The 230,686-nt window shown below is 44.7% G+C and carries 161 protein-coding genes and 1 pseudogene (2 of these 162 cut by a window edge); 108 read left to right on the forward strand and 54 right to left on the reverse strand.

Annotated elements, in window-relative coordinates; translation table 11 throughout:
- Positions 1 to 310, reverse strand: partial view of a peptidase domain-containing ABC transporter gene (locus KE626_RS12580; RefSeq protein ID WP_211973256.1) — the start only. 1,964 nt of this gene lie to the left of the window's left edge; only the first 310 of its 2,274 coding nucleotides appear in the window; it begins with the start codon at positions 308 to 310; the stop codon falls past the left edge of the window.
- A 1,482-nt stretch (positions 311 to 1,792) separates the two neighbouring features.
- On the opposite strand from KE626_RS12580, the gene KE626_RS12585 reads away from it, so the two are divergent.
- On the forward strand, positions 1,793 to 3,004 hold the full coding sequence (locus KE626_RS12585; RefSeq protein ID WP_211973257.1) for a site-specific integrase: 1,212 nt from the start codon (positions 1,793 to 1,795) through the stop codon (positions 3,002 to 3,004).
- Between the two features lie 205 nt (positions 3,005 to 3,209).
- Here KE626_RS12585 and KE626_RS12590 read toward each other — a convergent pair whose 3' ends face one another.
- Entirely contained in the window at positions 3,210 to 3,437 is a 228-nt protein-coding gene (locus tag KE626_RS12590; protein WP_487249707.1) for a hypothetical protein, read from the reverse strand.
- A 489-nt stretch (positions 3,438 to 3,926) separates the two neighbouring features.
- Between KE626_RS12590 and KE626_RS12595 the strand changes: the two genes are divergently transcribed.
- Positions 3,927 to 4,751, forward strand: a complete 825-nt coding sequence (locus KE626_RS12595; RefSeq protein ID WP_211973259.1) for a helix-turn-helix domain-containing protein — start codon at positions 3,927 to 3,929, stop codon at positions 4,749 to 4,751.
- Positions 4,752 to 4,823: 72 nt separating this feature from the next.
- On the forward strand, positions 4,824 to 5,237 hold the full coding sequence (locus KE626_RS12600; RefSeq protein WP_211973260.1) for a VOC family protein: 414 nt from the start codon (positions 4,824 to 4,826) through the stop codon (positions 5,235 to 5,237).
- A 297-nt stretch (positions 5,238 to 5,534) separates the two neighbouring features.
- Here the strand turns inward: KE626_RS12600 and KE626_RS12605 are convergent, their stop codons facing one another.
- Positions 5,535 to 6,512 carry a helix-turn-helix domain-containing protein gene (locus KE626_RS12605; RefSeq protein WP_211973261.1) on the reverse strand — a complete coding sequence of 326 codons (978 nt, stop codon included), beginning with the start codon at positions 6,510 to 6,512 and terminating at the stop codon, positions 5,535 to 5,537.
- A gap of 161 nt (positions 6,513 to 6,673) precedes the next feature.
- On the opposite strand from KE626_RS12605, the gene KE626_RS12610 reads away from it, so the two are divergent.
- Both KE626_RS12610 and KE626_RS34855 read left to right on the forward strand, forming a co-directional pair.
- The gene (locus KE626_RS12610; RefSeq protein ID WP_346344397.1) at positions 6,674 to 7,381 is read left to right on the forward strand and encodes an alpha/beta hydrolase; all 708 of its coding nucleotides are present in this window, start codon (positions 6,674 to 6,676) and stop codon (positions 7,379 to 7,381) included.
- Between the two features lie 295 nt (positions 7,382 to 7,676).
- Positions 7,677 to 7,889, forward strand: a complete 213-nt coding sequence (locus KE626_RS34855) for a sigma factor-like helix-turn-helix DNA-binding protein (protein ID WP_211973262.1) — start codon at positions 7,677 to 7,679, stop codon at positions 7,887 to 7,889.
- 121 nt (positions 7,890 to 8,010) lie between these two features.
- Here the strand turns inward: KE626_RS34855 and KE626_RS12620 are convergent, their stop codons facing one another.
- The 8 genes from KE626_RS12620 to KE626_RS12655 all read right to left on the reverse strand — a co-directional run bounded on the left by KE626_RS12620 (position 8,011) and on the right by KE626_RS12655 (position 19,851).
- A complete protein-coding gene (locus KE626_RS12620) occupies positions 8,011 to 8,667 on the reverse strand; it encodes an SDR family NAD(P)-dependent oxidoreductase (RefSeq protein WP_211973263.1) in 657 nt (218 codons plus the stop codon).
- A 58-nt stretch (positions 8,668 to 8,725) separates the two neighbouring features.
- A complete protein-coding gene (locus KE626_RS12625; protein WP_211973264.1) occupies positions 8,726 to 8,968 on the reverse strand; it encodes a DNA cytosine methyltransferase in 243 nt (80 codons plus the stop codon).
- Positions 8,969 to 9,667: 699 nt separating this feature from the next.
- The gene (locus KE626_RS12630; RefSeq protein ID WP_211973265.1) at positions 9,668 to 11,359 is read right to left on the reverse strand and encodes a hypothetical protein; all 1,692 of its coding nucleotides are present in this window, start codon (positions 11,357 to 11,359) and stop codon (positions 9,668 to 9,670) included.
- A gap of 20 nt (positions 11,360 to 11,379) precedes the next feature.
- Positions 11,380 to 12,216: a DUF4397 domain-containing protein gene (locus KE626_RS12635; RefSeq protein ID WP_211973266.1), complete on the reverse strand. Its 837-nt coding sequence runs from the start codon at positions 12,214 to 12,216 to the stop codon at positions 11,380 to 11,382.
- 13 nt (positions 12,217 to 12,229) lie between these two features.
- The gene (locus tag KE626_RS12640) at positions 12,230 to 15,610 is read right to left on the reverse strand and encodes a TonB-dependent receptor (protein WP_211973267.1); all 3,381 of its coding nucleotides are present in this window, start codon (positions 15,608 to 15,610) and stop codon (positions 12,230 to 12,232) included.
- 61 nt (positions 15,611 to 15,671) lie between these two features.
- Complete coding sequence (locus KE626_RS12645) at positions 15,672 to 16,607, reverse strand: FecR family protein (RefSeq protein ID WP_211973268.1); 936 nt, start codon at positions 16,605 to 16,607, stop codon at positions 15,672 to 15,674.
- A gap of 108 nt (positions 16,608 to 16,715) precedes the next feature.
- Positions 16,716 to 17,300, reverse strand: a complete 585-nt coding sequence (locus tag KE626_RS12650) for an RNA polymerase sigma factor (RefSeq protein ID WP_211973269.1) — start codon at positions 17,298 to 17,300, stop codon at positions 16,716 to 16,718.
- Positions 17,301 to 17,817: 517 nt separating this feature from the next.
- Positions 17,818 to 19,851 (reverse strand): RICIN domain-containing protein, encoded by a 2,034-nt coding sequence (locus tag KE626_RS12655; protein ID WP_211973270.1) that lies wholly within the window; start codon positions 19,849 to 19,851, stop codon positions 17,818 to 17,820.
- A gap of 389 nt (positions 19,852 to 20,240) precedes the next feature.
- Between KE626_RS12655 and KE626_RS12660 the strand changes: the two genes are divergently transcribed.
- Positions 20,241 to 24,299 carry a hybrid sensor histidine kinase/response regulator transcription factor gene (locus KE626_RS12660; protein ID WP_211973271.1) on the forward strand — a complete coding sequence of 1,353 codons (4,059 nt, stop codon included), beginning with the start codon at positions 20,241 to 20,243 and terminating at the stop codon, positions 24,297 to 24,299.
- A 170-nt stretch (positions 24,300 to 24,469) separates the two neighbouring features.
- Here the strand turns inward: KE626_RS12660 and KE626_RS12665 are convergent, their stop codons facing one another.
- Positions 24,470 to 28,183: a beta-galactosidase gene (locus KE626_RS12665; RefSeq protein WP_211973272.1), complete on the reverse strand. Its 3,714-nt coding sequence runs from the start codon at positions 28,181 to 28,183 to the stop codon at positions 24,470 to 24,472.
- Between the two features lie 840 nt (positions 28,184 to 29,023).
- Between KE626_RS12665 and KE626_RS12670 the strand changes: the two genes are divergently transcribed.
- Positions 29,024 to 31,063 (forward strand): RICIN domain-containing protein, encoded by a 2,040-nt coding sequence (locus tag KE626_RS12670; protein ID WP_211973273.1) that lies wholly within the window; start codon positions 29,024 to 29,026, stop codon positions 31,061 to 31,063.
- Positions 31,064 to 31,207: 144 nt separating this feature from the next.
- On the opposite strand, the gene KE626_RS12675 is transcribed toward KE626_RS12670, so the two are convergent.
- From KE626_RS12675 to KE626_RS12685, 3 genes are all read right to left on the reverse strand, one after another.
- Positions 31,208 to 32,806, reverse strand: coding sequence for a hypothetical protein (locus tag KE626_RS12675; RefSeq protein WP_249207434.1), 1,599 nt, complete (start codon positions 32,804 to 32,806; stop codon positions 31,208 to 31,210).
- 113 nt (positions 32,807 to 32,919) lie between these two features.
- On the reverse strand, positions 32,920 to 33,906 hold the full coding sequence (locus KE626_RS12680) for a hypothetical protein (RefSeq protein ID WP_211973275.1): 987 nt from the start codon (positions 33,904 to 33,906) through the stop codon (positions 32,920 to 32,922).
- A 44-nt stretch (positions 33,907 to 33,950) separates the two neighbouring features.
- On the reverse strand, positions 33,951 to 34,499 hold the full coding sequence (locus KE626_RS12685; RefSeq protein WP_211973276.1) for a hypothetical protein: 549 nt from the start codon (positions 34,497 to 34,499) through the stop codon (positions 33,951 to 33,953).
- Between the two features lie 1,014 nt (positions 34,500 to 35,513).
- Between KE626_RS12685 and KE626_RS12690 the strand changes: the two genes are divergently transcribed.
- From KE626_RS12690 to KE626_RS35195, 34 genes and pseudogenes are all read left to right on the forward strand, one after another.
- Positions 35,514 to 36,911 carry a DNA/RNA non-specific endonuclease gene (locus tag KE626_RS12690; protein WP_211973277.1) on the forward strand — a complete coding sequence of 466 codons (1,398 nt, stop codon included), beginning with the start codon at positions 35,514 to 35,516 and terminating at the stop codon, positions 36,909 to 36,911.
- Positions 36,912 to 37,678: 767 nt separating this feature from the next.
- Complete coding sequence (locus tag KE626_RS12695) at positions 37,679 to 38,956, forward strand: M60 family metallopeptidase (RefSeq protein ID WP_211973278.1); 1,278 nt, start codon at positions 37,679 to 37,681, stop codon at positions 38,954 to 38,956.
- A gap of 821 nt (positions 38,957 to 39,777) precedes the next feature.
- A complete protein-coding gene (locus KE626_RS12700) occupies positions 39,778 to 40,350 on the forward strand; it encodes an RNA polymerase sigma factor (RefSeq protein ID WP_211973279.1) in 573 nt (190 codons plus the stop codon).
- An 80-nt stretch (positions 40,351 to 40,430) separates the two neighbouring features.
- Positions 40,431 to 41,639, forward strand: a complete 1,209-nt coding sequence (locus KE626_RS12705; protein WP_211973280.1) for a FecR family protein — start codon at positions 40,431 to 40,433, stop codon at positions 41,637 to 41,639.
- Positions 41,640 to 42,274: 635 nt separating this feature from the next.
- Positions 42,275 to 45,484, forward strand: coding sequence for a SusC/RagA family TonB-linked outer membrane protein (locus tag KE626_RS12710; RefSeq protein WP_211973281.1), 3,210 nt, complete (start codon positions 42,275 to 42,277; stop codon positions 45,482 to 45,484).
- 10 nt (positions 45,485 to 45,494) lie between these two features.
- Positions 45,495 to 46,886, forward strand: a complete 1,392-nt coding sequence (locus tag KE626_RS12715) for a RagB/SusD family nutrient uptake outer membrane protein (protein WP_211973282.1) — start codon at positions 45,495 to 45,497, stop codon at positions 46,884 to 46,886.
- Positions 46,887 to 46,992: 106 nt separating this feature from the next.
- Positions 46,993 to 48,090, forward strand: a complete 1,098-nt coding sequence (locus tag KE626_RS12720) for a TlpA disulfide reductase family protein (protein ID WP_211973283.1) — start codon at positions 46,993 to 46,995, stop codon at positions 48,088 to 48,090.
- Between the two features lie 11 nt (positions 48,091 to 48,101).
- Positions 48,102 to 49,196, forward strand: a complete 1,095-nt coding sequence (locus KE626_RS12725) for a TlpA disulfide reductase family protein (protein WP_211973284.1) — start codon at positions 48,102 to 48,104, stop codon at positions 49,194 to 49,196.
- Between the two features lie 16 nt (positions 49,197 to 49,212).
- On the forward strand, positions 49,213 to 50,538 hold the full coding sequence (locus KE626_RS12730; protein ID WP_249207436.1) for a M16 family metallopeptidase: 1,326 nt from the start codon (positions 49,213 to 49,215) through the stop codon (positions 50,536 to 50,538).
- A gap of 90 nt (positions 50,539 to 50,628) precedes the next feature.
- On the forward strand, positions 50,629 to 52,056 hold the full coding sequence (locus KE626_RS12735; protein ID WP_211973285.1) for a M16 family metallopeptidase: 1,428 nt from the start codon (positions 50,629 to 50,631) through the stop codon (positions 52,054 to 52,056).
- A gap of 581 nt (positions 52,057 to 52,637) precedes the next feature.
- Entirely contained in the window at positions 52,638 to 52,955 is a 318-nt protein-coding gene (locus KE626_RS12740; RefSeq protein ID WP_211973286.1) for a hypothetical protein, read from the forward strand.
- Between the two features lie 123 nt (positions 52,956 to 53,078).
- The gene (locus tag KE626_RS12745) at positions 53,079 to 54,944 is read left to right on the forward strand and encodes a glycoside hydrolase family protein (protein WP_211973287.1); all 1,866 of its coding nucleotides are present in this window, start codon (positions 53,079 to 53,081) and stop codon (positions 54,942 to 54,944) included.
- Between the two features lie 214 nt (positions 54,945 to 55,158).
- Positions 55,159 to 55,686 carry an RNA polymerase sigma factor gene (locus KE626_RS12750; RefSeq protein WP_211973288.1) on the forward strand — a complete coding sequence of 176 codons (528 nt, stop codon included), beginning with the start codon at positions 55,159 to 55,161 and terminating at the stop codon, positions 55,684 to 55,686.
- A 383-nt stretch (positions 55,687 to 56,069) separates the two neighbouring features.
- Entirely contained in the window at positions 56,070 to 56,669 is a 600-nt protein-coding gene (locus KE626_RS12755) for an RNA polymerase sigma factor (RefSeq protein WP_211973289.1), read from the forward strand.
- 104 nt (positions 56,670 to 56,773) lie between these two features.
- Complete coding sequence (locus KE626_RS12760) at positions 56,774 to 57,979, forward strand: FecR family protein (protein ID WP_211973290.1); 1,206 nt, start codon at positions 56,774 to 56,776, stop codon at positions 57,977 to 57,979.
- Positions 57,980 to 58,114: 135 nt separating this feature from the next.
- Positions 58,115 to 61,471: a TonB-dependent receptor gene (locus KE626_RS12765; protein ID WP_211973291.1), complete on the forward strand. Its 3,357-nt coding sequence runs from the start codon at positions 58,115 to 58,117 to the stop codon at positions 61,469 to 61,471.
- Positions 61,428 to 61,817 carry a T9SS type A sorting domain-containing protein gene (locus tag KE626_RS35245; RefSeq protein ID WP_487249708.1) on the forward strand — a complete coding sequence of 130 codons (390 nt, stop codon included), beginning with the start codon at positions 61,428 to 61,430 and terminating at the stop codon, positions 61,815 to 61,817. Before KE626_RS12765 ends, KE626_RS35245 begins: the two co-directional genes overlap by 44 nt.
- A 564-nt stretch (positions 61,818 to 62,381) precedes the next feature.
- On the forward strand, positions 62,382 to 65,987 hold the full coding sequence (locus KE626_RS12780; protein WP_211973294.1) for a T9SS type B sorting domain-containing protein: 3,606 nt from the start codon (positions 62,382 to 62,384) through the stop codon (positions 65,985 to 65,987).
- A gap of 444 nt (positions 65,988 to 66,431) precedes the next feature.
- The gene (locus tag KE626_RS12785) at positions 66,432 to 67,043 is read left to right on the forward strand and encodes an RNA polymerase sigma factor (protein WP_211973295.1); all 612 of its coding nucleotides are present in this window, start codon (positions 66,432 to 66,434) and stop codon (positions 67,041 to 67,043) included.
- Positions 67,044 to 67,111: 68 nt separating this feature from the next.
- Entirely contained in the window at positions 67,112 to 68,176 is a 1,065-nt protein-coding gene (locus tag KE626_RS12790; protein WP_211973296.1) for a FecR family protein, read from the forward strand.
- Positions 68,177 to 68,283: 107 nt separating this feature from the next.
- The gene (locus KE626_RS12795) at positions 68,284 to 71,739 is read left to right on the forward strand and encodes a TonB-dependent receptor (protein ID WP_211973297.1); all 3,456 of its coding nucleotides are present in this window, start codon (positions 68,284 to 68,286) and stop codon (positions 71,737 to 71,739) included.
- 18 nt (positions 71,740 to 71,757) lie between these two features.
- On the forward strand, positions 71,758 to 73,500 hold the full coding sequence (locus KE626_RS12800) for a RagB/SusD family nutrient uptake outer membrane protein (RefSeq protein ID WP_211973298.1): 1,743 nt from the start codon (positions 71,758 to 71,760) through the stop codon (positions 73,498 to 73,500).
- A 133-nt stretch (positions 73,501 to 73,633) separates the two neighbouring features.
- A complete protein-coding gene (locus KE626_RS12805; RefSeq protein WP_211973299.1) occupies positions 73,634 to 74,818 on the forward strand; it encodes an acyltransferase family protein in 1,185 nt (394 codons plus the stop codon).
- A gap of 85 nt (positions 74,819 to 74,903) precedes the next feature.
- The gene (locus KE626_RS12810) at positions 74,904 to 76,325 is read left to right on the forward strand and encodes an alpha-L-fucosidase (protein ID WP_211973300.1); all 1,422 of its coding nucleotides are present in this window, start codon (positions 74,904 to 74,906) and stop codon (positions 76,323 to 76,325) included.
- Between the two features lie 71 nt (positions 76,326 to 76,396).
- Positions 76,397 to 78,247, forward strand: a complete 1,851-nt coding sequence (locus KE626_RS12815) for an alpha-L-fucosidase (protein ID WP_249207438.1) — start codon at positions 76,397 to 76,399, stop codon at positions 78,245 to 78,247.
- Between the two features lie 175 nt (positions 78,248 to 78,422).
- Positions 78,423 to 80,156 (forward strand): erythromycin esterase family protein, encoded by a 1,734-nt coding sequence (locus KE626_RS12820; protein ID WP_211973301.1) that lies wholly within the window; start codon positions 78,423 to 78,425, stop codon positions 80,154 to 80,156.
- A 170-nt stretch (positions 80,157 to 80,326) separates the two neighbouring features.
- Complete coding sequence (locus tag KE626_RS12825; RefSeq protein WP_211973302.1) at positions 80,327 to 81,664, forward strand: alpha-L-fucosidase; 1,338 nt, start codon at positions 80,327 to 80,329, stop codon at positions 81,662 to 81,664.
- A gap of 153 nt (positions 81,665 to 81,817) precedes the next feature.
- On the forward strand, positions 81,818 to 82,420 hold the full coding sequence (locus KE626_RS12830; protein WP_211973303.1) for an RNA polymerase sigma factor: 603 nt from the start codon (positions 81,818 to 81,820) through the stop codon (positions 82,418 to 82,420).
- Positions 82,421 to 82,560: 140 nt separating this feature from the next.
- Complete coding sequence (locus tag KE626_RS12835; RefSeq protein ID WP_211973304.1) at positions 82,561 to 83,739, forward strand: FecR family protein; 1,179 nt, start codon at positions 82,561 to 82,563, stop codon at positions 83,737 to 83,739.
- 327 nt (positions 83,740 to 84,066) lie between these two features.
- Positions 84,067 to 87,522, forward strand: a complete 3,456-nt coding sequence (locus tag KE626_RS12840) for a TonB-dependent receptor (RefSeq protein ID WP_211973305.1) — start codon at positions 84,067 to 84,069, stop codon at positions 87,520 to 87,522.
- On the forward strand, positions 87,519 to 89,450 hold the full coding sequence (locus KE626_RS12845; protein WP_249207439.1) for a RagB/SusD family nutrient uptake outer membrane protein: 1,932 nt from the start codon (positions 87,519 to 87,521) through the stop codon (positions 89,448 to 89,450). Before KE626_RS12840 ends, KE626_RS12845 begins: the two co-directional genes overlap by 4 nt.
- Before the next feature lie 29 nt (positions 89,451 to 89,479).
- A complete protein-coding gene (locus tag KE626_RS12850; protein WP_211973306.1) occupies positions 89,480 to 90,724 on the forward strand; it encodes a DUF5000 domain-containing lipoprotein in 1,245 nt (414 codons plus the stop codon).
- Positions 90,725 to 90,772: 48 nt separating this feature from the next.
- Positions 90,773 to 91,957 carry a DUF4998 domain-containing protein gene (locus KE626_RS12855; protein WP_211973307.1) on the forward strand — a complete coding sequence of 395 codons (1,185 nt, stop codon included), beginning with the start codon at positions 90,773 to 90,775 and terminating at the stop codon, positions 91,955 to 91,957.
- A gap of 299 nt (positions 91,958 to 92,256) precedes the next feature.
- Positions 92,257 to 92,334: pseudogene (locus KE626_RS35195) on the forward strand (RagB/SusD family nutrient uptake outer membrane protein); the annotation flags it as partial.
- A gap of 176 nt (positions 92,335 to 92,510) precedes the next feature.
- On the opposite strand, the gene KE626_RS12865 reads toward KE626_RS35195, so the two are convergent.
- A complete protein-coding gene (locus KE626_RS12865; RefSeq protein WP_249207440.1) occupies positions 92,511 to 94,538 on the reverse strand; it encodes a kojibiose hydrolase in 2,028 nt (675 codons plus the stop codon).
- A gap of 853 nt (positions 94,539 to 95,391) precedes the next feature.
- On the opposite strand from KE626_RS12865, the gene KE626_RS12870 reads away from it, so the two are divergent.
- The 4 genes from KE626_RS12870 to KE626_RS12885 all read left to right on the forward strand — a co-directional run bounded on the left by KE626_RS12870 (position 95,392) and on the right by KE626_RS12885 (position 100,061).
- A complete protein-coding gene (locus KE626_RS12870) occupies positions 95,392 to 95,604 on the forward strand; it encodes a hypothetical protein (RefSeq protein ID WP_211973308.1) in 213 nt (70 codons plus the stop codon).
- Positions 95,605 to 95,864: 260 nt separating this feature from the next.
- On the forward strand, positions 95,865 to 96,404 hold the full coding sequence (locus KE626_RS12875; protein WP_211973309.1) for an RNA polymerase sigma-70 factor: 540 nt from the start codon (positions 95,865 to 95,867) through the stop codon (positions 96,402 to 96,404).
- Positions 96,405 to 96,462: 58 nt separating this feature from the next.
- Positions 96,463 to 97,464, forward strand: coding sequence for a FecR family protein (locus KE626_RS12880; RefSeq protein ID WP_211973310.1), 1,002 nt, complete (start codon positions 96,463 to 96,465; stop codon positions 97,462 to 97,464).
- A gap of 53 nt (positions 97,465 to 97,517) precedes the next feature.
- On the forward strand, positions 97,518 to 100,061 hold the full coding sequence (locus KE626_RS12885) for a TonB-dependent receptor (RefSeq protein ID WP_211973311.1): 2,544 nt from the start codon (positions 97,518 to 97,520) through the stop codon (positions 100,059 to 100,061).
- Between the two features lie 527 nt (positions 100,062 to 100,588).
- Here KE626_RS12885 and KE626_RS12890 read toward each other — a convergent pair.
- Complete coding sequence (locus KE626_RS12890) at positions 100,589 to 100,807, reverse strand: hypothetical protein (RefSeq protein WP_211973312.1); 219 nt, start codon at positions 100,805 to 100,807, stop codon at positions 100,589 to 100,591.
- Between the two features lie 498 nt (positions 100,808 to 101,305).
- Here KE626_RS12890 and KE626_RS12895 point away from each other — a divergent pair, with 498 nt between their 5' ends.
- From KE626_RS12895 to KE626_RS12965, 14 genes are all read left to right on the forward strand, one after another.
- On the forward strand, positions 101,306 to 101,518 hold the full coding sequence (locus KE626_RS12895; protein ID WP_211973313.1) for a hypothetical protein: 213 nt from the start codon (positions 101,306 to 101,308) through the stop codon (positions 101,516 to 101,518).
- A gap of 369 nt (positions 101,519 to 101,887) precedes the next feature.
- Positions 101,888 to 102,151 carry a sigma factor gene (locus tag KE626_RS35200; protein ID WP_428845025.1) on the forward strand — a complete coding sequence of 88 codons (264 nt, stop codon included), beginning with the start codon at positions 101,888 to 101,890 and terminating at the stop codon, positions 102,149 to 102,151.
- Positions 102,152 to 102,451: 300 nt separating this feature from the next.
- Positions 102,452 to 103,201, forward strand: coding sequence for a DUF4397 domain-containing protein (locus KE626_RS12905; RefSeq protein ID WP_211973315.1), 750 nt, complete (start codon positions 102,452 to 102,454; stop codon positions 103,199 to 103,201).
- Between the two features lie 483 nt (positions 103,202 to 103,684).
- Positions 103,685 to 104,260 carry an RNA polymerase sigma factor gene (locus tag KE626_RS12910; RefSeq protein WP_211973316.1) on the forward strand — a complete coding sequence of 192 codons (576 nt, stop codon included), beginning with the start codon at positions 103,685 to 103,687 and terminating at the stop codon, positions 104,258 to 104,260.
- A gap of 162 nt (positions 104,261 to 104,422) precedes the next feature.
- A complete protein-coding gene (locus KE626_RS12915; RefSeq protein ID WP_211973317.1) occupies positions 104,423 to 105,613 on the forward strand; it encodes a FecR family protein in 1,191 nt (396 codons plus the stop codon).
- Positions 105,614 to 105,847: 234 nt separating this feature from the next.
- Positions 105,848 to 109,186: a TonB-dependent receptor gene (locus tag KE626_RS12920; RefSeq protein ID WP_211973318.1), complete on the forward strand. Its 3,339-nt coding sequence runs from the start codon at positions 105,848 to 105,850 to the stop codon at positions 109,184 to 109,186.
- 34 nt (positions 109,187 to 109,220) lie between these two features.
- Positions 109,221 to 111,020, forward strand: a complete 1,800-nt coding sequence (locus KE626_RS12925; protein ID WP_211973319.1) for a RagB/SusD family nutrient uptake outer membrane protein — start codon at positions 109,221 to 109,223, stop codon at positions 111,018 to 111,020.
- A gap of 20 nt (positions 111,021 to 111,040) precedes the next feature.
- Positions 111,041 to 111,763, forward strand: coding sequence for a DUF3823 domain-containing protein (locus KE626_RS12930; RefSeq protein ID WP_211973320.1), 723 nt, complete (start codon positions 111,041 to 111,043; stop codon positions 111,761 to 111,763).
- Positions 111,764 to 111,821: 58 nt separating this feature from the next.
- Positions 111,822 to 113,402: a beta-N-acetylhexosaminidase gene (locus tag KE626_RS12935; protein ID WP_211973321.1), complete on the forward strand. Its 1,581-nt coding sequence runs from the start codon at positions 111,822 to 111,824 to the stop codon at positions 113,400 to 113,402.
- A 93-nt stretch (positions 113,403 to 113,495) separates the two neighbouring features.
- Entirely contained in the window at positions 113,496 to 114,635 is a 1,140-nt protein-coding gene (locus KE626_RS12940; RefSeq protein WP_211973322.1) for an acyltransferase family protein, read from the forward strand.
- Positions 114,636 to 115,150: 515 nt separating this feature from the next.
- Positions 115,151 to 115,630, forward strand: a complete 480-nt coding sequence (locus tag KE626_RS12950; RefSeq protein ID WP_188104238.1) for a hypothetical protein — start codon at positions 115,151 to 115,153, stop codon at positions 115,628 to 115,630.
- The gene (locus KE626_RS12955; protein ID WP_211973324.1) at positions 115,609 to 117,219 is read left to right on the forward strand and encodes a discoidin domain-containing protein; all 1,611 of its coding nucleotides are present in this window, start codon (positions 115,609 to 115,611) and stop codon (positions 117,217 to 117,219) included. The genes KE626_RS12950 and KE626_RS12955 overlap by 22 nt, the downstream gene beginning before the upstream one ends.
- Positions 117,220 to 117,470: 251 nt before the next feature.
- A complete protein-coding gene (locus KE626_RS12960) occupies positions 117,471 to 119,264 on the forward strand; it encodes a right-handed parallel beta-helix repeat-containing protein (protein WP_211973325.1) in 1,794 nt (597 codons plus the stop codon).
- 150 nt (positions 119,265 to 119,414) lie between these two features.
- Positions 119,415 to 121,244 carry a glycoside hydrolase family protein gene (locus KE626_RS12965; RefSeq protein WP_211973326.1) on the forward strand — a complete coding sequence of 610 codons (1,830 nt, stop codon included), beginning with the start codon at positions 119,415 to 119,417 and terminating at the stop codon, positions 121,242 to 121,244.
- 483 nt (positions 121,245 to 121,727) lie between these two features.
- Here the strand turns inward: KE626_RS12965 and KE626_RS12970 are convergent, their stop codons facing one another.
- Positions 121,728 to 122,231: an IS630 family transposase gene (locus KE626_RS12970; protein ID WP_211973327.1), complete on the reverse strand. Its 504-nt coding sequence runs from the start codon at positions 122,229 to 122,231 to the stop codon at positions 121,728 to 121,730.
- 519 nt (positions 122,232 to 122,750) lie between these two features.
- A complete protein-coding gene (locus KE626_RS12975) occupies positions 122,751 to 123,926 on the reverse strand; it encodes an acyltransferase family protein (RefSeq protein WP_211973328.1) in 1,176 nt (391 codons plus the stop codon).
- A 224-nt stretch (positions 123,927 to 124,150) separates the two neighbouring features.
- On the opposite strand from KE626_RS12975, the gene KE626_RS12980 reads away from it, so the two are divergent.
- From KE626_RS12980 to KE626_RS13005, 6 genes are all read left to right on the forward strand, one after another.
- Positions 124,151 to 124,483, forward strand: coding sequence for a glycoside hydrolase family 20 zincin-like fold domain-containing protein (locus KE626_RS12980; protein ID WP_211973329.1), 333 nt, complete (start codon positions 124,151 to 124,153; stop codon positions 124,481 to 124,483).
- The gene (locus KE626_RS12985; RefSeq protein WP_211973330.1) at positions 124,473 to 124,613 is read left to right on the forward strand and encodes a hypothetical protein; all 141 of its coding nucleotides are present in this window, start codon (positions 124,473 to 124,475) and stop codon (positions 124,611 to 124,613) included. The genes KE626_RS12980 and KE626_RS12985 overlap by 11 nt, the downstream gene beginning before the upstream one ends.
- On the forward strand, positions 124,610 to 124,906 hold the full coding sequence (locus tag KE626_RS12990; RefSeq protein WP_211973331.1) for a family 20 glycosylhydrolase: 297 nt from the start codon (positions 124,610 to 124,612) through the stop codon (positions 124,904 to 124,906). The genes KE626_RS12985 and KE626_RS12990 overlap by 4 nt, the downstream gene beginning before the upstream one ends.
- Positions 124,907 to 125,098: 192 nt before the next feature.
- Positions 125,099 to 128,059: a SusC/RagA family TonB-linked outer membrane protein gene (locus KE626_RS12995; protein ID WP_211973332.1), complete on the forward strand. Its 2,961-nt coding sequence runs from the start codon at positions 125,099 to 125,101 to the stop codon at positions 128,057 to 128,059.
- 22 nt (positions 128,060 to 128,081) lie between these two features.
- Complete coding sequence (locus KE626_RS13000) at positions 128,082 to 129,575, forward strand: RagB/SusD family nutrient uptake outer membrane protein (RefSeq protein WP_211973333.1); 1,494 nt, start codon at positions 128,082 to 128,084, stop codon at positions 129,573 to 129,575.
- A 319-nt stretch (positions 129,576 to 129,894) separates the two neighbouring features.
- The gene (locus KE626_RS13005) at positions 129,895 to 133,917 is read left to right on the forward strand and encodes a hybrid sensor histidine kinase/response regulator transcription factor (RefSeq protein ID WP_211973334.1); all 4,023 of its coding nucleotides are present in this window, start codon (positions 129,895 to 129,897) and stop codon (positions 133,915 to 133,917) included.
- 490 nt (positions 133,918 to 134,407) lie between these two features.
- Here KE626_RS13005 and KE626_RS13010 read toward each other — a convergent pair whose 3' ends face one another.
- Positions 134,408 to 135,286, reverse strand: coding sequence for a family 16 glycosylhydrolase (locus tag KE626_RS13010; RefSeq protein WP_249207442.1), 879 nt, complete (start codon positions 135,284 to 135,286; stop codon positions 134,408 to 134,410).
- Between the two features lie 312 nt (positions 135,287 to 135,598).
- On the opposite strand from KE626_RS13010, the gene KE626_RS13015 reads away from it, so the two are divergent.
- The 11 genes from KE626_RS13015 to KE626_RS13065 all read left to right on the forward strand — a co-directional run bounded on the left by KE626_RS13015 (position 135,599) and on the right by KE626_RS13065 (position 154,674).
- Positions 135,599 to 135,787 (forward strand): hypothetical protein, encoded by a 189-nt coding sequence (locus tag KE626_RS13015; protein WP_211973335.1) that lies wholly within the window; start codon positions 135,599 to 135,601, stop codon positions 135,785 to 135,787.
- 276 nt (positions 135,788 to 136,063) lie between these two features.
- Entirely contained in the window at positions 136,064 to 136,414 is a 351-nt protein-coding gene (locus KE626_RS13020) for a DUF4983 domain-containing protein (protein WP_211973336.1), read from the forward strand.
- Positions 136,415 to 136,932: 518 nt separating this feature from the next.
- Entirely contained in the window at positions 136,933 to 138,270 is a 1,338-nt protein-coding gene (locus KE626_RS13025; RefSeq protein ID WP_211973337.1) for a DUF3472 domain-containing protein, read from the forward strand.
- 1,318 nt (positions 138,271 to 139,588) lie between these two features.
- On the forward strand, positions 139,589 to 140,179 hold the full coding sequence (locus tag KE626_RS13030; protein ID WP_211973338.1) for an RNA polymerase sigma factor: 591 nt from the start codon (positions 139,589 to 139,591) through the stop codon (positions 140,177 to 140,179).
- A gap of 88 nt (positions 140,180 to 140,267) precedes the next feature.
- Positions 140,268 to 141,437 (forward strand): FecR family protein, encoded by a 1,170-nt coding sequence (locus KE626_RS13035; RefSeq protein WP_211973339.1) that lies wholly within the window; start codon positions 140,268 to 140,270, stop codon positions 141,435 to 141,437.
- Positions 141,438 to 141,642: 205 nt separating this feature from the next.
- Positions 141,643 to 145,023, forward strand: a complete 3,381-nt coding sequence (locus tag KE626_RS13040) for a TonB-dependent receptor (protein ID WP_211973340.1) — start codon at positions 141,643 to 141,645, stop codon at positions 145,021 to 145,023.
- A gap of 21 nt (positions 145,024 to 145,044) precedes the next feature.
- The gene (locus tag KE626_RS13045) at positions 145,045 to 146,934 is read left to right on the forward strand and encodes a RagB/SusD family nutrient uptake outer membrane protein (RefSeq protein WP_211973341.1); all 1,890 of its coding nucleotides are present in this window, start codon (positions 145,045 to 145,047) and stop codon (positions 146,932 to 146,934) included.
- A gap of 575 nt (positions 146,935 to 147,509) precedes the next feature.
- A complete protein-coding gene (locus tag KE626_RS13050) occupies positions 147,510 to 148,478 on the forward strand; it encodes a FecR family protein (RefSeq protein WP_211973342.1) in 969 nt (322 codons plus the stop codon).
- A gap of 127 nt (positions 148,479 to 148,605) precedes the next feature.
- Positions 148,606 to 151,953 carry a SusC/RagA family TonB-linked outer membrane protein gene (locus KE626_RS13055; protein WP_211973343.1) on the forward strand — a complete coding sequence of 1,116 codons (3,348 nt, stop codon included), beginning with the start codon at positions 148,606 to 148,608 and terminating at the stop codon, positions 151,951 to 151,953.
- Between the two features lie 22 nt (positions 151,954 to 151,975).
- Complete coding sequence (locus tag KE626_RS13060; protein ID WP_211973344.1) at positions 151,976 to 153,850, forward strand: RagB/SusD family nutrient uptake outer membrane protein; 1,875 nt, start codon at positions 151,976 to 151,978, stop codon at positions 153,848 to 153,850.
- A gap of 227 nt (positions 153,851 to 154,077) precedes the next feature.
- Positions 154,078 to 154,674, forward strand: a complete 597-nt coding sequence (locus KE626_RS13065; protein ID WP_211973345.1) for an RNA polymerase sigma-70 factor — start codon at positions 154,078 to 154,080, stop codon at positions 154,672 to 154,674.
- 37 nt (positions 154,675 to 154,711) lie between these two features.
- Here the strand turns inward: KE626_RS13065 and KE626_RS13070 are convergent, their stop codons facing one another.
- The gene (locus tag KE626_RS13070; RefSeq protein WP_249207443.1) at positions 154,712 to 154,912 is read right to left on the reverse strand and encodes a VOC family protein; all 201 of its coding nucleotides are present in this window, start codon (positions 154,910 to 154,912) and stop codon (positions 154,712 to 154,714) included.
- Positions 154,913 to 155,322: 410 nt separating this feature from the next.
- Between KE626_RS13070 and KE626_RS13075 the strand changes: the two genes are divergently transcribed.
- The 5 genes from KE626_RS13075 (at position 155,323) to KE626_RS13095 (ending at position 161,494) form a co-directional block, all read left to right on the forward strand.
- Positions 155,323 to 156,087 (forward strand): PHP-associated domain-containing protein, encoded by a 765-nt coding sequence (locus tag KE626_RS13075; protein WP_211973346.1) that lies wholly within the window; start codon positions 155,323 to 155,325, stop codon positions 156,085 to 156,087.
- Positions 156,050 to 158,068, forward strand: a complete 2,019-nt coding sequence (locus KE626_RS13080; protein WP_346344405.1) for a TrlF family AAA-like ATPase — start codon at positions 156,050 to 156,052, stop codon at positions 158,066 to 158,068. The genes KE626_RS13075 and KE626_RS13080 overlap by 38 nt, the downstream gene beginning before the upstream one ends.
- Before the next feature lie 366 nt (positions 158,069 to 158,434).
- Positions 158,435 to 158,800, forward strand: a complete 366-nt coding sequence (locus tag KE626_RS13085) for a DUF4238 domain-containing protein (protein WP_211973348.1) — start codon at positions 158,435 to 158,437, stop codon at positions 158,798 to 158,800.
- 169 nt (positions 158,801 to 158,969) lie between these two features.
- Positions 158,970 to 160,820: a right-handed parallel beta-helix repeat-containing protein gene (locus KE626_RS13090; RefSeq protein ID WP_211973349.1), complete on the forward strand. Its 1,851-nt coding sequence runs from the start codon at positions 158,970 to 158,972 to the stop codon at positions 160,818 to 160,820.
- A 377-nt stretch (positions 160,821 to 161,197) separates the two neighbouring features.
- On the forward strand, positions 161,198 to 161,494 hold the full coding sequence (locus KE626_RS13095) for a hypothetical protein (protein ID WP_211973350.1): 297 nt from the start codon (positions 161,198 to 161,200) through the stop codon (positions 161,492 to 161,494).
- A gap of 92 nt (positions 161,495 to 161,586) precedes the next feature.
- On the opposite strand, the gene KE626_RS13100 is transcribed toward KE626_RS13095, so the two are convergent.
- Positions 161,587 to 162,168: a hypothetical protein gene (locus KE626_RS13100; protein ID WP_211973351.1), complete on the reverse strand. Its 582-nt coding sequence runs from the start codon at positions 162,166 to 162,168 to the stop codon at positions 161,587 to 161,589.
- A 642-nt stretch (positions 162,169 to 162,810) separates the two neighbouring features.
- On the opposite strand from KE626_RS13100, the gene KE626_RS13105 reads away from it, so the two are divergent.
- Positions 162,811 to 163,149, forward strand: a complete 339-nt coding sequence (locus KE626_RS13105; RefSeq protein WP_211973352.1) for a helix-turn-helix domain-containing protein — start codon at positions 162,811 to 162,813, stop codon at positions 163,147 to 163,149.
- Between the two features lie 284 nt (positions 163,150 to 163,433).
- Positions 163,434 to 163,667, forward strand: a complete 234-nt coding sequence (locus tag KE626_RS13110; RefSeq protein WP_211973353.1) for a plasmid mobilization protein — start codon at positions 163,434 to 163,436, stop codon at positions 163,665 to 163,667.
- Between the two features lie 89 nt (positions 163,668 to 163,756).
- Here KE626_RS13110 and KE626_RS13115 read toward each other — a convergent pair whose 3' ends face one another.
- The 7 genes from KE626_RS13115 to KE626_RS13145 form a co-directional block, all read right to left on the reverse strand.
- Complete coding sequence (locus tag KE626_RS13115) at positions 163,757 to 164,227, reverse strand: DMP19 family protein (RefSeq protein WP_211973354.1); 471 nt, start codon at positions 164,225 to 164,227, stop codon at positions 163,757 to 163,759.
- Positions 164,228 to 164,250: 23 nt separating this feature from the next.
- Complete coding sequence (locus tag KE626_RS13120; protein WP_211973355.1) at positions 164,251 to 165,576, reverse strand: site-specific integrase; 1,326 nt, start codon at positions 165,574 to 165,576, stop codon at positions 164,251 to 164,253.
- A gap of 375 nt (positions 165,577 to 165,951) precedes the next feature.
- Positions 165,952 to 166,962 (reverse strand): PDDEXK nuclease domain-containing protein, encoded by a 1,011-nt coding sequence (locus KE626_RS13125; protein WP_211973356.1) that lies wholly within the window; start codon positions 166,960 to 166,962, stop codon positions 165,952 to 165,954.
- Between the two features lie 565 nt (positions 166,963 to 167,527).
- Positions 167,528 to 168,115 carry a DUF1963 domain-containing protein gene (locus KE626_RS13130; RefSeq protein WP_211973357.1) on the reverse strand — a complete coding sequence of 196 codons (588 nt, stop codon included), beginning with the start codon at positions 168,113 to 168,115 and terminating at the stop codon, positions 167,528 to 167,530.
- A gap of 414 nt (positions 168,116 to 168,529) precedes the next feature.
- Positions 168,530 to 169,144: a YdeI/OmpD-associated family protein gene (locus KE626_RS13135; RefSeq protein ID WP_211973358.1), complete on the reverse strand. Its 615-nt coding sequence runs from the start codon at positions 169,142 to 169,144 to the stop codon at positions 168,530 to 168,532.
- A 9-nt stretch (positions 169,145 to 169,153) separates the two neighbouring features.
- A complete protein-coding gene (locus KE626_RS13140) occupies positions 169,154 to 169,561 on the reverse strand; it encodes a VOC family protein (protein WP_211973359.1) in 408 nt (135 codons plus the stop codon).
- Positions 169,562 to 169,643: 82 nt separating this feature from the next.
- Entirely contained in the window at positions 169,644 to 170,051 is a 408-nt protein-coding gene (locus KE626_RS13145) for a helix-turn-helix domain-containing protein (RefSeq protein ID WP_211973360.1), read from the reverse strand.
- 75 nt (positions 170,052 to 170,126) lie between these two features.
- Here KE626_RS13145 and KE626_RS13150 point away from each other — a divergent pair, with 75 nt between their 5' ends.
- From KE626_RS13150 to KE626_RS13160, 3 genes are all read left to right on the forward strand, one after another.
- On the forward strand, positions 170,127 to 170,432 hold the full coding sequence (locus KE626_RS13150) for a hypothetical protein (RefSeq protein WP_211973361.1): 306 nt from the start codon (positions 170,127 to 170,129) through the stop codon (positions 170,430 to 170,432).
- Positions 170,433 to 170,900: 468 nt separating this feature from the next.
- A complete protein-coding gene (locus KE626_RS13155; protein WP_211973362.1) occupies positions 170,901 to 171,722 on the forward strand; it encodes a sugar phosphate isomerase/epimerase family protein in 822 nt (273 codons plus the stop codon).
- A 151-nt stretch (positions 171,723 to 171,873) separates the two neighbouring features.
- Positions 171,874 to 172,758 carry an AraC family transcriptional regulator gene (locus KE626_RS13160; protein ID WP_211973363.1) on the forward strand — a complete coding sequence of 295 codons (885 nt, stop codon included), beginning with the start codon at positions 171,874 to 171,876 and terminating at the stop codon, positions 172,756 to 172,758.
- A gap of 32 nt (positions 172,759 to 172,790) precedes the next feature.
- Here the strand turns inward: KE626_RS13160 and KE626_RS13165 are convergent, their stop codons facing one another.
- Positions 172,791 to 173,684 (reverse strand): AraC family transcriptional regulator, encoded by an 894-nt coding sequence (locus tag KE626_RS13165; RefSeq protein WP_211973364.1) that lies wholly within the window; start codon positions 173,682 to 173,684, stop codon positions 172,791 to 172,793.
- Positions 173,685 to 174,064: 380 nt separating this feature from the next.
- Between KE626_RS13165 and KE626_RS13170 the strand changes: the two genes are divergently transcribed.
- The 4 genes from KE626_RS13170 (at position 174,065) to KE626_RS13185 (ending at position 183,047) form a co-directional block, all read left to right on the forward strand.
- Positions 174,065 to 177,202, forward strand: coding sequence for a SusC/RagA family TonB-linked outer membrane protein (locus tag KE626_RS13170; RefSeq protein ID WP_211973365.1), 3,138 nt, complete (start codon positions 174,065 to 174,067; stop codon positions 177,200 to 177,202).
- Between the two features lie 11 nt (positions 177,203 to 177,213).
- Positions 177,214 to 178,992, forward strand: coding sequence for a RagB/SusD family nutrient uptake outer membrane protein (locus tag KE626_RS13175; protein WP_211973366.1), 1,779 nt, complete (start codon positions 177,214 to 177,216; stop codon positions 178,990 to 178,992).
- A 185-nt stretch (positions 178,993 to 179,177) separates the two neighbouring features.
- Positions 179,178 to 182,156, forward strand: coding sequence for a glycosyl hydrolase (locus tag KE626_RS13180; RefSeq protein WP_211973367.1), 2,979 nt, complete (start codon positions 179,178 to 179,180; stop codon positions 182,154 to 182,156).
- A gap of 66 nt (positions 182,157 to 182,222) precedes the next feature.
- On the forward strand, positions 182,223 to 183,047 hold the full coding sequence (locus tag KE626_RS13185; protein ID WP_211973368.1) for a phytanoyl-CoA dioxygenase family protein: 825 nt from the start codon (positions 182,223 to 182,225) through the stop codon (positions 183,045 to 183,047).
- A 115-nt stretch (positions 183,048 to 183,162) separates the two neighbouring features.
- Here KE626_RS13185 and KE626_RS13190 read toward each other — a convergent pair whose 3' ends face one another.
- A complete protein-coding gene (locus KE626_RS13190) occupies positions 183,163 to 185,652 on the reverse strand; it encodes an alpha-L-rhamnosidase-related protein (protein ID WP_211973369.1) in 2,490 nt (829 codons plus the stop codon).
- Positions 185,653 to 186,104: 452 nt separating this feature from the next.
- Here KE626_RS13190 and KE626_RS13195 point away from each other — a divergent pair, with 452 nt between their 5' ends.
- Positions 186,105 to 186,365, forward strand: a complete 261-nt coding sequence (locus KE626_RS13195; RefSeq protein ID WP_211973370.1) for a hypothetical protein — start codon at positions 186,105 to 186,107, stop codon at positions 186,363 to 186,365.
- Between the two features lie 150 nt (positions 186,366 to 186,515).
- Positions 186,516 to 187,049, forward strand: coding sequence for an AAA family ATPase (locus KE626_RS13200; protein WP_211973371.1), 534 nt, complete (start codon positions 186,516 to 186,518; stop codon positions 187,047 to 187,049).
- Positions 187,050 to 187,125: 76 nt separating this feature from the next.
- Here KE626_RS13200 and KE626_RS13205 read toward each other — a convergent pair whose 3' ends face one another.
- The 7 genes from KE626_RS13205 to KE626_RS13235 all read right to left on the reverse strand — a co-directional run bounded on the left by KE626_RS13205 (position 187,126) and on the right by KE626_RS13235 (position 203,731).
- Positions 187,126 to 195,708 (reverse strand): hypothetical protein, encoded by an 8,583-nt coding sequence (locus tag KE626_RS13205; RefSeq protein WP_211973372.1) that lies wholly within the window; start codon positions 195,706 to 195,708, stop codon positions 187,126 to 187,128.
- Positions 195,709 to 195,767: 59 nt separating this feature from the next.
- The gene (locus KE626_RS13210) at positions 195,768 to 197,168 is read right to left on the reverse strand and encodes a ComEC/Rec2 family competence protein (RefSeq protein WP_211973373.1); all 1,401 of its coding nucleotides are present in this window, start codon (positions 197,166 to 197,168) and stop codon (positions 195,768 to 195,770) included.
- 35 nt (positions 197,169 to 197,203) lie between these two features.
- Complete coding sequence (locus tag KE626_RS13215; RefSeq protein ID WP_211973374.1) at positions 197,204 to 198,526, reverse strand: ComEC/Rec2 family competence protein; 1,323 nt, start codon at positions 198,524 to 198,526, stop codon at positions 197,204 to 197,206.
- Positions 198,527 to 198,637: 111 nt separating this feature from the next.
- Positions 198,638 to 202,087, reverse strand: coding sequence for a hypothetical protein (locus tag KE626_RS13220; protein WP_211973375.1), 3,450 nt, complete (start codon positions 202,085 to 202,087; stop codon positions 198,638 to 198,640).
- 13 nt (positions 202,088 to 202,100) lie between these two features.
- On the reverse strand, positions 202,101 to 202,553 hold the full coding sequence (locus KE626_RS13225) for a hypothetical protein (protein WP_211973376.1): 453 nt from the start codon (positions 202,551 to 202,553) through the stop codon (positions 202,101 to 202,103).
- A gap of 13 nt (positions 202,554 to 202,566) precedes the next feature.
- Complete coding sequence (locus tag KE626_RS13230; RefSeq protein ID WP_211973377.1) at positions 202,567 to 202,947, reverse strand: hypothetical protein; 381 nt, start codon at positions 202,945 to 202,947, stop codon at positions 202,567 to 202,569.
- 133 nt (positions 202,948 to 203,080) lie between these two features.
- Positions 203,081 to 203,731 (reverse strand): response regulator transcription factor, encoded by a 651-nt coding sequence (locus tag KE626_RS13235; RefSeq protein ID WP_211973378.1) that lies wholly within the window; start codon positions 203,729 to 203,731, stop codon positions 203,081 to 203,083.
- 434 nt (positions 203,732 to 204,165) lie between these two features.
- Here KE626_RS13235 and KE626_RS13240 point away from each other — a divergent pair, with 434 nt between their 5' ends.
- Positions 204,166 to 204,681: a GNAT family N-acetyltransferase gene (locus tag KE626_RS13240; RefSeq protein WP_211973379.1), complete on the forward strand. Its 516-nt coding sequence runs from the start codon at positions 204,166 to 204,168 to the stop codon at positions 204,679 to 204,681.
- A 114-nt stretch (positions 204,682 to 204,795) separates the two neighbouring features.
- Here the strand turns inward: KE626_RS13240 and KE626_RS13245 are convergent, their stop codons facing one another.
- Positions 204,796 to 205,374, reverse strand: a complete 579-nt coding sequence (locus KE626_RS13245) for a cupin domain-containing protein (RefSeq protein ID WP_211973380.1) — start codon at positions 205,372 to 205,374, stop codon at positions 204,796 to 204,798.
- 69 nt (positions 205,375 to 205,443) lie between these two features.
- Positions 205,444 to 206,442: a hypothetical protein gene (locus KE626_RS13250; protein WP_211973381.1), complete on the reverse strand. Its 999-nt coding sequence runs from the start codon at positions 206,440 to 206,442 to the stop codon at positions 205,444 to 205,446.
- Positions 206,443 to 206,665: 223 nt separating this feature from the next.
- On the opposite strand from KE626_RS13250, the gene KE626_RS13255 reads away from it, so the two are divergent.
- Complete coding sequence (locus tag KE626_RS13255; protein ID WP_211973382.1) at positions 206,666 to 207,238, forward strand: cupin domain-containing protein; 573 nt, start codon at positions 206,666 to 206,668, stop codon at positions 207,236 to 207,238.
- Here the strand turns inward: KE626_RS13255 and KE626_RS13260 are convergent.
- Positions 207,231 to 207,632, reverse strand: a complete 402-nt coding sequence (locus KE626_RS13260) for a winged helix-turn-helix transcriptional regulator (protein ID WP_211973383.1) — start codon at positions 207,630 to 207,632, stop codon at positions 207,231 to 207,233. The genes KE626_RS13255 and KE626_RS13260 overlap by 8 nt on opposite strands.
- Before the next feature lie 195 nt (positions 207,633 to 207,827).
- Between KE626_RS13260 and KE626_RS13265 the strand changes: the two genes are divergently transcribed.
- The 4 genes from KE626_RS13265 (at position 207,828) to sigJ (ending at position 210,847) form a co-directional block, all read left to right on the forward strand.
- Positions 207,828 to 208,415 (forward strand): Crp/Fnr family transcriptional regulator, encoded by a 588-nt coding sequence (locus KE626_RS13265; RefSeq protein ID WP_211973384.1) that lies wholly within the window; start codon positions 207,828 to 207,830, stop codon positions 208,413 to 208,415.
- A 66-nt stretch (positions 208,416 to 208,481) separates the two neighbouring features.
- Complete coding sequence (locus KE626_RS13270) at positions 208,482 to 209,342, forward strand: NAD-dependent epimerase/dehydratase family protein (protein ID WP_211973385.1); 861 nt, start codon at positions 208,482 to 208,484, stop codon at positions 209,340 to 209,342.
- An 84-nt stretch (positions 209,343 to 209,426) separates the two neighbouring features.
- Positions 209,427 to 209,990 carry a carboxymuconolactone decarboxylase family protein gene (locus tag KE626_RS13275; protein ID WP_211973386.1) on the forward strand — a complete coding sequence of 188 codons (564 nt, stop codon included), beginning with the start codon at positions 209,427 to 209,429 and terminating at the stop codon, positions 209,988 to 209,990.
- Entirely contained in the window at positions 209,987 to 210,847 is an 861-nt protein-coding gene (gene sigJ / locus KE626_RS13280) for an RNA polymerase sigma factor SigJ (protein ID WP_211973387.1), read from the forward strand. Before KE626_RS13275 ends, sigJ begins: the two co-directional genes overlap by 4 nt.
- Before the next feature lie 120 nt (positions 210,848 to 210,967).
- Here sigJ and KE626_RS13285 read toward each other — a convergent pair whose 3' ends face one another.
- The 8 genes from KE626_RS13285 to KE626_RS13320 form a co-directional block, all read right to left on the reverse strand.
- A complete protein-coding gene (locus KE626_RS13285) occupies positions 210,968 to 212,674 on the reverse strand; it encodes a GH39 family glycosyl hydrolase (RefSeq protein WP_211973388.1) in 1,707 nt (568 codons plus the stop codon).
- Positions 212,675 to 212,769: 95 nt separating this feature from the next.
- Complete coding sequence (locus KE626_RS13290) at positions 212,770 to 213,612, reverse strand: nuclear transport factor 2 family protein (protein ID WP_211973389.1); 843 nt, start codon at positions 213,610 to 213,612, stop codon at positions 212,770 to 212,772.
- Positions 213,613 to 213,690: 78 nt separating this feature from the next.
- The gene (locus tag KE626_RS13295; RefSeq protein ID WP_211973390.1) at positions 213,691 to 214,587 is read right to left on the reverse strand and encodes an alpha/beta hydrolase; all 897 of its coding nucleotides are present in this window, start codon (positions 214,585 to 214,587) and stop codon (positions 213,691 to 213,693) included.
- Positions 214,588 to 214,745: 158 nt separating this feature from the next.
- Positions 214,746 to 215,414 (reverse strand): hypothetical protein, encoded by a 669-nt coding sequence (locus KE626_RS13300; RefSeq protein ID WP_211973391.1) that lies wholly within the window; start codon positions 215,412 to 215,414, stop codon positions 214,746 to 214,748.
- A 63-nt stretch (positions 215,415 to 215,477) separates the two neighbouring features.
- On the reverse strand, positions 215,478 to 216,050 hold the full coding sequence (locus KE626_RS13305; RefSeq protein WP_211973392.1) for a Crp/Fnr family transcriptional regulator: 573 nt from the start codon (positions 216,048 to 216,050) through the stop codon (positions 215,478 to 215,480).
- A gap of 211 nt (positions 216,051 to 216,261) precedes the next feature.
- A complete protein-coding gene (locus tag KE626_RS13310) occupies positions 216,262 to 217,320 on the reverse strand; it encodes a YncE family protein (RefSeq protein ID WP_211973393.1) in 1,059 nt (352 codons plus the stop codon).
- A gap of 51 nt (positions 217,321 to 217,371) precedes the next feature.
- The gene (locus tag KE626_RS13315) at positions 217,372 to 217,830 is read right to left on the reverse strand and encodes a GreA/GreB family elongation factor (protein WP_211973394.1); all 459 of its coding nucleotides are present in this window, start codon (positions 217,828 to 217,830) and stop codon (positions 217,372 to 217,374) included.
- A gap of 123 nt (positions 217,831 to 217,953) precedes the next feature.
- Positions 217,954 to 218,361, reverse strand: a complete 408-nt coding sequence (locus KE626_RS13320) for an SRPBCC family protein (protein WP_211973395.1) — start codon at positions 218,359 to 218,361, stop codon at positions 217,954 to 217,956.
- Positions 218,362 to 218,441: 80 nt separating this feature from the next.
- On the opposite strand from KE626_RS13320, the gene KE626_RS13325 reads away from it, so the two are divergent.
- On the forward strand, positions 218,442 to 218,600 hold the full coding sequence (locus tag KE626_RS13325; RefSeq protein WP_211973396.1) for a hypothetical protein: 159 nt from the start codon (positions 218,442 to 218,444) through the stop codon (positions 218,598 to 218,600).
- 57 nt (positions 218,601 to 218,657) lie between these two features.
- On the opposite strand, the gene KE626_RS13330 is transcribed toward KE626_RS13325, so the two are convergent.
- Positions 218,658 to 221,306: an ABC transporter permease gene (locus tag KE626_RS13330; protein WP_249207445.1), complete on the reverse strand. Its 2,649-nt coding sequence runs from the start codon at positions 221,304 to 221,306 to the stop codon at positions 218,658 to 218,660.
- Between the two features lies 1 nt (position 221,307).
- Positions 221,308 to 221,640 (reverse strand): PadR family transcriptional regulator, encoded by a 333-nt coding sequence (locus KE626_RS13335; protein WP_211973397.1) that lies wholly within the window; start codon positions 221,638 to 221,640, stop codon positions 221,308 to 221,310.
- Between the two features lie 281 nt (positions 221,641 to 221,921).
- On the opposite strand from KE626_RS13335, the gene KE626_RS13340 reads away from it, so the two are divergent.
- From KE626_RS13340 to KE626_RS13350, 3 genes are all read left to right on the forward strand, one after another.
- On the forward strand, positions 221,922 to 222,506 hold the full coding sequence (locus tag KE626_RS13340) for a DUF6273 domain-containing protein (protein ID WP_211973398.1): 585 nt from the start codon (positions 221,922 to 221,924) through the stop codon (positions 222,504 to 222,506).
- A 101-nt stretch (positions 222,507 to 222,607) separates the two neighbouring features.
- Positions 222,608 to 223,429, forward strand: coding sequence for an AraC family transcriptional regulator (locus KE626_RS13345; protein WP_346344401.1), 822 nt, complete (start codon positions 222,608 to 222,610; stop codon positions 223,427 to 223,429).
- Between the two features lie 193 nt (positions 223,430 to 223,622).
- On the forward strand, positions 223,623 to 223,991 hold the full coding sequence (locus KE626_RS13350; protein ID WP_211973400.1) for a VOC family protein: 369 nt from the start codon (positions 223,623 to 223,625) through the stop codon (positions 223,989 to 223,991).
- A 42-nt stretch (positions 223,992 to 224,033) separates the two neighbouring features.
- Here the strand turns inward: KE626_RS13350 and KE626_RS13355 are convergent, their stop codons facing one another.
- From KE626_RS13355 to KE626_RS13365, 3 genes are all read right to left on the reverse strand, one after another.
- Positions 224,034 to 224,675, reverse strand: a complete 642-nt coding sequence (locus KE626_RS13355; RefSeq protein ID WP_211973401.1) for a DUF2461 domain-containing protein — start codon at positions 224,673 to 224,675, stop codon at positions 224,034 to 224,036.
- Positions 224,676 to 224,680: 5 nt separating this feature from the next.
- Complete coding sequence (locus KE626_RS13360; RefSeq protein WP_211973402.1) at positions 224,681 to 225,049, reverse strand: VOC family protein; 369 nt, start codon at positions 225,047 to 225,049, stop codon at positions 224,681 to 224,683.
- Between the two features lie 73 nt (positions 225,050 to 225,122).
- Positions 225,123 to 225,938: a helix-turn-helix domain-containing protein gene (locus KE626_RS13365; RefSeq protein ID WP_211973403.1), complete on the reverse strand. Its 816-nt coding sequence runs from the start codon at positions 225,936 to 225,938 to the stop codon at positions 225,123 to 225,125.
- A 65-nt stretch (positions 225,939 to 226,003) separates the two neighbouring features.
- Here KE626_RS13365 and KE626_RS13370 point away from each other — a divergent pair, with 65 nt between their 5' ends.
- The 6 genes from KE626_RS13370 to KE626_RS13395 all read left to right on the forward strand — a co-directional run.
- On the forward strand, positions 226,004 to 226,591 hold the full coding sequence (locus KE626_RS13370; RefSeq protein ID WP_211973404.1) for a Crp/Fnr family transcriptional regulator: 588 nt from the start codon (positions 226,004 to 226,006) through the stop codon (positions 226,589 to 226,591).
- Between the two features lie 61 nt (positions 226,592 to 226,652).
- Positions 226,653 to 227,561 carry a haloalkane dehalogenase gene (locus KE626_RS13375; protein WP_211973405.1) on the forward strand — a complete coding sequence of 303 codons (909 nt, stop codon included), beginning with the start codon at positions 226,653 to 226,655 and terminating at the stop codon, positions 227,559 to 227,561.
- 182 nt (positions 227,562 to 227,743) lie between these two features.
- Complete coding sequence (locus KE626_RS13380; RefSeq protein WP_211973406.1) at positions 227,744 to 228,289, forward strand: alpha/beta fold hydrolase; 546 nt, start codon at positions 227,744 to 227,746, stop codon at positions 228,287 to 228,289.
- 16 nt (positions 228,290 to 228,305) lie between these two features.
- Positions 228,306 to 229,313 (forward strand): NAD(P)-dependent alcohol dehydrogenase, encoded by a 1,008-nt coding sequence (locus KE626_RS13385; protein ID WP_211973407.1) that lies wholly within the window; start codon positions 228,306 to 228,308, stop codon positions 229,311 to 229,313.
- 1 nt (position 229,314) lies between these two features.
- Entirely contained in the window at positions 229,315 to 229,953 is a 639-nt protein-coding gene (locus tag KE626_RS13390; protein WP_211973408.1) for a class I SAM-dependent methyltransferase, read from the forward strand.
- 58 nt (positions 229,954 to 230,011) lie between these two features.
- A protein-coding gene (locus tag KE626_RS13395) for a LuxR C-terminal-related transcriptional regulator (RefSeq protein WP_211973409.1) crosses the window boundary here: on the forward strand, positions 230,012 to 230,686 show its 5' portion. It continues 99 nt past the right edge of the window; only the first 675 of its 774 coding nucleotides appear in the window; it begins with the start codon at positions 230,012 to 230,014; its stop codon lies beyond the right edge, outside the window.

Here is a 230,686-nt window from a genome sequence, read left to right on the forward strand (position 1 = left end):
TACCGGCTCCGGGATTTGTTTTGTAGACAACCATGAAGTGGCTGTTATCCCAATGAACAATGACCGGTAAAGGAATGCGTTCCACCAGGTCTTTTACGGTACACTTCAGCGACAGCGTTCTTAATCCAATTTGTTCTCCTGCATAACTGATGTCATGGAAGGAAACGCCTTCTTTGGTAATGCCGCACTTGTCCCGCAAAAACTGTAGTGAATAGTACTTCCCATAATGTTTGGCAATCATTTTCAGACAGGCAGGGCCGCAATCCATTAAGTCCAGTTGTCTGTCGCACGGAAATTTATTTAATGCCATTGGCAGAAGGGTTGAAAGTTGATGCCACGATTCGTATTTTCCTCAATAGGATATTGGTTTTTTATGATCACTAAAAGAATTGCGTGTTTTTATTTCATATACCAATCAGATAAGCGTAAATGAAAATTCAGGTTAACCATTTTGTAGTAAATGTGACTGGATCTACAATATTGTCAGAAAATATTGCAATATAGGTCTTGGTAAAAAATCAAAACAATGAAAGGGTAGTCCTTATTTACTAAAGGGTTTCAGTATTTTCAAAACGGGATTTTAAAGTAAATCAATAATGTTCGTCAGGATGCGCCGCACTTCGGTTGACCAAAGTCTTATTTATCCCCTCTAATATAAGTTTTTTTTAGGATTACAAATAGTCATTTAAATTTTTTTTGAATGAAGCAAGTATATATGCTAAGGTTACCCGGACATTTGTGTTTTAAAGCTATCTAGTTGCTTTTATCACCGGGGCAGCAACTCCTGCTCCCATTTCAGGCAATAAAAAATTTCCGAATGAATACAATGCGTAGTAAGCCCTTTCCCGCGAGCTTGGTGGCCCGCCTTAGACGTATAAAAAGTAATTTTGCCGATGGTCCCTTTCAAAGGGACGATTCCATTTTGTTTTGCCATTTGAAAACAATTTTAAGGAACGATAAGGGCTTTCACATAGCCAAGCCCGTTAGGCTGACATCTGCGCAGGATGCAGTAAATTTGCATTTAACCACACCAAACTAAGCCGGCTTTTAACCCAAAAAAATTTCCATTCCGATTATGCCGAATTCGCACATATTGATACCTAATCGCATAGTGATTTACGCAAAAGACATCCGAAATATTACTGGTAGGAGCGAGCGCATCGCGAGGAAGATGCTGCAGCAGATCCGCGAGACCAATGGCAAAAAGAGGGGTGACCTGGTGACGATAGCAATGTTTTGCCGGTTTACCGGAATAGAGGAGGGGCTAGTTACCCGGTTTCTTATATAGTGATGCTCTGTGTCCCCAACCTGTATTAAACGTATATAGGTTACTGTTATATTATAGGAATATATTTTAGCCTTGTTTATGCTTATTTAGCAGGGGTTTTCGTATCTTTGTGGGGTGTTTAAGTTCTTACAAATCCAATTAAAATAAGCTAATCCATAAGGATACAAAAAAGGATACAGTACCTTTTTAATACCCTGAAAGCGGCCGTTTATAAGACTTTGATATAGTCCCAAGGGGATCACCATCAGGAGTAAAAGTAAGTACTCTGAAGTAATTAAAATCTTGTAGAAGCTGATTCTACAAGGTTTTTTTGTTTTTAGTGGTAAATGTGAGAAAAGATAAGTAAGGATAGAAAAGTGAGCGTTGAGGTTAGCAATAGATTTATTAAATTGTGCTAACCGTCACTGGCCTTAAATGCTATACTGTATTGCGTTTGACCAATGTTAAGTGATGTCAGGATAAGTGAAGTTGAAACAATTTTGGTTAACTAAAAACAAGTGGTGTATGACCAGTTTTTCTGTTCTTTTCTGGCTCAACAAGAGCCGTACTAAAAACAATAAGCCCGCTATTTATCTTCGCGTCAGCGTAGGCGGCAAACGTGCAGAACTTTCCACGTATCAGTATGTAACCCCGGCGTTATGGAACGCCTGCGCCCAATGTGTTAAAGGAAATTCCGAAGAAGCACAAGCGATTAACCGACAGTTACTCACCCTGAAAGCCAAACTACACAAACATTACAGCCTTTTGGTTACATCAGGTGAACCGGTAACCGCTGCTGCTGTTAAAAATTCTTTCGCTGGAATTACAGAACACTCCCGGACTTTATGTGAAGTGATAGACTTTCACAACCGCCGGTTTGCGGAGAAGGTGAAAGCCGGGAAGAAGTCCGGGCGCACGCTGAAACGCTTTGAGATCACAAAAGAGAAGGTGATCGCCTTCCTGAAAGCCCAGTATCATGTTTCAGATAGACCGCTTTCTGATATTCGTTTTTCTTTTGCCCCGGATTTTGAACACTTCCTCACAACCGTGCAGGGGATAGGTGCTAACACTGCTATGAAGTATGTGAAGATTTTAAAGCAGATGCTTAAGTTGGCTGTAGATCAGGGTTGGTTGGTCGTTAGTCCATTGAGCGGGTTTAAGTGCAGCTATGAAGATCCGCAGCGGGAACGGCTTACCATGGATGAAATTATGTTGCTTTATAACAAAGCGCTCATTCCACGCTTGGCAGAGGTGAGGGATATTTATCTATTCTGCTGCTTTACCGGCTATGCCTATACAGATGTACTACATCTTACACCGGATAATCTTGTGATCGGAATTGATGGTGAAAAATGGATAGTGAAGGATAGAGAGAAAACTCAAACGGCGGAACGGGTACCACTGTTACCTATTCCATTGGAGATAGTAGACCGGTATAAAGAATCCCCGTATTGTCTGTTGTATCGTCGTTTATTGCCCGTTAATAGTAACCAGCGGTATAATGCATATCTACAGGAAATAGCGGTTTTATGTGGCATTAATAAGCATTTAACCACGCATACCGCGCGGCATACTTTTGCTACGACGGTCACGCTGGAAAATGATGTGCCGATTGAAACAGTAAGCCAGATGTTAGGGCATAAATGTATCAGAACAACGCAGATTTATGCGAAGATTACACAGCAAAAGGTTTGTAACAACATGGTAAGGCACCCCAAGACAAATAAATCACGATAGGGCAAGAGGGAGGGGAAATCCGATAGGTCAATATTATATATCTGGTTTATCTCCTTCCACGATAGGTATATGGCGTCTGAATCTTCATTGAGTATTTTAAAATCCGATAAATCAATAGGAGGAACGATTTTACGGCGCACTCTATCGCGGACGAATATACGCAACTGTTTGATGGTTTTGCCTACTGTGGCTGTTTTAAGGCCCTTCACAACATTTTTTCGCCTACGTCTGGTTTGAAGGTGCCTTTAACGAAGGTTAGTAGGTCTATTATTTTCTTTTGCACCGCATGGGATATAATGTCCTCAACAATACGCAGCATGGCTTTAAGCCGTTTGTTTAGTGCTTCCGGATCGCCGAATATTTCGGGTAGGTTTGCGGCTATACGGGATCTTTTCCAGTAGGCGGGCGGGATGGCAACTTCCGTGTTTAACAATGTTCTTTTGTCTGATGTGTAACAGTATTGGATAAAAATAAGGCTTGTTCCATCCCTGCGAATTTTACTACATTTGCACACTAATTTTAACTAGTCTATTTTTTAGTCTATTAAAGTGGGGTCAACTCCAATAAAATTAAGAAATAGAAAAGTGAATCGCTGTTGTAGAATACTTAAAATCAACGTGTTACAGTTCTTTTAGGTAAACTTAGATAAGTCTAGGAAATAGATCGGAAATCCCAAGGGGATCACCATAAGGAGAAAAAAGAAATACTCTTACGTAATTAGAACCTTGTAGAAGCTGATTCTACAAGGTTTTTTGTTTTTAGTGATAAAGTTGTGGAAAGATAAATAAGGATAGAAAAGTGAGCGTTGAGGTTAGCAACAGAATTATTAAATTGTGCTAACCGTCACTGTTCTTAAATGCCATAATAGCTACACATCTGAAATGGCTATGCAGGAATATAAACCCGGCTATTTTTGGGCTGAATGACGTATATTTATGGTCCCGGAAAGGTAAATCCTAAGCTTCCTGTGAGGGGAAATCCAATGAAGTTAGATACTTACATACCATGTGATATATTAAAGCCCTACGTAAAATCGTTAGCCATCGCGGAAACAACTGAGGAAAGAACCTACACCGTATTGCCAGATACAGGACTGACTATTTGTTTTCAGTTTAAAATTAAGCGTTCCAATACCGATAATATTACTGAATTACTGCTTCATTCGTCCGGGCTCACAGGGATACTTGATAGATACAGGACTTATACTACTTCTGCAAATATTGGGGCTTTACTGGTTAGCTTTAAAGAAGGAAGATGTAGTGCTTTTTTCCGGCAGCCTATGCACGAACTTTTCGGACGAAGTATTTTACTAGATGATATGATGTCGAAATCTGAGTTGCAACTATTTGAGGAGCGATTGTCGGAAGCCCCGGAAGATATTGATAGGATCAATTTTGTAGAGCAATTCCTAATCTCAAGAATGAAACCAGAGTCGTTGGATAATTTGGTATTATTGGCAATTGAACACATACAAAACAAAAAAGGCAATCTTAGTATCAGGGATTTACTGTCTGAATTATATGTTAGTCAAAGTTTGTTAGAGAAAAGATTTCGTCAGATGGTAGGGGCATCTCCCAAAAAATTCACCTCTATTGTCCGCTTTAGGAATATTATTCAGGATTATCATCCGAAAGCTCCTTTATCAGCATTAGGCTTTGAAGCGGGTTATTATGATCAAGCCCATTTTATCAAAGCATTTAAATGCTTTACCGGTGAAACTCCGGAAATGTTTTTTGGTAAGAAGTAAAAAATACGATTTTTTACAATGGCCAGTCATATAGTTTACCAATCTTGCGGCATTAATCTATAAAAATAGTATATGAATACGCATGAAAAAAAAGTAACTATTGAATTTAATCATCTGATGATTTTTGCAAAGAACAAACAGGAGTCAGCCAGTTTCCTGACCGAAATATTGGGATTACCTGCGCCCAAACCTGCCGCTTTTTTTCTCTCGGTAGACTTTAGTAATAATGTAACTTTTCAATATGCAGAACCTGGGGTGGACTTTATAATGCAGCATTATGCATTTCTGGTTGCTGAATCAGATTTCGATGAAATACTGAACCGAATTACGGAAAAAGGGCTTGAATATTGGGCTGACCCCCAGCAAAAAAGGCCTGGTGAGTATAATCTTAATCATGGTGGGCGGGGACTTTATTTCTATGATCCCTCAGGACATGGTATGGAAGTCATTACGCGGCCTTATGGAAGTGACGAGATAAAAGGTTAACTATCAACGAAAACGAAATACGGGAATCGACTAGGGGCAATTCCCGTATTTTTGCTTTGCAATCTAGTTTGTAATTGGCTCTGTTCTGTTTTCCCATATTGTTTTAATTTTTTTTCCTGCTTCTTCGGGACTTATTTTAATATATTTATAAAAGTCTACAAGACTTTTATGCCCGCTAAGTTTCATAATCAATTCTACTGGTGTTCCTGCAAGAAATTCATTGCCATAAGCAGCAGCCCTTGTTTACTTTTTGCGGTCGGAAGTACCATATTTTACAATGTACGCCGGATCGAAAGCTTATTTTCCTGATCGAGTCGGCGTGAGCCCGAAACGCTTTTTAAAAGCCCGCTGAAAATGCTGGGGGTGTGCATAGCCCAGTTCATAAGCGATCTGGGAGATACTCTTTTGACCCTCTTTGATCAGGTACCGGGCTGCTTTCAATCTTTCCTCCTGCAACATTCCAAAAACGGTAGTACCAAAAACCTGCTTAAAATATTTTTTGAGTTTAAATTCATTAAGCCCACAAAGCTCAGAAAGGGCGGATAGCGGAAGCGGATCGGCAAGCCGCTCCAATACTATGGTACGTGCATGATGCACCTTTTCCAGGTCTGTTTTGGAAATCCGGCAGTCTTTGGGCTGATGCCCGGTCAATAGTTCGCATTGACGACATAACAGGTCAAGGATCTTAGCATCAAAATATAGTTTCCCTAATCCCGAAGCAAAGGGCGCATTCCAGAATGTAGTGAAAAAATATTGAAAATCTCCACTAAGCGCCTTTAAAGGCGATTGCAAAACAAATGGATCTCTATTGACGATCTTTTCTGCAAATGGCATCAGTTCAGGAAGATAACCTGCGAAAAGACTTGCCATATAATCAGGTACCAGGTGAGCTGAAAATAAACGATGGATACCACCATGCATGACCTGGTTCGTTTCCTGCCCTGATGGGTTGAATAGTAATTGATGATCTCCTGTTGTCATCGTGTTTGCAGGTAATTGGCCATCATAAGTTATGCCGACTGTACCCGACAGCATAAAATTAAGCTCAATCATTGGTACCAAGTTTTGATGGAGGACAGGAGCTGTTTCAGTATCGGTAATAATAGTCCTGTCAACGACACCCATGGTATCCGTTACCACAAATTTTAGCTTTTGCTCATTCCCCTGAGAGAAACCGTGGAACTGCTGTGTCGTCCCACGTGGTACGGCCAGAAGGGACTCCATATTAATTGGTGGTATTTCTGCGCAACTTCGGAGTTCTTTCCTGATTTCCATAAATGGTATAAATTGATCCGTCTGATGCCCTGCTATTAAATATTAAATCTGCAAATTTGTTACTGTAAAAGATAAAGGTAAATATTAAGAAGCAGGAAATGCAAACAAAACTTACTAAGCTAACTGCTATCTACTAAATTATCACATTAAAAGCATAACACGTGGAAAAACAAGACCTGGCAATTATCCTGGTTCATGGAGCCTGGGGAGATGGATCTCATTGGCGGCATATTATTCCGATACTGGATAAAGCAGGGTATGCTGTACGGGCCGTACAGAATCCTTTAACATCGCTGGAAGATGATATTAATAAGACCATAGACTTAATTGATGCGCAGGAGGGTAAAGTTTTATTAGTAGGACATTCGTATGGTGGAACTGTTATCACAGGGGCCGGAAACCATGATAAAGTAGTTGGACTGGTTTACATAGCTGCTTTTGCACCGGATGAAGGGGATAGTGTAATCAGCATATTTGATCGCAGAGAAAGGACATCAGGAGCAGCCAGTATTTATCCGGATGCCAAAGCCTTTCTATGGATAAAGTATAGCCAATTCCATGCGGCCTTTTGCCATGATCTTAGCGAGGACGATGGGTTGGTGATGTCTTTAACTCAGAAGCCCAGTCATGCGAAATGTTTCCAGGAGAAAACCCAAACACCTGCCTGGAAAACAAGGCCAAGCTGGTATCAGGTGTCAGACCAGGATCATGTGATTCCACCCGTCACGGAAAAAGAAATGGCAGAAGCGATAAGAGCAAGAAAAATCATTCACCTGGATGCCAGTCATACATCTATGTCATCGCATCCTCAGGAGGTAGCTGCTTTGATCCTGGAGGCGGCAGAAGAATGTGTGACTGCACAGATTTAAAAAAATAAGACGGCAATGGAGAGGGTTGTAAATTTTGATTTACAATTCTCTTTTTATTTTGGCTATGCCAGGCAGTTGTGTCTCCGTGCACCTGCGTTATGTTGGTTTCTAAAGTCATTTTTATAGTGAAAATCGATAATATTTAATCACTCATACATAATTTACTTCATCGGGCCTGAAGGTCTTCGCGGTCTTCGGGCTTCTTTATTCCCGCATTTTTTCGTTTTACACTACTTCACACTTTTTCTGTTCAAATATTTGTTTTTGACTTAGAACACCTTTACAGGTACTGGATGTGACTATCAGCCGGCTGTCGAACAATTGTCGCCGGGTATATGTCATGCACCGTGAAGAAGGACTCTGTTACCCTGAAATATCCGTTCGTATATCAATATCTCTTAGCATGGTAGAAAAACATATGAGTAAGGCTATCCCCCTTATGAAGAAAGACCTCATCACTAACTGCGAAGTATTACTGGTACAGGTGACGATAAACAAGCTGTTATAACTATCGCTTCGCGCTTGTTAATTAGTTTTGTTCAACTATTTTTCTATGTGCTTAGTCAAAGCTTTGCAATTGCCCGAAAAAGAAATTACGCAAATCCGCTTTGATGGTTGCAGATATGGAATTACGCTATGTGTTTATAAATGCTAAACGGAAGCCATCTTATTATTTGTGTTACTAACCACCAACGCCCGGTGATGTAAACAACTCTCTTCTTTTTTTCAACAGCTTTTATAATTTGTCTTGCTGCTTTGTAAACGGGAGCTACCCATATTTTTTTATTGCCCTTTGCCATTTGTGTATCGATAAAGCCCGGCTTTATATCAGTGATGGCAATGTCCTTTTTTAATTTGTATGCCTTTATGGTGAGGCCTTCTGCATAGTTACTCATGTATGCTTTGCTGGCACTGTAAGCCGGTGTCCTACTATTACCTCTTAAAGCATTGAGTGATGAAGTAAGGGTGATGTGACGGTGCCCTTGCCGTACAAAATAGTTAAATGCATATGTTACTATTTGTACAAATCCGTTTACATTGGTTAACGTAGTTTGTTCTTCAGTTTGAGGGATAAGGTTTTCGGAGGGATCGCCGTAGCCAGCATTATAAATTAGAAGGTCTAACCCATTTAATTTTTCGATCAGTGATTGAATCTGTACTTGGTTATTGTCGGTAGTTACATCAAAAGCAGAAACGACAATGTTGTCGGGGTATTGACTTTTTACTTCTTCAAGCAACCCCAGTCTTCTTCCGGTGATGGCCCAGAGATAGAGCAAGGCTATCATATCGCATATATAGTATTCCTCGATATACGGATGTCTGAAATTTCGGGCATAGACATTACTAACTTCTGGCACGGTCATCCGCCGGAAAGACATCAATCTTTCCTTTCCATTTTTCCCAATCATAGCCAACAATGCTTTTAATTGCGGTTGCCTTAGGCCAGTAATAATTCAATATACGGTTGCAGAATTCGTTTATTTCGCAATGAAATACGGTCTGCCAGCCACACCAGTCTGCTGCCAGATCAAAGCCGCCAATCCCACTAAACAGGGAGCCGTGCCTAATAATTTTTCTTTCAGCCATTTAAAACCGCTTTTGTATAAAAAATACAGAATCCTGGTTTGTCCTGGAATAGGTGTTATCATGGGTACAAAAGTCCGCTAAGGGAGATATAGAAAGTATTACTGTCGTATTAGGTAATAAAAATTTATTTCTAAATCATTATTGGCGGGAAGGAATAATAATGTAATTAAAATTTTCTGAAGGGAAAAGGAACTTATTAAGTCGAACTCAGAATTTTTTAGGTTTATTACAATAGCTTGCGATTGTATTTTATTATTAACCCGAAAAATGAATCGCTATGAATACTTACTATTTGGCAGGAGGCGTCGCTCTTATTTTGGGAATCCTATCGGCGTGGACGATAAACCGTAGACGGTTCAATAGGAGAGGACCCGGTGGGTTGCAACATTATAGTTCCTGCAATGCGTCCGTCTTAATACGAACTATTTGAATGGCTTATAAAAATGATAGGTTATATCTTAATAATTGTTGGGTCGGCTTTGTTGGCGCATGGATATAAGCAAACCCATAAGAATTCTTATATTTTCAAAAATGAAAAATAGGATACGGAGCGAGCAAAAGTTGAAATGCCGGAGAAGTTGTTGAACGAGTAGAAAGGTGAAAAGTAGTAACATATAAATATTCGAATGCGGGCAGACTATTCAGCCTGCCCGCATTTATTGAAGTGATCGAATAAGTAGCCGTTTTTTTTCCTGTATTTTATGGCTTACGTAACTTATACACCTGTAAATAGCTCTCCGGAGAATCGGGTGGAGCTGTTTTCCGTCCTTCAGTAAACAGGTAAATCGCATCTTTATTATCTACCCCCAGTACTCCTCTTAATGAGGAGAAATTTACATATTTAGCAAGACCAGTCGTGTTCACCTGCGACTTGCCTGAGAGGGGGGCATTGCTACCAATCAATTCATTTATCTCCTGCCCCGCATAAATGTAGGCCACTTTCTTTTCCATATTGTAGGACATAGGTGAAGCATAGGAAAAGGATACGATTTCTCCGGTACTAAGGAGTGCACTACTGGTGTTTAGTGAACCAATGAAGCTCATAGTTTCCGATACTGTCCTTTGGGTGGGATATTTCCCGGTAAGGCGGCTGGTGTCGGAATAATTGCAGGAAATTGCCATGTGATCGCCTTCGAAAATCAGCAAGGGTTCTTCTGTCCTGAAAGAATACCAGGCAGGTCTTAGCAGGGTGGTATTAGTGGCGTAATCGGCCGGCCCGGCAAATCCCTGTAATGTAGACGGGTGAAATACATATCCGCTTGCTGCCGCCGGATATAAACCGGGATAATTTCTGTTCAGGCTAAACAGCGTTTTTACCTGGCCATCGGGACTGATCTTTGAGACAATAGTTACGGATCGTCGTTCTACCTGGTTGGTTACATATAGATTTCCATAGGCATCCACACGAATTTCCTGCGCTATAATACTGACTGTATCAATGTTTCCTGCAACAGACTTCTGTGGAGGCCAGCCATACATCACCCGGTTCGTGCCACGACCGCCGAAAAGGGACCGATTGAGCGGGGTGATTTTTTTGGTGCCAAGGTTCATTTTCAGCAGACGTAATACGCCAAATGGTTTTGCATTTGGGTCTGTCCCTAGCAGTGGGTTGTTGGGGCCATTATCTGTTACCTCAGCAGAGATGAACAGATCTGCGCCATCCCAGCTGCAGGTTGCCGAAAGTATTCCAATGATCTGAAACTGATCTGTGGACGAGCTGTATTGAAGCCCGGCTTCCAGTACTTTTGCAGGGGCTTTGCCGGTGATAGATGTGAGATAGGCTACTTTCTTGTTGAAGAAAAAGATGTTTCCGGCAGCGGTTACATTTCCTCCCACAAAATCACGATCAGCAGGGCCGAAACCATCCTGTTTGAAACTGAACAGGGATGCTACTACCAGGGTGGTATCCGTTTTGCCTCCTCCCAAATAGGGGGGCGGCGCTGATGGCTCCAGGATATTAATAGGAGGCGCCGTGATGGTTTCACCATTTGCTGTCAGCTCTACAGGAATACTTCTCCCAGTACCCATGGCCTTTGTAATTACCAGCTTCAGGAAATCCGCTTCCACCGCGGGAATCTCCGGTGTCCCAAGAATAGTGATCTTTTGCTGCATGACTACTTTCGCGTTAACACCACCAATTTTAATCTCGAGTTGCTGTGGGAAAAGACGACCTGCCAGTTCCATGGTATCACCTGGTTTGAAACTGGTTTTATATTGATAGCTATATTGATCATCCGGACTAAGATACTGTTTGGTACCTATCAATGTAGCATGACTGGTAATAATGGAAGGCTGACTATTCAGCAATCGTTCGTTTTTATCCACCTTTTTGCATTGTGTTAGCCAAAGCAAGCAGGTAATGGAAATGACTGTTCTGATAGATGTTTTCATCAGGGGAAATATTTTAATCATTAATACATTCTTTCAATAAATAATTCAGCATTGCGTTCAAAATGCTGGGTTACCTGGAACTTGTTTTTGTAAGTAACAGGGTGGGTATATCCCCGGAAAATAATTGTATAGGAACGACCCGGCATGGCATTAATGAAAGTGCGGCTGAGAATCACAGATGAGTCACTTTTTTGATACACCCGGACGGTGAAGGGCTGGTTGCTATCCAAAGGGAACTCCTGGAAAGAGGTGACTTCCTTAAAACGGACGCCCTGTTCAAACGCGAGGACCCTGTCTTTCCCGGCAGAGAGACAAACTGTATCACTGGAAGGGCTCATATGTGCCAGCCGTATCCTGATTTTTCCCTGTACAATCTGGCGGTCGTCTTCTGCTGGCACCATATCAAAAATGCCGGCGCTGTCTGTAACGAAGATGGAGTAATGTTTTTCCGGTTGCAGGTTGATCTTACCATAAGTCAATTGCCTGTTGGCGGTATCTACTACTCCCGTGGTGTGCATGCCCGCAGGGATGCGTATATAGGTCATCCAGGGCTCAGTGGTATTGTAGCGTACATTTGGATAGAAGAATAGATTATAACTGTTCGCGTCTGAATAACCACTATTGAAATAGGGAAGTTGTACTCCTTTATCACGCAGGTTTTCATCCGGCGTATATACGACCGGGGTATCCAGCAGGATGGTGACACGTTGTGAGGCTGGTGCGCCCTGCAGCATACTAATGAGCTCCATGGACGTATTCTGGAAATTGATGCTGACCAGTTGTTCGCCCTGATCCAATTTTTCTTTTTTACATGCTGCAAGTAGTATCAGCAGTAATAGCGTATATGCTGGTTTCATACTGTTTGGTAGTTTAAAAGGCGTAAGTGAAAGAGAGATTATAAAAGCGTCCGGTATTATATTTCAGGAAGATGTTATCTCCCTCTCCATATTTACCATTGGCTGATTTCATATCTTCCCGGTCATATTTGTAATTATCGTTGTTATCTTCTGCCTGCCGGTAGGCCTGGTCTAACAGGTTCTGTATCGTAAATTTCATTTGCAGCGAATGATAAAGGCGCTGTGTGAAGGAAAGATCTACCAGGTGGCGGGGCAGTTCAAGGATACTTGGTCGGGTGGAGTACACACCTGCGGCGGACCCTGCTGAATCTCTCCGCGCACGGTCAATATTGCGTGGACTTACCGCATAGATGCTGGTGCCACTTACGTTATAAATAAGCCCGATCTTTGTGCCCAGCCCTGCATTTTCGTAGTAGAGCCCTGCATTCAGTACATAAGGAGCTTGTCCCTGTAATGGTCTGCCATGGAGATTTCCCGGTTCGAAAAAGGAATTTTCCACTGCTACATGGTTGTAAATTTCACTCTTTATCAGGGCGCCATTGATATTAACAGATAGCCGCCGGAAAATGCGGCCGGGAATAAAAGAAAGGCTCTTTCTGATTTCCGCTTCCAGGCCATATACTTTTGCCTGATCCGGATTATAGAAACTGATGCTGGTATAGTTATACCTATCATAACTATTTACATCATACCGGTACCGTTCGATGGGTTTTTGAATGTGCTTATAAAAGACCCCGATATTAAACATCTCATTATTTTCCCTATTCCGGGGATACCATTCCAGTCGCAGATCATAGTTATCGATGGTGGCCGATACCAGTTGTGCGTTACCTGACACCACTTCCTGGGCAATATAATCCTGTTCAGAAAAGGGGCTTAATTCTTTGAAGTCCGGCCGGTTTACGGTTCGTCCGTATCCACCCCGTATGACTAGCTCTTTCAGGGGGGTATACATGATATTGACAGATGGCAGGATATTAGTTTTTTCCAGGGTGGTGGCCACCGGTAACACAAATCCACCTGTGCTGATAGCCGCAGATACACGCTGACGATTGTATTCGAGACGTACACCCGCATTGACGATCAGTTTTCCATTCAGCGGATGCCAGTCGGTCATCACATAACCACTATTGTTTTGTTCGCTGCCTGCATAGCCATCTACCGGGGTGGTAGCGTCGTAGAGTTCCAGCCCGCTGCCATCGTTGCGGAAATGGTGCAGGCTCCAGAGTTTTGGAAGATCAGATTCCCGCCAGAAAACAAGATCCTGGTTGTTGTCTACAGGATCGGAAGGTTGTTCTTCTGGTTTGTCGGAGGTTGGAATAATGGTTCTGCCGCCTACACCATAGCGGTTCACCTTAAAATAGCGGCGGGCTACTTCGCGGCTGCGAAAGAGATGGTAGGTGCCTAGCTTGAAGGACGTATTCCGTATGGGGGTGAACGTTATATCGGCGGCGGCATTCATAGTTTGTTGCTGGCTTTGCTGAAAGAAGCGGCTCATCATCCCGTCGATAAGGTCTAGTGAACTATTAGCGTTGGAGCCCAGTGCCGTCCAGCGCAGGTCGGCTTGTTCGGCTTCCGTGTTATAAGCGCCGGAGCCGATATACAGGCGGTTGTAGTTCATCCGCCGCTGATCGGGGCGTTTGTCGAGGTAACTGGTATACCCCAAGTTCCAGGAAAACAAGGTGGCGCTGTCTGGTCGCAGGTAATGGGTACCGTTTAGGTTACCGGCATACAATAATCGCTGTTGAAAGCTATACACCACGGTTTTCGTTTGTCCATACAGCCAGGCATACGCATCATTTTTTTCCTTGATATTGCTGCTGGTCAGATTGCGGCCTTCATTCATAAAGAAGTTCTGAAAGGAAACATTATGGTGGTTATTGAAGTGCAGCGTAAAATTCTGTAGCAGGTTAATACGAGCTATCTGGGTAGCCTGTTGCTCTATGCCGGTTTTATCATGTTCAGTGTAAATAGAATGGATAGATCCATTGGTATTACCGGTTTGGCGGTACAAAGTATAACTCCGGTTATCCAGCTGATAGGTAAAAGACGTGAGGTTGTATAGGCGCCATCTTCTCAGCTTGCAGTTGTCGAAATAATTAATATAGAACTGCAGATCGGGCAGGGCTTTTACTTTGTATAGGGAAAAATCAGGATTGAATCCACTGATACGTTCTGCTACTGGTTTGAGATTCACCAGGCCGCTTCCATCTTTCATGCTACCCATATTGGCAGGGAGTTTACGGGTGCCATCGTCAATGCCCAGCCAGTCTAGTTTTCCGCCTTTGTACTGCATCATGTTTTTACCTGTGGTACCTTCCCGGTAAGAGAGTTGCAGGCCCACATCCAGATGACGCACCGGTTTCGCATTTTTGGTGAATACCTTAATAGCGCCACCGGCATAGTCACCGAAGAGATCCGCGGAAGGAGACTTGTAAACGAGTATGCGATCTATGATAGAAGCTGGCAGCAGGTCATAGGCAAATGCGCGGCTGTACAGTTCCGTAGAAGGAGCAATGTTGTTATTGAGATAAGTGGAATTATAGCGTTGTGCCATTCCCCTGATGACGACAAACCGGTCATCTACTACTGATACACCGGCGATACGTTTAACTACTTCAGCAGCGCTGCGGTCCGCCGTTTTAATAATCTGTTCATTTGAAATACCGGATACTACTGCATTTGACTTACGAATTTCGGTAAGCAGCTGGCTTTCTGTGGTATAGGTAACCGCTTTGATACGTTCTTTGCCTGCACTGATCACTACTCCTTCCAATGACTTTCCGGCGAGCATCTTGATATCCAGGTCTACTGTTTTATCTTTTACCTCCAGGCCTGCGGTGGTATGTGGCTGATAGCCTACATAACTAATCAGCAGGGTATATTTTCCTGCTGGCACCTCCTTCCATTCATAAAAACCTTTTTCATCTGCCACAATACCTTTTCCGGATGGTAATAGTTTTAACGTAGCGCCAGGCAATGGCTGCATGGTTTCAAAATCCACGATACGTCCCCTGATGGCTCCTTTGGATACCTTCGCGGGATGCTGTTCTACGGGTGGCGCTGTTTTAAGGATCATCCATCCTGTGCCTTTTTTCTCAAAGGTATAAGGTAATCCTTTCAATAATACCTGTAATATTTGATCTATAGACTGGTGTTCAAGGGCGAGTGTCGGAACTACCGCAGATTGTATGTCGGCTTTATTAAATGCAATACTGACATTGGTGGTAGCACGTAATTGTATAAGCGCTTGCTCCAGGCTTCCTTTTGAAAACCGGATCGTAAATTCCTTCTGTTGCGCATCTGCGAGGGAAGGAAGTAAAATGAGCATTCCTAACAGGCACAAGTGGGCAATAGCCTCCCACCAAGGTTGAAACAACCGTTTGAATAGCATACTTCTTATTTTATTTTTTATGTGATAGGTGAATTAATTCAGCAGTAATTCATTTAAGGGATCAGTATAGTTCAAACAATTTTTCGTCTACCATGCGGTACTGGCAATTAGCCAATACACAGAATATTTCCGCGATTTCGGCGGCTGATTGATGATGGTTGAAATTGATGCCGGTTTTCAATTGAAGCGAACGACCTGTTTTATTGTTCAATGTAATACCGTATTGATTGTATAATAAGCGGGCTAGTTCCGCGGCATCTATATTTTCGTATACCCATGAGCCGTTTGTCCACCCCATGGCGGAAGCAGTATCGGCTATCATTGATCGGGTAAAGGTTTGATCATTTTGCCGGAACACCAATGATTGCCTGGCGGTTAGCGTCCCTAGTTGCGTTCCGGTTTTCTCTATCTTCACTTTACCGCTCAATACACTAATAGTAGTATGATGCTCCGTTGTATAACTACCGATATTAAACCGGGTACCTAAAACAAGGGTGGAAACGCTGTCTGGCGTGGTTACCAGGAATTCATGTTCCTCATCCTGTTTCACAGAAAAGAGCGCCTCACCTATCAGTAATACATCCCGGTGATGGCTGAAATCGGGATGATAACGCAGCGTTGTATTGGCATTGATCCATATTTCCGTACTATCTGGCAACCAGGTATGCCTAACTTCACCGATGCCAGTATGTATAGTGGTATATACATTTGGTGCGGGAGACAGTAAATAGCTGATCCCCCAGCCGCCTAGGAGCAGCCCGGTGAGCAGGGCCGCAGCATACCAAACGAACGGCGCTTTCTTTTGTGTCCGCTCTTCCATTTCAGCATGCATTTTTTTCAACATCCTGCGTTTATCCACCTGGGATAATTCGATGTCAGGTTTGTTAATATTTCCGTTGTGCCGGAACCAATGTTCTATAAACGCACTTTCTTCTGGTGTGCTTACGCCGGTGAGATAACGTGCTATTATTTCATCCAGACGGTTTTCGTCATTCATGTATTCAAATATCCTTTTGCGTGGAGTATCTCCACATATATAGTGTCTGTAATCTGTGAAACGACTATCCGTCAAAATGGAATTAACATAGGGGTAACATTGGTGGGGTTACAATAGGGAGAAAAAGAAAGTAGAAAGACGGGAAATGGTGCTCCTTAGTCGGGTACGTACTTTGGCAAGATGATTTCTGACGGTATTAGGGGAGATATGCAGTTGGGTGGCTATTTCTGAAACGGAGAGTCCTTTGTCCTGGTTTAGTTCATATACTTTCTTCATTTTTTCCGGTAGTGCGGCTACTTCCTGTGCTACCCTGGCGGCCACGTCGTGGAGATGCGGGGTGGTGAGCGCCATTTCCACCGGCTCTTCCGCCGGTAGTAACCCGTCTAGGCCTGCGGGGCGAATGGCCTTTTCCCGCATATAGCGAAGCGTTTTATAACGCGCTACACTAAACAGGTAATTAAACAGGGAAGAGGCAATACTGATCTGTTCTCGCTTTATCCACATATTCATAAATACTTCCTGGGTGAGGTCTTCTGCATCATGACGGTTATCGATATGCCGGTACACAGACGCAAAAATAGGCTGGGCATAGCGTTGATATAGTTCATCAAATGCACGCCTGTTACCTTGCTGTACAGAAAGCCAAAGTTGATGGTCAGGAATAACAGCAGAATCCATGGTGTAAAAATACATGGTTAATATTAAGGGACTGTTAAGTTGTAAAAGCTCCGATTTGATCCGACAGTCGGGTTAATATTTTTAGGCAGCTGGAGGTAAGTGAAGTTATCCAGCTGCTTTTCTTTTGCCCAATGTAACGTTTCTTTGAAAGTCTGTAATGGCGTCCTGACTAAGCAGTATTTGCCACTATGTGTGAGTTTAGTATTCACATGTAATATTTGCGGGATTGTTGTTGGCGACATCATTGTGAATGGACACTACATCATTCTGTATGGTCCCCGCCCGAGTCACACTGGTCATTAATTTTTTCACTACATCGGGATGCATTTCTTCATCCCGCAGGCAGCCTTGTTCAAAATAAATGTCTTTTAGCAGTGGAAGAATATCCATGAGGCGTAGTCAATAAAGACATCTATTTTGAACAAGGAATATTCAGCAACTAAAAATATGGAAAATGTAGCGAATCTGTTGAGACTTCACAACTTATAGCATTGACTTGTTATAGTTGTGTATGAAAACGCCCGTATTTTAGCTATTGCTTTACCAGCCTGAATTGCTGAGTGTGTCCACTGTTATTTCCCCATAACTGTATTTGGGTGCCGTCGGTGGCTGAAGTACTAATCACATCTATGCTCTTGTCGATAAGCGCTGATTTGAATCTAATATAACCGCCTTCGTATATTACCAACCATTTTTGTGCATTGGTGTTGTTGTTGTAATAAAGTTGAAGCGGTGTACCATCTGTAGTTCCGGCTGCACGGACATCCATTACTTTCATAGTGTCCAGCATAGATTTAAAGATATAATATCCATTGCCTGCATATCGCGCAAGCCATTTTTGGTTATTACCATTGTTACCGCCCCATAGTATAAGCGGTGTTCCGTCGGTAGTTGAGGCGCCTGTTACGTCAATAACGCTTATATTATTTACTGCCGAAATGAACGTGTAGATAGCTCCATCGGTTATTTGCATTGTTGATTCTTGTTGGAAGGCGCCTACATCCGGAGTGCCTGCCGGAAGCGGGTTGTTCCAGAAATCTTTACCGCCATTATTGTTAATAAATATACCTGTGCTTCGGCAGGGTGACGTTGCTCCTGTCTTAAATCCATCTGTTGAATCGAAGCTCGTGCCCCATACCGGATTTATGAACTGTGGATCTGCATAAAAGTTATTATTTTGTACGGAGGTGCCCCAGTTTAATGATGAAAATTTAGCGGACGGATAAAAACAGTTATTGAGAAATGTAACATTGGCGTTGGGTGCCACTGGGTTCGACCCGTCGTCGCCTACCAGGGTTTTAACTGTTGCTGTTGGTGCAGCAAGAAAGATATTGTTCGATATGGTAACACCGGAGGGATTATTCAGGAAGATTTTATTTACGGGATTTTTCAGATAGAATACGTTATTGTATATATGATTATTGGTGACACCTCCTCCCATCAGGATCAGTTTTTTATGACCGGTTGTACCCACATCGTTCACGCTTACATTATACCGCACGGTAATGTTCGCTACCCCGGGCATTAACAGCAGGAAGCCGCCGTTATTATCATGCGAGTAATTGTATTCTATAATATCGCCATCAGATCCTGTATCTGCATCCCAGGCCATGCCATCGTTGGGGCCGCCACCTGTCATACCATACACTTCATTGTGAGAGATGACCGTTTGGTAACTGAAATAGGTCCACAGACCAGCGAAGTTTGCATTGGTATTTTTACAGGCATTATTCACCACATTATTGGTGGCCCTGCATCCGCCGCCTACTTCTGCAATTACAATTCCATCCCCTTCTATATTTTCAATCCGGTTGTTGTCAATGATGATATTCTTTGAGCGGAGTGCAAAGTTTTCATCAGACTGTGTATGGATTCCCTCCATGGAACAGTTGGATATAAGACAGTTTTGTATCAGTAAGGTATCAAATCTTCCGTCAGTAATTATACCGCCATGAAATTTCTCATAGTTCGGCTGACCGACAATAGCGGAGTTTACATCATGGATGTAACAGTTTTTAATGGAGATATTGGTATAGGGCTTAGCTGGACTTCTCGGGCATTGCAGCCTGATGCCGGTTAAACGGTATGTCGATCCCTGTGGCGTTCTATTGGTTACTTCCAGGTTGTTGATTTCCCAATACGATACGTCTTTTAGCAGAACGGTTGAGAAATTATTGGCTGGCCCACCGCCGTTTATAACTGGCTTTGCATCTCCACCATATTTATCTATCACAATAGGCGCCCCCGACGTCCCGGAGCCTTTGGGTTGAAGGCTTCCTGTCCATGAGTCTCCACTTTTAAAAAGAATGTGATCACCCGGACTAAAGGTTGCAGCGTTTATTTTTTCGAGTGATTTCCAAGCGGCATCGGGAGATTTACCAGAATTATTGTCGTCACCATTGAGATCTATATAATATGTAGTACCAATGAGCGCCATCAAACTGGCAGCGACTTTTTTCTCCAGGATACGTTCAAGAGCTTGCTCTCTCTTACAGGAAAGGAGCCAGATGCAAAGAACCGCAGTGGTTGTAGCAATGGTAATTTGGGTTGGGAGCGTAATTTTCATTTTTAAAAAGGTTTTTTGTTCGGTTAAGAATTCCTTTGGTTTTCAATTCCTTGGAAGAGGTTTTTGACATTTGTTTAGTGGTTTTCAAGTGCATTTATGCTGCAGTGGGCGTGTTTTCATTCTAATATTGCTTATATTAAAAGATATTTGATTAAACCGTGTGGAAAATTAGATGATAACGCTTGACCCAATTATTGATTTACTGTAGACCCTGTTGACCACATAATAATACTCTTCTGCATGCCCGAAATGTACATTAAGATAGTAATGAAAAGAGAGAAAAAGGGGGGGCGAATTTTTCAAAAAAGGTGGCTGAATGCTATCTTTTGACTGTATAGGTATTAGGTGGTGATTATTTAATTAACTTATTTGTTTGAATAACCAACGTTATGGAAGTACGATCTATGAAATGGCCCTTTTGCATATTGTTATTACTATATGGAACGCTAACCGATGCCACCAGCCTACCACCGGTATTTTATCTCGGAATTGAGCATGGCCTGTCAAACAATGAAGTAAATTGTATTTACCAGGCCCGCGGAGGTTATATATGGGTGGGCACATTTGATGGCTTGAATCGCTACGACGGGTATAGTTTCAAAACCTTCCGGAAGAAGATAGGGGACGCCAATTCTCTGGTCAACAATCACGTCCAGGATATTCAGGAAGATGCATCGGGCCAGTTATGGGTGGCCACCAGGGGAGGTGTGTCTGTTTATAATCCGCTTCTCGAAAAGTTCACAACACTCGCTTATTCACCCTTAAACCAACAAACGGAGCGGGTAGCAAATAATATTACATCACTGAAAAAAGATGTGAATGACGATATGTTGGTGGGCACTGCCAGAGAAGGGTTACTGGTACATGACCATAATAAGCAGCGGACATATCAGGTACCTGTGTTAGAGGTTGGTGTTCCTGTTACAAGATATCATGTCAGTGCCATTGAAACCGATCCGCAAAAGCAGGTGTGGATATTTGTAGAAGGAAAAGGACTATACCGCTATAACCGACACCAACGTACAGCTCGTCTTTTCAGTGACAAGCTGCGGCAAGCTGTGTGTATCAGGGCGGATAAGGCAGGCCACCTCTGGTTGGGATCAGCGACCGGTATTTACCGGTATACCATTGCTACTGACCAATATATGTTCTTTCCATTGCCCAGTGCCGTAACCGGTTTGTATATTGACCGAAAGGAAGACTTGTGGATATCTACAGATGGTGAGGGAATGTATGTTATGAATTGCCTGGCTATGCAAATCAGGCACCTGGCGGGGGAAAAGGGGGAAGAAATCTTTACCAGTAAGGCCATAAAGGGGGTATGGGAAGACCAGGAAGGTCGTTATTGGGTGGCCACATTACGTGGTGGTATTAACATCATGGATAATCACCGGCGACTTTTCAAAATTTTTATTCCTGGCGCCTTCAAAAAAGAGTACTATGATAACTATTTTATTTCTGCTTTCAGCGAAGACGCTTCCGGTAACATATGGATAGGCACCGATGGGAATGGTCTCTGCTATTGGAATCGTTTCCGCGATATTTTTATTCACTTCATGAAAGAAGACCATCTGGGGCTGAGCAGCAACAGTATAACAGGGGTATTGAAAGATCATGCAGGTGATATATGGGTAGGTACCTGGGGAGGGGGGGTATCTCGTTACCAGTCCGCCAGCCGATCTTTCGAACATTTTACGCTAATCGATCCGCTTACCAAAGCTAATTGTTCTCAGGCCTGGAAGCTTTTTGAGGACGCCGGGCATACTTTGTGGGTAAGCACTTATGGTGATGGCGGACTTTTCCGATTCAACAGTGACTCCCACTGTTTTGAGTTATTCGACGATTCCATTGGTAACATCCTGACTATGATGGAAGACCATGAGGGGAATCTCTGGGCGGGAACAGACGACAAGTTGCTCTTGATTGACAAAAAGGGCAAAAAGCATATAAGCTACGACATTGGATACCGTATCCGCAGCATACTTGAAGCGGGGAATGATTGGATGTGGATAGCCACCGAAGGTAATGGGTTACTTTATTTTCATAAAAAAACTGGTCAATACACCCGGTTTACAGAAAATGAGGGACTGCCCAATAATGCCGTGTTGAACATTCTACGCGATAACACCGGTTATTTGTGGTTAAGTACATCTTATGGCTTGTCCAGGTTTGATACCGCTACGTATAAATTCCAGAACTTTTCGGCTTCCAATGGATTGCAGAGTAACCAGTTCAGTTATTCCGGTGCGTTGAAGTTGCGATCTGGTGAATTATTATTCGGCGGAATTAAAGGGTTCAACCTGTTTGAACCCAAAGAGATAGAGCTTTCTGAGGATAGTCCTGTAGTGATGCTGGCAGGCATAAAGATTAATAACGTACCCTTAAGCGACAGTTGCAATCTCCGTTATATAACAGCGCAAACACAAAATGCGGTTACCCGGTTAGAACTGCCATATGAGAAGGCATCGCTGGCGTTTGAATATGTTGCGCCGGAATATTCACTACCAGACAAGGTAAGCTATGCCTACTTCCTGGAAGGCTGGGATAAGAACTGGATACAGGCAGGTAAAGTGAAAACTGCCTATTACAGCCGGTTAAATGAGGGCAACTACGTTTTGCACATTAAGGCGGCAAATGGATCTGGTAAATGGGGACCGGAAACAAGGTTGCGCTTACAGGTGTTGCCCCCATGGTATAGGTCATGGTGGGCATATGGGTTATACGTCGCCGTTACCTGTGTTATCATTTACTTTTATACACAGTACAAAAGGAGACAAACCTGTATGGCTTACGAATTGCTTCTGGCACAAATAGAGATAAGGCAGGAAAAAGAATTGAATGAGAAGAAGCTTTCATTTTTTACTAATATCACCCATGAATTGAGAACGCCACTTACTCTTATCGTGAACCCCGTCAGCGAAATGCTGGAAAAAGTGGGAAGTGAGCTCAAGAAAGATCTGAATCTCGTGTACCGGAATGCCAATCGTCTGCTTATGATGGCAGATCAGCTACTCCTTTTCAGTATGATGGACAAAGAAGTCAGTCATTTGCAGATTAGTCGATTAAACTTGTACGAGCTATGTAACAATACCTTCGAATGTTTTTCACAGATGGCTGTACACAAAAGTATACAGTACCAGTTGATATGTGATAACAGGCAACTCGAAATATCCGGAGATGCCCAGAAGTTAGAGATTGTATTGTTTAACCTTATTTCCAATGCTTTCAAGTTTACACCATCTCTGGGGAGTATAATTATAGAAGTAAAGGAAAACGGGACTGATGTAGAAATTCAGGTAAGCGATACGGGTTGTGGTATCGATGACCATGTCAAAAGCAGGTTATTCGAAAAATATTACCATGGAAAAGAGAGGCCACAAAACCAGGAACCTGGTTTTGGAATTGGTTTATACCTGGTGAAGCAGTTCATAGAATATCATGAAGGCTCGGTGGAATATATTAGTTCCCCAGGTCAGGGGACTTCTTTCCATATCCGCTTAAAGAAAGACAAATGGCCTGATGTTTTCCCGGAAAGTGTGGCAGAAAAGATCTTGTCAAAGCGGGATAATCCAAAACCGTTGCTGGAGGAAGACTTGGTGCCTCCCCCTGCCGTTGGACCTTTGGAGATTACCGAAAAAAAATCATTGCTGGTGGTGGATGACGATACGGAATTCCGGCAATACCTTAAAAGGAAATTCGAAGACAAGTACCTGGTTTATGAAGCCGGTAACGGCATGCATGGCTGGGAAATAGCGCAACATCATATACCCGATATTCTGATCTGTGATGTGTTAATGGATGAGATGAATGGAATAGAATTATGTCGGAAAATAAAACAGGACCCTTCTCTAAATCATATCCCGGTAGTTCTTTTGAGTGGAATGAGCTCGCCAGAGAAAAAACTGGAGGGTATTGAGAGCGGGGCAGAGGACTACATCACTAAGCCTTTTGACCAGGAGCTGTTAGCTGCCAGAATACATACCATTTTGGAGAACAGAAATGCATTGCAGAAATATTTTCGCGATAATATTACTCTCCGGGAAAACTCCCAGAAGATTTCCGCTGTATATAAAGTGTTCCTGGAAAAATGTATTGAGATCATCGAGGATAATCTTGATAATGGAAACCTGGGCCCTCGATTCCTGGCTAAGCAATGTAATATGAGTTACTCCAAACTATACAGGAATGTGAAATCAATTTCCGGTCTGGCCATCAATGCCTTTATCAGATCAATCCGCTTGCGGAAAGCAGCATTACTGATTCTCAGCACCGACATGAATGTTAGTGAGGCAGCCTACAAGGTAGGTATTTATGATTTGAAATATTTCAGGAAACAATTCAAAGACTTGTATGGAGTGAACCCCTCCGGATATAAAAAGAAGTATCAGCATTTATTTAGTCGCGAATATAACCTGGTAGTAGGTGTACAGGCGCCATACCAGGAATAAAACCATTACAACGGCATTGCTGTGACATGCTGTATTTTTTTTTCCCGGAACAGCGGTATGATAAAAAATTCTGGTTGATAATACATAGATTCAGGGCAACAAAGGGAGCCTCCCTGCAGAAGCTCCCTTTGTAACAGAGAATAACATGCTCTTAGCCTTATAATAACTTACTATTGTTTGATCACCTTTACAGTTTTTTTAAAATTACTGCCTGTAATAGAGATAAGATATGTCCCTGCTTGCATATCCCCCATATTTATCTGAACGCTGTTGTTATCCACCTGTTGAATCCTCTTACATAATCTTCCACTGATGTCGTAGACCACAACGTTGTCGATGAGATTTTTTGATTTGATCCAGCAAATATCTTTAACCGGATTGGGACTTACGGTGATCTCTGTTGTTCCGGTTGTCTTATCTGTTGCTATGAGCGCAGTTTCAGCAGTTGTGCGGGCACCGGGATTGGCTACCAATTCAAAAAGCCATTTCTGCTGGGGAACATTGGCATAGTCCCATAGTTGCACTTTGGTTCCATCAGCACTATTAGCGCCCGATACATCCAATACCTTGTTCAGCGCATTGGATGGTCGCAGTTCGTAGTAGCCTCCGCCAACCGGATTGATCTGCCATTTCTGATTGGCGCCATTCCAATAATCCCATATCTGTACTTTGGTTCCATTGGATGTTCCCTGGTTGTCCGCATCCAATGCTTTTCCCTGGGCGTGTTGCGGTTCCAGTTTATACAGCCCGTTACCGGCATCGATCACTTTCCAGCGCTGGCTATTTTTGTTCTCGTCTTTCCATATCAGAACATTGGCGCCATTGGATGTTGCCATACCGGCAACATCGAGATTACTTGTTTCATTCAGTGCTGTTTTGATCTCATATATTGCACCTGACTGGATACCGGGTCCGGAGGCGATTTCATAAGGTATCACATCCCGGCTCGCCCCCGTTTCAGGCTCGATAACCACCTGGTCTGGCCTATTCCCCATTGCATCATATATAACCAGCGTATTAGTACCCGAAGCATTCAGCCATTTTTCAGGAATATATAATCCGGGACCACCGACTTTCCGCGAGTACTTGCCAAGATTATGACCATTCACCCATATCGAACCTGTGAACAGGCTTGTTGTGGGGATGCGCCATATAGAATAAGTTCCGGTTTCATCAGGCGGATTGGCGTTAAATGTGCACCGGAAGAACTGTGGCCCGCTAAAGGAGGTATTGCCGGTAAGGGGTGACCAACCTGTTGAGGCATCAGGATTACCAGGGCCTCCTTGTTGTACCCAGTCGTTTAAGGCTGTCCTGGAACTATATGTTGCGAAGGTAACGGGTGCATACACCCCACCAACTCCTCCGGTATTCTGCACCAGTAAGGTTAATGTGTTGACGCCTGAAGTGTTCCAGTTGCTGTCTAAACTGACGTTAAACGGGCTATTCCAGCCTGTGTGTTTGGCGATCTGAACGCCATTGAGATAAACCCAGCAATTATCATCCACATTGAGAAATCTCACCTCTCTGATGGATGAAGTTCCGGCAGCTGGCAGGGTTACCTGGAACCATGCATAGTCATAGCCGTTAAAAGCATTGGTTCCGAGCGTATAGGGCTTCCATCCGGAATCGTTACCTGGAGGAGGCGTAGTCCCAACGGCAGTGCTGTTTGTGGGCTTTATTTGCCAGCTTGTGAGGGTGTCTGGAGCTGAAGCTACCTGATTGATATGTGCTGAGCCTTTAAGTCCGCCATTGAGCGTCCCCACAATTAAAGACCCGATGTGATACCATAATTTTTCTCTGCCGTCATGTATTACATATACAGCGATGCTATGGTTTCCCTTGCTCAAGTCAGTTGTAAACCCATTTTTGGATACGCTGGAGGAAGCAATGGCAATTCCATCTACAAATGGAATAATCGTGTCTCTTACTTCATCAAAAGAAATAGTATAGGGTCCTGCAGCCGGCACATTAACGGTTGTACGGTACCAGGTATAGGGGCTGATATCGCCATCAGCTCCGCTAAATATTGGTCCTGTCGTGCTTGTAAGCCAGCCAGCGGTGTTATAGGAAGGAGCGGCTTGCTCCATACCACTCATAACTTCCCAATTTGTTGGTTTAATGATGCCCGGATGAGATATTTGAGTATTCATAGCCGACATGGCTATTGGGATATTACTGGAGTCATAGGCGAATACCGGAAAGTTAGTGCGATGCTGCCATGGGGATTCCGTATTAAACCCGGGCTGTCCATTGCTCATGCTGGCTGTTCCTATATACTGGGGGCCGCACACTACATAACTACGTTCATCTGCCTCTATAAACCAGCTATAATCTGCCAGGGTATCATTAACAGCGAGTATTCTGACCTTGCTGTTACCAGTCTGGAAACTGTAATTGGCAGCGCCGGTTGCGGGAAAGGTTGTTTTCAGGGATATTTGTCCTGGTGCATTTTGACTTAAAGCCGGAGACCCGCTTGTAATAGTAGTTCCGGCCGGCGCCTGGAAGTATAGTTCTGCCGGCGTACCCGCCTGTCCGTAGATGACCATCGTAGTGGTGCCTGATTGTTCGGTGATGCCTAATATCCGTGTGGGGGCTACCTGGAGCATGACCTCCGGCGTGATCTTGTAATTGGCCACAAAAGGCATGATCTCACGGGCATTTACTGTCAAAGATCCATTTTGGGGATAATCAGTGCCATTAAATTTCACCTTCGTTTGCTGAGCTGAACCGCCATTGTTATCCAGAAATAAAATAGTGCCTGCGTTGCTTTGCCGTGCTACCACCTGTATATTGGCATTTCCTGCGGCCGTGCTGTACGTTCCTGTCGCATTGTCGCTGGTTTCAAGAATTTCCTGAAAACTGCGTGCAAACCAGGCAGCACGTTTGAATTTGTAGTAGCCAGGTCTCAAATCACCTGTTTCACCAATAGCAGCGCCAAAATCATAACTAGCCCACACACCTATGCCGGCAAAGTAATCGAAATAAGTACCACCATGAAACATATAGTGAGCATAACCATTTCCACCATTGGAGATTATTTTCCAGGTGGCCCTGTCCTTTGTGATGACCTCATCTGATGTTTGTCCATAGTGGTTAAACCAGACACACCAGAATTCAGTTGAAAACCAGGGGGAGGTACGGCCTGCACTGCTGAACGGGGTGTTTCCTCCGGGCTCATGACCATGATTCAAGCTACTGAAAAAATAGGGTACTTCCATTCCATAACTCAATGCCTTTGACTGAAGGAATTTGAAATAAGCGTTAGAGAGCCCATCTGTGCCCTCTCCCCAGGGATGCTCATTTTCGAGCTGTATGAGGATCACATTTCCCCCACGGTTAATCTGGTTATTGACAACGATTGGAAATAATTGATCCCAGAATTTGGTGATATATGGCCAACTGATCGAGTCGTTGTTTCTTACCATCATACCCCTTTTAAACTGCAGCCATACTGGATACCCTCCGGCATCCACTTCTGCACAGGAATAAGGCCCCACCCGTGCAATTACATATAGACCAAAGGATTTGGCAAGTTTAAGGAAAGCGTCGAGGTCCTGGTTCCCCGAGAAATTGAACTGTCCCTCATGGGGTTCATGATAGTTCCAGAATGAATAGATCTCAACACAGTTCAGGCCGGCGCGTTTAATACGCATCAGCCTGTCCTTCCATAGTTCACGGGGTATCCTGTTATATTCTATTGCCCCGGTTGCCAGGAATGTGCGCTTCCCATTGATGATAAAACCTTTGCCGTCAAAATTGATATACTTCTGCGCTGCCGGCTGAGCAGGAAATATATTATCGTTTGCAAAACATACCTGTGTAAAAAACAGGTAACACAGTAACGACGTGAGAACTCTGCCAATGAGCCGCAGAGCGTAAGTCATTGTTAGCCTTCGGGGTGTACGTAGGGGGGGGCGGAGAGTTGATTTAGAATTTAACATAGGGTAATTGATTTAGGTTAATAACTGATTGCTATGAGTCGCCAGGAACTAAAATCTGTATGAGCTTTTCTTTTTATGAACTGCAGCTGTTCTTAAACCAGTGTTGTTTTCATACTCCGGATATTGTATCCTATAATTTTTCATCGTTTAATTACAGTAAAAGATTACAATTCACTTTTAATACCGGAGCTCTGTAGAAACGGACTCCGGGCTCATTAACACCATATTCGTATTATATATCCTTTCTGATATGCTCGGTCAAATGAAAAACTATCCTTTATTTACCTGCCAGCCAGATAATATTCAGGTGAAAATTAAGTCAACCTTTAAACATTTACGGGGGGCAAAATCACCAAATACCAGGGGAGTTTTTGTAGTTGAGAATTTGATCAGTATTCTTTAAGCAGATATAGCGCAGTGGATGGAGGGCATATTTCATGGAATTGCGAAAAAAAAACAGCATTTCCCGGACCTTTTCCCCATAACGGTGGATATTCAGATTCAGGAGGACCACTTAATATAATGCTCCGAAGTTGAGCTTAATGTAGAGTTTAGCCCCTTTTTTTTGCTATTTGGCCCCCCTTCCCTGACCGGTTTCATCACTACCTTTGTCCGATATTCACACGAACCGGTTCACAATTCCTCCATCAAAGAAGTCATCATCGATGAGAGCGTAAAGAGTTCTTCTCATTTACAATACCAGTTCCTGATTTTCAACTAAAGGCCCATTCTGAGGGCAGATACAAATAAATAAAATTATTATCAATCAAAACCCTTTATAAAATGAAAAAACCGCATCAATTAAAAATGATCCTCGCTGCAACGATCGTTGCTATCAGCCTGGGGAGTATTTCGTGTAAAAAAGAAATACCACTTCAAAGTATTCAGCTTAAAACTACTGGTGCTGTTGCCAAGGCCGCCTTTGGCACTACTTACTATGTAGATCCGGATGGCAATGATAACAATTCAGGTACAAGCCCCACCACTCCATGGAAAACGCTTGCCAAAGTAGATTCTACCACCTTCAGCCCGGGCGATCAAATCCTTTTCAAAAGTGGCGGTAGCTGGACCGGGACGCTACAACCCAAAGGATCCGGAAGCCCCGGGGCTCCTATTGTGATAGATAAATATGGTGGAGAGAACATGCCGGTAATTAATGGTAACGGAAATACCGATGGTGTAGATGCGGTTGCCTTAGTTAACCAGGCGTACTGGGAAATCAATAATCTCGAAATCACCAATACACCGACGGATGGAAGTAATCATTCATTACATGGCATACAAATAAGGACTACTGCCGGCACTACTGTCTATAAGCATATTGTAGTTAAAAACTGCTATGTTCATCATGTTAATCTCCCGTATACAAATGATGGTAATTTTCCAAACTGGCAAAAATATGGAGGTGGTATTAATGTTCAGGGGCTGTTTGATAGTGTGCTCGTACAAAATTGCCGTATTATCGATGTTGGTCTGGAAGGACTGGTCGTTGGTGGCCGTCAGGGTGAAAGGCAGTATGCCAGGAACGTAATTGTTGACAATAACCAGGTAGAAAATGTTCCCGGCGATGGTCTAATTGTCGTAAATGTAAGTGGAGGATGTAAAGTGACGAACAACGTTGTTCATAATGCTTGTATGAGCAATGTACGCAACTTCGCCGGTATATGGACATGGGACAGTTATCAAACACTTATTTCCCATAATGAAGTATATGGCATGAAAGGCGGCGGCGGCAATGATGGTATGGCCTTCGATGCAGATGTATCAGCCAACGGTGATATCTTCGAATATAACTACTCCCATGATAATAACGGCGGCTTCCTGCTGTTAATGCCTGGTGTATCCAACATTATTGCGCGGTACAATGTAAGCGTAAATGATGTAGGCACAAACGGCCTTAAAAAGCTGGTGCTTATGGCAGGAGGTGTATCCAATAGTCAGATATATAACAATGTATTCTATTTGAAAAATCCTGTAAATAGTGTTTTCCTAAATAACCCGTCCGGCGTTACTATTTCCAACAATATCTTTTTTGTAGCACCTGCCGCCACCGTTAAAGCGCTAGTAGGTAATGAATCGGGCAATCCAGGAACGCCGGATGCCAATGCCAAGTTTCTCAATAACTGCTTTTATCCTGCTGCTTCATTTTCATCATTGAACTTTGGCAATGCTGTCAACAGCAATAACTTCTACTCCAATCCACAGTTTATAAATCCTGTATGGGGCCCGGGGGTTCAATCTATTGACGGATTCAAGGTGGGCATCACTTCTCCCTGTCGCGGTGCAGGCGTATTCATTAATAACAATGGCGGTAAAGACTTCTGGGGTAACCTGCTTCCGGCAGGCACTCCGGATGTAGGTGCCTTCCAGCAGGATGTAACAACACAAATAGTGGATGGTGGCGTCTATTCATTTGTTTCGGCAGTAAATAATACAAGCGTCATTGATGCAACTGGTAATTCATCTGCCAATGAAACGTCACTGATACTCTGGAGCAATCACAATGGCAATAACCAGAAATGGCTCGCCAGGCATACCGGCGATGGCTACTACACCTTTAAGTCAATGCTGGACACAACAAAGGTGATGGATGTACGGGGTGCAGCAACCGGGAATGGCACCCCGCTTCAGCTTTATGACTACAGTAATATTCCTTCGCAAAAATGGCTAATATCCTATGATGGCAGCTATTTCCGCATTAAATCGGCCCTGGTAGATAAATATATGGATGTGAATGGTGCATCAAGCGCCGACGGTACTCAGATTCAGATATGGGATGGTAATAGTTCAAATGCACAGAAGTTTAAACTGGTAAAGCAATAATAGAAGGTCCACCAAATATCCTGCCGGCAGGTATGATAAATTTGGGATTTAAAGGGCATATGGCGTAAACAAACACAAGAACGCTCTAATTAACAGAAGCTCTTCATTGGAGGAGCTTCTTCTTTTTTGCCATCCAGTCGGCAGTCAGATCTCAGATTTATGCATTGGACCCTTGATTTGTTTCTGTAGATATATATTCGATCCTATAACACAACTGAGCGCAAACAATAGAAGAGGAAAGATATAGGGGACTAATAGATGATATACAGATGGACGGCGCAGAATGGTTGTTGTTTCCATCAAATAATTACCATACACGCGTTTTTCATTCACGATGTTGCCAAGATGATCAGCAGAAAATACGATGCCATTGTTGGATGACTTTAACAAAGAAAGATTATTTTCCACGCATCTTAGTCTACAAATATTCATATATTGTTTTCTCCCAACCTCCATTGACCCGAAAAAAGCTTCACTAGACAATAACACCATCGCATTTACATTTTTGTTTAATCGGCTGGCCAAAAAAATGCTGTTAACCGCTTCATAGCAAATGCCTATGAAATACCGCTGATGATTTGCCTCGAAGATATCCGAATTGTTGAGTTCTTTTGAAAATCCAAAAGAATCGAAGTTGAGAAAAGACAGATATGGAGGTATGTACTCTTCAACGGGGACAAATACTTTCTTGAGCTTTATGCGAATGATATCGGAGTTGTCTATTTTCAATGCTGCATTATACTGGTTGTATCGTCTTTTAATACCCATTCTTTCCTCTTCATGCTGGCCTTTTGTATCTGATACGTTTAATACTGCTCCTACGATGATATGATCTGCACGCCAGGTTTTAATGCTACTCTTAAATTGTCTGAATACTTCCGATTCAGGGAATCTATTTAACCAAACATTTTCGAACAGTATGGATTCAGGCAAAATGGCAATATCTGCATTTTTGCCTGTGCGTTTGGTTAATATTGTATCTATCATTTTCATTCTTCTAATATCACTGAAATTACCCTCCCCTTTTTCTGCTGTCCCAATTAGCAGAATATTTTTCTGTCCCAAGTCCGGTTGCCTAATTTTCACCTTTACTATAACAATTGAAAATAATAAGGGCAATAATATGGTTGTTATCAATACTACCTTTCCTGTCTGGGAAACTGCCTTTTGAGATACCAGATAGACGAGATAATTGCAGCATAGTATCCATGTAGATCCGCCAAGCACCCCAAAATATGAATACCATGACACCCATTGCGGAGATTGACCGAAAACGTTGCCGATTGTGAGCCAAGTCCAGGAAAAATCCCATATATGATGACCATATTCAAATAATATCCACAATATCAACAGAGCAGCCGGTTTACCATATTTGAGTTTGCAATACTTATTGAGCCCCTGCCATAAAAATACAGGCATTAAAAAAAGGAATGAATTGATCAATATTGTTCCAATTCCTTTGGAGGGCCTGATTAGGCATAACCAATAAGTGACTGTAAGATTCCACGTGATGTTGAGTACATATAGTCTGAGATAATAAATGATTGGCTGCTTTTTCCTAAACAGATTAACTAAATAAGGAACAAAACTGCACAATGAAAACAATGGATGAATATACCAGGATGCTAGGAGTAATATTGCAAACAATATCCAACTGCCTAAAAAAATCGTGCTTTCATGTTCTTCGCATATAGTCTTCGATATACTTAAACCTTTATGGATGATATTTTGGAGTTTAATCATCTTCTTGGTAATAAAATTGCGAAATAGATAGTAGATGCCTTGTTGCTTTACATCTACTAATTAGGTTCCAGTTGAATATTTTGTTCCTGTTGGCTATTTTGATCTGTTTATTACTAATTTAAACCAAATTTATGCACATTCACACGTAAAACGGTTTCAAGGACAGTAGTAGCATAGACGCCATACTTTGCCAAGCCATCCGGACTTTCTGCTATCGAATAATTTGCCCGTCCAATAGTAAGTGTGGTCAACGCTTCGAAAGGTGGGTTGGCGTTAGGGAATATTCCTGCGATATCGCTGTAAGAAAGTGTAAAATGACCATTATCCGGCACACGAAAAGCCTTATAATATTTTCGCGTCCCAGAAGGAGAGCTGGGAAGAAACAATGAACTGAAATCATAATCATACTCTACCGCGATTACAACACCTTTGGAATTGTCAGGATCCGGATACCAATAGATATCATAACTAGAACTATTTGTTGTTCGCAATGTGAAAAAATTATTATTCCACAGCACTTCCTTGTACATCTGAGTTGGCTTTAATGCTATACTCGACGGTAAGTAAAGCGATGTTGTGGCTTGCTCAGTTGACCTTGTGTTTGCAGCAATAGCTCCCCCAGGATTTGGATCGATAGTGATTGCCTGCGTTTGTCCACCGTGAGCCCAGTATTGGCTTATACGATCCCTGGGGCCAGCTGCCGGAGATGCCGCATAAGCAGACATATCATATACATACGAGTTTTTAGGATTAGTGAAAAAATTGATTTTACCGAATGTGATGGTACCTCCTGGTATGATATTTTTATCAGCATCATAAAAGGCGCCAACAAAATCCATTTTTTCCTCCGCAATTCTTGAGGCAGTTGCCGGTGGAACCGGGTTTCGAAATGTTTGGTAACATCTGAGCCCAAATTTGCCGTTGACCGGGGCTTCCATAAACTCATAAAAAGCCAAAATATCACCCGAGTCATCCAATTCCGTTTTTGCATTTCGCTTACTAGCATCTAATTTATCTAGTTTATTTTCTGTTGCTCGTTCAGATTTGTTACAACTAATTGCTGAAATGAATAATGCTGCGTATATTGATAATTTCTTCATTAGAAATATTTGATAGGTAAAAGAACGGAAATTGATAATTAACCTCAAAGGCAAGATTTGAGACCGATATACTGGAGTCCTGCAATAGCTACCGGCTGGCCCCAATCCAACTTTCCAGAATACCTATAAATTGCCACTCCACTGTTTCCAGATGTGCAAGTATTGCAATTTTCATAAAACTCAATGGTTAGCTTGGCACTTGTCTCTTTCGGCACTTTGATTATCATATATTCTCCCCGTTTTGTCCATTTGAATTTAAAAGCGCTCGCATTATAGCGATCGATAGGAGCATCGGGTTCCACCGTGATTGTACAATAATAGGTATTTTGGGTTAATGCAGCCAACAACGTTGTTGCACCATCTGCATATGCTGGATTTGAAAGGCTGGAGGGGCTATTGGGTAGTTCAGCACAAACTCTTTCCGCATACTGACTAAATGATAACGATAGTTTACAATCAACTGGTGTTACCGTTGATACGGGCCGAGGTCTTTTACTTAAAGCTTTGTCCGGAGATGCGGGAATACTCCGTAAGCTAGTGGAGATGGGAACAGTAAGTATCCAGAGGCCAAAGACGATCATTTTTTTCTTCATAATGGGAGATTTGGGTAATAGAATATATTTCTTCGAATAGTTTCAATTGCTCAGATGAACAATGGAGATTCATCAGGAGAACGGATTCCGCGGTAAAATAAAATAGCTTAAAGATCTGGTGTTGCGACGGCTGCTAAGTAAAATTATCTACTACAGAGACTTGCAAATAACCATGTCAAGGCTGAAACAAATATAGAGTGCCATAGTAAAACAGTTGCATTAAATTATTTACTTGGAAGGTTAATAGAATTTTATTCATTTAAGAAAGAGGTATATAAGTAACGGACGACGCCACTATACTGCTGCCAAGAAATCAACTAATATTGTCACTACTGATGGCACTAAAATCGAAGCGAATGACCTTGTTATATGGGTATCAGCAAAAGCAAAACTATGTTAGCTGCCAAAGGAATTGAAGAGATAGAGAATGCCCTGAAGATTTCGCAGGCATAATTGAAGGAATATCTGAATTCATTGATAGTGAAAAGAAAAACTTCAATGAAAAAGCTCAACGAAATCCTTGAATATTTAGACGTATTTAATGTACTTCTGATCATTAATAATTTAGAAACAATTTTAGACGAAAATATCAGAGAGTTCATATGGAGGCGCAGATGAGATGCAAAATCATTCTCACTTCCAGAATCGGTCTTGGAGAACTTGAATTCAGGAGGAATTTTAAGTGATCTCACTGAAGCAGAAGCAATAATTTTGATACGACAGTTTGTCTGAAATTAAGCAAAGCAGGCTACTAAATAAGTTGCCCAATAACAAACTTTTAGAAATTGCAAATAAGCCACATTTTAATCTGTTACCTGCCAAAATATTATTTACTTTCGATGATGCCCGTCAGTTATTACTGCCTTTTGTGGTTTGGGGGGCCTTGTTCATTCCAGAGAGGGGCTTTTTTGTAAAAGTAACTGTTATAGAAAGTAACTGGCTGTATCCTTAACGGTTAGTTAATATCCCTCCCGTAGGTATTCGCTTGATGATATAGTTTTTATTGTAAAAACTATGAAAGTCTCAATTTTTAAAACCAGGCTTAAAAGCCAGGTATGGTTATGCATTGCCTTCTTTAGTATCATCATTTCCGGTTGTTCCAAAAAGGAACTGTTGACCCCATTGCCGGATGAGCACTCCAAACCGTCAAAGATTAAAGGAGCAAACGTAGAAGCAGTTACTTTTTTACTGCAGGAAAATTTTGAGTGGGGAAATAAGGGAAGTTATGCAGACGCCGATGTACAGCTGGCTAGCGGCTCATGGAACCTTTCTGATGCCTTGATCGGTTCTCTTGTATCAGATAGAAGAGAAGGACAAAAATCTATCAGGGTAAGAAACGGCGGTATGGTGCACATGAATTTCGATCTGCAGTTGAGCAGTGATGCTAACGTAACGGTGAAACATGGAGTGTTTGGCAATGATGAAAGCAGCACCTGGGAACTGTGGGCATCTACTGATCAAGGTAGTACGTACTTTAAGATCGGTAATACCGTTGCAAGTAGTACTGCATCATTGCAGACAGCTTCCTTTAAAGTAACCAACAGGGGAGCTATCCGCTTCGAGCTGCGGAAAACAGACGGCGGCATCAACCGTATTAATTTTGATGATTTTACTATTGCCACAGAAGGGACGCCTGGCGGCGGCAGTGATCCCGTACCTGGAGATAATGATCACCTGTTGTTGGGAAATCCTACAGATGCTACCAGTTCACTTGTAATGATTAACAATTATCTTATGAACAAGGTATATTATCAGTTGTCTTATAGCCGGGACAGAGGAGAGCCTAACTGGGTTTGCTGGCATCTTTCTTCAGAAGACCTGGGGAGCGCTTCCAGGTCTAATGATTTCCGCTCTGATCCTTCACTTTCTGATGACTGGTATCGGGTTTTGCACACCAGCTATTCCCGCAGTGGGTTTGACCGTGGCCATAATTGTCCTTCAGGTGACAGAACAAGTTCAGAAGAGGCGAATTCTGCTACTTTCCTGATGACAAACATGATACCCCAGGCGCCTACTCATAACCGCGGCATGTGGGAGCGCCTTGAAAGTTATACCCGCCAGCTGGTAAGAGATGGTAATGAAGTATATGTGATCATGGGAAGCTATGGCGCTGGTGGAGTGGGCAGCAATGGAGAAGCTACCACCATTGACAATGGCAATGTCACAGTTCCCGGTAATATCTGGAAAGTCATAGTGGTATTACCTGATGGTAATAATGACCTCGCACGCATTAATAATGATACCAGAGTTATTGCAGTGAATACGCCGAATAGTAACGATGTCAATGCTGACTGGTCAAGCTATCTTACATCTGTCCGTAATATTGAAAGCGTTGCGAATTGTAAGCTACTGACCAATGTGCCGGAAAATATACGGAGCGTGCTGAGGTCAAAGGTAGACGCTGGTCAATGAGCTGCCATAAGCCGATGCGGATTTTTGGTATTCCGCTAAAAGGACAATGAAATGAGAAGGAGATGCGGACTGACATTAGTACTGGGGAAAAATTCATCCCTGAAAGAACTACTTACTGCTAATATGGAAGAAAGAAATTGAGGTCATTTTACCATAAGGAAACTGAAGCATAAAGTCTTTACTAGTCTGTATAATATTCTTTATCCAAACGCCGGGCTACAGTCCGGAGCATGGAATATAAACAGTATTGACTTTAACTTGTCAGATAACCGCGCATTTATCCCGGTATATTACCTGTCCTATAAACTGAATTTCTGATACATTGAAATGATTGCTGAGATCAATGGCATGGCAACACAAATAGACATTTAGGAAACCAGGAAAAGCGAAGGCCGTCTCTGCATGCAGAGCGGCCTTTGTATCTGTTTTTACAAAGTTGCAAAGCCACCTGATGATATGCATGAGATCGAAGTTAAGCTTCCCGCAGCTGAAAGGACGTTGCCTGTTAGTAATGTATTAACTTTAATTTAGCGGTTGATGATATCGCACATTTTTTTTACTTTCAGATAATCATGTCGGACGATGACAATAGTGGCCCTCTTTTATTCTTTTATCAGATATCAACTGTAGCAGTGAACAAGAGTGAACAGTGTCTTTATTAAAACCAATAATAGTCTCTCATTTCGTTAACCATTTAAATTGAATCCATTATGAAAACAAAAATGCTGTGCCTTTTTGCAACATGCAGTCTTTCATTTTTCTTGTTGATGAATACCGGTTGTCGCAAGAATATGCAGGAGCAATCGAACAATCTGAAAAAACAAGTGGGCAATGCACATGCCAGGCTCTTAACCGACAGCTTTATGACTGTCAATGAAGTACCTTCCGGCCAAAAAGAGGCTGCTCGTCTCCAACAGAACAACCCGGCGTCCGACTTCACACCCACCGGGTTTTATCTGCCTGCCAATGGTACGCTAAAAGTGCATGTACAACAGCTTACGGGCAGCCGGCAGCCGGTTATCCTCGTGGGCACATACTCAAGGTATGTGAACAAATGGAATCCCACTTCATATCAGTTACATGCGGGCGATAATAACATCTCTGATCAACTTGGCGGGTTGATATATATACGATATACTACTGGCGATACGCCGGGATCCAGCGTCCGACTTGATTTCGGAGGAGATAAGAAGCCGGTTCCTTATTTTGTATTGGGCCGGACTTCGCATGCTGACTGGCTCGAGATGCTGGAGCAGTACAACGATGTGCCGGATGTGCAGCTGGTAGGTAATCGCGTGATCATCGTGACATCACGCGCCAAAGCACTCGCGTATAAAGATGAGGATCAGGAACAGGTGGTAACGCTGGCGGATCGGATTATTAACATTGAAGATTCATTGAGCGGGCTTGACGCCAACACTATCAATGTACATAAATACCTGATGACAGAAACCGATAAAACCGACACTTATATGGCTGCTACCTGGTTTCGCACCTGGTATCATAGTAATGTGACCAGCGTATTGTTGACAGTGAGTGGTATTCGCAGTTGGGGCCCCTGGCACGAACTGGGACACATGCATCAACAGGGAGCCATGACATGGAGCACGCTTTTAGAAGTGACTGTTAATATTTACAGTCTTGCCGTAGAGCGGACTTTGGGTATCACGCCTTCCCGTATACATAATGATGGTGTATGGCCCCGGGTGGAAACGTTCCTTGCGCTACCTGATGCGGATAGGGATTATAACGGTAACAAATCAGACCTCTGGGTGAAGCTGGCTATGTTCCACCAGCTATGGCTTGCTTTCGGTGATACCTTCTATCAGCAGATCCACCAACAGATACGGGATGAGAAACCGAACCTCAGCACCGACGCGGATAAAATGCGTTATTTCATGCTTACGTCCAGCCAGGTATCCGGAAAAAACCTTGGCGGTTTCTTTCGCAAATGGGGCTTCAGAGTGCCGGAATCAGTATATACAGAAGTAGATAACCTCAACCTGCCATTTCCTGATTCAGATCCGACTACACTACAGGATTGACGAAAAAATGCAGGAAAGAATATCATCAGGCAGGATAAATGCAATTAAGGGTGTTTTCATTACAGATGATTTTTGGCCCAGGGATCCTTGGGGGATACGGATCAACTAGTATATTTATAAATTACGGAAGCTGTCTCATGAATATTGAGTTCTTATGTTTGAAAAAGAAAACATGGCTTCGAGATGAAATGTAACTTTAATTACAAAATCTCTGAGCCATGTTTACAAAGTCACTTAAAGTTACCGATTTTTCGGGACAGCACATTTATGTGGGCTTAGCCACCAAGCCTTTCCTGGTCTGGATCGCAAAGGGTTAGGTATGAATAATATCAAAATGAGCTGATATGTTTACAAAAGTAAAAGGGTGTCTCATTCTAATTTTGAAACACCCTAATTTGTACCCAGAACAAGAACATGTAGATTGTTGATAATTAATTATCTATAATTCCGTGCTTGTCAAAGACGTGTCAATAAGTCAAAATTCGCCGGTTCTTCACACTTTTGCCCAACATCGAGGTAAATATAGAACTTTTTGTGTGACAATTTCTTCTCAAAATTGGGGATTTCAGTTAAAGAACAGCCATATATTATACTGCCGGTTATAACAGTTTGCCAGGGAAGAGAGCATTAACACTTGTTTTGGTAATCGGGCTGGTATGTTGGCTGCATCACTTGTCTGTCAGATCCATGCAAATTCAACATATTTGCCAACAGTTATAGGGAAGTTGGTGGTTGGCTATTGATTCATACGGGTATCCTGTTTTCCCAGTGATCATTATTCTTATCTTTTCCTTAAATTTGGTAAGAAAGTTGAAAATACAGTGTCAACATTACATGATTATCAGAATACCAACCAATCATTAAAGGAAAGAGAATCGTCCTTTGCCGTTATCTACAACAAGTATTATCCGGAGCTTTACTTCATGTCCCGGCGTTTTGTTGGGGATCAGGCCCCTGATATCCTGGCAGAAGTTTTTATCCGTTTCTGGAATCGACAGAGACAATTCGATAATGAGTTTCACCTGATCTCCTACTTACGTGTTATGGTCCATAATGCCTGCATTGATTATTTAAAGATGCAGCAGCGGCAGCTGCAAAGCCTGCAGGATTTTTCTTATCTGAGTGATCAGGAATATGAAGACCATTACTTTCGTGAGGTAATGGAAGGACGGCTATTCTCCCTGATAATGGAAGAAATCGAGCGGTTACCGGAGCATTGCAAGATTGTTTTTAAAATGTCTTATATAGATGGCCTCAGGAATGCAGAGATTGCCAGGTTACTGAACATTAAAGATGCATCTGTCCGGGTCAGGAAATCGGAAGCACTGAGAATCTTGCGTTCAGTGAGGTTTCCGATATGTCTGTTACTTCTTGTGGTCGCATATAGAGGATAAATAAAAAAAATCGTAACAATTCCGTAACATTTTAATAGTTCTGCAGTATTAGATATGTACAGCAGAAAAATATGACACGCATGAAAAATGTACCCGAAAGGATCGCATACCTGATTTTAAGAGCTATCAGAGAGGAATCCAGCGAAGAAGAAAGAACTGAGCTGGAAGACTGGCGCATTTCCAGGGATGAAAATGATGTCATTATTAAAGAGATTTTAAGTGAAGGATATATTGCTGGTAGCCTGAAAGAATTGTCGGAGGCAAAAAATAAAACAAGTCATCAATTAGCAGATTTTGGTATTCATATAGATAAGATATACGGGGATAATCGTACCGGAAAACAGGGCAGCTCCCCGTTACGTGTTTTCGTTTTAAGATATCGCAGGGAGCTTGTTGCTGCATCAGTGGCTTGTTTGCTGGTAGCTAGTGCTTATTGGTTATTCAGGGTGAGCCCCGGGCGCCGATCTCAGCAATCTTTAATTGCAGCGGATGCCAGCGCCGGAACTAATAAAGCGGTGCTCACATTAAGCGATGGATCTGTCATTCATCTCGACAGCGCCGGCAACCGGGTGATCCTCGACCGGAATGCCTCCGTACAAAAGCAGGGGAATATCTTATCATATGATAATAACAGCGGGCAGGCAACAGTTAGTTATAATACATTGGCTACACCGCGTGGAGGACAGTTCCATGTACAATTATCTGACGGTACAAATGTGTGGCTCAACGCCGCGAGCTCTCTGCGTTATCCTACATCCTTCCCAGGTAATAATAGGGAAGTAGAGATTACAGGTGAAGCATATTTTGAAATAGCGCAGATTGCCGGAAAGCCTTTTAAAGTTAAAATAGCAGAGAAGGGAGATCTCCTGGTACTTGGTACCAGCTTTAACATAAAAGCCTATGACGATGAAACGTCGGTGACAACAACACTTGTTAGCGGAAAAGTAAAGTTAATAAATGGAATATCTTCGGCAGAATTACATCCCGGAGACCGGGCGCAGTGGAGGGTGAATAGTAATATCTCCGTATTAAACAATGCTGATACCGATAAAGAACTAGCCTGGAAAAATGGGTTCTTTAATTTTAATGGAGTACACCTGCAGGATGCCATGCGACAGATCTCCAGGTGGTATGATATAGATGTTACATACGAAGACGATGTTCCGGATGTCGAGTTTGTCGGCGAAATGGAACGCAATATAAATCTGTCAGTATTATTGAAGGCATTGGAAGGATTTGATATCCATTTCCGTCTTGAGAATGGTCGTCACCTGATAGTCATGCGATAAGCTGCCTGAGTCCAACCACTACTATTACTATCTTATGTAGCGAAGTAAATGATACCCGGTGTATACCGGGGATGGGAGATGTTGTATCAGATAGGGAAGAACGATTACTCAACCAAAAACCACCTGGAATTACAATGCAAAAGAGAGAGAATTTTCCTGCAACATGAATGGCTGAACAGGTCCATCAATAGTCAGCAGCTATTGTTATGATTTGTAGCTCTTTGCTAAGGGGGATTGAATACCTCTGGATGATCGTGCCCCGTCGCGTGAAATGAGCGATGGTACTGTAACAGGGGAATTTAAACTTAGGAAAAAAGTAAGCCCATGAAACTATTCTTTCCAAAAGGGGCCAGCCCGTAAAGCCTTAAATGTTACTGTATTTAAAATAAACCGCCACAGATTAGGCCCTATGGCGGCTTAGAAATGACAAACCAACCAAAGAACTATTGGAATTCTAATGTCTAATTTGTCCAGGTATGCAATTTATGAAAAATGTTACAACTATGGAACAGGTACGCATTGTACCTGTGAAATCAGGCTTGCTCAGCGTGGTAAGACGCTTTAGCTGGCCATCGTGGAAAAATACTAATAGGAAGTGTGGATGTGATGGTATTCCAACGAAAACAATATTGATTATGAAACTTGTTTTTCTCCTGCTGACTACTGTTTTCCTGCATGCTTATGCGGGTACGTCAGCCCAGGTGGTTAGCCTGACCGGAAAGAACATACCGTTCAGGCATGTAATGGAGGAAGTTAAGAAACAATCAGGTTATGTCATATTAACAACAAGGAAACTACTGGATGAGGCCAGGCCGGTTTCTTTATCGGTACATAATATGCCGCTCATGGATTTTTTGAACCTGGTACTTAAAGACCAACCTTTACAATACCGGATTTCTGACAAAACTATTTTGCTGACGCGCAAAGATAAAGACGACCCTGCGCCGGGTATCCGGCAACCTTTAACGGATACAATAGCCCCCGTTATTGTACCGGTAGTTAGCGGCATAATAACTGACTCTGCCGGTGCACCGGTAATAGGAGCAACGATAAGGATAAAAGCGACAAAAACTGTTACTGCTTCAGATAAAGACGGGAAATTTTTGCTTCCGGCAGTGCATAATAATGCGGTGTTACAGATCAGCTCTATTGGTTATGATAGCAGGGAAGTTACTGCCGGTGCAGGTATTTTGACGATTAGAATGAAACGATCTGTTACCCGGCTGGATGAAACTGTTGTTCTTGGATATGGTAAGACCTCCAGGAGAACATTAATCGGCTCTATAGCTAAAGTGGGTGCTTCAGAAATTGATAACCAGCCCGTGGGAAATATATTCGCGGCAATTAGCGGGCGTATGGCCGGAGTGGATGCTGTATCATCCGGAGGATATCCGCGGACAGCAGGATATAGCATCAAAGTAAGGGGCGCTGCCAGTATAACTGCCGGAGCCGATCCGCTCTATATTGTTGACGGGATTCCGGTGCAAACGCTGCAGGAAGTTGTTAACCCGGCTGACGTGGAAAGTATTGAGGTACTGAAAGATGCGGATGCCACTGCTATATATGGCTCAAGAGGCGCCAACGGCGTAGTGCTGATAACAACAAAAAAGGGTAAGGCTGGAAAAACAGCCGTTAACCTGGATGTATATACCGGCGTTACTGATGTTTCCAGGAGAATGGACCTGCTGAACACCACGGAGTACCTTGATCTGCGCCGGAAAGCGTTTGCGGCACAGGGAATTGCTCCCAATACAGGCAGTGCGCCGGATCTGCTGGTATGGGATACTACTCAGCATCATGATTGGCAGAAATACCTGATGGGTAACAGGGCGCCTTTTACGAATGTGCAGTTGGATATCTCAGGCGGCGATGAGCGCACCCAGTTCATGTTGTCTTTCGGGGGCAGGCATGAAGGCAGCGTACTGGTTGGCAAACAATATAACAACCGGTACAATGGCCGGCTCAATATACAGCACCGGTCAGTGAACAACCGGTTCTCTTTATCTGCCGGTGCGATGTATACCCGGCAGGATGTTTTTGTTACCGGAAACGATCCGTCTAAATCTTTATTGACCCCTCCGGACTATCCCCTGTATGACAGCACCGGGAAACCGTATTTTACCGCATCTGGCATGGTAAGTCCCGCTACTTTTTTTTATTTGAATTCATTAACTCAGACCAGCTTTTATGTGGGAAACGCCTCTTTACGGTATAAATTGTTAGCGCCCCTTGAACTGAAAGTAGACCTGGGATATGCCAGTAACCTCTCAAACAGTGTAACTAAAAATCTTAATGGTTCCCTGAACCCTTATATTAGCCCGTATAGCAGAACCGCGTATTATCTTGCATCAGAATATACGACTTACAATATTGAGCCGCAACTGAATTATCACCTTTCACGTAAGAAGCATTCACTGGAACTATTGTTGGGGGCTACAGCGCAGCGAACAACAACTAAAGCTAATTCTATTGCGGGTGGAGGGTATACCTCTGATGATTTGCTGGGAAGTATTGGCGCTGCAAACGTCATTTTTTTGAGGACATCGGACACCCGTGATTATAAGTACCAATCTCTCTTTTCCAGGGTTATTTACAGTTTTGATGAGAAGTACCTGCTTTCGGGTATTTTCAGGACAGACGGCTCTTCCAGGTTCGGTCCTGCCAACAGGTATGGTAAGTTCTGGTCAGTTGGCGCCGCCTGGATATTCACAGAAGAGAGCATATTCCGTAATGCCCTGCCTTTTGTCAGCTTTGGTAAGCTGAAGCTGAGCTATGGTAAAACCGGTAATGACCAAATCGGGGACTATAAGTATTTAAGCATTTACTCGCCGGACTTTGTATATAATGATGCCAATACTATTAAGCCAACCTCGTTGGGTAATGACCTGTATAGCTGGGAAAATACCAATAAACTGGATATTGCGCTGGAACTATCATTGTTCAATCACAGAATAACACTGAACTCAAATTTTTTCAGTAATACTATCACTAATCCATTGGTGAATCAAACGGTTCCATCTCAAACCGGATTCAGTTCCTATGTCGCTAATCTCAATGCCCATGTGCAGAGCAGGGGATGGGAGTTTGAGCTGAACGCCATCAATATGGATAAGCACAATTTCAGATGGGTGACGGCTGCCACCTTTTCAATAACCAGGAACAAATTGTTATCCTTCCCTGATCTTCAGAACTCAGTGTATGCAAATCTGCTGGAGGTCGGTAAATCCATCAATCTGTACCGGGGATACAAATTTACAGGAGTAGACGCTAATACAGGGCTTGCAAAGATGGAAGATATTGACAAGAATGGCGTAATAACATATCCCGGTGATTATCAAACACTGGGAGAAGCTAATCCTGATTTTTACGGGGGGATTGGCAACACGTTCACTTATAAAGGCCTTAGCCTGGATATTTTTGTGCAATTCAGAAAACAGCCCTGGCAATTCGGTTACCTGTATCTCCATGGTCAACCTTTTGGCATGATGCAAAATGTGCAAAGAGACCTGACAACAAAATACTGGAAAGGACCGGGCGATACGCAGGCATCGGTTCCGGGACTCGCTGCTACAAGTGCCAGCCCGGTATATCGTAACTTCAATTCTGAATTTTCAAGGTCGGATGCGGCATACAGCGATGCCTCCTTTATACGCGTGAAAAACATTTCACTTTCATATACACTGCCAGCAAGGTGGGCCAATAAGGCTCAGCTGAAAGAAGTGAAGATATACCTGCGGGCCCAGAATCCTTTCCTGTTTACAAAGTACGATGCACTGGATCCTGAATCCGGCCTTACCGTTCCTGTGCTACGAAACTGGACTGCCGGGATCAATATAAAACTTTAAAAGTACTTTTATGAATACAAAGGAAAACATAAAACAACGGGTCATATACCTGTTAGTATGTATCAGCCTTCTTCCCTTAAATTTTGCCTGCAGAAAATACCTGGACATTGACCCTCCATCAGGCTCGCTGGTAGCCACGTCAGTATATAGTAACCGGGACAACGCAACAAGTGCGCTTAATGGTATATATTCAAATTTCTTCAGTAGTTATTATTTTAGCGTGCAAATCCCGACATCTGCGGTATTATTATCGGACGAGGCCACCTTTATTCAGAGCAGTTATGATGATTTGGTTAATAACGTCCTGAATGCCAGAAATATCTTCTCATCGGAGGGCTGGCGGAATTTATACCAGGTAATTTACCAGGCTAACACTTTTATTGAGCAGGTAAAGGCTTCCGGGCTGGATGATAAATTCAGGTCTACCAGCATAGCCGAAGCTAAATTCATCAGGGCCTATGCCTACTTCCACCTTGTTAACTTCTTTGGCGCAGTGCCACTTGTCCTTACTGGGAACCTTACTATTTCAGCAACATTGCCCCGGACCGATCCTGCTATCATATACAAGCAGATGATACAGGACCTGAAAGATGCTGGAAATAACATCTCCGCAGATATTAACTCACGGTCTAAAGTTACTCCTGCGGCTATCCAGGCTTTGTTGGCAAAGGTATATTTATATACAGGGGATTATGCCAATGCTTTGTCTTATTCTTCTAAAGTGATCAATAGCGCCGCATTTCAGCTGGAAGATCCGGATAAAGTTTTCTTGAGGACCAGCAGGGAAACTATTTTGAAAAGCAACACAAGTAATGGCGTACTTGGCACAATTTTCAATTTTACTATAATAGGTTTTTATTTTAGACCAATCAATAATGAGGCTACTTACTTACTGCGTGATGGTTTACTGAATTCCTTTGAGCAGGGCGACAAGCGAAAATCCTCCTGGACAGGATCAGTAAAAAGTAGTGTCGGAACAGTGGGAAGCTTTCCTTATAAGTATAAGTTAAGTAATGCACCGGCTAACATGGCGCTGGCGGAAGATTATGTTTACCTGAGACTGGCGGAAGTTTACCTGATCAGGGCTGAGGCAGCTGTGAAGACAGGGGATTGGAACCTTGCAAGAAATGATATCAATAAAATAAGGGAAAGAGCGGGGCTACCCGGCTATACAACTTCCTTAAACACTGAACAAGGACTACTGCTGGCCATAGAACATGAGAGACAGGTGGAATTGTTTTCTGAATCGGCTGACCGCTGGTTTGACCTGAAACGTACCAACCGGATCGATGCTGTGCTGGGAGCAGTTAAACCCATGTGGAAGCCGTATGCAAAGTACCTGCCTGTTCCACAGGCTGAAATTGAGGCCAATCACAACCTGACACAAAATGAAGGATACTGATGTTGTTGTAATCCGTAACAATTACAAAATTTATCGTAATAGTTAATACCGGAGCGCGGCAGGCTTCCTTAAAAGTTTCTATTAAAAAAAGAATATAAATAATTGTATGAAAAGTATAACGTGTTTTGCACTGCTGTTGTGCAGTATTTTAGCCGTACAGGCACAGGAAAAATTCATTATTGAGGGAAAACTGAACGATCTGAAAGATTCAGCCATGATATATCTGGCTTCTTACACAAAGAAAGGATGGGTGACGGATTCAATGGTATCAAAAAACGGCGTTTTCACATTTAAGGGTAGCATGGAAATGCCCATGCTTGCTACACTATTTAGGAAGGATCCCGGATTATTTGATGGCCAGGCCTTTTGGATCGACAAGGGAAAGATTAAAGTAGCCGGAGGTAGCAACCTGAAAACAGCTACTATTATAGGTGGTAAGAACCAGGCTGATTGGACATTATTGAGATCGCTGTGTCAACCGGTGGAGGACAGATGGAGTGCTTTAGGCAGGAAAATGGCAGAATACAATGGCAAAGATCAGGCCGTTGTGGATGAAATGAAGGTGCAGGTTAAAGCTGTAAACGATGAATTGATGAAAGTAAAAGAGATGTTTATCCGCACCCATCCTGATGCTGATGTGAGCCTCTTTTTGCTGGGTACGCCGGAAGCAGGGGCATTCGCCACGACGCTTCGTATATCTCTTCTGAACGGGTTGAACCAGCGTTTACGCAATACTAAAGAGGGAAAGGAAATGGCTGCTCTTCTTGCAAAAGTACTAAAAACCGATGTTGGACAACCTGCGCCTGACTTTACCCAGGATAATACAGGCGGTCATCCTGTTTCATTGGCTTCCCTGAAAGGCAAATATGTGCTGGTGGATTTCTGGGCGAGTTGGTGTGGTCCCTGTCGCCGGGAAAACCCAAACGTAGTCAGGGCTTATCAAAGATTTAAAGGCAGGAATTTTGAGATCATTGGCGTTTCCCTTGATGATAAAAAGGAAGCCTGGCTGAAAGCCATCAAGGATGATGGATTGCCATGGATACATGTCAGTGACCTGAAAGGCTGGAAGAATGCACCGGCGCAACAATACGGCGTTAATGGTATACCATCAAATTTCCTCCTCGACCCGAATGGTATTATTATCGCCAGAAACCTGCAGGGTGAAGCGCTGGAGAAAAAACTGGAAGAAGTTCTCACAAAATGAAAAATAGACAAATGAAATACATAAGTTGCTTTGCATTGCTGCTGTGCTGCATTTTAGCCGTACAAGCGCAGGAAAAATTCCTGATTGAAGGAAAACTGGATAGCCTGAAAGAACCATCAATGATATATCTGACATATGATACGGATAAAGGATCGGTGAGGGATTCAATGTTGGCGGAAAACGGAACTTTTACATTTAAAGGCACATTAGGAAAACCATTGAGGGCCTCTGTATATACTTCCTTGCAAAGTGCGTATCCCCGTCAATTCTGGATCGAAAAGGGGAGGACCACTATAGCAGGAGATAACCTGAAAACAGCCACTGTTACCGGAGGTGAAATACAGGCTGATCAGGCATTGCTTGACGCACGGTTACAACCATTGGCTGAGGTGATGGAAAAGGTCTCCGATTTAGGAATGAAATATTTGAGAGAGAAAAATCAACCTGGTATAGAAGTGATGAAGGCACATCTGCGTTTCTTTATCGAAGAACGTTTCAGGATACAAAAAGAATTTATCGGCGAGCATCCCAATTCCTATGTTAGCCTTAGCTGCCTGAAAGAAATAGCACCCAGGTTAGACCTAAAGGCTTTTGCATCCCTTTTTAACGGATTGAACCAGCGTTTACGCAGTATCGGGGAAGGAAAGGAACTGGCTGCTCTCCTTGCAAAAGGACTAAAAACCGATGTTGGACAACCTGCACCTGATTTTACCCAGGATAATACAGACGGTCATCCTGTTCCATTGGCTTCCCTGAAAGGCAAATATGTGCTGGTAGATTTCTGGGCGAGCTGGTGTGACCCCTGTCGCAAGGAAAATCCAAACCTAGTCAGGGCTTATCAAAGATTTAAAGGCAGGAATTTTGAGATCATCGGCGTTTCCCTTGATGACAAAAAGGAAGCCTGGCTGAAAGCCATCAAAGATGATGGATTGACATGGATACATGTCAGTGATCTGAAGCGTGGGAATAATGCAGCGGCGAACGAATACGCCATCTCTCTTATACCATCGAATTTCCTCCTCGGTCCGGATGGTATTATTATCGCCAGAAACCTGCATGGTGAAGCGCTGGAGAAAAAACTGGAAGAGGTATTAGGAGGAAAATAAGAAAAAACTATTATCAATGAATGTGAAATTTTTCATAGGAGGCAGTATGGCAGTCTTTCTTTTAGGCTTCATGGGTAAGGCCATTGCACAGAAGATTGAGTTTAATGAGTATGATCTGGATAATGGGCTTCATGTGATCCTGCACCGGGATAATTCGGCCCCTGTGGTAGCGGTGTCGGTCATGTATCACGTAGGGTCGAAAAATGAAGATCCTGCACGCACCGGTTTTGCCCATTTTTTTGAGCACCTGTTATTTGAAGGTTCTGATAATATCAGGCGGGGCGAGTTTATGAAACTGGTATCAGCCAACGGCGGACAAAACAATGCCAATACCACTTTCGACAGAACATACTATTATGAAGTATTTCCATCCAATCAGCTGGAGCTGGGGCTGTGGCTCGAAAGCGAGCGCATGTTGCACCCGGTGATCAACGAAACGGGGGTAAGTATACAACGGGAAGTGGTAAAGGAAGAAAAAAGACAGCGGGTCGACAACCAGCCTTATGCCCGGATAATAAACAATGTGTTTTCCGGAGTATTTGCGGGTACGCCTTACCGCTGGCAGCCTATTGGCTCTATGGACCACCTGAACCAGGCAAAGCTGGATGAATTTACCGGCTTTTTTAAAAAGTTCTATGTTCCCAATAACGCCGTACTGAGCATTTCGGGGGATATAGATATAGAAAAAACAATAGCGCTGGTAAAAGCTTATTTCGGGGAAATCCCTAAAGGCGCCACTGTCAGCCAGCAGGTGGTGAACGTTACGCCCATTACCAATACTATCATTGATACTGCGTATGATGCTAATATTCAGTTGCCGGCCATTGTTGGGGCTTACCAGACGCCCGGTATGACCAGCAAAGATGCGCGTGCGCTGGAATTATTGGCAGGTGTCCTGTCAAATGGCGCCAGTTCCCGTTTAAATAAGAAAATGATAGATGAGAAAAAAGAGGCGTTAAAAGTAGAGGCATTGAGTCTTTCTCTGGAAAGCGCCGGCGCCTTTATCTTTTATGCCATACCTAATGGTTATATCAGCCTTAATACTTTACTGGAGGATATCAGCAGCGAGATCAAAGAATTGCAGGAACATCTTATCAGTGAAAAGGATTTTGAGAAATTAATGAACCAGGCTGAGAATAAATATGTAGCCGCTAATGCCCGGAATAATGATGTAGCGGAGAACCTGGCATCAGCTTATACCTTTTTCAACAGGCAAACCAATCATGTGAATACAGCGCTGGAAGAGATCAGAGCCATGACCCGTGAAGATATACGCAATGCAGCCAGAAAGTATTTAAACGATCATCAGCGGCTGGTACTCTATTATCTGCCTGGCAGGTAGTATGAAATAAGGCTGCCTGTTTAGTCATCTGACATATTTAATTGTAATTTTCTTATGAAGAAATATTTTATAATCATAATCATAATTATAATGGTTGCTTTCCTACCGGAAGCAGTTGTTGCACAGCGGGTAAAAGCAGGGAACGCTATTGATCGCACGCGGCCTCCAAAGCCGGGACCGGCGCCTGTTATAGAGATCGGTGACCCGGTTATTTATACTTTGCAGAATGGCATTAAAGTGCTGGTAGTAGAAAATCATAAGGCGCCAAAGATCACAGCTACCTATTTTATTGACCGTGGGCCGGTGTTGGAAGGAGAGAAGGCAGGTGTTACAGCATTGATGGGCAGTATGCTCAGCGAGGGGACTACGAAGCATTCAAAAGATGAGTTTTACGCCGCGGCAGACCAGATAAGCTCGGAAATATCGTTCAGTGAAACAGGAGGTAGCGCCGTTGCAATCAGTCGCTTTTTTGATCAGTCGTTTGCTTTGCTGGCAGAGGGTTTACAACAACCCTCCTTCCTGGAAGCTGCTTTTGCAAAATTAAAGTCGCAGATGATTACCGGCTTAAAATCCAATGAAAAAAATGTGAAGGTGGTTGCGGACCTGGTACAGCAAGCTATTTTATATGGAAAAAATACAGCGATGGGAGAGTTCCCGACGGCGCAATCTTTGGGCGGCTTAAACCTGAACGATGTTAACGAGATGTACAGGCAGGGCATTACGCCATCCCGTGGTTATCTTACCTTTGTGGGCGATATTACACCAGAGAAGGCCAAAGAGCTGGCCGAAAAATATTTTGCCGAATGGAAAGGTGTATCGATTACTTATCCTGTAATTCCACCGGTTGATAATCCATCGGCTACAGAAATTGACCTGGTAGACATGCCTAATGCAGTGCAATCTGAGATTGCGGTTGCCAATCTCATCTCTTTGAAACCCGGCAATCCCGATTACTTCCCGTTACTGATTGCCAACAATATCCTGGGCGGCGGTGCAGAAGCGCGTTTGTTTAAAAACCTGCGCGAGAAGCATGGGTTTACATACGGAGCTTATTCCGAAATTGGTGCAGGGCGTAATCAAACTTCATTCAAAGCCAGGGCCGGCGTGAGGAACGAGAAAACAGACAGCGCGGTAACAGAGATCCTAAGAGAAATTCAGCTGATGCGCACAGAAAAGATCTCCGATGAAGAGCTTAAAAATGCGAAGGCGCTTTACAATGGCAATTTTGCTTTAGGGACAGAAAACCCAGGCACTATCGCCAGATACACCACCGATATCTTAATCAATAATCTCTCTAAAGATTATTACTGTACCTATCTGCAGAAGGTAAATGCGGTAACGGCAGATGATGTGTTGCGCGTATCCGGTAAGTATTTCAATTACAATAATATGCGTATAATCGTTACCGGTAGAGCTGAGGATGTATTGTCCGGATTAAGAAAGTTGGGATATGCCGTTAAACAATTCGACCGGTTTGCCGACCCACTGCCGGGCAGCGCTTCAGTTGTAAAGGAATAATGCAGCTTTTATGATAATAATTCCCGTGGTTATTTAAAAAAGATCTTGCATTTTGGCATATAGAGGGGCGTAAGTGAATAGAAATACTCACAGACTTATGCTAACTTACACAGGCTTCTTTCCAGTCGCCTGTTTTTTAAATCGTTACATGCCGGAGCAAAAGCTGCGTCAAAGCTCATCGTACAGGCTGATTGTTTTCTCAAACTGCCGTGTTTGAAAGGTACAGGCACTAAACAAACACACGATACCCAGGTAGAATACCTGACGTTACACCATCTCCATTCGGATGAATGATACTGATCCGTACATCTTCAGAATGATTTTCTTTTCATAGGATACTTGTAATGAATCTATTTATGCATACAGCTGTTAGTTCAAAATGGGAGCCCTGCAAGATTGTTGGCTAACTGATTGTTTTCTAATTCAAATGCTTTTAATTATGCTGGCTCGTTTTTCCGATTTTTTGTTAAGGAATAAAAAAAAATTGACTGCTGCGTAGGAGAAATGAGGTAATTAGTGTTTTATAGTTTAAGACTGGTTTCTTTATGAAGCCGGGCTATGATTTGTTAATGATCAGACCTATGCTGAAGAAACATACCCTATTGTTTTTGATTGGCATTTTATTGCCTTTTATTACTTATGCCCAGGAAGCGAATGCCTGTATTTGTCCGTCCTTGTGCCAACTGGCGCCTCCTCTGACTTTAATTACGTTACCTGTAGTTATACATATTGTGAATGAAGACTCAGACGCTTATTCTGATGCTGATGTCGCGGAATCAATAAAGATACTTGATGATGCATTCAGCACAGGAATATTTGAATCAGGAAGACCAATATTATTGGTAAAAAACGCCCAATCAATAAGGCAGAAATGCGCGCCAATGTGGAAGGCTTTATGAACAATCGAAAAAAGGATAATAATCAGGTGCAGAAATATTTTCACGAAAAGCACGTCAGATATGCCGCATAGGAAATCAACAAGAACTAATTTAAGTAATGATTTATAATTAATAATTAACAAGATGAGAATTACATTGATATCTTTTTTACTACTGCTCCTTAACAGCACGTGTTTCGGCCAGCAGGATACTGTTACGATAGACGTAACAGAGCGTGGCATCCGTCCTGACATCGGGGACAATATAGAACCGAAGATCAGGGATCTGTTAAAAGAAAACAGGAACGGGCGCTACCTGAAACTGGTTTTTCCCCGCGGCAAGTACCACTTTTTTCCGAATCCAGAAAGGGAGGACTCGTCCGACGCAACCCGTGGTTTTGATATCCAGGACACGTTGGGTGTATGCATCGACGGTCAGGGATCGGAGTTTGTGTTTCATGAAACGATGATACCGTTCAACGTACAGAATTCGGTGAATATAACGCTCCGGAATTTCAGCATCGACTGGGACCGGCCTTTTATAGCGCAGGCGGAGATTGTGAAATGCGGCGATGACTCTCTGTCTCTGGATCTGAAGATAGACAAAAACGAATATCCGTACGAGATAAAGAACGATACACTTTACTTTATAGGAGAAGACGGCGTGAAAAGTAAGATTGGCGACGGTTACAATAATATCTTCAATGCAGGTGATAAAGACATCGTATGCGGGACCGCCGATAATCCTTTGGGGGAAATTTGGAAGGCCAAGGCTGAATTGCTTAAGAATGGGTTGGTACGGCTGCGTTTCAAGCTTAGCATGAAGCCGGCGCCCGGAACGCTGATTGCCCTTTACCACCACTATTACATCGCCGATGGTATACAGCTGATACAGAGCCGCCGGCTGCGGCTGGAGCAAATCAACATTTATCATGCCCTGAGTATGGGGGTCAGCGCTTCCGATTGTGAAGACATCACCCTGAAGCAGGTGAATATCAAAGCCAATAAAGAGAAAAATCGTGTATTCAGTACCTTAGCCGACGCCACGCATTTTAGTGGTTGTAAAGGCCGCATTGTGATCGACAGTTGCGAAGTAACCGGCGCCGGCGATGATTTTGTCAATATACATGGTATGTATGCCCCGGTAGTCAAAGTATTGGGCGATCATGAAGTGCTGCTGAAGAAGCATAATAGGTACATAGGCTTTAAGCCGGGCGAAAAAGTCTGGCGTGTGGATGCAGCTACCATGCAGCGCTGGGAGATTTTATCCGTGGCAGAGCATGCGGATTCATTGAAAAACGACACGCTTGTAGGATACCGGGTTAGGTTCACCGAGGATATCTCCGGTATATTCAAAAGTGGAGATGTGCTGGAAAATATAGACAAGAACCCGGATGTGGAGATCACCAATTGCCTCGTGATGAAGGGCAGCCGCGCAAGGGGGATACTGGTAAGTAGTCCAGGCAAAGTACGAATATCCAATAACCGTTTCCATACTGCGGGCGCGGCCATCCTCATTGAAGGCGACCGGGGAGGGAAAGAGTATTATGAATCAGGTGCGGTGAGGGATGTAGCTATTGAAAATAATGAATTTGATAACTGTTTTACCTCCGAGTGGGGACAAGCAGTTATTTCCATTACACCTGATACCAGTTGGAAAGATGCAGCCTCTCCGGCATATCATCACAACATCCGTATCATCGGTAATACCTTCAAGCATTTCGACTATGCGTTGCTGTACGCCCGTTCCGTAGATACACTGGTGTTTTCATCTAACAAGATGATACCTACTAATACGTATCCGCGATCTTCCAATAAGAAGCTTAAGAGGAATGTGTACCTCGATAGATGCCAGCATGTAACTATTGGCGATAATATTTGTGACCCAATTGGTGGCGTAGCATTTCCGGGAAAGAATGTGTGGGTGGAACATATGGAGGACGCGGATTTGAAGCAGTACGGACCTTGCCCGTTGAAAGTATCTCCGCCGGAGGATTCGTCGGATGATTAGTCTGGCATCCTAAACTTATCAGGATAAATTATTCTTCCTGCTGATTCCCCGGATAGTTTCAAACTTAATGCGCAGCCGGGTCACCCGGCTGCGCTTATCTTGTTGAGTTGTTTGTTAATGATCTGATAAATCTTGTTAACCCGCTGCACGATTACCAATTTTCCTTTTTGGGGTTTAGCTTTGCAATCTACACACTACTAAACGCAAGTCACCATTGGTACAACATCCTTCATACAGCGATCAGGAACTACTTCAGAAGATGGCCACGGGAGATTCCGGTGCGATTCGTGAACTGTATGGGCTTTACTGGAAAACAATGTACGCGGCTGCGTTTAAGCGCATTCCCGATCATGAGGTGGTGAAGGATATTTTGCAGGATGTGTTTTTGCAATTATGGCCTCGCAAAAACACGCTGTATATTGACCATCTGCCAGCGTATCTGTACAACGCTATACGTAATCAGGTATTCAAGCGTTTTGAAAAGGAAAGCCGCTATACACCCATTGAAACGCTGCTCATGGAATTGGGTACATCTTCCGCCACCGCGGATGAACGGGTATTGCGCCTCGACCTGAGAAAAGCTTATGAGGCCCTGCTGGCCACGCTTACACCGTCCCAGCGGCAGATTATGCAACTCCGTTTTGAAGAGGACTTGTCTACTGCTGAAATTGCCGGGCGGCTCAATATTTCCCGTAAAACAGTACAGAACCAGCTAAGGACAGCCAAGTTCGATTTTTCCTGAAAAACTAATTTTTAACGGCGATTTTTATCGAACCACGAGGGTAAGCGAACCAGCAAGGCTAATATATGTGTTGGATAAGGCTTTTAACGGAAATAAGAAAGGGACAAGCCTCGAAATTTCAGACTTGTCCCATAACGTGATCCCGCTTTCCAGTATCGTTACATTTATCAAAAAAGCGCAGGAAAATCATTCGATTGCACCCGGAGATCCCGTATGCGATGGAAGAAATATGGTGAAAGCAGAGATTGTTTCCTATGTTTGCTTTCCGGAGAGGAGGGCCCCTTCCCATCCGCGGCTGAAGAGATGACGGTGGAATTCCATTATGAAAAAAGCGCTTTTAAGAACACTAAAGCTTGACATAAGCTTTCAAATCTGTAACGATTGTGAATATTTCCCATTTGCCAAATGAAAAGGAGGTACTGAAAAAGGTTTCCCAGGGTGACTCCGCTGGATTTCAGTTGATTTTTACGCATTATTATGACACGCTCTTTTCTGTAGCCCTGTCCTACATAAAAGTTAGTGAGTGGGCGGAGGATATAATACAACAGGTATTTCTTCGGATATGGGAGAAACGGCATACCCTTCCGGATATTGATCATTTCGACAGGTATATTTTCATTTTAACCCGGAACGAGATACTGAGCAGTATGCGGAAACAGATCGTCCGGCAGAAATACAAGGTTAGGGTAAGAGAAATGTTCCAGGAAGAATTTAATACGCCGGAGCAATACCTGATCGCCAAGCAGAAGGGGGAAACTATCCGGAAAGCAGTGGGAAATTTATCTGCCAAACAGCAACAGGCCTGGAAGTTGAGCAGGGAAAAAGGATTGAGTTATGAAGAAATTAGCACGGAAATGGGGATTTCTATCCCTACTGTAAAAAGTCATATATCCAACGCACTTGGCGCCATCCGGAAATTCCTGGCCGATTATAGATACGACCTATATATACTGCTTATTATCAGTCTGTTATTGCAACAATAACTTTTTATTATTTCTGTCTCATACTTTTTCCTCCTTCACGCGTCTTTATAGATGGTTGTCTAGTCCGAAGACACGGTGTTGCTATTTAATTTGAATCAATGATCATGAAAAATAATAACGAGGAATCATTCGAACGTCTTTTGCTAGGTTTCCGGGATCAATCCCTGACCGACCAGGAGATCACAGCATTTTTTGATTTGCTGCAGTTACCGGAGAACCAGGTACTTCTCGGGGAAGCAATCGAAAATGATCTGGAAAATAGATTGATTTCCGGTCTGAGTCATGAAAGGCAGTCATCCGATGCATACGAGGCACTGACCAGGATAATGGATAGGAGGGATGAACAAAAAAGAGAACTACCCGGCGTGTCCTGGTTGAAGTGGGCCGCGGCTGCCTCCATTGCAATATTGGTGGGACTTACGGGAGCTTTCCTATTCTTAGGCCATCAGACCAAAAAGGGAATCGCGGAGAAGACACCCGGAAAATTCATGCAGGATGTAGCAGCCCCCAGCTCTTCCCGCGCCATCCTCACGCTGGCAAATGGACAAAAAATTGCGTTGGACAGCGCACATTCCGGGGCATTGGCTATGCAGGGGCAAACCAATGTAGTCAAATTAAAAGATGGAGAGATCGCCTATCGTAACTCCGGAACCAACACCGGGTTGCAATACAATATCCTTACGGTACCCCGGGGAAGTAAGATTGCAGCCATTACCCTGTCAGACGGCACCACCGTGTGGGTCAACGCGGGTTCATCCCTAAAATACCCGGTTGCTTTTACCGGAACAGAAAGGAATGTAGAGATCAATGGGGAGGCCTATTTTGAAGTCAGTAAAAACCCGCACATGCCATTTACGGTAAAGTTTAATACTTCATCCGGCGAAGAAGGTAAAATACGGGTATTGGGAACACATTTTAATGTGAATGCATACGGCGAAGAGGCCACAAGGAAGATCACGCTACTGGAGGGTGCGATCCAGGTCAGCAAGGGAAAGGAAACAAGTGTCGTAAAGCCCGGAGAACAGGTCCGGGTATCGGATAGGATGGAGCTGGTTAATAACGCAGATATAAACGGGGCAGTGGCCTGGAAAAACGGCCGCTTTTTATATAACAGTGTCCCATTGGATCAGATCATGCGCCAAATAAGCAGATCGTACGATTTGGAACTGGTTTATGAAGATACGATATCCTATAAGTACACCTTAAACATCCTTCAAAATGTGCCGGTTTCGAAATTATTGAAATTTATTGAATTAAGCGGTGGGGTACATTTTGTTATCGATGGAAAGAAAATTATTATAAGCCAATAACAACTTAACAGCATTTTCAATTAACCTGAAAAAAAACCGGGAAGTGTTAGAGCACCCCCGGCAAGTATCAGGCTTAATTTCAATTATACAATCGTTTCAGGACTGTTTATCTTTTTAAACCTAAAATGCAAATTTATGCAAATTATTCTTTGCAGGCGCCATTTTATTGGATATGGTATCTGGCAATTAAAAAATGGAAGGGCCCTTACCAAAACGCTGTTGATCATGAAGCTCACAGTAATTTTCCTTGTAGTAGCAGTAATACAAGCCAGTGCGGGAAATATCCGCGCCCAAAGTATTACGCTTTCTCTTAAAAAAGCCCGTCTCGAAAAAGTATTTGAAGAAATACAACAACAAACGGGATATAATATCGTATACAATAGTGACCTTGTTCGTAACGCCAAAAAAGTTGACGTCGAAGTTCGCAAGGCATCTATTGAAGACGTATTGAAAAACTGCCTGAAAGGTCAGGCATTTACCTTTAACATCATCGAAAAAACCATTATCATACAAGCTAACCCGCCGGAAGGACTATCTTTTCCACGGGGAGGGCATCAGGCTCCGCTTGTTCATGGGATTACCGGTAGGGTAACTAACGAAAAAGGGGAACCGCTGGCACGTGTTTCCATTTTGATCAAAGGAACAAATAAAGGAGTACAGAGCAAGGAAGATGGCACTTATGCTATCGATGTTCCGGCGGGAGGAATTTTAAGTTTTAGTTTTATTGGCTACACGCCTGTGGAAATACCGGTAGGTGATAAGACCGTTATTGATGTGCGGTTGGTTCAACTGGGAAATAAATTAAATGATGTAGTCATTACAGCCGGTATCAGGGCATCGAATCAACGGGCCTTGAATATCAAACGGAATAGCGCGGAGTTCATTGATGCAATCACGGCGGAAGACGCCGGCAAATTTCCTGACAGGAATGTGGCGGAAGCTTTACAGCGTGTTTCTGGTGTTGCCATTCAGCGTACAAGAGGAGAGGGGGACTTTGTTTCTATCCGGGGTTTAGGCCCCGAGTTCGTGGCAGGTACCATTAATGGGCGTACCATCGTGAGCGCTACGGAGTCGTTCAATTCAACCCTTTCAGGTGGTGTGGAGAATACCGCCGGCCGGGCAACTAATTTTGACGTGCTGCCTTCTGAGATCATCGAATCCATTCAAGTCTACAAAACCAGCTCTGCAGAGCATGTAGAGGGAGGTATAGGAGGTCTGGTTAATATTAATACGGCCAAACCATTGACCATGGGAACGAAGTTCGCAATTAACGTCAGGGAGTTGCATAGTAAATTTGCCAAAACGAACAGTCCCTCCATATCCGGATTAGGTAGCTGGGCAAATAAGGCTAAAACCTTTGGCGCCTTGCTTTCTGTTTCTTATTCAGAAAGAAAGATCCGGGAAGACCAGGTTAATTCATTCGGATATGCGCCGAATTCTTTTTTTGGCGGCAAGAATACCTTCGATACGAATGGCGATGGTAAGGCAGATGTAACGGGTGTTCTTTTCCCTTTTTCCACCAACCTGGAAAGCTTTAATGAAGATAGAAAACGGTTGACGTTCAATGGTACCGTACAATGGAAGCTGTCGTCAAACACAGAACTCCGGGCGGATCTGTCGCAGTCGACCCGTAAATTAACCTATCATGCCACACAGACCGTAATTGGTGCTTTCCCATTTAATACGGCTGGCATGACTATCAATCCTGATGGCAGCATTGGATTCCCCACGTTGAAAGTCGACAGAACTAATACGGCTACCAGTTTTAGGATCACCTCTTTTGATCAGATAAATAATCTTAGCGATTTCCAATTTGGAAACGACAATATCTGGAATGGTGGATTAAAGCTGGTCCACAAGGCAGGTAACTGGAATCTTTCGCTGGATGGTGGTATATCGGCGGCTGACGCAGATTTTGGGTTTGAACGGGGATCCTTCGGAACCTGGGATAACGCAACCGGTAAGCCTTATATACCCGTCCTGGATGTTTCCATACAGAAAGATGCAGTGGTTATCGTTCCTGTTGCGAAGGAGTATAATTACAGGGATCCCGCGAATTATAGAACCCATAATTTCGATATCCGGCATAAGACGAATAAGGACAGGGAATTTGCTTTCCGGGGCGATGTAGAAAGAAAGATTGCCCATTCCTTTTTATCTTCCTTTAAAGCAGGCCTTCGATACAGTGGTAGATTACGGGAAACCACGCAAAGCCAATTTTTTGGCCAGCTGCCGTTCAGGTATGGAACAGATACTACCCTCGTTGATTTGAGTGTGGCTGCTTCCGGCGTACGGACAATGCCAGGCGTTTCCAATTTCTTCAACGGCGGTTATCCATTGGATTATTCGCAGTTTCTTTTTCCTGCCGATGTCAGGGAGTGGAGAAGCCTGCATGAACAAGCAGGAGGGCATTTCCCGGTTGTAATGGATCCGAATAACACCTATACGGTGAAAGAAAATACGATTGCTGGATATGTACAGTTCAACCTGGATGGTAAGTTGGGTAATATCCCCTTCACTGGAAATGTGGGCGTCCGGGTGGTTAATACGGCGGTAGAGGTGACCGGGGCGACGCAGCGGTTAAAGACCGTTCCGGTTGGCACCCTCTCATATGGAGAATTTATAGGTAGCGCTACTCCTTACCGGCAAACTAACAATTATACCAAGGTTCTTCCTTCCCTGAATTTAAAGTTTAAGGCCGACGAAGATATTTATTTACGGTTGGCTTATTCGAGGTCGATCACTCGCCCACAGTTCGGTGATCTTGGTGGGGTAGATATCAATTTTACACAGAACCTGATTAACAAGGCCGGTAATGCAGGGCTGAAACCCTATCAGTCGGACAATTTCGACGTAGGGTTTGAATGGTATACCTCCCGCACAGGTATACTTTCCACCAACTTGTTCTATAAAAGGTTGTCCTCTTTTGTAACGGATGTTACTCGAGCAAACTACTCCTTCATTGGTAGTAACTGGGTGTCCTTTCTCACCAGGGAAAACCAGGGGAAAGGCAGTATTTTCGGCGCCGAAATCGGTTACCAGCAACCATTCACCTTTTTGCCCAAGCCATTTGATGGTTTGGGTATCTCTTCCAATTTTACCTTCAGCAGCGGAGAGCAATTCCTGAATGATGGAAGCCCGATTTCCTTCCCCGGCATTTCCAGGTTCAGTTTTAACTCCGCCTTGTATTTTGATAACGGAGGTAAATTCCAGGGACGTGTTGCGTATACCTACAGGGATAAATTCTTATTAATGGCAAACGATGTATTTGCGCAACAGGTATACCAGGATGCTTATGGGCAGGTGGATGCATCTGTGAGCTATAAAATCATAAAGAATATTAATGTAATTGCAGAAGTCATTAACCTGACCGGTGAGAAGAACAGATTGTTTTCCACGAATACGGTGTATCCGGCATTCGGCGGCAATAGACCTGTTGCTGCTGCCTATGTTGGCCCGCGTTTCGGCGCAGGTATTACGGCTACCTTTTAGTTTCTTGCAAAGGCGTCGGGCAGCAAAGATTGGCGCGAATTTTAAATTCTCTTTAAATTCTTTGCTGCCTGGCTTTGCGAGTACTCATGAAGTATACACCAATCATCCATCTTCTTACATCAAAAATAGCGTTACCCTTCTGTGGTCGGTTCAACCCGGCTTTCGTATTACAAACAAACGATTGTCATCTGCATTTATTATAGGCTTCCAGCGGGTGACTACAAAAATGCTGGTTAAAGGTGTTAATCACATGAATATTAATATTTCAACATTGCCTGCCGGCGCCTATATTTTGCAGGTTAAGCATGGCGGGAACAGTAAGCAGTATAAGGCCATCAAAAAGTAGCAGATATTTTAGGCATAGCGCTATGATAGTCGATGAAAAATCCCCTACTCATTTCAATGAGATGGGTTTTTCTTACTGCATGGAGTCCATCTGCCGGGCATAACAATAGTTAGGTACCAATGGAGAACGTCCCGGCCATCAATAGCCGGGACGTTCTCCATTGGATATTTTTGTATTGTTGCCGGTAATGGGTAAATAGCCGTTAAGCTGTATTAAGCTGTATTCATATAGCGAAGTTATTGCTTTACCAGTTTAAACTTCTGTGCATTTGAACTGTTACCATCCCATACCTGTATCCTGCTACCGTTGGCACCTGGTGCGCCATTTACGTTCATATATTTATCTGCCAGGGCCGATTTAATGCTGAAAAAGCTTCCATCTTAAAAAAAACGGGCGGGATTGTTGTAACTGATTCTTTTTACTTCAAAACGCTTTCATTTTTCAGTTTTTTTTCGAAGAATAAAAAAATCAGCTGTCGCGTAGGAAGAATGTAGTCGATCGATGTTTTATAGTTTGGCAGATTCCTTTTATGAGCTGGACCATATTTTTTTAACGATCATACCTATGCTAAAAAGACATAAGCTATCGCTTTTGATGGTGCTTTTATTGCCTTTTATTACTTATGCTCAGGAAGGGATGCCTGTATTTATCCGTCCTTGTGGTACAGAGATACTACAAAAGGAATGGCGAAAGAATTCTATTTTCCGGGGAAGGGAGCAAGCTGCCAACAAAGCTATCCTGCAAAGGCATTACATGGCCGCCCCGGGTCAACTGGCGCCTCCTCTGACTTTAGTTACATTACCTGTAGTTATACATATTGTGAATGAAGACCCGGACGCTTATTCTGATGCTGATGTCGCGGAATCAATAAAGATACTTAATGACGCATTCAGCGCTTCAGGTACTTTTGCAGGTGGCCGCAGCGATACGAAAATTCAATTCTGTCTTGCACGAACCGCCCCTGACGGTGGTCGTACTACAGGCATATTGCGTGTACGTTCTTATCTTTCGGATTATGATGTTGATATGGAAGGGGATAAGATTACCGTATTGGGAGCATGGGACAGGAGCCGTTATGTGAACATCTGGGTGGTATCCGATATCCGGTCTGAATATATGCAGGAATTCTCGTGTGGCAATTGGACGCGCCTGAAGATGGGAGGGTATGCCAGCGCGGGGGGAGATGTAGTAGTAGCAGGTCTTGGAGTGACCGTACTCGCACACGAGATAGGGCATTATCTCAACCTTGCTCATACTTTTGCTAACAGGGATTGTAAAAATGACGACTGTCTTAAAGATGGAGATATGGTTTGTGACACGCCGCCTGAGAAAACCATAACAGGCGGCTACGCCTGTACAGCGCCGCCGAACTCGTGCAGCACAGACACCCTTTCAGGGTTCACTATAGATGTGCCTGACCTGCCGGATAACTTCATGGACTACGGCTATGGTGATGGTTGTATCCTGGGTTTCACACCGGGCCAGGCGGAAAGGATGCACAATTTTATTGCCACTGCGTTGACCGGGATGAAAGCCGGAATTGCCTGCAATGATCCATGTAAGGCAACCATTACTGCCGCTTTTAAGCGTGATATAGCATATCCTGTAGTGGGCGACGTGGTAACCTTTACTGCGGCCGCTGGGCCTCGGCAAACCCGGCAATGGCTGTTGGACGATAAGCCGGTTGGTACAGGTGCGGAGTTCAAGCTGACGGTAACCGAAAAGAGAAACTACCTCGTGGAACTACGTATAAAGGATAATGCAAGCGGATGTAGTGCGGTGACCACCGATGTGGTACAGGTGAGTTGTGGCGTTGTAGCAAGATGCTATCCCAGCAAACGTAAGATCGCCTCCAAAGAAGGGATAGAAGCCGACACTATTTATTTTACAAACCGTTCCCGCAATGCAACTTCCTGGAAATGGCTGATGAGTAATGACAAAGGAATGAAGGAACAGGTGGTCAGCACGGATCAGCAACTGACCTATGTATTTAAGATCCCCGGAAATTATAAAGTGCGTCTCTATGCTACCGACGGGCACTGCAACGATACTACGAACCCGGTCGCTATTGCAGTAGATGATCCTACTCCTGATGGAATTGTATATGTACCTCGTATAGATTGTTATGAGCAGAACAAGGTAAGAGTAGAACTTTTTTTTGAAAACCGGGGATACAAGACCATTCCTAAAAATACGCCCGTATCTTTTTATGATAATGATCCCCGTCAGGGTAAAGGCCGCCTGTTAGGCCCCGCTTTTCTCCTGCCAGACGACCTTCCCGGAAAATGTGTATCCTATTTATATAACACAATTGTGGACGTTGGGCGTCCCAATTTAGATACACTGGTAGTAGTGCTTAATGATACCGGCAGCACCTCTCCGCTCAGGTTACCGAATACTGATGTGATAGAAACGAATTATAATAATAACATCAGCTTCAGCCGTGGATTCAGGTTTCGAGCGGCCCTTACACCGGCAGATTTTACACTGACACCATTGGCGCAACTGGCGCTGAAACCGGTAAGCCTCAGTGGCGGCGGGATTGACAAGGCTACCTGGCAAGCCTCTCCTTACTTGAATTGCACGGATTGTATTAATGCCACTTTCACCGCATTATACCGCCGGGACACTGTTACAACAGTGAAAGTACGGGCCTACACACGATACGCCTGTTATAGCGATACTACCGCTACAGCCCATATCCCTATAGCAGACGATTATACTGTAAAGCTGAAGAATGTGGACTGCTCCAGGGGAGATAGCCTTCATCTGATCTTTTCCCTATGCAATAATTTTACAAAAGGGAATATACCGGCTTCACTCCCGGTTGATTTTTATGATCGTCATCCGGACGATCATTCACCAGCACAGCTGGGCAAGCGCTTTCTTACGCCAATAACCTCCACCGGTGCCTGCAACGATTATGAATGTTACATCAGGGGAACAACTACCGGTAAGGTATGGGCGATCGTAAACAAAGACCGGCTGGCTTATCCGCTATCAACCGGGTTGAATGAATCCAGTTATGACAATAATATCTTCTCATGGAACTATGAACCTCCGGTATCGTCTGTTTTGCCAGGAGATACAACTGTATTCCGTAAAGCGCCATTCCATCTCCGCTACAATGTGGCTAACTTTGACCCGGTAACTATACGATGGGAAAGTAGTAGCGCCTATAAGCTGACCTGCACCACCTGCGCTTCACCTGGAATATTTATGCTGGACAGCAGTAAGGTAGGACTGCAACTGACAAACAAGTACGGGTGTATAATAAACGCGCAGGAATACGTACATATTTTTCCACCCGACATGAGTATTGAACTGCTATCGGCGCATTGTTATGATAACAGTCACGTTCTGGTGAATTTTCGTGTATGCATGTCAAACGGATATGACACTGTTTTCCAAAAGATACCAGTATCGTTTTATACCGGAGATGCGGGACGTCCTACGTTATTATCTCCCCGGTATTATACGCCTGCTCCCAGTTTTGGGGATTGTCGCGAATTTACATATATACTGAATGTTTCCGGCGCAAACAAAATAGCAGCCATCGTGAATGACGACAATGGATTTGTATTTAAGGAAACAAACTATACCAATAACCAAAGCAGCTTAAATTATGATCCTTTTACTATAAAAGCCACACCCGCAGTTGTTGAGTTGTCAAGGCCAGCCAGTATACAGTTGCGTACAACCGTTAGCGGTGGTACCGTATCTTCTTATTTGTGGGCGCCGCAGTCTGGGCTCTCCTGTATAACGTGTCCCAACCCTGTTGCTGCTACGGCATCTTCCATGAAGTATGTGGTGACTGCTACAAACGAGTATCATTGTACAGATACATCACCTGTATATATCCAGACATTCGTTAACGCCGGGGTTACTATGCCCAATGCCTTTACGCCAAATGGCGATGGACAGAATGATTATTTCTATGTAATTGGCAGCCGGGACATACAGAAGGTAAAGAACCTGTCAGTGTTTAATCGTATGGGTAATAAGATATTTGAAGCGACCAACACACCTGCCAATGATCGCAGTTATGGCTGGGACGGTACGATGGGAGGAAAACAGGTTGATGTAGGTACTTATGTTTACTTTACTACGATAGAATATGCAGACGGCTCTACACAAATTGTGAAAGGAACTATATTATTGATACGGTAGCTACCTTAACCTGCCATTTCCGAATTCAGATCCCACTATACTACAGGATTGATGAAAAATTGCAAGAAAGAATATCATCAGGCAGGATAAATGAAATTAATGGTGGTTTCTCACTCTGTATTAAAAATAGTTAAAACTGATTGGCAATTTTAATAACGCATTTTAGTAATTATTGTATTTATAGGCTGTGTGCAGGAGTATTGATGTTCTATTAACCAAATTTGAGCAAATATTAACAGGAGTGGTTTATTCTGCAAAAAAATGTATTACCTTCAAAAATGTATTGGTTTTGAAGATAGGGAAAAGGTCATATTGAATTTTTATTCTATTCTTTTGAAGGAAAGTCAGAGAATGGCTGGTGTCTTACCCACCAGGTGTTAATTAGACATTGGAAGTAGTCCACGTTGCTACAATAACAATTAACGAAATCAACCAGTTTCACTTATGTCAATGGATGATGATGCGCATGCATGGGAAGGACTGTGCTCTGGCGAAAAGGAGGCTTTGCTCCTGTTGTACCGGAAATATTATCATGCTCTTTTGTTCATTGGATTGAAGGAAATCCGCGATGCGGACGTAGTGAAGGATGCTATTCAGCATTTGTTCCTTTATTTGTGGGATAAGCGCGATTGCCTTGAACAGGCGCGCAACGTGCGGTCATATTTGATAATCGCTTTGCTCCGCAAACTTTCAGCGGATTGGAAGAAGAGTGTCCGCCATCAACACCTTGCACTTGCATGGAATGGTGATGCGGATGCACCATTGCCTACGCCCGAGGAAATACTTATCTCCAGACAGTCCCAGGCTTCGGCGCAGTCGTATCTCATGTTGCATATTAACGCATTGCCTGCCCGCCAGCGGGAGTTGATCCTGCTTAAATTTTACGAAGGCCTGTCGTATGAAGAGATCGTAGCGCGAACCGGATTAAGCTACCGTACTATATATAATAAAATCCACGAAGCTCTTAAGAAATTGCGAACGGTCATCAACAAAGATCATCCCGCATATGGGGAGGTGATGTCTGTTCTCCTCATTTGGCTCACCATGCAAGTTTAAAAAAAAGTTTCCCAGGGAAGGGTAAAAATCGTCGACTGGTTGCTCTACGTTCTATACAATCAACCAAAATGCAACTTCATACCCGGGAAATAGCCGATTTACTGGCAGACGAATCTTTTATCCGTTTTTGCAAAGGTGGGCCACGTGAAGATGTGGCACGGTGGGAAGAATTTTGTGTCGCCAGTCCAGCTAATCATGCGTTGGTCGATGCCGCGAGAGAGCAATTCCTTGAACTGTTCAGCGTCCTGGCACAGGCAGATCTTGTCGAACAGGAAGCCCGCCTGCTAAAGCATATACTCCCGTCGGATGAAACGCTGGTGGTTCACCTCCCAAAACTTATTGGCAACCGACGTTCCCGTTTTATGCTGAGGTGGGCTGCTATAATCATTCCTCTCATCGCGCTTGCAACAGGCACCTGGCTTTACAAAAAAGCCAGCATATCCCTGGTATACAAAACCTCTGCCGGTGAACGCAAGAATTTCCACCTGCCTGACGGGTCCTTCGTACGCCTTAATGCAAGTAGTTCTCTCCGTCTTGGAAAAGGCTTCAGCACAGCAAGCCGCGACCTATACCTGGAAGGTGAGGCGTATTTCGATGTAAAGCATGACGCCAATGCAGCCTTTGTTGTGCATACGACCAGCATGGACGTCCGGGCCGTCGGCACCGCTTTTAATGTCCGTTCTTACGCAGACGACGATTCTACCGAAACTGTGCTTATCAATGGTGTTGTGGAAGTAACGCTAAAAGGGCAGGAGGAGCGGAAAGTTGTGCTTCGGCCAGATCACAAGATTCGATGGAGTGCTCATGAACCAGCCGGTCTCCAGGCTACGCCGCGGACGGAGACCATCCCGGTAACAGACGTGGTGCGTAACTCCGGAGGGGACATTCCGGAAACGGGCTGGATCCACAACAAACTGATTTTTGAAAATGAACCACTTTCGTCTATTGCTGTGAAACTGGAGCGCTGGTTCGGCGTACAGGTGGTGATAGCGGATGAAAGCGTACGCAACTACAGGTTTACGGGCACTTTTGAGCAGGAGGGCCTGGCAGAGGTACTGGAGGTGTGTCGCGAATCACGGCATTTTTCTTACAGGATTACTGCAGGCGAACACCCGGTTGTCACTATTTTCTAAGAAAAACAAGGCAAATGCTGGAACATTTGCCTGTTTGGCTAAATCAATGAAACAGTCCGTTGGAAGGGTGCTGTTTCATATTATTAATCTAAAACCCAAGCTAAGTTATGAAAAAGCTTCATGACAGGGGAGAGTATTTTGGCTCGCCTCCGTTAACAAAATTCCTACGAGTAATGAAACTAACTGCTGTATTCCTATTGGGTAGCCTGATGACTGTCACTGCAAACAGTTATTCACAGAACACCCGCATTACTTTATCCCTGAACAACGTTAAGCTGACCCGGCTTTTCAAGGCCATTGAAGCGGAATCCGGGTACAGGTTCGCCTATAGTAACGATATTATACCGGGTGGCCACCTGGTGAACGTACAGTTCAAAGATATGCCCGTTACCGAAGCGCTCGGCAGGATATTATCGCCTGTAAACCTGAAATACCGGTTCATCGAAGAAACCGGCGTCATCATCGTTTCCGGGAAAGCACCTTCGCCCGGGAAAGAGACCGCGGACCGGATCGTGACCGGGAAAGTTACCAACGAGGAGGCCGAAGCTTTGCCCGGGGTTACCGTCCACGTGAAAGACCGAAAGATCGGTACGACCACGAACGCAGAAGGCGCTTTTTCCATCAGTATGCCCGAAGGCACGAATGTGCTCGTATTGTCGTATGTCGGGATGGAAACGCAGGAGGTAGAGGTAAACGGGAAAAACAACCTGGAAATCCGGATGAAGAACGCCGGCACCACCATCAACGACGTGGTGGTGGTGGGATACGGTTCCAATACCAAACGCAACGTGCTGCAAAGCGTGAGTACCGTGGCCGGCGCCCAGCTGGCCGAAATTCCCGTGGCTACCCTGTCACAATCTTTGGCCGCCCGTGCGCCGGGACTATTTGTGACTGCTGGGGGAGGGAAGCCTGGCCGCTCCTCCAGCGTGCGCATCCGGGCCTATGACGGCATCGGTTCCGCATTACCTCCCCTTTACGTAATCGATGGAGTTATCGTGGATCAGCTCGCTTTTGACGGGTTGGACGCAACGGAAGTGGAAAACATCTCTATCCTCAAAGATGGCGCCGCCGCAGCCGTGTACGGCGTGCGCGGGGCCAACGGGGTGATCGTGGTCACTACCCGGAAAGGTATCGCTGGCCCGCCGAAAATCAACTTCCTCTCCAGTTACAGTATCGACGAGGCCACCAAAGTGCCGGAGATGCTCAGCGCTTATGACCAGGCTGTATTTATCAACGACTATATCCGCCATACTGATCCCAATTGGCAATCCAGCCCGGCTTATTTCGCACAAGATGAGCTCGATTACTGGAAAAGCAACAGTGTCAACCTCCTGGATAAATATTTCAAGCGGCCGCAAGAACTGCGCAACACGCTGAACCTATCCGGCGGAGGGGAGAAAGCCACTTATTTCGTGAGTGGTACCTATTACAATGGTAAAGGCTCCTTCAATAACATCGAATACCAGAAATACAATTTACGCGCCCGCATCGACGCACAGGTAAGCAAAGACCTCTCCGTGTCCGTCAATCTCAATTCAGACATCCGTAAGGACCAGAAACCTTACTGGCGGTACGATAACGACAACGATGATATGACCGATTTGTACAGCGGCCTTCTTCAGCAGGGCAAAATGAAGGAGGATTATATCACTGTCGATGGTAAGAAATACCCGGTCGGTAATTTCACGAATTGGCACCCAGGTGAAGTCGTGAACAGCAGCAGAAGTTATAACCGGAAGCGATGGAATAATTACCAGGCCCTGCTGGACGTCACTTACCGCATTCCTGGCGTGAAGGGGCTGAAAGCCCGGGGCTCATTCGCCTATTACAACAGGAGCGACTTTCGCAAGGAGCTGAATCTGCCTTATACGCTCTACCTTTTCAAAAGTACCGGCAGCAAGCAGCACCTCGTCAGCAACGAACTCGACCCTGGTAAAATCTGGGACCAGAATGCAGGCAACTGGCTCCGCGAATCCTATGCTACCAGCAATTTCTACCAACTGAACCTCTACCTCGATTACGCCCGTTCCTTCGGTAAGCACAACATCTCGGCCACCGCCGTTTATGAACAGAGCGAAACGAATGACGACAATTTCTTTGCGCGGAACCAATATTTACTTGCGGGCGACCTTGACCAGCTATCGCTGGGCAGCAGCGATCCGAAGGATTTCAGCTTGGGCGGCGGGGAGTTCGATGAAGGCCGGTTGGCAGGGCTTGGCCGCGTGATGTATGATTATGCCGGGAAATATTTGCTGGAAACGGCTTTCCGGTATGAAGGATCCCGCTATTTCATTCCTTCAAACCGCTATGCCTTCTTCCCGTCAGTGTCCGTAGGCTGGCGCATCAGTGAAGAACGCTTCTTTAAAGACAACATCCGTTTCATAAACGACCTGAAACTCCGCGGTTCATGGGGAATGACCGGTCAGGAGCCCCGTTTCAACACTGATGGCTCCATCAACAAGCAATTGCAATGGGAGCAATATTACCGCAAGGTAAACGGCGCTTTCTTTGGCGGGCTTTCCAATGGCATTAAGATAGGTACGTTACCGAACGAAGACATCACCTGGGCGAAGAAACGTTCGCTAGAATTTGGCGTGGACGCACAATTGCTTAACCGGAAAGTCACTTTATCTGCCACACGCTTCCTGAACCGACGGTCAGACATCCTGACGAGCCGCCAGCAGTCTATCCCCACCACCTTCGGTGCATCGTTGCCGCTGGTGAACTACGGGATTGTGGAATCCAGCGGGTATGAGTTGGAGATCGCTTACCGCAATACACTGTCGAAGAATGTGGCTGTGCGCGCCTCATTCAATTACGGTTATGCCACCACGAAGCAGGTGCAGATCGATGAGGCTTCCAATATCCAGCCATACCAGTCACAACTGGGCCGCCCCGCCGGCGGGCTTTTCGCCCTTGTAGCCACCGATATTATCCGTACGCAGGCCGACCTGGACAAACTGCCGGCAGGGTACACCATCAACGGAGCGCAGCCGAGGCTGGGCATGCTGAACTTCAGGGATATCCGCGGCGCAACATCAGACAAACCAGATGGAAAAATTGATGATAATGATAAGGAATTCGTCGCAAACTATTCCACACCGCCCTCTACCTTCGGTATCGCCGCCGGCATCACCTGGAAAGGATTATCGGTGGACGTGTTGGTACAGGGAGTAGGTAATTATTACAGATTCAGGATGACCATGAACAATGCACAGTGGATGGAGCAGGGTGCCACCAGCGCGGCGTTCTGGAAAGATCACTGGACGCCGGAGAACCCGAATGCAGCTTATCCCATTTACGGTAACTACGGTGGAACAAACGGTGAATCGACTTTCTGGATGGACAATGCTTCCTTCGTCCGGTTGAAGAATCTGAATATTGGGTGGGTATTGCCTTCAAGGGTCATGAAACGGACGTTGCTGAAAGATGCACGTATTTTCTTCAATGGCTCCAACTTGTTCCTACTCAAGGACAAGATTAAATGGTACGATCCGGAAGGAACCATGAAAGCCTATCCCATCAACCGCAACTACACCTTCGGCATTAACCTGACGCTGTAAAACCATAACTAGCTTATCATGAATAAAATAAAATACTATATATTACTACTCTTTATTGTTGCATTGCCTGCACTACAAACCGGCTGTACAAAAGTACTGGACAAACCTGACCTGGACGCGATCTCCGAAGGAAAGGTTTGGTCAGACATCAACCTGGCCACTGCTTTCCTCAACCGCCTTTATACGGACGCGATGCCGTCATGGGCGAGAAACTCATCGAGCCCGGAAGCTATTAACGCTTCCAATGCATCTTCCGAATCCGATGAAAGTGGTGGAGCGGATGACATGATGTACGGGCAGATGACGATAAATTCCGTCGATATCTGGCATTACGAGACGCTACGGAGCATCAACCTGCTTTTGAAACGGGTACCTGCTGCGCCATTCACTCAGGCAGACAAGAACAATCTGATCGGGCAGGCTTTGTTCCTTCGTGCATGGTTGTACTGGCAGATGGTATCCTTGTACGGCGGTGTGCCCCTTATCCTGGAACCCCAGGAACTCAATGGCGACCTGAACGTGCCGCGCAGCAAAACCTCCGAATGCATCGCCCGTATCACCAAAGACCTGGACGATGCCGCCCCGCTGTTGCCCAACATCTGGAGCGATGAAGAGGTAGGGCGCATTACAAAAGGCGCTGCCATGGCCCTGAAAGGCCGAGTGCTGTTGCATTACGCCTCGGAACAGTTTAGCCCTGCCCAAAATGCCGACCGATGGTTACAGGCATTACAGGCCAACAAAGCGGCGCTGGATACGCTTGTCAAGAGCGGCAAAGCACTGATGCCCGACTTCGGCGGCCTCTGGTTCGTGGAAGGCAACGCGAACACCGAAGCTGTGATGATCACCCGTTTCAACAATCCTGGCCGCACCCATAGCCGCGATGCTGCCGTGCGCCCGCTGGATGAAGCATCAAACTATACTGGCGGCGACCAGCCCACGCTGGACCTGGTTAATGCTTTCCCGATGAAAAACGGCCTGCCAATTACAGCTCCGGGATCCGGGTATAATGCACAGGCCTACTGGCTCAACCGTGATCCGCGCTTTGCCGCTACTATCGCGTGGAATGGTGTGTTGTGGCAGCTTTCCGGGAAGAGTGGGCGCATTCAGTGGAATTTCGCCGGAAGCATCTCGTCTGGCAGCACTGCCACCGGGTTTTACTGCCGGAAAGCCGTCAACGAAACTTACAAACGGGCCGAAACTGAAATCAGCGGAACAGACTGGATCGAGATACGGTTGGCAGAAGTAATGATGAATTATGCGGAGGCCGCCAACGAAACCGGCAATACCGCCGCGGCATACGAAGTATTGAAAGCGATCCGCAAGCGCGCTGGCATCGATGCCGGCGGCAACGAACTGTACGGCCTGACTTCGGGACTTGATAAAAGCGGGATGCGCACCGCCATTCTCCTGGAGCGCAGGTTGGAGTTTGCATTCGAAGGCAAGCGTGGGAAGGATCTTCGCCGCAGGCGGCTCTATGGCCAGCTAAACGGTACCAAGCGCAAAGGGCTCCGTATCACCCTTACCGGTTTCGGCGGAGACAAAAATGCATTCTACACTGCTTATGCTGCCGGCAGCGTAAATCTCAATACACAATACAATCAATATTTCAACGAACAGGTGATCGACGTGGACCTGTTGAACGTGATCAATTTCCGTGATAATTATTATTTCGCTGCCATCCCAAGAACGCACCTCGAAAAGAACCCGAAACTCCAGCAAACAAATGGATGGGACGGAGGGACCTTCGATCCGTTACAATAATGCCTGCGGCGGCCCGTGCGAGCGGGCCACCGTTATTTTTAAAAAAAAACAGCCGCCAGGATGAAAAGAATTATAATGATGATGACTGCTGCAGTCATGCCTTTTAGATTACAGTAATACCTTGCAATTTTCAATGACTACAACTAAAGCTAACACAAGGTTAACATTTCTTGACACCTATCGTGGGTTTGTCATGTTCCTGATGATGGCAGAAGTGCTCAAATGCCGGGAAGTATCTGAAAACCTTCCCGGAAGCCATTTCTGGCAATTCCTGGGCCATCAGCAATCTCATGTGGAATGGAGAGGCTGCGTGCTGCACGATCTTATTCAGCCTTCCTTTTCGTTTCTTGTAGGAGTTGTGCTACCTTATTCAATAGCTGGCCGCCTGGCAAAGGGAAACAAGTTTTCTGCTATGTTCTGGCATGCCGTTAAAAGGTCGCTGGCATTGATTATACTGGGAATATTGTTACGCTCGCAGTGGCGCAGTCAAACCTATTTCACCTTTGAAGATACGTTAAGCCAGATCGGACTAGGATATCCCATACTATTTCTATTAGGATTTCGAAATAAAAAAGTGCAGATCACCTCATTGATCATTATCCTTGTGGGGTATTTTGTTGCCTTCGCTTTATATACTCCCGCACAGGACGGTTTAAATTATTATCAACCCGGAGTGCCTGCAGGCTGGGAAGAGAATGCAGCAGGCTTTGCCGCTCATTGGAATAAAAACGCTAACCTGGCCTGGCGCTTCGACACATGGTTCCTGAACCTTTTTCCGAGAGAAAGGGCCTTTTTATTCAATGGAGGTGGATACGCTACTTTAAGCTTCATTCCTACCCTTGGAACAATGATATTGGGGTTATTAGCAGGCAATTATTTAAAGGAAAACAAGGGTAATACCGCTACGCTTAAAACCTTTCTGATCGCCGGCATTATAGGAATTGTATCCGGATTAATACTGGATAGAGCAGGTATATGTCCCAACGTGAAAAGAATATGGACCCCTACATGGGTATTGTACAGCGGCGGCTGGTGCTTTCTTATCATGTCGGTTTTTTATTGGATGATGGAGGTGATGAAATGGCATAAACCGTTTACATGGCTGGTTGTTATTGGCACCAATTCAATTGTTGCATACGTGATGGCCGATACCGCGACTGCTTATTTTACAGGATTCTTCAGAACGCATATTGGTGAACAAAATCTCATTGTATGGGCTGCACAATACAAACCCTTTGCAGAAGGGCTGCTTGTGCTGATTGTGGAATGGCTGATCCTGTATTGGCTGTACAGAAAAAAAATATTTATCCGGATATGATCAGGCTATTTTTCCCTATACCATCAATTATTTTATCATGAATGATGCCTGGATGCTTAACAATTTTGTAATAAAAGAAAGAACAATGAAGGCTGAATATTTCAAGACAGGAGTTTTTGTACTTGTCGTATTGATAGCAACAAGCAGTCAAACCTTTTCACAAAAAAAATTGAGGACCTCAGGAGAAAGTAGCACTGCCAGGGTGGTGTTTCCTACAGCCCGCCAGGTTGAATGGGCGGACGCCGAAGTAGGGGCATTGATCCATTTCGATATCAGTGTATTTGAACCATCCTACAACTGGCGGCAGGCATGGGGCTATCATCCTGATCCAAAGATTTTCAATCCTGCTGAATTGGACACGGACCAGTGGGTAAAAGCTGTCAAAGACGCGGGAGCGAACTATGCCGTTCTGGTAGCGAAACATTGCACCGGGTTCAGCCTCTGGCCTACGAAAGCCCATGATTATAGTGTGGTCGCTTCTCCCTGGAAGAACGGGAAAGGAGACATAGTGGCCGATTTTATAGCCTCCTGTAAAAAATATGGCATTAAACCAGGCATCTATGCCAGCGCAGCCGCAAACGGCTATTTCAAAGTAGACAATCCCGGGTTGGTCATCACCGGAGACAGCATTGCGCAGAAAGCATACAACAAAGTAGTAGAGACCCAACTTACAGAACTATGGTCAAACTATGGTGATCTTTTTGAGATTTGGTTCGATGGAGGCGTTCTGCCAGAATCCAAAGGAGGGCCCGATATCGTACCCATCCTGCAGCAAAAGCAGCCTGACGCAATAGTTTTTCAAGGCCCCTACGGCACCAAAAACCTGATACGCTGGATAGGCAATGAAGAAGGGCTGGCCGCTTATCCTTCCTGGGCAACGGCGGACAGCACTACCAAGGCTGACGGAACGGTAGTTGTTGAAGGCTTGCATGGAAACCCCAATGCACCCATCTGGTGTCCTGGCGAGGCAGATGCCCCGCTACGTAAAAACTCGTCCTGGGAAGGAGGATGGTTTTGGAAAAAAGGCCAGGACCATATGATCAACTCCCGGGAAGAAATGATCCACAAATATTATCACAGTGTAGGCCGTAATACCAACCTGCTGATAGGCGTGGTAGTGGACACACGGGGGCTCGTGCCGGATGCGGACGTCAAAGCCCTGAAAGCCTTTGGCGACGAAGTAAAGAGAAGATTCGGAACCAGCCTTGCAGAGACGCATGCGAAAGGGTCCGAAGTGGTGTTAAAATTTGACGCACCTGCCAGAATAAACCATGTGGTGATCATGGAAGAAATCGCCAATGGGGAGAGAATAAGGAAGTACAAGGTGGAAGGCATGGTAAATGGAGCGTGGAAGTTACTTGCCGAGGGCGAAAGCGTGGGCCATAAACGGATACAGCAATTTGAGCCTGTAGTAGTAAGCAGGCTGCGATTAATCATCCCCCAGTCCACTGCTTTACCTGAAATTAAAAAACTGGCAGCATATTATGTTGAACAGGCTGGTCTATAAGTTGACCCCTGATTGCCGGAACAAAGAATTCCGGACTTTATTTTATCACCGCTGCTCTTAAAACCATTAATATGATATTTAATCGCGAAGCAAATAAGGAGCTTCTTAAGAAAGAGAATCGTAAGTATAATAGCATCGCAATTGCAAAAATTTTGTTGATACTGTTTATTGGCTGGTTCCCCTATTCCATTAAAGCGCAAAACATGGATGAAATGTGGGATAAAAATTCCACAGCCAAAGAGCACCCCAATATTCAATGGTTTAAGGACGCTAAATTCGGGCTCTTTATCCATTGGGGATTGTATTCCCAACTGGCGGGCAAATGGAATAACAAAAGATATTATGGCAGTGGTGAATGGATCATGTTTCAGGCCGGGATACCTGTTAAGGAATATGAGCAGGTAGCGAAAGAGTTTAATCCGGTAAATTTCAATGCTGATGAATGGGCCCAGCTGGCGAAAGATGCAGGCATAAAATACATGGTGATAACCGCTAAGCACCATGAAGGGTTTGCCATGTATGATTCTAAAGCCAGTGATTTTAATATCGTGGAAGCTACGCCCTATAAAAAAGATCCCATGAAAGCATTGGCCGATGCAACAAGGAAAAGAGGAATAAAATTTGGTTTTTATTACTCTCAATTTGTTGACTGGCATGAACCCAATGGCGCAGGAAATGAAAGGGACTTTGACGAGAGCAAAAAAAATTACCAGTTATACTACGATCAAAAAGCAATCCCGCAATTGAAAGAATTACTCACCGGGTACGGCCCTTTGGGTATTGTATGGTTCGATCTGCCCGGCGGGCTTACAAAAGCGGAAACACAAAAGTTGATTGACAGCCTGCACGCATTGCAACCGCAAAGTTTATTCAGCAGCCGCGTAGGTCAGGGACTTGGGGATTACAAGGATTTTGGGGATTCGGAAGTGCCGCCGGTTCCTATTAAAGGGGCATGGGAATCCATATACACGCATAATGATTCGTGGGGCTACATCGAGCACGATATGAATTTCAAAACTTCAACAGAAATCATACAGTTACTGGCGAATGTTGCCTCGAAAGGCGGCAATCTTATGTTGAATGTAGGGCCTGACGGGAAGGGAAACATTCCTTTTTATTCAATAAAATATTTAAAAGAAACAGGCAAATGGCTAGCCGTAAACGGCGAAAGCATTTATGGTACCACATACGGGTTTATTCCGGCCCAACCCTGGGGCGTTACAACTGCAAAACCAGGCAAATTATTCCTGCATGTTCTTAACAAGCCCCAAAATGGAAAACTCCTCGTACCTGATTTTACGAACCAGGTAAGCAATGTATATGCATTAGACGGGAAAAGAAAGCTCAACTTCAAGCGAAATGACAAAGACATTGTCATTGATATTCCTTCTTCAACCGGGGCAACAGCAAACAATGTTCTTGTAATTGAATATAGTGGTGCGCCTCCTGCTTATAATGCCACTTCTCCTGTTACTGTTTCCCAGCAATATGAAACGAATAGAGTAGATGCGATTTTTTCAACAAACAGTGGTAAAGCCAAAACTACAAGCCTCGGCTATAGCCATTATTTCGGGGACTGGAAACATGCAACCTGTGTTACCTCGATGGCAACACCTGACGATGCCGCTACTTTTCAAATTCGTATTACTGATCCCGGAGACTATAAAGTAATACTGGAGTATGCTTGTTCGCCGGCAAACGCAGGGCAGGAAGCCAGCCTGGAAATGGCCGGGGAAAAATTTTTTTTCAAAACATTGCGTACGTCCGAATACAGCAATGGTGCACCCTTGCTGTTCATTCAACACCCCGTTGCGATTACTAAAATCGAAAGGACGGGTGTTTATAGCATTACCATTCGCCCAGACCAGAAAGGGAGTGAGTTGTTTAAATTAAAAAGGGTAATACTGGAACCTGCAAAATAACAGGGACTGAAGAATGGGATAAATGGGATAGTTTAAACGGTTGGATATTTGGAAGATGATAAATTATTATAAGATAGTTGAAAGATAAAAAGTAATCCGCTGTTGAAAGATATCCCGGGTGCCGTGCTGCTAACGTATGTAAATTCATTTGTCAATTATTATAAGTGTTTAGGCTATGAGAAAATATTTGTTTTTCATATTATTGATAGCTTTCGGGAAAAACACCACTGCGCAGGAAAAGGAGGTGATTGCCTATTTGGCGGAAAAATCCATTCCTATCCATACGGTTGCGCCGGGTGATAATTTTGATGATCTCCAACCGCTCGGGAAAATCTGGAAGGGTAAACGTATCATAGGCGCCGGAGAGGCAACGCATGGCAGTAAGGAATTTACAGAAGTAAGGCACCGCTTGTTTAAATTCCTGGTAACAGAAATGGGCTTTAAAACTTTGGCTATCGAGGCCGATTATGCTGCTGTCCGGCGCGTCAATGAGTATGTAATATATGGGAAAGGTACCAGCTTGCAGGCCCTGGAAGCAATTGGCGTCTGGATTTATTATACACGGGAATGGTTATCCCTGTTGGAATGGATGAGCGCTTTTAATGCTGGTAAAGCGGATGCTGACAAAATAAGGTGCTATGGGTTTGATATGCAATCGGAACGGCCGGCCCTTCAAAGCATTGCCATGCAACTCAAACAATTTAGCCCAGGAGATTACGCCGGTAAGTTTAAGGCGCTTGAAACACTTGAATTCACTGGAAAGCAGCTTGAGCCAAAAGACAGATCCACCATCAATGACCTGCTAATTTCCGTACAGCAATATATATCAACGCACGGGGAAAAACTACTTGACAGTCTGGGTGCCGATGGATATGCTACCCTCAGGCATGACCTGGATATTGTTAAACAGTGCCTGAGTCAGTATGAAACCAGTGATGTATATACCGCCGTGGGCATCAGGGATAAATCAATGGCCGCTAATATTAAATGGATAGCAGATCAGCGACCGGGAAATGAAGGAATTTTTGTATGGGCACATAACGGCCATATCAGCAAGGACAGTTCACTGTCTTTCCTGCACTGGATGGGATCTTATCTGAAACAATATTTCGGGGACAGCTATTATGCCCTGGGGCTGAGTTTCAACAAAGGAGGCTTCCGCGCTTCGAACTATTTCGCGGTAGTTAATTTTACAACGGGCCCTGCTGAAAAAGGTTCCAGCAATGAGCTTTTTGCATCCGTTGGCAAACCCATTTTCTTTGTAGACATTCCTACTGCCTCGCGGGAAAGTAAACCTGCGGAAAATTTTTTTCAAAGACGTATTGCCGCTAGAAATATTGGTGGATTGTATGTTCCTGGCAACGATGTTCCCTATTATCTTCAATCCCCACTCGGTCAATACTATGATGGTATTTTGTTTATAGACGAGGTTAACGCGGCTATTCCCGCCAGGCAACAGTTCTTCGGGGCGCTTGGATATATGTTGGATGGCAAAAAGTACCAGGGGAAAATCATCCGGCTCACCGCAAAAGCCATTAATCACCATCCGCCGGATACCGCTAATCTGACAATTACAAAACTGGAGGCCAATAGCCAGCGCCGGAAATTTATTGATATCCTTGAACCCGCCTGGAAAGATTATGAGATTAAAGATACCATCACCGCCACAACTAGCAATATTATGGTGACCATCGGCGTAACGGGCCAGGGTGGGAAAATTTGCCTGGATAGTGTACAACTGGAAGTATACAATAAAAATAAGTGGGAGCCCATTACAGCTAGCACCGCTGCCGGGGATTTGGACGATCAGAAAAGCGGATGGCGGAAAATAAATATCAATGCGCAAATTTCTATCTTTCATGATGACAAAAACAAATCTCATCCTGTCATTTGCATCCGGAATGACTAGTGTAACATTCTGTATGTTACCGGGCTATTGTTTTGTGTCAGAACCCGCCATGAAAAAAGGTTTTAGTATGATGGCATGGCTGGAGAGGCAAAGGAATACAGCTTCCATTGCTCAATCAAAAGAAAAGTAAGTACAATGATTTTTAACAATAGTTATCAAATTGAGTACAGATGAAAAGACTTGCGATAGTAATATTACTCCTTTCTTATTTTAAAGGATTTGCACAACCCATGACAGCATCAAACCGCGTTGACTGGTTTAAGGAAGCAAAGTTTGGTTTGTTTATTCATTGGGGATTGTACAGCATACTGGAAGGGAGCTACAATGGACATACACTGCCGGATAAAAGCTTTGCTCAAGGCGACAGCTGGTATGCCGAATGGATACAACAAAGGCTGGAAGTGCCCCGGGATGCGTATCGTGAACTGGTAAAAAAATTTAATCCTGAAAAATTCGATGCCGATACGTGGATAAGAGAAGCTAGAGATGCAGGCATGAAGTATTTTGTGATAACCGCCAAACATCATGATGGTTTTGCGCTATGGGATTCCAAAGTGTCTGCATATGATCTTGGGAGTACTTCCTACAGAAAGGACATTTTGGGTGAGTTGGTAAAAGCCTGCAGGAAATATGGTTTAAAATATGGCTTTTATTACTCCCACTGCCAGGATTGGGACCACCCTGGCGGAGCCATACCAAACTGGATGCCCCGGAAAACGGATTCACAGTTTGAACAATATTGGGTTCAAAAATGCCTGCCGCAAGTAGAGGAACTTATTACACTATACAGCCCGGATATGTTTTGGTTTGACACATGGGGAGATGCACAGGAGAAAACTTTTATTTCAGATAAGAGGCGGGATCAACTAATAACATTAATAAGAAAACTAAGCCCCAAAACACTCATTAACGGCAGGATATCATGGCTGAGCCCCGGCAAGGATATTGATTTTCTGGAAATGATGGACAATCAATACCCGGCAGAACAACAAAAAATTCCCTGGCAAACACCTGCCACAATGGTAAATTCGTGGGGATGGCATGCGAAAGATTATGAATGGAAGCCGGCAAAAGAAATGGTCGGCTTTCTTGTAAGCAACGCAGCCAAAGGCGGAAATTACCTGTTGAATATTGGCCCCAAACCGGATGGGACTTTTCCGGCAATGGCCATTCGCCGTCTTCGGGAAATTGGCGGGTGGATGGCAACCAATTGCGATTGTATTTATGGCACCACTCCCCTTCTATTAAAAGCGTCCCCAAATGTTTGCTTTACGCAAAAGGCAATCAATGGCAATACAATTGTGTATGCTTCTATCATATATCCACTGATAGATAATAAACTCATTCTTCCCTTTACACCTGATAAAATTGCCTCTTGCCAGATGTTAGAGACCGGGATGCCTCTCAAATTCGAAAGTAGTAACGGCGCTGATGTCTCAATTTTATTACCGCCAGGCATTGCTGCAATGCAAGATGGCGTACAGGTTATTCAAATAGAACTAAAATGAGTATTCCTGTTTCACTGGTTTCATGTGTCCACATCAGTTGGGATTTGGACCGTTGATGATGTCCTATAACGCTTCAGCCGGTTGCCTTCACTAGTGAGAAGGGCAGCCACTACAGGTCAACCCAAAAGGTAGAAAAGGGATAATTATCACTGCATGCATGAATATCCACATAATGAGAAAGAATTGTTGCGGCGCATTGCCCGGGGCGATGAGGCCGCCTTCCGTATAATATTCGACCTCTACCGGCAGCGGCTGTTTGTATTCGCCTTGCAGATATCCCACTCCGTGGTGGAAGCGGAAGAGATCGTACAGGACATCTTTATGAAACTCTGGGAGAACCGCAAGGCCATCGCCGAAGTGGAATACCCCCGGAAATATATTTACACCATGGCCCGCAACCGGGCGGTGGACCTGCTGTGCAAAATTGCCCGCGACCAAAAGCTCAGAACAGCAGCATGGGTAAACCTGTCGCAGGACCACCGGAACCTTACCGAAGAGCTGTTGAATGAAAAAGAAAGCCGTGAACTGATCAGCGAAGCAGTGGCCTCCCTGACCGAAAAAAAACAAGCCATCTTCCGCCTCAGCCGGCAGGAAGGGCTCAGCCACCAGGAAATTGCGCGGGAAATGAGCCTCTCTGTACAAACCGTTAAAAATATCCTCACCGAAATACTCAGACACATCAAAATTCACCTGCAGCAGCATTCCGAGCTGCTGGCCATCGCTTTCTTAATACAGGCGGGGTATGAGATTTTCTGATCCCTCCCGAAATTCACTTTATCCTGATCTCCTCCGGAAATCTGCCCCGCTTCAAAAAAATCACCTTTCCACCGGTACTATCGTCTTTCACAACAGTCTGTATTCATGTATTGAAATCCATAACCCCAAATTACAAAGGGATGATGCAAAGACCGGACAGGCCGGCCTGGTTATTTAAACAATATGTAAGCGGCAAATGTACCGAAGCCGAAACGGAAGAATTTTTCAGGTATGCAGCTGACCCTGCATATAAAGATACGCTGGATACCCTTGTATACCTGTACCTGGAAGAATTATCCATATCAGGAAATATGCCACCTATAGACTGGGACTATATGTATAACCGTATTGTATCCCCTCCCCGTGTCAAGCCAATCCGCAACCAGTTATGGCGGCGGTTGGCCGTGGCCTCATCGCTGCTGCTGGTGCTGTCGGCAGCGGCCTGGTTATTATGGCGCAGCAGTGTGAGCCTCCCTCAAATGGGCACAACGCAAGCGCAACACAAAGTGGCCCCCGGCGGCCAGCACGCCCTGCTCACCCTTTCAGATGGCACCGTTATTCCGCTGGACAGTGCGGCCAATGGCACACTGGCCAGGCAGGGCAATGTGAACATTCTGAAGCTGGACAGCGGCCGGCTGGCATACAGCGCTGCTGCTTCCAAAACTGTAGACGCCCCCACATTCAATATACTGACCACACCCCGGGGCGGACAGTTCAGGGTGATATTGCCGGATGGCAGCAGGGTATGGCTGAATGCCGCCTCATCTATCCGCTTCCCTACAACTTTTATCGGCAAAGAAAGAAGAGTTGAGCTGAGCGGCGAAGCATACTTTGAAGTAGAGGAAGATAACAACATGCCTTTTATAGTGGGGCTGAACGGGGAAGGGCAGGTACTGGTGCTGGGCACTCACTTTAATATTAATGCCTATAACGATGAAGGGCTGCAGAAAACTACCCTGCTGGAAGGCGCCGTGTTGGTAACTGCAGGGGGCCACCGCCAGATGCTGCGGCCTGGAGAACAGGCGCAGGTACAGCCTGCCAATGCCTCCGCAGGCATTACCGTCAGGCAAACGGATGTTGAAGAGGTACTGGCATGGAAGAACGGCTACTTCCAGTTCAACCAGGCCGACCTCAGGGCCGTTATGCGCCAGTTAGCCCGTTGGTATGACGTAGAGATCAGTTATGAAGGCTCTGTCCCTGAAAGTAAGTTCTGGGGCGACATTTCACGGGAAGCCAACATCACGGATGTTTTAAAAGTATTGGAAAAAAGCGGTGTACACTTCAGGTTAGAAGGGAAAAAGATCATTGTAACACAGTAATGCGTATCCTATTTTTCACCTTAAAATACTTTCAACCACGGCCACAAAAATTTAACCACGAAAAAAAACAACGTCAGCTCAAAAAAGAATCCTGCCCCGGCGCAACGCCGGAACAGGATTGGGCGGGTACTGCTGCTACAGTACCCGCCTGAAGGGTAATCAAACACGTCATGTAACTGAACAATTATTAAATCACCCAAAATCAAAAGTATGGTTTTAAATGCCCGGCGCCAAAACATCCCTGTCGCACAGTTCCCGCATGTTATTCCACCTGGATCAGGTACTGGGGGCCATAGGGGATACCCTCGTCTGCGTAAACTCCTGATGATGAAGCTAACTGCACTCTTATTGTTCACCACCTGTTTGCATATGCATGCGGCCGGCTACGTGCAACAGGTTACTATATCCCTGGAAGAAACCCGGCTGGAAATAGTCATAAAGATGTTAAAAAAACAGACCGGCTACGCTTTTTTCTGCGACTATGCCCTGTTGAAACAGGCCCGGCCGGTCAGCATCCATGTAAAAGAAATGCCGCTGCCCGAAGCGCTCCTCGAGTGTTTTGAAAACCAACCCCTCACGTATGCCATTGTAGGCAAAACAGTGGTGATACAGCCCAAAGCCATACCCCGGAATCGGAATGCGGAAGAAACAACGCCGGTTGAAATGGTAATAAAGGGCAGGATCACAAATGAAAAAGGTGAGGCGCTGCCCGGCGTTACTATTCAGGTAAAAGGCACCGACAAGGGTGTGATCACCAATGATAACGGCGAGTACGCCATTACCGTCCCGGACGAAAAAGTCGTGCTGATGGTATCGTTTGTAGGATATGAAAAAGTGGAAATGCCGGTGGGCGGCAGAGTCAAATTAGATATCACCTTGAAACCAGCCAACACAGGTGTAAATGAAGTGGTGGTAACTGCTTTCGGGAAAAAGCTGCGGCGGGAGGCCGTAGTGGGCTCTGTTGCCACCATTCAGCCGGAGAAATTGCGGATCCCGGCCAGTAACCTTACCAATGCGCTGGCTGGCCAGGTGGCTGGTGTTATCGCGTTCCAGCAGAGCGGACAACCCGGTCTCGACAATTCCAGTTTCTTTATCAGGGGAGTGACCACATTCGGTTACCGTCAGAACCCGCTTATTCTGATAGATAACGTGGAATTGACCACGAATGACCTGGCCCGCCTGCAGGTGGAAGATATAGAAAGCTTTTCTATTTTAAAGGACGCCAGCGCCACCGCATTGTACGGCGCACGGGGCGCCAACGGCGTGATCCTGGTAACCACCAGGTCCGGCAAGGAAGGCCGCGCAAAAATAAACCTCCGGCTGGACCAGTCGTTCTCCGGGCCTACCAAAAGCATTGAGCTGGCTGATCCCATCACCTACATGCGGATGTACAACGATGCAGTGATGACCCGCGATAACAAAGCTATTCCCTTTTATACAGAGGATGACATTTATAACCGCACCCAAACGATTGCAAACGCTCCCGGCAGCAATAAGTATGTTTACCCGGTAGTGGACTGGCAGGATATGTTGTTCAAAAAAAGGGCCACCAATCAACGGGCCACCATCAACGTGAGCGGTGGCGGGCCCATCGCGCGGTACATGGTCTCCGCGTCTGCAAGCAACGACAACGGGATATTGAAGCGTAACCCCATGAACAATTTCAACAACAATATCAATTATAAGAATTACCAGCTACGTTCCAACGTAAATATCAATATCTCAAAGAATACGGAGGTGGTGGTAAGGTTGTGGGGCAATTTCAATGATTACAGCGGGGCCATTACCCAGGACGCTTCCTTTTCCACAGACCTATACAGGATGGCTATGCGTACCAGCCCAGTGCTGTTCCCTGCTTTCTATGAGCCGGACTCTGCTAACCTGAAAGCGCAGCATATTTTATTTGGCAACAATCCCGGCAATGCCAACAATACAAGTAACGTCGGGTATCAGAACCCCTACGCGGAGATGCTCAGGGGATATAAAAGGTTTTCCGAATCCAGGATGTCCGCTACGCTGGAACTGAACCAGCAACTGGATATGCTCGTTCCCGGTTTGAGCTTCCGCGGCTTTTTCACTACTAACAGGTTTGCCTATTTCGCCAACCAGATGGCATATAATCCATTCTATTACATGATATCGCCGGATAAGTATGACCGTTCCACTAATACCTATACGCTGCGTTGGCTCAATGCCGCCACCAACAGCGATCCTTTACCTACAGAGTACCTGAACTTCACCGCCCTGAACACCAACGCCAGCACCTTCGTGCAGTTCCAGGGGCAACTAGAGTATGATAAGAAACTGGGCGATCATAACATAGGCGCGTCGCTGAATGGCGTACGGCAACAATCGATGAACTCGCAGGCCAAGGAGTTGCTGACGGCACTGCCTTACCGGAACCTGAATATAGCAGGAAGGGCTTCCTATAATTATAAAAGTAAGTATTTCGTTGAGTTCAATGCGGGGTATAACGGTTCCGAGCGCTTTTCCAAAAATAACCGCTTTGGCTTCTTTCCCACCATCGGCGCTTCATGGATGGTTTCAAGAGAAGGTTTCTGGAATGGCCGTATCGCGGACATTGTCACCAGCCTGAAACTGAGGGGCAGCTATGGGTTAACAGGTAATGACGCTATCAGTGATCAAAGGTTCTTTTACCTGTCTGACGTAAATCTCCAGGGCGGCAACGGATCGTCTTTCGGGATGAATAACCAGTACTCCAGGCCTGGCGTAGCCATTAAAAACTATGAAAACAAGAATGTCACCTGGGAAAAAGCAAAGATAGCCAATGCCGCCATCGAACTGTCCTTGTTTGACAAACTGAATGTTGTTGCCGAATACTGGCAGCAGAACAGATCTAATATCCTGATGACCCGCTATATCCCGGCCAGTGCGGGTCTTGAAGCCAGTATCGCAGCCAATGTAGGCACTACAAAAATAAAAGGCCTTGACCTTACCGCCAATTACAGCCAGAAGCTTTCGGGCGGCGCCTGGGTGGAATTTATGTCCAATCTCACTTTCTCGCGGGGCAGATATGGAAAGTATGAAGAGCCCGCATACGCAGAGCCATGGCGCTATAAGGCCGGGTCCCTGCTTGGCCAGCAGTTCGGGTATATAGCTGAGCGCCTTTTCGTGGATGATAAAGAAGCCGCGGCGTCCCCTTCCCAGTTGTTTGGCGGGAGAGCTCCCAGGGGGGGCGATATCAAGTACAGGGACCTGAACGGGGACGGGGTGATCACCAATGCGGATATGGCTCCCATCGGGTTTCCCACCACACCGCAATTAGTATATGGGTTTGGCTTTTCTGCAGGATATAAATCATTTGACATCAATGCCCGTTTCCAGGGGCAGGGCCGTTCTTCTTTCTTCATTGACCCTAATGCTACCAGCCCGTTCATACCCGGCGATGGCGCAATAAGCGGGATCGCGCAGGTGCTGAAAGTATATGCCGACAGCTACTGGTCTGAAGAGAACCGGGATCTGTATGCCGTCTATCCCCGGCTGGGCACAAACCAAAATGAGATATCCAATAACCTGCAGACCAGTACATGGTGGATGCGTGACGGTAGTTTTCTCAGGCTCAAAATGGTGGAGATCGGTTATGCGCTTCCCGGGAGAATAGCCCGGAGGTTATCACTGAATTCCTGCAGGATTTTCCTGAGCGGCATGAACCTTCTCAATTTCAGCAAATTCAAATACTGGGATATAGAGCAGGGAGGGAACGCCTTCAACTATCCTTTACAGCGTGTTTATAATGTGGGTATTAACATAAACTTTTTATGAGAAGCAGCATGAAGATCAAAAATCATATAAATAACCGGCTGGCAGGCGTGTTGTATTTAACCCTGCTGCTTGCCGCCACATCGTGTGGCAAATACCTGGATGTGACGCCAGAGAATACAGGCACCATCGATTATGCGTTCCGGAACCGGAACGAGGCAGAGAACTACCTGTTTGCCTGCTATAACACATTGCAAAGCCTGGCCTCTAACATTGATGATCCGGGGTTCATCACCTCCGGGGAGCTGTATAAACATAGTTATGACGTAACCCTGAACACAAGAAATTTTTTACTGATCAGCGGCACACAGAACACTTCCTCTCCCATTCTTGATTACTGGACCGGGCAGAATGGAGGGAAGAACATCTTCCAGGGAATACGGCGCTGCAACATCATGCTGGAAAATATAGACAAGCCCATTGATCTTACGGCTTCTGAAAAAGAAAGATGGATGGCAGAGGTCAATTTTCTGAAGGCATATTACCATTTTTTCCTACTGAGGATGTATGGGCCTATACCTGTCATGGACAGGACAGAGGATATCAGCCAGCCTGTTGAGGTATTCCGTAATAAGCGGCAGCCGGTAGACAGCGTGTTCTCATACATTACTGGTCTGCTGGACAAAGCTATCCCGGGGCTGCCGCCGTCCATCTCCAATATAAACCAGGAGTTGGGCCGCATCACTAAAACCATCGCGCTGTCTGTAAAGGCGGAGGTGCTGGCTACGCAGGCAAGCCCGTTGTTCAATGGGAACCCTGACTATGCGAACTACAAGGACAAAGACGGCGTGGCGCTTTTTCCCGGCACAGCGGACAATTCCAAATGGCAAAGGGCGGCTGAAGCATGTAAGGCGGCTATTACGCAGGCAGAGGGACTGGGGTTGAAATTGTATTCCTTCATTGTTCCACCGGCTATTCCCAAGCTCAATGATTCGCTGAGGGTGCTGCTGAGCATCCAGAACGCAGTAACTGAAAGATGGGAGCTAAACAGTGAGCTGGTATGGGCACTGAACGGCGTATTCAGTCATCAGCAAAACTGCATACCACGTTTTAGCGCCAACGGGAATTATTTCAACGTGCCCGGCGATATATCTGTTCCCCTGGCTATTGCAGAACTGTTCTATACCAGGAACGGCGTTCCCATTGAAGAAGACAAAACATGGGATTACCCGAACAGGTTCGCATTCAAGGTGGCAGAGCCGGCGGACCGGTATTATTTGAAAGAAGGGTATTCCACCACGAGGTTCAATTTCGACAGGGAGGCCCGGTATTATTCGGATATCGGTTTCGACGGCGGCACATGGTTTGGCGCAGGGGTACTGAAACAGGAGGCCATGCTGTATGTGGCAGCAAAGAAAGGAAGCCTGTCAGGCGTGCAGGAATATGGCTATGCCAATGTTACCGGTTATTGGCCCAAGAAACTGGTACACTACATGACTGCTTACAATACCGATGGCGGATTGCAAAAAACTGATTTCCGGATGCCCAGGACACGCCTCGCGGACCTGTATCTTTTATACGCGGAATGCCTGAATGAAGCAAACGGGCCGTCGCAGGAAGCATATACCTATATCGATAAAGTACGGGCAAGAGCTAACCTGAATGGCGTAGTGACGTCATGGCAGCAGTATTCAAGCGCGCCGGGCAAACCGCTCGCTAAAGAGGGCCTCCGGGAGATCATTCACCGTGAAAGAAGGATAGAGCTCTGCTTTGAAGGCAAGGCCGGCTGGGATCTCCGCCGCTGGAAAAAGTACGTGTCCCAGGTTTCAAAGCCGATACAGGGCTGGAACGTAATGCAGTCGGACCAGAACGCCTATTACACATTACAGACGTACCTGGTACCTGTGATCAGCAATAAAGATTACCTGTGGCCCCTCTCGGGAGATGCTTTGCTGACCAACGATAAATGGATACAATCTCCCTTCTGGTAATAACTTTTTCACAGACCAAAATCACTGCAATGAAGAACAAACGTTTTTATAGTGTTGTAAATTTTCTTCTTCTGTGTGGGGCAATTGTGGTGTCCTGCAAAAGAGATAACTATAATATCCCTTCCTCCACTGACAAAACCAAACCGCTGCCTCCCTCCAATATCAGAGTCCTGAATTTTAAAGGCGGGGCGTATGTCATTTACGATCTCCCCAAAACGGAGAACACATTGTATGTAAAGGCTGATTATGTGATTAACGACAGCACTGGCGCCAGCCGTCAGGCTAAAACCAGTTATTATACGGATACCACTATCGTGGAAGGGTTTGCCGCGGCAAAAAGTTACCCGGTGACCCTTAAGACCGTTACCCGCGCTAATATTGAATCGGACCCGGTTACTGTCATCGTCAATCCTGATACGCCAGCCTATGTTTCAGTAGCCCGCAGCCTGAAGCTGGAGCCAACTTTTGGCGGCGTAAATGCCAATACCCGGAACCCTTCCGGCCAGGGTATTACCATCGTATACCTGTACGACGACCCGGCGCAGGGGAAATATGTAATCCGTGAACAAAAGTATTTTGATGCTCTTCATATCAACTACGCTATCAGGGGGTTTGATACATTGCCGAAACGTTTCGGCGCATATGTAACAGATCGCTGGGGAAATAAGTCTGCGGTTACATTAGCAACTATAAAGCCCGTCTTTGAGCAGCTGCTGGATAAATCAAAGTTCTCACCTTATGACCTGCCATCGGATATCCCCACACAGGGGGGGTATTCCAAGAACCGGATATGGGATAATGTCATAAACAGTAGCAATTTCTGGCATAGCCAATTTACTCCAGTTCTCAACCCGGCCCCGGCAAAGCCCTACGTGATTTCTTTCGGGATCGGCCAGTTTGTGCGTTTGAGCAGGTTTGTGTTGTATCAAAGACAAGGGTTTGAATATTGGGGCGATGGGTGCTTTGAGATATTCAGCATTTGGGGATCGGCCGCGGATGCGCCCAGGAACGCCGTATTACCCGAATATGCCAGTGAAGGTGCATTAATAGGAGACTGGGTGAATCTCGGAAATTTCAGATTCCCCAACCCACCTTCCGGGAACGCCCCATCAAATCTAACAACGGCCGACAGACAGTGGTGGGAAGGCGGCGTCAACTTCGAGATGCCGGCGGGGACCCCAAAAGTGAAATTTATAAGGGTGGCTGTTTCAAAAACGTGGGGTAACCGTGAAGGCGCCTACCTGACGGAAATGACACTCTACGGGGGAAACTAGCCACCCTCATAGCAATCTGAAATTCCTTTTTTAAAAATCATGATCATTATGTCAAGGAAAGTCATTTTTATACTACCAATGCTTGGTGGCATTTTTTTAGCAGGTTGCGAAAAGCTCGACACAGAGTACCGGCAATACCTGAACGGAAAAGAGGAAATTTATCCCGGCGTTCCATCTGATGTTTCTTGCAATCCGGGGAATAAACGGGTGGAGTTCACCTGGAAGCCCAGCCCGGACCCGACGGTCTCAAAATATGTGATCTATTGGAATAATTATAAGGATTCCTCAGTACTGAAAGTGCCGGATGGAAAACAATCCCTGTTCACCGGGGGCATTGTCGGCGGCTTTAATGAGGGGACCTATTTTTTCGTGATCCGCGCTTTTGATAACAAGAATAACAAGTCCGTTCCGCTTGTCGTCAACAACGTATCCATATACGGAGATTATTATCTCAGTGGTCTTGCAAACAGGACTGTAAAAAGTACCGAACTGGGCGCGGATAAAACGGTCAAAGTAACTTTCAACGCCCCTGCAGACGGCACCAATATTTTAACCGAGATCAAATACACTTCTTCGTCAGATAAGGATGAAGTGGCCAGACTCCTCCCTGGCGAAAACCTGCTCAGTATAAATAACTGGAAAGCAGGCACATCCATCGTTTACCGGTCAGCTTATAAGCCTGTACTCAATTCACTGGACACATTTTATGCGAAGAAGTATGACACATTGGTGATTAAGCAGGACGTAACTGCGCAATACCTGAAAAACACGGCGCAGCCTTTCCTGTCCGTGCAATCAGTTAACCGTTTCAGAGATCCCGCGTATTGGACGGTTAATGCAGCTGTTCAGAACCACAATGGCATGGGTGGATGGGGAAGTGATAACAACACAGTGCTTTGTATGGAATCAGGATGGGGCTCTCCTGACATCGTTAACGGAAAAATGTATCAGACCACCGTGCTACCTGCCGGAGCTTATTCATTCGAGGTTGAGCTGGGATCTTATGAATATGGCGGCAACCCGGTCCGGTTGGTTGCCATAGAAGGCACTACATTGCCAGATTTCAGCAATGACCAGGTTCCCGGCGCATTGGGAGTAGCTGATCTGGCGTTGAAAAATATTACGTTCACTGTTCCTCAATCAGGGCCGGTAACGCTGGGGTTTCTAGTGAGAATGCAGGGAAACCTGTATTGGAGAGTAACTAAAGTCAGGCTGTTACAACATTTTATGTAGCGGAGATCACTTCAGGCATCGGAGGATACTACCCCGGCCGCTGTTAATACGTGGTTTTGAAACCGGCCAAGGGGTTTAAACGAAAAGAGGCTGTCAAAAGTGAAATTCTACCCGATTTTATCCGGGTACCTGATGGAGAGAAAATTCGGATAAGCGATTCCCGAAGCCTTCAGATTACTTTTGCCAGCCTCTTTTTGATCCCGCTGAAAATCTGTCCTTCTTTCACCACTTACAGGGCATTGCCTTTAATTGTGATTCCAGACTAGTCGGTAGACGCGCAACCAAACGTTTTCCAGGAAAAGATGTATTTTATGCCGATTCAACAAAGTGAGATCAGCAAAAACAAAAATCTGGAACAAACTACCGGGTGGAAATGATATTGTGCATGAAAGTTAGGAAGAGAAATGTAATGCTACTGATTTTGACGTCCATAATGGTCTAAACAGGCATAATTGTTAAGTTTTGCAACTGGGATTGAATTGCATGAATTGGAGCGCGGCTCCTTTTTAATCTGACAGCTTTGGATTAAAAAGGAGCCGCTGCAAATTTTACATTATTCCCGTTCGAAAGTTTTCTTCTCCACACCCACACCGGTGACAACGAGTTTTTTCCAGCCTTGGGGCAGCACAGAATTTATTTGCCGGATGCCCTTATCGGTAATATCCAGTCCTGCAAAGCCCATCAGTACACTTTGTAATATTCCTCCGGCGCCGGTAGCGAAATAAGGATTGGTGCCGCCTTTGGTTTCAGCGACCACCCGGAAAGGTGGTAGCAGGAAAGACTCATAGGATTCTTTAAACCAGTGAGCAGCCTTACCGGCGTCTCCGAGGCGGCTATAAAGTAGAGCAAACACAGCTTGTGTCATAGCGGGGGTACCGGCATCGGGTACTCTTGTTTCGTAGTAAGCGAGATCTTTTTTTATCTGTGCAGCATCAGTGATGGTTTTTAATGGATAGGCCAGCAGGTTCACATCGCCTTGTTTGATGGGTTCGCCGTGGTATGTTGCATGTTCTTTGGTAACGCCATTATCCAGGTGTAGCAGCGGGATATTGGCTGCTACCTGCTGCCAATCGGGATCAGCAGTTATATTTAGTATGAGGGCTGCATCAGTGGCAAACCGGAGATTAGCTATGGCTGCGGCATTCGTAAAAGCATTGTTGTCTACATTCTCCGCCCACTCATCCGCTGCCACCACGTTATTGATATCATAGTGACCAGGTCCGTTGCGTTCTACCCGGCTAGCCCAGAAATCTGCTGTGTGCTTCAGTATTGGCCAGCCTTTTTCCCGCAGCCAGGCTGTGTCTCGGGTAACCAGGAAATAATTCCATGCAGCAATAGCCACATCCGCAGTGATATGATGCTCAAAAGGTCCACTCAACGCCCATACAGGTGTTTCTTCTGCACCACTACCTGCGCTTTCCCAAGGATACATGGCGCCTTTAAATCCTTTGGCAAAAGCGTTTCGTTTCGCCTGCTCCAGCCGCTGATAACGGTATTCTATCATAGACTTACCCAGTTCAGGATGCATTACCAGCAGCGCGGGATACATCCAAAGATCGGTATCCCAGAATACATGCCCGTTGTATCCCAGGCCACTGAGGCCCATAGGGGAGGGAGACAGGGCACTGTTCTCACGCACAAAAGAATACAGATGATACAGCATGCTGTGTACATCCTGCTGTGCCTGTGCATCTCCTGCTATATGGATATCGCTTTTCCATAGTTCATCCCATGCCTGTTTGTGCATTTTCAACAGCCGGTCATGTCCTTCCAGCCTGGCATACAGTGTTAGGCGCTCTGCCTGGTTCAGCGGATCATCGTCATGTGCCGAGGTAATGGATGTACCTGCAATGGAGAAACGATAGGTTTCACCTGCCTGCAGCTTTTTGCGGAAAGTCATCCGGTGCATACTATTGTCCCACATCTCGTGTATAACCTTCGGCTCCTGCCCGTGTGGCTCGTTAAACAGGAATGTGTTACTGGCGCAGAGCTGCAGCTTGCCGGTAGGGCTTTTCGCTGTTGAGGTCAACAGACTAATGAGGGCATGTGGCCGGTCTATTTCATTGTAGTAATTCTGTACATCTTTCAACGCATCCGGTGCTTCCAGTACGCTGCCTGCAGCAATAGAGATGGGCCGTTTAGCAGTAATGCTTACATCCATCAGCACAGTAAAAGGCAGTTGACGCAAAGCATAATAAGTATAGGTGACAGTAGCTTTGTCAATGTAATCAAATGACGTGGTGAAGCCCCCATGCTGCATATCCAATTCCTGCGTCATATGCCTGATGGCATTGCCTTCTACGTTTCCGTCATCAATACTCAGGCGCATATTCAGCAGGTTAAAGCTTCGCAGAAAGTTACTTACCCTTCCACGACCATACAAATCATAGGCTCCCGCCAGCACTACGTCTTTTACTTTAAATGGTTCGGGAGAAGATATAACACCGATCATGCCATTGGCCACAGTAACGCCATAATAATTCCCTGGCTGAATGTTATCGGCACGGATAATCCATGGATCCTGAGCTTTTACAAGGGATGAAATTCCAATCAATACTGCAAGTAAACTGATCTTTCGCATATTATTCATTTTGAATTTATCTGTGTGAACCAACTGGTGTTTTATATGTTGTGAATTATAACCTGTTATTACCTTCCGCGAAATCGCGTCAGAAATTCGCTGATCGGAAATTATCGTTTGTCAGGTTGAGATATATGAAAATTAGAAAATTAAAATGAGGAGCCGTACGCAAACACCGCTACGGGTAAATGTAATTAATTGTTGCGTTATTTTTCAGATGATGATGGAATTAAATATGGCAGCTCCTTTTAAACAGTTATTGAAATAAGCGTTACATATTGGATCTGCTTTTCTTTCCTGTCTTAAAATCAGGGATCTGTAGAAACAGGCCCTATAATTTATCAACCATATTATAGACACTTATCTTTAGCCTAATGAAAACAATCTAAAGTATCAGCTTTATCCCCCGGCGAAATAACAGCGATGATTGATTGCCATGTGACTTCTTTCTATTAATGAACTGGTAAATGTCTGATTTTAAAATAAGAGCCCCGTAGAAACGAGCCTCAATATATATCTTTATTTAGCCGAAATTATCTCTGGATTGACTTGCAGCATGACGGCAAACTATGTAGGAAAAATCGCCATTTATGTTGTCAATTAGGAAACAGCCTGTTCTACCATCTGAAATCCAGCCATAAAATCCGCCATTCACATCCGGGCTATTGACAAAATCGGAATTCTGAATATAACGTTTACGTATATCCGCAAAAAAATATTATGATCTTCTTTAACACGAGTTTAACAACCTGCCGGGATAGGAAGATAGGAAAATGCTGCTGTTACCTGTTTTACAAGTATAAAAGGCGGTCATCTGGCCGGCAGAATTAAATAATGTATTAAAACAAATTTTATGAAGTACAGGTTATTTTTTGCAACAGTGATGGCGGCAGCCGTTACCATAATTTCAACATCTGGAATTATGGCACAGAATTCATCAAAAGAACAGCGTAAACCGGCAGTGGATACCAGCAGAAAACCGGTTGCCCGTCCGGCTACACCAGCAAAGCCAATGCCCAAAGCAGATACTACAAAGAAGGCAGGTGGAAAACATAAATCTTATTGAAAATAAGACATACAGAGGTAGAAAATAGGGATACAATTTTTATTGATTGTGTGTATGGCTTCCTGCATTTGCGGGGAGCCTTTCCATACGCGCTATTTGATATGGACTCCTATAAATTGTATATAATTTATGATGCAATGATAGAGGGCTGTAAGCAAGTTCCCGTTTTTCATGTATATGTAACCATGAAAGAACCGGTAAGGTGAGCGGGGAGTTACGTTTAAGGTACCGTATTAACATTTTTGTAAATCTTTTTGCTTGTGCGCGCAGATGGTCTTTATGAACAGTTCAGGCTGGTATTCGAAAAATACTATAACCCACTTTGCAAATATGCCCAAAATTTTGTAAAGGAACAGAGTATATGTGAAGATATTGTGCAGGAGGTATTTATCAGAATATGGGAAACCCGTAAGGACCTGATACATTCCGGCAATATACGGTTCTATCTCTTTATTGCTGTCCGTAATAATTGCCTGACGCATCTAAGCAGGGAACAAAAAAGGGCTATTTGCAGTCTTGCCGATATGGACCTGGAAGTTGAGGATGCTTTTGCCGATTTGGGAACGCCTGCAGGGGATACGGTTAATTACCTCAATCTACTTGGGCAAGGCATTGAACGGTTGCCGCCCAAATGTAAGGAAGTGTTCCTGCTGAGCAGGATGGGTGAACTGAGTAACCGTCAGGTAGCTGATAGTCTGGGTATATCCGTGAAAACGGTAAATAATCAGCTATGGAAGGCATTAAAGCTGCTGAGGGCATTTGCAACAAATGTAGGAGGTAGGGTATTATTTTTTTTGTGAAGAAAGATAGGAACATGGCGCGGGATTGTGTTTTGTTAAGCAGGAGGGACAGCAACGTATGATTGTATTATCAGAAACAATAAGAAGCATTCTTATTAATAAATTGAGCGGCAGCATTACTTCAGAAGAGGAAAGAACGTTGAAAAAATGGAGGCTGCAAAGCGATGCGCATGATAGGGAGATAAACCAGTACGCTGCCTTATGGGCGGCGAGTGGGAGGGTACTGCTACAGCCCGATTTTGATATGGTGAGTGCTTGGGAGCAACTGGATCAATGCCTGCGAAATAATGGTCTGGTTGTAAATGCTCATATAACATCACCCCTGCGTATGAGTGCTCTCCGCAAATACACTCGTATGGCTGTTGCAGCGATGATTGCGGTAATTACGCTCATCGCAGGATGGCTGATCTTTAGTAAGAACGAAAAGACAATATATAAAGTGGTTTCCGCTGTTGATGCTAATAAATACCAGCGTTTACCCGATAATTCCATGATATTGCTCCGTAAGGGAGCATCTATTACCTATAAAACTACTTTCGGTCATAGCGACAGATTGGTTGAATTGCACGGCGACGCCTTTTTTGACGTAGTTCAAAATCCAAAGTTACCGTTTAACGTACAAACAGACAGGTCGTTGGTCAAAGTACTGGGAACATCATTCGTAATTAATACTTGTGTACAGCATGACCGTGTGGCAGTTGTGGCAGGGAAAGTCTTGTTATCCGTGAGAGATAACCCGGAAGCTCACTGCTTCATTTCCGCACAGGAAGAGGCGTTTTATACGGGCAAAACCTTTGAAAAAATAAATATTAGTGATGACAACTATCTCTCCTGGCAAACAGATGCCCTTACGTTTTCCAGGGCTTCCCTGGAAAAAGTGGTGGTAGATCTCTCATTTTATTACAGCACAACTATTAAACTGGATGATATACTAAAAGAAAGAGACATAAAGGTTACAGGTAGTTTCCGGAAACAATCTTTGCAGGTAGTATTGGACGAGATAACAGCTATTACCGGTTTGCATTATCGCAGTGTAAAGGACACACTGGTCATTTATTAAGGTATTTATTCATTCATCTTAAAAACATGATTAAAAGCATACATGCTTAAGGAGTGACAACTCCGATACGATATAAGAAAGCAGGACTGAAAATATTTTTATCGTTGATCATCCTTGCCACCGGCAACTGCTACACCTTTGCACAGGGTAAGTTGCTGGAAGTAAAACTCGTATGCCATGCCGAGCGGGGAACAGTGCTCTTCCTGTTGCAAAGAATAAGTGCCAGGAGTGGAATCGTCATTGAATATGCAGAACAATATATTAATGGGGGCCAAATGGCCGAGCTGAAAGAAGAAACGACAACGTTGCGAAATATATTGAACAACCTGCTGGCCGGCAGAAAGGTAAGAATTGAAGAACGGAATGGAAAGATAATGCTGATACCAACCAGTTTTGCTTCCACGGCTTTGAAGCAGCCGGATGAATATATGTTGTTTGGTTATACAAGGGAAGAAGGCAGCCTGGAACCTTTACCCTATGCGGTTATAATGAATGTAGCATCCGGACAGGTTTGTCAGTCCAATATGTTTGGATACTATAGTTTGCGTCTTACCAGGGGAAGGCATCACATAAAAGTCATGCACACAGGATACCCTCTACAGATGGCGGAGATACTTATTGTCGGCGATACTAAGAGAAGTTTTACTTTGAAGCCTACTTTATTGCCGGAGGTAAATATAACATCAGGATGTGCACCACAGAAAGATGGCGGTTCTAATGTCGATAAATATCTTTCTTCTATCTATAACAATTTCCTTGGGGAAAGTGATCCGGTACGATCGTTATATCTCATGCCTGGCAATATTGAATCACAGGAAATGATGGGTCAGCTGATGGTGCGAGGTGGGGATCCGGGACAAAGCACATTTCTGTTGGATGGCAACCGGGTATTCAACCCTACACACCTATTGGGGGAAATATCTATTGTCAGTGGTGCCTCGTTGAAATCGATACGGCAATTCAAGAATGATTTTCCCACGCGCTTTGACGGGGCACTGTCATCAGTGACGGAGGTTAATACCAAGGACGGCAATATGGATAGATGGAGTGGGGAGCTGAATACCGGGCTGATGGCTGCGGGAGTTGCTGTAGAAGGGCCACTGCGGAAGGGACGCACCGCTATGATGGCATCAATCAGGCGCAGCTGTGATCCTTTGTTCAATAGGAAGGATGGTAACTATCGCGCCCGGTTCTACGATATTCATTTTAAGATCACGCATCTGTTCGGTAATAGTGATAGAGTAACTCTCAGTGGATATCTGGGCAATGACCATCTACGGATCCGGCAAACTGAATTACAGTATCTGCAGGCTTGGGGAAACAGGTTGGCTACGGTTAACTGGCGCCATGTAATTGGTTCGCGCACGTTTATGAACACAACACTAAATGTTAGCAATTATCACAACCTCGCTGGTTTTAAATTAAATGATGTTGACGATACGACAGGGGCAATAATCTCATCGGACGCATACAATAACTATGCGTCCATTGAACGCTATGAGGCAAAAACGCAGTTCGAGGTCAAAGCATTTTCCAATACGGAATTTCGCTTTGGAGGCAGTATTGTGCGTACGATCATTCATCCGTTTGATACCAACATTTCCCAGGAACTGTCGGAAGAGGAGGAAAGCAACGAGCCGATGAAACCACTACCATTCACGGAAGTAGTATTATACTATGAGAACGAGTTTCATCCCAGCCGTCGGCTACTGGTCAGACCGGGGATCAGTTTCTCTGCATACAGGGGCATGGATTACCGTCACACCGTTTTACAGCCAAGAATGTTCGCTGCATATAATATTGGCAGACATCAACAACTAACTTTTTCATATGCCAGGATGGTACAATACCTGCACCAGGTGACAAGTCCCGCACTCGGTATTAATAGTGAGCATTGGGTACCCAGCGTTGCCTCGTTGCAGCCTGCTGAAAGTAATATGATTAACATTGGATATAATTTCAATAATGGCAAAGTCGTTTCTGTTGCAATGGATTTGTATTACAAGAAAATGAATAATATCACCAGCTATCCCGGCAAGGGAAACTTTTCTTATGACGAAGATACATGGCCTGACGATATTACTGTGGGTAAAGGTTGGAGCTACGGCGCAGAACTGCTTGCAGGAAAAAAAATGAAGAAATTACAGCTGCAGCTTTCTTATACGCTGGCATGGAGCGGGAGACAATGTGATGATGTGAATGATGGCGAAAAATTTCCATTTCGTTATGACAGACGACATAACCTCAACCTGGCTGTTAACTTTCAACCCAACAGGCACTGGAATTTCGGAGCTATATGGCATTTTAATACCGGGGATTGGATACCAAGGCAAGCAGACGACGAAGATGACGACAATCCAGAATGGCCCTATTACGATCGCTGTACACCATCCTATCACAGGCTTAATGCTAACGTGGGTTACTATTTTACAACGGGAAAGCTAAAACATAAAGTTTCTACCGGTCTGTATAATGTTCTTCATCCAAATGCCGGACTGCAGTCCGGCATTTGGAATATAAACAATAATGACTTTAACTTATCAGACAACCGCCTATTTACCCCGGTATATTACCTGTCCTACAAACTGAATTTCTGATAGGTTGAAATAATTGCTGATAAATGGTTCGGGATAAACATCCATATGGATGACTACAACATAACAGAGGTGCCTCTTTTGCGGCTGGCCTCTTTATTTTCATCATGCAGCAGCCGATAATTGGAATTATTCATTGTTTCTCTATGATACATTGTTGAATAACAAGATCAGGGCCCTTCGTATCTGATACGGGGTATGTTTTAAAATATAAGAATCGAAGTTGTAAACCCCCGATTCTTATATTTACACGCTTTCCAGAGATAAGGTCTACTATTTTTTATGCAGGATGAGAGGAAAAATCCTGTCAATAGAAGCAGCGTAAAGCTGACATAAAACTGTTTTTTCATAACCGATATTTTAAGGTTTATTTAATTTTCTTATCAAATAAAAATTACAGGTATACCTTGTGGATTTATTGTGGGAAAATAACATGTTATTGCAGAGCTTTCAGGTAACATTATTTATTGTATAATGAGCTTCTTAAAGCAGAAGCTTCTGGTGGTCATTTTAATTGTCTGGCCAGCTAATCAGATTTTGTCCGGCCTTTGAAGGACACCGTTGCCATCGTGGTTTTCGGTTTCCCATAGAGTGCCTTTATATAGCCATCTGTTGGTATTAAAAATATTGATGTTATCACTTTCAATCAGTTGCCGTTTCTTCTCCGGAAGAGGCGCTGGCAGTGTGGTTAATTGATAACTGGTTGTTGACATCCAAATTAATAGGGGTGCTAAAAAAGGTGTTCTCATAATTTGAAAGGTTTAATTGAGTGATTTGAGAGGCACAGAAAGCTACAGCATCTCTGCAACTATGGCACGGGCTATTGTGCTTCAACGTTGGCCGGGCAACGTTAAAAAATTACAGCGGTAGTTGATAGTTCTTGTAACGCAGAATTTTATTGTTTAAATAGATGATAACAGGATATAGCAATAGTATGATCAAAGTTTTATGCCCATTACCAGTTTAAAGATACTATTCCTTCTGAAACAGAGGGGGGAACGTATCGTCAAAAAGAGGGTACGAAATAGTAATTTCTACCATTATGAAATAAAAAAGGTATTCGAAGGATATTGTAGCAGGCTGGAATCTCTAAAATTTGCATTTTAAGTGAATCTGCACCTGGAATCACTTGCTTTAACTTGAATTTAACAATGTTTTGGCCTGAGAGGACAGGAAAATATCCTTGTCTTATGTATTACTATTGTAAGCAGTGGTTCTTTGAACGGTTGATATTAAAAAAAAAGGGTATGAAGTACAAATTAATTTTTGCAGCAGTGACGGCAATGGCTGTTACCGTGATTGTTGTTACAGGTGCAATCGCGCAGTACCCATCAAAAGGGCAACGCAAACAAGTTGCAGATACCTGCAAAAAAACTTCAACCCGCACTGCAGCACCAGCATTCAAACCCATACCAAAGGTAGATACTACAAAGAGGGCAGACAGAAAGCATTTATCTTAATTGTAAAGAAGGCAGTAGTATTGAGAGGTATGGATGGATCTGGGTTTTCAACTATGCCAAGGGTTTCCTGTTTTTTCAGGAGACCCTGGATGCTTACTGCCCGGCTACCACATGGGCATGTTTTTAATTTATGATGCGATAGGAGGAATCGAAGGGATCTCATTTTCTACTGAATATATAATCTGTGAAAGAACCGGTAATGTGAATCTGGAGTCAGATTATAAGTACGCTACTATATTTGGTAAATTTTTTTTCCAGTGCATACAGAAGACCCTTATGAACAGTTTCGGCTGATGTTCGTGAAATTCTGTACTCCCCTTTGCAATTATGATAACAGTTTTGTGAAAGAACAGTGTATATAATGAAGATATTGTACAGGAAGTGGTTATCAGGATATGGCAAATGCGCAGAGAATTGAGTCAATCAGACAATATGCGTTTTTATCTTTTCACTGCTGTTCGCAATAATTGCCTTACGTATCTCACCAGGGAAAAGAAACAAGCTGTTTTCATGGAGGATCTGGACGCTATGGCAGACACTGGTCCGTTACTGTATGAAGGGAAGATACATTTGAAATCAATGCATCTGCCAACGCATTCTTTCGTTTTGGAGGCAAGATATTGGATTTGGTAGTTCGTCATTTTGATATGAGCATGACTTCAGAACTACCGGAATATGGGCTTGGCAGCAACACTTTTAAATCGCATAATAACTCAACGGAGGTGCCTCTTCTGCGGTGGCCTCCTTATTTTCGTCAGGCTGCTGATAGCGTTCCCGAACGCTTATTGAATATGTTCTTTCTCGAAAAAAAAATAGCATCGGTTGGAATAGGAAAAATAGGTGATCTGCTGTTTTACTAACGGATAGAACAACGGAATTCTGTTGAATGAAATGCTACCTGTACTGTCGTATTAATCTAATAACAATCAAAATATGAAACAAATAAGAATCTCTCTGAAAGGTATTGCCTTTACGCTGTTAGCAGGTGCTGTGTTCACCTCCTGTAAAAAGAAGGATGACCCGGCTCCGCCGCCACCTCCACCACCAAGTAAGAATGCCACTATACTACTGGTACATGCTTCTCCGAAAACAGGTGAATTGACTTCAGAAATCAATGGCAAGAAACACCAGGATAAACTAACATTCCTGGGAAGTCCTAAAGCTTATATCACTGTATCTGCAGACAAAGATATTGCACTGAAGTTTTCATTGGATGGCAGCAAAGTGTTACTGGATGGAAAGTATCCGCTGGTAGACAAAGGAAATTATTCATTGTTCCTTTATGATACACTGTTGAATAATAAGATTAAGGCATTGCTGTTGCAAGATAATCTGAGCGATCCGGGAAAAGGAAAAACCAGCGTACGTTTCCTGCACCTGTCACCTGATGCTGCCTCCATTAATATTGATGTCTTCAAAGATAAAGACAGTCTCCGATTAATAAGTAATACTGCGTATGTTGGGGATAAGCCAGACCCCAAATCACTTTCTACATTCAAATCTGTTGCTGCCGGCGACTACCGTGTGAAGGTCAAAGCCAAAGATGGTACAAAAGAGACGACGATCCTTGACATTCCCGTTGTTAAACTGGGAGAAGGAAAAGTGACAACACTGTATCTGAGTGGTCTGACAAAAGGGACTGGAACCACCAAAATTGGCCTACAGGTATCTCAACACAAATAAATTTAGGGGTGTGATAACAGGGAAAGGCCGCCTCTGGAGGGAGAGCGGCCTTTGTGTGTTCCTGGCCTGGCTGTTTATAGGCTACATTAGTAACAGGCAATTCATTACAAAATCCAATTTGATTATCGTAACAGGCAATTCTCAATAAAAATTTACCTGTTATGTAGTTTTCGGTTTTTTTTATGTCCCAAAGCGTGACGCTAATTGCAGCTGGTTTTTTGCCTGTGGTTTAGAGTCTGAAGAATATCTTATGTCGATATGCTGAGCCGGCGGTACTTCCATCTTCTGCATAGTTTGTGGCCGGTTTGAAAGAACCCGACGCCGCTACAGCCTTATAAAAAAACATCCATGCCTTAACATTATTTTGAGAAATTTAATTACCTTAACATCGTACTTTAATACCAGTTACCTGAAAAAAGTAGCAACCAAATCTTTTGCTAAATCCTGGGTTATTAAATTTCCCCTTCTGAGAACAAGTAGCTTATGAAGCTCAACAGAGAGATATATAATACTTATAGTGACAATGAATTGCTATTTCTGCTCCGCAATAGCGATGAGCAGGCTTTTGCTGCGCTATATGACCGGTATTGGGACAGGGTTTTTTATATGGCCATGCAAAGATTAAAGATAGCCAGTGGTGCAGAAGATGCTGTACAAGATGTCTTTGCAGACATTTGGAAACGTCGCGGCGAGCTGGAAGTAAAAAATAGTTTTCCCGCTTATCTCGCTGTTGCCGTGAAATACCGGATAATCAATATCCAGGCTAAAATGAACCATGCAACACGCTACGGGCAGGAAATTATCCGAAACATTGAGGTCTCATACCCAAGCCAGGAAGAATGGCTTGACTTTAAAGAATTGCAACAACGCCTGGAAACTCATGTAGCCTCCCTACCTGAGAAAGCAAGAATAGCTTTTCAGCTTAATCATGAAGGAGGGTTACGTCATAAAGAAATAGCCCGCATAATGCAAGTGTCTGAAAAGGCCGTTGAACGAAGTATTGCCCGCGCCATCCAATCATTGATGACCTCCTTCAGGCATTTTACCAGCTTCTTTTGACCCTACCTTCTAATGTTTTACGGTTAATTTTCATTGCTTTACAAGTAGAGAAATACTTTCATTAAATATTATCACAAAAAAAAAGCAAAAACAAAGGGGGGATTTTTATTCCCTGATTGACTTCTTATTAACAGGGACTTTCGGAAACTTCCCTTCAGCGAGATGAGTGCTTTCAATAATCATGAATATGACCATAACAGGAGATATAGTGAATTAGCCAGGAAGTGGTTAAAGGGAACGCTTACTCCAGAGGAAGAGCGGGAGTATAATGACTGGTATGACAGCGTAACAGACGTTAAGGAGATTAAAATGGAGCCGGATTTTGCCATTTCCAGGCAGCAGTTGAAAAGGCGGATATTTGTAAAAATATCCAGGATTGCCGGTCTGTATCGCCCTGTTTTATTCATTCATAAAAGAAGGAAAATATACGTTGCCGCAGCTGCTGTGTTGTTGCTTTTCGGAGCTATTTCTTTTTACTGGCATAGTAACAGGAAAGCTACCACACAGTATCCTAAATCTTTGGTGGAGAACCCGTATTTCAAAAATGACATTGCCCCCGGTGTAAACAGGGCTGTTCTTACGTTATCAAACGGAGAAAAAATAACGCTTGACGATTCAACAAGCGGCATGCTGGCCGACGAAGGTGGCGCCCGGATCGTCAAATCCGTCAAAGGCGGCGTTATTTATGAAGAAACAAAGGGGGGCGTCACGGTTGTGAATAATACGGTAACCACGCCCCGTGGATCTCAATACCAGCTCACTTTACCCGATGGTACAAAAGTATGGTTGAATGCATCATCGTCCATAACTTTCCCTACTTTATTCCGGGAGAAAGAAAGACGCGTAAAAGTATCGGGCGAGGCATACTTTGAGGTAGCTAAAAATGCTGCACAGCCTTTTATTGTATCAGCTAACAACATGCTGGTAAATGTGTTGGGTACACATTTCAACGTCAATGCCTATGCTGATGAAAATGCGATCCGGACCACGCTGCTGGAGGGAAGCGTCAAAATAATAGAAACGTTCACCCAACATGGAAGAATAATTGTTCCCGGTGAGCAGTCAAAGTTGGATAAAACGGGAAATATAAGCGTAGAGAAAGTAAATACTGAAGAAATCATTGCCTGGAAAGATGGATTTTTCCGCTTTCATAGAACCGATGTTGCCACATTGATGCGCCAGATAAGCCGTTGGTATAATGTTGATGTGCAATATGAAGGCGCGCCGGCAAAGGATCTGTTTACCGGCACTGTGCCAAGGACATTATCTCTTTCAGAGCTCCTGACGGTATTGACACATGCAAATATCCGTTTTAAAATAGAGGGGAATAAATTAACTGTTTTATCCCTGTAATTTTTTTATCAAAATCAAACAGACAGATGAATACATGACTTCATGGACGCCTTATGCAAATAAAAATCCCAGTGTTGACAGCACCGGGACGTTAAAAGGCGTAAACAAGATTTAATCAGACCTTCTTATTATCAGCCTTAATCTATCAAAGATATGCAATTTCTTATCACGAAATTTGTATTATTATTTTATTTAATACAAATATTGGTAAAACGATCCACGGTCCTTTTATTCATGAAACTCACCGCTCTTCTGCTTGTCATCGCCTGCCTGCAATCCAGGGCCTCAACCGGTCAGGTCATCACTATTAAAGTGAAGAATGCAAAATTAAGCGAGGTATTCTCCAGAATACAGCAGCAATCCGGCTACTTTTTTTTCTATAATGAAACACATATTCAGAATGCCAGGCCGGTTACGGCAGACATTAATAATCAATCGTTGAAAACAGCGCTGGATATATGTTTTGCGGGTCAGCCCCTCACCTACAAAATCGTTAACAAAATGATCGTGGTCGGGGAGGCTCCGGCATTGCCCTTTTCCCCTACTATTCACAACGTCACCCCTCCAGCCAGGATTTCGGGTAAGGTCACAGATTCAGCCGGGCGTCCGGTTATTGGGGCTACGGTTTTTATAAAAGGGACCAAAACAGGCACTGCGACCAAAGACGATGGCACTTTCTCCCTGGAATCACCGGAACCATCCGGTGTACTTATTATTTCCTCCATTGGGTTTAAACAGCGGGAGATAGCTTTTTCAGGTAGTAATTATTTACAGGTCATACTGGCTGTTTCTGAAAATAAATTAGAGGACCTGGTGGTAGTGGCATATGGAAAGCAACGGAAAACAACCCTCACGGGATCAGTAGCGCAGATCAGCGGCGTCGAAATAGCAAAAGCGCCTGTTGCCAATGTTATCAATGGTTTACAGGGGCGCCTGCCGGGTTTAACGTTTCGCCAAGGCGGTGGCCAGCCAGGAGATGATGTTGCAAGCTTCAACATAAGGGGATTTGGATCTCCTCTGACAATTGTTGACGGCGTTCCATCCAACATCACCCAGATTGATCCTAATGAAATTGAAAGCTTTACCATTTTGAAAGACGGCGCTGCCGCTATGTATGGCTTCAAAGGCGCAAATGGCGCAATACTTATTACTACCAGGAGAGGGAAAACAGGGGAGCCAGTGGTTACGTTAAATGCTTATACAGGCATCCAGGGTATCACAAGATACCCTCGGTTAATGAATGCGGGGGAATTCACTGAACTCATGGATGAAGCGAGCGTAAATACAGGGAATGCGCCTATTTATGGAGCGAAAGAGGTGCAGAAATGGAAAATGGGAGTTGACTCCGGCTACAAGAGTACAGATTGGTATAACGAGGTATTTAGAAAATGGGCCACTATGAACAATGTTAATCTTAATATACAGGGTGGTACGGACAAGGTAAAGTACTTTGTTTCAGGAGGGATGTTAGACCAGCAGGGATTACTTCGCTCAGGAGATGTGAAGTTCAGGCGTTATAATTTTCGGAGTAATATCAGTATGCAGATTAATAAAAGATTGACTGCAGAATTAAACCTGGGGGGCAGAAAGGAAAACAGGTTTTCCCCTAACGCCCCTATACCTGGCACTGACGCCATTAACATCGTCAATGTTATTCAGAGGTCTTATCCTATAACGCCGGTATATGCCAACAACGATCCCAATTACTTTGCAGTTACAAATGTTCAGGTAAATCCTGCTGCCATGGCCCAGGCCGCCTATTCTGGCTATAACAATAGCGTATGGGATGTTTTTACTGGTATTGGCACTTTAACATATAGTATCCCGTATATTGAAGGATTAAATGCCAGACTTTCCTTCAGCTATGAATCGAATAATAACAGGTATTCGACCTGGAGCAAACAGTATCTCCTATACAGCTATGATCCCACAACAAAAAAGTATACCCCCACTTACACCGGAAATGCGCCTTCCACCTTAAAGCAGGGTTATTCACAAGGAGGAACCACTTCCAATGTGCAACTTTCGCTTAATTACGATCATACCTTCAACGGCGCCCATCACTTTACAGGTTTGTTGCTGCTGGAGAGAAGAAAAACCAATTCCGCCGGCATACAGGGATCGAAGCAGTTTACCGTTGATGCAATACCCAATCTGGATCTGGGCAACGCCACCAATCAAACCACAGGGGCTTATCAGCTCGGTCAAAGCGCATACCAGGGCTATGTAGGTCGTATCAACTACGATTATAAGGCTAAATACCTGTTAGAGTTGGGAGGAAGATATGATTACTCTTACAAATTCTTAAATGGTGCATTCTTCCCGGAAGTTTCCGCCGGTTGGGTGATCAATAAAGAACCATTTTTTAACTTCGCCTTCCTAAGTAATTTAAAATTGCGTGCTTCCTGGGCGAAGGTGGCAGATGATGATTCATTTGACGAATTCAAATATCTCAGTGGGTACACCTATCCCAGCGGTAACTATATTTTCTCGGGCAGTACAGTTGTTAATGGTCTGCAAGTAGGTACTCTTGCCAATCCACGCCTTTCATGGCAAACAGCTAATATCTTTAATGCAGCGCTTGACTTTGGATTATTTGACAATACTATTACCGGTACCTTTGAAGTATTCTACAGAAATGTGACAGGTATTCCGGCCTATCCTACCGCCTCCTTTCCCAGCATTTCCGCTATACCCGTAGCCCAGCAGAATCTGAACAGCACCAATAACAGGGGATTTGAACTGGAGCTGGGATATTATAAACGGATAGGTGACTTTGAATTAAATGTAAGTCCCAATATATCATGGACCCGGGGCAGGAATGCATATATAGAACAACCTCCTTACGGGAGCGCAAGTGAGAACTATCTGAATAATACCGCTTACAGATGGCAAAATAGGTTAACTGGTTACCATGCCATCGGCCAGTTTCAGTCACAGGAAGAAATAAATCGTTCTCCTGTACAGGACAGCCGTGGTAATGCAACCTTACATCCCGGTGATATTAAATACGAAGATATAAATGGAGATGGTGTAATTGATAGCCGGGATCAAACAGTAATAGGCAGGGGCGACTACCCCGAACTTCAATATGGACTTGCCTTAAATGCAAGTTATAAGGGTATTGACGTCTCCCTGCTGTTCGCAGGCGCAGGTAATTTCAATGTGAATTACAGCGGCGTTCTGCAAAATCCCTTTTGGAATAACGCTAATTCCTATGCCTATTTTACAGATCGTTGGCATCGTGAAGATATATATAATCCGAACAGTCCCTGGGTACCTGGAAAATTCCCGGCTACCATCATAAGCGGCAATCCAAATAACAGGTTAAGCTCCAACTTCTGGCTGCAAAAGGGCACCTATCTGCGCCTGAAAACCGTACAGATTGGCTATGCCATTCCAAAGAAAATATTGGCAAAATCAGGTATGAAAAGTTTACGATTCTTTGCTTCAGGCCAGAATATATTTACTATCACCGGGGTAAAATATCTTGACCCCGAAGTTGGTGATGCTGAAGCGGCGTATTACCCTCAGCAGAGAACATTTGTATTTGGAATAAATGCAAAATTTTAGGTTTAAAATCCTTCATTTTATATTCAGTAAAGTCATGAAATGCACATATATATTATGCCTGATTTGGGTGGCCACACTTTGGGCCTGTAACAAAGACTTTGTGAGGCTTCAGCCTCAGAACCTGATAGCGGACAACCAGGCTTATGCTTCCTCTGCTGCTGTGCAGGCCCTTGTTGCGGCGCTCTATAACGATCTCTCCGGTGCCGGATACGAAGATTTCACCTACGGGCAGGAAAGAAACTATATAAGTGTTTGGACAGACGAAGCCGTTCAGTCTTATTCCTGGTCGGAACCATCAATCATTGGCGTAATACCTAATGGACAATTTGGGAACTGGTGGCCTTATGATCTTATACGCCGGCAAAATGACTTTATTGCCAAAATCGTTAATGCCACAAGTCTGGAAGCCCCGGAACGCAATCAATATTTGCAGGAAGTACGGTTCCTCCGCGCGCTCACGTATTTCGGATTGGTTAAACGCTATGGAGGCGTACCATTGGTTACCAAAGTACTGACCACCGCTGACAATCTGAAAATACCAAGAAGTACAGCGCAACAGATTTATGATTTTGTTGCCAGTGAGTTAGATGATATTATTGGCAGTAATGGATTAAAGGCTAACGGGCCACTCAGGGTCACTAACGCTGCCGCGCTCGCGTTGAAATGCAGAGCTATGTTATATGCAGCCTCAGAAGCTAAATATGGGCATGTGCAGCTGAATGGTCTGGTAGGCATCCCTTCATCTATGGCAAACACGTATTGGCAAAAAGCATATGATGCAGCCCGGGCAATTGTCGCATTAGACAAGTTTAAGTTATTTCAGGGCAACAGCGATCCTGCCAGGAATTTTCAATTATTGTTCAATAGCAGGGATGCTACCACCAATCCGGAGGCCATCCTGGCTGAGGCCTATTCATTACCAAACAGAGGGCATAGTTTCGACTTCTATAACTCCCCTCAAAGCTTTAGGGTTGACTATGGCAACTCTGTGAATCCTGTGCTTGAGCTGGTTGAAGAGTTCGAATATACAGATGGCAGACCGGGCAAACTAAAGATAGTGGACGACAGAGGTAAGCCAATCAGGTACAACAATCCGGCCGATCTATTTATAGGAAAGGATCCGCGTTTTTTCGCATCCATCCTGTACCCCGGCGCTGAGTGGCACGCCAATAAAGATCCCCAGGGAGGATATATTGAACTAAGAAGGGGAATAGTGAACGGAACAGACACACTCATTAACGAAGATCAGACCAAAATCTATGGTGCCGCTCCATATACAATTACGTTCACAGGGAAAGATGGGCCTACTACAACAGCGGATCCAACAAAATCCGGCTTCTATCAGAAGAAATACCTGGTAGAAGATGTGAACTTTACCCCAAATGATGGCCAGTCATATCAGCCGTGGCTCGTATTCAGGTATGGTGAAGTGTTGTTGAATTTTGCGGAGGCGGCTGTGGAACTGGGAAAACCAGGTGATGCTTTATCCGCTATTAACCAGATAAGAGCCAGAGCTGGAATAAAATTGCTATCAACGGTTGGCCTCAGTCAGGTGAGACATGAACGGCGGGTGGAGCTAGCCTTTGAGAACCATCGTTACTGGGATTTACGGAGATGGCATATTGCAGACCAGGTGTTAAATTCCACCACATTCCGCGCACTCTTTCCCTGGTTAAACTGGAAAGCAAATACCAATCCGGCACAAATGCAATACACGTTCACCATTGCCCCCATACCTGTTAAACCCGGTCGTACTTTTCCACCACGGCTGTACTATGAACAAATTGACGTCAGCGGAGCAAATAGCTACCTGGTGCAAAATCCAGGTTATTGAGTGTCTTAAACTTTAAAAACATGAACCAATATAAAATCCTTTTTTACCTGATATTCCCTGCCGCATGTATGCAGATCGGGTGTAGTAATAAGCTGGATAACTATGAGCCTCCCCGGGCATCCCTGTCTGGCGCAATAATAGACATCAGAACAAATGACACTGTTCCTATGGCAAGCAGTATAGGACAGGGAGGCATACTTAATTTGTTTCAGTTGAACTACAGCTCAACAGCATCTGGTGCTATTGGAAGCAACTTTCTTAACAACGGAACATATAAAAATGCGAGTATTTTCTCCGGAACTTATAAGGTGGCGCCATCAGGCCCGTTCTATGCTGATACTATTATTGCGACTGTGAATGGAGATACGAAACTCGATCTCAAAGTACGCCCATGGATTTATGTGACACTGAAGACGGGGAATGTAACCGATACCTCCGCTACTTTTACTTATAGTATCAAAAGCAATGACGCCGCTCAACAAATTGCTCAGGGGGGAGCATTTTTAAATACCGCTTCAGTTGTGGATGTTCAGGAATTCCTGGGGGTGAATAAGGGAGACGCCCGGTACCGGAACATACAGCCTGTAAATGGAGATACGACTATTACTGTAGTATTCACAGGGTTAGCTCCCAATACCACTTATTACATAAGGGCAGGCAGCAGCACTGCCACAAGCAGTATAAATCCGCAGAATTACTATAACTATTCTAAAATATATGCAATAAAAACGGCCGGCAAATAAACGAGCATTCATTTTGCCACAGTCTTAGCAATATTCAATAAACGAAAAAAAATATTTAATGAAACAATTATTTGCCTTTGGGGTATATGGGTGCATGCTACTGATTATCAGTATTCCTCTTCACGCGATCAACATTATACCTCAGCCAGCTGAAGTAAAAACCGGCACTGGCGTGTTCCAACTGACCAGCGCCACAGTCATAAACGCCGGCAACAATATTGTGGAAGCGCGTCAATTGCAACAGGCAATACAGGAAGCATCTGGCCTGGATATCCAATTGAAAGCATCTTCAAAAAATAACGCTATTCGCCTTATTTTCGATGAAAAGCTGAAAAAAGAACTCGGTGAAGAGGGTTACCTGCTGGAAGTAAAGCCGGATAATATCTCTATCACTGCCCCTACTTCAGCAGGTATTTTTTACGGCATCCAATCCCTGCGCCAACTTATTCATGGTAACGGTAACACATATACGTTAAATGCAGTCAGCATTAAAGATAAGCCTCGCTTTTCGTGGAGATCCTTCATGCTCGACGAAGGCAGATACTTCAAAGGCAGCACAGTTGTGAAGCGTCTGCTGGATGAAATGGCCTTGCTCAAGATGAACACTTTTCACTGGCACCTTACCGACGACCAGGGCTGGCGCATTGAGATACTCAAATATCCGCAGCTCACTGCCATCGGCAGCCACCGCGACTCTACGCAAATTGGCGGGGATGCTGACGGCAATACCTATGACGGTAAGCCTCATGGAGGCTTCTATACGCAGGCAGCAATCAAAGAAATCATTAATTACGCTGCTGAAAGACATATCACTGTTATCCCGGAAATAGAAATGCCAGGGCATAGCGCGGCAGCCATTGCTTCCTATCCCTGGCTCGGAACATCGCAAAAAAAAATCCGGGTACCACGCAAATTTGGCATACAATACGATGTATACAACGTAGCAGATCCAAAGGTAATTGCCTTTTTGCATGATGTTTTAGAGGAAGTGATCAACCTATTTCCTTCTAAAGTAATACACATAGGCGGGGATGAAGTGAAGTTTGACCAGTGGAAGGCAGATGCCGGCGTACAGGCTTACATGAAAGAACATCACATTGTATCTCCTGGCGACCTCCAGATCGCGTTCACCAACGGGATATCCAACTTCCTTGCTGGCAAATACCGCAGGATGGCCGGATGGAATGAAATCATGAACAGTATGCTGGAGGATGTTGATGCCGGCAAGGTTTCCAACAGAGAAAAATTAGCGCCCGGCACTATTATACAGTTCTGGACAGGCGACCTTAAAATCATTGACCAGGCAGTTTCAAGAGGATACGATGTGGTGAACTCCTTCAGTGAGTTTACCTACCTGGATTATTCCTACAAAGACATTTCGCTGGAAAAAGCCTATGGCTTTGATCCTATCCCCAAAGGGCTGGATCCAAAATATCATGCGAAAATACTCGGCACTGGCTGCCAGATGTGGGGGGAATGGATACCCGATGAAGCCAGCATGAATAAACAGGTGTACCCAAGACTGGCCGCTTATGCGGAAGATAGCTGGACATTGGCAGCCAACAAGAATTTTAGCAATTTTAGCAAAGCACTGGAATATTTTTCTGCGAGATGGAACGTAAAATGGAACGTGAACTAATATGGCTATGTCTAATTAGTCTTGTTCAGTTTCCCAAAAGCAACGGACCTATAAATCAGATATTTCTTTTTTAGCAACTTATTCAAATCACTAATGACGAAAGAATCCATTCAAATGCGAAGTGCGCGTTTGTCTCATGCTGTTGCGCCGGCAGAGCGAATAGTTTCAATAGATGCGCTACGGGGTTTTGATATGTTTTGGATCGCAGGGGGCGGCCCTTTGGTATATGAATTTTTCAAGATTTTTGCTAACCCGCTTCCATCCTGGTTGGAAGAGCAATTTGATCATGTTCGGTGGGAGGGGTTTGTAGCCTGGGACCTGATCATGCCGCTTTTTTTGTTCATCGTGGGGGCCGCCATGCCGTTTTCGATAGGGAAACGGCTGGCGCAGGGGGATGGTCGCCGCAGCATTTACCTGAAAGTCATTTATCGCGTGCTGCTGTTGTGGGCGCTGGGCATGGTTGCCCAAGGCAATCTGCTTCATTTCCGAATGGACGACTTGCTGCTTTACAGCAACACCCTTCAGGCAATCGCCGCCGGCTACCTGATTTCTGCTATTGCATTGATAGAGCTGCCGGTAAAAGGGCAGGCTGTGCTGGCAGGCGTTTTACTGCTAATCTATTGGGGGCTGATGCGCTTTGTACCAGTGCCTGGCCATGGAGCCGGAGTGCTTACGCCGGAGGGAAATCTGGCAATGTGGGTTGATCAATCCGTATTAGGCCGTTTTCGGGATGGCAATGATTACACCTGGATCCTCAGTAGCATAGGATTCGGCGCCACGACGCTGATAGGCGTTATGGCGGGTCATCTGCTGCGTGCTCCCGGGCCTAAATTGCAAAAGGTGTTCTGGTTAGTTATATCAGGACTGGCCTGCCTGTTGGCTGGCTGGCTTTGGAGTTTTGATTTTCCAATCATCAAGCATATCTGGACCAGCTCGATGGTTTTGTGGGCGGGAGGCTGGAGTCTCTTGTTACTTGCATTATTTTACTGGGTGATAGACATTTTAGGCTACCAGCGGTGGGCATTTGTCTTCATCATTATCGGCACAAATGCTATTGTAGCCTATATAGCACCGGATATCATCCGCTTTGCCGACATTAGTCACACCTTGTTCGCAGGACTGGCAAAACATCTCGGGCAATTTGGTGGTTTTCTGCTGACCGCTGGCACTTTTGGCGTTCTCTGGCTCTTGCTTTATTATATGTATCGCAATAAAACCTTCGTGCGGATATAACGTACTGCCATGAAACCCTGACCAGATAAGACGAATCGGTTTATAATTTTTCACCAAAAAAATGAATCCTATGAGAATTTATGCATTGTTACTAGAGGTTATTTCATAAATACTATATAATTCTTCTCATCAGGATTAAAGCAAAAGCAAGATGAATAAGTGCTTGATAGCGTTCTATTTCTCTGTCATATCGTGCGATTACACGTTTGAAGGCATTGAGCCATGTAAAAAAACGTTCTATCTTCCATCTGCGCTTGTATCTTCTAAGCTGACGACCATCCTGAGCTGCCATCTTAAAAAAAACGGGCGGGATTGTTGTAACTGATTCTTTTTTACTTCAAAACGCTTTCATTTTTCAGATTTTTTCCGAAGAATAAAAAAAATCAGCTGTCGCATAGGAAGAATGTAGTCGATCGGTGTTTTATTAGTTTGGCAGATTCCTTTTATGACCTGGACCATATTTTTTAACGATCATACCTATTATGACCTGGACCATATTTTTAACGATCATACCTATGCTAAAAAGACATAAGCTATCGCTTTTGATGGTGCTTTTATTGCCTTTTATTACTTATGCTCAGGAAGGGATGCCTGTATTTGTCCGTCCTTGTGGTACAGAGATACTACAAAAGGAATGGCGAAAGAATTCTATTTTCCGGGGAAGGGAGCAAGCTGCCAACAAAGCTATCCTGCAAAGGCATTACATGGCCGCCCCTGGTCAACTGGCGCCTCCTCTGACTTTAGTTACATTACCTGTAGTTATACATATTGTGAATGAAGACCCAGACGCTTATTCTGATGCTGATGTCGCGGAATCAATAAAGATACTTAATGACGCATTCAGCGGGAAATTCTCTTATCCCGTAAGGACAAGCCGCGTATTCGATAAAAACAAACACTACCTTATCCCCCCTGCGGCGCTGGCCGCGGGGGATAACAACCTTTTATTATCTCACCTTAAACACATACATATATGTACCGTAAACTATTGTTGATTATACTTTTGAGTATTGGAGGGATGGGGTGTAACAAAAAAATGGTAAAGGAAACAGTGGCCCCGGATCCGAAAGATACTGCTAAACGCTCGCTCACAGAACGCTCGCTCACAGCAGGTGTGATAGGCTCCAGTGCTACCTATGATTCTATTCTCTGGAAAGTGGATACCGTAAAAAACGAAAATGCGTACAAGTTTGATCAGATGGCGGGCATCGACAGATACCAGGGGCAGCTCTATATACTCGGCGGAAACTGTGCTAGTTGGGATGGCAAGTATAATTTATGGGAGCTATGGAAAGGCGCTAATGTCAACAATGCCGTGAAGCAGTTGCCGCAGCCAAAACCTGCAGCTAACTTTCCTGACTATGCTACGGAAGGAAACGACTGGTGTAACTATTGGCTGATGGGACTTTGGATAGATCCGTCTGATGGTAAATTCTACTCCATTGCCTACAGTGAATACAACTACTTGAACGAATGGAAAACCGAAGCAAAGGAACGGCGCATGGGGCTTGCTACGTCGGTTAACAAAGGACAAACATGGACCTATCAGGGCGATATCATCACGCAGGACAAATCCATCCCACCGCCGCCGGGGCAAAAATATTACGGTGCGGGTGATCTTGATCTTTTCATTCCGGGCGATGGGTATGCGTATGTCTATTATAAAAAAGGCTTCTATTCAGATAGTTCGGGGCACAGAACGGAGCAGGATATTTGTGTGGCCAGGTGCCGGCTCAGTGATAAACTTGCACCAGGGTATTGGAAGAAATTCTACAACGGTGCCTGGGTGGAAGCCGGCATTGGTGGCCATGAAACCATCATTATACCGGACGTGAATATTGCCAATGTATGTTACAATAAATTCCTCAAAAAATATGTTTGCATTGGCAATGATACCGATGGTAAAACATTTATTTCTTTTGCCAATAGTATGCCAACACAGGATTGGAGCCCCAGGGACTTCGGTTTTCCGCAAATCTCCTGGTGGTACAACTGGTTTGTGAATGTAACCAACAATAACCAGCATGTCATGGGGCAGTCGTTCAAGCTCTATACAGCCGGGTTAAATCTGACTACCGACACCCGGCACGGGTATGATTACCATATCGTGTTCGATATGAAAGAATATGACCGGACTGGTTGGGAAGTGATCGACTTTTCCTCTCAGGAGCCCTGGCCTTCAGCGCCGGAGGAAGGTGGTGCTGCTTATGTACTGGACAATAATCCATATACGTTTTGGTCTACCGCCGGGGTAAACGGGGAAGCGCCTTTTCCGCATCATATTACCATCGATACGAAATCGGCAAAATCGTTGCATGGTATTACATTTAAGAATCGCAAATTTGATATCGACTATTCCAGCGGCCAGCCCAAAGATATGCAGGTATTGGTGAGCGAGGATAACGTTAACTGGCAAACGGCGGCTACTTATACTAACATCGAAATACCGGAAGGCCCTGTGCAAGAAAGCAAAACAAGGCTTTCATTTCCTGCAGCAGTGAATGCACGTTACCTGAAACTGGTGGTCACCGCTATTCACGGCACTAACAAGGTGTTGTACTTTTCTGAGATCAGTGCATTCTGATGATTTATCTTTTGGCATATTATTAATAAGGCCATAAAATAGTTCTTATTGTGTATATTTTCTGATGCAAAACAAAAAGCAGAGCGAGCAGTTAACAAAATATGGTCCACCTGTGGAAGGCTTTATGAACAATCGAAAAAAGGATAATAACCAGGTGCAGAAATATTTTCACGAAAAGCACGTCAGATATGCCGCATAGGAAATCAACAAGAACTAATTTAAGTAATGATTAATAATTAATAATTAACAAGATGAGAGTTACATTGATATCTTTTTTACTACTGGTCCTTAACAGCTCGTGTTTTGGCCAGCAGGATACTGTTGAGATAAACGTAACAGATTATGGCATCCATCCTGACAGCCGGGTCAATGTAGAACCGGAGATCAGGAAGCTGTTGAAAGAAAACAGGAACGCGCGCTACCTGAAACTGGTTTTTCCCCGTGGCAGGTACGACTTTTATCCGAATAAAGATAGGGAGGATTTGTCCGACGCCCCCGTTGGGATTGAGATCCGCGACAGGTCGGGTGTATGCATCGACGGTCAGGGATCGGAGTTTGTATTTCATGGAAAGATGATGGCGTTCAACGTACAGAATGCGGAGGGTATAACGCTCCGGAATTTCAGCATCGACTGGGACCGGCCTTTAATTTCGCAGGCGGAGATTGTGGGATACAGCGACACCTTTCTGGATCTGAAGATAGACAAAAACGAATATCCGTACGAGATAAAGAACGATATACTTTACTTTACAGGAGAGGAATGGAAAAGTAAGATTGGCACCGATTACAATAATATCTTCAATGCAGGTAATAAAGACCTCGTATACGAGACCACCGATAATCCTTTGGGGGAAATTTGGAACGCCACGGCTGAATTGCGTGAGAATGGGTTGGTACGGCTGCATTTCCCGCTTGAAAGGAAGCCGGAGCGGGGAACGCTGATTGCCCTTTACCACGACTATTACATCACTGATGGTATACAGCTGATGCGGAGCAGCCGGCTGTGGCTGGAGCAAATCAATATTTACCATGCCCTGAGTGTTGGGGTCGGCGCTTCCGAATGTGAAGACATCACCCTGAAGCAGGTGAATATCATAGCCAATGAAAAGAAAAATCGTGTATTCAGTACCGTAGCCGACGCCACGCATTTTAATGGTTGTAAAGGCCGCATTGTGATCGACAGTTGCAAGGTAACCGGCGCCGGCGATGATTTTATCAATATACATGGTATGTATGCCCCGGTAGTCAAAGTATTGAGCGATCATGAAGTGCTGCTGGCGCCGAATGATAGGTACATAGGCTTTGAGAAAGGCGATAAAGCCTGGCGTGTGGATACGGCTACCATGCAGCGCAGGCAGATTTTATCCGTGGCAAAGCAGGAGGATGTATCGAAAGGATACCGTCTTACGTTCACCGAGAATATCACCAATATACTCAAGCGTGGAGATCTGCTGGAAAATATAGACAAGAACCCGGATGTGGAGATCACCAATTGCCAGGTGATGAAGCGCCACCGCGCAAGGGGGATACTCGTAACCAGTCCAGGCAAAGTACGTATATCCAATAACTACTTCAATACTGCGGGCTCAGCCATCCTCATTGAAGGCGACCGGACCGTGTATTATGAATCAGGTGCAGTGAGGGATGTAGCTATTGAAAACAATGTCTTTGAGAACAGTTATACCTCCGAGTGGGGAGAAGGAGTTATTACCATTACACCATCTATCACTCCGAAAGATTCAGTCTCTCCGGCATATCATCACAACATCCGTATCACCGGTAATACCTTCAAGCATTACGATTATGCGTTGCTGTACGCCCGTTCCGTAGATACACTGGTGTTTTCATCTAACAAGATAATATATACGAATACGTATCCGCCATTTTCCCGTAAGGTGAATGTGTACCTCGATGGATGCCGGCATGTAACTATTGGCGATAATATTTTTGACGCAGCATTTCCGGGAAAGAATGTGCGGAAGGAACATATGAAGGAGACGGATTTGAAGCAGTTCGGAAGTGGCCAGTTGGAAGTACTCCGCTGAAGCATTAGTCTGGCATACTAAACTTATCAAAGGCTGGACATAAGAATGGGGCTGTCACCTTTAAATTAAAAAAAGTGACCTTTCCCGCTTCTTCCTGATCATATAACATCTTTAATTTAAGTAATAATTAATAATTACATAATTAACAAGATGAGAATTACATTGATATCTTTTTTACTACTGCTCCTTAACAGCACGTGTTTCGGCCAGCAGGATACTGTTGAGATAAATGTAACAGATTATAACATCCATCCTGACAGCCGGGACAATATAGAACCGAAGATCAGGAAGCTGTTGGATGAAAACAGGAACAGGCGCAACCTGAAACTGGTTTTTCCCCGCGGCAGGTACGACTTTTGGCCGAATGAAGGAAGGGAGGACCCGTCCGAACCATCCTTTGGTTTTGATATCCACGACGCATCGGGTGTATGCATCGACGGTCAGGGATCGGAGTTTGTATTTCATGGAAAGATGACGCCGTTCAACGTACAGAATGCGAAGGATATAACGCTCCGGAATTTCAGCATCGACTGGGACTGGCCTTTTATAGCACAGGCGGAGATTGTGAAATGCGGCGATGACTTTCTGGATCTGAAGATAGACGAAAATGTATATCCATACGAGATAGAGAACGATATACTTTACTTTAAAGGAGAAGACGGCGGGAGAAGTAAGATTGGCACCGATTACAATAATATCTTCAATGCAGGTAATAAAGACATCGTATCCCAGACCGCCGATAATCCTTTGGGGGAAATTTCAGACGCCACGGCTAAATCGCTTGGGAAAGGGTTGGTACGGCTTCATTTCAAGCTTGAAATGAAGCCGGCGCTCGGAACGCTGATTGCCCTTTGGCACCACTATTACGTCGCCGATGGTATACAGCTGAGGCAGAGCCGCCGGCTGCGGCTGGAGCAAATCAACATTTACCATGCCCTGAGTATTGGGGTCAGCGCTGCCGATTGTGAAGACATCACCCTGAAGCAGGTGAATATCATAGCCAATGTGAAGAAAAATCGTGTATTCAGTACCTTAGCCGACGCCACGCATTTTGGTGGTTGTAAAGGCCGCATTGTGATCGACAGTTGCACGGTAACCGGCGCCGGCGATGATTTTGTCAATATACATGGTGCATATGCCCCGGTAGTCAAAGTATTGAACGATCATGAAGCGCTGCTGCCGCAGCATGATACGTACATAGGCTTTGAGAAGGGCGAAAAAGCCTGGCGTGTGGATTCAGCTACCATGCAGCGCAGGCAGATTTTATCCGTGGCAGAGCATGTGGATGAATTGGAAAACGACAATGTTATAGGACACCGGATTAAGTTCAACGAGAATATCACCGGTATACTCAAAAGTGGAGATCTGCTGGAAAATATAGACAAGAACCCGGATGTGGAGATCACCAATTGCCGCGTGATGAAGAGCCACCGCGGAAGGGGGATACTGGTAACCAGTCCAGGCAAAGTACGTATATTCAATAACTACTTCAAGACTGCGGGCTCAGCCATCCTCATTGAAGGCGACCGGCAAGGGAACGAGTATTATGAATCAGGTGCAGTGAAGGATGTAGCTATTGAAAACAATGTCTTTGATAACTGTTTTACCTCCGAGTGGGGACAAGGAGTTATTTCCATTTCACCTGATATCATTCCGAAAGATGCAGTCTCTCCGGCATATCATCACAACATCCGTATCACCGGTAATACCTTCAAGCATTTCGACTATGCGTTGCTGCACGCCCGTTTCGTAGATACACTGGTGTTTTCATCTAACAGGATAATATATACGAATACGTATCCGCCATTTTTTCCCCGTAAGGTGAATGTGTACCTCGATGGATGCCGGCATGTAACTATTGGCGATAATATTTGTGACGCAGCATTTCCGGGAAGGAATGTGTGGATTAAACGTATGAAGGAGATGGATTTGGAGCAGTACGGAAGTTGCCCGTTGAAAGTATCTCCGCCGGAGGATTAGTCCGGCATACTAAACTTGTCAGGATAAATTATTCCTCCTGCTGATTCCCCGGATAGTTTCAAACTTAATGCGCAGCCGGATCACCCGGCTGCGCTTATCTTGTTGAGTTGTTTGTTAATGATCTGATAAATCTTGTTAACCCGCTGCACGATTACCAATTTTCCTTTTTGGGGTTTAGCTTTGCAATCTACACACTACTAAACGCAAGTCACCATTGGTACAACATCCTTCATACAGCGATCAGGAACTACTTCAGAAGATGGCCACGGGAGATTCCGGTGCGATTCGTGAACTGTATGGGCTTTACTGGAAAACAATGTACGCGGCTGCGTTTAAGCGCATTCGAGGCCCTGCTGGCCACGCTTACACCATCCCCAGCGCTGGCTGGATACGTGTTGAATGTTGACAATTCCCGTTGCTTTTTTTACGGTTTTATTTACAGTTTGGCAAGCTCCCGGAACTTTGGGGCCTTTTTTCGATTGTTCATAAAGCCTTCCACATTGGCGTGCATTTCTGCCTTATTGATTGACGTTTTTTACCAATAATATTGGTCTTTACGTCCTGATTCAAATACTCCTGTGCGTTCAGCTCCGGACTGTACGGCGGAATAAAAAACACTTCAATCCTGTCCTTGTTTTCTTCCAACCACGCTTTTACTTTTTTCGTCTTATGTGCAGGATGACCATCTGTAATAAAAAATAATTTCTGTCTGCTGTAACGGATCATCCGCTTTAGAAAATCCATAAACACGTCCCCATTAAATTTGTCAATAATCATAAACTGCAGATATCCTTTGTTACTTATGGCTGATATCATATTGAGGGAAAAGCGTTGCCCCATAGCTTTTATTACTGGTGTTTGCCCTTTGGGCGCATAACTGCGACCTGCCTGATGATCGCTGCGCATTCCGGTTTCATCACCAAAGTATATAATCCCTTGTTGTTTTTGTGCCCGCTTTTTAATTGCGGGGATTCTTTGTTTAACCATTGTGCTGCTTCCATTAGTATTGATGTCTTCAAAGATAAAGACAGTCTCCGATTAATAAGTAATACTGCGTATGTTGGCGATAAGTCAGACCCCCAATCACTTTCCACATTCAAATCTGTTGCTGCCGGCGACTACTGTGTGAAGGTCAAAGCCAAAGATGGTACAAAAGAGACGACGATCCTCGACATTCCCGTTGTTAAACTGGGAGAAGGAAAAGTGACAACACTGTATCTGAGTGGTCTGACAAAAGGGACTGGAACCACCAAAATCGGCCTACAGGTATCGCAACACAAATAAATTTAGGGGTGTGATAACAGGGAAAGGCCGCCTCTGGAGGGAGAGCGGCCTTTGTGTGTTCCTGGCTGTTTATAGGCTACATTAGTAACAGGCAATTCATTACAAAATCAATTTGATTATCGTAATAGGAAATTCTCAATAAAAATTTACCTGTTATGTAGTTTTCGGTTTTTTTATGCCCCAAAGCGTGACGCTAATTGCAGCAGGCTTTTTGCCTGTGGTTTAGAGTCTGAAGAATATCTTATGTCGATATAGGAAGTAACAGAGCCACCATTCCAATCCGAATATGCATAAAGAGCTTGCTATGAGCTGAAACATTTCATCTGCTCCTGCCAATTGTAGCAATCCACCTACAACTGCACTGACATACCCGTTGAACCATTTACCTCCTACAGTCATGAAGAATAAGTATATAAAGATGGAATTCATGCCCACTATCAGGAAAAATTGAAGGCCTTTCCTGTGATTTCGGACATCTATCCATCCATAGCAGGAAGCCAGGATAAGGAGGCTGTAGCCCAGTGAAACGAGGGTGAAACTGCTGGTAGCGATTCGTTTAATGATTGGTGTTATTCCTGTAAGGTCCAGTGCATATCCCAGGAAGAGACAGAGTATGCCCCAAAGCAGAAGCTGTTTGATCTTCAGGTTATGTGTCCGGGATGATTTCCCAGGTGAAGCTTCCAATATTGAAGGTGTTCTCAGTATTTTGCCTGCCATGGCTCCGGCAATTGTGTGGACAGCTGTTGGAATGCAGTTGATGGCTACCCACCCGTCATCATTGATCTTGTTCATGAGTAGCAGATCTACATAATTCCCAAAATTATGTTGGTCTGTGAATGGCTGATCGAAACCAGGTATTCTGATGAACCGGTATAGTATTTCCGTCAGGAGAAGAAGCCCCACAGAAAAAAAAGCCTGCGCATTGAATGACCAGCGGAATACCAGGAACGCAATAAGGGTAGTGAAGGACAATTGTGTTAGCACATTCCAGAGCTCAAAGGACAGTCCATCAGGTTTTACAGCATCGATCAGGACGCCCCAGAAGAAGAGCCATCCACATCTTTTAAGCGTTTTGTAGAAGGATTGACTCCAGGGCACTCCAAGTTGTTCCTGCTTTTGCAAAGAGAAAGCCATTGCGGCGCCAGCCATGAACATGAATGCCGGCTGAATAAGGTCCCAAGCCCGGAGTCCATGCCAGGGATGATGAAAGAATTGCTCCATGACAGGATGGATAAATGATTCCCCGGTAGCATCGGACAGGTGCTCCCAGAGTCCCGTCGCTTCCAGGGAGAGGAGGATCATGATACAGCCCCGCATAAAATCCAGGGATAATAATCGTGTTGATTTTTGAGACTCCTGCTGTACAGCTATGGAGGCAGAAAGAAGTTGCTCGGACATGGGAAACTTGTTTAAAGAAATCATCGTAATTTTTTTGATGCCTCAAATTACGACCCCCTTGTCAGGAAAATGAGGTAGTAATTCGTCTAAAAGAGGGTACAGAATGAGAAACTGATCCAACGAGCATTTTCAGCATATATCTTTGAGATTTGAGAAGGAGGGTAGATCAGTGCCAACTATAGCAGGTATAAGGCCAGCATCTCTCGCAAGCTAATGCCATCCGTTTGATCCGTGATGAAGAACTTAAAAAAGAGCTGGGCGAAGAAGGCTACCTACTGGATGTGAAGCCGGCCAGCATCTCAATTACTGCTCCCACTTCAACAGGCATCTTTTATGGTATACAATCTTTGCGGCAGCTGATAATTGCTAACGGTAATGCTTTTATGATAAATACCGTACGCATTAAAGACAAGCCCCGCTTTGTATGGAGAGCATTCTTGCTGGATGAGGGCAGATATTTCAAAGGTAGTGCAGTTGTGAAACGTTTGCTGGACGACCGGCTTTCTCGCAGAAAAAAAACGAAGGATGGCCGGCTGGAACGAAATTATGGGCACTAAGCTCCACGACTTCACCAATGCCGGCGACGTTTCCATTAAAGAAAAGCTGGCACCAGGCACTATTGTACAATTCTGGGCTGGCGATCTGAAACTCATCGCTGACGCGGTATCTAAAGGTTATGACGAGTGAATTCCTATTGTGAGCTCACCTACCTTGATTATCCCTATGAATCTATCTCCCTGGAAAAAGCATACAGTTTCGATCCCATCCCGAAAGGATTGAGTCCTGAACACCAGGCAAAAACACTAGGCAGCGGTTGTCAGATGTGGGGAGAATGGATACCTGACGAGGCCAGTATGAACAAACTGGTGTACCCCAGACTGGCTGCTTATGCAGAAGACGGATGGACATTGGTGGCTAATAAGGACTTCGGCAATTTTAGCAAGGCGCTGAAATATTTCTATGCAAGGTGGGGCCACTAAAAAAATAATGATGGTAATTTCCAATGTGTGCTCTGGCTATTAGCGTAGCCGTATATGCCAGGCTGATGTGCTTTAATGTGCACATGACCATAAGGGCTCATCTAATTACCAATTTGTTTCCCTATTGTATGAATTCGTGCCCCATTTTTTGTAGTACGTCGTATTATTTTGTCACCTTAAAACTAATTACTCGTGGTTATATTTGAAAAAAAAATCGGTTTACTAATTGCCTGCATTTTCCTTTCAGTCATTGTCTTTGCCCAGACAAAGAAAGTGACAGGAAAAGTTTCAGGACCTGACGGTACTCCACTGATAGGGGTTACGGTGCTTGTCAAAGGTCTTGGAATAGGAACAACAACCTTACAGGATGGGTCTTTTACCATCACAGTGCCAGAAGGCAGTAAGACCCTGGTTATTTCCTATACCGGGATGGAAAATTTGGAAGTCCCGCCAACCGATAAAATGAACCTTCGGATGCGAAGTAAAAATGCCCAGTTGGCTGATATTGTTGTTGTCGGCTATGGCACTCAAAAACGCCGGGATCTCACCGGGTCGATTGTAACCCTCTCGGCCAAAACGTATAAAGACCAGCCTGTTCTAGCAGCTTCTTCTGCTTTGCAAGGTAGGGTGGCTGGTGTGACAGTGACCAATAGTTCCGGTGCGCCGGGAGGAGCCGTTAAGATTCGGATCAGGGGCGCCAATTCTGTGAACGCCAATAACGATCCCTTGTATGTGGTAGACGGAATTGCTTTGGGGAGTATCGGGCTGGCCGATCTTAATGTCAATGATATCGAATCCATGGAAGTGCTGAAGGATGCTTCGGCTACGGCTGTTTATGGATCGAGGGGAGCTAACGGCGTTGTACTTATCACATCCAGGAGCGGCGCAACAGGTTTGCCCAGGATCGAGTATAACGGCTTCGTCAGCTTCAACAAACCCATGAAGAAATATGACCTGATGGATGCCGTTACATACGCAAAGACCGCCAATCTTACTGCGGGTGCTGCTGTATTTGCCGACCCCCAGTCCTTTGCCGGAAAGGGCACTGATTGGCAAAGTATGCTCTTCACCAATTCCGTAATACAAAGCCACCAGCTATCGATAGCCGGCGGAAAAGAAGGCATGAGATATTATGTATCTGGTTTCTATGTCAACCAGGAGGGGCTATTGATCAACACTAATCAAAAAAGATTGGGGATCAGATCCAACCTGGATGTAAAATTGAATAACCAGATGGATTTTGGCGTCAATTTTTATGTCGCGCGCATCAATTCCCATAATAACGATGACATGGGCTCCAAAGGCAATCCCGTCATGGGAGCGTTGACCTGGGCTCCGACAGAACCGGTATATAAATCACCTGGTCAGTACAACCGTTTTGGGATTTCACCAATATGGCTAAATCCCTACATGAGCATCCGGGAGAGGAACAACGACAGCATTGCCACTGTTGGTGTTCTAAACGGGAAGTTTAAATATGCTATTACAGACTGGTTGACATTGATCATTAATGCCGGTGTGGATATGAATATCGCCGGGAAAGCCTATCTGAACAATGATTGGATTAGCGCGGGCAATATGGGATCGGGACAAAGCTCATCAGAAAACTTTACTTTCCAGAACAGCAATGTCCTGACGTTCCATAAAACATTCAACAAACATGATCTCTCTGCAACGGCCCTCGTGGAAGAATCGTCCAATCATTTCAAAAATTTTAATGCATCGGGGTCAGGACTGACTTCCATCGCCAATGGATATCATAATTTAGGTTTAAATACCGCTCAGTCAATTTCTTCTGGTTATTCGAACTGGTCCCTGATATCTTTTATGGGGCGCATAGCATACAGTTTCAATGATAAATACCTTTTCACCGCGACAATGAGAAGGGATGGATCTTCCAAATTTCAGGGAAATAACAAATGGAGCAATTTCCCTTCCTTCAGCGTGGGATGGAAACTTTCCAATGAAAAATTCATTGAAGATCTGAAAGTTTTCTCCAACCTCAAATTAAGGGCTGGATGGGGCGTTACCGGCAATCAGGCTATTGGGCCATATAGTACACTCGGCTTACTCGATGGGGTGATCTATTCCTACGGTACCGTTAATGTGTCTCAGGGCTACACATTGGGCAACCCTGCCACGCCTGATGTCAAATGGGAAACCTCGAAACAAACTAATATTGGTTTGGATATAGGGTTGCTGAATGGCAGACTTAATATCAGCGCGGATTATTATAACAAGAATACCAGTGACCTGTTACTTTTCACCAGGATCGCCAATTATGATGGAGGTGGAAACTATCTGAAAAATGTCGGCAAAGTGAATAATAAAGGTTGGGAATTTATGATTGAAGGAACGCCTTATAAAGACAGGAATCTGAGCTGGTCTACAGCTTTCAATGCCTCCTTTAACCAGAATAAGGTTATAAACCTCGGTAGAGACTCAATGCTTGAGAGGCCGTATAGTATCGGGGACGGCCTGTTCACGAATAGCATACAGGTTGTAAAGGTAGGGCAACCGCTGGGAACGTTCTATCTGATTCCCTGGGAAGGGGTCTATCAGACTGATAAAGGAATCTATAAAGCCGGAGATGCCAGGTATACGGATGTGGACGGGAACGGTTCCATAGGCTTCGAAGACAGGGTGATCTCCGGTTCTGCAATGCCCAAATTTACCTGGGGCTTTAATAATAACGTAACCTACAGGAATTTTGAACTCAACATCTTTATACAGGGCGCTCATGGCAATAAAATATTCAACACTACCTATGCAGCTACTGCCGTGCCTACCAGTGATGTGAAATTCATCAACCTGGCTGATGCCGCCAATTATTGGACGCCAGGGAATAATGGCTCTACCTGGGCGAACCCTGGCAGTAAGAATAAAAGTTGGGTAGAGTCAACACAATTCATCCAGGACGGGGGATATGTACGATTGAAAAATGTGAGTGTTGCCTATACGATTGGTAAAGACATTTTGAAAGCGGCAACTGCGAAAATATACGTCAGCGCACAGAACATTGTAACCATTACCAGGTACAAAGGATTTGATCCGGAAGCATCAACAGTTGGGGGAGATGTTGATGCAGGCATTGACTTGGGCGCTTATCCTTCTCCCAAAACAGTCACCGTTGGATTGCAATTGAAATTTTAAATGAACCTGCAAAATCATCGAAATGAAAAGTGTAATTAAATATACTATTGGCATACTTCTCCTGATATTGCTGGGAACGGCCTGTAATAAATACCTGGATGAAACACCGAAAGGAAGCATCACCACTACCAGTTTTTACCAAACAGGCAACGATTTGCAGATGGCGGAAGCCGCGTTGGCGATAAAATTTAATGGTGCATTTAATGATATATCTGGTGTGTACTATGCTGCCGACGATATTACTACAAAAAGAAACGGGAATAAAATAGAGATGTCAGACTTTGATATATTCAACGCCAACTCGTCCAATAGCAGGATGACCAATTGGTGGAATTATTTCTATGCTGCCATCAAATCAGCTAACGCCCTTATCGCAAACTATAACAAAGCAACCCTGGCAACAGATGCTCAACGAAATAATGCCGGTGGATACGCTTATTTCATGAGAGCCGTCAGCTATTTCTACCTCACGCGGACCTGGGGAGAAGTGCCAATGCCTATGGATGTAGCCCTGATGGAAAACCGGCCCAATGCGAAGGTTGCGGATATCTACAACCTGATTGTTGCTGATCTGCAAAAGGCGGAGACCATGTTGCCAAACCAATGGGATGGTCCGGCAAGGCATGATAACGTCGACATTTTTCCAACAAAAGGTACTGCGAAGGCGCTGCTGGCCAACGTCTACCTGACCATGGCCGGCTGGCCCCTTAAGCAGACAGATAAATATGCGCTGGCGGCTGCGAAAGCAAAGGAGGTAATTGATAGTAAGGCTACCTGGGGATACAACCTGCTTACAAAATTTGCTGACATATGGAAGATCGGCAACAGGTTCAACTCAGAAGCTGTATTTGCCTGTTACTATAACAACCAAATCCCTTCTGTGCCCGTTGAGAACGGGAGTCAGCTGGCTCCAAACCCCTTTTCTCCGGATTATGAAGAAGGAGGCTGGGATGATGCATTTGGGGAAATCGCCTTTTATAATAAATTTCCTGCAGGCCCAAGAAAGGATGCAACCTATCAGAAAGATTACTATGTGAAAAATGATCCCGCGAACGTGGTGACCTGGCAAAACACCCTGCAAAAACATCCCTATTTCTTAAAATACCGGGACGACTATAGTTATGACTGGGCTACACATAAGGCAAATAATTGGTGGAGTAGTGCTACCTCTTTCCTCATCCGTTACGCGGAAGTATTGTTGACCTATGCGGAAGCGCAGGCAATGTCTTCAGGTCCGGATGCCAGCGCCTACGCTGCCATCAACCAGGTCCGGCAACGAGCGGGATTAAACCCGTTGACACCCGGTTTATCTGTGGCTAATTTCAGGGATTCTGTTGTTGCAGAACGGGGATGGGAATTTGCGGCTGAATGTGGTATCCGATGGTTTGACCTGGTAAGAACAGAAACGGTGCAAAAAGTCAACTCTTACCGGGATGCTACCGAACCGCCATTGGCCAATCAACCCAGCGATGCAAATCATACTTATTACAGGGCGCCTGTACCAATCGTTAAATAATGGAACGCCTTGTCAATTAACCACTATATATCACCAAAATTAAGGGAGGGAGCGGTTTCAGTTCCCTCCTTTGTTAAGTAAAATTATTTCTGCAGACTGTATTTGCATTAACAGTTTAAGTTCTTACTTTTATGTTGTTAGAACTGTTGGTACAATTAGTACTGCAAATAAAAGTCTGTCCGGTTTAGCCGTTGTTAACAGATCACATCCATGTAAACCTGTTTTTGCCAGACAACAATGGTTCAGAATTATTTTATAATATTTTTTCGACCAGAATATTATTGTTAAATTTCGATGCCAGCCACGAAAAAGGTGAACAATGAAACCAATTATTCTTTGGATACTATATTCCTGTGCTATACTGACCAATGCGCACTCCCAGGCTCCATCATCGCTTACCTACCTGGGTATTGAACATGGGCTCTCTAATAATGCCGTTAACTGTATTTACCAGGACCATAACGGATTTATGTGGTTTGGCACCTATGATGGACTGAACCGCTATGACGGCTATAATTTTATTGTTTACAGAAATGAGCTCAGTGATATAGGCTCTCTTGCCAACAACAGGGTTGATTGCCTTACTGAAGATATTCATCACCGTCTCTGGGTTGGTACGAGAGGCGGGGTCTGCATCTACAATAACACAAATGGTCAGTTCTCAGGACTGTCTTATATATCAGGTGGTATTAAGCGTCGTATTACAGCCCCGGTGAATGCTATTGTGGCAACAAATGGCCATATGCTTATAGGCACTGCGGAAGAAGGGCTGTTTATCTATAATGGAGCAGGTTATGCTACACAGGTCCCGCTTATGAATGGGGATATTCATTATAATGTAGCCGGTATCACGGTAGACGCCGGCGGACATATCTGGCTGTTTGTATGCAATGTTGGACTATGCCGCTTTGATGAAAGCAGCAATACTGTATATATAATTAATGATAATATCCGCAACGGTACTGCCCTGCAGGCTGACAATAATGGGTGCTTATGGTTGGGTACAGGGAGCGGGTTGTATAAATATGCTATAGCTTCCAATGTATATGCAGGCGTGGTGATAGGGCTTTCCAAGCCTGTCGTGCATTTGAGCATCGATAAGCAGCATGTTTTGTGGGTAGGGACCGATGGATTAGGAATCCTTACAATTAAAGTTGATGATGCGGAAATAAAGAAGTTGGCTCCCCCATGGAATAAGGCACTGCTTACAAGTACCAGCGTATATACGGTGTTTGAAGATCATGATGGTCGTAAATGGATAGGGACACTTCGGGGCGGTATCAATATCCTTGATCCCAGGAAGACTGTACTTACCGCTATCAGGCGTGATCCACTTAACTCCAATAGCCTGATCGATGATTTCACTTTGTCCTTGTGTGAAGACGCAGATCATAATATATGGATAGGCACAGATGGCGGCGGCGTTAGCGTTTGGAACCGGAAGATGAACCGGTTTACTAATTTCAGGCATCTGTCGGGTAAAAGCAGCCTGTTGGATGGACAGTTTGTAACCAGCATTATCAACGATTTTCAACACTCTGTTTGGCTTACTACCTGGGGGGATGGTATCTACCGGTATGACAAAAAAAACAATTCATTTCAACATTATGCCTGCCAGAACCCATTTACTGGTAAGGAAGACAAAGATACCTGGGTGCTCTATGAAGATTCCAGGAAAGAGCTGTGGGCGGGCGTCTTTACGGACGGCCCATTGTACTTTCTGAACCGGACAACAAATCGCTTTGAAGTCTTTGATAGCACCCTGACTAATATCCTTTCGATAGCAGAGGACAGGAACGGTTGCCTTTGGGCGGGAGATGTTTCGTCACTGATAAAAGTCGACCGGTCAGGTAAAAAACACCGCAAGTTCAGGATCGGTCATTTTATACGAGCCATTCACGAGGATAAGGCTGGTAATTTCTGGATAGGTACCGAAGGTGGCGGACTATTGTTATTTAACCGGGAAACCGGTACTTATATATCGTTTACAAAGACGAATGGACTTGCAAATAATTCTGTCCTGGAAATATTGGAAGACAAAAGGGGGAACCTATGGATCAGTACATTTTATGGGCTATCGAAATTTGATCCGAAAAAGAAGACTTTCAGGAATTTCTCACAGGCAGACGGACTTTTGAGCAATCAACTCAACTATCATTCAGCATTGGCCCTTGCTTCAGGTGAATTTATTTTTGGTGGAATCAGGGGATTGGATATTTTTTTTCCAGACAGCCTTAGTTATTCCTCACCGCTGCAAAATGTGGTGCTGACAGGTTTGAAGATAGATAATGTTCCGGTAGAGAGTAACGGGAGTTATGTAACCGAACGTGTAAATGATAAGGTGACAGCATTGAGAATACCTTATACCAAAGCGGTAATTACCGTTGATTTTGTAGCACCTGAATATGCTGCTGCTAATAAGATAGAATATGCTTATTATATGCAAGGGTGGGATAAGGGCTGGAATTATGCAGGAAAAGTCCGGACAGCCAATTATACTCACTTGTATGAAGGAAATTATACCCTGCGGATAAAAAGCACGGACACGGAAGGGCACTGGAATAAGAATGAATATGTATTGCGAATAACCGTATTACCACCCTGGTACAGAACATGGTGGGCTTGTTTGATATACCTGGCTATCTTTATTGGTTTGGCATATCTGTATCTTAACTATAGGTCGCAACAAATTAAGTTGAACTTTGAAATCCGGCTGGCACGCATGGAAACCGAGAAAGAGAGAGAGGTGAACGAGAAGAAACTCACATTTTTCACCAATATATCCCATGAATTCAGAACGCCACTGACTTTGATCATTAACCCTGTAAAAGAAATGCTTGGCAGTAGTGACCAGCATAATGGGAATAAACTGGATGTAATATACAGGAATGCCCGCCGCCTGCTTAGCCTCGTGGATCAGCTGCTGTTATTTCGCAAAGCAGAAAGCGAAACAGATAAACTGAGGATCACTCGCCTTAATCTTCATAATCTCTGTAAAGAGGTATTCAACTGTTTCAGCCAGCAAGCCACCGCAATGAATATTCAATACACATTTAGTTGCGTCAATCGGCAAATAGAAATATATGCTGATAAAGAAAAGATGGAGATCGTACTGTTTAACCTCCTTTCCAACGCAATGAAATTTACGCCGGAGAATGGGAGCGTTAGTTTGTCCGTTATCGAGAACGAGCATGATATTACGGTAATCATTACAGATACTGGCTGCGGCATCAGTGAGAAATCCGGCCAATACCTATTCGAAAAATTCAGTCAGATAAAATCAGGGAAAACTGGTTTTGGTATTGGATTGTACCTATCGAAACAGTTTGTTGAAAGCCACAAAGGGCATATATCCTTTACCAGTGTTCCAGAGCAGGGTACAACATTTAAAATCCTCCTGCAGAAAGGGACGGCACATTTTGCAGGTCACTTTATTTTTGAAGATATAGTGGAGAGTCCTGCGCTATTGGATGAACTCACTGGCAATATTGCTATTGAAATCCCATCAGAAGGAAAACCTGGCCCGGTCATAGATATCATTTCCGAAAAGCACTCGCTATTAGTGGTAGATGATAATCCGGAAATCAGTCGTTATTTACAACAGTTGTTCCAGGATAAATTCATTTTTCATGCTGCTGAAAATGGCGAAATTGGTTTGCAGATGGCCCGGGAGCATACACCGGACGTCATTATCAGCGATGTAATTATGAAGGGGATGAACGGAGTGGAATTGTGCCATGCTATTAAGCAGGATACTGCTCTTGGCCATATACCAGTGGTGTTGCTTACTGCTAATCCTTCCCAGGAAACCAAACTTCGAAGTATTGAATGCGGCGCAGATGACTACATTGTAAAGCCATTTGAGAAAGAACTGCTGATTGCCCGCATTGACAACCTTCTCCAAAACAGGAATATATTGCAACGTTATTTTTTTGAGAAGATCACCTTAAGAGAGGACAATACCCGCATTCCTGCAGAGAATAAATATTTCCTTGAGCGATGCATCAATATCGTGGAAAGCAATCTGAACAATGATGCTTTCAACATAAAGATGCTTGCAACAGAAATAGGCATGAGTCATTCTGCCCTTTATAAAAAGGTTAAATCCATTTCTGGAAATTCTGTTAGCAATTTTATCCGGTTTATCCGTTTGCGCCGGGCGGCGGTACTATTATTAAGTACCGGTTGTAATGTAAACGAAGCCGCATTTGGAGTGGGTATAAATAATGTCAAATATTTCCGGAGACAGTTCTCCAAACTTTTTGGAATGCCGCCCTCAACATATATAAAAAAGTATCGTCATGCCTTCAATAAAGACTTCAACATAATAACATGGGATTAATAGTAATGCCTTGATGTATGGAGGTATATCCATAGTTTGGAAATTTTTAAAAAAATGAAACGGTTACGTGGGTCAAATACAATTAACCGGTGCCTTAACTATCAGATAGAATCAATAAGGACTTCATAAAGTAGTCCTTAAGTAATTTAAAGTATATCACCTGATGATTAGAATATGGTACTATTAATTCCAGATTCTAGTACTATTAATTCCAATCTGTTAGTGTTTAAAAAAATGGGTAATTCTTTTGGCTGAGCCCAAAATACTCTCAGGCTGACATTCTGAGGCTAACTACAGCAGCTCCTTCTTCCGGGGAGCTGCTTCCATGTCGTATATAAAAGAAAAAACTCTTGCAAAACTTGTCTGCAAGAGTTTAGGGTTATCGATGGTTTTTATAATTATAGTGACTGCGGCCATGCCGCGATCAATGTAGGCGATGCGTGCCGTCACGCGGGCATATATAGCACCTGCCTCAGTTTCTTATATTGGGTTAAATGTCATGTTTTTTTGCTCGACGAACAGATATGTTCCGCGCTTTGAAATAAGTATCTGCTGCTGGCGGATCGCCCGCGCTGGACCCCTCCATCTGTAAGTTAATTATAATCTGCATTGGTTTGCCAACATAGCCCTTGCCAGTGTGCGTGGCTGTCAATTCTTCATCGATGTAATATTCGACACTCACATCTGTATTATTGATCTTTTTCATCCGTATGCCGTAAGAGTGCCATTCAGAAGGCGAAAGCACTTCAGTGAGTTTGCTTTCCGCATCATCGTCGGTTATATAAGTGTTTTGCCAGTTGATGTTATCGCCTTTGTATTCGAGGATGTCACATTCCGGCGGGTAAGTACTTGAGCCGCAAAGCCAGAAAGCCGGCCAGGTGCCACCATCAGAGGGTGCCTGAAAATCTCCCTTTATTTCCCAATTGGGGTATGCATCGTTTACTACTATGTTGTCTTTGGTGTGTATAGCGCCACTTTTGTAATGAAGCTCTATTTCAGTGCCAGGCCCATCCGGATTCGGCACGGTAGCTCCACCCCAGTCGAAAAGCTCTGCCTTAATGTTTAGCACACCGGCATCAAGGTAAATATTATTGTGGTCGGTGCTAGTGCCACTCATACGTGCAGAGCCATTGTGATCTGCCCCCCAGGGATATAGATAATTCCAGTGAGTCTCAAAGTTGGCGTAACTGGCAAAAGAGTTGCCATCAAGTACAATTTCCCAGTCGTTGCTGGCTTTTACATCAGCATGCACCTGCGGCAGTTGTTGTACTGACAACTTCTTAAAAGAGGTCATGTCTTTCTGACACGAAAGTAGTAAGGGGCCGATCATAGTGAATAATAACGGCATAATTGTTCTCATTGTTCTCATAATGAAGATTTTAAGGGTTTTGTTATTTAGAGATAATTATTTGAGGTTACGTCATTTGCTAAGTCTAAATAAATAAGACATCCAATATTGAAAAGTTCCTATTCCTGAACATTATTTTTGAAAAGTTAATAGGAAGTGAGCGTAGTTGAGATTCTTGTCTGATGGGTGTATCAATGCGTTATGCTATTTTATAGTAGATATGCTATAAAAATAATTATTAGTATATTGAGCAGAAACTATAACTGAGTTGCTTAAAAATATCACATCAACCGAAAACGAACTTTGCCGACGTTTAGCTAATGGAGACCCCAAATGGTTCTATACAAACCATTAAGGGAACCATATTACTGGTACATTGAAATGGTCTACAGCGCTGTGCAACATTCGGCAAAAGGACCTAATCATATGGAGATCAACGTATCGGGCCTGCAGGCGGCGATGTATGCGCTGAAAATCAAACAAGGCCTTAAAACTGAACAATACAAATTCGTTAAAAAATGATGACTGGCCGCAGCATTTTAGAAACAACGAATGATATCAGCGCCCCGGCGTGTAAATAAATTTTGAAAAATCTTTATGCTGCACCGGATCAAGATTGACGCGTGATCATACAATCCACCAGCGGAGACTACGGAAATAGCATGGGTGGTAAATGGGAAATGGAGAGAAGCACTTTTACCGTGTATTACAGCCTATGGATTGTGTCTGGCAGAATTGAAGGCCATTATCCGTTATAATCCCGAGGTATGGAACTTTGGAAATGAAATTGATATGTACATGGTTAATGTACGTATCTTGAATGCCGCACTTCCCCCCGATATCGTAAAAAAGTATGCATTCAATACTGATATAGATGCACCACCTCCCTACCACGAAAACCTGATCGATAACTGGCTGTGTAACGATAAAAGCGGCAACAAGCTCAAAGACAGCAGCCCATCCCGGAAAGACTTTATTATAGTAGGTGATTACTCGTGGGACTTTATTGGCTCCGCTGTGGACAAAACAGATCCGGCCCCGTCTATTTTTGATATAACGCTTTCTGTTCTCCACTGGATCGGTATCACATTGCAGGGTAATGACATACCAGGTGGCAGAAGCTGGATAAGGATAATTGGTGACAAATAAAACATGAAGATTTAGAAAAAAATTCAATGGGACAAATGTATCCGATCAGTGTTTTACCTGCGAATAAAAAAACAGACTACATACATGACACTTGTTTATAACCCCAAGGTATCGTTTCAATAGTATAATCATTCTCCAAATGACAGAAGCTCCTTTCTTTGAGGAGCTTCTTTGACTTTAACCGGGTGGTAAAAAACGCGTTAAATTTTTTCCGGATAAAAAGCATGCGTCATCTTTTTGTAAACAACCTGGAGGTCTTGCCAGTAGATAGTTTCAAATCATTTTTCTTCTTATATCATATTACTTAGCATATACTATTATCATATAATGTCATTTCTTCAACATAAAAAGCTATGATATTTAAGAATGCAGAAAGTTAAAGGTAATTTCAATTATAGCGCATTTATTGATACTATCAGCCAATGAAAGCCTCTCATTCGAATTTCAACAGAACAATGAATCTCTTCTGATAGTATATGGCGCCCCTCATATAAAATGTTAACTAAACCCACATTCTCATGAAAAATTATCCAATGATTTTGCTCAGCCTCCTTATTCTTGGCGCGTGTGCAAAATTCAGCAACAGTGAACTACACAGGAAATCAGGCGACAACAACAAAGATGGTGTTGATCTCGCCGCACTAGTACAAAAAACAGATATCGTCACATTGTACAGTAACGGATACGTATATCCGAAAGAAGAGAGCAACAGCTATGGCGCTATCTCTACCTCCGGGCTGGGAGGCTGGACAGATTCCAGCGGCTTTACGCGCGTGTTTTTCTATCCGCAAGTCACCGGCCAGATCTCTGTTTCTATCCGCGTTAAAGCGCCATCCAATGCCAATACCTTGACAATACGGCTTGACAGCTCTGGCGTCAGCCATCATGTAACTGTTAATAAAACATCGGACTATGTGACGCTACCTGTGGGGAACTTTCATATTTCTTCTGCACAATATCATTGTCTGGAGATCAGGGCTGCTACTAAGAATGGCGCCTACCTTCCTGATGTGGAGTCGGTAATCATTAACAGTTCACTGAACCTGAAATATAATAAGAGCCAGTACCGCGGTGCACCGTCCACGCATTTATGGTATCCGGCAGCCGGAGACAGCGCCATCGCCTGGTTCTATAACGAGATCTATGTACCGACGGGCGCAGATCCGCTAAACGCCTACTACATGACCAACGGCTTCTGGGATGGTTATTTTGGTATACAGGTGAACAGTCCTAATGAAAGACGCATTCTCTTTTCTATCTGGAGTAACTACAACACCAACGATCCCAACCAAATTCCTTCGGACTATGCCGTAACACTTATTAAAAAAGGCGCCGGTGTTATTGCCAATCCATTTGGCGGCGAAGGCTCCGGTGGACAGAGTTATCTCAAATTTCCGTGGGTAACAGGTAATACTTACCGGATGTTGGTAAATGCAGAGGCTTCCGGTACGCATACTATCTTCACTGCATGGTACTATGCTCCGGAAAATGGTAACTGGAGGCTCATAGCACAATGGGATAAATCCAAGACCAACGGTCAACTGCTCGGTGGCCTCTACTCGTTTGTGGAAAACTTCTCAGGTAACGGCAATGACTTCTTCAAAGCTCGCTACGGCAATCAATGGGCCCGCACGGTTAACGGTACCTGGATAGAGCTGAACCGGGCATCTTTCTCCACCACGGCCAGCGAAGCAGGACATCAACGGTATGATATCGGCGGCGGTGTGGAAGACAATATATTTTATATGTTCAGCGGCGGCTTCAGACAGATAGGTAACAGTATAGGACAGACCTATACGCGCCCTGCCACCGGCGTACCTCCAGCTGTGGATCTTGCCACGCTGCCGGCTAATTGAGCGAGTAGTTCCATGTAAAAACGGTTTGGCATTTAGCCTTGTTTTTTTCAGGGCAAAAATATCGGGCATCTGAAACGAAAACCGACTGCTAATATGTGAATACCAGGACTAGGGTTGACAGCACAAATCTACATTTTGAACCCGGGTTTTAAATGTTTAAGGGGAAGGCGCTGCTGCCGCGCCATTCCCCTCGTCCCATCCGTGCAAGGGGAATGGCAATGGTTAGGTTTCGGATTGTAACCGCTCTCTAAGTATTTCGCAGGTGTTTTGCTCTTCAGTGCGGCATTAGGTCTGTGGTGGTTATAAACGCTTCCCATTCTTGTAGTTTCTTGGTAATGTCGATGTCGTCAATATACTCAATGCGCTGGTAAAACCCTTGCTGATCAGTCAAATGAGACCGTTCCACCTTTCTGTTTAGATGCGGATTACTCACTTCTTCAACCTACAGCCGCTTGGGCGGCCTCCGCACGGGCAGTGGGCCATCATAAGGCCTAAGGTGATTTTGGCAAGCGGCTCTTTTATATTGCGCAGGTGACTGGGATAGATTCCGTTACAAGAAATCCAGATGAAAATGGACGACGCCACAGTGCCTACCGCCAGTATAACCTGCTGCAAAAGGTAGACATAAAAAGACCCTGAATAGTGGCCGCCATTAAAAGAAACTAGGGTTTTGGAGGTAATCCATTTTTCTATTCTTTGCAGGGTCCATTTAGCACTGCAACTATGATATTATCTGTTATCCCACTTATATTTATTTTAGCGTTCAGTCTTTGCTGTTTGCAACTTATGGCGCAGAATAACCACTCTCCGAAGATAAAAAGGCTTTGGGATATGAATTATTCAAAAGACGAACTCCTACAGATCAACACGCGAAGGTATTATGAATTGTGTCAAAACGGCGATTATGGGAAGTGATTTTTTTGGACCAGATGCCGGATGGTGCCGGCACAATACCCCCGCTAATACCCCAAAAATCGACTGAAATACCCAAGCCAGAAGGGTACTGCCAAATAAGAAAAGAAGCGGGGAGCAAGGTGGAAAAAACGCAAAAACACAATGCATCTTTTTCGGGTCAAAACCAGCCTTTAGCTCCGGCACAACCGGGTAATCCACGCCACATTCAATATTGCCTCAACACATCCCCCTGTCACATTCCCGCCGCCAGTGCACTTAAAAAGGCAAACATAATTGAGGGCTATAATGGCTCGAAAGGCACTTTCTTCATTTGGATGACCATAATACTGGCCGCCTGAAATAGCATAAACCAATACGAACCTTTTGTTTAAATTTACCCAAAACTGAAAGCAGGCCTACCAGATTGTCAAACAAAGTAGAACATAACGAGCAGCAATTACTTCTGCGCATAGCGCGTGGAGATGGAAGGGCTTTCCGTGAATTTTATAACGCCCATTGGAACAACGTTTATACTATAGCCTTACTATACCTTAAAGATGCATTGGCTGCACAGGATGCTGTACAGGATGTTTTTGAGAAATTCTGGACTAGCCGTACTTCCCTACAACACATTGATAATCCAGGCGGTTATCTTTATGTAACCACAAGGAATTATCTCATTTCCCGACTTCGTAAAAAAGCCGCCGAGTATGATTACAATATGGAAATGATACTACATATTCCCGAACAGGGCCCATCCCCGGATCGTTTGCTCTATATTAAGGAGGTGGCAGAAGCGATTGAAAGGGCGGTAAGCGCACTCCCTGTGCAACAGAAAAAGGTATTTCAGCTCAGCCGCAACCAGGAAATACCTCTAAGGGAAGTTGCTTCTCAACTGAATATCTCCTATACTACAGCCAGGGAATATATGAGCTTGGCCCTGAAATCTATACGTAAATACCTGGTAGCGCACTTGAATGAATTGCCGGTTATAGTGGCCCTTTTCCTTCTTTAATCCCATCTGGATATTTTTTTTGAGGTATATCCCTACAAGTTGTTCCCGAATGCGTCTATAGAGTAGGGAAGTATAAAAACGCAGAAAGATGACGCCAGAGGAATTTCAGCAGCTTTTAATAAAATACCGTGAGGGTGCTATTACTGCACCCGAGAAAGAGCTTTTGTTTAAGTGGCTGCCTGTTTATGAAAAACAATTGGCAGAGCAACTGGATAGTGACTTGTATGACCCTGCTGTGCCTCGGCTAGGTGATATGGCCACGCGGGATATTATATATAATGCGATCCAAACAGCAGGTGACAGTGATACAGACTTCTCATACCCAAGGCGCAGCACCCCATATTTAGGCCGCCGGGGATGGGTAGCAGCGGCCATGTTAGCTGGCTTGGTGGCCGTAGGCGCTTATTTCATTGTTGAAGGTAATAAAGACCAACCTGTAAAAGTGGCCGCTCAGCTACAAGATGTCGCGCCTGGCTTAAACAAAGCCACCCTGATCTTATCAGACGGTTCCAAAGTTACTTTGGACAGCGCAGGGAACCAGGTGATCCGGCAGGGCGCTGTGGCCGTGCAGCAACGGGGCGGGAGTTTATGGTATGAGGTAAAAGAACAAGGATCAGTTGACGCCTATAACATATTGGCTACCCCTCGAGGTGGACAGTTCCGGGTAGTCCTGTCGGATGGCACGAAAGTATGGCTGAATGCGGGTTCCTCCATCCGCTATCCGGTGACTTTTACCAGCCGTGAACGCGTAGTGGAAGTAACGGGTGAAACTTACTTTGAAGTGGCCCATGACGCTACTGCTCCATTTATCGTAAAAACCGCCAGGCAGGCGATTAAAGTACTGGGTACCCGTTTCAATGTGAATGCCTATGTGGATGAGCCAATGGCGAGTACAACACTTCTGGACGGCGCCGTGAGAATAACCTCCGGTAGTGCCAACAGGTTTTTAAATCCGGGGGAGCAACTGACCACGCAATATGCCAGCGGAGAGGTGGCCGTTAGGTCGGTGAATGTGGACAATGTAGTTGCCTGGACCGACGGAAAGTTCAGATTTGACAACTCGGATATCAAGGCTGTTATGCGGCAGTTGGCCAGGTGGTACGATGTGGATGTGGTGTATAGCGGCGCCGTTCCATCCAGGGAGTTTGTCGGGGAAATAGAAAGGGATTTACACCTTTCGCAGGTGCTTAATATTCTAGAAAAAAATAACATACATTTTGACATCCAGGGAAAGAAAATTATTGTGCTCCCTGAGTAAGAATAGAGAGCTAAACAACCAGAATCAGGACTGCCAAAATAAAAACAGGAAAGTGTTGGACGCACTTCCCTGTGAGTAGTTCAGGCTGTCCCATTAAAGCAAGTCCCGGAAGGACTAATAGTATCACCTTAAACCACTTTAAGTTATGAAGTTAAGCGATTTTTGCCGCAAATTTCCTGCGGTAGTATCAAAACTATTTCTTTGTATGAAAATCACCGCACTTTTTCTTTTACCGGTGTGTTTCACAGTAAGCGCCAGCAGTAGCGCTCAAAAAGTCACAATACAAGAGAAGGATGCCAGGATTGAAAGTCTCTTGCATGAGATCAAACGCCAAACCGGTTATGTATTCTTCTATGACGCCGCTGTTTTAAAAAATACGAAACCTGTTACTATCCAGGTGCGGAATGCAGATATAGAGGACGTTTTGAATAAAATCCTGGCAAAACAGGAACTGGATTATGTTATCGAAAAAAGATCCGTTACCATCATCAAAAAGCAGCCTCCGGCCTCCATACAGCCGCCTAAACCTGCAGCCGCCGATACGTTTACTATAAAAGGAGTGATTACCAATGCGGATGATAATACTCCGATCCCGGGCGCATCGGTTTTGAACCGGAATTCCGGGGCGGGCACCCAAACTAACGCTGAAGGACGGTTTACATTGAGAGTGGCATTAGATGATAAATTGATCGTGACGCATTTGAACTATGAAAATTTTACCTACGAAGTCAAAAACAATGATAATATTTTTATAAAGCTGGCTCAAAAATCAATAGCGCTAAACACAGATGTGGTAGTTGTGGGCTATGCCACGCAGAAAAAGACGAGTGTGGTAAGTTCGATTAGCACGATCAGTGGTGACGAATTGCAATTCGGCGGCCGTAACCTGAGCAATAATCTGCAGGGGCAATTGCCGGGTATTATTTCGTTTCAACGAAGCGGAGAGCCGGGTTATGACAATGCCACTTTTTGGATCAGGGGCATCAGTACCTATAATGGCGCTCAGAACCCGTTAATCCTGGTAGATGGCGTACCGCGCAGCTTTACTGATATCGACCCGAACGAGATCGCCACTTTCAGTGTTTTGAAGGATGCGGCGGCCACTGCCGTATTCGGCGCCGAAGGCGCCAATGGCGTGATCCTGGTAACTACCAAACGGGGCCGCATTCAAAAGACGGAGATCACATACCGTGGGGAATACAGCGTATTAACGCCTTTGAGGATGCCTGAATTTGTTGGCTCGGCGGAGTATTTAAGTACTTACAATGAGGCGCTTCGGAACGAAGGGAAAGCACCTGTCTTTAGCGACGACCTGATAAAAAAATACGAAGATCACGTTGATCCTGACCTCTACCCGGATTCCCGTTGGCTGGATCTGCTGATGCGCAAGCATACAAACAATACACGCCATAACCTGACTTTCCGGGGAGGTACCAGCAAGGCGCGTTTTTTTGTGGCAGGCTCTTATTACAAGGAGAGCGGCCTGTTCAGAAATAATGCGTTGGCCCAGTACAGCAGCAATATCGACCTTAAGCGATATAACCTCAGGAGTAATATAGACATTGAAGTATCTCCGACTACTTCGCTGCGGGTTGACCTAAGCGGCCAGTACCTGGAAACAAACTACCCGGGCGTTGGTACGGGCAGTATCTTCGAGAGGACAACCACGATACCGTCCTATTTGTTCCCCGCTATTTATTCAGATGGTAAGCTTGCGGATCACCCGCGGCCCAGCAATAATCGCGTTAACCCGTATAACTTGTTGAATCACTCTGGTTATGCAAATGAATTTCGCACCAATATCCAATCACGGATAGACCTGGAGCAAAAACTTGACGTGATCGTCAGGGGCCTTAGGGCAAAGGTAAGCGTAAGTTATGATTTCGCTGGAAACTATACCATTAGGACAGGGAAATCAAATAATACTTACTTTGCCACAGACAGGGATAACGATGGCAAACTGAAATATACACAAATTAAATCAGGCACTGACCAGGTGACGGATGGATCTACCAGCCAGAGCTCCACTAAAAATATTTATACCGAGGCGTCCCTGAACTACAACGGCCAATTTGCGCAAAAGCATGATGTAACAGCCATGGCCCTGGTTTACCAAAAGGAATCACAAGTAACCAGCGATCGGCTGCCCTTTAGAAAAATGGCCTACGTGGGACGCGTTACTTATGCGTACGACCAACGGTATTCCATGGAAATGAACGTAGGGATTACCGGCTCCGAAGCCTTTGCTCCCGGTTACCGGTTTGGCGTGTTTCCGGCCGTGGGGGTTGGATGGATCGCCAGCAACGAGCCGTTTTATCCTGAAGGATTAAGAGATGTGCTTTCCAACCTGAAACTCAGGTTCTCTTTTGGTTTAACCGGGAATGATTATTATGGCAGCCAGCGGTTTCTGTATCGGGGGGGCTTCACAGGCTCGGGTGGCGCTACCTTTGGATATAATGGCGGCGGTGGTCTGAATGGCTATAACGGTTATACAGAAGGCCGCTTCAGCGCCCCGCAGCTTTCCTGGGAAACCGAAACCAAAAGGAACTATGGCATCGAGCTGGGCCTTTGGGGCGACAGGCTGAACCTCACAGCCGACTATTTCGATAACAATCGTTATGATATACTGGTGCAACGCCGCACAGTTTCTGGTGCGGCAGGATTTCGGCAATCTCCTTTTCAGAATTTCGGAAAGGTGACCAATAGAGGTATCGAGGCGAACATTAATTTCCGGCAACGGCTGGGACAGCAAGGAACACTTACATTCAGGGGCAACTTTACCTATGCCCGGAACAAGGTCATTGAAATGGACGAGGTTAAACCGCTTTATCCATGGATGGAAGCTACCGGTGATCGTTTAAATATGCCCTACATCTGGGTGGCAGAGCGTTTGTTCTATGACGGCGACTTCGATATTACTACCGATGCCGTAGGCAATAAAGCTTACCAGCTGAAGAAGGGAGTGGCCAACCAAAACTATTTTAACCCGGATGTGCGCCCTGGAGACATCAAATACAAAGACCTGAACGGCGACGGTCTGATCAACCAGTTTGATCAAACCAGGTATGCCAGCCATCCCTACACCCCGGAGATCACCTTCGGCTTTGGTGCGGGATATGAATTCAAAGGCTTTAGCATTAACCTTTTCTTTACCGGTATTGCCAATACGTCTACCGTGCTTGGGGAAGGCAAGGAACAGATGCTCTTCCCGTTCCAGTGGGGAGTGGATGAATCAAACATGCGCACCATGGTACGCGACAGGTGGCGGGAAGGTGGTGGAGATAACCAGCAGGTATTATACCCGCGCATAAGAACCAATGAATTCAAGAACAATTCCGCGCCCAGCACATGGTGGCTGCGCGATGCCGGCTTTATCCGGTTAAAAAATGTTGAATTGGGTTACAATATCCCCCAAAGGATAATGAATAGATTGAAATTAAGCAATGCGCGTGTTTATGTGCTGGGTTACAATTTGCTGACCTGGGATAAGATCAAATATTGGGACCCCGAACAGGGAAATGCAAATGCGGGGTTATCTTATCCCCAATCCAGAACTGTTACCATTGGCGCTGAGATCAAATTCTGATAAAACGAAAAAGAAAATTTCATGAAAAAGCAATATAAATCTTCCTATACTGGTTTCCGGATGCTACTCTTTTTGCTGGCTGCACTTGCGCTGGGATCCTGCAAGAAAAATTTCCTGGATGTTTCCGATAAGCTGGCCCCGGAGCTCACCACCGATAAAGTATTTTCCGATCCTACGCTGACAAGGCAATACTACGCCAATATCTTCTCGGGGATCCCGAATTCATCCCGAATGATAATAGATGACAGCTACACGGCTATTGGTGGGCTTGATAACCCATGGGCGGCCGTGTCTGACGAGATAAAGGCGTCCTCCAATAACGTCAAAACAATTGCTTCCAATGGTTATAATCCCGGTAATGCAGATCTGGGCAGGTGGGTAACATTATACCAGCTGATCAGGCAGGCGAATGTTTTTATGGGAAAGGCCAGGGCTATTCCGCAAACGGGGATTTCCGACTTCATCAGTGAGCAGGAAGTGGAACGGATGAAGACAGTCGCCAGGTTTTTCAGGGCATATTATCATTATTTGCTTTTTGAGTTGTACGGCCCCATCCCGATTATGGATAAAGCAGTTGATCCGAATGGAGCCAACCTGGATTTCGCGCGCAACAGCGCTGATGAAGTAGTGAAGTTCATCAGTGATGAGCTGACGGCGGTAGCTCCCGGTCTGGATGATATGGCAACCCGCCCGGAAGAAAGAACTGTACCTACGAAGGGAGTTGCCTTGGCGGTGAAAGCCAAATTGCTGGTATACGCAGCCAGCCCTTTGTTCAACGGAGGTTTTCCGGAAGCCCTGGCGCTCAAAAATACTGATGGCAAGCTGTTATTTTCCCCTACCAATGCCGGTAAATGGAGTGTGGCGAAAACAGCGCTGGAGGAATTCCTGAATTTTGCCAACGGCAAATACGAACTGTTTAAATTGTATACAGGGCCCGGGGGCACATATAATCCGGATGAAAGCCTGTATCGTTTGTTTATGGATGTGGATGGCAATAAAGAGGTAATCTGGGCCACCCCGGTAACATCCTGGGGGAACGTTTCAACTTCATCAGCGGGAACCGACCGGTCGTCAACCCCCAGAACCGAGAGGGCTGGCTGGTGCGGACTTGGATTAACCCAGGAATTAGTGGATGATTTCTTTATGATAGACGGCCTGCCCATTAAAGAGTCGCCTTTATATAACGAGCGTTCTTTTTCAGTTGTTGGCGATGACCCTTCCGGCCGCACGGAGCCCGGTACTTTTAAAATGTGGGTTAACAGGGAGCCGCGCTTTTATCAAACGGTTTTCTTCCAGGACAGGCGGTGGCCTATCAGCAATAACAAAGTGCAGTTTCAAAAAGGAAGCGGAAACGACAACAGTGCTCAGGACAACTGCTATACGGGCTACCTGATGCACAAACGTATTGCCCGCAACGTACGCAACGAAGGCACCTACCCCAGGTCCCAGTTCCGACCCGCCATTGTTTTTCGGCTGGCGGAATTCTACCTGTTGTATGCGGAGGTATGCAATGAAGTGAACCCGGCTGATCCAAAAATCCTTGAGTACTTGGACAAGATAAGAGAGAGAGCAGGCATTCCCAGGTTGTCTGACATTAAGCCCGGCTTGCTGGGTAACCAGGTGCAATTACGGGAAGCGATCCGGCATGAGCGGCGTATTGAGTTGGCAACGGAAGGGCAGCGATATTTTGATGTAAGAAGATGGATGATTGCTGAAAAGCCTCCAGGCCAGGGTGGACAAGGTGGGCCGATAACGGGCATGGACATGAATTCACCTGATCTTACGATAGGAGGGTACTTCAAAAGAACGTTTGTTGAAAACAGGGTGTTTACGAAAGCCATGTATCTCTATCCGATTCCACTGGATGAAATTCAAAAAAGCAAGTTGCTGGTGCAAAACCCGCTTTGGTAACGTTGGGCTGAAAAATTAGATGTAGTCGCTCAATAATTGAAGGATAGAACAAATTTTTGAACGTATCAGCTTTGTCTTTATTTACACCCCTGAATGCGTTAAATACATCAACAATTAGTTTAATCGCACCAGTTACATCGCCGAATGTAGACATAGGGAAAGAGATTTTAGTTTATTGCATGTGACAGTCTAAGATGCGTTTTTTTGACCTTCAAAAAGGGATTAGCTTTCAGTCAGGTTAGTAATAAGGTGGTGCCTCAAAGTTAACTTTGAAGCACCACCTTATTATTTACAATTCATCATGGGTAAATTCAAGCTCTTCATTTGAGGAGCTTCTTCTTTTTTGCCGCATTTTCGATCCTTAAACGCTGAATGAAACCTCCAATGCTTTCCTGGTATACCGATTTGTAAGAAAGAACTGTATTGGGTAATATATTATAAAATAAACTATTGCTAAGTCCTTACTTCACCAATGTTGAATAGTTATTCAGGAAATTTCAGGAAAAATTTTCTCCGGAGAGGGGGGGAAGCTGCCCTTAAAACGTATTTAGTCATAATTGTAATCTCGCAGCCAAATGAATAAAGACCAGTTACATTCCATCCTCGAAAAGATCAGAGAGGGAAATTCCACGAAGGAAGAATGGGATTTATTGGTCCAATGGTATGAAGCTGCCATTGAGGCCGATGCGGATGAGCTCTTTAACGAGGTGGGAGATATCATCGACAAGATGGATGTATCCTCCCTGAAGGAGCTGGAAATGCAGTTGTCCGAACCTGGAAAGCCTAAGATGACTGCCATTCTCAACCGCTGGCGCCTGGTTGGCATCGCGGCGGCCGCAGTGGTTTTGATCTTCTCCACTATCGCCGGCTTCCGCTATTTCCGGAATGGAGAGCCTGTCATGATGGTATATAGTACCGGTAAGGGGGAAATCCGTCAGATTCATTTGCCTGACGGATCAGAGGTAACCCTGAATGCCGTCAGTATGCTGACTGTCCCGGAGTCGTTCGAATCGGAGGAAAGAAAAGTATTGCTAAAAGGCGAGGCCTTTTTCTCTGTAGCGAAGAGCGAAAATTTACCGTTCAGCGTTATGGCGGATGACAGTTTGCTGGTGAAGGTGCTCGGTACTTCATTTAACATCAGCGCATATGGCAGCAACATGGAAATGGAGGTGGCCGTTTCTACCGGTAAAGTGACGGTGAGCAAGGCTGACCGGCACTTTGGTGTGCTCACGGCAGGTCAGCAGCTTGCATACAATAAGACCAGCAGGTTATTTTCCCGGACGAGTGACAGAAATGCTGCTGCCTGGCTGCAGGGGATCGTGGCTTTCAGAGGCAATACTTTGCAGGAAGTAGTCGAAACGCTTAACAGGATGTATGGTAAGCAGGTGCTGCTGCAACCGGGTGTAAACGGAGCGTTACAGGTTACCGGTAACTTCAGAGAGGAGCAGGGCATTGATAATATTTTACAAATGATATGTTCTCTCCATCATTTGGAGTATACATACAAAAACAACCAGATCGTAATCGGCAGAAAGCCGTTTTAACCTGATAACAAATGAAATTGAAATGACAGGCTGTGCAAGCATCTCTGCAGGCCATGCTTTGCCAACAGGTATCGGACCGGGAACAACGGAAACCGATGCCAAATTTAATTAAAACTCCACGTCAACTATGAAACGCAACCAAAAGAGAAGATTCTCACATCGGCGCGCAACGGGGCCTGTGATGTCAGTTTTTGCCGCTTGCCTGCTGGCCATTGTGATGGCGCTGCCATGTCAGGCACAGCAGTTGAATGAAATACGTGTTTCGTTCAGCGGCGGCGGGCGAACGCCTGTTGATGTGCTGGATGAGATCCAGCGAAAAACAGGCATCCAGTTTGTTTACGATCCAAAACAGATCAACGGCAACAACCTAAAAGTAAATCAAACCTTCCGCCAGGCTACGGTTAAAAGTGTGTTGGACAGCCTGCGGCTTACCGCCAGGGAAAGCGGCGGGCATGTTTTGCTAAGCAGGGTTTCTGCCCCAGCCAGGGAAACTGAAAAGATCAGGATCAGAGGAGTAGTAAAAGATGGAAGAGGAAGCTTGCTGCCGGGAGCACTGGTACAGGAAATGGGCACGGCCAACGGCCAGGTCACGGCCGCAAACGGAGTATATGAGATCACAGCGGATGCCGGCGGCACCTTGCTCTTTAAAATGATGGGATATGTAGAAAGGGAAGTGCCGGTCCTGAACAGAAATACTATTGATGTTGTGTTGCAGGATGTGGCAAAACAGCTGGAGGAAACCGTGGTGGTAGGGTTTGGAACGCAAAAGCGGTATTCCGTTGTTGGCGCCATCACCACAATCAGGCCAGAGCAGTTGCAGATGAGTACCAGCCGCTCGCTCAGCGGCAACCTGGCCGGGCAACTTTCTGGTGTGATCGCAACCCAGCGTAGCGGGGAGCCGGGTTATGATGATGCGAGCTTCTGGATCCGGGGGATTTCCACGTTTGCGGGCGCCCGTAGTCCGCTGGTGCTGGTTGACGGTGTGGAACGATCCCTGAACAACATAGACCCGGCAGAGATAGAGTCTTTCTCCATCCTGAAAGACGCAGCTGCCAGCGCGGTGTACGGGGTACGCGGCGCAAATGGCGTTATCATTATCAATACCAAAAGGGGGCATATCGGGAAACCCCAGATCAATATACGTATAGAGCAAGGGTACACACAACCGGTGAAGATACCGGATTTCCTGGGCGCCGCCGATTATCTTGAAGTATTGAACAGCATTGCCCGCGAGTCTGGAGGGCAGGCGCCTTTCTCGCAGGAGCGGATAGACAATATCCGGAACAAAGTGGATCCGGACCTTTACCCGGACGTCAACTGGCTGGATGCTATCACCAACGATTATGCGTCCAACAGCAGGGTTAACCTGACTGTTTCCGGCGGCAGCGATTTGCTGCGCTACGCCTTCGTGGGCTCCTATTACGGGGAGAAAGGTATTGTCAGCAGGGACGAAATGCAAAGCTGGAACTCATCCATGAAGTTACAGCGGTACAATATGCGCACGAACATCGATCTGAAAGTGACGCCTTCTACTTTGATGAGGGTTAATATCGGCGGGTATCTGCAAGATCACAGTAGGCCGCCGCAGTCTATTGACGACCTGTTTAGTAAAGCATTCGAGATACCGCCATATGTGCATCCTGCCCGGTATCCATCCGGTGAAATTCCTGTAACGCCGGAACGGTCGAACCCCTGGGCCCTGGCTACCCAAACGGGCTACCAGCGATCCAGTTCCAGCAAACTGGAATCCCTGTTCGCTATCGAGCAAAACCTGGATGCGCTTACGGAAGGACTGAAGGCCAACGTTAAATTCTCTTTTGACCGCTATTCGGGCAACAGCGTTACCCGCAGCAAAACACCGGATTTCTATAATCCCGCAGCTAGCCGGCGCCCCGATGGAACCCTGGATCTCATTATCTACAAATACGGCCAGCAATTCCTGGATTATTCCACGGGCTCCGAGTGGGGGGATAAAAGCGTGTACCTGGAAGGTTCCCTAAACTATATACGCAACTTTGGCCCACACTATGTTGATGCACTTTTTCTTTACAACCAACGGAACTATGATAATGGGGACCGGCTTCCATTCAGGAACCAGGGTATTGCCGGCCGTATCTCGTATTCTTTCCACCGCCGGTACATCGCGGAATTCAACTTCGGCTATAACGGCTCGGAAAATTTCGCCAAAGGCCGGCGTTATGGTTTCTTCCCTTCTGTCGCCGCCGGCTGGATCATCAGCGAAGAGCCGTTCATGCAGCGCTTCCGCAACACGATCTCGAAGCTGAAGGTAAGGGGCTCCTATGGTTTGGTTGGCAACGACAAGATCGACGGCCGCCGCTTTGCCTATATCACAACCATCGGCGATACGGACGGCTATAACTGGGGAATCGATGCGGATTATTACCGGGCTGGCAGATGGGAGGGCGATTACGGCGTGGATAACCTGACGTGGGAAACGGTCGCCAAATCCAATATCGGTATTGAATTGGGTTTGTTCAACAGCATCGAATTGCGGGTGGATTTGTTTGACGAACTCCGTAGCGACATATTCATGCAACGCAAAACGGTCCCTGGTTCCTCTGGCTTTATCCAGACACCCTGGGCCAACTTAGGGAAGGTGAACAACAAAGGGCTTGACATGTCCCTCGAACTGAACAGGCAGTTCAATTCCAACTTTTTCCTGGCGGTAAGGGGCAACCTCACTTATGCCGTCAATAAGATACTGGAGCAGGATGAACCGTCTACAGTAGTAGGTACCCCCCGTTCATCTACAGGTAAACCGGTAGGGCAAATATTTGGCCTTATAGCGGATGGCTTGTTTACGGAGGCGGATTTTGAGGATGTGAATAACGGGGTATTGATCAAATCGCTGCCCACTCATACCTATGGTATTGTGCGTCCGGGAGACATCAAATACAAAGACCTGAATGGCGATGGCATTGTCAACGATTTTGACCGCACGGCGATCGGCGGCACAGAAGACCCCCAGATCGTTTACGGGTTCGGTTTGAATACGCGGTACCGGCGGTTCGACCTGGGGCTTTTCTTTCAGGGTAATGCAAGAACGCACCGCATCATCGGCGATGGCACCACTTACTTTATTCCGGGATCAGGTAGCGGAGCCCTGGGAAATATTTACGCCAACGTGAACGACCGGTGGACGAAGGAAAACCCGCGGCAGGACGTCTTCTGGCCGCGCCTCTCTAGCAACGTGCATGCGAACAATACACAGGCTTCCACTTGGTGGTTGAGGGACATGAGCATGATCCGGCTGAGGAACCTTGAACTGGGGTATAATTTTCCTACCTATCACGTCGGAAAAGTGAAAATGGATAACGCGCGCCTCTTTTTCCGGGGCAATAACCTTTTTGTTCTCTCCTCCTTTGACCTGTGGGACCCGGAATTGGCTACCTCCAACGGTTTCAGGTACCCGATCATGAAATCGCTGTCCGTTGGATTAAGTGCAAATTTTTAAGCGTCATTAAAGATTTCCAGTCATGAAAAAAAAATACTACATATACCTGCTGCCTTTACTGCTTTTATGCAATTCCTGTGAAAAATTCCTGGACAAATCTCCCGAAGATCTGTTGACGCTTGACCTGGTATTCAGTGATAAAACTCGAACGGAGGATTGGCTGGCTGGTATTTACTCCAGCATCCCGGATCCTTACTGGGGCTTTGCCATGGAAATCGGGTACGATCCCCTCTCAGACGATATGGCTCCTTCCACCGGTTGGGAGCAATTTGGATGGACCGTCATTTCCAAGCAAACCGGGAACTGGAACCCAACTTCTTCCTGGAGCCCCAACTACTGGACCAGGCTGCAGCAGCGCGTCCGTTCCGCCTATATTTTTATGAGCAGGGTAAAGCCGAACATCGCACAAAAGCTGACCGAAGAAGATGTGGAGATTATGCGGAACGAAGCACGGTTCCTGGTGGCTTACTACTACTGGCTGTTGACGGAAACGTATGGCGTAGTGCCGTTCAACGACAAGATCGTGCCTTCAGACGCAGCAGACGAGGAACTGATGCAGGGACAAATTCCTTTCGACAGGATGATCGACTGGATTGACAAGGAATTGAAGGATGTTTCCACCAAGCTGCCGGCTTCCTACAATATTCCCAGCAAATATGGTCGTGCTACATCCATTATGTGCCTGGCGGTAAGAGCGAGAATGCTGCTTTTCGCGGCAAGCCCGCTGGTAAACGGCAACCCTGATTACAAAGGGTTTAAAAACAACAAGCAGGAAGATTTATATAACAATGTGTACGACCAGCAAAAGTGGGTGCGCGCCCAAAATGCCTGCAAAGAACTCATAGATGCTGCACATGCGGCTGGCCATAAACTGTACTATGAATACAACAGCGACGGTTCCATCGATCCGTTCATGTCTTATCAGAACATGATGTTCGCCAAAGGGAACGAGAACAACGAGATCCTCTTTGCACGGCCGAGCATCCCGAGTTACGAATATGACAAACATGCGCAGCCGCGGGGCACGGGAGGAAACGGCGGAATGGGGGTTACACAATCGCTTGTGGACGCATTTTTCATGAAGAATGGCCGTTCCATCAACGATCCGGCCTCAGGTTACGTGGAAAAAGGATTCTCAGCCCAGCCAGAAGTGCGCAACACAAAATGGCTGGAATCACAGGGCGACCAGGCCGGAAAAAAAGGACAGGTCACGCTGGAGGGTACGTGGAACATGTATTGCAACCGGGAAGCCCGATTCTATGTATCGGTGTTGTACAATCGCGCATGGTTCCGCCGGGAGGGCCGTACAACCAGGTTCATGCAACAGGAATGGGACGGCGGGCCTACACCCGACGCACCCCAGAACGGATACCTGTTGAGAAAGAAAGTGCACCCGGCTTTCGATCCACGCACCGGCGCAAACCCTTACCGTCCGGGTATCCTCTACCGCCTTGCAGAAGCTTACCTCAATTATGCAGAGGCGCTCAATGAAGCAGACCCCAACAACCCGGAAATTTTCACCTATCTCAACCTCGTCAGGCAAAGGGCAGGGCTGCCGGGATATGGTCCCGGAGCCGGGCAAATTCTGTTGGCCGGGCAAAGTGATGTGCGGGAAGCCATCAGGCGGGAACGCCGGGTGGAATTGAATAACGAGGGACTGCGCTGGAGCGATATCCGCCGCTGGAAAATAGGGGAAGCAGTCCTGGATGCCAATTTCTACGGGATGAACTTTAACGGCTCTAAACTCAGCGATGATGAAAACGATCCCCAGGCTTTTTTCAAGCGGACCGTTTACCAAAGGCGCAGGTTCAGTAAAAAGAATTACTGGTTTCCTGTTCCACAATCAGAGATCGACAAGAATCTGAACCTGGTACAGAATCCTTTCTGGTCAAATTAAATAAGAGCAGCGGCAGGCCGGGAGCATTACCGGCCTGCCGCATTTATTATACTTAAGTGAATTTCAATGGTCATCATCTTCAGACTTGTGTTCCGGCCCGCAGGCCTGTTTGTTCCTGCACTAAGAAAATTACCCTTGCGGGTCATGGTGGTATTTTGTATATTCGTGTATCAAGCTGCGTGAACATCCCGGAATTACCTCCAACTAGTATATCCATCACATAACACATGAACAAACTCCTGTCTGAAAATAGTGACTTGAATTCCATTAAGCACGGAGATAGCAAGGCGTTTGACGCTTTTTATCTCGAGTACTTTGACCGTATCTTCGTGTTGCTCCTTTTTTTCTCAAAGTCCAGGGAAGTGGCGCAAGACCTGGCGCAGGAAACTTTCGCCAGAGTTTGGGAAACCCGCGCCTCCCTCAACCCGGAGAACCTGCTTAAGAGTTATACGCGCCGTATCGCCAAAAACCTCCTCCAGGATCATTTCCGGAAATTGGCTGTAAGAAACAAACATGAAAAGAACCTGGCTACCGGGGAGTCTGCGGGAAATCGCACGATGGACCGCGTACTGGACAGGGAGTTGCAGAACCTGCTGGAAGAAGCTGTGAACAGCCTGCCGCAGGACAAACAGGTAATTTTCAGGATGAGCCGCTACCAACATCTGAGTTATGCTGAAATTGCGGCGGCATTGAATACCACACCAAAAGCTGTGGAACGGCATATGGCCAGGGCGCTGCAATATCTCAGGGTACATCTTTCCGAAAAGGCCGGTTACCAATTGCCGGTTTGCCTCCTGTTATGTACAGCATTGTCGATTATCTAAGCACATCGTTGCTCCACAGGCGCATAATAGTTAACCGTTATAAATTGGGGTCAAATTCTACGATCCATTCAATGCCGTATTTGTCTCTAAACACGCCGGCGTAAGTACCCCAGGGGCCATCGCCAATGTGCCCTTCAATATCTCCGCCTGCAGATAACCCGTTAAATATTTTGTCGGCTTCTTCTCTGCTTTCAGTACTCCTGGAAATTACGGTTTCCCATAAATTATTTGTTTTCAAAAATTCTATTTTGCAGGTCAGATAAATTATTAATTATGACTAGATATCAAGTTGTCTGTAATGATATGTTTGATGGTCACCTCCATAGGTAGCATGATTTAATTTTCATTCGACTGAGAGAAAGATCGCATGAATTCTTCTAGTACCATTACCTTATCGTCTGTGTAATATATGGCAGTGTATATAGTATTGAAATCAGGAAAAGTATTTTCATTCCCAATGAGGTTAATTTTCAATTAAAGTGGTGTAGATCCTGCCACCCCAGCTTCAAAGATCAGCAGCAATTTTTCTTTTAATCTGGTTCAAGGATCAGTATCACTCGGTGTATCCGATAATAGAGCAGAATATCAACAGATGCTGATGTAAGAGATATTTATTAGTTGCAACCAATAACAATTAAATGAGCTAGAATGATAAAGCACATATACGGCGCAAGATGGTGGAAATTCGATTTTCATAATCATACACCTGCATCTAATGACTTTGGCAAAGGTGATGGGGGCCATATGTCCATTACACCTGAAAATTGGTTATTGATGTATATGCAGGCGGGGATCGATTGTGTTGCTATCACTGACCACAATTCTGGAGAATGGGTAGATAAACTAAAATTGGCATTGCAGTCTTTGGATGATTCAAAACCGATTGGATACCGAAAACTATTTCTATTCCCTGGAGTTGAAATAACCGCATCGAGTAACATACATATTCTTGCGTTGTTTGACACTACTGTTGGGACGAAGGAAATTAATGCTCTATTGGGAGCAATTAATTTCCCCGCGGAGCATTTTGGAACTTCTGATGCCGTAAGTCCAAAGAGTGTAGAGGAGATTATCGCTGAAATTCACAAAAAAGGTGCAATTGCCATCCCCGCTCACGTTGATGAGGCTTGCGGACTATTCAAACTCACTGGGCACACCTTTTCTCAGGCTTTGAAAGCCGAAGAATTACTTGCTATTGAAGTGATCAATAAAACTTTTGAAAAGCCTGAATTATATAAGCAATCGAAGCTATCATTAGCAGAAGTCCTTGGTTCTGATAGTCATGTCGCTGCACAAGTTGGAAGTAATTATACGTGGGTGAAAATGAGTACACCATCTTTGGATGCACTAAGGTTTGGATGCACTAAGGCTCGCCTTGCACGATTGCGAAGACGGTATAATAAGGAAAGATGAATGTTTTAACGATCCTAACTTGATTAGTAATAGATATTTTATTAAATCGATTTCAGTTTCAAATGGCTTTAAAGCAGGGAACGGAACAACATTGGAAGCAAAATTTAGTCCTTGGTTATCTTCCGTTATTGGAGGCAGAGGATCTGGAAAATCTACTATATTAAATTATCTGCGCATAGCTCTTAATAGAATGGTAGAAATGCCTGATGAAATACAGTCAGAGTTCAATAAGTTTAATCAGATTGGAAGAAAGAGTGTGCCGGGAATGTTAAGAGATACAACAATTATTAAAGTCGAGATTTTTAAAGACGGCAAGCTGCACTTAGTAACATGGAACCAACAAAATCATACTCTTCATGCGTGGGATGGAAATTCGGGCAATTGGGGAGTGGGAGCGGTTGTTTCTAATATTAATGAGTTGTTTCCAATTCAGATATTTAGTCAAAAGGAATTATATGCACTGACGGGAAATCCATCTAAATTAATCGAACTAATTGACTCGCAATTTGACAAACAAGGTTGGCTCGAAGAAAGAGAAAGACTAATGCAAAAATGGCTTGCCGATAGGGTAAAAGAAAGACAACTTCAGTCTGCAATCTCAGAAGAACATAATCTCAACGCCCAACTTGATTCCACAAACAATAAGATACAACTTTATGAAAGCTCTGAATATAAAGACACCCTTAATAATTTCAATAAATTATCTGCTACAAATGAGTTCTTCGTAGGTACGAAAGAAAAAGTTTCCCAATTCATTAATGATCTAGAAGAAATAAGCGTCAAAGTTCCGGAAATTAAGGCAATGGAAAACGTGGCAAATACACTTACACACGAATCAACTCAATTTCTTCAGACAGTACAAAGTGTTTTGTCAAGAGCAGCACAAAGAATTTCCGAAGCATTAGCCCTGGTAACTCCTTACAAAGAAGATTTGCAAAGTCAGTTTAATACTTTACCGTGGTTTAGTGATTATGAGGCTGCGAAAAGTGCTTATGAGGCTATTTTGGATAAAATTCAAGAACTCGGTAGCGAAACTTATGAAATATTGATCCAACGAAAAAGTTCTTTGACAAGAAGGCTTGCGTTAATTGACACTCAAAAGCAGCAGCTTCAAACCTTACGATCAGAATTGGAAACCCTTTACACATCCATAATTGACAAGGAAATGGAGTTGAGATCTAAACGTAAGGCTATAATTGGCAGATGGAAAGAGTTTGATAATGCTGAGAACCCTTTTCTTATAATTGAGTTACAACCAATGTCTGATGCCGATAACGCAAATGTAACTTTCCGAAAACTTTTGAGAAAAGAAGGAGCTGAATTTTCAGGCTATATTTATTCGCACGATGAAGAAACCGGGAATAGCTTAGGCTTGATTGGAACAATAATTACTGCAGCAGAGGATACCAGATGGGCAAAGAGATTAGAGGTAGTTAGAAATTTTGTTTCTGCCACAGAGAGTGATACGAGAGGACTTGATTTGAGATTAGCGAGGCATATAAGTTGGCTCGCCCAAAATACACCAGAGGATATAGATCGATTACTGGTTTGGATTCCTGAAGACAAGATCGTCCTTAAATTTAAAAAACAAGGACGCGAAGAAGACATTCAAACAGGTTCCGCTGGCGAAAGGACGGCCGGAATGTTAGGTTTATTATTAGCTCTTAATAATATCCCTTTGATTATTGACCAGCCGGAGGACGATTTGGACACAAGACTTATTTCTTCTTTTGTTGTACCCAGTTTTAAAGCCCTAAAACAAAAAAGACAGCTTTTGCTCGTGACTCACAACCCCAATATCGCAGTAAATGCAAACTCTGATAGTATAGTTTATATGAATTTTAATTCAGGTCAAATCATAGTTGATGGAAATGACGCTTTGCAAAATAAAGATATAAGACTTGCTGTATGTAACGTTATGGAAGGCGGCAAAGAGGCATTATATAGGCGTTATTATAGAATCTCTAAAGCATTAAAATAATTAAGTAAGTAATCGTAAAGCGATAAATATGATAGCAGAAGTTGAGGTCAACTCACAGAGAGCAAATTTTTCCAGGTATTTAAGGATAGGGCATTTTAGCAAGGTAGTATAATCGAAACACCGGTCACATCCATTGTTTGGAATGGTATTAATGATGTTTGCGAAAATTCTAAGTTTATCACTTAGATAAATGCCCGAATATACATTACATGAGTATCTTTTTTGCGAATTGAAGGTCATTTATTAGAGGAAAAATCCTGTTTTTATAATCTAGAGAAAATCGTTACTTGCAGCGTCGCTGAACCATTAAACAACTACGTGTATGGCTAATTCAATTCATAGGCACACTACTACCTCCTACCACCCGTGGAAAAGCCCGATGCATTCAGCTTCAATGCTCCTCATAAGCTGTATTTGGAAGTAGATGTTTTTCAACAGTTTGAAAATAGATATGATGCGATTTACCAGGAGATTATTAGTCAACCAAATCTTTCGATGGTCACGGCGCAGTTCATATGTACCTTCTTTGTGCAAATGAAATTGCGTAACCCATATCATTTTAAGGAGTTCGTGGAGAAGAAAAAGGCGGCTAATCTGCAGCAGGCTATTCAGAAGATTATGGACTCAGATGGATGCAAAGAGCGTTTCGAAAATGTCGATCCCCTGGCCAAAGAGATGGCGACGCAGCTCGTTTTTGAGCCCGACTTTCTCTATCTCACACTGGCCCGATAAATGGGAGGACCTCAGGGCTGATCAACCGTATTGCCGGCGTGGCCAATGAAATAAAAATAAATAATACGACTATCCTTAATTTCAGGCGGTATTGAAGACTAAAATGTATATATTGGCCTGCTTTTCGAACAAGCCAGTAAAATATTAACAACGACCAATAAAACTGAACATGAAAATAATCCACGCAGGTAGTCTCTTCCTATTCCTCTTATTTTTTAGGGCAACGATTTTCGCCCAAGGCAATGTCAAAGTGATTGATGCTGCTGAATATGGCATCAAACCTAATGTAGATAATGACGTAGTGCCGCTCCTGAATGCCCTACTCAATAAATTAAAGGACGAACAACAACCTATCCGGATTGTTTTTGGAAAAGGCCGTTATCATTTCTGGCCGGAGCAATCCACCCGCATGACTTACTTCGAATCTAATACCACCAATAATAATCCGAAGAACTGCGCTATTTTCCTGCAACACCGGCGTAAGCTGGAGATAGATGGACAAGGCGCCGCTTTTATCTTCCATGGCCGTATTCAGCCGCTTACCCTTGATAGCTGTGAACAGATCGTATTGAAGAACTTCAGTATTGACTGGGACATTCCATTAACGGCACAAGGAGAGGTATTATCAGCGGGAAAAGACAGTATCCGCTTACGGATCAATGAAAAAGAATCCCCCTATAAAATTGTAAAAGATAAACTGATTTTTACAGGAGAAGGATGGGAAAGTGGGATAGGAAGTATCATGGAGTTTGACCGGCTTTCCGGAAACGTAGTGCCGCAAACAGGCGATGCACCTGCATTGGGGAACGGCTGGCAGGGCTATCATGCGATAGCTGAAAACGGCACCGTGGTATTAAAATATCCCTTCACCAGACTCCCTAAGCCAGGGAACTATCTGATCCTGCGACATAGTGAACGGGATCACGCTGGCATTTTCATTAAAGATAGCAAGCAGGTAAGTGTGGAACAGATAGACCTCTATCACTGCGCCGGACTGGGCATTTTATCTCAGTATTCAGCAGATCTTTCTTTTCGCTATTTCCAGGCAATTCCCAATAAAAGCAAGAATCGGTATTTCTCCGGGCACGACGATGGACTTCATTTCTCGAACTGTCGTGGCAACATCCTGGTAGATGATTGCCGCTTTCAGGGACTCATGGACGATCCCATCAACATCCATGGCACCAACGTACGGATCGTGGAAGTAAGCGATCCTTACACCCTGAAATGCCGTTTTATGGAGCAGCAAAGCATGGGAATGACCTGGGGGCGCCCGGGTGAAAAAGTAGGATTTGTACGGAATGATAACCTGGCGACCATCGGAACCGGTGAAGTGGCAGCTTACAAACGGATCAATGACACCCTCTTCGAAGTCAGGCTTAAAGCGCCGATGCCCCCTGTGGTACAGGCAGGATATGCCCTGGAGAATCTTTACTGGACGCCCGATGCGCAGATCAGGCATTCCTTTTTCGGAGGGGTGAGAGCCAGGGGCATCCTGGTCACTACACCCGGTAAAGTAATAATAGAAAATAACCAGTTTAATTCCAGCGGTTCCGCCATTTTAATTGCCGGCGATGCCAACTATTGGTACGAATCCGGCGCCGTGAAAGATGTGCTGATTCAACACAATGAATTCCTGGATGGCTGCATGACGTCCATGTATCAGTTTACAGAAGGGATTATCAGTATTTATCCGGAAATTCCTGCCGCCGGCGAAGGAAAAACTTTTTATCACCGCAATATCAGAATCATCGGGAATACCTTTCACGCCTTTGATTTTCCGGTACTCTATGCGAAGTCCGTCAACCAGCTGACCTTTGCCAATAATACCATTATCAGAAGCACAGCCTTTCCAGCATTTCATCACAGAAAGGCGGGCATTACACTGAACAACTGTGCCGCAGTAAAGATCGAGCATAATATTTTTTCGGGAGATGTATTGGGCAAAGAAATACGTCTGGAAGGGACTGACAAGAAGGAGTTGTATTTAAATGCCGATGCTTACCGCCTCGCTCAGTAAGAAATTGCATATTTTACCAATCTGAAGCTATAACAATATAAAATGATTGAAAAAAATTCCTATTTCTACCAGGCTATATTAAAATCTGTAAAGGAGATTTATACCTTAGACTGGTAAACCAGTCACTATTAAAGGCGCCCTCTTTTGTGCTGCCTTTGAGTTACTTTTAATTGTATGTAATTTTTATAATGTTTATCTTCTTTTAAATCAGACAATTTCTTTAAATCTTGGATAAATTGGTTCGAGATTCGTACCATAGGGATCACTGGAAGACTTGAAACCTGCGCACTGCGCGGGTTTTTTGTTTTAGGTCTATTTGTTAGTCTATCAAAGTGCGGATTCGCGGTTCTTGCTTACTTAGTTTTATTTGGGTTGACTTGTCAATACTAATTTACAACATAAGTAACAATAAGCAAGAAGCTATTTCAAATAAGCTCTTGCTTGATTTGGCATTCCAAATGAGAAATGAAATAGCGCACGGAGCTAAATCGTATGATCCTTATGAATATGTCAAACTTGGAGGCGAGAAAATTTTAGCTCAGGCAGTATACTGGCGAATGAAAAGTCTTGTGGCTCATATGATTGTTTTAGCAATAATCAAAATGATGAAGGTTCCAGGAATGAAAACCTTACGATTTGATTATGAGGATATAACTAAATTAATTTTTATATAATAATTAATGATTAGCAAATATTTATTTTCCATCGCCATACCTTGTTGAAAGCTATGGACATCGAATTCATTCAGGCGTCAATTGGATAAAATTTATTTTGTTTCAATTGTTAATTTCCAAGTATCAATTTTGCTTTTATCAAGTGATATGGAGGTGATGAAATTTTTATTTGTTGCTTGAAACTCTTTTCCATATTGAAATCCATCAAAAATCCCTTTGGGCATTTCTAATTGAACACTTTTAAAGGTATTCTTAACTATTTTTTTAAATTGGTTGATCGCAAGTCCTTTCTCAGCCGCGTTGTTAATGTTAAGAACCAATTTTACTGTTCTGACATAATTCTCATTATCGCTTTCTAAATAGTAGGCAAGATTATTCCTCATACCATTATCATTTGAGGCGAGACCAAATGAAAAGTAATCTGAAGAAGACATCCATCCAATTTCATCTCCACGCCACCTTCGAAGTACTCCAATGCCATTTTCAGATAGTTTATCTTGTAATTCTTCGACGTTCTTGAAGGCAGTTAATTTAATGCCCACAGAGGGTGGTGTAAGATTAATTGCTGAAGCCTTATTATTTGCTGGTGCGCCGGCTAATGTATTGTTTTGCCTATCGCCACAGCTTGAGAAGATGATGAGCATACTTAATGCCAGTAAAATGGATATCTTCATTTTGGTTGATTGGGGAGGGTTTTTAAAAAGAGAAAAGTATTTTTAATTGCATAAGATAAATTAATTCTTTAACTAAAAAAAGAATTTGTAACGTTTGGTATCCTTTGCTACCTTTGACCTCCCTCTTAATGCGGGCTATAATCAGCTACAACTGAATACAATTCACAATGAATAAATAGCAGCTACTCCCGATGGAATATTGATAGCCCACAAAGCTACTCGCTCATTACCGGTATAGGCATGTGCTTTATGACTTTCTATCATTGTTCGACATTGCACTGTTCATTATTTTTACATTCAGCCCCTTACCTTAATTTACTTATCTGTACTATGGATAATGGGGCTGTAAGCTTTCGATTAGTCTACTTTTGTATCTATTAACCTCTCTTTTCATCAGCCTTTCTTCCGCAGTAAGAGTCTTACCGGAACCTTCGCGATACGTTCATTCGTGATACAACCGATCTTTTTTCCCTTTTCTCTGCTTCGCCTATCGCGTTGTGTCAGAACCTCTCTAGTATAGCTTTCCAACGCAATTTGGACGAAGTTTAACCTCTATCAAAATTTTTAGAGGTAGATTTTATTTCTGGCCTTTTAGTTATTTTCGATCAGATAAGTAACCCCAATAATTTTAAAGCGAAGAGTATGAAAGGAAATGTGCGAAATGAAAACGCTGTAACCCCCATGTTGTTTCCCTTTGACCCCGACCAGTATTGGCAACGGATTAGACTTATTATCCGGGAAGAAGTTACAAATGTAGAAAGAAGCAAGCCCGCTCAACCAATCTATGAAACACCCGGATTGACCTACAAACCCCTTTTTAAGCTGGCAGAAGTCTGCAAACTATTTCAGGTTACCAAACCTACCATTTACCAATGGATCAGGCTTGGGAGGCTAAAGCGGTACAAAATCGAGTCCCGTGTATTCTTTCTCTGGAATGACATACAGAAACTATTACAACCCGAACAAGACAGCAAAGATTAAACGTTCAGCTTTGCTGTCCGTTTGCGATGATTGAACAGGCAGCTTCGCTATCTGTTCGGTGGAGATTGAACCGGCGGCGTTGCCACCAGTTCGTGAAGATGATACAGGCAGCTACGCTACCTGTATGCGGAGATAAACCGGGTGGCTTCGCCATCCGGTTGCGGAGGTCGAACGGATCTTCGCTCCGTTAGCGAGCGGTGTTTTTGCTACGCAAAAACCGCTCGCCCCTTCGCTCCCGGTGGTCGCAAAGGGGGAAATGCAGCGGAGATTAAATCGAAGATCAGATGGAGAGATCAGAGCAAAGACCAAAGAGTAAAGGTGGTCGACCGGCTAAAGCCGTTCGAAAAGAAAAGCAATTCAGCCTCAGACTTACTGAGGCCGAATTTGCTACAGTGAAAGAAAAAGCCGCTAACGCGGGCTTTACCTTCACTATGTATCTGCGAAAAATGGCCCTGATGGGTCAAGTTAAAGCACGGCAGAACATTTCGGTAATAGCAAACATTACAGGAAAAAAATAGTCTTTTTTGTTTGAAACAACTATTACAACAACGGTGCTTGATTCTTCTTGCGCCGTTTTTTGTGAGTTTATTTATTTTTAGTTCCGGAGCTACAATTCCTGTCTTAGATAATTTGCTAAAAGCGTTACAATATCTTCTTTATCAATACTTTCATATTTGTCATCCAGTTTATCAAGAGGAGTAAATAGATTATCATTAATGAATAAGGCTTCAATCTTTCTGCTGAGTAACTTCTTTCTGAAGATTATATCGGGTTCGTTTTTGTCGTTTACTCTCTGATAGGCATTTTCGATGATAGTAGCCTTTTGATACGCCCCTATGCTTTTAAAAGCATCGATTGTTACCAGAGCAAATTGACCATAAGTATTTGCGAAATACTGATGAAATCCTCCATTGAATAATTGATTATCCAAAACAACGACAAGGTAGGTCGCCATCATTTTGGAAGGCAGAGAAACTATATAGTCATACCACTCACCATTTTGGCTAAGAAACCATTCTTCCTTTAAGCCCGAAACAGCTTCGGTATAGACATAGCTTATTAATTCTTCATTATTCATAGATATTCATTTACTTGTCTATCCTAGTTTAGCAAAGGAATTCCAATATTAGCCCTGTTTTCCCATATTTCTTTAATTTTTTTTCCTGCTTCTTCAGGACTGATACGGATATAGCGGTAAAAATCCTGTAAACTCTTATGTCCGCTGATTTTCATGATTAATTCGACTGGTGTTCTGGCCATAAATTCATTAGTACAAAAAGAGCGGCGGCAGGTATGGGAAGTTATCCATCCATATTTGGGCTTTGTTACCTCAATATCTTTATTGCCCTTCTTATAAGAGAACTTAATAGCTTCGGAAATCCCTGCCAGACGGCCAATTTCTTTAATATTTACGTTGAAATCCGGGTTGTTCACAAGGGGAATCACCTTTTTAAAGCGATTTATAAGTATCTCATTAGCCGCGTCCATTAAGGGAATCACCACCCAATGGTCCGATTTTTCCTGCTTTTTGTGAAGCATTCCTTTCCGTATATCTTCCGGCTTGATGTTGGAAAAGTCCGAGAACCTAAGCCCGGTAAGGCATCCCAAAACAAATAGATCACGGTAGGGCAGGAGGGAAGGGTAATCCGTCAGATCAGTATTGTATATCTGATTTATTTCCTTCCACGAAAGATATATAGCGTCAGATTCTTCATTCAGAATCTTGAAGTCCGATAAATCAATAGGAGGGATGATTTTACGGCGTACTCTATCCCGGATGAATATACGTAACTGCTTAATTGTTTTGCCTACTGTAGCCGTCTTAAGGCCGTTTGTAACGCTTTTCCTTCTGCGTTGGATATAATCAAATGTCAGAAAATCAACCAGACCTTCATAGAAATTGAAATCAAGGGAATCGAAAGTAATGACGGCCTTCCTGTAATCCTGAAATGCTTGTAGGTGATCTTTCATGTTTTTATAGACCCGCAGCATGCCTGGCGTAACCTTGTTAGTCTTGCACTTTATATAATCATCTATCTGAAAATAGAAATCCAGATTTGTTTCCGGTTGCTTGTTCGCGGTCTCTTGGGCTTTAGGAGAAAGGCTTTCCGGGTTAAGGTCTGGTTTGAATGTACTTTTAACAAAGGTCAAGACGTCTATTATTTTTTCTTGCAGGGCATGGGATATAACATCTTCTACCAGACGTAATAAGGTTTTCAGCCGTTTATTAAGTTCTTCATAATTCCCATAGTCCTTTGGTAGGTTTGCGGTGATCCGGGATCTTTTCCAATAAGCAGGAGGGATCGCAATTTCAGTGCTGAGCAACGTTCTTTTGTCGGAGTTATAACAATACTGGATGAAAATAAGGCTTGTACCATCGCGCCGAATCTTGCTACTTTTGCACACTAATTTAAGAGGTAACAGCATAACGAGTCTATTTTTTAGTCTATTAAAGTGGGGCCAACCCGAATAAAGTTAAGAAGTAGAAACGCGATTCGCTGTTGTAGAATGCTTAATAACCAGCCTGTTAGGTACGGTTTAAGTATTCCGGGGGAAGAATAGGAAATAGATCGGAAATCCCAAGGGGATCACCACAAGAATATCAAAGGAAATTAAAGCCGCTTGAATCATAGGATTTGAGCGGCTTTTCTGTTTTTGGGGATGAAGAGATAAATCATACCAAACCAAGTTCAAAGGCTACAAAAAAGGATACACAAAGCAGTTTTAGTTTTAGTGTATCCCTTTTTCTGGTAGAGGCCTATCAGTGAAGGGATATCATGATCCGAAACAATGGAAAACGCCCTAATCCTCCATTAATTCCCTTTCCATTTCTTCAATTGTGGGTAGTTGCGTTTTAAGATCATCAGGAATTATTTCTGATAACTCAAAAGAACTGATGCCTATAGGTTTGTTTAAATCGCGAAGCGCATATTCCACTTCTATCTTATCTTTCAATCTGCATAATATTATTCCAATAGACGGACTGTCGTTTACATGTTTTAATTTACTATCTACCGCAGAAAGATAAAAGTTTAACTTGCCTGCATATTCAGGCATAAATTTTCCTGCCTTTAGTTCAAAGACTACGAAACAGCGAAGGTGCAGATGATAAAATAACAAATCCAGGAAGTAATCTGAATCACTGATTTCTAATTTATATTGACGGCCAACAAACGCGAAACCTTTTCCCAATTCCAGCATGAAGTGAGTTATCCTTTGGGTTAGAGCAAGTTCAATCTCCCGCTCCTGCGCATTTTCCTCCAGTCCAAGAAAGTCAAAATGATATGGGTCTTTAATAGTCTCGGCTGCGAGATCGGACTGTGGTTTAGGTAGAGTCGATTCAAAATTGTGGTCTGCCTTACCTTGCCTTAAATGGTAATTATGTTTAATGCTAATTTCTAATTGATTTCTGGACCAACCATTTTTATGTGTGGCTTTTGCATATAAGACTATAGTTTCCAGATCTTTAATTTTTGAAATTAATAACCGTTGATACGACCAGGGTAATTGTGCCACAGGCTGTGGCACAAATTCAAATTGTCGAGAGAAAAAAACATACCATTGCCTGATTGTATACAAGTTTCTCCGGGAGAAGCCATTGATTTGGGGAAAACTTTTTCTGAGGTCGGTGGAAAGCTGTTCTAAAAAATTATCTCCCCATTTGTTTTCAGACTGTTTAGAGATAATTTCCCTTCCCAATTCCCAATATAGTTCTATTAAAACAATATTGAAATTGGAAACTGCCTTTAATTGGGCTTGTTTCACTTTGTTTTTTATTTCCACCAGCCATTCCCGATAAGCTTTATCATGCATATTACAGGTTTTACATCTTGTGTGCAATCATCTTTGCAAGCGAAAGTTAACAGGTAATTGGGCTGACGGTGCATTAAATAAGTAAATAAAAAAGCATTAACTAGTAAGTAACATTTTTTTATATTAAAATGATAAATACTGTGTAAGATTGATAAAAGGTGATGTTTCCATGCCACATTTCAATCCTCTATAAAATAAGTTAATCCAGAAGGATACAAAATCGGATACGCTAGCTTGTAAATCTTAGAAAGGTGGCGGTAATTAAGCCCTTGATATAGTCCCAGCGGGATCACAGGAGAAACTTGAAACCTGCGCGCTGCGTGGTTTTTTTGTTTTTGGTTTATTTGATAGTCTATCAAAGTGCGGATTCGCTTTTCGTGTTTACTTAGTTTTATTCGGGTTAACTCGTCTTTATAAAATTACAAACAAATGCTTAAAACTTATCTCATTCCTAACTTTTCGAGTTGATCCGTAACTGATTGAGCAAAAAGATGGATAGGGTTTGAGTTCTATCGGCGGGTAATACTTTCATAGCACCTCTGAAAGTGCTTTATAGTTGTTGCGGTTATGAATATTGTAAAGTGAGCAATCCATTGTTGTTTGATGGATTGTAGAAAATATAGAGTACACCACCCATAAAAATATTCTTGTGGCTAGGAATGATTTTTCCAAAATACAATCCCGAAATTTGCAGCACAAAATCATAACCTGCATAATTATAACTATCCTGAAGCCAGTTGGGTCGGCCGCCAATTTTATCTTCTACATCTTCAGAGAATTCATCTTCATCTGTTTCAAAACTTAGATTTAATTCTAACTTTTTGATTTCAGAAATAGGATATTCGAATTCTTGCCTCGGTTTTGCCGGAAAATGAGCAATAAGATATCCGGTTTCTCTGGCTCTGGCCATATCTATTGCGTATTCTATATCATCTTTTTTGTATGGACAAAATATGGATAGAACTTGGCCCTCAGGAATAATAATATTGCATTGCGATTTTAACAATTCTGAGGATAGTGAAGCAAGGAACAACATTTTCTTTCCGTGGCGATCTGTAGGCCAGTTTATTGATTCAGGTAAGAAAGAACTACCTCCAATTTTGTTGTATTCCTGATCGTTGGTGTCTTTTTCATATACAGTATACCTGGCCATTTGGTTTGCTTTTGGCGTAAATGTAATAAACAGCAGGAATATAATGACAAATTAAGTACGTAAGAAAAAGCTAAGCAGGTAATAAAGAAAGCAGCAGGCATCTTTGTTACTGACTATTCTAATTACGGCCTCAAGGCATTTGATGCCTATGTGACAGCTTTTTTGCCAATGCCTCCGAAGAAGCACGGGCGATTAACCGCCAGCTCCCGGACTTTATGCGAAGTGATAGACTTCCATAACCGCCGGTTTGCGGAAAAGGTAAAAGCGCCCACAGAATCGGCTTTCAATGGCAAATCGGATAATAAAAAAGTCCTGAGCCGGTCAGCTCAGGACTTTTAATTTTTTCATCGGCAAAGTAAGCTTTCACTTTCAACCGGCCGATCTTTCACGAATTTAATGGGCAATAGCTTAGTCCTACTTTTGATGCTTCCAGAACCGGCCTTTTCCTTCGGCTATCCATTCCAAAGCTTCAGTTATCCTTTTCTGCCGGGTTTCTTCTGTCTTTGCATCGCTGATCCAAATGATATATTCCTTGCGGAAGGAGTTGGACTTGCTTTCAAAAACTTCATTTGCTTTTGGGTTAGCTGCTAAAGCGGCCACGAAGTAATCCGGGGTTTGCAGTATTTTCGGCTTATCACTTGCTGGTTTCCCGCGCTGAATTTTGACGCCTTTCTCATTTAACTGCACTGCTTCATCCAACATGGCTATAAATTCTGCATCCGGCGGCAATTGTTCCTGTTTGCTGATTTTGCCCAGAAATTTCTGTATGGGCTTCAAATCTTTGTTAGCCTTCAGGCGGGCATCGGTCATCAGACTGTCCTTCATGAAGGAAAAAGAGCAATGATTTTTATAGGATGCAAACACAAAGATATTTTCATTCTTGTATTCAAAATGGGGTAGGGCCCATTTTATAACTTCAGTCACATTGGGGCAGCGCTCATGAATAAGCTTGCGCCAGTGCGTCAGGATAGGCTTTGCAAAGTCTGATGCATTCGCGATGTAGTTGTCTATTTCAGGATTATGGCTCATGTGCTGATATTAAATTTGTGGAAACTGGCTCAGGTCTACATAGGCCATTTCCCATTTATGACCGTCAAGATCAGCAAAGCTGTGCTGAAACATAAATCCGTGATCTTTTGCCGGGGCATAGATAGTGCCACCTAAAGATTCAGCTTTGCTGATAAATTCCTTCACTTCGTCTGCCGATGCGGCATCGAGAGCGATAAGCACTTCAGTAGATTTGTGTGCGTCACACACATTCGTATCTATAAAGGTTTTAAAATAGGTTTCAGTAAGCAGCATCACGAATATGCTGTCATTGACTACCATACAGCCAGCCTTATCGTCGCTAAACTGCGGGTTGAACGAAAACCCAAGACCCTGGAAGAACTGCTTAGATCTTTCCAGGTCTTTTACTGGAAGATTTATAAAGACTTTAGTTGCCATTTAACGTGTAGATTGATTTTGCAACAAAGAAACATCGTTATCACCATCGAATTTGGTCAATAACTTGGAAAAACAGGTTAATTTAATGCTTATGCTGTTTCCTGAATGTTGAAGGCGACTGTCCAATCTGCTTTTTAAAGAATTTGCCGAAATTGGCCGGATCGGAGAAGTTTAGCTGGTACGCGATCTCTGTGATTTCAAAATCAGTATATTGAATAAGTGACGCTGCTTCTGCAGCGAGGCGTCCTGCAATAAAGCTAAGGGCATTCTTACCTGAATGCTGTTTAACAGACCGGGACAAATGATTGGCAGTAACGGACAACAGATCTGCATATTCCTGCACCGTGCGTTTATCAATGTAGTGATTATCTACCAGCATCATAAATCTACGGAGCAGCATTTGTTGCTTGTTGATTGGGTTATCTGCTGTTTTAGGGGCAAAATCCTGGAGGTGGTAAAGTAAACCAAGCAATTTAACCCTTGCTTCCAATGGCCGTGTTTTGGCTGATTGCTCGTATGCTGTAAATACTGTTTCGAAGTGTGGTTGTAGCTGGTCAAAAGTCGCATGATCAAATTTGAAAAGATTGGTGTGCAGGCGATCAAACAAGGGGAACTGCTGATGAAAATCAGGCTTAAAAAACGAAAAGCATTCCGGCTTAAAGTAAATAACATAACCCTCAAGGGCGTTATTATGAGCGAAACTGTACGTCAGGTCCGGCGAGTGAAATACAAGGTAGGAATCAGGATCCTGAATAGTTTTATTCCCGTAGCTGACCTGGATCTTTCCGGAATTGATAAAGAGTGCAAAAAAGTAAAACGACCTTTTAAAGGGCGGTCTGTAAATCTGGACGTCCTGATTCAGCCGCTTTAATCGTAAACAATAGAAATCCGGATCATCTGTTCGGCCCGGCCACGGGATCGAAGCGAGAAAATCATTGATCTCTGTATAATAAGGAAGGTTGGTTTTAATTTTCTCCATGCATTAGCTCAAAAACGATTCTAAAATTAAAGAATTAAAGCACTTTTCAGCGCTTTCCGGTTGTAATCTCCTCTTTTATAGCGAATCAATGACAAAAGTCTTATAAGTTAAAGGGCAAGTAGCTTCCACGCTTCGCCGGAACCCGCAAGATGTTCCGTTGTATCACAACCGGAATTTTGGTGGCTTCCTTTCCTAAGCCATGCTACCTGCCTATCGTTACAATCATTCACAAAAAATGTCAGAAAACACAAAAAAAATGGCATTTATGTTTCTTGCCGGTAACTCCACTACCTATTTTTGTACTAAAGGTCTACCCTATAGAAGCAATTTCTTATAAATCGAAAGCCATTAGTTTATAACATGAAGATAAAAATCCTTTGCACACGATGGGGCCACGAAAACATTCCCATAGAAGCTTTTCTGGAAAAAGTAAAATCCGCAGGATATGACGGCATCGATTCCTGGCTACCCGAAAATAAAAATGACAGGAAGATGTTTATCAAACGTAGCAAAGAACTGGGATTGCTGACGGTTGTACAACAGCATCAGGCGGAAGGTGCAGATATACAAAGCTTTTGCAAGAGCTTTGAGTATCATCTGAATGCGGCGATGGAATGTGAACCGGTATTAATTAATTCGCATTCAGGAAGAGATTTCTTTACGATCAATGAACAACTGGCTGTTATTGATGCGGCGGAAAACTTTTCAGCCAGGAATAATATTGTTATCGCGCATGAAACACACCGGGGAAGAATTGGATTCAGCCCGGGCAATGCAAAGGAACTGTTTATGCTAAGACCATCCATGAAAGTAACCGCCGATTTCTCACACTGGGTTTGTGTTACAGAAAGCTATCTTGAAGGATTCAAAGAAACGGTTAACGAAGCAATCAGGCGCACCGTACATATACACGCCCGTGTGGGTTTTCCTGAAGGACCCCAAATACCCGATCCGCGACTGCCGGAATGGGCAGAGCCGCTGAATTATTTTATCGGCCTGTGGTTCGGGATCATCCGGGAAAAAGAAGCCGAAGGCATATCCCAGCTTACTATTACAACGGAGTTTGGCCCGCCGCCTTATATGTGGACTACTTCGCCAGGTAATACCCCGGTGGCTTCGCAATGGGAAGTGAATTTATTTATGATGCATCTGCTGACAGATATAATTGCTCCACAACAATAACCCTCATATATTCAGCTCCACATTATTTTACCTGCTAACGCATTTTTGCTAACTTTATCTCTTAACACGTTATGCTGTGTTGATGGGCGGAAATATTTCCCACCTTTAGTAACGCCGGTTGCAACCAATATTTAAGAGAAAAGATAATTCAATGGGCAATAACTTTTTTAAATATCTGAATACAGGTTTAATCGAGGAGAAATGGGGAATTTATGTAACTACGGTGGGGTATTCAAAAGTAACACCGAATGAACGTTATCCTAAAGAAGAGCATCCCCAAAGCCATCAGCTTACATGGAACAGGGGAAGGATGCTGACGGACTATTACATGATATTTATTTCAAAAGGAAAGGGAACATTCTGTTCAGCATTGACCGAGCCGGTGGAAATTGAGGAGGGAACCTGCTTTTTTCTTTTCCCGGGAGTATGGCATCGTTACAGGCCGGATATCCGATCGGGATGGGAAGAATATTGGGTTGGCTTTCACGGATACTATGTTGATCAACTGATGAAACAGGGCTTTTTTGATCCCAATCAGCCATGTATCAAAACAGGGTTGGAGAGAGATATGCTGGTATTATTTAAAAAGATGATTGATGTTGTAAAGGCCTCCCTTGTAGGTTACTCACAACAGATTGCTGGTTTAACACTTCAGATGCTTGGTTTGGTCAATACCATATCGCTCAGCAAACAATACGATCATAGCCCGCTGGAAAAGGCAATAACGAAAGCAAAGTTCCTGCTACAGGAATCACTGGAGCACCCCGTAGATATCCCTGAACTTGCCCGGCAATTGCCTATGGGATATTCTGCATTCAGGAGGTACTTTAAGGCAGTAACGGGGCTGTCGCCTAATCAATACCATTTAAATCTACGCATTGAAAGGGCAAAAGAACTGCTTGAATCAACATTGCTTAACATAGGGGAAATCGCTGATCAAACAGGGTTCGACAACATTTATTATTTCTCCGGGATCTTTAAGAAGAAAGTCGGCCTTTCTCCTAATACTTATCGTAAAACATTTGCCGTTGAATGAAATCCGGTTGCCGGTAAGTATGTTTCATCGCCTCACTTGCCTTTTATCTTATCGCGGTATTCACCGGGCGATAATCCCGTTTTTGATTTAAAGAACGTTACAAAATAACTGACAGACTCAAAGTTCAGGTGAAAAGCAATTTCCTTTACCGGCAATACCGTACTGGCCAGCAATTCTTTTGATTTCTGCAATTTTATTTCAAGTTGATATTGTGCGGGTGAAAACCCTGTATACTGTTTAAATACTCTTCTAAACCAGGAATAGCCAATATTTAGCGTTTTAGCGATGGATTCGGGAGTAACATCATCACCGGTTTTTTCGCGCATCATCATTCTTGCTTTATCAATCTGGTCGATGATGGCTTTATCCCGGAAGGAGTTGTTTTTCTCAGCGTAGAAGATAAAGCCCAGCAGCAGGCTGGTAATGCCGGAAAGTACTTGCTGGTAGGCCGTTTTCTGGTAATTGGCCGTTTCAATACCCTGGTTGAACAAAGCTACAATCTGTTCATTAAATCCTACATTATAGACCGGGCTTTTCCGGGAAAAGAAAAGATTACCGGTTAACTGTTTCATATAACTGCCATTAAAACCTACCCAGTATTCATTCCATCCTTTGCCTTTAAGTGGCCGGTAGGTATGCCATTCGCCGGGAAACAACAATAGGATAGTGCCGGCAACGACTTTAGTTAACTTGCAGCTTGCCGATTCAAATGAACCTTCTCCTGCTGTAATGTACAGCAGGATATATTCCTGCAACACCCTTCCGGTATTGGGACTGAACCAATATGCCGACGGATGGCTTTTAGGAGGGTAGTCGCTGTTGGGGGATATAACCTGGAAACCAATAGTAGTGGTATATAATCCCCACAGTTCGTCTGTTTCATTTACTGTCAGGTAGTTGACGTTTTGATTCCTTTTATTTTTCATTGGGTGTGTCAAAAAGTTAAATGATTCCACCAGAATTTATCAATGCACCTTTTAGATTCAGGTTACTTTGCATTACCAACTTAATTGAAAAAAAAAGATAGACGATTACTGAAACACTAAAGTTCCGACTGACTTTAAATTGTTTTATGGCAAAGAATTTTTGATTGAAAGTTTTCATATAAAAGTAGCGTTTTTTGTGATGATATCAACGTTTCATTCCGGCTGCAGATCGGCAACCGGAGGTTAAATTCTCGTTTGAAAAATTAATTTTTATGAATGCATCAACCACCTGTCGGCCTGCCGCCGCACAGCAATAATCGTTATTTCTAAATTGTAGATGATTCCACCACCAGCGATGTTTAAAACCAAAATCTCATGTTATGTTAAACAAGCAATTTGATTCTCTATTGCCTATCAAAGCATCATTTTTATTGCTCTTCTTTTTGGGCATCTCACAAATTTCCTTTGCTCAGCAAAAAATAACGGTAAGCGGTCATGTTGTGTCAGACAGCAGTCAACCGATTTCCAATGTTTCTATAAGAATAAAAAGCGGGACTGCCGGTGGAACCACTGATGAAAACGGCTCCTTTAAGATTAGCGTTGCTAAGGGTGCAGTCCTGCTTTTTTCTTCTATAGGATATGAAGAGAAACGGGTAACAGCGATGAAAGATGGAGAGGTACTAACGGTGACGCTTACCCCAAGCAATGCCAGGTTAAATGACATTGTGGTAGTTGGATACGGAACTCGTAAAAAAGAAACCCTCACAGGCTCCATTGCTTCTGTTAAAGGAAGGGACCTGGTAAAATCACCGGCGGGTAATTTCTCCAATTCGTTAGCAGGCCGGCTGCCGGGTTTGGTGGCTATTACCAGAACAGGAGAACCTGGAAATGACGGATCCACATTAAGGATACGTGGGGCCAATACATTGGGCGATAATTCCCCGCTTGTTGTTGTTGACGGTATTGCCGGCAGAAGCCTGGAACGGCTGGACCCCGCCACCATTGAATCTGTTACGATCTTGAAAGATGCATCTGCAGCGATATACGGATCACAGGCGGCCAATGGGGTTATCCTTGTTACCACCAAACGCGGCACATCGGGTAAGCCCACCATTCAATTTTCCCTGAACCAGGGATGGAACACACCTACTGTTCTTCCCAAAATGGCGGATGCGCCACTTTATGCACAGCTGCAGAACGAAATTTCCGCTGCTTATCATCCCGGCGACCCATTGCCTTATTCGGCAGAAGATATCCAGAAGTATAAAGATGGCTCTGATCCCTGGGGGCATCCCAATACGGATTGGTTTAAAGAAACCATAAAGAAAAATTCTCCGCAACGTTACGGCAACTTAACGCTGTCCGGCGGGGCCGAATCAATAAAATATTTCATTTCACTCGGATCGAATTTTATCGACGGGATTTTCAGGGATGGTGCTACCAACTATTCGCAGACTAATTTTCAAAGCAATATCGACGCAAAAGTTACTAACAGTATCCGCTTAAGTTTTGATGTGGTGGGGCGGCAGGAAAACAGGAACTATTCGGGCGGAGGCGCCAACGGCGGAAGTGCTGATCAGGCGCAGAATGTTTTCTGGGCATTAAACAGGTCGTTCCCAACATGGCCTGCAAGATGGCCTAATGGGTTACCCGGACCGGATATTGAATATGGCGCTAACCCGGTGGTACTGGTTACTGATGCCACGGGTTATACCAAATCAAGAAGTTATATTTTTCAGAGCAATCTGCGACTAGTGATTATTATTCCATGGGTAAAAGGATTGTCGTTAACAGGTAATGCGGCAATGGACAGAACCATTGTCAGTACCAAACAGTTCAGGAAGCCATGGTTCCTTTATACCTGGGATAAAACAAGTTTAGATTCCAATGGAACCCCGCTGCTGGTAGCATCCAAAAAAGGAAATACTGATCCGCGGCTGCAACAGTGGATGGATAACAATGCTAACGTAACCCTCAATGCGCTGTTAAATTATGACAGGGTTTTTGATAAACATGATATCAAGGTCCTTTTCGCTGCAGAACGCATTGCCGGTGATAACATGAATTTCTGGGCGTTCAGAAGAAACTATACCAGTGATATTCTTGACGAACTGGATCTGGGAAGTAATGAATTAAAAGATAATGGAGGATCGTCTGGTGTGGCCCGCAGGCTGGACTATTTCGGAAGATTAAGTTATGCCTACGATGCAAAGTACCTCGCCGAATTTGTATGGAGGTACGACGGCTCCTATATCTTTGATCCGGCGGGTAAACAATTTGGATTTTTCCCCGGCATCTCCCTGGGTTACAGGATTTCCAATGAGAGATTCTGGAAAGATAATATCTCTTTTATCAATGAAATGAAAATAAGAGGCTCCTGGGGAAAAACCGGTAACGACCGCATAGGGCCATATCAATACCTAACTACCTATGGCTATAACGGCGGTTATGTATTCAACGAAAATGTTCCCCAACAAGCATTGAAAGCATTACGTATTCCAAACGCAGGGGTCACCTGGGAGATAGCCAATCAATCCAATATTGGTGCTGATGTGGAACTGCTCAACAATAAACTGGCCATTAGCGCGGACTATTTCTACAACCTGCGCACAAACATTCTGGCCTACAGAAATGCTTCCGTACCAGGTTCTGCGGGGCTTAGCCTGCCGCAGGAAAATATCGGGGAAGTGGTTAACAAAGGCTTTGAATTGCAGGCTTCATATCGTGGCAGTGCAGGCGATTTCAGGTACCAGGTATCTGCCAACGGGGCCTGGGCAAGGAATCATATCAAATTCTGGGATGAAACACCAGGTGTTCCGGACTACCAGAGATCTACGGGTAACCAGATGAATGCAAGATTGTATTACCAGGCAATAGGCGTGTTCGCAGACCAGGCAGCGGTTGATAAATACCCTCATTGGACCGGCGCCCGCCCTGGTGATATTATATTTAAAGATGTAAATAATGATGGACAGATTGATGGTCAGGACCAGGTCAGAAGCAGGAAAACCACCATACCAACATTTACAGGTGGCCTCAGTATCGATTTACAGTATAAGAACTTTTACGCCAATGTATTATTCCAGGGAGCGGCCGGTGCGGAAAGATCCTACCGGACTTTCTCCGGCGGGCCAGGTGTTGGGAACTTTATGTATAACCTTGTAAAAGACCGCTGGACGCCGGAACACCCAAGTGCTGTTAATCCAAGAGTATGGGAACGTGGCGGCGCATACTGGATGACAGATGGAGAACCTAATAATACTTACTTCGTTAGAAACAGTGATTATTTAAGATTGAAAAACTTTGAAGTTGGTTATAACCTGTCATCCGGTATTGCACAGAAAATCGGTATACAATCACTGAGGATTTATGTCAGCGCCCTGAACTTTTTAACGTTTACGAAGATGAAAGATTTCGATCCTGAATCTCCGGACGACGCTCCTGGCTCCATTTGGGTGAACAGTGAGGTGTATCCTTTGAACAAAACCACCAACATTGGATTAACGGCAACATTCTAAAATCAACGTGTATGAATTACAGCAACTCAAACTTAATATATATCGCCATCGGGTCTATGTCACTGCTGCTAACATCATGTGGCAAAAGTTTCCTTGATACAAAACCTTCCACGCAATTTGCAGAAGCAGATATCTGGTCTGATCCCAACCTGATACAACTGAATATGAATAGTATTTACAACCAGAACGCCTGGTCGTTCTTCCTGACATCGCTGGCTGTAGACGAGGCCCGGTGCTATGATGGCGGTAATGATTATAATATGAGCAATATGCTGATGTCGCCTGATAACGCGGGCTGGGGCGACTGGAATGGCAGGTACAGCGCGATCCGCGACTGCAATATATTCCTGGAAAATATAGACAAATTGCCGGATAATCCGGCGCTGATTGATGGCGTTACATTGAAAGACAGGTTGAAAGGCGAAGCCACTTTTTTTAGGGCCTGGTATTACCAGTTGCTCATCAGTTATTTTGGCGGAGTACCCCTGATTACGAAATCCTATAAATTAACAGACGACTTCTCCGCTGCCCGGAACAGTTATGCGGAGTGCGTACAGTTTATTTCCGGTGAATGTGATAAGGCGGCTGCATTATTGCCCCTGGTGAATACCGCAGTCAACAAAGGAAGAGTAACAAAAGGAGCCGCTTTGGCACTTAAATCAAGGGTATTGCTGTATGCTGCCAGCGATCTTCACAATACAACATTCCCCGGGTTTTCCAACCCGGAGCTGCTCGGGTATGTGGATGGCGACAGGAAGCAACGCTGGCAGGCGGCGAAGTCCGCTGCCAAAGCTGTAATGGACCTGGGCATATATGGTCTGTATCAGCCTGACCCTGCATCCGCAGAGGAGGCCGTACAGAATTATGAGGACCTGTTTATCTCAAAAAATAGTATAGAAGACATCTTCATTCGTTACTACAACGCTTCTGTAAACCAGGGAGCCGATTACTGGCAGGTTTTCCCCACCGGATATGGTGGTATTGAAACAAACGGCGCCCCCGGCGAATTGGTAGACGCTTATGAAATGAGTGATGGCACTAAATTCTCCAGAACTAATCCTGCACAGAACCTGGAGCCCTATAAAAACAGGGATCCGCGTTTTTACGCTTCCGTTTTATACGAAGGGGCGAAATTCAGGTCAAGACCATCGAACCTACTGGCAGCCGACCCCGTGGGAGTTTTGCAGGTAGGTACCTGGGAAAAGTGGGATGCGGCTACTAATAAAATCGTTTATACTTACGGGTTAGATAGCAGGAATAGCGTGGTTTATGGAGGCGGTTATAATAATACCGGCACTTGTATGCTCAAATTTGTAAACCGCAAAACCGACATGTATGTAAATCACCAGGATGACCTTACCTGGCGCTTCATCCGGTACAGCGAAATCATTCTCAATTATGCAGAGGCCTGTATTGGATTGGGCCAGGATGGGGAAGCACGCACCTACATTAATATGATCAGGAAAAAAGCAGCTATGCCTGATGTAGTGGACGCAGGAGCCGCCTTATTGGCAAGATACCGGAATGAAAGACGCATTGAACTGGTGTACGAAAATCACCGCTTTTTTGATGTGCGCCGCTGGATGATCGGGCCGGAAGCCTATCACCCGATGCATGGGGTTAATGTTGTGTACAAACTGAATCCCGATCATACAACCGCCACCATCCCCACTGTTACCCCGGTAGAGATCACAAGTGGAAAGTGGGATAATAAGGCCTACTTTTTACCAATCGCCAGAAGTGAAATGAATAAGAACCATAAGTTAGTGCAGAACCCCGGCTATAAATAATATAGCCTGTAGCAGTAATCGATTTTTATTGAAATAATATTCATACCAGTTATTAACTCAAAATAGTAATGAAATATACATATCTGAACATCCTTTTTACCGGTTGCTTGCTGACAATTACTTTGAGCATATCCGGGCAATCTGAATGGCAAAAAAAATATAGCGATCCCAAAACGGTTCAACAAATGTTTGTTAACCCTCCCATGTTCTATGCTCCCCATACTTTCTGGTTCTGGGATGATACCATCAGGGATGCGCATTTCACGGCTACTATGGCAGAGGAAATGATGAAGCAGGGACTGAACCCCGGATATGCACATCCCCGGGGTTCAATGGATCGCTTAAACCCGGCATTTTCTTCTTTACCATATAAGCAATACCTGGAAAAACCCTGGTTCAGCAGTTTCGGAAATGCTATGCAGGCAGCAAAGAACAAAGGATTTACCCTGGGGTATTGTGATGAATATGACTGGCCAAGCGGGCAGGCAGCAGGACGGGTATTAGCGCAGCATCCTGAGCTGGAGGCAAAATACCTGGATTGGAAACGGTATAAGGTAATGGGGAAATCGACCGTTTCTTATGATTCAACAGATTTTGCCGTGGCAGGTAAAATGGCCGGCAATGTCATTGATGCCTCATCACTACGGATCATTGGAGAAGGAAATCATTTCAAATGGACGGCGCCACCGGGAGAATGGGTGGTGTATACTTACACAAAAAGATTCCATCCCGGTATTGATGGGGGGAAAGTTAATTACCTCGACCCCAGATTAATGGAAGTTTTCATTCCGCTTGTTCACGCGCAGTACGCCAAACATTTTGCAAATGATATGGGCAAAACAATTCCTGGTGTTTTTGTTGACAATGAAGGCGACTATGGCTGGCGGATGGCGTGGTCAGAATATCTTGCCCAACGGTATAAGGAAATGAAAAACCAGGATATCCGTTTATGGCTTCCCCTTTTAACGGAAAAGGACAACAACGGTTTGTTTGCAAAAGCCCGTTGCGATTGGTTTGATGTTGTTTCAGACGTATATAACAAATGCTACTTTGAGCCTTTGGTGAACTGGCTCAAACAATACAATATGTATTACATCTCCAATTTGTGGGAAGAATCATTGTTGTTGCAAACTGCCGCCATGGGTGATTTTATGCGCGTTACAAGAACAGTAACTATGCCCGGAACGGATTGCCTTTTAATGAGATCGCAGGATGTGCACGATTTTAAGGAAGTGCAAACAGTAGCTGAACTGGAAGATCGTCCTTTTATGAGTGAAATTATGGGCGTTGCGGGATGGGAGCAAACCCCCGCTATGATGAAAATGACCATTAATTCTATTACTTCATTTGGTATTAACCACGTGGTGCCACATGGCATTAACGTGAACCGGAAAATTGAACAGGACCCGTATCCGCCGGATTGGTTTACCGAGAATCCATATTGGCCTTATTTGCATAACTGGACGGACTTTTCCAGGCGGGCTGCTTTTGTAAATAGGCAAAGTAAGCTGGTAGCGGATGTTCTCCTGGTAAACCCGCTTGAAAGTATCTGGGCAAATGCGGAAGGCTTTTTTACGCATGAGGAAAGTTTTAGCCTGCTGGAAGGCAAAGAGATCTGGGATACGCTTTCACTGGAGATTAACCAGGTGTATTCCGATGCTATGAGAGAATTGAATAAAAATAACATCGACTTTTTAATCGCTGATAAATATTACCTGGATAAGGGGAAAACGGAAACCATTAACAGCGGTGTAAAGATCACTATTAATGACCACAACTTCTCGGCGATCGTTCTTCCACCTGCTTGTGTTATTTCTCATGCGGTATCAGGTAAGATACTTGAATTTGCTAAAAAGGGAGGCGTTGTGCTGCTCCTGGGTACAACACCCGACGGATCGCCGGAGAAAGGCATGAAAGATGCATTGATCATTAGCCAGATGAACACATTAAAGCGGTTGCCCAATGTTATTGACCTGTCGGGAGACAAGGACAGGCTTGGTAAAATGGTTACTGCTTTGAATGAAAAAATCCGGCCACAGATCCGGTTGGAAAACTCGGGCCGGCTTTACACAGCTCACAGAACTATTTCCAATAACCACTTTTACTGGCTTGCCAATAATTCCGATACCCTGAGAAATTTTTCAGCCTGGTTCAGGGATGGTGATGGCACGGCTCAGATATGGAATTGCGAAACCGGGGAACGTAAACCCGTTGCATACGTGAAGGAGAAGGGATATAACAAAGTCAGCATGAGTTTACAACCTTACGAAGGCTATTGGCTCGTATTTGAGCCCGGAACAAGCGATATGGATCCGTTGGTGCAGCATGAATCTGATTTAAAAGAAATTCAGCTCGATGATAAATGGACCATCAGCTATCCGGGGAAAGACACTGTTTATAAAACCACGGCTACTTCATTCACTTTAGCCGACAACGGGTTAAGCGAAGATCTTATGCTGTTGGCATATAATGATTCAAAATGGAAGTATACCAGTTTTATGACAGCGCAAAAACGGAACGGGGATGGGCAGAAAGATGAGATAAAAGATAATGATACCACCGGTTACCGCTACTGGAGGGTTAATATACCGGTTGGTGCAAAAAGGGTGGTGATCCCTGATAATATGATTGGCACAACGGTTTGGATGGATGGCGTAAAAACAGACGTAGCTGCGGCGTCAATTGATTTGCCTGCTGATGCACGGTTGCTGTCGTTTGCAAGGTCCGTTAAAAGTGAGCAGACACTGACTGCTCCGTTGAAATTTATTGTTGGCAGTAAAACAAACTGCACACTGCAATCCTGGTATGCCTATGGACTTCAGCAGTATTCAGGATATATTGATTATGAAGTACCCGTTGTGCTAGAAGATGTAAGTAACAGGACTTCCATAGATCTTGGTGATGTAAAATATATGGCGGAAGTGTTTGTAAATAATAAACCCGTTGGCAATAGGCTATGGGCTCCTTTTGTATTTGATATATCCGGATACCTGCAGAAGGGAGAAAATAAAATAAGAATACGGGTCGGGAACCTGATGGTTAATGAAATGTGGATGAAAGCGGATCTGGGCAAGCTCCGCACCTGGGGCTGGGTAGGTGTGCCCGATTTTAGTAAGTATGACGCTGGTTTGTTAGGGCCGGTTAAGTTAATACAGGCAAAATAATAATACTATGGGCTTACAGGTATTTTCCTGGTACGCCTGATATTTTTCAAAAAAAGTTGCAGATATATGAACACCTTACTCACGCAAAAGCAGATTCAATCTTATCGGGAAGATGGATTTTTATTAATTGAGAACTTTCTTAACGAGGAAGAACTTTCCCATTGGCGGCAGGTTATTACGGAGGCTGTTGAACAGAGAGATGGCAGGAAAATGCCCGGCAGTGATAAAAAAATGGGCGAAGATGACGGGATCAATAAGGAAAGTGAATATTTTGGAAAGGTGTTTGACCAGATGATTAATATCTGGCAAACAAATGATGCGGCAAGGCAGATTATGCTTGATGAGAGATTGGGCAAAATGGCCGCAGAATTAGCAGGGTGGAACAGTACCCGGATCTGGCATGACCAGGTGCTCATAAAGCGTCCCTGGGCCAACCCTACCTCATGGCACCTCGATACGCCTTTCTGGTCGTTCTCCGACAAGCGGGCGCTATCAATATGGGTAGCATTAGACGACGCTACAAATGAAAACGGTTGTCTGTATTTTATTCCCGGATCTTATCATGAAACCAGTTTTGAAAACCAGGGCATCGGGAAAAATATGGATGCAATATTCCAGGTTTACCCACAGCTCGTAACGAAGAGGTCTGTTGCTGCACCCATGAAGGCAGGTAGTTGTTCTTTTCATAATGGTTTAACAATACACGGCGCGGGGGCCAATATGACTAATGGCTTCCGCAGGGCGATGACCTGCGCTTATATGCCTGATGGTGCGAGGTTTAACGGCATAAAGAATATATTAAGTGATGCGCAGGTAGCCAGGTTGGAAGTCGGGGACCTGCTGGATGATGATGCACAGAACCCGCTGATTTATACAGCCGGGATCCAATAAACCCATCGGGTAATCCTGATTCAAAATATATTCCATAAAGGGTGTAAAACGTACAAAACCGGGGTTCTTTCAGAGTCCCGGTTTTATACGCTTATATTCGATTGAAAGGAGGAGCTTAATGAGATGTTTCCCTGATTGAAAAGTTAACAGGTGTACTACAATGTTTATTCAGAGAGATGCTGCCGTTGTTATTTGCCTGAAGCCGGGTAATATTTTTGTTTGTTATTACTTCATATTTTATGCCTGGTTGCAATCCATTAATGGTGAATTGATAGACGCTGCGTGATGAAATAGTCCATGTAAATACATCATTCTTCCAGGAAGTAATTTTCATGTCAATGCGATTGCCCGGATCTGCACGAACCAGGAGTTGCGCAGTATCTTTATTACCGGGGTAGAACTTAAGCGTGTTCCCGCTTTTATCTGCACCAAAAGATTCGTTACTTTTTACAGAAAAGCCATTGGTGCTCATTACATAATCATTAACGCTCAATTCAAGGTGATAAACGGTACCCCTGTGAGTATAAGAAAACTTTGTTCCGTTCAGTGTTTCAAGCATATTGGGTTCCAGTCCCATCCTGTTCCATTTTGGGCGAAGGCCGTAAATATCCTTGTATAGCGCTGTAATGCTGGTGCAGATGCCTGCCAGGATATCATCCCCCATTCCAAGCTGGGTTGGTCTGCTATAGCGCTGGGAGGAAAGCCCGTCTTTTTTATACTGATCAAGAAGATGATTAATGAATTTGAGTGCAATGTGCTTATCATATTTCACGTAGGCGTCGATGCCAAGATATCCCCATGTAGGGAATATATCCCCGTTTTCATATTTGGGGAAAGGCCAGTTGCCATCGCTTACCTCTTCTCTTTTAAACGAATCGAAGCAAAGCGGCCAGTGAAACAGGTGTTCTGCCGTTGTTCTTTGTTCTATTTGATCAAGAATGAGTTTTATACGTTCCTTGTCGTCACATAATCCGAAGGCAATGGCGGCAAAATTTACAGGAGTAACCAGGTTATCGCCATGAATGGTGTTGTCTTTATCCCGCCAATATACATACTGCTGTTTAGTCGGCGACCAGAAGCCGCCTTCATCAACCGGCTTATTAAATGCGTTTTTAAGACGGGTGGCTATCGCTGAATAATGGCCGGCCATTTTTTGATTGCCTAAAACCGTTTCACATTGGGCCCATAGTGTTAATGCTTCGTATAACTGCGCATTTACAAAAGCGTTTTCAAAGCTTGCCCAAACAATGTCTAACCAGTCGCTTGCCCTTTTTTCCGCTACGCCGTTATTCACCATTTCATAGATCCCGTTGTTGTTGGAATCCCGTTTTATCAGCCAGTTCAGTGCCTTTTCACAGCTTGCCTGATGTGCACGCAGCCATTGCAAGTCCCCATTCAGCTCAAATAGTTCGCTTGTATTGATTACATAGCCCGTTTGTGAATCAATGGTATATCCCCACATGGCTTCATAGTAGCCTGTTTGCGGGTTATATGTGCCGGGAATTTCATCGCCCGGTTCATTATGCCAACGTGATAAAACACGCCCATCGTTTAGCATCGCCTGATCCCTCTCCTGGTCCAGTGTTGCCGCCAGGTTTTTCATATATTGGGGATCATTTAATGCCAGCCCGATCTGGGCAAAAAATGGCTCATGCAGGCATTTCCAGTTGGTGAGCCAGCCATTTGCTCCTACTATATTATTGTCTACCACGCCATACCGCCCGGTTGTATTTAAAAGCTCGCGTACGGCTGTTGCATCAATACCGGGAAGCGTTCCTCTTGCATATTCCTTATTGTAATCAATGTATTGTAGTTCCAGGCTTAGCTTTACGCGTCCCTTTTTTACCTGGAAGGGAGCAAATACATCGTACTTTTCTGATACGAACCGGCTCAGGTGATGGCGTTGCTGCAATTTGGATGCAGTTAGTAATTGTGTAAAAGTGAACTCGCCATTTTCACTATGAGAATATTTTGAAGCCATTTCATTTGCGCTTCCCGGTTGGGCCGATATCCTTAACGCATCTCCCGAATCAGCATTCCAGAATGTTACTCCACCGGTATGAACACCATAAGTATCGTTAATTTGCTTTAGGTATTTGCACCAAACCATCCCGCCGTTATCAATAATTCCCCCTTTCCAAACCGATAGATCTGTAAAATTCCATTTTGGAAAGGCCATGTCTTCCAGGTCGGTTGTTGTGCTGTAGTTGCGGGCAATATCCCAGGTTATTTTATCTCCTTTGATAGTAAAGTCCCATGTTTCTTCAATTTGAAGCGCCCCGGTTCCATAGGTGATAGCACTTAGCGATATGCCTTTCGGAGTATTTATTATTTTAATATCGCCTGTTTGATCTGCAGATGAGATGGTTTCGCTTCCTGTAGTGATACCGGTGTATACGCCCGAAGATGATATTGTATTTTTATTTTTCAGGTTTACCTGTTTAATAATGCAGCCTTTTGAATAGTCAATCCTGATGGAAAGCTTTTGATCAGGAGTGGTAATGGTAATTACTTTGGCAGCCCGGTTGTGTAGGATACCATTTTGCGAAAAACATAGATCGGGGATCAAAATGAAACTGATAATAATTGCTAATATTCGCGTCATAAACGGGATGGAATTGAACACCGTTAGCCCACTGGCATAACAGTGCTGGTAAAGATTGTTTATAAAATTAAGAATATCTTTCGGTTGCCCTGCCTGCACCAGCTAATTTACGCCCGAATATTAAGAGCGTTTTTATATGAAAGCGTTTTTTATTTGCATTTTTTGCCAGTTGCCGGCTGCCAGGATTTTACAACACTACGGTAGCCCTGAATGGAAGTCTCCACCACAACCTTATCCCAACTTTCTTTGGTATCATGAACTAAAGGATAGAATTTTATCAAAGTAAAATGGAAGGAATACCCTGGAATATAATTAAATGCTGAGCGAATATCGGCTCAAAACCTTCGAATATAAAATGGAAGCATACATTGTATCACTACTTATCTATTTTTGAGGTGAAAATCTTAGTGTGCAAAGTAGCGCTATTTATTAGCGCCGTTAAAACCAAAATTATGTTGAAGTTTAACAAAATGAGTAAAAAGCCGCTTGATATCCTGTATGCAATACTTTGGATAGGCATTTTTGGAGCATTTGCAGTTTATGTATTTTCGGGTAAGGTCTTCGAGCCATATAACGGTAAGATTCACATTGTTGCCATTTTAATAGGATGGGTGGCACAATATATTGGTTTGTTTCTTACGGCGTTGCTCTTGTTTGCAATAGGAGTATACAAGGCATTTATGATTTTATTTAGTAACAAATACGAGGAGTAAAATCAATATAGCAGGTCAATATCCGGGCTTGAAAAGAATAATAGGTTCAAAATAGGGCAAAATATTGACTTGATAATGTTTGGCGACGGTTAGGTTCGCATTCGCGGATCTGTTTTATTTTTGTTGTATATGCAAAAATCGAACTGAAATATGAGAATTGCGATAGTCGGTGCCCACAAGGTCGGTAAAACCACATTGGCGGAGGAGCTCCTGGAGTGCCTTCCTGGGTATACACTCGAAATGGAGCCATATTATCAATTGGAAGCCTCAGGGTATGAATTTTCAGAAATCCCTACTGCCCAGGATTTTGTTGAACAGTTTGATTGTTCGGTCAGATTGGTTTCCCAAAGCGAAAACAATGTAATATTCGACAGATGTGTTATTGATATTTTAGCTTATCTGCATGTTATTGACCCGGGCAGGAATATTCAATGGCTATTTGAAACAGCGCAGACAATAATTGCCGGAATTGACCTGCTGGTGTTTGTTCCTATAGAAGAACCAGATCTGATATCCGGCCATCAGGCAGATCAGCCAAGACTTAGAGGCCTGGTTAATGATTTGTTATACGAGTGGATCGGGGATTTGAATATAGAGGCGATTGAAGTAAACGGTATTTTATCGAATCGCAGAAACCAGGTACTCGATAAAATTTCACGATCGCATCAAGGCATGAACAATTAGCAGACGAAGTCACTGGTTCCCCGGTATAGCAAGTCCAACTGCGAAGCCGGGCGCAATAACAGGGTGGCAGGAAATATTACAATCCACTTATCAGCAAGTACAGTGGCACTTGCAACACTGGCCTTGTACTATCATCGGAGAAAACTGTCAGGTCCAGGTTATACTGAGCCTGGTTGGTTTCCGGCATATGTGTATCCTTCCATTTCTCCATGGCCTCTGCTATCATGGTGGCTACTGTCAGCCCTTTATCTGCAATATTTACTTTCGTAGAAGCCAGCAGTAATACAGGCAGGCTTATTGTGAATGAAGTGCCCGGTTTGGTATACTGGTAGCTTACATGTAATTTAATCAGTATATCCGTTAACGTTACCTCACCGGTGAGGGCAATGAAGAGCTGGGCCATATTTTCCTGCAGGGTTCTCTGTTGCGGCGCAGGGAACACGTTGCTGTTGATGGTGGCGATATCTACGTCGCGGTTGCAGTTGAGTAGCGGCACGAGCTTGTCGAAGAAGCGTACCCACGGCGTTTGATAGATGAACCGTTGATTGGTGGGCTGCCACGTCCCATTATTATTCTGTATCAGGTACTCATTGCGGATGATGCTGGCGCCTGACCAGCTGTTTTGTTCATGGAGTATATCCAGCTGTTGCATGACCACTTCTCTGTCAGGATCGTTGTTCCTGTCAGCGTACAGGAGATAGTCACCTTTTGCATTTTTGTATATCCAGGTATTATTTTGACCGGTCACCGGCTCTGCAGTGTAATCGCTGATGTTGACCAATGGAACCATCGGTACGCTATTGCCACTGTCTGCCGTAACGGTGATGCTGAGATAAGCGGTAGTCAGCGCTTCGTTTTCTGTGATGGTATACGATAAAGTATACGGCGACAACGCCAGGCTAAGCGGTCCGTGACTCGCCAGTTTTTTGGTGCGCGGATGTATCTGGTTCCAGGTACTCCATGCGGTAGCCACTACCGCTACTACCTGGATGAAAGCCGCTACGGCATTCTTTGCCGCCTGTGCATTCGGCGTGTTGTTGGTTACATCATCAGCAGTCAGTGTCAGCAGGTGCATGTTGAAATCATTCAGCATGGCGGGATACACGGACATGAACTGAGATAGTGCCTGATCCAGTGTGGGCGAGTCATCCATGTTCCGTGACAGGAAAGTGTTATTGGATGCGGGGATATTGAACTGTACCTGCGTGTGTATGGTATCCTGTGCGACAGACTGGTTCTGATACACATAGCGGTAGTTCCATGCTCTTGTGTCAGCGATGGTTATAGGAGCGGTGCTGCTGTTGACAGGATATTGAAGTCCCTGGCTCAGGATGGAAGGTGGTGTTGGATAGGCGCGCAGGGGAACCGGTATGGTGATGTCGCCTATCTGTCCAAGGCCGTTATCCAGGGGGATAATGAACGTCAGCCAGGACGATGCCATGTAGCCTTTGATACCATCAACAGGTTGTAGCTGGTATTCCAGGTGACTTACGGCATAACGCATGTCGGTGAAACTGAAGCTGCGGCTGGCCGGCAGGTCTTTCGATTCAAACATATACGTAAGCCATGATTGCCCGGTGCCCAACGGCACTTTAGCGTTGGACAGGGAATAGGAAGTATTGGGCGGTGTACCGAGTGGCAGGGAAGGATCAGTGCCTTTCATGCTGCCGTACAATGCAGGCACATAGGGCGCTTCCGGGGGCTGATTGTTGCTGCCTGTCCATCCGGAGCTGATAGTGGCGGGTGTTTGCACGGCAGTCGTATAGCGGTAAGCGTTAGAGAGCAGCTGGAGGATCACCTGTTTCCATTTGTCCTGTGCATTGCCAATGTTGGATTGCGGTGCATTTCCCGGATCTATGATGTAGTCGATGGTCCCTTCTATAGCATTGGCGATGTTTTCCTTTTCAGCCAGCAGTGACGCCAGGGATACGCCATTGTCTAACAGGAAGGCTGGTACGGCATAGGCCGGGCTGAGGAAACTATCTACCGCAGTGAGAAACTGCAGTCCCCAGTTGTCGAGGTCTATACTGCTGAAATGCTGTGTCACTGCAGCCCCTGCAGGATATGGCTGTCCACTTGCATACGGATAGTTCTTGCTGCTGAACGACAACAGGTTGTTGGCCAGCGGTACGGGTGCGAAGAAATATACTGCAGCGTTGCTGAAGCTGAAATTGATACCGCTCGTTCCGTTACTGTCCAGTCTTATCATCCAGAGCGACGGTATTTTGTCTTCACTTTCCTTCGGTGTGCCTGTGGCCAGTTTCAGCGTGATGCCTGCGGTGGGCTGATCTTTGAAGGCTGCTTCAAACTGTTGAGCAAATGGGGTAAGCGACAAGGAATCATCGTTGCCATTACCACAGGGGGTGCCTTTGGATTGCGGCGGCACGGTGGTTTGTGCGCTGGCGATACCGGCAGTATTGGCAAAAGCGGGATCTATATGTGAGGTGCGTTGTACCGTTGCCGTTAGTGTCAACGGCAGGATATCTGCATAGCTCGCAATGGTGGCGGTATCCACCGGGCTGCTGATCGTGTACAGGATGCTGTTGTTATCTACGGTATTGGCGGCTACTATGCTCTTCAGGTAGCTGATCACCGGTGTGAGGAAGCCGGTGTTCAGGGCGGCTATATCTATACTGTGAGCGGAGCCTTCCGGTGCAGCAGCAGTGCCGTCAATAGAGGAGCGGAAGCTCATGTTCACATCCGTACATACCACCAGCTGGTAGTAGAGGCGCATGTAGGTTTCGAGGTCTATGGCAGCATTGTTCTGGCTCTTGCTGCCGGTGTATTTTGTTTTGTCGAAACAGAAGCTGAGCTGTATTTCCGGCTTGCCGGAATGCTGGGCAAACTGGTAATAGGGAGACACGGCAGGCCACTGTGATACGGCGATGAGCGGATCGGTATACAATGATGCCATGGATAACGTCAATGCCTGCACGTTGTTCATAGGTATGTTACCAAACATATCCTGCCAGTTAAGCTGCATCTGCACGGTAGTGCCGATACCCCCATACGGATTAGGATAGGCTGGGTCTGTACCGTTCGGCTGGGCGTATTTGTAGTAAGGGATCACCGCTGCATAGTTCCAGTAGTCGGTTTGCTGGTCCAGTGTTTCACCTGCGCGCAGTTTATTTACCTGGTCTTCATCCAGTGTGTCCGCAGGACCGGCCGGCAGCAGGTTTTGATAGGCGGCCACGCCAGGCAGTGTAGTGCCCAGCAGGTTGAACTGGTTTTGAAGGTATACCTGGTTGTCGGCGGCTGTAGGTGGTTGCTGTGAAGGATTGTATTCTCCCGGATTATTGCGTACTACTGTATAGCCCACCGTGCCCACCGGTATAGTAGCCACGCGGGTGGTGATGCTGTTTGCCTGGGCATATACACTGGTAGTGGAAGTATCCACCGGATCGCCGGTTACCACGCTGTTCACAAAAGGTTGTATGAGCAGATCTGTGTAAGTGACCACCAGCGTGAGGCGTGCCACGCCGTCTTTATTGAACAGGTAGGGCGGAATGCCATCGCCGCCGGAACTGCGGTAGTACAGATAAAATCCGCCTGATCTCACAATACTGTTTTCCCACAACAGTTGCAGGAAGATGCCCGGTTTGTTCAGCGTGTTGTAAGTGTTGGTCACACTGTCTTTCACGTAACTGAATGCGCCTACAGGGTTAGTTTCCGTGCTCAGGTTGGCCTGTACAATAGCCAGCTGTAAAGCGCCATTGGCAGCGGAGATATTACCTCCGGCCGAATCTGTTGCAGGGTCAGGTTCATACAACAGTTGTATTTGTGCAATAAAGCTGTCGTCACCATTGCGGGTAGTATTCAGGTAGATGATCAGTTGTTGTAATAGTACCACGCCGCTGTCGTCTGCACCGGTGAGGTTGTACATGTTGCCGGCAAGCGGTGTATCGGGTGCTGAGCCGGCGGTGATCTGCTGTATCGTAACAGGCACAGTGGTGGCCCAGGCAAGATGACTGATGCTTCCTTTCTCGCTGCCATCGCCGGAAGGCTTGATGGTCAGGACGGAGAAAGGAATAGATGTACCGGCATGCGATGCAAATACATCTGTCAGGTTTTGTGGCAGCAGCCACAGCACAGGATTTCCGCTTACGCCAGCAAAGTAATCGCCGGGGTATTGCCACAGTGCCGGACTGTTGAGCGTAAAGGCCTGCGGCGTATCGCGGTAGTTCACCATAGCAGCCGGTGAGCCGGATTGAAGGGTGGGCGACAACACTACACTGCGCATATCATTGATGCGGGTAATTTCATCATTGTTGATGGTGATATTGAGAGCAGCTGCATTGCCGGGATTAAAGGAAATCCAGGTGGCTGCGGCATCTTTGGTGATGTTCATACTGAAGGTATCACCGGTTTTGAGCGCCGCAGGCAGCGGGAACTGCTGCCCTGTGAGCTGGTACAGTGGTGTAATGACGCCGGTGGCCGCATTTGGCGGAGCCGGTAGGCGTAAGCCATACAGGAGGAACCTCGAAGACATACTGCCGGTTTGTGTTACATTGGCGGCTGTAATCACCGCATTGACAAGGCTTTCGGCATCCAGACTTGTTTTCTTGTTGGCCTGCAAATAATCCAGCGCATGTTGCAGGAACGTCTTGGCCACGAGGGCAATGAAATCTGTGAAGATAAAAGTAGGCATGCTCAGGTCCTGCTGCTGCTGATAGTCCGGGTCAGTCACCTGCGTACAGGCGTTACCGTAATAGCCGGCAGTGAGCTTATTTTCCGCATCCATACTGAGTGTGCGCAGTATGCCAGAAACGGCGCTGATATAGCCATTGTTGCCCGTCATGCTCTGTGTGGCGAAGTTCACCTGCGCTCCTTTGGCGCCGTTATAATCTGTTTGCATCAGCAGTGGCGGCAGGGCAGGGAAGATGGCGGCCTGCAGCTCCTGCTGGGTAGCAGGATCTGTAGCGGTGATCTGTACGCTGAAGAAGGTTTTCAGGAATGAAATAATATCATGTCCTGCTGTATTGCTGTAGTTGAATGGGGCTGCATTATCCGGCCTTGTGTTGAAATAACATAACAGCACCTGTAACTGGTCAGTACTGATCTGCTGTGTTTGCAGCCAGCTCAGTGGAACGCTGCTGCGACCATTGCTGACCAGCGCGCTGAAACACCAGTACAACACGCCGGTGCTGAGGGCGGTGAGACCGTTCACCGTGTTGGGAATATTGGCGGAGGCGGTATCGATATAAAATATCATGTTGTATTGCGGACCCGGTGCAGCGCCTTCTCCGGAAACGGTCAGCTGTGGGATCACATACAGGTCCAGCAGGTAGTTGGTGCCGGTATCCGGTGAAACGGGCTGCCAGTTTAATGTTACCGCCAGGTCTGCGGCAAGGCGGTGGTATGCCGGGAAATTGCCACCAGTGAGACATCCGTTCCAGCCTGCATCCTGCGGGTGATTGTTGCCGATCACAAAGCGTGCCCTGATAGTAGCGCTGAAGCTGAGGTTGATGTGTATTTTAAATAATCCCAGGTTGATAGTGATTCGTAGTGAAACGGATACACCGGCTACAAAGGAGATAGGTATCTCCATATAACTTTCTATCGTAATACTCACATACACATAAGCCAATATATCCACCCGTGCAGATATAATAGCAAAGTTCACTTCGCCATAGATATGACCCACCAGTCCGAAAGTGCCTTGCAGTTTATAATAGTTATCATCTTTTGCACCACTTAATCCCGGTGTGGCATGGAAAACGGCAATCACTCCCTGGAAAATGCCTACAGCGGTGAGATACAGCCCCGCCTTCAGAATACCCTCATCAATTGTTTTGCCCACACCCAGTTGCAAACCTAATCCAAAGGCTATCACGGGATTGAATATGCCGCAGGTAGTTTGCGGGATATTAGTAGCGGTAGCACCACTCAGCCAGCCGAAGTAAAAACCACCGGAGCCGGTGAACGGAAACACCTGCACGGTGAAGGAACGTGAGAAGTCTGTAATGCTGGCAGGGAAACCGAAGTCGAGATAGAAGTTACCATTCGTGTAGATCTTGATCCCGATGTTGGGAAGCGTAATGGATACTTCCCCGAACTCAAGATGCCTGAAAACGTCCGGCAGTTGCAGATCTATCTGGTACATGCCGATGTTGTCATTTATTTTCTTATAAAGAATTTCGAAATAAAGATTAGCAAAATAAGCGGCAGTGGGATCGATGCTGATCATGAGACCATATAACTCAGGATCATTGAAGATCAGCGCCATCCTGTAGAACTTCGCTACGGTGAAGTCTGCACCGAAGAGCCAGTGGCTGTTCTGATCGAAATACAGGGAGCCTTGTTTGTCAGGTTTGATCGGTACGCTGTTCGGTTGACCATTGGTATCAGAGAATGATTTCTTCATGGTATCGATAGCGCCCTGTATGTTGCTGATATTACCAGGATTGGTAAATGCCACATGCTGGCCCATACCCAGGAAACGAAGATCAAAGAACTGGCTGCCCATACCAGGCACTCCGGGCATGTTGCGCACATCGCTTCCTTTGCCTGCCAGTGGCGCAGTTTCAGGATTGCTGCTGCTGATAGCCATGCCCAGGAATTTGCCTTCAAAGCCAAGATATACGCCGGTATTATCTTTCGTAAGTGTGATAGCAGAAAGCTGCAGGAAGCCCAGGTCGACATGGCTGTTATAAACTACCTTCAGACTGCTCAATGATGGATTACTGATATTTCTTACATATACAAACGACAACCCGTTCAGATTAATACTGTTGAGCACATTCCAGGGAGCCGGTAGCGTGAAGCCCGGTTCAAAGGAAGCAATAACATGCGTGATGATTTCTCCCAGCGACATCTTTCCGAATACCACCGTGATTGTGTCCGTATTCTTCACATTGTCGTGCTGGTATTGCGCTGCAATACCTTCCCATTCGAGGTACACCTGTGTATCCGGTGTACCGAACTTATAACCCACCTTGAAGTTCATGCCCAGCAGCAGGGCTTCTACGGTGATCATACCGGAAGCATTGCCATTCACATAATCCATCTGCAATGTGGCGGTGAGTTTAGGCAGTACAAAGCTCTGGTAATTGAGCTGCCATTTAACGGTTCCGCCTACACTATATTTGTTTTTCTGATCTGTTGCTCCCGGCGCCGGCGTGTATACGGCAACGTTAACCCCTTCGATATCCAGCGAAGCCTGATCCAGCCAGGCAGGCAGGTTGGTAATACCAAGCGAGGAGAGGAACGTTTTCACCAGCTTCATGATGTTGATGCTGGAACCGGGCAGCATGGCGCCTTTGAAGGTCCATCCTGCAGTTGGATCTGCTTTCTCTGCGCGCAGTTCCAGCGGAATGTCGAGGATGTTGAGCTGGGTGCTGATAAACCCGCTGATGGTGCGGTCGGCGGAAGAGAAAGGATTCTCTATATCCAGCGCCATAGCCGGGTCCACAATATCCAGCACGTTGAAAAATTTGATATCTACCTGTGTAGCTATATCGAAGTTGATGCGGCTGACCTGCTTGGAAGTAGTGTTGTAGGTGATTTCAAGGGTATTGAGGGTGAGGCTGTCAAATGTAATATCTACTGGCAGCGCCGGGGCGGGTGTGCTGGAAAGCCCTGGCAACGCAGTGAAAAACTCATTATACTTATCAATCTCTACTTCGGCAGAAAAAGCAAGCAGCCATTCATCTTCGCCGAATGGCAGGTGTGCATGGACTTCCAGCTCTGCTGTGGCGGAAGACATCTCCATATTAAATACACCATCAATGTCCAGTGTGAACGTCGGCTTCACCGGCACCCTGTTAAACTGCATCATAACACGTAGCTGCTCGATAGCAAAGCCGCTGGCCACCTGCCAGGGATTCGGGTTGGAGATGACCACCGTTACATCATATATCTTTTGTATTGAAGGATTAAAAAGAATACTCAGCTGCGTGATACCGAAATTACTCAATACCGCCACTTCGGGAGGCATGCTGCCCAGCACATTCATACCGGGGAATAAGCCAAGAATATCGTATATGCCTCCCAGTAAGGTCTGCTGAGTGGAAAATGTCAATGACCATTGGTTGGCCGGCATATTGCTGTTGATAGGCACTGCCAGCGATATAGACAGATCAGTTTTACCAATGAGGAAAACACCGGTAACGGTGAGGTTGGATGTTCGCTGACCATTGACCGGACTGACATTCGTAAGAACTGCAAAACCGAAATTCTTCAGCGAAAGCCCTCCTGCACCCGGGATAATGGGGAAACCGATGTTGGACGAAAGGACCGATAGCGTCATGGCATAGGTGACAGAAGAGGCATTCAACTGAATACCCGGGAAAGGAATAGAGGGAAATATATTGGGATCTGCCAGCCGGTTCAATGGCAGCAACCCCATCTGCGACAGCTGTGGTATAGATAGATTGTTAAGAATAGAATCCAGTACTGTTTCCAGTATCTCGCCCCGCGTATTAATCAGCTGTAGTGTACCCTCATTATCCTGGTTATACAGTTTCACTTTCCCGGAAATAGACAGGGTATTATCCTTTACCGTGATATCTGCTGCAGTGAGCGTAAACACCATGTTTTGCAGCGACAGCATCTGCAAGAGGAAAGGGAACCGGTTACTGGGTATCAGTGTAGGCGTAAGCGTTAATGTGCTGTTTTGTATTTGCTGTTGCAGCTTGCTGGCTAGTTGCTGAAGGTCCATGGTGACTGATTTATAGAAATAGGATTAGGAAGAAAGGATTTCGTCGGTACCAACCGTGATTATGGTGGTGTATTACGATGACACTGAAATGTAGACAAGGGCTGATTGACGTTCTTGTAATAATTGACCCGGAATACGTAGAACTGGCTCTGGGTCAGGATATTATTCGGTTCCACTTTCAGTACATAACTATCTTTGCAGGTTACGTCCTTGCTCTGGTACTGGTTGTTGCCATGTACACCCGTTGTGCTGTAATCATTGCCATAGCTGAAGTTGGTGCTGTCTTTATTGGCAAACAGGCTGATAGCGGTAGAACGGCAAAACTTCTTTGTACCACTGGGGAAATTATAGAGGTTAGTGATATAGATCCCGCGATTATTAACACCCAAGGGTCGTTGGGCGGTAGGCCAATCAGAGAGGGGATCAAATAACGTGTCTATACGTTTTTGAAAGTCAGGTTCGGGTAGCCCCCATCTCGACATATAGCCTGCCGACAGAAACATTGCACAGGCAGTGAATCTCATCAGGTCCGGGCTGGAGCTGCAACCACTGCCGTGGTGACTTGTCTTGAAAGCACAGACATGCGCAATAAAAGACGATTGGTACGCATTTCTATCGAAGCGGTAACTTTTAGTATGGAAAAGCGTGTCAAAGCCTCCGTCCATCGTGGCTTCCTGGTCAATGTAGCGAGAGCAGCTACCAGCATCATATCCCCCCATATCTCCGGCTGTGAAGTAGCGGAACTGGCCATATTCAAGTATAAAACCCAGCGTAAAATTATTGGGATTGCTAAGCTTAGAATTACCATTATCCACGGGGAGGCCACCGGAGCCATAAGTATACCCGGAGCTGGCCACGCATTTCAGTGTAGCAGGTACGCCGTTCAAAGTATCTATCGTCAGCACCTTGCCGATATCACGTGGAAAGGAAGTGACCACCATACTGCGGGATCGCAGGTAATTATTATTGAACGCATCTTTCAGTGCATTCTTGTATATAGAAGCTTGGGTGGATCCTTTGGCGCCTCTGTTGGGAGTGTTTTCCGGCGGATTGATAGGGCCAAAGGTAGTGCCCAATGTATATCCGCCGGGATCTATTACCGTGTCTGCTCTGAAGATAGTACCGTTACCCAGTTTATTGAAGCCGGTATAGTGATCATGATGGAAATGTGTCAGGATAAGGTATTTGAACGTCACCGGCATATTGGCAGCACCAAAATAATTGGTGAAGTAGTTTTGCAGGAACCTGTCTGTTCCTGAATTGCCACCGTCAATCAGTATCTTCACCGGGAAGGTGTTGGCGACAGTATCATGTACTACAATCATTGTTGCATCCCCGTTCTCGATATTGATATGATGTATCTCCAGTATTTTGTTCTGAGCCGCCGTGTACAGCGGTATCAGGAGGCACAGGCAGCAACCGCATCTGCGAAACAGGGTATATAATTGCTGGTAGCACATTGTTTGTTATTATTGAATAATAATGAATAAATACTTTAATCCCGTTCATTGCGATGACACTCGTAGGCTCCCAAAAGGCGCATGATGACACCCTTCCAATAATTGGTCATGTATAAGTAGAAGGTGGATTGTTTGGTGATATCTCTTGGCTCAACAGTTAGTATATAACTGTCTTTACACCTCGGATCTTTGCTGGAACCGGTCATCGCACCGGTTGCCATGCCAGCGGTATCATAATCATTGCCATATTGAAGCTGTGTGTCTGTACGGCCGGCAAATAACTGTACCGCATATTTCAGACAACTGTCTCTCTCTGTACCACGCTTTTTAGGAAAGTTGTACAGGTTGGTGATGTAAAGCCCGCGATCAGATACGCCGAAGGGCCGCGTGCTGTCTGCACGGCTGGAAAGTGGCTTCCATGTGGAGTCCAGACGTTGTTGAAAAGCGGGATTGGGCAATGCCCATTTTACCTGGTTACCTGCGGAAACGATAGCTACAGCAGGTCGTATCTTCATGAATACGGGATTGGAACTGTGATCACTGCCATGGTGACTCACTTTGAAAGCGCAGATATGTCCGGTTATACTATCCCGCGTGGCGGTGGAGTCAAAGCTATAGCTCAGCTGATGCAGCAGGGTGTCCAGTCCTCCTGCCAATGTAGTTTCCTGGTCGATGAAATTGGAACCATTATAGCCACCCAAATCTCCGCTGGTGAAGTAACGAAACTCACCATACCGGAGTACAAACCCAAGTGAATAATCATTGGGACTATTCTGTTTGGAGGAATCATGGGTAAGGGAATCTCTGATTCCTGTATAGGTATAGCCGGCGGCGGCCACGCAGGTAAGCGTTACAGGGATACTGTTGACAGTACCGATCGTAATGATTTTGCCTATATCCCGGGGAAACGAGGTGATCACGTTACTTCTTGATTTCAGCAGGCCCTTGCCGTACGCCTTTTCCAGCGCTTTCAGATACACCTTTTTGAAAATCTTCCCACCACCACCTCTTTCCAATGCCGTTCCAATTGAGTCTGGAGGGGCTATTGCCGGGTAAGCGCTATCTAATTTATAACCCCCTACATCAATGATGGTATCCACCTGGATGAATGTACTATCCCCCAGTGATTTAAAACCGTTGTAGTGATCTGTATGGTGATGGGTCAGGATCATATATTTAAAATGTGCTACAGGCATAGAGTCTCCGAAACAATTTTTGAAATAAGGGCTGAGAAAGGCAAGGGAATTACTCATGCCTGCATCAATCAATACACTCGCCGGAAAGGTGTTCGCCGCTGTATCATGTATCAGGATCATGGTAGCATCGCCATTTTCTACATTGATATGATGTATTTCCAATAGCTCTTGAGATTTCAACGAAAGCGTTGCCAGCAGGCATATACAGCATATAAAGCAGGACAGATTTATTTTGAGGGAAAAGGGAAACATAAGATAGTTATTTTAACAGCGTCATTTTTTTACATAAGCAGCATACCAGCCAAGGCTTTCTGGCGGCGCACCCTGATCAGGGTTACCAAAGAGGAAGAAGCCGATATTGCCTCCCGGTGGAAATGAAAGACTGAGCAGCTTCACGGCAATATTGTTGATCTTCATCAGGTAGGCTGCCTTGCCGGGACCGCTGCCATCGGCCAGGGATAAGGATACGGAGCCGATATCCAGTTTCAGTACGCCCTGCAGGCTGAAGAAAGGCGCTTGCGGATTTACACCAGGTAGCTTCAGCGCGGCAGCAGTGCCACTGCCGCCCACATTCCACGCAGCCAGGAAGGTAGTGTTGAAACCCGCGGCTGACGCCAATGCGCCCAGTGTGCCCATATTGAGTGTGAACACGAGTCCGTACCAGTCGCCTGAAATACCTTCCTGTGGCTGGTTGATCCATTGTGTTACATTCAGGAATCCCTGGGATGCAGGCGTGTTGTTTTTGGCGCCGGTGGTCATACCAGTGAGCTGCAGCGGGAAATGCCTGTACAGGCTATCGTTGCGGGCGGTGCTCTGACCTATGTCTGTGGAAAGATGACTGATGTCGAATCGGAAAGTACGTGTGGACGGTGTTTCCAATGGAAAGTCCATGTCGAGGTTCAACCCTGCACAGGCAATGCCGGCACTGCCTGGCGGCGCATTCACTTCACTTCCAAAGGAGAGTATATCAAAATCACTGAGCTTATTGAAATTGATGAATCCCCAGCAGGAGAAGACCGACTGCACGATACCCTGACCGCCGGTTTGCGGCACAGTGGTGCTGAAGGACGCTTTCTGTATTTCTACATCCTGTATAATCGCGCTGTCAAGAAAGATGAGGTTATCATCTGCACTCACAAACGTATACGCAGGTACGCCGTTGTGATTTTCACAGGCGCCACGCAGTATCACCAGGTTGTCCCGGTTATCTGCTTTTGTTTTTTCCCCGAAAAGCCGGTTGATGGTGAGTGCAATATTGCTGTTGAAATTCACCACCTTCGCGTTGCTGAACAGCACTTTGAGATTGAGCACTTTGAAATCATAATCCACGTTTGTATTGATCATCGCCTCTTTCTTGTATCTTTCTACTGACTGTCCCAGCGAAGCAAACACCTGGTCTTCATAATCAATCAAACCAAACAAAGCGCTCACGGGCAACATGGATAATGCGCCTTTATCATTGTGTACTACGCTCATGTCTATACCAAAATGGTGCGCATTGAAGCGCTGCAGGTCAATACCTGCCAGCAGGCCTTGCAGCGCTGCCGGGAAATGTTGCACATCCACTTTGATAGCAAGTGCCAGAACTCCCTGCCATTGGGGATCTGTGGCCGATGTGTAGAATTTATAATAGTCGTTGTCTTTATTCACCAGGTAATTATCAATACCTGTTTGCACATACTGCTGTATCCATGCTGATAATAATTCGAGTCCATTGTTGTCAGTCATGTTAAACTGATCCGCCATAGTCCATCCCTGTGGATTGCTGATATGATCTGTCAGCGCACCGTTACGGAATTTGAAGATCAGTACATTGTTGAACTGGCCATATACATTCTGCTGCGGCACATCCAGTATAAAAGGCCAGCCGTCCATATACATTTCATTGCTGAAGGAGCCAAGTACAGGATTCCCCTCAACAGTAGGATTGAAAGAAATAACGTTGAACAGTTGATTGGTCTGGAAGGCGCTTTGTAACGTATGTCCCAGATCGCTGAAGAAAAGTTTGTAGAGGGGCGACATATTGCCATCACTCTGCAGATACTGATTGCTGGCCAGTTGCAGTAGCTTCCAGATACCGCTTGTTTTGTCGGCTTCGACATAAAAGCCTTGTGGGCTTGTGCCTGGCACAATATCGGCGGCGGCGTTTTGCGTAGCGCTGCGTGCCTGTATCAATTGTTGCTGCTGGCTTACACCGATCACATTTTTGCGTTGCGGACTGATGATCTGCAATTCGTATTGTTGAAGGTCGGTAAGTACATTACTGGAAGTAACGGCGCCATAAGAAGTCATCGGGAATACAATTGCTTGGGACAGCGTTCCTGCATTGGGTACGAGGCTGCCCAGTACCTCCTTGTCTGTAAACACATCCTGATCTGCCGCAAACAGGGAAGCGCCTACCGGTTGTGCATGATAGATGACGGCGGCATTGCTGCTGCTGCCCTGTTGCAGGGTGGCCCAGGCAGTCTGATAGCTGTTGTTGAGCAGAGGAACCACCGTACCATTCTCATCCAGGTTGGGGGATCCTGCTAAAGGAAACCGATCGGCATATGCAGATTGTTTTGGTGTGAAACATAGCAGATCGCCGGTGCTGCCATTCACATCCGGTGTGATGCTCACACTCTCTGTTCCGGCGAGGCCATTCATGAAGCGCATCTGTTTGTTGCTGTCGAGATAGGGAGCATATTCGCTGTCCAGTACCAACGTGAAGTTACCGGATGGGATGAGATACCAGGGCAGTGTATCGGCGGCATCGCGGTAGCTGAATACGAGCATGGCGCTACCGGGACCGGGATAGTTATCCGAACCATTGATGGAAGATAGGTTAACCACAGGTTTCATCTGCAATGGATAACCATAGTCAGCGGTATAATAAGTATTGAATAGGGTAGCATTGGTGGTATTGACCTGGGTATCAGAGTAGAGGGTTTGTCCCAGCAAGGCAAAGTAGGTTCCTGTTTTATGTATGTTCATCATATCCACAGGATTGATACTTGCCTGGCAGAGCAGGAAGTAATTGAGAAGGCCGTCTGGCACAAGCTGATAGCGGATGGTACAAAGGGAACCATCCACTGTGCTGTTATAGAAATATTTTATGCTGAGGTCATAGGCTACAGCGGTAAAGTCACGGGCCAGGTTGAAGCCGATCACCAGGCGCATGCAACCTCTGCCAATACCGCTAAATGGGAGTACCAGCGGCAGGGGTTGTGTAACTGTGCTGGAGGCCACCGTGTTGGCTTGAAAGCTGACCTGTGAAGGATCATTGAAGGTGAGCAACAGGCGATCATGGTCGCCATCAACAGAAAAATAGGTGTTGGTGGAACCTATATACAGTGAGGCATAATTATTACCGAAGCTGAAGTTCATTTGCTGCATGACTGCAAAACCTTGATTGTATTGTGTCAGGAGCAGCGCTGTTACATTAGCAGATGAAAGGGCATCATTGGGTGACTGGAGCCATAGAATTGCGTTATCAGGTGTTTCACTGGAAATGAAGCTAATATAGTTCCATATATTCTGTACCAGCGTATCTGCAGGGATGGCTGGAGCGTTGCCGGCAAAAAGGTAATAGCCCTTGATGGCAGCAGTATCGCTGAGGCTGAGGGTATCTTTGCCGGAGGATGTACCGGATGCCAGTACAAAGGCACACCAGCCATTATCGTCAGGAGTGGTGTATAGTGATGAATTACCTGACTGGGTGTTGCTGAATGCAAGGGTGCTCATAGTACTCAGCGATTTATGGTTTTGGGAGGCATGGAGGTGAGCTGTCATTGACATACCACGCTGCCAGCACACCTTTGAAAACAAAGCTTTGGTGATTGGCGTATACGCTGTAACTGAAATCGCCGTTCAGCACGCCCGGCATATCAGGCAGTGAAGGCAATATTTTCAGCAAACCGATGGCACATCCTGTTCCCAGCTGCAGATCAAAAACATATGTATTATTAGTGGGTGTCAGTTTGCAAAGGCCCGTCAATTGCGTGTTCAGTAGCAATACACAGGTGACGGTATTACCGGAGCTATCGATTTTATATATTATCTGCAGATCACCCAGGATACGTTGTGAACATTTTCCGGGAGTAGAAAGTACATCCGGCAGGCAATCAGCCTTTGGTTGTTGAGCGTATAGCAATGAGGAGGCAAGCAACAACAGGACAGTACCTGTTGTTGCTATTAGTTTTATGAACATCTGTCTAATGATATTAGACCTGATCCTCTTTAATTTTTGGTTTAATTTTAGCGCCTGCATCGCCGCTGGCGTTCCAGGCAGCAATAGAGGCTGAGTAAGGAGTATCGTTATTCCCTTGTTGATCTGTAGCGTCTCCTTCTGCAAAAACGCTGCCATCAGTGAATCCAATAGCTGCTGTGAAAGTGGCCTTTTTGAGATTTACGGTCTGCTGCCCCCTTTGAAAAGTTACAGGGCCTGCTGTAGGCTGAATAGGTGAAAGTGTTACGCTGCCGAGCTCTCCGGCGGCAGATGTAAATTTTACTACTGCTACCTGCATGCCTCCGTTTAGGCTGACAGTAGTGGTGGCAGTAACGGAGTTGACCAGAGGTGTAGACTGCTTATAAGGGAAGCCCATAGTGATAAGATTTTGAGGGTAAAGAAATTGTTTGATTACAGCGGTAAAGTTAGGATGGCTGCTATTCTATATAACCCGTATTTATCCCGTCAGCCATACGTAATATTACGCTTGTTCTGTCTGTTTTTTTTCTTTATACTTCTACCATATTCTGCCGGATAGCATATACAACAATGCCCGCAGTGCCGCGCACATTCATCTTTTCCATGATCCGCAACCGGTAGCCTTCTACGGTTCTGTTGCTAAGATTCAGCCTGGCGGCTATTTCTTTGGTAACCATATCCTGGCATATCAGCTGAATGATCTCCTTTTCACGCACGCTGAATATCTCCCGCTGCATGGAAGAACGTGGCGCGGAAAAAAGACGCAACGCCTGTGATGCAATAGCCCGGCAGTAATAAGGCTTCCTGTTGTATACATCATGAATGGCTTCCAGTATCTCCAGCCTGTCGCATTGCCTGAGCAGAAAGCCCTGCACGCCGGCCTGCAACATGCTACCCAGCATCGGCACATCATCCAGCAGTGATAATGCAATGATGTTTACGTTCGGCAGCGTTTTGGGCACATACTGCAGTACCGTTGTGTTGTCGCCAATATCAAATGTGGGATCAGTGAGGAGAATGTCTGGTTGTAGTATAGTAAGCGCGGAAGTAAGCTCGTTCCCATTAGTAGTGGTTCCCAGGAGATCTATATCTGGTGCAGTTTGCAGAATATGCGAAAGCCCTTCAAGATATACTTCCTGGCGGTCAGCCACGAACAGGCGGATAGGATAGTAATGTTTCATACGTAGTGCAATTCCCAGGCAATGTATTTCCCGGGCTGGTTATTTTGAGTAAGTGGCTCCTGGATTACAATCTTGCATGCATACTGTCTGAAGGACATGGACTCATCTATCCGGTTTGTTGAGCATGCCTTTTATTTTTGTAGAGAGACACTGCAATAAAGATAAGGGAATTTTTATTATCGCTTACCGGGAAAAATAACGGTGATAAGCGCCTTGTATTGGATTAAATACCACGTATAACAGACTTACCAGGTGCACTCTTCACAATTTTCTTTATTTTCGCGTCGAATTCCACTTTCTTCAATTTGAGCGTATGATGGATATTGTATTACAGTAATTACCCAGGTAATTACATCTTCAACAGGTAATTCTTTCATGGTTTCTGCGGCTTCGACCGCGGAAGTATCTTTTATTGTTATTTAATTCTATCAGTAATGCACAAATACAATTATACTATCAGGAGGGAGAAGCCTTCTGATATCGCGGCTATTGACCAGGTAACCAGGACTGCGTTTGCCTCAGCCGCATACAGCAGTGGAACGGAATCATTCATCATAAAAGCCCTGCGCGCAAATAGTCAGCTGACCGTTTCCCTGGTAGCAGAGGAGGAGGGAGTATTGATAGGGCATATTGCTATATCGCCTGTAACCATTTCTTCAGGAAGTGAAGGCTGGTTTGGATTAGGGCCTGTATCGGTGATCCCCTCCAAACAGGGATCAGGCGTGGGCTCCGGCCTGATCAGGGCGGCCATTGAGGCATTGCGGGAGCTGCATACATCCGGCTGTGTAGTGCTGGGCGAGCCTTCCTATTATGGCCGGTTCGGATTCAGAAGCGATGACCGTTTGCAGTATCTGCATGCTCCTGCGGAGTATTTCCAGGTACAGTCATTTACAGGACAGATACCGGAGGGGACTGTAGAATATGATGATAGCTTCAACGTCACCAGTTGAGTTAATCAGTGGTAAAAAGAAGGGGCTGTCTCAACAGGATTGAGCAGCCTCTTTTTCTTTGTGGTCCCATCCCTTGGGACATGACGGCATTACTACCCCAAAGGAAACCACTATCTACTGTTTTAAATACGTCAGGGGAGGACCCACTTTTTCAAAACCGTGTTCCTTCCTCATATTGTCTCTTTCTGCTTCTGACATATTTTTGGCGACGCCTTCACTGATCTTCTTAAAATACTCCTCCATTTTACCTGCCGGCTGATGGGCTATGATTACTTTTGCCTCCCCTTGTCCAACCTTTGCAAAGGTATGAGGCACCATTCGCGGGCCAAATACAAAATCGCCGGCTTTGGCATTGTATGTTTGGTCGCCTACTTTAATGAGAAACTCTCCCTGCAAAACATACCACCATTCATCCGTATCATAATGGGTATGAAGTATTGGACCACCTTCCTTTATTCGTGTTGATTCAAAAACGTACATACCTCCATCGGTATCTGCGGTGGATACTTTAGTATAAAAAATATCTCCATCAAAAGGAGAAATGCTTTTATTAAACCGGTCTTTTCCGGCATCCACCTTAAATCCTTTACCCCTGTCATATTTGTTTTTAGTTCCCGCGTAAACATTTTTTAATGAAAAGGAAAAGAGGGAACCAATTGCAAGGCTCAACCTTAAAAAAGAACTGCGTTTCATAAATCTTATATTAAAGTTTATAAAATCAAATCTTTATGTAAGGGCCGTCCGCAAACGACGCCTTTTGTTTTACTGGCAGCCGCAGGCCGCATGTAGCTGTTGCACGATCGTTTTCGGATCATCGGATAGTACATCCCGCTCCCAATTTCTCCATCCCATTTTATCGAGGATAAGGAACATGGCCAGACCTTCTTCCTGCGACCACTGGTTTCGTTTACGCCGCATCCCTTCCACAGCGGTGGCATAAGGAAGTTTCCCGCCAGACGGATGTTGCAGCCAGTATAAACCTGCAAACTGGCCCAATCCTTCCATCGTCAGGAAGATATCGTCCAGCTTCCGTAAAACCTCTCTGTCGCCTGTGAAATAACTGACCTGCCGTTGGTGCAACATCCGCAACGCATCGCAGGTCAGTTTTTTCGAGGTGCGCTTATCCGGATGGAATGCGGCCTGGTAGAACAGATCTGTTTCTTCTTTCCATCTTCCAACATACACACTGTCTTTTGAAAAAAGATGTTGCACGATGTCGTCTGAAAGGGGAGGATCATGGAAAGGATGTTTTTGCTCGATGGTAGTTACGGTTGCGCCCATCCCACGTTGTTGGCGGGTATGGGCGAATTCGTGGAGAAACACCGCCGTGATGAGCTTTTCGAGTCCGAGTTCCCTGCTCTCTACACCGGCGCTTTTCCAGAAGCGGGGCGTGGCCATCACAAAGAACGGATTTCCCGCCGAATCTGCCGCGGCAAAAGACATGAGGCCCAGCGGAACCGACTGGCCGTCGGGGATACGCAAGGTTCCGTTATGGGCGCCGGTATACCATTCTATCAACTTCCCGCTGGGGCCGGGGGCGGTGAAACGCTGGTCGGTTGCTGCGAGGGAAGCAGTAGCATAGTACAAAGAATCATCGTATAGGAAGATTGTCGGAATGGTAGCAGAAGAACCGAATTTGTTTTGGCAAACAAAATTCCAGGCTGAAAACCACGCCGGTACACCGTTCATGCCTGGTGGAATGGATTGTGCTTTTACCGTGTTACAAATAAGAAGCATCAGCATGAGAGCTGTGTTGCGCATAGACATATATTGTGAGATAAATATTTCCTGTAGTGTACCACGAATCGTTCGCTAATTTGATGGAGCACAGGGGATGAAGTTACGAAAATAAGTATAACTCATAAGATCACTAGTTGGCTGTCAAATGCTTTTAGCGGTGATTTCTGCGTTACTTTCCAGAAGGTAAGTATGTGCGCTTTCAAAGGGAAGAAGTGTAATTTGTATAAAATTTAAATGCTACACCATGTTAAACAGAAGATCCTTTCTAACGAACACTGGTATTTTTGGTGGCTTATTGCCGGCACAGTCATTTCTTCCATTTAATTTGATCTGCGCAAATGATCAGCCACTATTAACAAGGCCCTCATTAAGTAATTCTTATTGGTATATTGGTCATTTATTGTCTGTCCTGGTTAAGTCTGCAGACACAAATGGGCTTTTCTCTTTGTTGAAAATGACGGAGAAAAAGGGACTTGAACCCCCGCCGCACACGCATACAAAGGAAGATGAAACATTCATGTTGCTTAGCGGAGAGATCGAGTTTTCAGTAAATAATGAGATATATCATGCCGTTGCAGGCAACATCATGTTTTTACCGCGTAAGATCCAGCATTCTTTTAAAGTATTAACGGAGCAGTCTGAAGTGTTGATGCTATTGACCCCTGGTGGGTTTGAGCAATTCTTTATTGAGATGAGCGAACCTGCACCTGAAATGAAACAAGCGCCATTACCTTCCGGTCCGCCCGATATAGCCCGGCTGATAGCCGTGGCAGGGAAGTATGGAATAAAATTCCCGGAGAACAAAAGTGCTATTTAACGTTGATGTTATTATCTAAGGATGCCAGATTTTCCATAATCCCGGCAGGCGTCATAAACATTTTTTTATTTAATTTTTCATCTTGTAAATGGTCATATCCCCAAATGACAATTTGCTGAATAATTGGTAGGAGGCTAAGGCCAGTAGGAGACAAGCTGTATTGAGATCGGGGTGGAAATTCCGGGAATTTGTTTTTTCGGATGATATCTTTGCTGGTAAAATGCAATAGTTCATTCATTAAAACTTTGTCGGTAATACCTGGCAATAACTTTTTCAGATCGCAGCATCGCAAGGGTTTTTCCCTAAGGTTCCAGAGAATACCAATCCGCCATTTTCCTGCAAGGAATTGCAACGTGAATTGGACGGGGCATCCTTTATATAATTGTGATTCCATATGGTGGAAGATTTACAATCTTATTAAAGTTACAACCAAATAAGATATACACCAAGTTCACCTGAACGGCCTGATCCTGGCATTAAATGACCCGGCAACGGTATTTACAGCGCTGTCGTTAAAGAAATTCAGCTTACCCGGACAATGAGTTCTGATAGTTTTTGATACTTTTGTTATAAAGTAATCTCTAGGAAATTGCTACACGAAGAACCCGATTTTACATTATTTGAACGGTATTTGAAGAAACTGGCGCCGCTTACGGATGAGGAGTGGGGCCAGTTAAAGGAAATGCTTTCCATCAGGCGTTTTAAAAAGAAAGAAATATTCCAGGAAGCCGGTAAAAAGTGCAAGGTGGTGGGCTTTATTTTAGAGGGTTGTTTCCGGTCTGTAAAAATGCACGATGGCCAGGAACGAACATTTGATTTTGCCATCGAGAACGAGTTTATTACCGACTACCACAGTATTATTACGCAAACCATTTCCGCAGTAGACATCATCGCGGTGGAAGATACCGTGGTGGCCTGCGTTGATGCGACCAGGCTTCTTCAGCTGTTCGATTCAACATTTTCCTGGCAGAAAGTAGGCAGACACCTGGCTGAGTTGGTCGCCTGCTATTACCAGGAGCGACTGATTACATCTTATTATGAAGCGCCGAAAGCCCGTTATGAAAAGCTTATGGAGCAATCGCCTGAACTCTTCCTTCGTATCCCTCATCACGTGCTCGCCAATTACCTGGGAATGACCAAGGAAACATTGAGCCGGCTAAAAAATCCGTCCGCCTAGTTTTGTTGATTTGAATCAACGGTTTCCGGCATGGCTAAGTTTAGTTTTACCGGAAATTTTAAACTTATGGAGCAATCAAAAACGGTTGTTATCACCAGTGCCAATTGTGTTACCGCAGGTTTGCTTATCCCTAAGCTGAAAGCCGCAGGTTATTATACAGTGGGCCTTATCAGGAAGCAACAACAAATTGAAACAGACAAAGTTATTATTGATTGGATGAATTCAGACGAGGCGAAACGAGCTTTGGAAGATGCCGATTACATCGTTCACCTGTCCGGCGAAATCAATTCAAAGGAAGAAGCAATATACATCCAGTCAAATCTAACCACTACGCAAATTGTTGCGGCCGCAGCAAGAAAAGGGAAAGCCAAAAGAGTGATCTTCCTGAGTTATCCCGGGGCAGATGTTAAACAGAAAAACCTGTATTTGAAATATAAAGGGGAGGCGGAAAAATTGTTGACTAATGCAGGGAAGGAAGCTGTTATTTTTCGCTGCCCGGTCATCATTGATTCACCGGAAAAACCTTCCAGGATTGACACCCTGTTTAAGCCGAAAAATGGTAAAGGCGTACCGGTTATAGGCACCGGTAAACAACCCATGCATCCCGTTTACCGCGGGGATGTGGTAAATATTATTTTAGCGGCATTAGCCAGGGGCAAAGCGGGCATTTATGACCTTTCAGGGCATGAGGGGATGACAACAGATGAGTTTATTCAATTGGTGAATCAAAACCCAAAAGTCAGGATTGACCATACACCTGCCTGGCTGAGTAAAATCCTGGCCCGCTTTATTAAAGGGCTGTCACCCACTTTTGTTGATATTTTACTTAACCACACGGATAGTGTATATGACACGGATACTTATGGCGAATTTGGTACAACCCCGGTTTCGATAGTGGGGCTTTGGAGTAAGCAAAGCATGATTTGATATAAAATATTCTCAATTTCGTGTCACACTCACGAATCGGGCGGTGTCTTTATGTTTCAATAAATCATTTTTAAAGAGAACATTATGGCATTACGTATTTCGAAAGCTGAGTTGCCTGCGGGGCTCAGGGAAAACATGATCACACAGCTGGGCGCAGTGCCCGAGCCTGTTGAAGTGATGTGGCACCACCCCGGTGTGGCTGAGGCTAACCTGGAGTTAGGGCGCAGCGTGGGCGAATGGAAAGCGGTAGATGCAGGCCTTAAAACGTTTGCGCATATGGCTGTTGCCGCGCAGATCGGGTGCAGCTGGTGTCTGGACATCAACTATTTCATGGCGCTGAATCAGCAGCTGGACCCCGTTAAGGCGAGCCAAGTGCCGTGTTGGCGCGAGTCGGGCCTGTTTACGCCATTGGAGCGGGAGGTGCTCGAATACGCCGAGGCTATGACCAATACGCCTACGACCGTTAGTGATGAGTTGTCGGCGAGTTTGCTGAACCAGCTTGGCCCTGAAGCATTGGTGGAGCTTACGGCGTTTATTGGCTTTGCCAATCTGGCTTCCAGGGCCAATACGGCGCACGGCATTACGTCGCAGGGCTATGCCGCTGCCTGCGGGATTCCATTGGCTAAACATACCGGGAAAAAGTTATGACCCAGGACCCCTTCATCACACATCGAAGCTTGTTGTTCACGGTGGCTTATGAGATGCTCGGTATGGCGGCCGATGCGGAAGACGTTGTACAGGAGGCATGGCTGCGCTGGTCCGGGGCAGACCAATTGCAGGTGCAGGACCCGCGCGCTTACCTCGTCCGGATTGTTACGCGGCTGGCCCTTAATCATTTGAGGACGTTGTCGCGCCGCCGCGAGGAATACATCGGCGAATGGCTGCCGGAGCCGCTGCTGACAAGCGCCCATACCGACGAAGATCCTGAGCTTTCGCAGCGTGTTTCGATCGCTATGTTGATCGTGCTGGAAACGCTTGGTCCGACGGAGCGGGCGGTATTCGTGCTTCACGACGTTTTCGGCATGCCGCATGGAGAGATCGCTGAAGTAATTGGAAAGTCGGCGGCTGCGGTGAGACAGATCGCACATCGGGCGAGGCTGCATGTAGCAGCACGGCATTCGCGGGAGCAGGTGAGCAGGTCGGAACAGCAGGCCGTGGTAGAGCGCTTCCTGGCGGCATTGCAAACCGGGCAGTTGCAGCAGCTGATGGAGGTGTTGGCGCCGGATGTGGTCCTGATTGCAGATGGGGGAGGTCTGGTACCCGCGGCTCCGGCCCCGGTGCTTGGGGCCACATTGGTGGCAGGTTTGCTCGCGCAACCGAACCGGGTGGTCACCGCCAGGTGCGTGTGGCTCAATGGGGAGCCGGCGGCACGCATCGAGATCGATGGCGCTGTCGCCGCCGTAAGCTTTGTTGTGGAGAACGGGCGGATTATGCAGATCTATGCCATCGCAAACCCTGAGAAGCTAACGCGATTGGATAAACCGGTGGATCTTTCCAGGGGCTGACCAAAAAGTAAAAGATTGCTTTTGGGTCAGCGCTTATTTAAAATTCAGGTATCGGCGAGAGTGATAGAGAGAGTAACTACCATAGACGTACATCTTCCAAAGGACTCACATTGCTGTTACTTACCAGTTCAATTTCAGCAACGATACGCCTTGCCGGGGCAATGAAAATTGTATCGTTGTTATTTTATTTTTGACGATTATTTTTTCAGGCGCATTCAATTCCTGCAAGCCGCCTGCCTGTTCCAATATTTTAATTGCTGCGGCGCTAGGTTGCTGCGGAGATCCCATCTTTTTCCATACTTCATAGGCATTGCTATGTGTATCATCAATACGATAATGATGTACAGTTACTTGTTTTGACGGAATACCGGTTATTTTTACCGTAACCTGTTCCGTATTTCCTTTTACATCATCGTCGTGGTAATTCCATACTAACACCGCAGCCTCTTGTTTATCGGCACTGGCAAGGGCATTGATATCTGTATAAGATTTCCTGAAACCGGAGTCTATTGCTGTTTGTAAATCGTATCCGCGAGTGGACGAAACGGGTACCCTGTTGCCTTTCATCATCCCAAACATGCGGAACACATTCAACACGGGCTTGTCTACACCATTGGTGGCAAGATCGCGAAAACCATAGAACCAGGGCTGGTCTTCAAACTCGAATGACCAGGATACAGCGCCTTTGAAATTCACCTTATATTGATCGGCCAGCTGGTATTTCCGGGCAAAAGAAGCTGCGGTATAGCTGGAGTACAGGGTACCATTTCTATAAGCATTCTCCGGATTGGTTTGCATGCCGCAGGCGGCACAACCTTCAGGGTCTGATTCCCCGATAATGACGGGTAGATCCTTAAACTGCGGATAGGAACGGACGAATTTGAAACCGGCTTCTATATCGCGCAATTGCGTGCTCATATTCATACGCACATGCCCGTTTTCAATACGCGGACTGCCTTTGGCATGGAAAAGAATCGCATCTACAGGCGTGCCTGTTTTTCCTGTTACATAGTTGGTTTCGTACAGGCAATGTTTCGCAAAGGCATTGAGCCATTCCTGCGCATTTTTCCCGCCGGTGCCGGCGATGTTAATGCCGCCTATTTTAGCGGTGGGCAAAGCGCTTTTCACAGCCCATACCGTATAGTCGTACAGCTTAAAAAACTCCTCCCTGCCGGCTTTCCAGTAATACCCGTTCGGCTCATTCCATAATTCCCAATACCAGCTTTCTACTTCTTTTTTGCCATATCGTGCCACCGCATGTTTTACCCATTCCGATACCAGGTTTGCCCATTTGTTATAATCTTTTGGCGGATATGCCCAGCCTGTAACAATATCACCATAAGAAACCCCGGGCCTCCAGTAATGCCGGTAAGGTTGCGGATTTGTGGATAAGGCTTCAGGCATGAACCCAATTTGTGCGAGGGGTTTCATGCCCCTTTGAATGTAGGTATCAAAAATGCTGTCGATGATTTTCCAGTTGTAAACAGGGTTTCCGTTAGTATCTTCTGTATAAGCATTGGTGGAACCCCATTTTAATGCTGCAGTGCCATCGCCGGTGACCAGTAGATTGTGGCAACGGACATACACCGGAACGGGCGATAATGCCGCCAGCTCCGACAATAACTTCCGGCCGTCTTTCATGTAGGTATAGTTGGGCTCATCATAGCCAAACCAGGCCCACACCGGTTTCATAGGCGCGATGGATTTGCTTAAATCAACCGTAATGATAGCTGCATCGGGGTGCTCATTTTGCTTTTGTGCAAAAGTCCCGATGCTAAGAAGTAATAGGATGCTGATCAGCGTTAAGCGAACATTGTTTGGAGCCATTCGATAATCTTATTTTTCAACATATGAAAATAAGAATAAATAACTGTAAAAATGACATTTATTTCCCCGTTTGACTGTAGTTGCCTAATGACCGGTTATTCCAGCACTATCCCGAATGCGTTGGCCATTACTATTTGGTTGAAATATTCTGTATATTCAACTACTTTCCCATTTTCAAGTTTAAATGTTCCCAGATAGTCGTTTTCATATTTCCCCCCTTTTTTTATGGTGATTTCCCCCCTGAACTTTACAAAGAAAAAATTGGGGTCTTCTGTCGCAAAGATCTGCCGCGGGAATTTCATTTGTCCAAAATTGGCGGTCAAGCCACTATATTGTTGATAGATCGCTGCTGCGCCGTCAAAGCTTTTGGGGAAGCCATTTGGTGCATAGGGATTAAGTTGTTTGCCAGTGGCAGCAAAAACATCCTTTAGCAGGTCGAATTTTTGCGTTTCAAGCGCGATAAAAAAATTGTCTACCACTTTCCGGTTCTGTGCTGTTATAACTATTTTCTGCATTTTTTTTGTGGCTTTGGCAGGCAGCGTTGTATCACCGCTTTGTTTTTGAAAGTTGAATTTGTGCTCGGCGATAAGCCAGCTGCCCTTCGTTGATACAAGTTTTGTATCATAGGTGCCCTCAACAGTCCAGGTGGCGTCGTCGAGGAAATGATCTGCTTTGCCTGTATAGTGTACCGTAGCAGTGTTACCAGAAAGATCGACGACAAACCCGGATAATTGATGACTGGTTCTATTGAATCCCGGCAAAAACGCAGCCCATGCTGCTGAAATTTGTTGCGGCGTTAAAACATCGGGAGCGTTGCCGGTCATGGAGGAATAATCCAGTATAACCGTTTCATTCATGACGGTCTCCACTTTCTTCCAGCTTCTTTCATCTGCCCCGGCAAAAAGGGCCGTTACCTGTTCAATAATTTTAGTTTCCATCGACTTTGTATTTGATCTGCCTTGCGAAAATACCGGAAATGATAGTAATAATAATCCGGCAATTATTACTCTTTTCATTTAACCAAGGTGGTTTTTGAAAAATACATTAATGGCGGCAACAGATTCGCACACCTGCCTGGGATTATCATAAAAATCAAACTGCGTTCCCGTGGTCCAGTGCAGCACTTTGTCTTTGTGTGGAATGCCGGCAAAGAACTGTTTAGTATAATCAGGTAGTACGGCATGGTCTGAATGTATCATGAGCGTAGGCACCGGGATATTCGACGCTACGGGCATGGGGTTAAAATTGAGCCAATCTTCCCAACTCATTACAGCAAATTTATCTGCGCTCCATTGAGGAACCGCGCCACGCTCCGGGTCCAGGTAGTAGCTGAAGTCGCCATACATCGCCGCTGTTACGTCCGTGGCGCTAACACAGGGAACATAGTCTGCTACCCCGGTTTCCGCATATTTTTGTTTAGCTTCCCGTGCTTGCCTGATCTTTGATTGAACGCCCTCTTCACCGCCGTAATAGAGTTTAAGCGCCTCATGGTCATGCAGCCAGGCTGCAATGGTTGCAAAGGCTTTTATCCTGTTGTCCTGTGCGGCAACATTGGCCATATAACCGGAGCTGGCACAAATGCCTGCCAGAAAAATATTGGCGGTATCTACACCGTTCACGGTATGCAGATAGTTAATCGCATTTTTGAAGTCTGCAATCTTTGCAGTTGGATTTTCCCAAAACCTTGGATTACCTTCACTTTCACCAAAATAACGCAGATCAATTGCCAGGGTTATAAAACCATGCTTGGAAAGCGCTTCAGCATACAAACCACTCATTTGTTCTTTTACAGTTGTCCAGGAGCCGCCCACTAAAATGGTGGGGTATTTTTCATTTGCATTGAAGTTATCAGGGCTGTATAGGTGTCCGGACAGCAATGCGCCTTCGCTGAAGAATTGAATTTTTTGTTTCATTTTTATAAGTTGTTTTCTATTTGAATGAGTATCTGTATGAATACTCACTATTCAATTGTTACCTTAGTTCGATGATGTGCAGCGTTGACTGATAACATGCCCGGGCATAGGATTTCCGCAGGGCATGTTGAATAGGAAGCGATTGTTCATAAAAGTGGCTATGCCATTAATTCAACTCCCGATTGTTTAGTATTGTGATCAACCCAATAGGCCAGCAGGACGAACAGCCATTGAAATTGGGCCATCCAGGCCAATGCGCTTACACTGGTTGGCGCCGGTCCCCATAAATTGGAGAGTTGTACCAGGATAAATAATGCTATCAGTATGGCAAATAATATTTTGCCCAAAACATTTTTAAATTGAATGCTGCGGAGGTACAATAGGATGCCAAGGATAAATAGTATGGCTTCTATAATATTTTCCACCCAGGGTGCGCCCCAAAGTCCTAAACCAACATACATAGCCTGACCGGGTAATATGGGCAGATCTTTGAAGTGTACAATAAAATCCAGTGCCCAGTGGCTGAATACGGCTGCAGCCAGTATCAGGGCATTCCTGGCCTGTTTTTTAAGAAGAAAGTATACACCGCCGAACAAGAGCGACCAGCATAAGGCGCCTAAGAGGCTGTGGGTGTAAGGATAGCTTTTAAATTCCAGGATGCGGTTTCCACCAAGCTCGGGATGAATAACAACTGTTTCTACATGCAGCAGCAGCAAAGTTGGCCAAATAAGATCCAGTAACTGCACGGCGATAAACAAAGTTCCGAGGGATAGGGCAGGTGCTGTTTTTTTTAATCCCATGCCTAAGCCAAAATGTCCAATAAACATATATTGCTTTCGATTTTAGGCTCCAAATATCATCAGAAAGCAACATACCTTGCTTGACTTTTGTCAAGAACTTAATTTTTTTCGAATCCTGCTCAATGTTTCGGGTGTCATGCCCATCATGGAAGCCAGGTACTGCAACGGTACCTCGTTAAAAAGAGCGGGGTTGTAATTAAACAACCACTTGTATCGATCTTCTGCATTCATACTCAATAAAGAGAATACCCGTTGTTCCATGAAGATAAAACAGCGGGCAATAAATAGTTTTTCGAGCTGGTGCCATTTCGGAATACTTTTCTCCATAGCCATATAATTGGTACGACTGAGTGTAAAGCATTCGCAATCGGTTAACGCCTGTATATTACTGGGTGAAGCGTTATTAAACATTAATCCCGACAACTCCGTCACAAACCCGTCTTTACCTGAAATCCACTGGGTTACTTCCCGACCCTGGTCGTCTATGGTATAAAAACGCATTAAGCCCGACCGTAAAAAACTGAGGGAATTGCAGATCTTCCCGGTTTTTAAATAGAAAGTGCCTTTTTTGATTGTTTCCTGTTGAAAAAAAGAAGCGGCCATTTTAAGATCTGCTCCTGTAATATTCCAAAATGAAGAGATGTAAGACTCCAATTCATTCATAAAGAGAACTACTGATTTAAGAGTGCTCAAGATACTTATTTCGCCCTGAATCCACAATATCGCATTGTGTAAGCCGGGGGTAAGATGGCCGAACTCAAAGCATTTGTCGTCAGGATTCAGGGGACTTACCTATGGCATGCGAAGCGGCGCCTCCAAAAAGTGCTGCACTTTTTGGAGGCGCTTTATCCTGAAGCATCCTTATCTTTCTTAATTATACCGGCAGGTCATAACTGCGTAACTGACCGTCACCGGTCGTCAGCAACAGCTTTTCATGTACAATCATTACGTTGATAATATTGCTGCTGTAATCAAAGATGTAATCCGGGTTGTCAGTGGGATTACCATCCAGGTTATAGGCCGTAAATTCAATTCCTTCCGGCATTACCTCTGCCTTGCAGCGTAAATTTTTCCTGTCCAGCAGCAACAATCTTCCAAACTGGGACACCACCAGGATGTTATTATCATCTACAAAAAATACGCTGTAGTTGATATTATCCGGTTCCGCGGCAGGAAAGTCTTTACTACCGTCGAAAATTGCCGCCTGATCCTGCTCCGCTACCCTGGCAATTTCAGGGAAGGAGTAGATTTCCAGGGGGCCTTCGTAATGCGGCGCCATCACAAACTCTTTCCCGGATGGTGCAAAGTTGCCCATGATCACATCGTCGCATTGGGTAAGTTCCGTCAGGGAGATGACGTTATTGTTCAGTTGTAACTGCATCAGGATGGATTCCTCCTGACCAGCAGAGGCTTCCAGCAGGATAATGTCATTGTTTGGCGTAGCATGAAATGTATAAGCGTGTTGCTGGCTTTCCAGCAGGGGATAAGAGGTAATTACTTTAAAAGTAGCAGCATCCATCACCTGCAGCTCATCTATTTCATTTTCATCGCCGGGTAATACATACCAGATCGTTTTATTATTCCTGGCAAAATAACAGGCAGCACCCAGGAACCAGCCCCAGGAGCCATGTTCCACCGTATGCAATACCTTGGCTCCTTCGGCATCAAGAATGCGCATGTCAACCATACCCGCAATAGCAATCAGGCGGCCATCAGAGGAAGCAGACAGCTTGCTGCTTACATAATTCGCATTCTGTCCCTGCATGATTTTTTCCCATACAATTTCAAGGTTGGCATTGAGTTTTGTAATCAACGGCTGACTTGCAAAGTTCATCAGGATCTCTCCATTCGGCAATGGTACTACGTTTACCGGGTTAGCGGTGAATGTTAGTTTGCTCTTTAACGGCAGGTTTATATGTGGAAATTGACTCATATCTTTTGTTTAAACCGTCGCAAAGGTAATGCACAAAAATAATCAGATCATTCAATAGACATCTGTTATCCTATTTTTTCCTTTAAATTCAAATTCATCCCCCACTTTTTTCTGCATTAGCTGCTGTGCCAGTGGTGATACAGGTGAAAGAAAAATAACAGGTTCCCCATTGATAACCTGTTTACCGAGACCTGCTCCTATAAAAAAATTTGTGGTGGTGGATCGTACAAAAGCTCCCGCAGCGGGGGTATGGTATATAGACTGAACATTAATAGCACGAATGGCATGGAGATCCTGCTGGTGAGCGAGCAGCTGCCTGGCATGCATATCTTTTTCCATATGACTCATGGCTCTCGCCGTTTCATATTTATCGCCGACAGAACTTTTACTTTCCTGGTTAGCCGCAGCCTGGGCGTCGTCCATTGCCTGTTGGGTGATGGTAATACGTTGCATGAAGACTTGCTCGCAATGTTGCTTCAGTAAGCGCTTGTGAGCGATCTTTTCTTCCATAAAAAATACTTATTGGTATCCAAAGCCCAAATATAGGAAATGAGGAGCTTGTTGCGTAATTGTTGACTGCTGCGGCAGCTGTTGTTGCGATATTTGTTTGGGGTTGGCAAAGGGAGGAACCCGTTAAAGCGCTTCCGCAATTAGTTTTACGGCATTAAGGGCCTGGTCCCATCCCTCAACAGCGTCTTGATATTCCGCCTGATCTAATCTTGTTATTAATTCCTCCTGCCCCGTTAATAAGGTTTGGCCGTCATTTTCCTGGAATGAATAGGTAAGTACTGCTATGACGGTATCAGTATCATTTTCAAACAAACTGTGCTTAATAAGCTGCATGGGCTTAAAGTCAAGCAAAACCCCGTTAGTGAGGGCCGTTCCATCAGATTTCCTGAATCCGAAGGAGCTTCCGGTTTTCCAGTCTGTGCCGTAATATCCTCCCATTTGTTTGGTTACCTCAGGATTGGTAAATACGCTCCAAACAGCTTTCACAGCAGCATTTATTTCGACTGTTTTCTCAATAATTTGATTTTTCATCTGTTATCATTTTACATCTCGTGAAGGTAGATAAAAATTATTTTCAGTATCTTTTGCGTATCAACCCGATACAGTAAAATATGGATAACCCGCATCCCAAAAAGATCCAAAGAATAAAAGACTTCTTCGAAAAGAATGAGTACTATATCGCTATGGTAATACTGGTCATTGTATTTCTAGTTTTTTTTATTTCATTCTTTTTTGTAGACGGACGCGGCGACTCTTATACAGGTCCCTGATTAAAACAGCTTCATAATTAAGTTGAGGGATCTCTGTACACCCATCCGCAGTAATCCCTATTCGTTCTTCAGCACCGCTACCGGGTTGCTTCTCGCCGCCTTCCATGTTTGCGATCCGATCATAATGAATGCAATCAGCAATACACCCAGTAAGCCAACGAACAATTCGGTGATCTGCACGGGGGTATGATAAGGGAAATTGGGGAGCACAACGGTTTGGAAGAAGATGTAAGTTACCGGCAGGGCAATGAGCGCGGAAACGGAGAGAAGAAACAGAAAACCGCGGCTCAGTAAGTATATTAGATTGCCGATGCTGGCGCCCATCACCTTGCGGATACCGATCTCCTTTAATCTTGTTTCGGTAGTGAATACTACCATTCCGAATAATCCCATTGACGCAATAGAAATGGCTAAAAACGAAAGGAAGCCAATGATCTTGATCATAGTAGAAAATTCGCTGTAGGCATCTTCTATTTCTTCGTCATAGAATTCAGCTGAAAACGGATGAACACGATCGATCTTTTTCCATATGGACCCGATCCTGGCCATCGTGGCCGGCATATCGGTGCTTCGGATTTTGACGCTGATAATGGCCCTGTCGTCGGGCGTCCAGAACGTGAATGCTACGGGACCCATGAGGTTTTCTACCTTGCCATAGTGAAAGTCCTGCATCACGCCAACAATGGTCAGGTTACGTCCATTCAGCGTGACTTGTTCTCCGATTGCTTTCCCAGGGTTGTTGGCGCCTATGTTGAATCGTTTTAAAACCTGCTGGTTAACGATCACCTCGCCAACTGCTTCGGCGGTGGCGGGCCGGGCAATGAAATTTCCTCCGGCCAGGAGTTTATAGTCGTGCAGCGGTAAATAGTTTTCGTCAACGTGGTTAGTCATGACCAGCACAGAATCCCTCGAATCTTTGTATTTCATATTGCCGCCCCAGGCGTTCCCGACGCCGGTGGTAATCAGCGACCGGGAGAGTGCGGTTACTTCCGGCATCTCACTGAGTTCCTTGAGCATTGCATCGGGTTTATTATCCTTCATGTCGATGTTCAAAATGTTTGTGGTGTTGAATCCCAGGTCAAATGCCAGTATGTTCTTATACTGTACGTAACCGACGGCGGTTGTTGTAATAAAGATCAGGGTAACGGTATATTGAACTACTACCAATGTGCGCCTGAGTGTGAGGTGTTTGAACATCCTCATGGATGAAATATTTCCGAACGCATTGATAGGGCTGATTTTCGAGAAGAATATCGCTGGTATGAAGCCGGCAATAATACCTACGGCGACCGAAAAAAGGATGAAGACTGCCACCATGGCGGGCGTGAGGCTAAGCTGCACCGTGCGCTGCATTTCCGGCGCCATGTTGATCAGCAGTGGGCGTAATATGAGAAACAGGAGGAATGAAAGCAGCAGGGATGCCAGGGAGATCATGATCGCTTCGGCCAGGAACTGCAGCCGTACCTGGCTGTTTCCGGCGCCGATAGCTTTGCGAAGACCTATTTCCTTGACACGGCGCATAGCGCGCGCTATTGAAAGATTGGTATAGTTGAAACACGCAGATAATATCACGATAAATGCCAGCCCGCCGAGGATCCATAGCAGAACGGGGGACATGTGAGGGCCCACGAAGCCGGGGCCGCCCTCGGATTGTTGAAGGCTTTCTCCAACCACGATATTATATAAAGGAAGCAGTTCGAGTTGGATTTTGTCATTTTCTTCAGCGAGGTTTTCTTCCGTTGAGAGTGTGTTGAGCTGCGACCGGATAGCAGCCATATCAGCATTTTTCGAGGGCATCACATACACGTAGTTGGACCACATGTTTGTCCACGCGTCAAAACTTTTATCGCCTTTGTTGGTTTGTTCGGCGGTGGATAACGATACCAGCGCTTCGAAGCTAATGTGCGAAAAGAAGGGAATGTCCTTCATGATGCCGGTTACCTGGTAAACAAGCGTATCGATCTTGAGGGCCTTGCCAAGCGCAGCCTGGTTGCCAAACAGTTTCCTTGCCGCCGTTTCTGTGAGAACAATAGAATAGGGATCTTTCAGCGCCGTTTCCGGATTGCCTTCTACCATCGGAAATGTAAAGAGGTGGAATAGCGATGGCTCCGCCCAGTACCCTTTGATGGGAACCGTATTGTCGCCCACTTTCGCATCGCCGGAAAAGTCGCTGCGCATCGTCGTCACTTGCTCAATACCGGCTACCTTTTCGCGGATGAGCTTTCCGGTTTTTATAGAGGTAGACCCAAACTTGCCGTTTTCTTCGCTGTTGGAGGTCAATATATTGGTGATGCGATAAATCCGCTCGCCATTTTTGTGAAACCTGTCGTATGAACGCAGGTCAAGTAAAAATGCGATCAGCAGTAACCCAACAGACATGCTGATGGCAAGACCCAGGATATTGATGAAGGAGAACAGCTTGTTGCGCATGATGTTGCGCCCGGATGTTTTGACATAGCTTCCGATCATGATGCGGTTCATAAAAAGGTTGACAAATATTGATCTTCGTACGGTATAACTTCTGAAGAATTTGAAAGCGTCAATGATGTAGATCAGCTTTGCACGGCGGGGCCCGTGTAATTGTACATTGCGTTCGAAGCATTCGTGGAGGTCGCCGGTCAGGTCCTCTACGAGCCCGGGTTTACAATACCATTCTACAAATTGCAGCGCCCAGGAGGGTGGATGGTGTTGTCGTTGGTCTTTCATACTACGTGTTTTTCCAGACAAGCGACGGTATCCTTGCCCACAGCTGATCGCGCATAGCTTTGGCATTGACCAATGCTGCCTTGCCCTGCATCGTCAGTTCATAGAATCTTTTGCGTTTACCGCCACGGGCCTGGGTTGCTTCTCCCAGCTCACTCTTCACCAGTCCCTTCTCTTCAAGGCGGTTCAGCACTGCGTGCACCACGCCCAGTTTCACGGAACGGCCTGTATGATTCGAGAGCTCGTCGCATATCGCTACGCTGTAGGCTTCGTTTATCAATGCGGCAACGGTGAGCAGCACCAGTTCTTCGAATTCTCCAAGGTTTGTACCTTTCATTTTGCTATTAATTGCGTAAATGTATGTAAAAAGAATTTATTTTACATACAAAATGTGAATAATTAATTTAAAGAAGCATCTTGATTTCCGGGGGACGCGTTGTATACGCATGATTAGTATAAGGTAGGGGATACATGATAATTTAAGTGGTGCCGTACTGTCTACACATCAGTTATACTCCCGTTTTTCGTGTAAGTTTGAAGCGCAGCAGGTCGTTCATGTTTAAAAAAGTCGGGGCAGGCATTGGCAATATGCTTTAATTTTTCAAACGTATATAAAGAATGATAAAGGACGATGTAATCATTTTCGGTAACTATCGCTGGCTGGTATTGGACGTTAAGGAAGGTGAGGCGCTGATTATTACAGAAGAGATAATAGCACTGAGATGGTATCATGCCCGTTTTGTGGACGTTGTTTGGGCAGATTGCGATGTAAGAAGATTTCTTAACAATAAATTCTACCACCAATTCAGCCGGGACGAAAAAGCAGCAATTATTACTGCAACAAACGAAAACCCCAACAACCCATGGTTCAGCACAAATGGTGGGAACGCCACTACAGACAAAGTATTTTTGTTGAGCCTTGAAGAGGCATGCCTGTATTTCGGGGACAGCAAAGCAAGATTGCAGCATAAAAGTAACCAGACGTGGTCTATTGATGATGAAAACAATAGCAAACGACAGGCGAAATACGGGAATGACTTTCATTGGTGGAGGCTCCGGTCACCCGGTTATTACGGGCGCACGGCAGCAAGCATCAGCAAAAACGGCCATGTGTATGTTCGTGGTAATGGCGTCCACGGCAGGCCCAGAGATGGCGGCGGCCTGCGCCCTGCTTTATGGCTGAAGTTGCGGCATGACAATTAAAATATCAGGAACTGCGTATATTCGTCGGGGATAGCGCACGGCATAAAATCACCTATCGGCATGTGATCCTTTTTGCTGCTCACCAAACATCTTCCCAATCGATGAATTACGCAACTTTTAAACCGCACCCGGATTTGAGCGTATTCGTCAAATGTTATTGGACATTGGAAGTTGCTGCTGATGAGCATGCGCCAAAGCAGCGTGTACTGCCGGACGGATGTATCGAATTGTTTTTTATCCTGGGAGATGACATAAAACGGTTTGTGTCAACAGATGAATTCATTATCCAGCCCCGCGAAATGGTGTTGGGGCAAATTACCGAGCCGTACTTTATACAGCCTGTCGGATATGTAAATTCCTTTGCCGTTAGCTTCTATCCATATGGCTTTACCAATTTTGTTTCCCTGCCAATCAATCAGCTGGCTAATAAGGAAACACCGCTCAACGCCTTGTTTGGAGAAGAAGTTGCTGCACACCTGTCTCAAAAGATAATAAATGCTGCTGATACCCATCAGAGAATACAGATAATGGAAGACTTTCTGACAGCACGCATGCAAAGCCAGGCAACGATTGACCAGGTGGTGAGGTCGACGGTGAATGCGCTGTTGCTGAAAAAAGGCAGCATATCCATTAGTGCTATTCTGGATGTGGATCTCTCCAAAAGGCGGCAATTGGAACGAAAATTCCTGAAACAAATCGGAATAAGTCCTAAACAGCTTGGCAAAGTAATAAGGTTGCAAGCCGTATTGAAAATGTTGCTTAGTGGGCAGGAAGGGCATCTGACAAATATTGCCTATGAACGGGAGTATCATGATCAGGCCCACTTTATTAAAGATTTCAGGGAGTTTACGGGAGTAAGTCCGAAGTGTTTTTTGAACGATGGTACTATGGCGCTTTCGTCGCTGTTATATTCCGGGGACTAGTGTCGCAATTTTACAATTTTTGACCCACGGGGCATTGTAGATTTGCAGGATGATGATTCTTCCATTACAGCGAAATATGAAACGGGCTATTGTACTGCACCTCGTAATCGTTTTCGCCGTTTGCTCCTGCCATAATAACCCTGGAGCGCCGGCAACGATGGCCAGGTTGCCTGCAAATAAAACTTTAAAAAACATGAAAAACTTCATTTCAATCGTCGAAATTCCAACTGACTCTTTTGCCCGGGCCGTCAAATTTTACCAGTATATTCTTAATATTCAAATACAGGAGATCGACATGCAGGGAACTCCGATGGGTTTATTCCCTGACGGCGAGGGTACCGTAAACGTCGCCCTGATAAAGGGAGCCAGCTATAAGCCTTCAACCGAAGGCACACTTGCTTACTTTAACGGGGGCGATGATCTGCAAAACGTACTGGATAAAATTGAATCCGATGGCGGCAAAGTGGTGGTGCCCAAAACGCTGATTGACGCTGAGAACGGGTTCTTTGCTATGTTTATTGACAGCGAAGGCAATAAAATGGGTTTACATTCTTTCAAATAATTAAATCAATCATCCGGAGACCGTGAACTGTTTTTTAAAATTTTACAAAAGAGCTGCATTTAGAAAATCGTTGAGTGGTTTCAGTGACTTGTAAATTTCTGCAAACTTCTTTGGAGCAGCGTCTTCCAGCAGTTCTTTATCAGATACAGGGTGGACCGCCGCAAAATATTTCAGCTTCAGGTATGCTGCCATAGGATCTTCTTTTTCAAAACCGGAAGGAACACGCTTTAGTTTTCCATCTTCGCTCAAGCCACCGAAATAGTGACAAAAAGATGCCTCACGTATTATCTTTTGGAATGCTTCGGCATTGCCCGAGATCTCTTTCCGCAGTGCTGCCAGCTTATCATTTCCGAGCATATAGATACCGCCGGCCAAAAAGGATTGTCCGGGCTGGATATGCAGATAATACCCGGCATTTTTGAACCCTATATTTGCGCCGAAGTTAATTTTATAAGGATCTTTGTTTTGCGAAAACCGGGTATCACGATATATCCTGAAAAGTGATTTTTGGGGATCCAGCTTTCCTATTTCCTTATCAAACCCGGCTATTTCCGATATCAGCTTTTCAACAAATAAAACCAGGTCTTCACGGGCATTGTTGTACTGTTTTTTATGTTCGTTGAACCATTCCCGGTTATTATTTTTCTCTAATGTTTTCAGGAAATTCAGGACGGATATTTTCATCTGTGTCAGTTGATTGAATGAACAGCGATTTTGTTTCCCTCCGTGTCAATGAATATGCCTTTGTATCCTATCTCGGGGCTGATAAGCGTTTTCGGAAGAATTACTTTTCCATTGTTGAGTGCTACCTTGTCTAACACGATCTGAAGGTCATTACCGCCATTCAGATAGGCCACTACTCCTGCTGTTGAGGGCTTATAGTCGTGCCCCTGAACAATGGCGCCTGACACGTTGGCGCCGTTGCTGGGGAAGAATCCCATCTTTGTACCGGATATGTCGGTTTCGTTGATTTCCAGGGCCAGAATGGCTTTGTAAAAAGAGACTGCCCTGTTGAAGTCCGTTGCGGGGATATCAAAAAAAGTAATTACGTTTTCCATATTCAAATAATTTTATGTCAGGCAGCAAAGTTAACAGGCGCCGGAAACATAAAATTGTAAATATGGGACAATGCTATTCCATCTTATCAAAAATCAAAGACATTTTTAGTTCCTCTCCGTAGAATTCTTTAGGTGTAAGTCCTGTAAATTCTTTGAAGTCTTTGATGAAATGGGCCTGGTCGTAAAATTCACCCTCATAAGCCAACCCAATAAGACTGGTAATTTTTTGATTCAGCAATATTTTGAGCGTGGCTTGCAGTCTGATGGTTTTAGAAAGTTGTTTCGGACTTAAACCAATGGCCAGTGAAAACTTGCGTACCAGCTGTCTGCGGTTGACATTTGTTTGCCGGGAAAGCTCGTCAACGGATAGCTGCCCATTAGCCGTTAGAATAGTGTCAACAGTTGATTTTACGATATAGTCCACGGTTTTGGTATCCGTCAGCCGGCTTAATAAAAACGCTTCTATCAATTGTATTCTTTCCATAGTTGACCGGGTATTTAAAATATTTTGTCCAAGTGTTATTCCCTCTTTGCCATACAGTTTTTCCAATGGTACAGCGGTATTTTCCATTTCTTTTATTGGCATGGTGGCAAACGACAAAAATCCATATGGATGAAAACAAACGAAAAAGGTGCCCGTTTGCCCTGTTGGTTCTACTTCGATCGGCCGCGTTAGCTGTCCGATGACAAAGCATTTCGGCAGGATAATGCTGTCCCCGTTTTCGGTGTATCGTTTGTAGGGAGCGCCATAGTGAAAAATCATTTTCATTCTGCCGTCGGGAACAATGGTGTTTCTTTCGGGTGTTTTTTCTTTCTGGCTTTCCAATGTCCAATAACATTCCACAAATGGTGCTAAGTCGGCGCCCGGCTCAAATATTTGATGATTCATTTTTGCGCGATTTGTTATACTTTGGTATGAGATAGCAATTTCATCAGGCTATCCAACAATAACAAATGTACGAAGCGGTCCTAAAAAATTTACAACGGCATATTGAGCCGACCAGGGAAGAAACAGAGATTTTTTTATCCCTCGTGGTGCCTAAAAACATTAAAAGGAAAGAATTTTTGCTGAAAGAAGGAGATGTGGCAAAGCAACAGTTTTTCGTGATTAATGGTTGTCTGCGGACTTATACAATTGACGCAGGCGGCAAGGAACATGTTTTGATGTTCGCACCCGAAGATTGGTGGTGCAGCGGCGATCTGTACAGTTTTTTATCGGGGCAAAAGAGTGTCAATAGCCTGGAGGCTTTGGAGCCCACCACCCTGTTGCAGATCAGCAAAGAAAACCTGGAGGTTTTGTACCAACGGGCGCCAAAATTTGAACGATTCTTCAGGGTATTATTTCAAAACGCTTTTGTTTTTCATCAACACCGGATAGGCGCTAACCTTTCGCAACCTGCGGAAGGGAGATATGCGCTGTTCACAAAAACGTACCCTGATCTTGAAAACAGGATTCCGCAGAAATATATTGCTTCGTATATAGGTGTTACGCCGGAGTTTTTTAGCCAGATGAAAGCAAATATGTCCCGCCGGAAATCTTAAGGTACATTATTTTTTGGCGGATGACATGATCGTTCCTTTGTTGTATTAAATTATTAGCAACATGGAACACAAACCAAATGTACCGACTGTTTTCAGCGAAAAACCTTTTGCAGAAAAGAAATTTATTGAGATAAAGGGCCGTCGTATGGCTTATATTGATGAAGGAGAAGGCGATCCTATCGTATTTCAACATGGCAACCCTGCTTCATCCTATCTCTGGCGGAATATAATGCCTCATTGCCGCGGCCTGGGACGCCTCATCGCCTGCGATCTGATTGGCATGGGTGACTCGGAAAAGCTCCCTGGATCCGAACCTGAACGATATTCTTATTCAGTGCAACGCAGTTTTATTTTTGCACTCTGGGAAGAACTGAAACTGGACAAAAATGTGATATTGGTGTTGCACGACTGGGGTTCTGTGTTGGGTTTTGACTGGGCAAATCAGCATCGCTCCTGTGTTCAGGGTATTGTGCATATGGAAGCATTGGCGATTCCTTTTAAGTGGGATGAGTTTGAACCTAAAGTACGTGATTTATTCCGGGCACTGCGCTCTCCTGCGGGAGAGGAGTTGATACTAAAAGAGAATGTGTTTATTGAAAAAGTATTGCCCGGAGGCATTTTCCGGCAACTCAGTGAGGCTGAAATGGCGGAGTACCGGCGGCCTTATCTTAACGAGGGAGAGGATCGCCGCCCTACCTTATCATTTCCGCGTCAGATTGCTTTGGACGGATCACCAAAAGAAGTTGCTGACGTAGTGACGGCATATGGAAACTGGCTTGCACAGAGCCAGGTTCCCAAGCTTTGGATTCATGGCAATCCCGGTGCGGTGGAAAATGACAGTGTCCGGAAATTTTGCAGCACCTGGCCCAATCAAACAGAAATATCAGTAAAGGGTAAGCATTTTTTACAGGAAGACAGCCCCATGGAAATTGGGGAGGCAATTGCCGGGTTTGTAAAAAAGTTACGCTAAGGGGAATACGCTGACGATGAGCCATGTGTGCTGCATCTTCTCCTGAATTTTATAAACTTAATTTCTTTATATTTATCTGCCATTAGGTGTGATCGCAAACGGTCACACCTAAGCTGGTTAGTATAGTAGCAGGTGACAGACCTTCACCACAATCAAGTGATAAAACCCTACAACTCGCCGTTATGATAAAACAGGTGCTCTTTATACAGGGTGGGGGTAACGATGGCTACGAGGCCGACGCAGAGCTGGCTGCCTCATTGCAACAAGCGTTGGGAAACGACTACGAGGTCATCTATCCTGAAATGCAAACGGATGATGCAGCCCCGGACTTTGGCTGGCTCAGGCAAATCGGCAGAGAAATTGCCAAACTCGGGGACGATATTATTTTGGTGGCTCACTCCCTGGGGGCATCCCTGCTGCTGAAGTATCTCTCTGAAAATAAAACAGCAAAAAAGACAGCCGGCGTTTTCCTGATAGCAACGCCATTTTGGAATGGTAAACAGGAATGGATGCAGGGGTTAAAATTACAACCAGGCTTTGCAGGAAAGCTCCCGGAAAACAGCCGGTTTTTCTTTTACCAATGCCGCGATGACGAAGAAGTGCCGTTTGATCATCTGGCCATATACAGGAACAACCTCCCGGGTGCAAGCTTTCGTGAAATAGAAAGTGGCGGGCACCAATTAAATAACGACCTTCATTTAGTAGCAAAGGATATCAAAAACCTATAAACTCACCTGGCTAGTTATGAAAATAAAAGCTTATGCAATTAAAGAGAAAGGTGGAAAACCAGCGCCATTTTACTATGAAAGAGAGATCGGTGATAACGAAGTAAGTGTGAAAATCATTTATTGTTCTGTTGCAAGAGGCGATGTTCAATTCATCAGCAATGATTGGGGCGATACAAAATTCCCGCTTGTTCCGGGACATGAAATTGTGGGAGTCGTTGAAGAAACCGGCGCCAACGTAACAGCGTTGAAGACTGGCGACCGTGTTGGCATCGGTTATCAGCAGGAGGCTTGTTTTGAGTGTGAGTTTTGCAAAGCGGGTAACGAACAGTTTTGTGTGCAACAAAAGGTTATCTGTGTGGATTGTTATGGCGGTTTGGCGGACCACATTATTGTCGACAACAGGTTTGCTTTCAAACTGCCATCGGCGCTTTATTCGGCAAATGCCGTTCCTTTACTGTCATCCGGGGTTACCGTATATTCAGCTATTGAGAGGGCGCAGTTGCCCGACAGGGCGGTTGTTGGCGTGCTGGGAGCAGGCGGCCTTGGTCAGTTGGCGATCCGGTTTCTACATAAAATGGGACATGAGGTATATGTCTTTTCCCATTCCCTGGAAAAAAAGGAAATGATCAATCAATTGGGAGCTGAGTTTGTACTTAGCTCAAACGCCGATAACATTACAGCGATCAATAAGCAATTTGACTTTATTATATCTACCTTAAATGTACCGTATGATCCGGATACTTTTTTGAGACTCCTTAAGCCACAGGGAAAGTTTTGCCTGGTGGCTTCCCCTTTGAACAAAACGCCCGTTAGCCTTGGCTTGCTATATGATTATGTTCAGCGAACTATTTACGGGAATTACGTAGGTAGCCGTAAGAACATGACAGATATGCTTAACTTCGCGGCAAAGCATCATATTGAGAGCGAAGTAGAGGTGATGCCGTTTCATAAAATGAATGAAGCAATAGAAAAGGTAAAAGCAGGAGAAGTCAACATCCGCTTAATATTGGAAAACCACGAATAAAATGAATTCACAGGAAAAAGTATTACACTGTTATAACCAGGTCGCCAGCGACTATGCGATTGAGCGCTGGGATGAGCTCACCAGGAAACAGGTGGACCGGTTGCTGTTAAAGGAATTTGCAGCCATTAATAAAGACAAGGGACTATGTGCCGATTTTGGCTGCGGGCCGGGACAAACAACAAAATATCTGTATGATAATGGCTTGAAAAACATTGTAGGCGTTGATTTGTCGCCGGAGATGGTGAATGTTGCCAAAAAACTTTCTCCCCAAATAAATTTTGAAACAGGCGATTTATTAAATATCGCTTATCCGTCAGAACATCTTGGAAGTGTGCTGGCATTTTATGCGATCGTGCATTTTACCCTTGACCAGGTAGGGAAGTGCTTCGCAGAAATAAACAGGGTGTTGAAAACAAACGGAGAGTTTTTATTCTCTTTCCACGTAGGAGAAGAAATCGTTCATTTTGATAAAGCGCATGACAAAGAAATAGATGTTGACCTGTTCTTCTTCAAGACGGATGACATCATCGCATTATTGCAGAAAACAGGGTTTAAAATAATTGATGCGATAGAACGGCGGCCGCATGAAGATATGGAATACGCCACCAGGCGCGCTTATATCTGGGCCGTGAAGAAATAGCAGACTGTAATAAAAGAATACCTGCAACGAATACTCCCTAACAATCAACCATATGCCTATGGCTCAGTCAGACTATTACCTTACCGCAAGGAGGTTCTGGAAAACTGTTACAGACAGAGATGTAACCATTTCCGAATCGCAACTGCAACTACAACTGGAAGCGCAAAAGCGCTTATTTAACATCTTCCAGGCCGGCAATTTCTACTACATTATATTCAATATGTATAAAAGTGAGCTGGATTTTGTTGACAGCAATATTACTAATGTGCTCGGCTATGCCCCGGAAGAATTTACCATTGCGCTTCTCCTGGAAAATATCCACCCGGAGGATAAGCCATATTTCCTGAACTTCGAGTATCGCGTTGTGGAATTTTTCAAAGCATTGCCTTTTGAAAAAGTAATGAAGTATAAAGTGCAGTATGATGTTCGTGTGAAAAACAAATGGAATAAATATCAACGGGTGTTGCATCAGGCCGTGCAACTTGATTACGATGAAAAAAACTACTATCGCACGCTTAGTCTGCATACCGATATTACCCATATTAAACCGGAAGGAACGCCCTGCTTTTCACTGATCGGCCTGGATGATGAGCCATCCTATTATAATATCCAGGACGCCAATATAATCACCCAATCATTTGATCTTTTCACCAAAAGAGAGCGGGAAATTCTGAAGTGTATTGTTGAAGGTAAAAGCAGCAAGGCAATTGCAGAAGAACTGTATATCAGCTTG

The organism is Chitinophaga hostae (assembly GCF_018224885.1).
In the GTDB taxonomy this organism is placed as follows: Bacteria; Bacteroidota; Bacteroidia; order Chitinophagales; family Chitinophagaceae; genus Chitinophaga; species Chitinophaga hostae.

What these genes read in the sequence shown, in the direction of transcription:
- KE626_RS12890 (WP_211973312.1), bottom strand. Translation starts at nt 100,807, where the DNA reads ATGAGAACACCTTTTTTAGCACCCCTATTAATTTGGATGTCAACAACC.
- KE626_RS12790 (WP_211973296.1), top strand. Translation starts at nt 67,112, where the DNA reads ATGCAACTTCATACCCGGGAAATAGCCGATTTACTGGCAGACGAATCT.
- KE626_RS13185 (WP_211973368.1), top strand. Translation starts at nt 182,223, where the DNA reads ATGAACACCTTACTCACGCAAAAGCAGATTCAATCTTATCGGGAAGAT.
- KE626_RS12585 (WP_211973257.1), top strand. Translation starts at nt 1,793, where the DNA reads ATGACCAGTTTTTCTGTTCTTTTCTGGCTCAACAAGAGCCGTACTAAA.
- KE626_RS12965 (WP_211973326.1), top strand. Translation starts at nt 119,415, where the DNA reads ATGAGAATTACATTGATATCTTTTTTACTACTGCTCCTTAACAGCACG.
- KE626_RS12670 (WP_211973273.1), top strand. Translation starts at nt 29,024, where the DNA reads ATGAAAAAACCGCATCAATTAAAAATGATCCTCGCTGCAACGATCGTT.
- KE626_RS12760 (WP_211973290.1), top strand. Translation starts at nt 56,774, where the DNA reads ATGAAAAATAATAACGAGGAATCATTCGAACGTCTTTTGCTAGGTTTC.
- KE626_RS13315 (WP_211973394.1), bottom strand. Translation starts at nt 217,830, where the DNA reads ATGGAAGAAAAGATCGCTCACAAGCGCTTACTGAAGCAACATTGCGAG.
- KE626_RS12905 (WP_211973315.1), top strand. Translation starts at nt 102,452, where the DNA reads ATGAAACAAATAAGAATCTCTCTGAAAGGTATTGCCTTTACGCTGTTA.
- KE626_RS13050 (WP_211973342.1), top strand. Translation starts at nt 147,510, where the DNA reads ATGAATAAAGACCAGTTACATTCCATCCTCGAAAAGATCAGAGAGGGA.
- KE626_RS12645 (WP_211973268.1), bottom strand. Translation starts at nt 16,607, where the DNA reads ATGAATGACGAAAACCGTCTGGATGAAATAATAGCACGTTATCTCACC.
- KE626_RS13150 (WP_211973361.1), top strand. Translation starts at nt 170,127, where the DNA reads ATGATCAAATTTGAAAAGATTGGTGTGCAGGCGATCAAACAAGGGGAA.
- KE626_RS12880 (WP_211973310.1), top strand. Translation starts at nt 96,463, where the DNA reads ATGATTGTATTATCAGAAACAATAAGAAGCATTCTTATTAATAAATTG.
- KE626_RS12820 (WP_211973301.1), top strand. Translation starts at nt 78,423, where the DNA reads ATGAGAAAATATTTGTTTTTCATATTATTGATAGCTTTCGGGAAAAAC.
- KE626_RS13330 (WP_249207445.1), bottom strand. Translation starts at nt 221,306, where the DNA reads ATGAAAGACCAACGACAACACCATCCACCCTCCTGGGCGCTGCAATTT.
- KE626_RS13320 (WP_211973395.1), bottom strand. Translation starts at nt 218,361, where the DNA reads ATGAAAAATCAAATTATTGAGAAAACAGTCGAAATAAATGCTGCTGTG.
- KE626_RS12600 (WP_211973260.1), top strand. Translation starts at nt 4,824, where the DNA reads ATGAATACGCATGAAAAAAAAGTAACTATTGAATTTAATCATCTGATG.
- KE626_RS13345 (WP_346344401.1), top strand. Translation starts at nt 222,608, where the DNA reads ATGAATTACGCAACTTTTAAACCGCACCCGGATTTGAGCGTATTCGTC.
- KE626_RS12950 (WP_188104238.1), top strand. Translation starts at nt 115,151, where the DNA reads ATGCTAAAAAGACATAAGCTATCGCTTTTGATGGTGCTTTTATTGCCT.
- KE626_RS13135 (WP_211973358.1), bottom strand. Translation starts at nt 169,144, where the DNA reads ATGAGCCATAATCCTGAAATAGACAACTACATCGCGAATGCATCAGAC.
- KE626_RS13000 (WP_211973333.1), top strand. Translation starts at nt 128,082, where the DNA reads ATGAAAAGTGTAATTAAATATACTATTGGCATACTTCTCCTGATATTG.
- KE626_RS12960 (WP_211973325.1), top strand. Translation starts at nt 117,471, where the DNA reads ATGAGAGTTACATTGATATCTTTTTTACTACTGGTCCTTAACAGCTCG.
- KE626_RS13355 (WP_211973401.1), bottom strand. Translation starts at nt 224,675, where the DNA reads ATGAAAATATCCGTCCTGAATTTCCTGAAAACATTAGAGAAAAATAAT.
- KE626_RS12725 (WP_211973284.1), top strand. Translation starts at nt 48,102, where the DNA reads ATGAAATACATAAGTTGCTTTGCATTGCTGCTGTGCTGCATTTTAGCC.
- KE626_RS13115 (WP_211973354.1), bottom strand. Translation starts at nt 164,227, where the DNA reads ATGAATAATGAAGAATTAATAAGCTATGTCTATACCGAAGCTGTTTCG.
- KE626_RS12625 (WP_211973264.1), bottom strand. Translation starts at nt 8,968, where the DNA reads ATGGCTGAAAGAAAAATTATTAGGCACGGCTCCCTGTTTAGTGGGATT.
- KE626_RS13160 (WP_211973363.1), top strand. Translation starts at nt 171,874, where the DNA reads ATGGGCAATAACTTTTTTAAATATCTGAATACAGGTTTAATCGAGGAG.
- KE626_RS12765 (WP_211973291.1), top strand. Translation starts at nt 58,115, where the DNA reads ATGCAAATTATTCTTTGCAGGCGCCATTTTATTGGATATGGTATCTGG.
- KE626_RS13310 (WP_211973393.1), bottom strand. Translation starts at nt 217,320, where the DNA reads ATGAGTCAATTTCCACATATAAACCTGCCGTTAAAGAGCAAACTAACA.
- KE626_RS13120 (WP_211973355.1), bottom strand. Translation starts at nt 165,576, where the DNA reads ATGCTGTTACCTCTTAAATTAGTGTGCAAAAGTAGCAAGATTCGGCGC.
- KE626_RS13270 (WP_211973385.1), top strand. Translation starts at nt 208,482, where the DNA reads ATGGAGCAATCAAAAACGGTTGTTATCACCAGTGCCAATTGTGTTACC.
- KE626_RS13325 (WP_211973396.1), top strand. Translation starts at nt 218,442, where the DNA reads ATGGATAACCCGCATCCCAAAAAGATCCAAAGAATAAAAGACTTCTTC.
- KE626_RS13065 (WP_211973345.1), top strand. Translation starts at nt 154,078, where the DNA reads ATGAACAAACTCCTGTCTGAAAATAGTGACTTGAATTCCATTAAGCAC.
- KE626_RS13165 (WP_211973364.1), bottom strand. Translation starts at nt 173,684, where the DNA reads ATGAAAAATAAAAGGAATCAAAACGTCAACTACCTGACAGTAAATGAA.
- KE626_RS13055 (WP_211973343.1), top strand. Translation starts at nt 148,606, where the DNA reads ATGAAACGCAACCAAAAGAGAAGATTCTCACATCGGCGCGCAACGGGG.
- KE626_RS12620 (WP_211973263.1), bottom strand. Translation starts at nt 8,667, where the DNA reads ATGATAGCCTTGCTCTATCTCTGGGCCATCACCGGAAGAAGACTGGGG.
- KE626_RS12635 (WP_211973266.1), bottom strand. Translation starts at nt 12,216, where the DNA reads ATGAAACCAGCATATACGCTATTACTGCTGATACTACTTGCAGCATGT.
- KE626_RS13305 (WP_211973392.1), bottom strand. Translation starts at nt 216,050, where the DNA reads ATGAATGAATTGGAGTCTTACATCTCTTCATTTTGGAATATTACAGGA.
- KE626_RS13140 (WP_211973359.1), bottom strand. Translation starts at nt 169,561, where the DNA reads ATGGCAACTAAAGTCTTTATAAATCTTCCAGTAAAAGACCTGGAAAGA.
- KE626_RS12675 (WP_249207434.1), bottom strand. Translation starts at nt 32,806, where the DNA reads ATGATTAAACTCCAAAATATCATCCATAAAGGTTTAAGTATATCGAAG.
- KE626_RS12715 (WP_211973282.1), top strand. Translation starts at nt 45,495, where the DNA reads ATGAATACAAAGGAAAACATAAAACAACGGGTCATATACCTGTTAGTA.
- KE626_RS12740 (WP_211973286.1), top strand. Translation starts at nt 52,638, where the DNA reads ATGCTGAAGAAACATACCCTATTGTTTTTGATTGGCATTTTATTGCCT.
- KE626_RS12850 (WP_211973306.1), top strand. Translation starts at nt 89,480, where the DNA reads ATGAAGAACAAACGTTTTTATAGTGTTGTAAATTTTCTTCTTCTGTGT.
- KE626_RS13335 (WP_211973397.1), bottom strand. Translation starts at nt 221,640, where the DNA reads ATGAAAGGTACAAACCTTGGAGAATTCGAAGAACTGGTGCTGCTCACC.
- KE626_RS12920 (WP_211973318.1), top strand. Translation starts at nt 105,848, where the DNA reads ATGAAACTCACCGCTCTTCTGCTTGTCATCGCCTGCCTGCAATCCAGG.
- KE626_RS13220 (WP_211973375.1), bottom strand. Translation starts at nt 202,087, where the DNA reads ATGAGCACCCTTGCATTCAGCAACACCCAGTCAGGTAATTCATCACTA.
- KE626_RS12800 (WP_211973298.1), top strand. Translation starts at nt 71,758, where the DNA reads ATGAATAAAATAAAATACTATATATTACTACTCTTTATTGTTGCATTG.
- KE626_RS12910 (WP_211973316.1), top strand. Translation starts at nt 103,685, where the DNA reads ATGAAGCTCAACAGAGAGATATATAATACTTATAGTGACAATGAATTG.
- KE626_RS12655 (WP_211973270.1), bottom strand. Translation starts at nt 19,851, where the DNA reads ATGAAAATTACGCTCCCAACCCAAATTACCATTGCTACAACCACTGCG.
- KE626_RS13235 (WP_211973378.1), bottom strand. Translation starts at nt 203,731, where the DNA reads ATGAAACATTACTATCCTATCCGCCTGTTCGTGGCTGACCGCCAGGAA.
- KE626_RS12895 (WP_211973313.1), top strand. Translation starts at nt 101,306, where the DNA reads ATGAAGTACAAATTAATTTTTGCAGCAGTGACGGCAATGGCTGTTACC.
- KE626_RS12695 (WP_211973278.1), top strand. Translation starts at nt 37,679, where the DNA reads ATGAATACCGGTTGTCGCAAGAATATGCAGGAGCAATCGAACAATCTG.
- KE626_RS12665 (WP_211973272.1), bottom strand. Translation starts at nt 28,183, where the DNA reads ATGACTTACGCTCTGCGGCTCATTGGCAGAGTTCTCACGTCGTTACTG.
- KE626_RS13245 (WP_211973380.1), bottom strand. Translation starts at nt 205,374, where the DNA reads ATGAAACGCAGTTCTTTTTTAAGGTTGAGCCTTGCAATTGGTTCCCTC.
- KE626_RS35245 (WP_487249708.1), top strand. Translation starts at nt 61,428, where the DNA reads ATGTTGGCCCGCGTTTCGGCGCAGGTATTACGGCTACCTTTTAGTTTC.
- KE626_RS13090 (WP_211973349.1), top strand. Translation starts at nt 158,970, where the DNA reads ATGAAAATAATCCACGCAGGTAGTCTCTTCCTATTCCTCTTATTTTTT.
- KE626_RS13040 (WP_211973340.1), top strand. Translation starts at nt 141,643, where the DNA reads ATGAAAATCACCGCACTTTTTCTTTTACCGGTGTGTTTCACAGTAAGC.
- KE626_RS13300 (WP_211973391.1), bottom strand. Translation starts at nt 215,414, where the DNA reads ATGTTTATTGGACATTTTGGCTTAGGCATGGGATTAAAAAAAACAGCA.
- KE626_RS13340 (WP_211973398.1), top strand. Translation starts at nt 221,922, where the DNA reads ATGATAAAGGACGATGTAATCATTTTCGGTAACTATCGCTGGCTGGTA.
- KE626_RS13045 (WP_211973341.1), top strand. Translation starts at nt 145,045, where the DNA reads ATGAAAAAGCAATATAAATCTTCCTATACTGGTTTCCGGATGCTACTC.
- KE626_RS13015 (WP_211973335.1), top strand. Translation starts at nt 135,599, where the DNA reads ATGGTTCTATACAAACCATTAAGGGAACCATATTACTGGTACATTGAA.
- KE626_RS12985 (WP_211973330.1), top strand. Translation starts at nt 124,473, where the DNA reads ATGGGCACTAAGCTCCACGACTTCACCAATGCCGGCGACGTTTCCATT.
- KE626_RS13285 (WP_211973388.1), bottom strand. Translation starts at nt 212,674, where the DNA reads ATGGCTCCAAACAATGTTCGCTTAACGCTGATCAGCATCCTATTACTT.
- KE626_RS13370 (WP_211973404.1), top strand. Translation starts at nt 226,004, where the DNA reads ATGTACGAAGCGGTCCTAAAAAATTTACAACGGCATATTGAGCCGACC.
- KE626_RS13105 (WP_211973352.1), top strand. Translation starts at nt 162,811, where the DNA reads ATGAAAGGAAATGTGCGAAATGAAAACGCTGTAACCCCCATGTTGTTT.
- KE626_RS12830 (WP_211973303.1), top strand. Translation starts at nt 81,818, where the DNA reads ATGCATGAATATCCACATAATGAGAAAGAATTGTTGCGGCGCATTGCC.
- KE626_RS12735 (WP_211973285.1), top strand. Translation starts at nt 50,629, where the DNA reads ATGGTTGCTTTCCTACCGGAAGCAGTTGTTGCACAGCGGGTAAAAGCA.
- KE626_RS13125 (WP_211973356.1), bottom strand. Translation starts at nt 166,962, where the DNA reads ATGCATGATAAAGCTTATCGGGAATGGCTGGTGGAAATAAAAAACAAA.
- KE626_RS13360 (WP_211973402.1), bottom strand. Translation starts at nt 225,049, where the DNA reads ATGGAAAACGTAATTACTTTTTTTGATATCCCCGCAACGGACTTCAAC.
- KE626_RS12595 (WP_211973259.1), top strand. Translation starts at nt 3,927, where the DNA reads ATGACGTATATTTATGGTCCCGGAAAGGTAAATCCTAAGCTTCCTGTG.
- KE626_RS13275 (WP_211973386.1), top strand. Translation starts at nt 209,427, where the DNA reads ATGGCATTACGTATTTCGAAAGCTGAGTTGCCTGCGGGGCTCAGGGAA.
- KE626_RS13260 (WP_211973383.1), bottom strand. Translation starts at nt 207,632, where the DNA reads ATGGAATCACAATTATATAAAGGATGCCCCGTCCAATTCACGTTGCAA.
- KE626_RS13130 (WP_211973357.1), bottom strand. Translation starts at nt 168,115, where the DNA reads ATGGCCAGGTATACTGTATATGAAAAAGACACCAACGATCAGGAATAC.
- KE626_RS12845 (WP_249207439.1), top strand. Translation starts at nt 87,519, where the DNA reads ATGAGAAGCAGCATGAAGATCAAAAATCATATAAATAACCGGCTGGCA.
- KE626_RS13295 (WP_211973390.1), bottom strand. Translation starts at nt 214,587, where the DNA reads ATGAAACAAAAAATTCAATTCTTCAGCGAAGGCGCATTGCTGTCCGGA.
- KE626_RS12805 (WP_211973299.1), top strand. Translation starts at nt 73,634, where the DNA reads ATGACTACAACTAAAGCTAACACAAGGTTAACATTTCTTGACACCTAT.
- KE626_RS13350 (WP_211973400.1), top strand. Translation starts at nt 223,623, where the DNA reads ATGAAAAACTTCATTTCAATCGTCGAAATTCCAACTGACTCTTTTGCC.
- KE626_RS13375 (WP_211973405.1), top strand. Translation starts at nt 226,653, where the DNA reads ATGGAACACAAACCAAATGTACCGACTGTTTTCAGCGAAAAACCTTTT.
- KE626_RS13205 (WP_211973372.1), bottom strand. Translation starts at nt 195,708, where the DNA reads ATGGACCTTCAGCAACTAGCCAGCAAGCTGCAACAGCAAATACAAAAC.
- KE626_RS13175 (WP_211973366.1), top strand. Translation starts at nt 177,214, where the DNA reads ATGAATTACAGCAACTCAAACTTAATATATATCGCCATCGGGTCTATG.
- KE626_RS13005 (WP_211973334.1), top strand. Translation starts at nt 129,895, where the DNA reads ATGAAACCAATTATTCTTTGGATACTATATTCCTGTGCTATACTGACC.
- KE626_RS12835 (WP_211973304.1), top strand. Translation starts at nt 82,561, where the DNA reads ATGATGCAAAGACCGGACAGGCCGGCCTGGTTATTTAAACAATATGTA.
- KE626_RS12840 (WP_211973305.1), top strand. Translation starts at nt 84,067, where the DNA reads ATGAAGCTAACTGCACTCTTATTGTTCACCACCTGTTTGCATATGCAT.
- KE626_RS13100 (WP_211973351.1), bottom strand. Translation starts at nt 162,168, where the DNA reads ATGAAGATATCCATTTTACTGGCATTAAGTATGCTCATCATCTTCTCA.
- KE626_RS12930 (WP_211973320.1), top strand. Translation starts at nt 111,041, where the DNA reads ATGAACCAATATAAAATCCTTTTTTACCTGATATTCCCTGCCGCATGT.
- KE626_RS12630 (WP_211973265.1), bottom strand. Translation starts at nt 11,359, where the DNA reads ATGAAAACATCTATCAGAACAGTCATTTCCATTACCTGCTTGCTTTGG.
- KE626_RS12870 (WP_211973308.1), top strand. Translation starts at nt 95,392, where the DNA reads ATGAAGTACAGGTTATTTTTTGCAACAGTGATGGCGGCAGCCGTTACC.
- KE626_RS12640 (WP_211973267.1), bottom strand. Translation starts at nt 15,610, where the DNA reads ATGCTATTCAAACGGTTGTTTCAACCTTGGTGGGAGGCTATTGCCCAC.
- KE626_RS12795 (WP_211973297.1), top strand. Translation starts at nt 68,284, where the DNA reads ATGAAAAAGCTTCATGACAGGGGAGAGTATTTTGGCTCGCCTCCGTTA.
- KE626_RS13240 (WP_211973379.1), top strand. Translation starts at nt 204,166, where the DNA reads ATGCACAAATACAATTATACTATCAGGAGGGAGAAGCCTTCTGATATC.
- KE626_RS13250 (WP_211973381.1), bottom strand. Translation starts at nt 206,442, where the DNA reads ATGCGCAACACAGCTCTCATGCTGATGCTTCTTATTTGTAACACGGTA.
- KE626_RS13365 (WP_211973403.1), bottom strand. Translation starts at nt 225,938, where the DNA reads ATGAATCATCAAATATTTGAGCCGGGCGCCGACTTAGCACCATTTGTG.
- KE626_RS13200 (WP_211973371.1), top strand. Translation starts at nt 186,516, where the DNA reads ATGAGAATTGCGATAGTCGGTGCCCACAAGGTCGGTAAAACCACATTG.
- KE626_RS12720 (WP_211973283.1), top strand. Translation starts at nt 46,993, where the DNA reads ATGAAAAGTATAACGTGTTTTGCACTGCTGTTGTGCAGTATTTTAGCC.
- KE626_RS13390 (WP_211973408.1), top strand. Translation starts at nt 229,315, where the DNA reads ATGAATTCACAGGAAAAAGTATTACACTGTTATAACCAGGTCGCCAGC.
- KE626_RS12730 (WP_249207436.1), top strand. Translation starts at nt 49,213, where the DNA reads ATGAATGTGAAATTTTTCATAGGAGGCAGTATGGCAGTCTTTCTTTTA.
- KE626_RS13385 (WP_211973407.1), top strand. Translation starts at nt 228,306, where the DNA reads ATGAAAATAAAAGCTTATGCAATTAAAGAGAAAGGTGGAAAACCAGCG.
- KE626_RS13225 (WP_211973376.1), bottom strand. Translation starts at nt 202,553, where the DNA reads ATGTTCATAAAACTAATAGCAACAACAGGTACTGTCCTGTTGTTGCTT.
- KE626_RS12925 (WP_211973319.1), top strand. Translation starts at nt 109,221, where the DNA reads ATGAAATGCACATATATATTATGCCTGATTTGGGTGGCCACACTTTGG.
- KE626_RS12810 (WP_211973300.1), top strand. Translation starts at nt 74,904, where the DNA reads ATGAAGGCTGAATATTTCAAGACAGGAGTTTTTGTACTTGTCGTATTG.
- KE626_RS12745 (WP_211973287.1), top strand. Translation starts at nt 53,079, where the DNA reads ATGAGAATTACATTGATATCTTTTTTACTACTGCTCCTTAACAGCACG.
- KE626_RS13170 (WP_211973365.1), top strand. Translation starts at nt 174,065, where the DNA reads ATGTTAAACAAGCAATTTGATTCTCTATTGCCTATCAAAGCATCATTT.
- KE626_RS13035 (WP_211973339.1), top strand. Translation starts at nt 140,268, where the DNA reads ATGACGCCAGAGGAATTTCAGCAGCTTTTAATAAAATACCGTGAGGGT.
- sigJ (WP_211973387.1), top strand. Translation starts at nt 209,987, where the DNA reads ATGACCCAGGACCCCTTCATCACACATCGAAGCTTGTTGTTCACGGTG.
- KE626_RS13180 (WP_211973367.1), top strand. Translation starts at nt 179,178, where the DNA reads ATGTTTGTTAACCCTCCCATGTTCTATGCTCCCCATACTTTCTGGTTC.
- KE626_RS13255 (WP_211973382.1), top strand. Translation starts at nt 206,666, where the DNA reads ATGTTAAACAGAAGATCCTTTCTAACGAACACTGGTATTTTTGGTGGC.
- KE626_RS12710 (WP_211973281.1), top strand. Translation starts at nt 42,275, where the DNA reads ATGAAACTTGTTTTTCTCCTGCTGACTACTGTTTTCCTGCATGCTTAT.
- KE626_RS13380 (WP_211973406.1), top strand. Translation starts at nt 227,744, where the DNA reads ATGATAAAACAGGTGCTCTTTATACAGGGTGGGGGTAACGATGGCTAC.
- KE626_RS13010 (WP_249207442.1), bottom strand. Translation starts at nt 135,286, where the DNA reads ATGAGAACAATGAGAACAATTATGCCGTTATTATTCACTATGATCGGC.
- KE626_RS13230 (WP_211973377.1), bottom strand. Translation starts at nt 202,947, where the DNA reads ATGGGCTTCCCTTATAAGCAGTCTACACCTCTGGTCAACTCCGTTACT.
- KE626_RS13290 (WP_211973389.1), bottom strand. Translation starts at nt 213,612, where the DNA reads ATGGAAACTAAAATTATTGAACAGGTAACGGCCCTTTTTGCCGGGGCA.
- KE626_RS13210 (WP_211973373.1), bottom strand. Translation starts at nt 197,168, where the DNA reads ATGTGCTACCAGCAATTATATACCCTGTTTCGCAGATGCGGTTGCTGC.
- KE626_RS13110 (WP_211973353.1), top strand. Translation starts at nt 163,434, where the DNA reads ATGGAGAGATCAGAGCAAAGACCAAAGAGTAAAGGTGGTCGACCGGCT.
- KE626_RS13075 (WP_211973346.1), top strand. Translation starts at nt 155,323, where the DNA reads ATGATAAAGCACATATACGGCGCAAGATGGTGGAAATTCGATTTTCAT.
- KE626_RS12605 (WP_211973261.1), bottom strand. Translation starts at nt 6,512, where the DNA reads ATGGAAATCAGGAAAGAACTCCGAAGTTGCGCAGAAATACCACCAATT.
- KE626_RS12785 (WP_211973295.1), top strand. Translation starts at nt 66,432, where the DNA reads ATGTCAATGGATGATGATGCGCATGCATGGGAAGGACTGTGCTCTGGC.
- KE626_RS13195 (WP_211973370.1), top strand. Translation starts at nt 186,105, where the DNA reads ATGTTGAAGTTTAACAAAATGAGTAAAAAGCCGCTTGATATCCTGTAT.
- KE626_RS12815 (WP_249207438.1), top strand. Translation starts at nt 76,397, where the DNA reads ATGATATTTAATCGCGAAGCAAATAAGGAGCTTCTTAAGAAAGAGAAT.
- KE626_RS13020 (WP_211973336.1), top strand. Translation starts at nt 136,064, where the DNA reads ATGGTTAATGTACGTATCTTGAATGCCGCACTTCCCCCCGATATCGTA.
- KE626_RS12975 (WP_211973328.1), bottom strand. Translation starts at nt 123,926, where the DNA reads ATGTCCGAGCAACTTCTTTCTGCCTCCATAGCTGTACAGCAGGAGTCT.
- KE626_RS12935 (WP_211973321.1), top strand. Translation starts at nt 111,822, where the DNA reads ATGAAACAATTATTTGCCTTTGGGGTATATGGGTGCATGCTACTGATT.
- KE626_RS12705 (WP_211973280.1), top strand. Translation starts at nt 40,431, where the DNA reads ATGAAAAATGTACCCGAAAGGATCGCATACCTGATTTTAAGAGCTATC.
- KE626_RS13190 (WP_211973369.1), bottom strand. Translation starts at nt 185,652, where the DNA reads ATGACGCGAATATTAGCAATTATTATCAGTTTCATTTTGATCCCCGAT.
- KE626_RS12855 (WP_211973307.1), top strand. Translation starts at nt 90,773, where the DNA reads ATGTCAAGGAAAGTCATTTTTATACTACCAATGCTTGGTGGCATTTTT.
- KE626_RS12955 (WP_211973324.1), top strand. Translation starts at nt 115,609, where the DNA reads ATGTACCGTAAACTATTGTTGATTATACTTTTGAGTATTGGAGGGATG.
- KE626_RS13025 (WP_211973337.1), top strand. Translation starts at nt 136,933, where the DNA reads ATGAAAAATTATCCAATGATTTTGCTCAGCCTCCTTATTCTTGGCGCG.
- KE626_RS12865 (WP_249207440.1), bottom strand. Translation starts at nt 94,538, where the DNA reads ATGCGAAAGATCAGTTTACTTGCAGTATTGATTGGAATTTCATCCCTT.
- KE626_RS12780 (WP_211973294.1), top strand. Translation starts at nt 62,382, where the DNA reads ATGCTAAAAAGACATAAGCTATCGCTTTTGATGGTGCTTTTATTGCCT.
- KE626_RS12660 (WP_211973271.1), top strand. Translation starts at nt 20,241, where the DNA reads ATGGAAGTACGATCTATGAAATGGCCCTTTTGCATATTGTTATTACTA.
- KE626_RS12685 (WP_211973276.1), bottom strand. Translation starts at nt 34,499, where the DNA reads ATGAAGAAAAAAATGATCGTCTTTGGCCTCTGGATACTTACTGTTCCC.
- KE626_RS12680 (WP_211973275.1), bottom strand. Translation starts at nt 33,906, where the DNA reads ATGAAGAAATTATCAATATACGCAGCATTATTCATTTCAGCAATTAGT.
- KE626_RS12825 (WP_211973302.1), top strand. Translation starts at nt 80,327, where the DNA reads ATGAAAAGACTTGCGATAGTAATATTACTCCTTTCTTATTTTAAAGGA.
- KE626_RS12940 (WP_211973322.1), top strand. Translation starts at nt 113,496, where the DNA reads ATGACGAAAGAATCCATTCAAATGCGAAGTGCGCGTTTGTCTCATGCT.
- KE626_RS13060 (WP_211973344.1), top strand. Translation starts at nt 151,976, where the DNA reads ATGAAAAAAAAATACTACATATACCTGCTGCCTTTACTGCTTTTATGC.
- KE626_RS13155 (WP_211973362.1), top strand. Translation starts at nt 170,901, where the DNA reads ATGAAGATAAAAATCCTTTGCACACGATGGGGCCACGAAAACATTCCC.
- KE626_RS12915 (WP_211973317.1), top strand. Translation starts at nt 104,423, where the DNA reads ATGAGTGCTTTCAATAATCATGAATATGACCATAACAGGAGATATAGT.
- KE626_RS12690 (WP_211973277.1), top strand. Translation starts at nt 35,514, where the DNA reads ATGAAAGTCTCAATTTTTAAAACCAGGCTTAAAAGCCAGGTATGGTTA.
- KE626_RS12970 (WP_211973327.1), bottom strand. Translation starts at nt 122,231, where the DNA reads ATGGTTAAACAAAGAATCCCCGCAATTAAAAAGCGGGCACAAAAACAA.
- KE626_RS12650 (WP_211973269.1), bottom strand. Translation starts at nt 17,300, where the DNA reads ATGTATTTTTACACCATGGATTCTGCTGTTATTCCTGACCATCAACTT.